Here is a 230,686-nt window from a genome sequence, read left to right as displayed (position 1 = left end):
TTCGGGGGTGCAGAAATCCATCACCCGTTCCACGCCGGCGCGGTTGTACCAGGAGCGGTCGAACAGCACGATCTCCCCGGCGGCGGGCAGGTGTTCGACGTAGCGCTGGAAGTACCACTGGGTGGATTCGCGCGCTGAGGGCTTCTCCAGGGCGACGACGCGGGCGCCGCGCGGGTTGAGGTGTTCCATGAAGCGTTTGATGGTGCCGCCCTTGCCCGCGGCGTCGCGGCCCTCGAACACGATGACCACGCGACGCCCGGTGGCCTTGACCCAGTTCTGCAGTTTGAGCAGTTCGATCTGGAGCAGGCGCTTGTCGAGGTCGTATTCGGTGCGCGAGAGGCGTTCGTCGTAGGGGTAGCCCTCGCGCCAGGTGTCCACGATCAGGCCGCCGGGGGAGGTGAGCAGGATCGGGTCGTCGTCGTCGCTGTCGTCGACGGTGAACCCGGTGGTGTCGGCCAGGTTCACGACGGTGGCCAGATCGGCGATCTCGCTGATGTCGCGGGGGATCGGGGTTCGGGTGTCGACGTCGGTCATGCTCGCGACGCTAAACGGTGTGCGTGACGTGCAGATGAACACGCGGTGCCCGGTCGCGGGTGCACAATCGGAGGATGTCCGATTTCGCGATCCGCCCCGAGCAGGCCGCGTGAGTGGGCGTGGCGCGCGTCGTCCGGGTTCGCCGACGGCGCTGCGGGATCAGAATCGGGCGCGGGTGGTGGCGGAGTTGCGCAGGCAGGGCCAGGCCACGCAGGCCGAGTTGGCCAGGGCGACGGGGTTGGCGCCGGCGACGATCTCCAATATCGTGCGCGATCTGGCCGAGGTGGGCTCGTTGGTGATCGAGAAGCGCAGTGGCAAGCGCAATTGCGTGCGGTTGGCGGGTGGTTCGGGGTTCGTGGTCGGTCTCGATCACGGGCACCGGCATCTCACGGTCGGGGTCAGCGATCTGTCGCACCGGGTGGTGGCGCGCACGCGCACCGAACTGCCGGTGGGGGTGTCGGCGGCGCAGTCGATGGCGCACGCTCGGCGTCTGCTCGATGCCGCGCTCGCGCAGGCGGGTGTCGAGCGCGCGGCGGTGGTCGGGGCGGCGATGGGGTTGCCCGCGCCGATCGATCGGACTACCGGGCGGGTGGGTTCGCCGTCGATTCTGCCGGGGTGGGTGGGGGTGGACGCGAGCGCGCTGGCCGATGCCGCGCTGGAGCTGCCGGTGGGGGTGGTGGTCGACAACGACGCGAATCTCGGTGCGCTGGCCGAACATCAGTGGGGTGCGGGGGTGGGTACGACCGACATGGTCTATCTGAAGCTGTCCGACGGGGTCGGGGCGGGGTTGATCGTGGACGGGCGACTGTATTCGGGCGTGGCGGGTACGGCGGGCGAGATCGGGCACACCACGGTCGAGGAGTTCGGGGCGGTGTGTCGGTGCGGGAATCGGGGGTGTCTGGAAACGTTGGTGTCGGCGCGGTCTGTGGTGTCGCTGTTGGCACCGACCGCCGGGGAGCTCACGATCGAGGAGGTGGTGGGGCGGGCGCTGGCCGGTGATCGGGCGTTCGCGCGGGTGCTCGACGATGTGGGCAGGCAGGTGGGTGCGGCGGTGGCGGGGCTGTGCAGCATCCTGAACCCGGAACTGCTCGTGCTCGGCGGCGAACTCGCCCAGGCCGAGCGGATTCTGATTCCCGCGATCGGGCAGGTGGTGGATCGGTGCGGGGTGCCCTCGGCGGCGGCCGCGTTGCGTATTCGGCCCGCCGTGCTCGGCGCGCGGACCCATTTACTGGGTGCGATCGCTCGAGCAATCGACAATGCAGACCGCTCGGTGTTCATTTCTTGAACGGCAACACGGCGATTTGGGCTCGATTTCGCGAATTCCTGCATGTGTCATCGAATTACGGGCACACTGTGATCTGATTCACACTGCTACTCGCGAGGCAATGGTGCCCGCTGTGGAGAGGACGAAGCCGATGCACGATGGAGGCTCCTTCACCGACCAATCCGCTCTTCCCGATGGCGAAGGCGGTTCGAGCAGCCGCGTCATTCGGATCGCCGCCGTCGCGGCGCTGGGCGGATTGTTGTTCGGCTTCGACAGTGCCGTGATCAACGGTGCGGTCTCGGCCATTCAGAGCGAATTCGATATCGCCGACGCCGTTCTCGGTTTCGCCGTCGCCTCGGCCCTGTTGGGCGCGGCGGCGGGCGCGATGACCGCGGGCCGCATCGCCGACCGCATCGGCAGGCTCAAGGTGATGAAGATCGCCGCGGTCCTGTTCTTGCTCAGCGCGTTCGTCACCGGCCTTGCCCCGGACGTGGTCACCCTCGTCATCGGCCGCATCATCGGCGGTGTCGGTGTCGGTGTGGCCTCGGTGATCGCCCCGGCCTACATCGCCGAGACCTCACCGGCGCGCATTCGCGGGCGGCTCGGTTCCCTGCAACAGCTGGCCATCGTGCTCGGTATCTTCTTGGCCCTGCTCGTGGACTACGTGCTCGCCGAGATCGCCGGCGGTGCGAGCGAGACGCTGTGGTTGGGTCTCGAGGCGTGGCGCTGGATGTTCCTGTCGATGGCGGTTCCCGCTGTCGTCTACGGCGTGCTGGCCTCGACCATTCCCGAGTCGCCGCGCTTCCTGGTCGCCACGCACAAGATCCCCGAGGCGCGTCGGGTGCTGACGTTGCTGTTCGGTGAGAAGAACCTCGAGATCACCATCGGGCGCATCGAGGACAGCCTGCGCAGCGACACCAAGCCCTCCTGGAAGGACCTGCGTCGTCCCGGTGGCGGGATCTACCCGATCGTGTGGATCGGTCTGATGCTGTCGGTGTTCCAGCAGGCCGTGGGCATCAACGTGATCTTCTACTACTCCAATGTGCTGTGGGAGGCCGTGGGCTTCGAGGAGTCGCGCTCGTTCCAGATCAGCGTGTTCACCTCGGTGGTCAATATCGCGACCACGATCGTGGCGATCATGCTCATCGACAAGGTCGGGCGGCGTCCGCTGCTGCTGGTCGGTTCGGTCGGTATGTCGATCACGTTGGCCACGATGGCGATCTGTTTCAGTGCCGCCGAACAGGTGCCCAACGCCGAGGGCGTGCTGGAACCGCATCTGAGCGGGGCGTGGGGTCCGATCGCGTTGGTCGCGGCGAACCTGTTCGTGGTGTTCTTCGGCATGAGCTGGGGCCCGGTCGTGTGGGTGCTGCTCGGTGAGATGTTCCCCAACCGCATCCGTGGTGCGGCGCTGTCGCTGGCCGCGGCCGGTCAGTGGGCGGCGAACTGGGCGATCACCGTCTCGTTCCCCAGCCTGAAGAGTTTCTCGCTCGGTTTCGCCTACGGCATGTACGCGGTGTTCGCGGTGCTGTCGTTGCTGTTCGTGGCGAAGTTCGTGCCCGAGACCAAGGGCATGTCGCTCGAGGACATGGACGAGGCCGCCGGCTTCGACAAACCGGCCACCACCGCCTGATCATCGCCCGCTCGACTGTTTCGGAGCTCCACCATGTCTTCTTCCGTCCCCTTCCCTGCCCGTTCCGGCCGAAAGATCGCGGTTCTCGGCCCTATTCCGCTCGACCATGTCGTCACCCATCGCGGCGAGGTCATCGACAAGTACGGTTGCGCGCTCTACACCGTCGCCGCGCTGGCCTCGCTGCTGGGACCCGAGGATGTGGTCCGGCCGATCGTGCACGTGCGTGAGCGCGATCTGGGTCCGATCACCGAGCAGCTGTCCCGGTTCGACAATGTCGATCTGACCGGGATCCGGTCGGCCAGTGACCGTGGTGACGTGGTGGAGCTCCGTTTCCGGGACCAGAATTTCCGTGACGAGCGCCAGACCGGGTTCATGCACCCGATCTCGCCCGCCGATGTCGAATTCGCGTTGGACTCGGACGCTTTCGTGTGTGTGCCGATCACCGACTACGAGGTGGCCCAGCCGACGCTGGCCTATATCCGCGCCAACAGCGACGGGCTGATCCTGCTCGACTGTCACGGCCCGACCGTGGCGTTGACCGCGGCCGGGCATCGGGTGAGCAGGCTCTGGATCGACCGCGATGCCTGGCTGCCGATGATCGACATCATGAAGATGAACCTCGAAGAGGCTGGTCGGGCGTGGTTTCCGCCGCCCGGCGGTGACCCCGACGAGTTCGGCAAACCGCTGCCAAAGGAGCAGTTGCCCGAGTTCGCGCTGCACTGTTTGCGCCGTGGGGTGCGGGCGGTGTGCGTGACCCTCGACGAGCAGGGGTGCGCGATGTATTTCCTCGACGCCGACGGGGCGTTGCGGGAGGAGATCGTGCCGCGGGTGCATGTGGAGAACGTGGTCGACACGACCGGGTGTGGGGATTCGTTCGCGTCGGGAATGGCGTTCGGGTACTTGGCTTCCGGTGATTTCGTGACCGCCGCCAGGTACGGCAACGCGATGGGCGCGCAGCGGTGTTCGGGCAAGGATCTGGCGGTGTATCGGTCGCTGGCGGAGACGAACCGGCAGTTGCGCGAGGCCTACGGCGTCGAGGCGGTGGGGCAGTGAACGCGCCGACGCGGGCCGATACGACGTGGTCGGTGGTCGAGGACGGCTGGAATCCGGAGCGCGCCAACTACTTCGAGACGATCTTCACCGTCGGCAACGGGCGGCTGGGAACGCGCGGGTCGCTCGAGGAACGCCATACCGGGGCGTTGCCGGGCACGTTCGTGGCGGGGGTGTACGACGCCTACGACTCGCCGGTGATCGACCTGGTGAACGCGCCGGACTGGCTCGACACCGAGGTGTTCTTCGACGGTGTGCGCCTGGATACCGAGTCGGCGCGGGTGGTCGAGCACCGGCGTGAACTCGACCTGCGGTGCGGGGTACTGCACCGGGAGACGGTGTTCGAGGTGCCCGATGGGGCGCGGGTGCGGGTGCGGACCGAGCGTTTCGCCAGTACCGCCGATCGTGATCTGTGCTGTCTGCGGATCGAGGTGAGTTGCCTCGATCGGGCGGGGTCGGTGACGGTGCGCACCGGGGTCGACGGGCATCGGCGCAATCTGGAACGGTTGCCGACCTATCGGGAGGCGACCGCGTTCGGGTACGAGCGCAAGTGGGACAAGTGGGCCCGCTCGACGCATCTGGTGTCGGCGGGTTCGGGGTTCGTCGACGGGGTCGGTGTGCTGAGCAGTCGCACCATCGACAGTGGCATCGAGCTCGCCTACGCCCTGGCGTGCACCGCCGAAGGTGGTCGGCGCCGACAACGTTCGCGCCATGACGCCGTCGAGGTGGAGTGGGGTTTCCAGGCCGGTGTCGGGGAGACGGTGCGGGTCGACAAGCTCGTCGGCATCGCCACCAGCCGCGACTACCGGGCCCTCGACCCGCCACGGGAACGGGCCGTGGACACCGTGGTTCGGGCCGGCGGGTTCGACGCGGCGGCGGCGGCGAATCGGGCGGCGTGGGAGCGGGTGTGGGCCGAGGCCGACTGCGAGGTGGTCGGCAACGACCGGGTGACCCAGGCGCTGCGGTTCGCGATCTATCACCTGATCATCGCCGCGGACCCCGACGATCCGACCGTGAGCATCGGCGCGAAATCGCTGTCGGGCGAAGGGTATCGGGGTCATGTGTTCTGGGATACCGAGGTGATGCTGCTGCCGTTCTTCCTGTTCACCCAGCCGCGCGCGGCCCGCGCCCTGCTCGGCTACCGCCACCACACCCTGCCGGGGGCGCGAGAAGTGGCCGCCGACAACGGAACCGGGGGTGCGCGCTACGCGTGGGAGTCGGCCGATACCGGGCGCGAGGAGTGTCCGCAGTACACCCCTGACGGCAAGGACCGCTTCTACACCCGCGAGGAGGAACTGCACGTCACCGCCGATGTGGCCTACGCGATCATGCGGTATGCCTCGGTGACCGGGGACGAGGACTACCTGTTCGGGGAGGGCGCGGAGATCCTGTTCGAGACGGCCCGGTTCTGGGTGGGGCGGTGCGAGCCGGACGGGGATTCGCTGGTGATCCGCACGGTGATGGGACCGGACGAGTTCCATTCCCATGTCGACAACAACGCCTTCACCAACAAACTGGTGCACTGGCACCTGCACCAGGCCGCCGAGGTCTACGCGCGGCTGGCGCGGGAACGGCCCGAGCGCTTGCGCGAACTGGCGGACTCGATCGGACTCGAGGACGGCGAACCCGGGCAGTGGTTGGCGACCGCGGACCGGTTGCGGGCGCCCACCGATCCCGACTGCGGGGTGATCGAACAGTTCGACGGCTATTTCGAGCGTGAGGTCGTGCCCATCGTGGAATGGGACGACAACGACATGCCGCTGTATCCGGCCGGGTACAACCATTTCAACTGCGAAACCACCTCGCTGCTCAAACAGCCCGATGTGGTGATGCTGATGCATTTGCTGCCCGACGAATACTCGGTGGCGACCCGGCGGGAGAATTACGAATTCTATGAGCAGCGCACGGTGCACAAGTCGTCGTTGAGTCCGTCGATTCACGCGATCGTGGGATTGCAGGTCGGTGATTCCCGCACGGCGGAACGGTATTTCGGGCGTTCGGCGTTCGTGGATCTCGACGACAATCAGGGCAATACCGAGGAGGGTATTCATATCGCCTCGGCGGCGGGGACCTGGCAGGTCGCCACGCACGGCTTCGGCGGCTTCCGGGCCTCGGCCGACGGATTGCATTTCGCGCCCGCGCTGCCGCCGTCGTGGGAGCGGTTGCGGTTCTCGGTGCACTGGCGGGGGCGCACGGTGCGCGCCGATCTCGGCCACCGTGACGCGCGTTTCGAACTGATCGGGGCCGGGCCCGCCGAACAGATCGAGGTGTGGGGCAGTCCGGTCACCCTCGAACCCGGCACCCCGGTCGAAGTCGAGGCCCCGTGACCCACGTCCTGGACGCCCAGGCGGTGCTGCTCGATCTCGACGGGGTCCTCACCGACACCGCGGCCGTGCACCGGCGGGCCTGGTCGGCGCTGTTCACCGAGTTCCTGCCCACCGTCGCCCCCGAGTCCACGCCCTATACCGACGCCGACTACTTCGCCCTGGTCGACGGGAAGGCGCGGGCGGCGGGGGTGGCCTCGGTGCTGGATTCGCGGGGTGTGTGGGTGCCGGTGGGCGCGCTCGACGACCCGCCGGACGCGGCGACGGTGTACGGGCTCGGCAATCGCAAGAACTCCCGGTTCACCGACATCATCCGCACCGACGGGGTGGAGGTGTTCGACGGTTCGCTGCTGCTGATCGATGTGCTGGCGGCCCATCACATTCCGATGGCGGTGGTGTCGAGTTCGCGCAACGCGGTGCTGGTGCTCGAGACCGCGGGGTTGCTGGATCGGTTCGCGGTGGTGGTCGACGGGGTGGTCGCCGAGCGTGACCACCTGGCGGGCAAGCCGGCGCCCGACATGTTCCTCACCGCGGCGGCGGTATTGGGCGTGGATCCGGCGCGCACGGTGGTGATCGAGGACGCGGTGTCGGGGGTCGAGGCCGGGCATCGGGGCGGGTTCTGGGTGGTGGGGGTCGATCGGGGGACCGGGGAGGCGGAGTTGATCAGGGCGGGCGCCGATGAGGTGGTGACCGATCTGGCCGAGCTGCTGGAGTGAACGAAATGAACTGAACGTCTGTCCAAGTTGGTCAGTTGTTCATTTGGGCGCTCCGAATCCGCAACCGAAGGCCCCTACCTTCGGTCCGTGCGAATCTGCCTGCCCCGCCGCGCCGCCTCCTTCGTCGGCCCCCTCACCGCCTCCGCCCTGGTCGCGGGCCTGCTGCTCGCCCCCGGCACCGCCGCGGCGAGCCCGGCCGAGACCCTCGCGTCGACCCCGATCACCGACGCCGCCGCCGTGTGCACCGCGGGCGCACCGACGTTCGACGACATCGTGACCGCGGCGGCCTCGGTGGTGCGCGGTGTCCTCGCGCCCGCGCAACTGGCCGACTACGACCAGCGCGTGGCCGAATTCCGGGCCGCGATCGCGGCGGTGCGCGTGCACCGCGACGGACTCCCCGTGCACCCCGACCGCGTCGGCACCCGGCCCGCCGAACTCGACGACCCGATCGTCACCTACCTGGTGAACGGCCTGGACGCCGTGCGGACCGGGCGCATCGACGAGACCATGTCGGTCTCCGAACTCACCGTCAACGACGCCATCGAAGTGTTCATCCTGGCCACCCGCATCGTGAAGATCCCCACCCAGATCGTCGCCGGGATGGTGCCCACCGTCGGGTTCTTCCTCAAGCCGGTGGTCGGGGCCATGTTCACCGGGACCAAGGCGCTGGCGCGCGGCGTGCAGAACTCGATCGAGGCCGGGTGTGTGGCGCCGAACGTGTATCCGCCGCTGGAACTCGGTGACGTGGTGATCGAACCGGTGGTGGTGCCCCAGCCCATCGAGGACCTGGCCGCACTGGTCATGAACGCCGACGGAAACTGCACCCCCATCGCCGAACTCACACTGGCCGCCGTGGTCGAGCGCTCGCGGGCCTTCCTCGACAGTGGGGTCGTGGCGGTGGACCGGGTCGCGATGAACGCCGCCGCCGACGCGCTGCAGGAATTCCTGGCGGCCAACCGGGTCGCCAAGATCATGCTGATGCGTCGCTCCGACGATCTGGGCCCGCTGGTCGAAGCCCTGGACATGGGCCCGCTGACCTTCCTGGCCAACCTCGGCGCCGACATCGCCGAGGGCACCGCGCTCGACACCGTGCCGTTGGCGCAGGTCCGGGTGGAGAACGCGTTCGACCTGGCGACGTTGACCCTCGACATCACCAGCCTGCTGTTCTCGGCGGGCACCTCGGTGGCGGGGTATGCCGGGGTCGCCGAGACGGTCACCACGCCGCTGTCGATCGTGCAGAAACTGGTGTTCGCCCCGACCGACTACGGCGCGCCGATCGTGCGCGGTGTCATGCAGTCGATGTGCGCGGTGTAGTGCTCCGCGCGTCCGCCCGCGCGCGGTGGGCGGGCTCAGTATGCTGCGGCGCAGTCGCGGTTCCGCCGATATGGTTCGATTAGGTCAATTGTCCAAGAGCGTGTCCGAGTCAGAAGGTAACCCATGCACGATCAGTTCTCGCACGGAATCGGCCGCCGTCAGGTGCTGGCCGGAGCGGCCGGGGTCGCGGCCGGGTTGTCGCTGGTAGGGCTCACGCCCGCGGCCGCCGTGCCCGCCGAGGTGACCAAGTTCGCGCCGCGCGGCGGGCGCGCGGTTCGTGTCCTGATCACCGGCGACGCGGGCACCGGCACCCGCACCCAGTGGGCGGTGGCCGACGCGGCGCGCGACTACCACGCGCGCGACCCGTTCTCGCTCGCGGTCGGCCTTGGCGACAACATCTACGACTCCGGGCCCGACGGACCCGACGACGAACAGTTCGCGACCAAGTTCGAGAATCCCAATGCGGGACTGGACTTCCCGTGGGCGATGGTGCTGGGCAACCACGACACCAGCGCGGTGTTCCCCGGCGACGGCGGCTGGCTGGCGCGCGGCAACTTCGAGGTGGAATACCACGCGAAATCGGCGCGCTGGTGGATGCCGAGCCGCTACTACTCGGTGCGGGTCCCCGAACAGAACCCGGTGGTCGAGTTCTTCGTCCTCGACGTCAACCCCCTCGCCGCCTACATCCCGCCCTTCCTCGACCCGTACTTCGCGGTCGACGGCCCGTACATGAACGAACAGCGCGCCTGGCTCGACAACGCGCTGGCCACCTCGACCGCGCAGTGGAAGATCGCCTGCACCCACCAGGCCTACATCAGCAACGGCCCACACGGCGACGCGGGCAACTACGAGGGCCTGCCCATCGACCCGATCAACGGCGTGCACGCCAAGCGGTTCTTCGAGGACCACGTGCTGGGCAAGGTGTCGTTCCTGCTCTCGGGCCACGACCACACCCTGCAGGTCCTGGAACCGACCCCGGCCACCAAGGGCACCCGCCAGATCGTCTCGGGCGCCTCGGCCAAGACGGCCAGTCACACCCCGCGCCTGACCACCGGCGGACACCGGGCGCTCTACGACACCGAACAGGACCTCGGCTTCATGGTCATGGACCTCACCGCGGACACGGTGAACCTGAAAGTCGTGACCGTCGACCCGGCCACCGGGGCGAGTACCGAGGTGTTCGACCGGCGACTGGGCTGATCCGCCCTCACCACGACTCGACCAGCGGCGCGTCGTGGTCACCGCGACGCCACCGTTCGGCGAGCCGGGCCAGCCGGTCCGGTGCCGCGACACTGTGCACGCGCGCGATCCGCGCGTCACGAACCTCGAGGACGGCGACGCCGAGCACCCGCTCACCCACCGCGAACACCATCGCCGGGCACCCGTTGACGAGGGCGGCGTGAATCGCGGGCGAACCACCGGCGAGGCGGCGTTTGGCCGGTGTCGGGGTCAGGCCGGCGCGCAGCGCGCGGGCCAGGCGCGCCGGGTCGTCGTACTCGATCAGCGCCGCGGCGCTACCGCCCACACCGTCGGCGGCCCCGGTCGCGTCGTCGGTGAGCAGGGCGATCAAGGCGTCGGTGCGACCCGAGGACGCGGCCGCGACGAACGCCTCGACGATCCGGTGCGCGGCGGCCCGATCCAGGTCGGTGTCGGTGCGCGCCACGGTGATTCGGCGACGGGCGCGGTGCAGGTGCTGTTGGCTGGCGGATTCGGTGACGGCGAGCACGGCGGCGATCTCGGCGTGGGTGTAGGCGAAAGCCTCGTGCAACACATACACCGCGCGCGCGACCGGTGAGAGTGTCTCCATGATCCTGAGCACGGCCATGGTCACCGATTCGCGCTGTTCGACGGTGTCGGCGGGCCCGAGCATGGGGTCGCCGGCGAGCAACGGTTCGGGCAGCCACGCGCCGACCGCGCGTTCGCGGCGCGTGTGAGCCGAACGCAGCCGGTCCAGGGCCAGGTTGGTGACGATCGTGGTCAACCACGCCTCCGGGACCTCGACGCGGTCGCGGTCGGCGCCCTGCCACCGCAGGAACGCGTCCTGGACCGTGTCCTCGGCGTCGGCGGCCGAACCGAGCAGCCGATAGGCGATCGCGGACAGTCGCGCTCGACTGGCCTCGAACCGTGCCACCGTGGCGGTGTCCATGCGCTCGAATCTATCCGGCGAGCGCGGACTGTTCGAGGGCTCGCACCCGGTATCGGCGCGGCGGTTTCGCGAAGGTCGGGCGGCTCACGGCCCACCCGCTCGTCGCCACGATCGCGGACTTGACCCGGGCCGCGGGCCACCCGCGCAGTGCGCCGGGCCTGGGGTGTCCCTGTTTGTCGACCAGTTGGAAGATCGCGTCGGCGCGGCCGAGGCTGATGTGGTTGCCGAGGTAGCTCAACGCGGAGGTCTTCACCGCGCGACCGGTGAGGTCGGCGATGATCGAGGCGACGGCCTGGGCGCCGGTGAATCCGGCCGACGCGCACGACATCGGCAGCACGCGGCCGTTGTCGCCGAGCACCGACGCGCTGTCCCCGGCGACGAACACCCGTGGGTGTGAGACCGAACGCAGGTGCCGGTCCACGCTGATCCGGCCGTCGGCGGCCACCGTCAGACCGCTGGTCGCCGCGAGCGGGGACGCGGCGAAACCGGCCGCCCACACGACCGCGTCGGCGGTGAACACCCGGCCGTCGGTGGACCGGGCCGCGGTGGGCTCGACCCGGTCGATGGGGGTGTGTTCGTGCACGGTGATGCCGAATCGGTCGAACGCGGTCCGCAGGTGTCGACGCGCCTCGGTACCCAACCAGGCGCCCGTTTCGCCGCGGGTGGCGAGGGATACATGCAGTTCGGGGTGGGTTTCGGCGATCTCGGTGGCGGTTTCGATCGCGGTCAGGTTGCCGCCGACCACCACGACCTCGTCGGTCTCGCCCAGTGCGTCGAGGCGGGCGCGCAGACGCAGGGCGGCCGGGCGCGACGCGACGTGGAAGGCGTGCTCGGCGACACCGGGCACGTCGTGGTCGGCGACGGTGCTGCCCAGTGCGTAGAGCAGGGTGTCGTAGGTGAGGGTGGCGCCGTCGGCGAGGGCGATCGTGTGGTGTTCGACGTCGACGGCGGTGACCCGGGCGACGCGGACCGCGATGCCGGTGCCGGCGAAGACCTCGGTCAGGGGGCGGTGGCGCAGGTCGCGGCCCGTGGCGAGCTGGTGCAGGCGGAGGCGTTCGACGAAATCGGGTTCGGCGTTGACCACGGTGATCTCGACGTCGTCACGGTGCAGGCGGCGGGCGAGGTAGCCGGCGGAGAAAGCTCCGGCATACCCGGCCCCGAGAACGACGATGCGGTGTTTCATGAGGCGCTCCTGTCTTGTTCGCGTGCACTGTGAACGAGACAGGGTGTCGATTCCTGACAGGCTTGTCGGTGACGTGGGTCACCGGTGAGGTGGTCGAGGTCGCCAAGGCTCGGTGCCGGTGGACCGCACCGGCGTTCACCGATGCCGAGTCCGGGTGGGCGAACAGGTGACCGACAGCGGGAAGATGGTCCGATGTCATGAAACATGCTGGGCGTCAAGGTATTACGTCAGCGAATCAATTGGGTGGTCGGGGTTCGGGTCGGGTGTTTACGGTGGGCGGATGACATCGGTCAGGCAGGTTCAGGTCACCTTCGATTGCGCCGAACCCGAACGGGTGGGACGGTTCTGGTGTGCGGTGCTGGGGTATGTGGCGCCGCGACCGCCGGGGCGCAACGGGGCGTTCGCCTGCGTGGATCCGACCGGGGTGGGGCCGCGGTTGTATTTTCAGCGGGTTCCCGAGGGCAAGGTCGTCAAGAATCGGGTGCATCTGGATGTGCGGGCGGGGACCGGGCTGGTCGGGGCGCAGCGGTTGGCGGTCCTGGAAGCCGAATGCGCGCGGCTGGTCGAACTCGGGGCGTCGTGCGTGCGGGTGTTGGTCGCCGACGGGTACAACGAGTCCTGCATCGTGATGCGTGATGTCGAGGGAAACGAGTTCTGCCTCGACTGAGGAAAGTGGTCGACGTCCGCCTGGCAGCGGGCACCGGACCCACTGCCGACGAGCATCCCGCGTGCGCCGCCACCGCATCGAACCGGCGCGCTAGTCGGTCGGGGTGAGGACGATGCGGGCGATCAGGGCGCGGTGGTCGGCGCCGGGGAGCTCGACGGTGCCGAGGTGGGTGGCGTGGGCGTCGGCGAGCAGGAAGTGGTCGATGCCCAGCAGTGGGGGGAAGGGTTTGTCGGTGGGGTAGGTGCGGAGGTGGCCCGCGCCCGCCTGGTCGGCGGCATCGGCGAAGCGGCCGGAGGTCATCGCGCGGAACCGGGTGTGGTCGTGGGTGGCGTTGAAGTCGCCGCCGACGATCGCGGGGTGGTCGGCGGGGGCTCGGCGCAGGATCTCGTGCAGGCGGGTGAGTTCGTCGGCCCAGACTCCGGTGTTGTAGACGGGCGGGACGGGGTGGAAGGCGTAGATCGTGACCGGGCCGACCTCGGGGATCGTGGCCGTGGCCGAGATCTGGTTGAGGACGTAGCCGTCGTATTCGACGGTGTGCGACAACGGGAATCGGCTCCAGATGCCGGTGCCGCTCGCGGTCTGGCCGGGGGCGAGATAGCGGTGGGGGAGGAGCTGGTCCAGGCCGGCGCGGGTGAGGTCGTCGACGGCGGTGCGGGTGAGTTCGTTGACGGTCAGGATCGCGATATCGCGGGTGCGGACCTGGTCGACCAGGGCGGTCGGGTCGGCGCCGTCGAAGAGCAGGTTGGCCTGCATCGCCGTGATCGTGGGACCGTCGGGGCCGGATTCGGCGAAATACAGCGGGGCCTGGGTGGCGATGCCCGCGCCCGCGACCAGCACCGCGATCCCCGTCCCGATCCACTGCCGGGTCGCGGCGAACCCGAGAGCCCCGATCACCGCCCCACCCATCAGATACGGCGCCCCGGCCGCCGCCAGCACGAGCGGTTCGGTCGACCACCGGCTGACATGGAGGCCGACGCCGAGCACACCGAGCACCGTCGCCGCCCCGGCCAGCAGGCGAACACCGCCCCGAACCACCCGCACACCCATCCCGCCAGCCAAGCACGCCCTCCGCCTGCCGACAAATACGCGGCCCCGAGCGTGCACACCGCTGGTCGACGAACGTGGGCCTCGAGCACGCACGCCGATGCCGCCGATTGCCCGGCCGACCCGGACGCACACCAACCACTGCCGAGCGCGCGGCCGCTCGGGCGAGGACACCGCCCCGTCGGCTGACTCGAGGTGACCTCGCTGTGCCGCACCAGAACCCGCGTGGACGAGCGGAATTCCGCTCATCGTGAGTCTGCGGCGGTCAGCAGCGGCGCAGGCGGTGGTGGGCGGCAAGGTGGCGCGGTGGGTGTCGCAATGGTGGTAGGAAAGGGGGCGTGTCGGCAACTGGCGAGAAAACTGGAACTGATGGGCCTTCGCGTGCGGAGGGCGAGGTGGTGGAGCTGGTCAGCAAGCTGATCCAGTTCGACACCTCCAATACCGGCGAGCTCGCCACCACCAAGGGTGAGCGCGCGTGTGCCGAGTGGGTGGCGGCGAAACTGCACGAGGTCGGCTACGAGACCGAGTACGTGGAGTCGGGGGCGCCGGGGCGCGGAAACGTGTTCGCCCGCTTGAAAGGCGCCGATTCCAGCCGGGGCGCGCTGATGATCCACGGCCACCTCGACGTGGTGCCCGCCGAGGCCGCCGACTGGAGCGTGCACCCGTTCTCCGGTGCCGTCCAGGACGGGTACGTGTGGGGTCGCGGCGCGATCGACATGAAGGACATGGTCGGCATGACGCTGGCCCTGGCCCGCCAGTTCAAAGCCGAGGGCACCGTGCCACCGCGGGATCTGGTGTTCGCGTTCCTGGCCGATGAGGAGAACGGCGGACGGTGGGGTTCGCAGTGGCTCGTCGAGCACCGGCCCGACCTGTTCGACGGGATCACCGAAGCCGTCGGCGAGGTGGGCGGGTTCTCGTTGACCGTGCCGCGCCCCGACGGCACCGAACGCAGGCTCTACCTGGTCGAAACCGCCGAGAAGGGCCTGGGCTGGATGCGGTTGCGGGCAAAGGCCCGTGCCGGGCACGGGTCGTTCCTGCACGACGACAACGCGGTCACCATCCTCGCCGAGGCCGTCGCCCGACTGGGCCGCCACACCTTCCCGGTGGTGCTGTCGGATTCGGTGGCCGAGTTCTTGGCCGCGGTGTCGGAGGAGAGCGGGTTGCAGTTCGACCCGCACGGCCCCGACATCGAAGGCCAACTGGCCAAACTGGGCACCATCTCGCGCATCATCGGCGCCACCCTGCGCGACACCGCCAACCCGACCATGCTGCAAGCCGGGTACAAGGCCAATGTGATCCCGCAGACCGCCGAAGCCGTGGTGGACTGCCGGGTGGTGCCCGGCCGCCAGGAAGCGTTCGAACGCGAGGTCGACGCACTGATCGGGCCCGATGTGGAGCGCGAGTGGATCACCAAACTCGACTCCTACGAGACCACCTTCGACGGTCATCTCGTCGACGCCATGAACGCCGCGGTGCTGGCCCACGACGCCGCCGGGCGCACCGTGCCCTACATGCTCTCCGGCGGCACCGACGCGAAAGCGTTCGCGCGCTTGGGCATTCGCTGCTTCGGTTTCGCGCCGTTGCAGTTGCCGCCCGAGTTGGACTTCACCGCCCTGTTCCACGGGGTCGACGAGCGAGTGCCGGTGGCGTCGCTGGAATTCGGCACCCGGGTGCTGGAACACTTCCTGCTGCACAGCTGACAACCGAGAGGACCCGATGAGCTACAACCCGTACGACGCGCTGCCCCAGGTTCCGAGCTTCACCGTCACCTCCGCCGACATCACCGACGGCGCCCCGCTGGCCAACGACCAGGTCTCGGGGGTGTTCGGTTCCGGCGGCAAGGACATCTCCCCGCAGCTGAGCTGGTCGGGCTTCCCCGAGAACACGCAGAGTTTCGCGGTGACGGTCTATGACCCCGACGCCCCGACCGCGGCCGGTTTCTGGCACTGGGCCGTGGCCGACATCCCCGCCTCGGTCACCAGCCTCGACACCGGCGCCGGTTCCGAGGGCGGCACGCTGCCCGCCGGTGCGGTGAGTCTGCGCAACGACGGCGGGTTCCCCGGCTTCGTGGGCGCGTCGCCGCCGAAAGGGCATGGGCCGCACCGGTATTTCGTGGTCGTGCACGCGGTCGATGTTCCCGAACTCGAGATCGGCCCCGACGCCACCCCCGCCTACCTCGGTTTCAACCTGTTCTTCCACACCCTGGCCAGGGCCACCCTGATCGGCACCTACGAACAGAACTGACCCCGCACACGACGGTGGCCCCGGGAAAAGTCCGGGGCCACTGTCGTTTTCGGGTGTCTACTTCACGTCGGTGACGTGCTCGGCCGGGGTGGGGGCATAGAGCGCGGTGATGGTCTCGGCGTACTTGGTCGAGATCGGGGTGCGCTTGAGCGACATCTTCGGGGTCAGCTCGTCACCGCCGGGCTCCCACAGGTTCGCCACGATCACGAATCGCTTGATCTGCTCCACCCGCGAGAGTTTGCGGTTGCCGGCGAGCACGGCGTCGCGGACCTCGTCGACGATCTCCTTGCGCCGGGCCAGCTCGGCATGGGTGGCGTCGGTGGCGCCGAAGTCCTTGGCGCGCAAGGCCGCCACGTCGGGGTCGAGCATGATCAGGGCGGTGATGTAGGGGCGGGACTCGCCGATCGCGACGGCCTGGCCGATCAGCGACGAGGCCGCCTTCATCGCGTTCTCGATGTTGGAGGGGGCGATGTTCTTGCCCGCCTCGCTGATGATCAGTTCCTTCTTGCGGTCCACGATGCGCAGGTAGCCGTCGGCGTCGAGGGTGCCGATGTCGCCGGTGTGCAACCAGCCGTCGTCGTCGATCGCCTCGGCGGTCTTGTCGGGCATATTGCGGTAGCCCGGGGTGATGATCGGGCCGCGCACGAGCACCTCGCCGTCGGCGTCCAGGCGCAACTCCACCCCGTCCAGGGCGCGGCCGACCGAACCGGGGCGCGGCTTGTCGATCTCGGTGAAGGTGCCCACCCCGGCGGTCTCCGACATGCCCCACACCTCGCTGACCGCGAAACCGAGGCCGAGGAAGTACTCGAGGGTCTCCGGCGGCACCGGCGCGGCACCCGAGGCCGCCACCTTCAACTCCGCGAAGCCCAGCGCGTCACGCAGTTTCGTCAACACCAGCGCATCGGCGATCCGGTGCTGCAGGCCGAGCAGCAGCGGGCTCTGCCCGGCCAGGTTCGCGCGCGCCTGCGCCACCCCGACCCCGATCGCCCAGTTGGCCAGTGCCTTCTTGATCGGGCTCGGTTCGACGGCGAGCTTGTTCTCGATTCCGGCCTTGATCTTCTGCCACACCCGCGGCACCCCGAAGAACACCGTCGGGCGCGCGTCGGGCAGGGCGGCGGCGATCTCGCGCGGGTCGGGCACGGTGGTGATCTGGATGCCGGTGAGCAGGCTCATCGCGTGCGCGGAAATACGGTCGGCCACATGGGCGGCGGGCAGGTAGGACACCGCGCGATCGTCGAAACCGACCGGCAGCGGACCCGCGACCAACCCCGCGACCTGGGCGATCACATTGGACTGGGTGAGCTCGACACCCTTGGACGGGCCGGTGGTGCCGGAGGTGTAGATCAGGGTGGCCAGATCGGTGGGGGTGACGGCCTGCCAGGCGGCGTCGAAGTCGAAGTCCGGTTCGGGATCGGACTCGACCTGGGCCAGGGTGTGGGTGTTCTCGGCGGTGCCGTCGACGACGATGGTGTGCTCGACGGCGGCACCGCAGGCGCGGATCAGGTCGAGGAAGGCCTGTTCGGTGACGACGACGTTGTTGCCCGCGTTGGCGAACACGTGCGCGATCTGCTCGGCGGAGCTGGTGTTGTAGACCGAGAACGGGACCGCGCCCAGGTGCAGCACCGCGGTGTCGACCAGGTTGAACTCGGGCCGGTTGGTGAGCATGATGCCGACCGAATCACCGTGGCGCACACCCAGTTTCGCCAACCCGGCCGCCAGCGCGCGGACTCGGGCCGCGTACTGGGACCAGGTGATCTCCTGGGTGCCGCCGACGGTACGCAACGCGATCTGGTCGGGCCGTAGCGCGGCGGTCTGTTGGAAGGCGGCGGGCACGGTGGACACCGTGACACCCGAGGCGTGCGCGAAACCGATTTCTGTCATAACCCTGATTCCCGAGAGGCCGTGCGGACGCCGACCCCGTCGAACGGGCGTCGACAGTGGCGCGGCTCACTGATCGTAACCGGACATACGGGATTGTGAGGTGGGTTACCTTCGACCGCGCGGCCACCACCACCGGGTCGCGGGTCGCGCGGGCACCGAGGGGTCGACGGGGATGGTGTGGCGGCGGTGGCGGCGCTTGGCCTGCAAATACTCTCGCCCGCGCGCCGACCGCGGGGTGATGGTCAGCGCGACGGGCTCGACGGTGATGCCTGCCTCGGTCAGGGCCCGGCACTTGTCGGGGTTGTTGGTGAGCAACCGGACCCGGGTCAGGTCGAGCTCGCGCAGGGCGTGCGCGGCGAGGTCGTAGCGGCGGGTGTCGGCGTCCAGGCCAAGGCGACGGTAGCTGTCGAAGGTGTCGGTGCCGGACAGTTCGGCCTCGCGATAGCCGCGCGCCTTCCAGATCAGCCCGGCGCCGCGACCCTCCTGGTCGAGGTAGACGAGCACGCCCGCGCCCTCGGCCTGGATGCGGTCCATCGACTCGGTCAGTTCGGCACCGCAGTCACAGTCGTCGGAGCCGAGGCCCTCGCCGTAGAGGCAGCGCGAATGCAGCCGGACCAGGCAGCCGTCGCGGGGTTCGCCGAAGATCAGCAGGTGCCCGCCGTCGCGCGGGTCGGGGATCTCGATCACGCGGATCGCGAGCTGGTGCCCGTGGCGGCCGAGCCGGTGCGCGGTATCGGCGCCGGTTCGCGCGGTCGAGGCCGCCCTGCCGAACGACAGTATGGTCAACGATCCTCCGTACGTGGACTGGCGGCCAGGGCTGGGCGAGCTGATCGCCGCGACTTTACCCCCGCGATCAGGCCGAGGCCGGGTACAGGCGCACGATGCGGTCGATGTCGTCGACCCCGGGCATCGACACCGCCACCGGGCTGAGCTTCTGGGTGGGCAGCATCGCCGCGGTGGCCCACACGAAATCGGCTGCGGTGAGCGGGGTGACGCCGTGTACGAGGCGATAGGCCAGCGCGCCGGTGAACGCCGCCGCCGCACCCACCGACGCCTTGAGCACCTGCGGGAAGTGGTCGATCACGACCTCGACGGTGTCGGAGGCGACCACGCACTGGAAGTTCTCCACCGTGCACACGGTGCCCACGCCGAGGCCGCGCAGCAGCCGGGCGATGTCGGCGGGAGATTCGGCGGGCACGTCGGGCAGCAGCGCGGCCAGGTCGGCGGCGGCCCCGACGAGGTAGTCCACCGCGCCCATGTACTGGTAGATGCTCTGCGGCACCGGCATCGACGGTGTCGGACACACGATCACCGGCGGTTTGGGGCGCATCCGCGCGACCACCGACAGGGCCTGCTCGATCACCGACGGCGGCTGTTCGAAGCTCAGGATCACCGCGTCGGAGGCCTCCAGCGCGGCCCGCAACTCGGGGCGGTGCAGGTCCTCGTCCTGGAGTTGCACGCGGCTGTCGCGACAGCCGATGATCCGCGACTCGCCGTTGGGGGCGATGACCACCGCGGTCACCAGCGACTGCGCGAACGGCACCACCTTGACCAGGTCCAGGTGCACGCGCTCGGCGTCCATGAATTCCATGATGCGCCTGCCGTATTCGTCACCGCCGACCGCGCACACCAGGTGCACGCCGATGCCGAGCCGGGCGGCGGCCACGGCGCGGTTGAGTCCCTTGCCGCCGGGATGGCCGGCGAAGGTGCCGCTGGCGGCCTCCTCGGCGGAGGGGAAGGCACCCACCCGGTAGATGTGGTCGATGACCGCGTCACCGAAGACGGTGACCGTGCCGCGACGGGCGGGCGCCGCGGTGCCCGGTGCCTCGGCCGGGCCCGCCATCGGGTAGCCCGAGTCGGTGGCCAGCAGTCCGGCCAGGGCGGTGAAGGCGGTGTGTTCGGCGACGGTGCGCAACCGTTTGACGGTGGGGGCCTCGGGGACCGGGTCGACGTCGAGCGCGGCGTGCAGCGCGACCCACTGTTCGGTCAAGGCCTCTCGACGTTCCCCGAGGTTGTCCGCATACAGGCGTTCGACATCGATACCGACGCCGGGACGCTCACGCAATAATCTCAGCGACAGCGCGGCGTCGACGATGAGACGATCGGTGGGCGCCAACCACTGGGCGACCTCGCGCACCACCGGCAGGATCGACGCCTCCACGCTGAGCCCGTTGCGGCGGGCGTGTCGGCGCACTGCCAGCAGCTCCAGCAGGGGCGCGGCGTCGATTTCGGTGTGGCGCAAGCGTTCCGCGTTGAGTCCGGCGTACTTGCCGAGCCGGGCCAAGATGCTGCGGATCGCGGCGACGCGAGCATCCTGGGGAACCATCGCCATGCTGCCCTCCCGTGCCCTCTCAACGGTGCGATCGCCACAGTGGCGGGTTTGCTGGGCCCCGTCGCGGCAATTACCTCCTAAGAATGGCAATTGACCGAGGCAATTGGCAAATGCCACACTGGGTTACAGGGGCGCGAGCCCCGCCGGACGCTCGGGGAGGGCGCAGCGCCTCGCCGGGAAAGGCAGGTCTGCGATGACAATTCACGACACCGACGACACCCTGCGCAGCGACCGCACACCGGAATTCGCGCAACGCGTCGACGGCGAGCACTGGCGGTTGAGCTGGTTGCCCGAACACCCGCTCAGCCGCGAGCAGGCGTGGGCGGGCATGGAACTCGACGAGCTCGCCAGCGATCTCACCGCCGCTCACGATCGACTCGTGCACGCCCAGATCAGCGCCCGCGCCGACATCCTCGGCATCATGTGGCAGCAGGCGCTGATCAAACTCGCCAAGAACATGGCGGCCCGCGAACGCGGCGAGCAGCCCGGTCGGTCTTTTCACGACCCCCCGGCGCCGGTGCTGCGGTGGCGTTCGGCGCAACTGACCGGCGGGCCCAGCCCGCGGGTCAACTACGGCTGAGGGCTCAGGCCGAGTGCGCGCGGTGCTCGGCGCCGACCGCGTCGGCCAGCCGGGCGTACCCGCCGGCGCGCAGGTTGGCCGCGATGCCGCGGTGGATGCGGGTGGTCCAGAACGGGCCACCGTAGATGAACCCGGTGTAGCCCTGCAGCAGGGTGGCACCGGCCAGGATGCGTTCCCAGGCCTGCTCGGGGGTTTCGATGCCGCCGACCGAGATCAGCACCACCTGATCACCGACGCGGGCGTAGAGGCGGCGCAGGACCTGCAGGGACCGTTCGGCCACGGGGGCGCCGGACAGGCCGCCCGCGCCCATGGCCTCGACTTCGGCGGCGGGGGTGGCCAGGCCGTCGCGGCGGATGGTGGTGTTGGTGGCGACGATGCCGGCCAGGCCCAGTTCCACGGCCAGATCGGCGACGGCGTCGATGTCCTCGTCGGACAGGTCGGGGGCGATCTTGACCAGCACCGGCACCGAGACGCTGTCGAGCACGGCCAGCAGGATCGGGCGCAGCGATTCCACGGCTTGCAGATCACGCAGCCCGGGGGTGTTCGGGGAGGACACGTTGACCACGACGAAGTCCGCGAGCGGGCCGAGTAATCGGGCGCTGGTGGCGTAGTCGTCGGGGGCGTGCTCGGGTTCGGTGACCTTGGTCTTGCCGATATTGGCCCCGATCGGCACGCTCGGGTGCGCGCCGTGCAGGCGCGCGGCCGCGGCGGCCGCGCCGTGGTTGTTGAAACCCATCCGGTTGATCAGGGCGTGGTCGGCCGGCAGCCGGAACAGGCGCGGCGCGGGATTGCCGGGCTGGGCGTGCGCGGTCACGGTGCCGATCTCGGCGAAACCGAAACCCAGTGTGCCCCAGGCGTTCACGCCGTCGGCGTTCTTGTCGAACCCGGCCGCCAGGCCCAGCGGGGCGGGGAAGTCGACACCGAACGCGGTGGTGGTCAGGATCGGATCGGCGACCACGGTGAGCTTGCGGGCCAACCAGCGCGTGGGCGGGAACCAGGTGGCGAAACGCAGGGCCGTGAAGACCAGATGATGCACCCGCTCCGGCGGGATCAGGAACATCAGGCGTAGGAACAGGGCGTACATGGTCGGCTCACAATCCGGGTTCGGGCACTGGCAGGACGGCGTTCTTGCGGCGGCGCAACAGCACCCGGCGACTGCCGTCGGTGTAGGCGCGCACCCGGGACAACTCCCAGCCACCGAATTCGGCCTGGATGGCCAGTCGCATCGAGGCGGTGACCCGGTTGACATCCGGGGGCAGCCGCAGGGGCACGTATTCGTAGTCGTCGTTGCTGGTCTCCCAGCTCGGCGGGACCGCCGAGCGTGAACTTCGAGGCTTCATCACTGCCCTGCCTTCCGCTCGTCCGCGCCGATCCGCTGCACCCCGTCGCCGGTGGCCGAGGCCACGTACAGGTCGCCGGTGCGGGCGTCGACGGTCATCGAATCGGGTTGGCGCACGGTCGTGAACCTGGCCACCTCGACACCGATGCCGGTCGACAGGTCGTAGCCGACGACCTCGTTGCGCTGTGTGCGGCTGACCCACACCGTGTCCGAGCGCGGGTCGTAAGCGAGCGCGTAAGGCGACGATGATACCGGGAAACGCTGGCGCAGCACGAGCGGACCGGCCGAATAGACCAGCAGTTCACCGCCGTCGGTGTCGGCGACGATGATGCGCCCGTGCGGGTCGGCCACGGCGTTGGTGGCCCCGTCCCCGGCGCGCAGCATCAGGCCCAACGCGTCGGCGCCGACGGCCACGACCGCGGTCTGCCTGCGGTCCAGGACGGTGATGTTCTCGCCGGTCAGGGCGATGACATCGGCCGAGACCAGGCCGGTGATCGTGCGGGTGACGGTGCCGTCGGGGCTCAGTTCGCGGACCGTGCCGTCGGCGGTGCCGACGATCAGGGTGCCGTCGCCGCGGATTTGCGCGCTGCGCACCTCGCCGTCGACGGGGGTCTCGGTGAGGGCGCCGGTGCTCACGTCCACGCGCACGACCCGGCCGGGGGCGGCGACGAGGATCTCCCCCGGCCCGCCCTGGGCCAGGGCGTTGCCCGCGACGGGCAGGGTGATCGCGCGGGTGGTCGCGGCGGGGTCGAGCAGCGACACGGTGGTGCCCGCGGTGTCGAGCGCGACCAGGCGACCAGTCTCGCGTTCGACGAGCACGGCCTTGATCGCGGCGGCCGCGAAGACCTGACCTGCGGGATTGCTCGAGGCGGGGGACACGGCCGCGGTGGCCGCGGGGCGGGTCGGCACGTCGGGGCCGTCGTCACCGCTACAGCCGGTCGCCACCATCACTACCGCCGCGCAGACCAACGCAGAGGCGACCGAGCCGCGAGGGCGCATGCACCGAACTCCTTCACTCCGCAACTGGTGAACGCTTGATCACCATCTGACCATGATGACTCACCGGTAGCTCCGACCGGGTAGCGGCCGTCGGGGCTGTCAGTGACGCGCGTTACTGTTGACACGTCGACAATTGATTGCCCGTCACGGCAGGAGAAACCCACGATGACCGACCGGACACCCGCGGGATTCGGCATCGACGACATCGGGGTCGGCCCGTTCGCGCACGGATTCGGCACCACCGACGACGGACACCCCTTCGCCTTCCGCACGCGCGGGGCCACCCTGTCGGTGCAGGTCTACCGCGCCGACCTGGGCGAGGCGGTGCCCGGATCGGCCGACGTGGTGGCGCACGCGCACGCCTCGGTGACCGATATCGACCTCGGCGACGAACGCAGTATCGCCGCGTTCGTGCGCGACCTGCTGCCCACCGTCGTCCCGGTCGAGGGCGCCCGCACCGGTGAGATCTCCACAGTTCGGACCATCCTGGGCCGGATCAGCGCGGTCATAGATGGTATGTAGATGGTGATGTCTTCCACACTTTTCGCCAGGGCCGCTGCGGCCACCGCCTGCCTCACGGCCCTCGTCGCTGTTTCCGCCTGCGCGGGAACCTCCGACGAGGCCTCGGTCGACGCCGCACGGTCCTCGGCCAACGCCTCCCTCGCCTCCTCGGTCGCGATCTCGGCCAGCAAGGCCAACGTGCCGCTGCCGAACGCCCAACAGCTCGACGCCCAGATCAAGCAGGCCCTCGACCCGAACCTGCCCGATGTCGAACGCACCGACCTGATCGAGGACGGTGCCGCGTTCTCCGACGCCATCCCCGACATGTACCGGGCGCTGCGCGACAACCCGCACGCCGTCTACGGCGTCGTCGACCCGGTCTTCGACAACCGCGACGGCACCCTCACCGCCACCATGCGCCTGGACAAGGACGGCTCGGGCACCAATGTGCGCACCACCATCGTGCATTTCGTGCTGCTCGACGGAAAGTGGAAGATCTCGCGCACCGACCTGTGCGGCATCCTGCGTTCGGCCGACTATCGCACCGCTGCCTGCGGTTGAGATGAGCGAATCTCGATCCATCCGGTGGGGCCGGTTCGTCCACCGCCACCGTTTCGCTGTCCTGGGTTTCTTCGTGCTCGCCGTGCTCGTCTCGGGCTGGTTCGGGCGCGACCTGTCCGACCGCTACACCCAGGAGGGCTGGTTCGACGAGTCCAGCCAGTCGGTGGCGGCCTCGAAACTGGCCGACGACATCTTCGGACGCGACACCGACGGCGATCTGATCGTCATCTACACCGCCCCGCCCGGCACCACCGTCGACGACCCGGCCGTGCGCGGCCCGGTCACCACGGCGCTGGCCGAGTTGCGCCGCGACTACGGCGAACGCATCCACAAGATCGACAGCTACTGGGACAGCCCCTTCTCGGCGAACGCCTCCGACCCGAGCAAGGAGCACGCCTTCGCAAGCATCGGCATCGCCGGTGGCGGCGGCACGGCCACGGTCAACAACTATCTGGCCCTGAAACCGCACTTGAACGCGGGGGTGCCCGGTGGTGGGCCCGGTGGCACGACCGTGCAGCTGGCCGGATTGCAGCCGGTGGTCGAGGGCATCAATATCGGAATGCAGCACGACATCCGGCGCGCGGAGATCATCGCGTTGCCGATCGTGGCGATCCTGCTGTACTTCGTGTTCGGCGGCATCATCGGCGCGCTGCTGCCGGTGCTGATCGGCGGCCTCACCATCCTGGGCACCTCGGGCATCCTGCGGGTGCTCACCGCCCACATCGAAGTCAATGTGTTCGCCAGCGCGGTGATGACCCTGGTGGCACTGGGATTGGCGATCGACTACGGGCTGTTCACGGTGACCCGGTTCCGCGAGGAACTCGCCGCCGGGCGCTCGATCGAGGACGCCACCGCGCGCACCGTTGCCACCGCCGGACGCACCGTGATCTTCTCGGCCGCGATCATCGCGGTCAGCCTGGGCGCGCTGTTCATCTTCCCCAACGGGGTGCTGCGCTCGGTGCCCTACGGCGGCATCTCCGCGGTGATGTTGGCGGCACTGCTGTCGGTGACCGCGCTCCCGGCCGCGCTGAGCATCGCCGGGCACCGCATCGACTGGCTGGGCTGGAAACGGTTCTCGGCGGGCAAGACCGAGGCCCAGATCGACGCCGGATTCTTCTCCCGGCTGGCCCGGTGGGCGATGCGGCGGCCGTGGGCGGTGGTCATCCCGATCGTGCTCGGGTTGTTGGCGCTCAGTATTCCGTTGCGCCACATCGAGTTCGGGGGGATCAGCGAGAAGTACCTGGCCACCGACAATCCGGCGCGGGTGGCGCAGGAGGACTTCGACCGACTGTTTCCCGGGTTCCGCACCGAACCGTTGAAGCTGATCGTGGTCGGCGCCGACTCCCGGCAGCTCAGCGATATCCGGTTCGAGGCCAATCAGATCCCCGGCCTGACCGGGCGGTTCGAACCGGCGGCGGCCACCAAGGACGGCGTCAACGTGCTCTCGGCGGGGCTCGGTGACAAACGCGACGCCGACCGGGTGATCGACACCCTGCGCGCCCTACCCGCGCCACCAGGAGTGGAGGTGATGGTCGCCGGGATCCCGGCCCTGGAACGCGACAGCATCAACGGGCTCATCGACGGGTTGCCGCTGCTGTTGGCGATCCTCATCGCCGCGGCGCTGGCCTTGATGATCGTGGCGTTCCGGTCGGTGATCCTGGCCGTGAAAGCCGTGGCGATGAGCGCGCTGAGCCTGTTCTCCACCCTGGGCGTGCTGACCTGGATCTTCGTGCTGGGCCACGGCGCCGGGCTGTTCCACTTCACGCCGGGGCCGCTGATGTTCGCGGTGGTGGCGTTGATCGTGACGGTGATCTTCGGGCTGTCCACCGACTACGAGGTGTTCCTGCTGTCGCGGATCGCCGAGAAACGCGCCGCCGGCGCCGACGCGGCGGAGTCGATCCGCTACGGGGTGGCCCACACCGGGTCGGTGATCACCTCGGCCGCCGCGATCCTCATCGTGGTCACCGGGGCGTTCGGGTTCTCGGATCTGGTGCTGATGAAATACATCGCCTACGGGATGATCGTGGCGCTGATCATCGATGCCACGATCATCCGGATGGTGCTCACCCCCGCCCTGTTGAAGATCATCTGGAAGTAGGGCTCAGGTCGTCTTGATGATGCCGCCGTCGATCACCACGTCGGCGCCGACGATATTGGCCGCGCGGCCCGAGACCAGGAAGGCGATCAGGGCGGCGACCTCCTCGGGTTCGGTGATGCGCCGCGAGGCGATGTCGAACTGATCGGACAGGGCGTCGAGGAACCGGTCCTGGGAAATGCCCTGGGCGGCGGCCAGTTGCGCGCCGATGCGGTGTTCGTCGCGCCAGATCCTGGTGCCGACCGGGCCCGGGGAGACGGTTTCGTTGGGGGGCTCTGATGATTCAGAGGATGGTCAGTGCCACGTCGATGAGACGGTAGAGCTGGGCAGTGTCGTTGGTCTTGGCCGCCACACGCAGGCCGGCGCCGAGGGTGAGCAGCAGGGCCGCGCTCGCGTGTGGGTCGATCTCGCCGTCGATGTCGCCGTCGCGGCGCCCCCGATCGATGCGGGCGGCCAGGGTGGCGACGATGCGGTGTTCGATGTCGCGCAGCTTCTCGGTGATGTCGGGGTCGTGCCCACCCATTTCGGCGGCGGTGTTCACGGCCAGACAGCCGCGCCGGACCGGAAAGGACATGTCGAGATCGACTGCCGCGCGCAGGTATTCGCGCAGACACTCGCGCGTGGCACCCGGCCGCGCCATGTGATCCTCGGCCATCTCGACGCTGAGCCGGCCGTAGCGGTCCAGGGTCAGGTCGAACAGGGCACGCTTGCTGCCGAAAGTGTTGTAGAGGCTGCCTTTTCCGATGCCGGTGGCCTCGGCGAGCTGGGCGGGGGAGGTGTTGGCGTAGCCGTGGGTCCAGAACTGCTGCATGGCGCGGTCGAGGACCGTGTCGGTGTCGAAGTTCTGAGGGCGGGCCATGATGCCACCGTAAGTGTTTTTAACCTGTGGGTCAATAACTTTCGTTAGCCGCGGTCGCGTTCGGGGAGGACGAGTTGGGCGCCGGTGGTGGGGTGGTCGAAGACGTCGACGGGGTGGCGGTAGACGGCGGTGAGCAGCTGCGTGGTCAGGACCTCGCGGGGTGGGCCGTCGGCGGCGACGCGGCCCGCGTCCAGGACCGTGACCCGGTCGGCGTAGGCGGCGGCGACCCCGAGGTCGTGGACCACCACGACCACCGCCGCACCCTCGGCGGCGCGGGTGGCGGCCAAGCGCAGCACCGCTTCCTGGTGGCCGAGGTCGAGGGCGGCGGTGGGTTCGTCGAGCAGCAGCGTGGCGGTGTTCTGGGCCAACACCCTGGCCAGGGCGACGCGGGCGCGTTCGCCGCCGGACAGGGACGGGAAGATGCGGGCGGCCAGGTGGGTGACATCGGTCGCGGCCAGCGCGGCGGCGATCAGAGCGGCGTCCTCGGCCGCGGCGGGGGTGTGCAACCAGGGGCTGCGACCCATGGCGACGACCTCGCGGGCGGTGAACGGGAAACCGACGGCATGGGCCTGGGGCAGGACCGCGCGGCGGCGCGCCATCTCGGCCGGCGACCAGTGCGACAGGGCATGGCCTTCGAGTTTCACGGTGCCGGTGGTGGGTTCGAGCTCGCCCGCCAGTGCCGCGAGCAGGCTGGATTTGCCCGCGCCGTTGGGGCCGACGAGGGCGACGATCTCCCCGGCCGCCACCTGGAAATCGACGGCTTCCAGCACGGTGCGCGAGCCGCGTCGCACGGTCAGGTCGGTGGCGCGCAGGGTGACGGTTCCGGGCTCGGGGCGTGCGGGGACGTCCGGTGTGCGGGCGAACAGTGCGCGCCAAGGACTTCGGGTTGCTCCATGGTCGGTCATCCGCGAACCCCTGTCTGCCCGGTGCGTCGGGCGAGGACCGCTGTCATGGCCGGGGCGGCAGCGCCGCCGCGCGGGTCGGCGCGACGGCGTCGGACATCGACCACGCGGGAGACTTCGTGGCCACGCGGGTGATTCGGGGGCGGGTAGTCGCTCATCCCCAGCCTCCCGCGCGGGCTCGGGTGCGGCGCAGCAGCCAGAAGAAGAACGGGCCGCCGATGAGGGAGGTGAGCATGCCCAGGGGCAGGTCGGCGTTGTGGACGAGGGTGCGGGCCAGAACGTCGGCGCCGAGCAGGACCACCGCGCCGACGATCGCGCTGAGGGGGACCAGGACGCGGTGGCCGGGGCCGACCATCATGCGGACCAGGTGCGGCACGATCAGGCCGACGAACAAGATGATGCCGCTGAACGCCACCCCGGCGGCGGTGAGCACGGCGACCACCACGATCACCTGCCTGCGCAGGCGCTCCACGTCGACACCGAGGTGCAGGGCGGCCGAGTCGCCCAGGGCGAGCAGGTCCAGGCGCGGGGCGATGAGAGTGGCGGCCAGGATGCCGGTGGTGGCGAGGGTGGCCACGATCGCGACGGCGGGCCAGGTGGCGCCGTTGAGGCTGCCGAGCTGCCAGAACACGATCTGATCGCGGGCGGCGGGACTGGCGACGAACAGCAGCAGCGCGATCAGCCCACCGGCGAAGGCGTTGATCGCGACGCCGGTGAGGATCAGGGTCACCACCTCGGTGCGACCACCGGATCTGGACAGCACATAGACCAGGGCGGTGGTGATCAGCCCGGCGACGAAGGCCGCGGCCGCGATCGACCAGGCCGCCACGAACGCGCCACCGAGCACGATCACGGTGCCCGCGCCGACCGCCGCACCGGCGGACACCCCGATCACGCCCGGTTCGGCCAGCGGGTTGGCGAACACGCCCTGCAACAGCGCGCCCGCCGTCGCCAACGAGGCCCCGACCAGCACGGCCAACGCCACCCGGGGGAACCGCACCTCCCACAGCGTCACCTCACCGGCCGGATGCGCGGGCATCGGCCCGATATCGAGGCCGATCCGGTGCGCCACGCTGCCCAGCACCTCGGCGGCGGTGGTGGGCACCTGCCCGAGTACCGAGGACACCACGGCCAACACCACCAGGGCGAGCAGCGCGACGGTGAACACGATGGTCACGCGGGTGCGCCGGTGGCCCGGTGGTGGCAGCGGGTCGGGGGTCGCGTCGGTGATCCGCGGCGGCGGCTGAGTTTTGGAGAGGTCCGGCCCGCTCACACGGCCCCCTGCCGTGCCGGATCGGGCGTCGACCAGCGCCCGCGAGGCCCGGCCGGTCCGGTCGGCGACCCGGGACACGGCGTCGACCTCACCGCAGACCGAGCGCGCGTGTCGGCTCGGCGAGGTCCGGTCGAACGGCGGCGAGCGGAGTGATCGGGTTCCCCGATCGCTCGCGCCGATCGTCGAGTGCTCATGCCGGGGCCCCGTAGAGGGCGTCGGACAGTGCCGAGATGACACGACCGGTGTTGGGGCCGAAGCTCAGGATGACCGCGTCGGACATGTCGACCACGCGCTGGTTGCGGCCGGCGGGGGTCTGGGCGATGCCGGGGACCTTCTCGAGACCCTCGACGCCGCCGACGGATTTCAGCCCGTCCGACATCACCAGCAGCACATCCGGCGCGGCCGCGATCATCGCCTCGCTGGTGATCGCGACGAACGGCTCGTTCACCCCGGCGGCGGTGCCGGCGTCGACGCCGCCGAGCGCGGTGATCAGCGAGTCGGCGCCCGAGCCGCGCCCGGCCATCATGGTGATCGCCGCGCTGCGCAGGTACAGGAACGCGATCTTGGGCTGTCGCTCCTGCGGGGGCACCGCGGCGGTGGCCTCGGCGATCTCGGCGGCGGTGCGCGCGCCGAGCTGCCTGCCCGCCTCGGGCACGCCGAGGGCTGTCGCGACCGCTTCGATCTGGGGGACCACGCCGTCCATGCGGCGATCCGGGTCGAAGTACACGACCGTCACCCCGGCCGCGCGCAGCTGTTCGCGCACCGCGGGGGCCGCGCTGGTGGTGTCGGTGAGGAAGACCGAGGGGCGCAGGTTCAGGACCGCTTCGATGCTGAGGCTGCCGTTGCCCCCGGCCACGTTCGGCACGTCCGCGACGGCCGGGAACGACGCCGAGGTGCTGCGGCCGACGAGGTTGTCGCCCAGGCCCAGTGCCCACACGGTCTGGGCGAGGGTGCCGTATCGGTCGACGGCGATGATCCGGGAGACGTCGGTGACGGTCACGTCGGTGCCGTCGTAGGACGTGACGGTCACCGGCAGGCGTGGGGTGGGGGCGGGGTCGAGGGCGACCGGGTCGAGGTCGGCGAGCTGGGCGGTGACCGCACCACCGGAATTGGCAGTCGATGCAACATTGCTTCCTGTGCAAGCGACGGCGCCGGTCAGCACCGTCGCCGCGAGCATCGCCGTCAGCACACCACGCAGTTTCATGCAGGTAAGGCTAGCCATCATTCGGAACGGGCGCTCACATCGTCCAGGGCCGCGGCGATCGCGCGCGGCAACTCGAGGGTCTCGGCGGCCAACACCCCGGTGAGCTGGCCGATATCGCGGGCACCCACGATCATGCTCGCGATGCCGGGCCGATCCCGAATCCAGGCCAACGCCACCGCCAACGGCGAGGTGCCCAGGCCGTCGGCGGCGGTCACCAGCGCGTCGACCACCCGGGTCGCGCGATCGTCGTCGAGACGGCGCCGGATCTCCGCGGCGGTGGCCTCGTCGGCACCGCGCGAATCCGCGGGCACCCCGTCACGGTATTTGCCGGTCAGGATCCCCCCGGCCAGCGGCGCGGAGGCGATGATGCCGACCCCGTGATGGCGCGCGGCCGGGATCAGCTCGTGCTCGGTACCGCGCGCGAGCAGCGAATACGCGCTCTGCGCGGCGGTGATCGGCGCGATCGCGGCCAGACTCGCCAGCTGCCACGCCGCGAAACCGCGCACCCCCACATAGCGGGTCCGCCCGGTGCGCACCGCCGCCTCGAGGGTCGCGGCGACCTCGTCGAGCGGAGTGTAGGGATCCCAGGCCGCGACGCTCCAGATATCGAGATGGTCGGTGCCCAGCTCGCGCAGGGTCCGGTCGAGTTGGGCGAGCAGGGTGCGCCGCGAGGCATCGATCACCGGACCCATCGCCGCCGGGGCGGGCACCGAGTCACCGACCCCGGCACCGGGCGGGTGCATCCGCACGCCCGCGCTGCCGCTGAGGACCACGTCCTCGCGCGCGACCACCTCACCGAGCAGATCCGCCAGGATGGCCTGCGCGGCACCCTCGCCGTAGACCGGAGACACGTCCACGAGCGTGCCACCGGCCTCGGTGAACGCCGCCAACTGCACCGACGCCTCGTCGGCATCGGTATGGGTCCCCCAGGTATGGGTCGCCAACCCGATCCGCGACACCCGAAGTCCGCTGCGTCCCACCGTTCGCTGTTCCATCACCGCGCCCGCGCATTCGTCACGGCGACAGCCTAATGCGCGCGCACGCGCCACCCCGATGCCCGACCCGCCGCGTGATGTCACGTGATCGATGCCGACGGGTACGCGCACGGCGACCGAACGCGCGGACGGGTAGGGTCGCTGCGGGATCGTGGCCGTGCGGGCCCGGTCGGATCAGCAAAAGCCCAACAGGACGCGGTCTTTCGGGCGTGAGTCAGCAGGAGGACGCGGTGGGCGAGTCGATGACCTGGGTGCAGGCATTGATACTCGGGTTGGTGCAGGGTCTCACCGAGTTCCTGCCGATCTCGTCCTCGGCGCACATGCGCATCGTGTCGGAGGTGTTCTTCGGCGACGACGCGGGCGCATCGTTCACCGCCGTCACCCAGCTGGGCACCGAACTGGCGGTGCTGATCTACTTCGCCAAGGACATCGTCCGCATCGTCGTCGCCTGGTTCACCACGCTGGGCATCCGCTGGCGCGAACGCTCCCATGCCGGGGTCGCGGTCGCCGACCGCCCCACCACGAAACTGCCGGTGCTCGACCGCGCCGGGTACGCCAGCGCCCGCGACGCCGCCGAACGCGACGCGCAACGCGAACTCGACTACCGCATCGGCTGGTACGTGATCATCGCGACCATCCCGATCGGCGTGCTGGGCTACCTGCTCAAAGACGAGATCCGCACCGGCGCCCGCAACCTGTGGCTGGTCTCGTTCAACCTGATCTTCTTCGCCCTGTTCATCGCCGCCGGTGAGTACTTCGGCCGCAAGAACCGCAGCTTCGACCAGCTCACCACCCGCGACGGCCTGATCATGGGCCTGGCGCAGTGTCTGGCGCTGATCCCCGGCGTCTCCCGCTCCGGCGCGACCTCCACCGCGGGCCTGTTCCTGGGCCTGGATCGCGAAGCCGCCTACCGGTTCTCGTTCCTGCTCGCCATCCCCGCCGTCACCGCGTCGGGCCTGTTCAGCCTCCCCGACGCCTTCGCCCCCGCCGGAGAGGGACTCAACGCCAGCGGCGCGCAACTGATCGTGGCCACGATCGTGGCGTTCGTGGTCGGTTACGCCTCGGTGGCGTGGCTGTTGAAGTTCGTCAGCGGCCATTCCCAGTACTGGTTCGTCGGGTACCGGATCATCCTCGGCACGGTGGTGATGGCGCTGCTCGCCGCCGGCGTCATCTCCGCGACCTGAGCCGCCGGTGTCCACGCGCACTAGGCTGGTCCCATGACGGTGATCCTGCTCCGACACGGAGTGTCCACCTCCAACACCGCGCGCACCCTCGCGGGCCGCGCGCCCGGTGTCGAACTCACCGAGCGCGGCGTCGAGCAGGCCGCGGCGGTCGCCGACCGACTCGCCACCCTGCCGATCGAACACATCGCCAGCTCGCCGCTGCTGCGCTGTCAGCGCACGGTGGGACCGTTGGCCGCGAAACTGGGCCTGGAACCCGAGCACGACGAACGGCTCATCGAGGTCGACTACGGCGACTGGACCGGGCGTCCGATCGCCGAGCTGCTCACCGAACCGCTGTGGCGGGTCGTGCAGACCCACGCCTCGGGCGCGGTGTTCCCCGGCGGGGAGGGCCTGGCCCAGGTCCAGCAGCGCGCGGTCGCCGCGGTGCGCGATATCGAGACCACCCTGGCCGCGAAGGCGGGCCGGGACGTGTTGTGGGTGGCGTGCGCGCACGGCGACGTCATCAAGTCGATCCTGGCCGACGCACTCGGCCTGCACCTGGACAGTTTTCAACGGATCGCGGTGGAACCCGCCTCGATCAGCGTCGTGCGCTACGGGACCCACGGTCCCTCGGTGTGGAAGTTCAACGACACTGGCGCCGACCTGTCCGCGCTCGCCGCGGCCGCCGCACCGACACCGACCCCCGGTGGAGAGGTGCCGACGGCCGCGAGCGCGGATAATGGGAATGCCGGGCACCGCGATTCCGCTTAGCGCAGTGTGTTCGTGAGTGTCGATCAGGGTCACGTATCAGGAGGTGCATGTGTCACGCGCAATCCATGTATTTCGCACCCCCGATCGTTTCGTCGCCGGGACCGTCGGTGAACCGGGCGATCGTTCGTTCTACCTGCAGGCCGTGCAGGAGCCGCTCGTGGTGAGCGTGCTGCTCGAGAAGCAGCAGGTCAAGGTGCTCGCCGACCGGATGGGGCTGCTGCTCGACGAGGTCGCGCGCCGCTTCGGCGCCGAGGTGCCGCCCGAGGGCGAGGACGTGGCCGACATCGCGCCGCTGGTCACCCCCATCGACACCGAATTCCGGGTCGGGACCATGGGTCTGGGCTGGGACTCCGACGCCAACGCCGTGGTGGTGGAGCTGTTGGCCATCACCGAGACCGAGGTCGACGAGTCGGTCGTGCTCGACGACACCGACGAGGGCCCCGACGCGGTGCGGGTGTTCCTGACCCCGATCCAGGCGCGCGAGTTCGCGTTGCGCTCGGCGCGGGTGATCGCGGCCGGGCGCCCGCCGTGCCCGCTGTGCGGGGAACCGCTGTCCTCGCGCGGGCACATGTGCGTGCGCACCAACGGCTACAAGCGCGGCGAGATCTTCGGTGCCGCCGAGCTCGAGGAGGAGTGAGGCGTCGATGTCGGTGATCACCGAGGGCGAGCTCGACATCGTCGGGCGCGTCGGGGTGGCCAGCAATCTCACGCTGGTGTGTGAGATCGCCGCCCCCGAACCCGACGGCGCCGGGCTGCGGGTGGTGTACAAGCCGGTGCGCGGGGAACGTCCGCTGTGGGATTTCCCCGACGGCACCCTCGCCGGTCGCGAGGTGGCCTCGTATCTGATCTCCGAACAGCTCGGCTGGGGTGTGATCCCCGAAACCGTGCTGCGCGACGGGCCGTTCGGGCCGGGCATGGTGCAGCGGTGGGTGAGCACGGTCGACAACCGCACCGACACCCGCCAACGCCTGGATCTGGTGGACCTGTGCTCGCCGGGGACGGTGCCCGACGGATTCTGTGAGGTGCTGCGGGCGCTGGACGAGCAGGGCAACGAGGTCTCGCTCATCCACGCCGACGACCCACGCCTGCAACGCATGGCGGTGCTGGACCTGGTGCTCAACAACGCCGATCGCAAAGGCGGGCACGCGCTGGAAAGCGTCGACGGGCAGGTCTACGGGGTCGACCACGGCATCTGCCTGCACGCCGAACCGAAACTGCGCACGGTGCTGTGGGGGTGGGCGGGTCGACCGGTGCACGAATCGCTGCTCACCGACCTCACCGCCTTCGCCGCGAAACTGCCCGGCGCCGTGGCCGATTCGCTGGCCACCCACATCACCGACGACGAGATCAGCGCGCTCACCCACCGCGTCGAGGCCCTGCTCGAGCACCCGGTGATGCCGATTCCGCACTCCGCGCGCCCGATTCCCTGGCCCGCGTTCTGAGTCGCGCGGGGCCTGTTTCCTGGTCAGTGCCGGTGCTAGTGTGCTCCAAGCACTTTCGTTATCCCCGCGAGATATGAGGAAATCAATGTCGACCCGTTCTCTTGTCAGCACCTGTGCCGCTGCTGTCCTGCTCACCGGAGGCGCCGCCGCGCTGGCCGCGCCCGCCCAGGCGTTCCCCGGTGGCGGCTGGTGGTCGGGGGAGAAGACCTTCGTCTGCTCCTCGGTCAACCACGCCGGTCAGCCGCTGCCCGAGGTCACCGTGAAGGCCAACGACCAGGTCGGTGCCGCCTACTTCGCGTTGCAGGAACTGGGCCCGCTGGGTCCTGAGTCCGCGCACATGCAGTGCCGCCAGCAGTGATGTGAGGGCGATCGGTGCCGCCGCCCGTCGGGGAGCGGTGGCATCGAGAACTAGTTCGCGCGAACGAATTCCCTCAGTGCCACAGTCTGATTCAGGACGGCGTGGCCGATGCCGGGCAGTACTCGTATCTCGGCACGGGGGATCGCGCGGGCGCGTCGGGCGGTGTGCGCGGAGTCGAACAGGGCGTCACGATCGCCGACGATTATCAGGACCGGGATGTCCACATTGCGTAGTTGCGTCTCGGGGAAAGCGGGGAGTTTCGCGGGGCGCGGCGAGAAGTGGTCGAAGGTGAGCACCATGTCGTCGAGGACCGGCGCCGCCTGCGCCTCGGTCAAACCCAGCACCCTGCGCGCGGTGTCGCGCACACGGTGGCGACCCAGCAGCCGCAGTCCGATCGCCGTGACCAGCCAGCCGTAGCGGTGCTTGCCCAGTCCCCCCGGGCACAGCAGACCCAGTGCGCGCACCCGGCCCGGTCGACGCAGCACGAAATCGAGGGCGACCCACCCGCCCAGTGACATGCCGATCAGGGCCACCGAATCCAGGCCGAGTCCGTCGAGGACCTCGTCGAGCCAGCCGGCACTCGCGTCGGTGTCCAGATCCACGCGGGTGGGGGCACTGAAACCGGGTTCGCCGACCAGATCCACCGCGTACACCCGGAAATGGGTTGCCCAGTCGGCGATATCGCCGCGCCAGGCGCTGGTGTTGGCGCCCGAACCGTGCAGCAGGACCAGCGGGGGCGCGTCGAGCGGACCGGAGACCACTACGAAGGTCTCGCCCGCCGTGGTGTCGACGCGGCGTTGCTCGTGGGGGACCGGCCAGGTGTCGAGGTGCTCGCGGTAGCGCTGTTCGACGCGGCGGCGGCCGTCCTCGGAGGTGTAGATCATGAGCTCAGGATTCCGTCCAGGTAGTCGAGCAGGCGGGCGCTGTCGGACAGGGTGCCGAGCAGGATCACTTTGAGGCGGTGGCGGTTCGGGTCGTAGCTGGTTTCCACGCGCATGCGCTGCTCGCCGGGGCCGCGGGTGCCCGCGCTCGCGGTGAGCAGGGTGGTGATCCGGTCGACGGTGGCGCGGTCGATGTCGTCGATCTCGACGATGCACGAGGACTCGGCGTGGTGGCGGGTGGCAGGCGCGGGGGTGGTGACGGTCAGGCCGGTGAAGGCCTCGAGGTCGTCGTGGGTGATGCGGTACTGCTTGCCGATGCGGGCTGCGGGAAGTTTGCCCTCGCGCACGTAGCCGCGCACGGTGCGCACGTGCAGGCCGAGCAGTTCGGCGACCTGCTCCACCGAGTAGAGACGATCTGTCATAAAACTACCCTAAACGAAGGTACGTATAGGGAGCAATAGGTATGTATAGGTAACTGTGCTGTGTGACAATCGTCGCCATGGCCACCGTTCGCTCACCGCGGCGCCCACACTGGGCCCACAGCCCACCGATTTCCGTCGAAACCGCCGTGACCAGCGAATCCGCCTGAACACAACCCTTGACGCGGGCGCCGCGACACGTTTGTGTGCAGGTAGCGGGCCGCACGCCGAGCCCGCGAGCAACCCCGTGACCCGGCCCGCGAACCGGACACCGCGACGGGGGCTCTACCCTCGAAGACATGCAGTCCTGGTCCGAAATCGCCCTACCGACCGTCCCCGGAACAGGGCCGCCCTTGCGTTTGTTCGACACCGCCGACGGCCAGGTCCGCCCGGTCACCCCCGGCCCGACCGCGAAGATGTACGTCTGCGGCATCACCCCCTACGACGCCACCCACCTCGGCCACGCCGCCACCTACCTGACCTTCGACCTGGTCAACCGGATCTGGCGCGACGCGGGCCACGACGTGCACTACGTACAGAACATCACCGACGTCGACGACCCGCTGTTCGAACGCGCCGCCCGCGACGGCATCGACTGGCGCGAGCTGGGCACCCGCGAGATCGCGCTGTTCCGCGAGGACATGACCGCACTGCAGGTGCTGCCGCCGCGCCAGTACGTCGGCGCGATCGAATCGGTCGAGGAGGTGGTCGAGCTGGTACAGAAGCTGCTGGCCTCCGGCGCCGCCTACATCGTCGACGACGCCGAATTCCCCGACGTGTACTTCCGCACCGACGCCACCGAACAGTTCGGGTACGAATCGGGCTACGACCGCGCCACCATGGAGGCCCTGTTCGCCGAACGCGGCGGCGACCCCGACCGGGCAGGCAAACGCGACACCATCGACGCGCTGCTCTGGCGCGCCGAACGCCCCGGTGAACCGTCCTGGCCCGCCCCGTTCGGCGCCGGGCGGCCCGGCTGGCACATCGAGTGTGCGGCGATCGCGCTCAACCGCATCGGCGCCGAGTTCGACATCCAGGGTGGCGGCTCGGACCTGATCTACCCGCACCACGAATACTCCGCCGCGCACGCCGAGGCCATCACCGGCACGCGCCGCTTCGCCCGCCACTACGTGCACGCCGGCCTCATCGGCCTCGACGGCGAGAAGATGTCGAAGTCCAAGGGCAACCTCGTGCTGGTCTCGCGGTTGCGTCGCGCGGGCGTGGATCCCGCCGCGATCCGCCTGGGCCTGCTCGCCGGGCACTACCGCAGCGACCGCATGTGGACCGAGGAGGTACTCACCGCCGCCCAGACCCGCCTGGACCGGTGGCGCGAAGCCGTGTCGCTGTCGACCGGACCCTCGGCCACCGACACGATCGCGCGGTTGCGCCAGCACCTGGCCGACGACCTCGACACTCCCCGGGCGCTCGACGCGATCGACAACTGGGCCGAGCAGGCGATCGCCTACGGCGGCACCGACACCGAGGCGCCCACCCTGGTCCGCACCGCGGTGGACGCGCTGCTCGGGGTCGCGCTCTGAGGTGAGGACCTGCGCGACGGGGCGCGCACCCCGTCGCGAACCCGCACGTCAGCTCGGTCTCGGTTCACCCGGGTCGCCGCGTCCGCCCGGTACAGTCGCCAGCAAGTGAGGCGCTCGGCGCTGTCGCGTCGCGTGCTCGACCGGCGATGAGGAGGGTGGCGGCGATGCCCGATCCGCACGATCGATCGTCGGCCCACTCCCACCTGCACCACCCCGGCCGGACCGGGCACCACCAGTGTGAGCACGCGTCGTCGATGTCGATGGACGCGATGGCCCGCGACATGCGTAACCGGTTCTTCGTCGCGCTGGTCTTCTCCACGCTGGTGATGCTGTGGTCGCCGATGGCCACGCACCTGTTCGGGCTGCATCTGCCGGTGCCGTTCGGGATGCGCGCCGATATCTGGATGCTGATCCTGAGTCTGCCGGTGATCTTCTACTCCTCGACGGTGTTCTTCACCGGTGCGTGGAAGGCGCTCCGAGCACACACCCTCGACATGATGGTGTTGGTCTCGGTGGGTATCGGGACCGGCTGGCTGTACTCGCTGTATGTGACGTGCACCGGCGGCGGCGAGGTGTTCTACGAGGCGTCGACCATGCTGGCGACCTTCGTGCTGCTGGGGCCCTGGCTCGAGATGCGCGCGCGCAGCGGCGCCGGCGACGCGGTGACCAGCCTGCTGGACCTGTCACCACCCAAAGCTGTGGTGCTGCACGGGGACACCGAATCCGAGGTGCCGACCTCGCAGGTGCGGGTCGGGGACGTGCTGCTGGTGCGACCGGGCGCGAAGATCCCCGTGGACGGCACCGTGCTCGACGGGTCCGGCGATGTCGACGAGTCGATGGTGACCGGTGAGAGCCTGCCGGTGCACAAGAAGCCGGGTTCGTCGGTGATCGGCGCGACCATCAACTCCACCGGCAGCCTGCGCGTGCAGGCCACCAAGGTCGGCTCCGATACCGCGCTGGCCCAGATCGTGGCGCTGGTGCAACAGGCGCAGAGTTCCAAGGCGCCGGGGCAGCGCCTGGCGGATCGGGCCGCGTTCTGGTTGACCCTGGTCGCCCTGCTGGGCAGTCTCACCACGCTGGTGGTGTGGTTGCTCGTCGGCGCGTCGTTGAGCAAGGCGCTGCTGTTCGCGATCACCGTGGTGGTGGTGACGTGCCCGGACGCGTTGGGGCTGGCGACACCGACCGCGATCATGGTCGGCACCGGGCTGGGCGCCAATCGCGGGGTGCTGTTCAAGAACGCGACCGCGCTCGAGGACGCCGCCCGCATCGACGTGGTGGTGATGGACAAGACCGGCACCCTGACCAAGGGCAAACCCGAGGTCACCGACGTGGTCACCGCGTCCGGCGTCGACACCGACCGGGTCCTCGCGCTGGCCGCCGCGGTGGAACGCGACTCCGAGCATCCCCTGGCGAAAGCCATCGTCGAGTACGCGAAAGGCCATGGTGCGCAACAGCTCTCGGTCGAGGACTTTCAGAACGTGGCCGGTCGCGGCGCCCGCGGCACCGTGGACGGGCACCACGTGCTCGTCGGCAACCACCGCCTGCTCGACACCGAACACATCGCCCTCGGCGAATTGGACAAGCACCGCACCGCCTTCACCGACTCGGGCCACACCGCGGTCCTGGTCGCCGTCGACGGACACGCTCGAGCCGTGCTCGCACTGGCCGACGCCCCCCGCCCCACCTCGGCCGACGCCGTGTCGGCCCTGCACGAACTCGGCGTCGACGTGGTCATGCTGACCGGCGACAACAAGGGCACCGCCGACCGCATCGCCGCCGACCTCGGCATCGACACCGTGATCGCCGACGTGTTGCCCGAGGACAAGGCCGACCGCATCGCCGAGCTGCAACACTCCGGCAAGAAGGTCGCGATGGTCGGCGACGGCGTCAACGACGCGCCCGCCCTGGCCCGCGCGGACCTGGGCGTGGCCATCGGCGCGGGCACCGACGTGGCCATCCAGACCGCCGATGTGGTGCTGATGCGCTCGGACCCGTTCGCGGTGTCGACCGCGCTGCGGATCGGGCGCGGCACCGTGCACAAGGAACACCAGAACCTGGGCTGGGCGGTGGGCTACAACGGCATCGCGCTGCCGATCGCGGCGGGGGTGTTCGCGCACTGGGGTCTGACCATGCGCCCGGAGGTCGCCGCGATGGCGATGTCGGGGTCGAGCCTGATCGTGGCACTGAACGCCCTGCACCTCAAACGCCTGAAGTTGCCGCGCGCACCACGGCACTGATACCGATTGCTCGCGGTATGCCGACGCCTATACTGTGGGCCACAGCGCAGCTGACCTGCCGTCGATCGGAGAGCGTCACATGGGGTGCTACCAGCGCATCGTCGTGGGAACCAATGGTTCGGAGTCCGCGCGGACGGCGGTAGCGGTGGCCGGGGAACTGGCGGTGGGCTTCGGGATCGGGGTCACCGCGGTGAGCGTGTGGAAGGAAGCCGGGCGCCGATCCGGCACCGACGCCGCCTGGGCCGAACAGACCAGCGCCGAGGCCGCGCGCTCACTCACCGACGCCGGCGTCCCCGAGGTCTCGCGCACCGAACTCGACGGGGTCGCGGGCGCGTTGCTGCTCGAACTCGCCGAACGCGAACCCGGCACGCTGCTGGTGATCGGCGGCGGCAGCCTGGGCAGTTCCAAGGCGCGCCTGCTCGGCTCCACCGCCAATCACGTCTCCCACCACAGCCAGACCGACGTGGTCTTCACCCGCAAGGTCCCCAAGCGGTGGACCACGGTCGGGTTGACCACCGACGGCTCGGACAGTTCGCTGACCGCGGTGCGTCGCGGCTACGAACTCGCCGTGTCGATGGGGGCGCGCCCGTTCCTGGTGACCTCGGCCAAGACCGACGACGACGGCGCGCAGACCCTGATCGAGGTCGAGGGCCGGATCGAGGTGGCCGACCCGGAACTGTTGGGCCGCGACGTGCTCACCGGGGTGCCCGCGGCCGAGGCGATCTGCAACGCGGCCTGGAAATACGATCTGGTCGTGATCGGCAATCGTGGAATGAGCGGGCCCGCACGACTTCTCGGCTCGGTGGCCAACAAGGTCACCCACGATATCGACACCAATCTGTTGCTCGTCAACACCAGTCACTGATCTTTCGGCCGACGAAATCGACTCCGGCACCGTAATCTTGGAACGGTGTCGGCCACAGGTTCGGAAACCGCCCCGCATGTCGTCGTCTTGTTCGGCGCCACCGGCGATCTCGCTCGCCGCAAACTTCTGCCCGGTCTACTGCACCTGTCCCGGTCGCATCTGGCCCCGGAATTACGGATCATCGGGGTGTCGCTCGACGACCTCGACGACGCCTCGTTTCGCACCCTGGCCCACACCGCGTGCGAAGCGTCCTCGCGCCGTGGAGTGCTGAAAGACTGGGACGAGTTCGCCGAAACCCTGAGCTATGTGCCGCTCACGGCCGGTCCCGAGGCGCTACGCCACGCCGTGGATGCCCAGCGCGCGATCCTCGGCCCCGACACCCAGGTATTGGCCTACCTGTCGGTGCCGCCCAAAGCCGCCCCGTCGGTGATCGCGCTGCTCGCCGAGGCGGGGCTCACCCAGGATTCGCGGGTGATCATGGAAAAGCCGTTCGGCACCGATCTCGACAGCGCCCGCACCCTCAACGCCGCCATCCACGAAGTGTTCGACGAATCCCAGATCTTTCGCATCGATCATTTCCTCGGCAAGGAATCCGCGCTCAATATTCTGGCGTTCCGATTCGCCAACGGATTGTTCGAACCGATCTGGAACCGCAATTTCATCGACCACATTCAGATCGATGTGCCCGAAAAACTCAGCCTGGAAGGACGGTCGGAGTTCTACGACGCCACCGGCGCCTTCCGCGACATGGTGGTCACCCACCTGTTCCAGATCCTGGCGTTCGTGGCGATGGAACCGCCCACCGCCCTGGACTCCCAGGCGATCACGATCGAGAAGAACAAGGTCTTCCGGTCGATGCTGCCGCTGGACCCGCGCAAGGTGGTGCGCGGTCAGGTGCGCGGATACCACGACGAACCCGGCGTCGACCCCGAGTCCGACACCGAGACCTTCATCGCGCTGGCCTGCGGCATCGACAACTGGCGCTGGGCCGACGTCCCGTTCTACCTGCGCACCGGCAAATACCTCGCCCAGGGCCAGCGCATCATCTCGATCGCGTTCCGCGAACCCCCGCAGAGCATGTTCCCGGCCGGATCAGGGGTCGGCGCGCACGGACCCGACCACCTCACCTTCGACCTGGCCGACGCCTCGAAGGTGTCGCTGTCGTTCTACGGCAAACGCCCCGGCGTCGGCATGAAACTCGACAAGCTCAGCCTGCAGTTCGCGCTCGAGGAAACCGACCGCGCCGGCGACGTGCTCGAAGCCTACGAACGGCTCATCCTCGACGCGATGCGCAACGACCACACCCTGTTCACCACCGCCGACGGCATCGAACGCCTGTGGGAGATCTCCGCGCCGCTGCTCAACGACCCACCGCCGGTACGCAACTACGACACCGGCTCGTGGGGACCCAACGCGATCCACCAGCTGGTGACCCCGCGATCGTGGCGACTGCCGTTCGAACGCGCCTGGCGCGAACGCCGCGTCTGGTCCTGATCGAGGCGTTCGCTCCGATTTAACCGGGCAACTCCGAGTTGACCGAAACCGCCTGTCCGGTCGCCTATGATGACCGGTACGCGCGATATTCGCCACACAACGGAGTGGACGCCGGATGAATGCTGGGATCGAGGCGGCGGGTTTCTTCGGCCTGCTCGACTGGGAGGAGACGACCGGTCTGAGCAAGTTCTGGGTCGACATGATCTCGATCCCGATCTTCAGCGCCATGGCCGGTCTGATCACCAACTGGACCGGGGTGATCATGCTGTTCGCGCCGGTGCGCTTCACCGGGTTCTACGTCCCCGGCCTGAAAACGATCTTCCCGCTGCTGCCACGCAAAGTGCAGATCCTGCCCACCTTCGCCCCCGGCGGCATCCTCGGCTTCCAAGGGTTCATTCCGGCGCGCTCGGAGAAGATGGCCAGCCTCATGGTCGACAACGCCGTGGCCAAGATCGGCACCGCCAAGGACTTCTTCGACCAGATGGACCCGCGCAAGATCTCCGCCCAGGTCGCCCAGGTGGCGTTGCCGAACGTGCGCTCGATGGTCGACACGATCATGGACACCGAACACCCCACCCTGTGGGCCGACATGCCCCCGCGCGCCAGGGAAGCCATCTACACGCGCGTGGAAGCCGAACTGCCCACGATCACCGACCGGGCCTTCGACTTCATCGGCGAGAACATCGACCAGCTCCTCGACGTGAAACTCATGGTGGTCGGGTATCTGCGGCGGCGGCCCGAACTGCTCAAGGACGTCATCTACGGGCTCGGCGCCCCGGAACTGCGGTTCATGACCCGCAGCGGGGTGCTGGGGTTCCCGTTCGGGGTGATCGTGGCGCTGTGGTTGTCGCTGCTGCACTACAGCACCCCCCACGGCGACACCCCCGCGCTGATCACGCTGCCCGGCTGGCTCTACACCGCCGTGCACTTGCTGCCCGCGTGGCTGTGGGTGGTGCTGGGCGGGGCGGTGGTGGGTGTGCTGGTCAACATCATCGCGATCAAAGTGGTGTTCGAACCGGCCACCCCGCAACCGCGCTACAAATACCCGTGGCGGGTCGCGAAATTCGCCAAACGCCAACACCAGGCCGCCGCTGACCTCGGCCACGCGATCGGCTACCAGATCGTCACCCTCGACGTGGTCACCGAGGAACTGCTCGACGGGCCCAGCGGTGACAAGACCCGCGCGGTGATCGCCCACTTCCTCGAGGCCGAGATCGACCGGATCCTGGGCCCGCTGCGGTCGGTGACCCGGTTGGCGATCGGGCCACGCCAGTTCGACGCCATCCAGGCCACCGCGGGCGCGAACCTGGCCACCGAGATGAAACCCTGGCTCGTCGAAGACGTCGAGTTCTCCCAGACCACCGCCGCCAGCGTGGATCGCCTGGCCACCGAGAAACTGCGCGAACTGCCGCCCGACGAGTTCGTCGAAATGCTCTACACCGCCATCGAACAGGACGCCTGGCTGCTGTATCTGCACGGCGGCATCCTCGGCGCCCTCGTCGGTGGGCTGCACCTGCTGATCTTCGGAGCGTGACATGGCCGAACAACCCCCCGAACGCGACCCCGGCATCCCCACCGACCTGCTCGGGTTGGCGCGCATCGCCGGCGCCTCGGTGCGCCACATCGTGCACGCGGTCACCAAGGGTGCCGTGCACACCGCCACCGACCTCGTCGACGACATCCGCGCCGGCGAACCGGTCTCGCAGATCTTCGACGAACGCGTGGACCTGCTGCGCCGGGTCGCGTTGAGCGCGTTGGGCCTGACCAGCACCGTCACCGGGGTCTACGGGCCCGTCGAGAACGAGGTCGACGCCGCCGACCTCAAGGCGATGGGCGACGCGATGATCACCGAGGGCTGGGACTGCGCGCAGCAACCCCGCGACCTGCACCCCTCGTTCGTGCCGATCCTGCACGACCTGACCCCCGACGAAGCCCGCATCCTGCGCTTCCTGGCCGTGGCCGGACCCCAACCGGCCATCGACATCCGCACCAAGGCCCCGTTCGGGATCGGTTCGCAGCGCCTGGCTGACGGGATCACCATGATCGCCGCGATGGCCGGATGCGCGCTGCCCGACCGCGACCACCACTACCTGGGCAACCTCAATCGCCTCGGGCTGGTGCGGTTTTCGACCGAACCGGTGGCCGATTTCCGCCGCTACGCCTTCCTCGAGGCGCAACCGCCCGCCCAGGCCGCGTACAAGTCGGTGAAGATGCACGCGATCAGTTCCTACCGCAGCATCTACCTGACCGTGTTCGGCAAACAGTTCTGCGACGCGTGTTTCGTGCTCGGCGATTACACCGGCGGCGGGTGGGCCGGGGACGACCGCGGTGACATCTACCTCGGCAAGGGTCCCCGGCTCCCGTGAGTCTCAGTCCCGTCCGCGCAAGGCGTCGAGGACCCCGGCGAACATCACCGACTTGATCGCGGTCATCGTGGGCTGGTCCTTGCCGCCCACGGGCGCGACCAGATCGAGTGCGGTGGTGAGCACGTCGTGCTCGGCGGCGATGGCGTCGACCAGCTCCACCGCGAGCGCGTCGGGTCCGCCGAAGCGCCGGGCGGTGGTCATCGCGGCGATCGCGGTCTTGGGCGAGACCTTGGCCTGGATGAGCGCGGCCATGCCGTTGGTGAACGGGATACGGATATCGGCCTCGGGGAAACAGAAGTAGCCGCGATCGGCGCGCATCACCCGGTAGTCGTGGGCCATCGCCACCATCGCGCCCGCTCCGAAGGCGTGCCCGCCGATCGCGGCGACCGTGGGCATCGGCAGGGTCAGCACGCGTCCGAAGAGCTGGTGTACCGAGGCGACGTACTCCGCGGCCCGGTCGCCGTTGGCGCCGAGCCAGTCCAGGTCCAGGCCGTTGGAGTAGATCTTGCCGGTCGCGGTGGTCACCAGGGCGGCCGCGCCGTCGGCGACGACGGTGTCGAGCAGGGCGTGCACCTCGGTCAGGAACTCCGGGGACAGGCGGTTCTCGCCGTCGCCGAAATCGAGGATCGCGATCGAATCATGGTGGCGCAGTGTGGGCATCGGGGTTTCCTTTTCAGTGGGGGAGCTCAGTGGGGACCGAGGTCGAGGACGGCGCGGACCGCGGCGCGCAGGTGCGCGCGGGCCAGGGGATCGGTGAGGCGGTCGCGGCGCAGCAGCAGCGCGGTGGGCAGATCGACCAGACACGTGGTGACCGTGGCGACCGCGCGACGGTCCGCGCGACCCCACAGGGCGCGCGCGAGCCGGTTCAGGGCGGTGAGCAGTGCCTTCTCGGTGTCGGCGATCTCTCGGGCCAGCTCCGGCGGCAGGTCGCCGGCGAGCAGTTCGGCCCGGTCGACGACCAGCAGCAGGCGCGCGGAATCGGGGTGGGCCATGGCCAGCCGCGCGGGGACCTCGGCGGCGTCGAGGACCGCGTCGACCCGGTCCTCGGGGTCGGTGGCGGCCACGGCGCGGTCGATATCGGCGCGCTGGAGGTCCAGGAATCGGTGCGCGGCGCGTAACCAGGTGCGGGCCAACACGATCTGGCGCGAGGCGAAGGTGTGATACAGCGCGCCGTTGGATACTCCGGTGGCGGCGGCGACGGCGCGCACCGTCACCGCGGCGGGTCCGGCGCGCGCGGCGAGGTGTTCGGCGGCGTCGAGGACCGTCTCGGGGTCGTGGGTACGCGGTCTCGGCATGAACAATAGTTTACAGAGCGTCTGCTCTGCTATTCCGTTCGGATGCACTTTCGGCCCTCTGTGCACGTATTTCGTTCTGCCACAGCTCATTTCGACCGTCGACGGCCGGATTTCGGCACAGCGTAGACGACGTTATGGTGACCCGAGTGCTCGTTACGATGAGGTACTGTTCGCATTCTTCGGCCCCTGCCCGCACGAACAGAACGGCATCGCGATGTCCCGAGTGGTCACCAAGGAGCAGTACTACGACACCGCGGTGGCGGTGCTCGCCGAATTCGGGTTCAAAGGCCTCAATATCGGGGTCCTGTGTCGACGGCTCGGCGTCACCAGCGGCTCGTTCTACCACCACTTCGGTTCCTGGCAGGGCTTCGTCGACACCCTGCTCGAACACTGGGAGAACCGGCAGATGGTCGAACTACGCGCCCTGGACGTGGGCCACGGCGACCCCGACGCCGACGTGCGCGCCATGTCGGTGCTGGCGGGCGGGCTCGAACACGGCGCCGAAGCGGCCCTGCGCGCCTGGGCGGCCAACGACGAATCCGTGCACGTCACCGTCAAACGGGTCGACGAATCCCGCAGGCGCACCGTGCATCGCGTGATCGACAGCGTCGTCGGCGACGAAGCCACCGCCGGCGTGGTCACCGAGGTCGGCATGGCCATGATCATCGGCTACCAGCAGCTCGCCGCCAACGGCGAATCCGCCGAACTCGACCAGCTGCTCGCCGAATACGCCCGCCTGATCTACTCCCACCGCCCCTAACCGAGCAACTGGTCGACATAGCACCAGCGCCACGCCTCCCCGGGCTCCACACTGCGCATCACCGGATGGTGCGTGGACCGGAAATGCGCGGTCGCGTGATCGCCGATCGAGGACTCACAGCAGCCGATGTTCCCGCAGGCGGTGCACATCCGCAGATGCACCCACCGCAACCCCTCGTCCAGGCACGCCCGACACACCAGCTCCGCCGCGGACGGCACCGCGGGCTGTGGCGCCGCGTCCAGATGCGCGCACCCCAGCGCCCCGGCCGCGGTGGCCAACGGCTCACCCGCGCGCGCCTCGTCGCTCTCGTCGAACCGGTCGATCATCGACTCCTCGAGGTCGAGCCGGGCCAGCACATGTTGCAGCACTTCGTAATCGGCGCCACCGGCATCGCGCACCCGCAGCACCGCCTCGCGTTCGGCACCGAGCATCGCCAGGCGTAGTCGCCGGTATTCGGCGGTGGGGGTGACCAATTCGGCTTCGGGACGGCCCAGACGCTCCCAGGCGGCGTTGGAACGCCACACCAGACGCTGACGCAGCGACTCGACCACCGGTTCGGGGGTATCGGGTCCGATCCGACGCTCCAACTCCGCCAGCCCGGCAGTCGAAGCCCGGTGCAGCAGATCGGCTTTCGCGAGCGCGTCCTCCTCCCGGCTCGGCCCACGCAACCGCAACGCGCGCACCAACCACGGCAGCGAGGTGCCCTGCACCAGCAGCGTCGCACCGACCACCACCAATGCCAGCAGTTCCAACACCGGCAGCTGCGGGGTCGAGGACGGCAGCAACAGCACCGCCGCCAACGTCACCACCCCGCGCATGCCCGCCCACGACACCACCGCCGCGTGACTCAACGGCTCGGTCGAGCGCCCGAACAACCTGGCCACCAGCACCGGGGTGAACACCCACACCGGACGCGCCAGCATCACCGCGGCCACCACCGCCACCGCCGTCACGATCAGCGTCGGGTGATCCAGCCCGGAATGCCAGGCCGCCTCGACGATCCACCGCACCTGCGTCCCGATGATCAGGAACACCGCGCTCTCCAGAATGAACCCGATGGTGCGCCAATTGGTGGTCTCGGCCACCCGCGAGGCCGCGCTCTGCCACCGGTGCGCGCCGTGGCCCAGGATCATCCCGCACGTCACCACCGCGATCACCCCCGACGCGTGGAAGTGCTCGGCGGGCAGATACGCCACGAACGGGGCCAGCAGCGACACCGAGGTATCGAGCACCGGGTCGGTGATCCGCCGGCGCAGCATCGCCAACCCCGTCGCCACCAGCGCGCCGAACACCGCACCGCCGACCGCGGCGATCAGGAAATCCTCGCCGATCTGCCACACCGTCACCGCACCGGCCATCGCCGCGATCGCGCTGCGCAACGCCACCAGCGCGGTCGCGTCGTTGAACAGCGACTCGTCCTCGAGCACCGTCACGATGCTGCGCGGCATCCCCGTACGCCGCGCCACCGCTGTCGCGGCCACCGCGTCCGGGGGAGCGACCACCGCACCCAACGCCACCGCCGCGGCGAAGGGCACCGGCAGCAACCACCACACCACCAGCGCCACCGCGAACGTGCTGAACAGCACCAACCCCACCGACAGCGACGCGATCGTGCGCAGGTTGTCCTTGAAATCGACCAGCGAGGTGCGCAACGCCGCGGTGTAGAGCAGCGGCGGCAGCAACCCCAGCAGCACCACCTCCGGGTCCAGATGGGTCTGCGGCACCATCGGCAGATACGACGCCGCCACCCCGGCCACGGTCAGGACCAGCGGTTCCGACACCCCGAACCGTCGGGCCAGTGCCGCCAGCGCGGTCGCCGCACCGACCAGGACCACCACACCGATCGCGATATCCATCGGCGCATTCTCCCACCGGAACGCGCGCTCAGTCGGTCGAGGCGGCCCACGGGCGACGCGCCAACACCGACCACAGGTACACCCCGAAGCTCGCGCCCAAGCCCAGACCCACACACACCGCGGCCGCCTGCACGAAATACCCGATCCCCGACACCTTGTAGACCGACAGGATCAGGCCCTGGCACACGATCAGACCGGGCAGCAACGCACCGGTGATGCCGACCAGCGCCAGCGCCGAAACCGGCAACCGCAACCGATCCGCCGACGCCGCCGCCAGCATCCCGAGCACGATCGCGGCCAGCGGACCCGCCCACGCCGAGGGCACGTGCCCGATATGGATCAGCGACTGGTTCACCGACGCCGTCACCAGACCCGCCACCGCCGCGGGCAGCAACAGATTGCGCCCACCCACATTGAACAGCGCGTTGCCGATCGCGCCCAGGATCGCGAAACAGATACCCAACCACACCGGCAGCACCGGCAACACCGCGTCCCCGGCGATCCCCAGATCGAACCGCCACGCCAACGCCAACGTCAGCAAACCACCCAGGGTGATACCGCCGATGATCAACGCCGCGCCCAACGCGCGCGCCAACGCGGTCAGACTGTCGCTGCTGACCACATCGATCGCCGTCGACATCAACTGCGGCAGCGGCGCGATCAGCACCCACGCGGTCGCGATCACCGTGGCCGCCTGCGCCACACTGAGCCAGCCCAGCAGATGGAACGTGCCACCCAGCGCGCCCGCCATCGACGCCTGCACCGCCACCGCGACGAACTTGGGCACATTGTGCATCCCGAAAGCGCGCCCGCTCAGGTTCACCACCAACTGGGTCCCCGCCGCCAACCCCGCCGCCAGCGCGCTGCCGCCGATCTGCAAGCAGATACAGAACGCCAACAGCACCCCACCGGCCTGCACCGACCACCACGGAAACGGTTGCGGCCCCGCATCAGCGCGTTTGAGCAGATCACACGCCTCGGCGGGAGTCAGGTTCTCCAGCACCGCCTTGCGAGCCACATCCTTGACCCGGCGCATCCGGTCACAGTCGTAGGCGTCGAGCGAACTCGCCTCCGACAGCCGCGACAACGCCCGGCCCTCGCTGTCGACACACTGCACGATCACCACCCGACCGAGCCCGCTGACCGACACATCATCCAACCCCCACGCCGCGGCACACGAACGCACCATCAGCATCGACGCCTCCGTGGCGTACCCGGATTCCAGTGTCGAACTGGCCAACTCGGTCAAGAACTCCAGCGCGGCGCCGATCTGACGATCATCGCCCGCCTCGGTCGGCTCCTGGTTCGACGCGCTGTCGCTGGCTCCGCTCGGGTTCGACATGGCGCCAAATCTAGTGGCCGAGACCGCCCCCGCCGGGCGACACGCGCCAGCTCACCCGGGCTTATCGCCGAGATGATCGACCGCGCCCCACACCCGCAACGCCAACCGCGGCCCGTCACGGCGCCACTGCGACACCGACGCGGTCGGCACCGGCTCGAGCGAATCCGGCACCGGAGCGCCGAGACCGTCGAGCACGTACCGCAGCGACATCACCACCGCGTCATGGGTCACCAGCAGCACCTGCTCCCCGGCGGCCACCGCGTCGAGCTCGTCGACGAAATTGCGCACCCGCACCGCCACATCGGCCAGCGACTCCCCACCCGGCGGGCGATACACCCAATTGCCCACCCGCTGCCGCCGCGCCCCCTCCTCGGGCGCGCGCCGCCGCATCGCCTGATACGGGTGCAACTCGAACACCCCCATCTCCCGGTCGCGCAATCGCTCGTCGACCAGGGTGCGGATCGGATGCAGGCCACGATGGCGGGCCGCGGCGACCTCGGCCATCACCGCCCAGGTGAGCCGGGTGCGCAGATACGGGGAGCAGACCACCAGGGTGGGGCGCATCGCCGAGACCAACCCCGCCAACCACTCACCCAACCGCTGGGCCTGCCACTGCCCCAACTCGGTCAGGGCCACCGTGGCGTCGGTGCCGCGCATCGGCAACCGCTCGGTCGCCGGATCGGCGAACCAGGCATTGGCCTCGCTCTGCCCGTGCCGCACCGCCCACAACCCGCCCAGCGCGCGCGGCACCGCCAAACCCTCGTGCAACGGCACCCACCCGCGCCGCCGATCGCCCTCCACCCGCTACTCCTCGCCCCGGTAGCATTGCGCACGGTGATCCGCACACTCCGCACTCCTCGTCACAGTCCGGCGTTTCCTTGTCGAAAGAGGCCAGCATGACCAGAGTAGAGGTTTGGACCGACATCAACTGCCCCTTCTGCTACCTGGGCAAAGCCCGCTTCGAAGCGGCCCTGGCCGAGTTCGACCACCGCGACGACGTCACGGTGGTCCACCGCTCCTTCGAACTCGACCCCACCCTGGCACCGGGCACCTCCCGCCCGGTGATCCCCGCGATCGCCCAGAAATACGGCATCACCGTCGAGCAGGCCGCGGCCAACGAACGCGGCATCGGCGCCCAAGCCGCCGCCATGGGACTGCCCTATCAGACCAGCGGCCGCGACTCCGGCAACAGCTTCGACATGCACCGACTCCTGCACTACGCCCTCGACCAGGGCAAACAGGAAGCCATGCTCGACGCCCTCTACGCGGGCAACTTCGCCGAACCCGAACCGGTCTTCGGCGACACCGAACGCCTCGTCACCCTCGCCGCCCGCGCCGGCCTGGACGAGAACTCGGTCCGCGCGGTCCTGGCCGACCCCGACGCCTACGCCGACGCGGTCCGCCGCGACGAAGCCGAAGCCGCCGCCCTCGGCGCCACCGGAGTGCCGTTCTTCGTGTTCGACGACAAATACGCCGTCTCCGGCGCCCAACCCCCCGAAACCTTCACCCAGGCCCTCACCACCGCCTGGAACGACCGACCCGGCCCGCAACTGCTCGCCGACGGTGACACCTGCGGGCCCGACGGCTGCGCGGTCGAACCCGCGGCGGCCGACTGACCACCGCGGGCCCGATCCGAGATCAGGACAGGTCGATGACCACCTTGATATCGGTACCGCCCGGCTGGAACGCCTCGAGCGCGTTGTCCAACGTCAACCGCCGAGTGATCAACCGCTCCAACCACGACTCGTCGGCCTTGGCCAACGCGGCCGCGCCCTGCTCGTAATGGTGACGGTTCGCGTTCACCGACCCGAACACCACCGCGTTGTCGAGCACGATATTGCGGTTGAGCCCGCCCACATCGACATCGGTGTCCACACCGGGCGTCGACACACCGGTCAAACAGATGATCACGCCCGGGTTGTCGACCTCCATCGCCTGCAACGCCACCGCGGGCGCACCGGTCGCCTCGATCACGATGTCGGGCTTGACCTGCTTGGCCACCGCCGCGGCCGTACCGGTGTGATAGGTCGCGCCCAGCGCCTCGACCAACTCCTGCTTGATCCCGCCGGTGGCGCGATCGAGCACATGCACCTCCAGGCCGCGTTCCTTGCCGATCAGCGCCGCGAGCAAACCGATCGGGCCCGCACCGGTGACCAGCACCTTGCGCGGATCGAACCACGCGCGCTGATTGATCCGCTCGATCTGATCCCACGCCTTGGCCACCACGGTCGTCGGCTCCAACAGCACCCCGACCTTCTCCAACGACGGGTCCACCTTCACCGCGAAATCCTCACGCACCACCCACTTCGTCGACCCGTACCCGTCGATCTCCTTGATGCCGCGCTCGACATACATGCCGTTGCGGCACATGTCCCACTGCCCGCGCGCACACGCCCCACACGGCACCGGGTCGGGCCTGCGCACGATCCCGACCACCAGATCACCGGCGGCGAACTTGCTGCCCTCCGGCGCGGTCAGCACCCGACCCAACGACTCGTGCCCGAGCACCATCCGCGACTTGCCCGGCGGCAACCAGCCGTAGTTTCCCGCGACGATGTCGCGGTCGGTGCCACACACCCCCAGCGAGATCCCGTCGACCAGCAGTTCGTTCGGACCGACGATCGGATCGGGTACCTCCTCCACCCGCAAGGACTGAGCCTGCAGGGGAACGACTGTCAACGCACGCATTTCGGCTTCCCTTCCGCCCGAGATGAACCACATCCACGACACCAGGGGAGCAACCCCATCGCGAACTCGCCGCGAACACGGACTACCTGCGATTACGGTACGCGAACTCCGCGCGGAACGGTCGAAACGTCACCGTAAGCGAACAATCGGCATCATCTCGATGTCCGCGACCGGACCCGAGCCGCCGACTCTGTCGGGCCCCTCGGATACCGTGGACAGCGCTCGCCCCGATCAACAGCCACGTGGAGGCGTCTTGCGCATCATCGTCCGGATCGTGCTCGTGCTCGCCGCCCTGCTGTGCGCGGGCGCGCCCGCCCTGGCCACCCCCGCCGTCATCGACGAGACCACCGGCCGCAAGATCGACGAATTACTCGCCGTGCGTGCGGAATCGCCCGGACTGAGCCGACCGGACCTGATCGAACGGCTCTCCGCGCGCCTGCTCGGCACCCCCTACGGCGCGAACATGCTCGTCGGCTCCGCCACCACCGCCGAAGAACTCGTCGTCGACCTGCGCCGCGTCGACTGCTTCACCTTCCTCGACTACATCGACGCCGCCTCCCGCGCCACCGACCGCGGCCGATTCCTCGACGAACTCGTCGCCAACCGCTACATCGACAGCCGGGTCGAATTCACCCAGCGCAAACACTTCTTCACCGACTGGGCCGCCCGCGAGCGCGTCGCCGCCACCGACATCACCGCCACCCTGAGCCCGGCGGCCCTCACCACCACCAAACACCTCAACGCCAAAGCCGACGGCAGCACCTACCTGCCCGGCGTACCGGTGCTCGACCGCGCCGTCACCCACATCCCGTCCGAGGCCGTCGACGCCGCCGTGCTCGCGGGCCTGCGCACCGGCGACTACCTCGGCGCCTACACCCCCGCCGCCGGACTCGACGTCACCCACGTCGGCATCATCGTCACCACCCCCACCGGCCCGGTCTTCCGCAACGCCTCCTCCCTGGCGCAGACCTACCGGGTCGTCGACACCCCACTGGCCGACTACCTGCGCACCGTCCCCGGCATCGTCGTGCTCCGCCCGCTCTGAGATGCCCACCCCGGGCAAGGCACCGCAACTGCGCGACCTCGCGCTGCTGCGCCGCGTCCGCGACCGCATCGACCGCGACTACGCCCAACCACTCGACGTCGAAGCACTCGCGCGCGGCGTGCACATGTCCGCGGGCCACCTCAGCCGCCAGTTCCGCCTCGCCTACGGCGAATCGCCCTACTCCTACCTCATGACCCGCCGCATCGAACGCGCCATGGCGCTGCTGCGCCGCGGCGACCTCAGCGTCACCGAGGTCTGCTTCGCGGTCGGCTCGTCCTCACTGGGCACCTTCAGCACCCGGTTCACCGAACTCGTCGGCGTCGCCCCCAGCGTGTACAAACAGCAGCAGGGCGGCGCCACCGACGGCATGCCCGCGTGCGTGGCCAAGAAGGTGACCAGACCGATCAGGAATCGAGAAGCACCCGCCGCGGGACAGAATTAGCGTGGTCACCATGACCCTCACCATTCACCAGACCTACCTGCCCCAGGACGACCCCGACGCCGCACTGGCCTTCTACCGCGACGCACTCGGCTTCGAAGTACGCAGCGACGTCGGCTACGACGGCCTGCGCTGGATCGTCGTCGGACCCGTCGAACAACCCGGCACTTCCATCGTGCTCACCCCACCGGCCGTCGACCCCGGCATCACCGACGACGAACGCCGCGTCATCACCGAGATGATGGCCAAAGGCACCTACGCCGGCATCAACCTCGCCACCGACGACCTCGACGGACTCTTCGCGAAACTGCAAGCCCAAGAAATCGACGTCGTTCAAGAACCCACCGATCAGCCGTATGGTGTGCGCGACTGCGCCTTCCGCGACCCCGCCGGAAACCTGATCCGCATCCAGCAGACCGGTTAGTTGTCACACCCCGCCGGTAGATTCGCCCGACACCGACAGCCCTGATCGAGGAGACTCATGACCACGGCCAACACGACCGGCACCGTAGCGGCGGCCGACAGCCACGACCTGATCCGCGTCCACGGCGCCCGCGTGAACAACCTGCGCGATGTCAGCATCGAGATCCCCAAGCGCAGGCTCACGGTCTTCACCGGTGTCTCCGGCTCCGGCAAGAGCTCGCTGGTCTTCGGCACCATCGCCGCCGAATCCCAGCGCCTGATCAACGAGACCTACAGCGCGTTCGTGCAGGGCTTCATGCCGAGCCAGTCCCGCCCCGACGTCGACGTCCTCGAGGGCCTGACCACCGCCATCCTCGTCGACCAATCGCGCCTGGGCGCCGACCCGCGCTCCACCGTCGGCACCGTCACCGACGCCAACGCCATGCTGCGTATCCTGTTCTCCCGCCTCGGCGACCCACACATCGGCTCCTCGCAGGCGTTCTCCTTCAACGTCGCCTCGATCAGCGGCGCCGGCGCGGTGGAAGTCGAGAAGAACGGCGTCACCGTCAAGGAACGGCGCAGCTTCTCCATCACCGGCGGCATGTGTCCCACCTGCGAGGGCAAGGGCACCGTCAACGACATCGACCTCACCCAGCTCTACGACGAGAACAAATCCCTCGACGAGGGCCCGTTCACCATCCCCGGCTACACCATGGACGGCTGGATGGGCCGAATCTTCAAGGGCAGCGGCTTCTTCGACCCCGCCAAGCCGATCAAGAAATACACCAAGAAACAGCTCGCCGACCTGCTCTACAAGGAACCGACCAAGATCAAGGTCGACGGCATCAACCTCACCTACGAGGGCCTGATCCCCAAGATTCGCAAGTCGATGCTGTCCAAAGATGTCGAATCGCTGCAACCGCACGTGCGCGCCTTCGTCGAACGCGCGGTCACCTTCGGCACCTGCCCCGACTGCGACGGCACCCGCCTGTCCGCCGAGGCGCGCTCGTCGAAGATCAACGGCATCAGCATCGCCGACGCCTGCGCCATGCAGATCACCGATCTCGCCGAATGGGTCAAGGGCGTACACGACCCGTCAGTGGCGCCGCTGCTGGAATCGCTGCGCCAGACCCTCGACTCGTTCGTCGAGATCGGCCTCGGCTACCTGTCGCTCTCGCGCCCCTCGGGCACCCTGTCCGGCGGTGAAGCCCAGCGCGTCAAGATGATTCGCCACCTCGGCTCCTCGCTCACCGACGTCACCTACGTCTTCGACGAACCCACCGCGGGCCTGCACCCGCACGACATCCAGCGCATGAACGACCTGCTGTTGCGCCTGCGCGACAAGGGCAACACGGTGCTCGTCGTCGAACACAAGCCCGAGACCATCGCCATCGCCGACCACATCGTCGACATCGGCCCCGCCGCCGGCTCCAAGGGCGGCACCATCTGCTTCGAAGGCACCGTCGACGGGCTGCGCTCGAGCGGCACCGTCACCGGCCGCCACTTCGACGACCGGGCCGCGGTCAAGGACGCCGTGCGAAAGCCCACCGGCGCGTTGAAGATCCAGGGCGCCTCCGCCAACAACCTCGACAACGTCTCCGTCGACATCCCCCTCGGTGTGCTCGTCGCCGTCACCGGTGTCGCCGGCTCGGGCAAGAGCTCGCTCGTGCACGGCTCCATCCCGATCGAGGAGGGCGTGATCTCCATCGACCAAGCCCCCATCAAAGGCTCCCGCCGCAGCAACCCCGCCACCTACACCGGCCTGCTCGACCACATCCGCAAAGCCTTCGCCAAGGCCACCGGCGCCAAACCCGCCCTGTTCAGCGCCAATTCCGAAGGCGCGTGCCCGAACTGCAACGGCGCCGGCGTGGTCTACACCGACCTGGCCATGATGGCCGGAGTCTCCACGGTCTGTGAGGTGTGCGAGGGCAAACGCTTCATGGCCGAAGTCCTCGACTACACCTTCGCGGGCAAGAACATCAGCGACGTGCTCGCCATGCCCGTCGACGAAGCCCGCGAGTTCTTCGGCGAAGGCGAAGCCCGCACCCCCGCCGCCCACAAGATCCTCACCCACCTCACCGACGTGGGCCTGGGCTACCTCACCATCGGCCAGCCCCTGACCACCCTGTCCGGCGGCGAACGCCAACGCCTCAAGCTCGCCACCCACATGTCCGACAAGGGCGGCACCTACATCCTCGACGAACCCACCACCGGCCTGCACCTCGCCGACGTCGAACAACTCCTGGGCCTGCTCGACCGCCTCGTCGACGCGGGCAAATCCGTCATCGTCGTCGAACACCACCAGGCCGTCATGGCCCACGCCGACTGGATCATCGACCTCGGCCCCGGCGCCGGCCACGACGGCGGCCACATCGTCTTCGAAGGCACCCCCGCCGACCTGGTGAAATCCCGCGCCACCCTCACCGCCGAACACCTCGCCGACTACGTGGGCGCCTGACCGCCGCCTCCGGCGCGTCCCGACATGGGGGCGCGCCGGAGGAGTGCTACCCGAACGCGCCCCGCGCCGCCGACCCGGTGATCCCACCCGCCGCGGCCCCCACGTCCTCCCAGGACGCCCCCGAACCTCGCACGAACCGCACCGCCTCGGCCAACCGCTGCTGCGCCTCGACCAGCGAATCGTGCGCCAACTGCACCGGCATCATCGTCATCGTCCGATGCAGGTGCACCTCCCAGTCGGCCACCACCAGCCCCCGCAGCGCACCCGAGAGCGTGCCGTCGCCGCTGTAGAGGCACCGCGCATCCGGACAATGCTCCGCACGACACGGCACTCGCCGCCACCGCACCCCCTGCCACCGCCCACAACTACATTCGACCTGCCACCCCGCCACCGCCGACTCGTGCCCACACCGCCCCGATATCGCGGCGCCCCACTCGGATTCGACGCTCACCGCCCGAATCGAGCAGCGATGTTGTTCAACCAGGTCGACCACGCGAACACCTCCGAAACAGCTACATCCTTCTCGAGCGACCATCCAGGGACCCGGCTCCCGAAGAAACCCCGTCCCACACCATCTCAGCCGATCCTCCGATACCGAACCGTCCGGTCGCAACGGTTCCCCACTCCTTTGTTCCGAACCACAACCCCACCACCACGACTGTGTTCCCTCGAACCAGACCGCAGGTGAGTCCGGCGACTCAGCGGGGGAGTAGGCCAAGGGTGAGGTGGTGGACGAGGTCGTCGAGGAGTGCTCGGGAGTCGTAGTCGACGACGTAGCCGGAGCCGATGAAGGTGGCCAGGCCCTGGAGGGCGGCCAGGGCGGTGACGCCGAGGCGTTTCGGGTCGCCTGCCACGATCTCGCCTGCGGCCTGGCCCTCGGCGATGAGGGCGATCGGGACGGCGAAGGCGCGGTCGACGGATTCCTGGATGTCGGCGGAGGTCGAGCTGTGGCGGCGCGCGAACATCAGAGGGAGGAGTTCGGGGTTGTCCATGGCGAAACGCAGGTAGGCGTGGGCGACGGTGTGCAGGCGGGCGGTGATCGGTCCCTCGGGCACGACCTGGTCGAAACAGGTGCCCAGGCGCTCGAATCCGGTGACGGCGAGTGCGTCGAGCAGGGCTTGTTTGTCGCGGAAGTGTCGATTGGGGGCCGCGTGGCTGACCCCGGTATCGCGGGCCAGCTGTCGCAGCGACAGTCCGTCCACCCCGGCCTCGCGCAGCGTCGACTCGGCGCGCGTGAGCAGCGCGGCGCGCAGGTCGCCGTGGTGGTAGGGGGTGTGCGTAGACATGGTGAGAGCAGGATATCCGACGACCACCGCACATGTTTGCATTGACTACTTTGTAGTCGCTGACTACATTGGCGATCGCCATGACAGACAACACCGCGCCCGCCCGCAGGCGCACCATGCCGATCCGAGAGTGGCTCGCCCCCATCACCCTCGTGACGATCCTCGCGGCACTGCTGGGCACCCTGTACCTCGGCTACACCGTCGACCCGGAGAAAAGCCTGCACGACTTCCCGATCGCCCTGGTCAACCAGGACGTCGGCGACACCGTCGGCACGACCCCGACCAACATCGGCGACCAGATCACCACGGCACTGCGCGAGAACATCCCCGCCGACAAGATCGACCTGCGCGAAGTCGGCATCAACGAAGCCCAGCGCCAACTGCGCAACGGCGAGGTCTACGGCGCCATCGTCATCCCCGGCGACTTCACCAAACGCGTCGCCATCCTCGGCACCGCCTCGGTCGTGCCCGGCCAGATCGACCAGCCGATCATCTCCGTGCTCACCAACCCCCGCGCGGGCACCCTCGCCGCCCAGATCATGCAGACCATCGCCGACCAGGCCATGACCCAGGTCAACACCACCGTCGGCACCCAACTCACCGACCAGGTCACCGCCGCGATCGGCACCACCCCCCTCAGCGGCACCGCCCGACTGCAACTGGCCGAACCCATCGACGTCGTGGTCACCCCGTACCGCCCGCTCCCGGAAGGCACCGGCCAAGGGCTCGCGGCGTTCTTCTACACCCTGGTCCTGCTCATCGTCGGCTTCAGCGGCGCCATGCTGATCAACTCCCTGGTCGATTCCTCCCTCGGCTACATCCCCGCCGAATACGGCCCCTGGCACAAAACCACCCCGCGCGCCCGCATCAGCCGCAAGCGCACCCTGCTGATCAAATGGGCGATAGCCGCCATCAGCGCACCCCTGGCCTCGGGCGTCTTCCTCGGCATCGGCGCCCTACTCGACATGTCGATCGAGCGACCGCTGATGCTGTTCCTCTATGGCACACTGGCCATCGCCGCCGTCGCGATCACCGGCCTGTCGGTGATGGCCGCCTTCGGCACGGCGGGCCTGATGATCAACTTGATCGTGTTCGTGGTGCTCGGCATCCCCTCGTCCTCGGGCACCATCCCGCTCGAGGCGACCCCCCGCTGGATCGCCGACATGGCCGTCGTCGAACCCATGCACCAGATCTACCTGGCCGTGCGCGCCATCCTGTTCTTCGACGGACACCTGGAAGCCGGTATGGCACAGGGCCTGTGGATGACCCTCGCCGGCCTGGCGATCGGCCTGATCCTCGGCGCCGTCGCCACCACCACCTACGACCTGCGCGGCCTGCACCGTCTCGGCACCCCCGTGGAAGGGAAATAATGCGAGAGTACGAAGTCCCGGCTTCCTACACCATTCCGGAACACGCCAACAATTCCGACAGCGTGTTCCGCCACGGCGAGGATTCACCCGACACGGTGCTGTTCCAGGTCGCCGACGACCGCGGCGACCTCGCCGACATCACCGCCGCCCAGTTCGCCAGAACCGTCACCGACGTCGCGAAAGGCCTGCTCGCCTCGGGCGTCGACCTCGGCGACCGGGTGGCCATCATGGCGCCGACCCGGTACGAATGGGTCGTGCTCGATCACGCGATCTGGGCGTGCGGCGGCTGCACCGTGGCCATCTACGACAGCTCCGCCGCCGAACAGGCCAAGTGGATCCTGCAGGACTCCGCGACCACCCTGCTCGTCGTCGACAGCGCCAAGCAGCAGCGCGTCGTCGACGAGATCGACCCCGCGGCCCTGCCCGCCCTGCGCGAAACCCTGCGCATCGACCAGGGCCTGGTCGCCGAACTGACCACCCGCGGCGCCCATCTCGACGACGACGCCGTGCACTCGCGGCGCGCCAAGGTCGGCGCGGACTCCCCGGCCACCCTGATCTACACCTCCGGCACCACCGGCCGCCCCAAGGGCGTCATCCTCACCCACGCGAACCTCTACGCCGAGTCCAAGTGCGACCGGATCGCCCTGAGCGAGTTCGTGTGCGAGGGCAACCGGACACTGATGTTCCTGCCGCTGGCGCACGTCTTCGCCCGCGCGGTCACCCTGGCCGCCCTCGATGCCAAGGTCGTGGTGGCGTTCAGTTCCGACTGGTCCACCCTGGTCGACCAGTTCGCCGCCTTCCGCCCCGACTTCATCCTGGCGGTGCCGCGCGTGTTCGAGAAGGTCTTCAACGGCGCGAAACAGAAGGCCCACGCCGACGGCAAGGGCAAGGTCTTCGACCTGGCCACCGCCACGGCCATCGCCTGGAGCGAGTCCCTCGACAACGGCGGCCCCGGCTTGACCCTGAAACTGCGCCACACCCTGTTCGACAAGCTCGTCTACACCAAACTGCGCGGTGCGCTCGGTGGCCGCTGCGGCGCGGCGGTGTCGGGCGGGGGACCGCTGGGCGCTCGCCTCGGCCACTTCTTCCGCGGCGCCGGCATCCCCGTCTACGAGGGCTACGGCCTCACCGAGACCACCGCGGCCATCACCGTGAACACCCCGCGCCACACCCGCGTCGGCACGGTCGGCCGTCCGACCGAGGGCCACGGCGCCAAGATCGCCCCCGACGGCGAACTCCTGCTCCGCGGCCCCGTCGTCTTCCGCGAGTACTGGGGCAACCCCGAAGCCACCGCCGAGGCCTTCGCCGACGGCTGGTTCCAGACCGGCGACCTGGGCAGCATCGACCGCGACGGCTACCTGACCATCACGGGCCGCAAGAAGGAAATCCTCGTCACCGCGGGCGGCAAGAACGTCTCCCCGGCCGCGATGGAGGACTCCCTGCGCGCGCACCCTCTGATCAGCCAGGCCATGGTCGTCGGCGACGGCCGCCCGTTCGTCGCCGCCCTGATCACCCTCGACCCCGAGGCTCTGCCCGCCTGGATCCGAAGCCACGACCTCCCGGCCGATATCCCGATCGACACCCTGATCCGCGATCCCGACCTGACCGCCGAGATCGACGCGGCGGTCGCCGAGACCAACAGGCAGGTCTCGCGCGCCGAAGCGATCAAGAAGATCCGCATCCTGCCGATGGACTGGACCGAGGCCACCGGCGAACTGACCCCGAAGATGTCACTCCGTCGTGCTGAGGTCATGAAGAAGTACGCCGACGAAGTCGACGGCCTCTATAGCTGAGCGCCTCCGATAACCCCCTTGTTTCGTCACAGTGACGAAACAAGGGGGCTGGGGAAGTGGAGGGGGAGTGCACCCCCGGGGCGCCGGATCCCGAACCGGCCGCTCCGAGCCATTCAGCACGAATGATCATCAATCAGCCGGATGGCCGAAAACCCGCGAATCCGACGAAATCTCAGATCCCGAGAATTCGGCGCCGACCACGCACGAACAGCGCATCGCCCAACGCACCGAAGGGTTGGGGACCCCGGGGAGCCCGCCAAGCGTGCAACGCAGGGATGCACACGATGCCACGAACTCCCGAAAACCCCTTCTGACGGCCCGCCTTCAAACGCCGATAATGCACATTATGTCAAGTAACCGCCTTCCCCGACCCCAGCAGCACCCCGGGATTGAGAATGCCCGCGGGATCCAGTGCCCCCTTGGCTGCCCGCAACGCCAGCGCGAACGGATCGGGCCGCTGCCGGTCGTACCAGGGTCGGTGATCGCGGCCGACGGCGTGATGGTGCGTGATCGTGCCGCCGTTGTCGATGATCGCCTGTGAGACGGCCGCTTTGATCTCGTCCCACTGGTTCACCAACGCGCCCCAGCGCCCCGGCGCGTAGATGCCGTAGTACGGCGCGGGCCCGTCCGGATAGACGTGCGTGAACCGGCACGTGACGACGCCGGCACCGCAGACCGCGGTCACCGCCTCGCGAGCCGCCGTCGTCACCGCGTCGTGGAACGCGTCGAACCGATCCCAGGTGCAGGCGGTTTCGAAGGTCTCCACCACCATCGAGCGGCGCGCGAGCGCGTCGCGCTGGTACGGCATCCTGATGAACGAGGACCGCCACGCGGTCGAGGAATCCCCCGCCTCGGTCGACTCCTCCCGACGACGAATACTGCCCACTTCTCCCCCGTGACCGCGCACGATCTCGAGGGCGCGCTCGAGCCACGCGTCGATCGGGTGGTCGGCTGATTCGAAGGCGATGATCAGAATTCCGCCGGTGGTGGCGCGCCCGGCGTTGATCAGGGCTTCGGCGGGGTCGAGCAGTCGGCAGTTCGTCGGGTACAGCCCCGCCTGGGCGACGGCTCTGGTCGCGTCGACCGCGCGGTCCCAGTTGTCGAAGGCGATGGTGGCCGTCGCGCCGAAGACCGGCCGGTCCTGTAGCCGCATCCACGCTTCGGTGATGACGCCGAGGGTCCCCTCGGACCCGAGCAGCATCCGGTCCGGCGACGGGCCCGCGCCGGACCCGGGCAGCCGACGGGATTCGGTGACCCCGACCGGTGTGACGGCGCGGATCGACTCGGTCAGGTCGTCGATGTGGGTGTAGAGCGTCGCGAAGTGTCCCCCGGCCCGGGTCGCGAGCCACCCGCCGAGGCTGGAGAACTCGAAGGACTGCGGAAAGTGCCGCAGCGTGAGCCCGGCGGGCCGCAGCTGCGCTTCCAGATCCGGTCCGAGCACACCGGCCTGCACGCGGGCCGCCCGGCTGATCGTGTCGATCTCGAGCACCTGGTCCAGGCGTGAGAGGTCCAGCGAGACCGCGGGTCCGTCGAAGCGCGGCTCGACCCCGCCCACCACCGAGCTGCCGCCACCGTAGGGAATGACGGCGATGTCGGCGCCGGTGCAGAACTCGAGAATGTCGATGACGTCGGCTTCGGAGGTGGGCCGGGCGACGAGGTCCACCACGTGGGTGACATCGCCGACGAGACTGCGCGCCACATCGCGAAAGGCCTTGCCGCGTGAGTGACCGAGCCGGTCCTCGACATCGGCGGAGAAGAGTCCGGCCAGCGCTGCGGGCACCACCACGCGCGGCGCAGCGACCCCGAGCGAGGCCGGGTCGGGCGGCTCGTGATCGGTGAAGTCGTGCTCGGGTACCAGCGCCGAGACCCGTCCGACGAGCGTCGCGACCTCACTGTCCGAGAGCGCGGCATCCTGCGTTCCCCAGCCCCACCACGACCGCTTCGACACCATTGGCCATCCTCTCTCACTCACATCGACCTCGAATTGACCGAATGGTCAATTCATCTCATTCTGGCCCTTCGAACGCGCGGAGTACGTCGTTATCGGGCACACTCCGATTCATGGCATGCCGAATCAGCGAACTCGTCATCAACGCCACCGACCCCGAGGGACTGGCCACCTTCTGGTGCGCGGTCCTCGGCTTCGTCGTGATAGATCGCGATGAGGAAACCATCGAGATCGGCCCTCCTGAAACAGGTTTCGGCGGCCCCCAACCCACCCTCCTGTTCATGCCCACCACCGATCCCCGCCCGGAAACGCGTCGTCTCCACCTCGACGTCAATCCCACCGACCGGGACCAGGCCGCCGAACTCGACCGCCTCCTCGCCCTGGGTGCCACCCCCGCCGATGTCGGCCAACCCGCCACCGCCTCCTGGCACGTCCTGGCCGACCCCGAGGGCAACCTGTTCTGCCTGTTGAGCACCCGCCTCAACCCCCTGTAGTCAACTCTCCCCCGGGCCCCGCGTCCTGTGCGTCAGTATGCACTCGACCACTGACAACAACGGCTCAGCAGGCGGCCGACTCGGTCACGGGAACCCGGGGGTTTCGGGCGGCGTCTTCGCGGGTATTCCGCTCGGTTACGGCCTCACCGGTGCTGTGCGACCAGCACAAACCATCCGGGCTCACATTGCGGAGGTCAGCACCTGTCGATGCCAGCGGCAGATTCCGAGGGCGAAGCGCAGTTCGAAGGTGTCGGTGTCGACGGCGGTGCCGTAGCGGCCGGTGATCTGCTGGATGCGGTACTGGACGGTGTTGCGGTGCACGTCCAGGACGCGGGCGGTGCGCGAGTAGCTGCCGCCTTCGGCGAGGAAGACCTCGAGGGTGTCGCGCAGCAGCTCGAGCTTGGCGCCGTCGCGGGCCAGCGGGCCGAGGACTCGGTGCACGAGGTCGGCGAGTTCGCCCGGTTCGGCCGAGAGCAGGGCGAACGGGGCGACCCGGTCGTAGTCGATGACCACCGGCGCGCGGTCCCCCGCCGACACGGCCAGCGCCTTGGCCCGTGCCGCACTGCGCGCCGAACCGCGAAATCCGGCCAGCCCTTCCCCGGCCGAGCCGAGCGCCACCCGCACCGGCAATCCGGCCACGTGCTCGTTGAGTTCCTCGACCGCACAGGCCTTGTCGACGGGGAACCACAGGCACATCGCCCGGTCCCCCGACGCCGCCACCAGCTCGGTTCCGCCGGTCCGCATCGCCGCGGACAGCGCCTGTCGTGCCTGTTCGAGCGCGCGCACGGCGTCCGCGCCGGTGACCGTCGCCCAGATCTCGGCGGCCACGTGGGTGCGGTCGAGTCGGTAGTCGAGGGCTTTCTGCGCGGCGGCGAGGTCGACGTCGTCGGTGTCGAGCAGCCGTGCGATCCACTGCTGGCGGGCTGCCTGTCGACTGCTGAGCCAGCGGTCGCGTTCGGCCTCGTAGATCCGCCCCATCGAGGAGTTGAGCCGGTCGAGGTAGGCCCCGGCGAATCGGAGCAGTTCGGCGATCCGCACGGGTTGCTCGGGGCCGGGGATGGCCAGGATCAGGGAGATGGCCGCGTCGAGGATGCGGTATTGGCCAAGGCCGTAGGCGCGCAGCAGGATCGTCAGCGGCACACCGCGTCTGGCGAGGCGTTGGGCGTAGGCGGCGGCGCCTGCGGGTGGGGCGACCGTGGCGGGGTCGATGTTGTTCGCGAGCACGTACTGCACGGCCGCGACGTTCTCGGCGATGCTGGCGGCGCGCATGTCGACCAGATCGGCGGCGACGTCGGTGAGCGGGATCATCTGCTCGGTGACCCGGATCAGCTCGTCGGTGATCGCGCCGACCTGTGGGCCCAGTGCCTGACCGACCCACACCAGTGATCCGTAGCCCGCCACGGGCACTCCTTTCGTCGTACAAAAACCCTCGGCGGCATTGTGCCATCAGCACAAATTTCGGGCCGATTCGGTTCCGACGACGAGAAACAGACCGCACATGTCGTCACGGCGTGACGAGGTGTGTTCTCATGGTCGCCGAACGCCCCGATATCGACTCCTTTCTTGCTTGTTCGACACTGGTCCGCCCCCGGTAGACCGAATCCGACAGGGTTCGTGGGTCAATCGCAGAGCCGAGGGCCGAACAGGTGAAGGATCAGTACTTTTCAATGGGCGAAGTTCGACGTTCTCAGCGTTCGCGAGGCACTCGGAAGTCGAGCACTCCCCTCTTCGCCCAACTCCTCACCGCCGCTGTGGACACTGCGGCCGACACGATCGCCGTCTCCTACTCCCCTGCCGACGGCGAGCGCCGCGAGCTCACCTACACCCAGCTCGACGCGCACTCCACCCGGCTGGCTCGCGAGCTCCTCGCCCGCGGCATCGGCCCCGGCGACATCGTCGCGCTCGGTCTCACCCGCTCGATCGAGTCGGTGGCCGCGATCTGGGCGGTAGCCAAGACCGGCGCCGCCTACGTCCCCGTCGACCCCGCCCTCCCCGCGGAGCGCATCGCCTACGTCCTCGAGGATTCCGGCGCGATCCTCGGCCTCACCTGTTGCGCGCACCGCGACAAGCTCGGCGACACCGTCGAATGGCTGGATGTGGAAGCCGACCACCTCGCCGAGCACCCCACCCACCCCATCTCCTACCTCGACCGCGTCCGCCCCCTGACCGACCAGCACCCGGCCTACATCATCTACACCTCGGGCTCCACCGGCCGCCCCAAGGGCGTGGTGGTCACCCACACCGGCCTGGGCGCCCTGGTGGCGGCGACCCGGGACCGCTATGCGGTCGAGCCGGGCGACCGCGTCCTGCACGTGTGCTCCCCGAACTTCGACGTCTCCGTCCTCGAGCTGCTGCTGACGTTCAATGCCGGTGCCACCCTGGTGATCTCCCCGTCGACGGTGTTCGGCGGCCCCGACCTCGCCGACCTGCTGCGCCGCGAACACGTGACGCACATGCTGATCACCCCCGCCGCCTTGGAATCGGTCGACCCCGACAACCTCGAAGCCTTGCGCGTGGTGGTTGTCGCGGGTGACGCGTTCGGCCCGACCCTCGTCGACCGCTGGGCTCCCGGCCGCGCGTTCTTCAACGGCTACGGCCCGACCGAGGCGACCATTCTCGCCACGGGCAGCACCGAGCTGGTGCCGGGTGAGCCGATCACGATCGGTTCGGCTCTGGCCGGAGTCGGTGCGACAGTGCTGGATTCGCGTCTTCGTCCGGTGCCGGTGGGTGTGGCGGGTGAGCTGTATCTGTCCGGTCCCGCGCTCGCGCGGAATTACCACGGCAGGACCGCCCTGACCGCGCAACGTTTCGTCGCCTCACTGTTCGCGGGACCGGGTGCCCGCATGTATCGCACCGGAGACCTGGTGCGTCGCACGAGCGACGGCGATTTCGAGTATCTGGGCCGCTCCGATTTCCAGGTCAAGATCCGCGGTTTCCGCGTCGAACTGGGCGAGATCGACGCCGCGCTCACCACCCACCCCGATATCGACTACGCGGTCACCCTCGGCGTGAAAGCCGACTCGGGCGCGACGGTCCTGGTCTCGTATGTCCTGGCTTCCCAAGCTATTTCGACCGAGGAGGTGGCCCGTTTCGTCGGCACCTCCCTGCCCGCGCACATGGTCCCGACCGTCGTAATGCAGCTCGACGAGATCCCCCTGACCCCCAACGGCAAACTCGACCGCGCCGCCCTGCCCGCTCCTGTCTTCGACACTGTCTCGTCCCGCGCTCCCGAGGGCCCGGTGGAGACGGCGATCGCCGAACTGTTCACTCAGATCCTGGGCGTGGCACGCATCGGCGCCGAGGATTCCTTCTTCGCGGCGGGCGGCGACAGTATCCTGTCCATCCAGCTCGTCTCTCGCGCCCGCAACGCCGGCATCTCCTTCACTCCGCAGCAGGTGTTCGAGCACCGCACGATCGCCGGTCTGGCCCGGGTGGCGGTGCTGGGCGCGGATTCCACCCCGACCCTGGCCGAACTGCCGGGCGGTGGTGTCGGCGAGATGCCGTTGACGCCGGTGCTGGCGGCGTCGGTGGCGGGCGGTCGCGTGTTCAGTCGCTTCACCCAGCAGATGGTGCTCGCGCTCCCCGCCGATATCGACCGAAATGCCCTGGTGGACACCCTGTCCGCGGTCATCGACCACCACGACATGCTGCGCTCCGGTCTGCGCGAAGTCGAGGGCACCTGGCAGCTGCACGCGCTCGCCCCGGGCGCGGTCGACGTGCACAGCCTGCTCACCCACGTCGATGTCCCCGCCGGCACCACCGATCTGGCCGAATTCGCCGACACCGCCATGGAATCGGCACTGGCCACCCTCGACCCGCAGTCGTATCGGATGATCGGTTTCGGCTGGCTCGTCCGCGAGGACGGCCCGAACGGCCTGGTGGTCGCCGTCAACCACGCCGCCATCGACGGTGTCTCGTGGCGAATCCTGCTGTCGGACTTGGTGTCGGCGTGGTCGCAGCACAGTGCGGGCCAGCGCATCACCCTGCCCCCGGTCGGCACGTCGTTCCGCCGCTGGGCTCACGGCCTGACCGAGGTAGCCACCACCCGGCGCGACGAACTCGACCACTGGCGTTCGACCCTGTCCGTCCCCGACCCGCTGCTGGGCGAACGTCCGCTCGAGCCCGCCGACACCGCCTCGACGGTCCGCACCTTCAGCATCGAAATCCCCCCGCGCACCACCGAAGCGGTCCTGACCGATCTGCCCGCCCGCTACCGCGCGGGCGCCGAGGACGGTCTCCTCACCGCACTGGCGATGGCTGTGCGCACCTGGCGGGCCCGCCGCGGTATCGACGCCCCCGCCACCCGGGTCCGGCTCGAGGGCCACGGCCGCGAACAGTCCGCCCTCGACGGCGCCGACCTGACCCGCACGGTCGGCTGGTTCACCAGCATGTACCCCGTCGCTCTCGACCTGAGCGAGGTCGACAGCGAAACGGTCTGGCACGCGGGCGAATCCACCGCCGCCGCGGTCAAGGCCGTCAAAGAACAGGTGCGTGCGGTCCCGCACCGGGGCATCGGTTTCGGCCTGCTGCGCCACCTCGACCCCGATTCGGCTGCTGAGCTCACCGGCTCCCTGGGCCAGATCGGCTTCAACTACCTGGGCCGGCTCTCGACCGGCGATGTCCCCACCGACCACAGCTGGCTTCCCACCGCGGACTGGGGCGAGCCCACCGCCGCCCAGGACCCCGACCTGCCCGCGGCCGCAGTCATCGACATCAACGCCATGGCCACCACCACCGACACCGGCCTACAGCTGCGCGCCTCGTTCTCCTACGCTACCGACATCGTCGACGAGTCCGCGGTGCGAGAACTGGCCGACTGCTGGACCGAGGCGCTGACAACCCTCGCCGAGCACCTGAAAAGTCCTGCGGCGGGCGGCCTTTCCCCCGCTGACGTGCCCTTGGTCGAGGTCACCCAGTCCGAACTCGACACCTGGCATCGCGAACGCCCCGGCCTGACCGACGTCGTCCCGCTTGCCCCGCTCCAACTGGGCCTGCTGTTCCTCGCCCAGATGTCGCCCGCGGACCCGTACCTGGTCCAACTCGCGGTAGAACTGGCGGGCGAGGTCGACACCGACCGCCTGCGTCGTGCCGCCCAGACGGTCCTGGACCGCCACGCCATCCTGCGCACCGCGTTCGGCACCTCGGCGGCGGGCACCCCGGTCGGTTTCGTCGCCGAGGGCCCCGTGGTCCCCTGGCGGATCCTCGACACCGACCGCGCCGACGCCGAGGAGTTCCTGGTCGCCGAGGCCCGCACCGGCTTCGACCTGAGCACCGCGCCGCTGCTGCGCTTCACCCTCTACCGTCGCCCCGACGGCATGCACCTGATCCTGACCGCCCACCACCTGCTCGTCGACGGCTGGTCGATGCCCCTGCTGATGCGCGAACTGCTCATCAGCTACGCCACCGACGGCCTCGGCCCGGTCCTGCCGCAGGTGCGCCCCTACCGCGACTACCTGGCCTGGCTCGCCGACCGCGACCGGGCGACCGCCCTGCGTACCTGGCGCGAAGCCCTGTCCGGCCACCGGCCGACCCTGCTCACCGCCGCCCTCGAGCCGCCGACCGCACAGGCCGCGGGCTACGGCATGTGCACCCTCGACCTGTCGCCGGTCGAGGCCAAGGAGTTGTCCGCCTGCGCGGCCGCCTGCGACGTCACTGTCAACACCGTGTTCCAGGCGGCCTGGGGTCTGGTGCTGGCCGGTGCCGTCGGCCGCGACGATGTCGTGTTCGGCGCCGTGGTCTCGGGCCGCCCGCCGCAGCTCGACGGTGTCGACGGCATGGTCGGCCTGTTCGCCAACACGATCCCCGTGCGCGTCCGCCTCGACCCGACCGCCTCGCTGCGAACCTTGTTGTCGCGGTTGCAGTCCGAGCAGATCGCTCTGCTCGACGGCCACTACCTCGGCCTGGCCGACATCCAGCGCACCGCAGGCGCGGGCGACCTGTTCGACACCCTCATGGCGTATGAGTCCTACCCGGTCGACACCGACGGCATGCGCCAAGCGATCGACGGCCTCGAGATCGTCGATGTCCACGCCGCCAACGCCACCCACTACCCCGTGGCCGTCGGCGTCGAGGTGGGCGAGGGCATCCGGGTGGGCGTGCAGTACCGCCGCGACCTGGTCGATTCCGAGGTTGCCGAGGCGCTGACCGAGCGCCTGCGCACCGTCCTCGACACCCTCGTGCAGACACCGGATCGCACCGCCGCCGACCTGCGAAACACCCTGGACCAGCGCGACGACCCCATCACCGAGTCCGCCTACTGGCGCACGACCCTGGCCGACCTCCCGCAGGAACTGCCCCTGCCGACCGACCGCCCCCGCCCCTCGAACCCCGTGCGCCCCGACGATCACCTCACCTTCGAGATCCCCGCGCTCGTCCACGATTTCGCCCGATCGCACGAGACCACGGTCTTCACCGTCGTCCACACCGCCTTCGCGGTCCTGCTGGCCCGCCTGTCGAACACCGCCGACATCGCGATCGACACCGTGAACGCGGACGGCATCCATCTCCTGCGACTTCCTGTGCCCGTCGACATCCCACTCGACAACCTTCTCGCCGAAGCTACCGCGGTCGCCCACCGCGCTTTGGCCCGAAAAGGTCTGCCCCGCATAGCATCCGAGGCACCTACGGCCCGAAATGTCGAGTTGCGGGTCGAGGAGTTCTCGTGCCGGCGTAAGGCGGCGCAGCGGACATTCACAGCAGACCAGCACGGCCCGGTACCCGGCGCGACCCCGCGCGACCTCATCCTGTCCCTGTACCTCCCGACCGCCCCCGAGCCCAGCGCCGGTCGCACCGACACCGGATCCAGCCTCTCGGCGGCCGACACTTCCCCGATCAGCGGTGACCACCACCCCATCACCGCCGAGTTCGCCTACGCCACCGCCCTTTTCGACCGGCCAACGGTAGCGACCTTCGCCGAACGCCTGATCCGCCTCCTCACCGAAGCCATCGCCCACCCCCGAACCCCCGTCGGCGACCTCGCGCTCCTGAGCCCAGCGGAACAAACAACCCTCACCACCCGACCCGCCCCCACCACCTCCGCGACCCTGTTCCCGGACCTGATAGCCCGTGGTCTGGCCCAGGGCGAGACCCGCCCCGCCCTACGCTACGACAACCGCACCACCACCTACGGCGAACTGGCGAGCCGAACCGCCCGTCACGCCCGCGCCCTCATCGCCCTCGGCGTAGGCCCCGAAGTCCCTGTCGCCGTAGCACTTCCACGCTCGGCCGACATGGTCTGCGCAGCCCTGGCGATCACCGCCGCCGGTGGCATCCACGTCCCGATGGACCCCCGCAACCCCACCCACCGCCTGCACCATCTCCTCACCGACTCCGGCGCGACCCTGGTCATTACCGCCCACGACCAGCCCCTCCCCGACACCGTCACTCGGCTGACCCTCGACGACCTGGACCGATCGAGCACCGACCTCCCCACCACCCCTGTCACCGACGCCGACCGCCGCACCCCACTGTGCCCCGATCACCCCGCCTACCTCCTCTACACCTCCGGCTCCACCGGCCTCCCCAAGGGCGTCACAGTGACGCACGCGGGCCTGGCCCCGCTGGTGGGCGAGGCCGTCCGCCGCTACGCCCTCGAACCCCACCACCGCTTCCTGCACATCTGTTCCCCCTGGTTCGACCCGTCGGTCCTGGAATGGCTGTGTGCCCTGTCCACCGGCGCCACCCTGGTCATCGCCCCCGCCGACACCGCGGGCGGCATCGACCTCACCGACCTGCTCGCCGCCGAGTCGGTCACCCACGCCATCATCACCCCCGCCGTCCTTGGCACGCTCGACCCCGCACGCCTGCCGGACCTGCGATCCCTCTCGGTCGGCGGCGACGTCACCACCCCCGAACTGCTGGCGAAATGGCAGCCCGGCCGCCGCTACCTCAACGGCTACGGCCCCACCGAGACCACCATCATCTCCACCTACGCCGAACTCACTGCCGGACAACCCATCTCGATCGGCACCCCCGTGCCCGGCACGCACGCGCTGATCCTCGACGCCCGCCTGCACCCCGTCGCCCCGGGCGTGACCGGCGAGCTCTATCTCACCGGCGAGGCCATGGCTCGCGGCTACCGCAACCAGCCGATCACCACCGCGTCCCGTTTCCTCGCCGACCCGTGGGGCCCGCCCGGCGCCCGCATGTACCGCACGGGCGACCTGGTCCGCCGGGGCGCCACCGGCGAGATCGACTATCTGGGCCGCGTGGACACCCAGCTGAAGGTGCGCGGTTTCCGCGTCGAACCCGGCGAGATCGACGCCGTGCTCGTCGCCCACGCTTCGGTCGACTTCGCCGTCACCGTGGGCAGGCGCACCCCGTCCGGCTCGACCACCCTGGTCTCCTATGTCCTTGCGGCACAGCCCCACACACCCGACCCCGCCGCCCTCACCGCCTACGCCGCGGACCACCTCGCCGCCCACGCGGTCCCCTCGGCGATCGTCGTCCTCGACGCCCTCCCGCTGACCCCCAACGGCAAACTCGACCGCGCCGCCCTGCCCGAACCGACCATCGCCGTCGCCCCCACCGTCGAACCGGCCGACGCCACCCAAACCCTGCTGGCGAACCTGTTCGCCCGCGTCCTGGGAGTCGCCTCGGTGGGCGTGCACGATTCGTTCTTCGCCCTCGGCGGCGACAGCATCTCCTCGATCCAGCTCGTCTCCCTCGCCCGCGCGGCCGGCCTCGTCTTCACCACCCGCGACGTCTTCGCCCACCGCACCGTCGCCGAACTGGCCACCGTCGCCGCCCCCGACAGCCCCGACACCCTCGTCCTGGCCGAGCTCCCCGGCGGCGGCATCGGCGACATCCCCCTCACCCCGGTCCTGTCGGAGGCCCTGACCACCGGCTCGAGCGCCCGCTTCGCCCAGACGATGGTCCTGGCCCTACCCGACACCATCGACCGCGCGGGCCTGGTCACCACGATCACCGCGGTCATCCACCACCACGACATGCTCCGCGCCCGCCTGCGCCCCGACGGCGAAAACTGGCAGCTCGAGGTCCTACCACCCCACGCCATCGACATCGACGCCCTCATCACCGAACTCGATGCGGATTCGTGGGAACCAACCGAAGACCTCGCCGGTCCGACCGACGAAACCCACCTCCGCCCAGCCGATGCCGCCACGACACCATTGCCCCCGGCCATGGACGACCTGACCCGAATCGGTTCCACCGCAATGGATTCGGCCCTGTCCGCCCTCGACCCCGCCGCGGCCCGCATGATCGCCTTCACCTGGATCCGCCGCCATCACGCCCCCGATGTCCTCGCCGTAGCCGCCCACCACTACGTCATCGACGGTGTCTCCTGGCGCATCCTGCTCCCCGACCTGGTGATCGCCTGGTCCCAGCACAGCGCGGGCAACCCGATCACCCTGCCCCCGGTCGGCACCTCCTTCCGCCGCTGGGCCCACGGCCTCACCACCGCCGACCGCACCCCCGAACTCGCCCACTGGCAGCACACCCTCACCACCCCCGACCCGTTACTCGGCACCCGCCCGCTCGACCCCACCCTCGACACCGAGTCCACTGCGGCTTCGATCACCGTCGAGATCCCGACCGAGATCACCGAACCCCTGCTCACGACCCTGCCCGCCCAGTACCGCGCGGGCGCCGACCACCCGTTGCTGACCGCGTTGGCCCTGGCCGTGCGCGTGTGGCGGGCCCGGCGCGGCATCGACGCCCCCGCCCTGCGCCTACGCCTGGAAGGCCACGGCCGCCAGGAAGACGCGGTCCCCGGCGCCGACCTGACCCGCACTCTCGGCTGGTTCACCACCGTCTACCCCGTCGTCATCGACCTGTCCGCGATCAAACCGTCGACCTTCGACGACGAAGCCCTCGCCGCCACCATCCGCACGGTCAAGGAACAGCTCCTGGCCGTTCCCGACCACGGCATCGGTTTCGGCCTGCTCCGTCAGTCGCCGACAACCCGAGACCTGTTGTCCGGCACCGTCGCTCAGATCGGCTTCAACTACCTCGGTCGCGCCACCACCGCCGAACCCACCACCGGCGACACCGCCTGGCTCCCCACCGCCGAACTCGGCGACATCGACGTCGACTACGACCCCGCCCTACCCGCGCACACCGTCCTCGACATCAACACCATCGCCGCGTCCACCGACACCGGCCCGCGCCTGCGCGCCAACTTCCGCTTCGCCACGAACATCCTCACCGAATCCGATGTCGAGGAACTCGCCGAGGACTGGACGAACTGGCTCACCGCCCTGGCCGACCACACCCTGCACCCCTGCGCGGGCGGCCTGACCCCCGCCGATGTCGCCCTGGTCCAGGTCTCCCAGACCGACCTGAACACCTGGCGCCACACCCATCCCGGCCTCTCCGATGTCCTGCCGCTCTCACCGCTGCAGCATTCCCTGCTCGCCCTGGGCGACATACTCGACGAATCGGTGCACGCCTACGTCATCCAGCTCATGGTCGAACTGACCGGCACCCTCGACACCGACCGCCTGCGCCACGCCGCCGCGACGGTCCTGCGCCGCCACGCCAACCTGCGCTCGGCCTTCGTCACCACCCCCGACGGCACCCCCGTCCAACTCGTCGCCGACACCGTCGAAGCCCCCTTCCGCACGGTCGAGACCACCGACGCCGCCCTGCCCGCCCTGCTCGCGGCCGACCAGCGGGCCGGTTTCGACCCCGCCGTGGCCCCGCTGCTGCGTTTCACCGTCTACGCGACGGGTTCGGGCCGCAACCACCTGGTCCTCACCGGCCACCACATCCTGCTCGACGGCTGGTCCATGCCGTTGCTGATGAAGGAACTGCTCGTCCTCTACGCCACCCACGGCGACGAGTCCGTCCTGCCCGCGGTGCGCCCCTACCGCGACTACCTCGCCTGGCTCACCCGCCAAGACCGCACCGCCGCCGAACACGCCTGGTCGCAGGTCCTGACCGGGGTGTCGGCGACCATGATCGCCCCCGAACTGACCTGGCCGCGCGCTACCGAAACCGGTTACGGCCTGTGCGAATTCGAGTTCGACACCACCCGCACCGCCGCCCTGACCGCGGTCGCCACCGCCGCCGAGGTCACCCCGAACACCGTGTTCCAGGCCGCCTGGGGCCTGGTGGTGGCCGCGAGCACCGCCCGCGCCGACATCGTCTTCGGCGCCACCGTCTCCGGCCGACCTCCGCAACTCGACGGTGTCGGCGACATGATCGGCCTGTTCGTGGATGCCGTGCCCGTGCGCGTGCGCGTCGAACCCGACCACACCGTCAGCGATCTGCTCCGCGCCGTCCAGGGCGAGCAGGCCGCCCTGCTCGACCACCACCACCTCGGCCTCGGCGCGATCCAGCGCGTGGCCGGGCTGGGGGAGCTGTTCGACACCATGCTCGCGTTCGAGTCCTACCCCGTCGACGTCGAGGGCCTGCAACAGGCTGGCGGCGCCCTGGACAACCTGCGCATCGACGACCTCCAGGGCGCCGACCACACCCACTACCCGCTCACCGTGCTGGTCTTCCTCGGCGCCCGCACCCGAGTCCAGCTCAAATACCGCCGCGACCTCGTCGCCGACCCCGTGGCCCAGGCGATCACCGACCGCCTCCGCACCGCCCTGCACCACCTCGTCACCGCCCCGAACACCCCCGTGACCACCCTCGTCGACCGCCTCGCCACCGACCCGACGGACCCGATCACCCGCTCCCGATTCTGGCGCACCACCCTGGCCGACCTGCCCACCCACCTCCCACTCCCGACCGGCCACCTCGCGCACCCCACCAGTAGCGCACCGGCACAACGCAACCCGGCATCCGCACGAGCAGACCGCGCGGGCACCCCCCAACGCGGTCGTACCCGTCTCACGATCCCGCCGGCCACCCTCCGCGCACTTCACGCCTTCGCCGACGCCGCGACCGTGACCCGCCCGACCCTGATCCGCACCGCCCTGGCCGTGCTGCTGTCGCGCCTGTCCGGCGCCGACGACCTCGCGATCCGCACCCCGAACCTGGTGCTGCGCACCACCATCGACCACACCGCCCCCTTCCTCGACCTCCTCAGCCGGTCCGCCGCCACCGAGTCCCGAGCCCTGACCCACGCCGGAATCCCTTTGGCCGACCTTCCCCACCTCCTCGGCCTGAACTCCCTGCCACCGGTCTGCCTCGAGTACCGATCGACCCCGCACGCGACCGACGAATCCGACCCCACGCCGAATATCCTTTCCCGTCAACAGGATTCGCCGCTACGCCAGCGCGCCGCCGACGAACTCGCCGTCATCGTGACCGAGTCCGAGGCAGCAACCACCCTCGAATTCGACTTCCCCCACACCCTTTTCGACACCCACGAAGCCACCACCTTCCTCCACCGCCTCCTCCGCCTGCTCACCGCGGCGGCCGAGAACCCCCACACCCCGATCGGCGACCTGCCCCTGCTCGACCACGCCGAACACACCTTCCTCACCCACCTGGGCGATGCCCCCGCCGCCACCACCACCGGCACCCTGCCCGCCCTCCTGGTCCGCGGCACCGGCTTCGGCCAACACCGCGTCGCCGTGCGCGACAACGCCACCTCCTACACCTACGGCACCCTCGACGCCGACTCCTCGCGCCTGGCCCGCCACCTCATCGCCGAGGGCGTCGGCCCCGAAACCGTGGTCGCCTCGGCCATCCCCCGCTCCTACGAGTCGGTCCTGGCCTTCTGGGCGATCGCCAAAGCCGGCGGCGTCTACCTCCCGGTCGACCCGAACTACCCCGCCGACCGCGTCCGCCACATGCTCACCGATTCCGGCGCGACTCTCGCCCTCACCGTCGCCGACCGCGCCCACACCCTGCCCGGCGACCTGCGCCGACTATCCCTGGACGCCCCCACCGTCCGCGCCGCCATCGCCACCCGATCCGCCACCCCCGTCCGCGACCGCGACCGCCGCGCCCCCCTGCGCCGCGACAACATCGCCTACACGATCTACACCTCCGGCTCCACCGGCCTGCCCAAGGGCGTCTCGATCACCCACGCCGGTCTGGCCGCCCTGGTCGCGCACTCCGCCGCCCTGATGCGCCTGCGCCACGACCACCGCATGCTCCACGTCTGCTCACCGAGCTTCGACCAGTCGATCGAGGAGCTGGCCACCGCCTTCCACCACGGCGCCACCCTGGTCATCGCACCCCCCGACACCCTCGGCGGCACCGACCTGGACGAGCTGCTGCGCACCGAACGCGTCACCCACACGATCATCACCCCCGCCCTGCTGAGCACCCTGGACCCGAGCCTGCCCGACCTGCTGTGCGTGTCGGCGGGCGGCGAGGCCACCACCGCCGACCTGCTGGCGACCTGGCAGCCCGGCCGCAGTTTCCTCAACGGTTACGGCCCCACCGAGACCACCATCGGCGCCACCTACGCCGCCCTGCGTGCCGGTGACCGGGTCACCATCGGCCGCCCCGTGCCCGGCCTGCGCGCCGTCGTCCTCGACGCCCGCCTGCACCCGGTCCCCGTCGGCGCCACCGGCGAGCTGTACCTGGCGGGCCCCGCCCTGGCGCGCGGCTACCACGCCCGCCCCGGAGCCACCGCCGACCGTTTCGTGGCCTGCCCGTGGGCCGCGCCGGGAACCCGCATGTACCGCACGGGCGATCTCGTGCGCTGGGTCCACGGCGACACCTACGAGCTGGAATACCTGGGCCGCACCGACTTCCAGATCAAGATCCGCGGCTTCCGCATCGAACCCGGCGAGATCGACGCCGTCCTGGCCCGCCACCCCCAGGTGAGTTTCGCCCTCACCGTCGGCACCGAGAACCCCACCGCCCTGGTCTCCTACGTGACCGGCCGCGACCTCGACCCTGCCGCCCTGATCCGCTGGTCGGCGTCGATGCTGCCCGCCCACCTGGTCCCCGCCGCCGTGGTCGTGCTGGACCACCTGCCGCTCTCGGCCGCGGGCAAACTCGACCGACACGCCCTGCCCGCACCGGAATTCACCACCCGCACCTACCGCGAACCGACCACCGAGCTCGAACGCACGGTCGCGGAGATCTTCGCCGAGGTACTCGGCGCGGACCGGGTCGGCGCCGACGACAACTTCTTCGACCTCGGCGGCAACTCCCTGCTCGCCACCCGCCTCACCGCCCGCCTGTCCGCCGCCGTCGACACGCGAGTCCCGGTGCGCGTGCTGTTCGCCGCCCCCACCGTCGCCGCCTGCGCCGCCCACCTCACCGGCCTCACCCGCGCCGCCCACCGCCCCGCCCTGACACCGCAACCCCGCCCACCGCACCTCCCGCTGTCCCCGGCCCAGCAGCGCATGTGGTTCCTCAACCGCTTCGACACCGCGACCGCCGCCTACAACATCCCCGTCGTGCTCCACCTCACCGGCGCCCTCGACCCCGCCGCCCTGCGACAGGCCTTCACTGACCTGGTCACCCGCCACGAGATCCTGCGCACGATCTACCCCGCCACCGACCACACCCCCACCCAACTCGTCCTGCCCCCGACCCACCCGGACGTGCCCCGCCTCGAGCTCGCCACCGTCGCGAGCCGGTCCGACGACCCGACCTCCACTCGATCACAGGGTGAAACCTCTCGGATCGATGCGGAACACGCGGTGGCGCACCTGGTCTCCACGGTCTTCGACGTCACCACCGAGGTCCCCCTGCGAGCCACCCTGTTCCGCCTCGCCCCCGACGACCACATCCTCGCCGTCACCATCCACCACATCGCCGGCGACGGCTTCTCCGGCGGCCCCCTGACCCGCGACCTCGTCCTCGCCTACACCGCCCGCACCCACGACCAGGCCCCCACCTGGTCACCCCTGCCCGTCCAGTACGCCGACTACGCCCTGTGGCAACAGTCCCTGCTCGGCGACGAATCCGACCCCACCTCGCTCGCGGCCACCCAGCTCGCCTACTGGCGCACCGCCCTGGCCGACCTGCCCGACCACCTCGAACTCCCGCGCGACCGCCCCCGCCCCGCGATCCAGTCCTACGCCGGCGGCCGCGTCCCGTTCACCCTCGACACCGCCACCCACGCCGCCCTGACCGAACTCGCGCGCACCCACGGCGCCACCCTGTTCATGGCCGTGCACACCGCGTTCGCGATCGTGCTCGCCGAACTCTCGGCCACCCCCGACATCGCCATCGGCACCCCGGTCGCCGGTCGCGGGGAGGCCGCCCTCGACGACCTGATCGGCATGTTCGTCAACACCCTGGTCTTCCGCACCCGAGTCGACCCCGACGCGAGCTTCGCCACCCACCTGACCCGCCAACGCGACACCGACCTGCAAGCGTTCGCCCACGCCGACATCCCCTTCGAACGGCTCGTGGAAGTCCTCAACCCGGCCCGCTCGACCGCGCGCCACCCCCTGTTCCAGGTCGGTCTGTCCTTCCAGAACCTCACCGAGGTCGCGATGGACCTGCCCGGCACGAGCGTGTCGCAGATCGAACTCGACCGCGCCCTGTCCCAGTTCGATCTGCACCTGATCCTGGCCGACCGCTACACCCCCGACGGCGCCCCCACCGGCATCACCGGCTACTGCACCTACGCCACCGACCTGTTCGACGCGGCCACCGTCACCGGTTTCCTGGCCCGCCTCACCCGCCTGATCACCGCCGTGACCGCCACCCCCGGCGCCCCGCTGCGCACCATCGACCTGCTCGCCCCCACCGAACGCCACCGAATCCTCGACACCTGGAACCACACCGCGCACGAGACGAACCCCGACACCACCCTGGTCTCGCTGCTCGCCGCCACCGTGTCCGCGACCCCGTTCGCCGAAGCGCTCGTCGCCGAGGACCTCCGCCTCACCTACGCCGACCTCGACGCCCGCGTCAACCGCCTGGCGCGCCACCTCATCGAGGCGGGCGTGCGCCCGGAAACCCGGGTGGCCCTGATGATGCGGCGCGGCATCGACCTGGTCGTCGCGATGTACGCGGTCAGCACCGCCGGCGGCGCGTACGTGCCCCTGGACCCCGACCAGCCCCTCACCCGAACCTGGCACATCCTCGACACCGCGGCCCCCCTGCTGATCCTCACCACCGCCGACATCGAAGCCACCGCGCGAGACACCACCTCGATCCCGGTGCTGGCGATCGACCGCACGGACCTGTCGATCCACAGCCCCGCCCCGATCACCGACCACGACCGCCGCGCCCCCGTGCGCCCGGCGAACACCGCCTACGTCATCTTCACCTCGGGCTCGACCGGCCGCCCCAAGGGCGTGGCCGTCTCCCACGCCGCGATCGTCAACCAGTTGCAGTGGAAGACAACAGAATTCGGCCTCGACGCCACCGACGCCGTGCTGTTGAAAACGGCCGCCACCTTCGACCTGTCGGTCTGGGAATTCTGGTCCGCCGCGGTCTGCGGCGCCCGCCTGATCCTGGCCGCCCCCGACGGCCACCGCGACCCCGCCTACCTCACCGACCTCATGCGCCGCGAGAACGTGACAACCCTGCACGCCGTGCCCGCCATGCTCGACGCCCTGATCGCCCACCCGCTCCCGTCCTCGCTGCGCCGAGTCCTCGCGATCGGCGAAACCCTCCCCGTCGCCCTGGCCCGCCGGTTCCGCACCGCGGCCCCGAACACCGCCCTGTTCAACGCCTACGGCCCCACCGAAGCCGCCGTCTCCATCACCAGCCACCGCGTGACGACCACCGACACCACCACCGTCGCGATCGGCAGCCCAGCCTGGAACAGCCAGGTCTACGTCCTCGACACCCGCCTACGTCCCGTCCCCGCCGGCGTCGCGGGCGAGCTGTACCTGGCGGGCGCCCAACTGGCCACCGGCTACCTGGCCCGCCCCGACCTCACCGCCGAACGCTTCGTCGCCAACCCCTTCCACCCCGGCACCCGCCTCTACCGCACCGGCGACCTGGCCGCCTGGAACTCCCACGGCGAACTCGACTACCGCGGCCGCACCGACTTCCAGATCAAGATCCGCGGCTACCGCATCGAACCCGAGGAGATCGACGCGGTCCTCACCACCCACCCCGAGGTCACCACCGCCGTCACTATCGGCCGCGAAACCCGCACGGGCGACACAGTATTGGTGTCCTACGTCGTCGCGACCACCACCGTGGAGGCGCTGACCGACCGGGCGCGGCGCACCCTACCCACCCACATGGTCCCCGCCACGATCATGATCCTGGACCGACTCCCGCTGACCCCCACCGGCAAACTCGACCGCGCGGCCCTGCCCGCCCCCGAACTGGCCACCCGCACCTACCGCGCCCCGGCCACCGCGATCGAACGCACCGTCTGCGACGTCTTCGCCGACGTCCTGCACCTGGACCGCGTCGGCATGGACGACCACTTCTTCGAACTCGGCGGCACCTCCCTGACCGCCACCCGCCTGTCCACCCAGCTCGCCACCGCGACCGCCACCGCCGTCCCGATCACCACGATCTTCACCACCCCCACCCCCGCGGGCATCCTCACCGCCCTGCGCACCCGCGGCACCGACCGCGCGGGCACCGACGTCGCCTTCGACATCCTGCTGCCGATCCGCCCCACCGGCACCGGCGCACCCCTGTTCTGCCTGCACCCCGTCAGCGGCATCGCCTGGTCCTTCAGCGGCCTGGCCGCCCACCTCGACCGCCCCCTCTACGGCCTGCAATCCCCGGCCCTGAGCTCGACCGACCCGCTGCCCGACTCCATCGAACAGTGGGCCCGGCTCTACCTCGAACACATTCGCGCCGTGCAACCCGAAGGCCCCTACCACCTGCTCGGCTGGTCCCTCGGCGGCGTCCTGGCCCACGCCATCGCCGTCCAACTCCAAGAAGACGGCGAACAGGTCGCCACCCTGGCCATGCTCGACAGCACCCTGTCCAGCGCCGCGACCGCCCTGCCCACCGTCGCGACCACCGCCGACCTGCTCGGCGGATTCGCCGACTCCACCACCGAAGGACTCCTCGACCAGCACCTGCTCGACCGCCTCCTCGCCGCGGCCACCACCTCCCTCACTCTCGACGCCGCCTACCACCCCCGCCCCTTCGACGGCACCCTCACCTACTTCACCGCCGCCGCAGACGACCCGACCGGCACCCACGGCGCCACCTCCTGGTCCGCGGCGGTCAGCGGCGACATCGACAACCACCTCGTCGAGGCCACCCACTGGCGAATGACCGAGGACCGGGTCCTGACCGTGATCGCCGAGGTCTTGCGCGCACAGCCGCGCTAGTCCCGTCGGCCTGGGAGCTTGACCTCGCCCCCGCATCAAGGTCAACTTCTCGACATGATGAACGGCATCACGATCGGCCAGGCCGCGGTCTTCGCGGGCGTCACGATCAAAACCGTGCGGTACTACCAGAAGAACGGCCTGCTCACCGAGCCCGCACGGGACAGTTCCGGCTACCGCCGCTACGGCCCCGACGCGCTGCTGCGGTTGGTGCGCGTGCGCACCCTGGCCGCCGCGGGCGTGCCGCTGGCCGAGATCGGGCCGCTGCTCGACGCCGCCCCGGCCTCCTTCGCCGCCGGACTCGCCGAGGTCGATCGCCGCCTCACCGAACGCATCGAGGAACTCACCGCCCGCCGCGCCACCCTGCACCGCCTCGCCGACACCGACCGCACCCTGCTGCCCGACCGGGCGGTGGCGCTGCTGTCGCGCCTGACCGACCTCGGCGTCCCCGCCGCCGAGGTCGCGGCCACCCGCGAGGGCTGGGTCCTGGCCCGAGCACTGCTGGGCACCGTGTTCGACGACTACCTGGCCACCGTCGAGAACGCCGTCGACGGCGGCCAGCAACGGCACGCGGCCTCGGCGCGCCTGTCGGCTCTCATCGACGCGAAACTGCGGGCCGCCGGCGTCGACCCGCCCGGCTGAACCGCTCAGTTCTGTTGGGCGAGTTGCGCTTTCCCGCACTCGCCAGCACTATCGTCACTCATGCGTTTGTTATCTCTCACTGCCACCGCCGCGATCCTGTTGTCGCTGGGCACCGCGACCGCCGCGGCACAGGTGGACCCGTCCGATTCGCCGCGTCAGGCGGTGGCCCGCACCTACCTCGACGCCCTGGTCTCCCACGACGCGAGCGCGGTGCCCTTCGCTCCGCACGCCACCCGCGTCGAGATGGGCCTGCAGACCGGTTTCTCCGGCGCCCAGCTCACCGACGAACTCAACCACGGCCCGCTCAACCTGACCATCCAGGGCATTCGCGACATCACCTGGGTCGAGAACGGTGACGCGGTGACGGCCTACTACCTGCTCGACGCGGGCCTGCTCGGCGTTCGTCTGACCACCGTGTCGATCACCGAGACGTTCGTCATCCCCGACGGCACCATCCACACCATCGAAGCGACCATCACCCCGACCGCGGGCTGATCTGGACGCACCCACCAACCCCCGGCCACCGTCACCCTCGGCGGCCGGGGGTTGTCGCGTTCGCTACCGCAGTGAACCGGCCGCCGCGAGATCGTCGAACAGCAACTGATCCACCGGCGGCACCAGATCCCGGTCCCCGAACCCGAACCACGCCAGTGCCTCGATCTCACTGCTGGCGGTGAGCACCCCGCGATAATCGGCGGTATAGCAGGCCATCCGGACGACGGTGTCGTGCCCGTCGGCGATCGCGGCCTCGTAGGTGCCGACATGGACCGCGCTCTCGGGCGCGAGGTCGACCGTCAACTCCTCGGCGACCTCACGCACCAGCGTCTGCAAGTCCGTCTCGACGCCCTCCCGTTTCCCGCCGGGAATGAAGAACACGTCCTTGCCACGCGGTCGCGCGCACAGAATGCGACCGTTCTCGATCAGCACCCAGGCCACCGTGTCGACGAGCTGCGCAGGTTCCACCACGGCCGCAGCCTAATACGCCCACACCCCGACCGCCGATCACCGACTCGGCACGCGCCCGAATCCCGAGCGCCCGTCAACCCACCCGCACCGTGAGCCCCCGCGCCCCGACCGCCTCCTCGAACCGTTCCACCGCCGCCCCCAACTCCGTTGTCGAACACGCCCCTTCCTCGAACATCGACACCACGACCTCGTCCTCGACCTGCTCCCAGGTCCCCGCGATCCGCCCCCGCACCACCACCAGCGGCGAGATCCACCCCGCCGCCCGACTCACCTTCGCCCGATTTCCCGCCGCCAGCAACGCCGTATCGCCCGTGCCCGGCCCCAACACGTACTGATCGAACGGCCCGAGCAGATGCACCTGCCCGTCGAGCCGCGCCCCCGCGAGCTCGTCGACGAACTCCGTCGGAATCCACCCGCGCCGCCCCGCCACCTCGACCTCGGTCAACTCCGCCGCCATCCCCGCGAACCACTCGCGCAACACCGGTTTGCGCACACTGTTGCGACTGAGCCACGCGTCGAACACCTCCGGCGACGCCGGACCGTACGTCCCGAGATACGCCCGAATCAGCGCCGGCGCGGCCTCGTCCGGATCCGGCACCCCCGCCCACCCCGCCACCAGATTCCCCGGCGCGGTGAACGTGACCGCGGAACCCCGAGCGGGCCCGTGACACAACGCCCCCTGCCACGCCAACGGTTTGAGCACCGCGCCCCACCCCGACCGCAACTGCTCACCCAGATGAGCGAACCCAGGTTCGGCGAGCACCGCCGCCACCAACTCCTCGCGCGTGAGAACCTGATCCGCCAGCACCCCCGACACCACCTCCACCAGCGCCGCCACCTGCGCGGGCGAGGCCCCGAACGTCTTCTGCCACGACGGTTTCTCCCACGTACGCGCCGACCCGATCACCGACAACGCCGCCGCGGCCTGCTCGGGCACCATCGCGTGCAAGGTCCCCCGCATCGCCCACGTCTTCACCAGCGACCCCGCCCCCAACGCGTCCGACACTGTGCCCACCCGCGCACCCCGCACCGCGACCGCCGTCTGCGCCGCCGACGCCACCTGCGCCTGCACCCCCACCAACCGCCGCGCGACCTCGACCACCGAAGTCCCCGACTCCGATCCGACGAACTGCCGACGAAGCCGCCACGCGAACACCTGATCCCACCCGAGGCTCACCATGGCCCCATCAGATCAGACCCCACCGACACGAACCGGTCAGCTCGCCTCACTGCGCCGAGTGGCCACCCGCCGCAACGCCGCACGCAGCCCTGCGAATTCGTCCTCACTGATCCGGTCGACGAAATAGTTCAACACCAGATCCGACCGTCCCCCCACATTGAGCGCCTCGTACATCAACTGCGCGCTGTATTCCTCCCGCGTCACCCGCGGCCAGTACCGATACGCGCGCCCCTCGCGTTCCCGCGCCAACCACCCCTTGCGATGCAGGTTGTCCATCGTCGACATCACCGTCGTGTAGGCGATGTCGCGCTCGGTCGCGAGCTCGTCGAACAATTCCCGCACCGTCGTCGCATCGACATCGCGATCCCACAACCGATCCATCAGCACTGCCTCGAGATCCCCGAAACCACGCACCGCCGACCGACTCCTCACCTTGCTCGAACCGGCTTCACAGTACCGGCACCCGCCACGTGAGGCCTGCCCCGAGCACGGATCACCTCCGCGACAGCGTGCTTGCGCCGACCCCCGGCCACGCGCAATCATCGGCCCATGAGTCGAGCACGGGGGAGCCGATGACCGAACCCGACCCGTTCACCACCTTCCGCCCACTGCTGTTCACCATCGCCTACCAGATCCTCGGCAGCGCCACCGACGCCGAGGATGTGTTGCAGGACAGCTATCTTCGCTGGCGCGACGCCACCGACGTCACCCATCCGCGCGCATACCTCGTGCAGATCGTCACCCGCCGATCGATCAACCACCTGCGCACGATCCGCCGCCGACGCGAGGACTATGTCGGCACCTGGCTGCCCGAACCGATCCGCACCACCCCCGAGGCCGGCCACGATGTGGTGCTGGCCGAATCGGTGTCGATGGCGATGCTGCTCGTGCTGGAATCGCTCGGTCCCACCGAACGCGCGGTGTTCGTGCTGGCCGAGGTGTTCGGCTACAGCCACGCCGAGATCGCGACCATGATCGACAAGTCCGAGGTCGCCGTCCGCCAGATCGCCCACCGCGCCCGCACCCATGTCGCGGCGCGCCGCCGCCGTTTCCGCCACGACTCCGACACCAGCCGCGCGGTGATCAGCCGCTTCCTGTCGGCGGCCGCCACCGGTGACATCAGCGCCCTGATGGCGGTGCTCGCACCCGATGTCATCCAGATCTCCGACGGCGGCGGCCAGGTCAGCGCCGCGCGCCGCCCGATCCACGGCGCCGAACCGGTCGCCCGTTTCCTGATCGGACTGGCTCAGAACGCGATGGCGGGCGCCTCCGTCGAATTCGGCAGCGTCAACGCCATGCCCGCCGTCCTCGCCGGCTTCGGGGACGGCGACCTCGACACCGTCCTGGTGGTCGAAATCGCCGACGACCGCATCACCGGTCTCTACGCGATCCGCAATCCCGACAAACTGCGCTTCGTCGACGTCGCGCGCACCCTCGACATCACCGCCGACCCACCAGCGTGACCCAGGTCACCATCGACTCGTGTCACGTTCGTCCCGCGACCGGTGTCTCCGAGAGTGCCCGAGCAATACAGCGAAACGAAAGGACCGTTCCATGAAGACCCTGCTCGTCTGTAAATCGGTCTCCCACGGCAACACCCGGCGCATCGCCGACACCATCGGCCAGGTCCTCGACGCCCGCGTCGTCGACCCGTCCGAGATCGCCCCGACCGACCTCACCGACTACAACCTCGTTGGCTTCGGCTCCGGCATCTACTACATGAACTTCCACCCCGACCTGCGCCGTTTCATCGCCGCCCTACCACCCCGCCCGCACGGCAAAGCCTTCCACTTCCGTACCAGCGGCACCCCCGAACCCCCCATGCTCCGCTACGCCACCACCCTGTCCAGGCGCCTCGAACAGAAAGGTTTCCAGGTCCTCGACACCTTCGACTGCCGCGGCCACGACACCTGGCTCCCCCTGCGCCTCATCGGCGGCATCAGCAAAGGCCATCCCGACGCCACCGATATCAGCGCGGCGAGCGCGTTCGCCACCGCCCTGCGCACCAGGGTGACCACGACACCCTGACTCCTGTCACACCCCGATGCGAACATATGTTCGTGTCCGACTCCGCTCGCCGCCCCCGCATCCAGGCCCGTACCGAGGCCTCGATCCTGCACGCCGACCTCGACTCCTTCTACGCCTCGGTCGAGCAGCGCGACCAGCCCTGGTTGCGGGGCAAACCGGTGATCGTGGGCGGTGGGGTGGTGTTGGCGGCCAGTTACGAAGCCAAGGCGTTCGGGATTCGCACACCGATGAACGCCGGGCAGGCACTGCGGCTGTGCCCGCACGCGATCGTGGTGCCGCCGCGGATGTCGGCCTATGCCGAGGCGAGCCGCGCGGTGTTCGCGGTCTTCGACGACACCACCCCGGTCGTGGAGGGAATCTCGATCGACGAGGCGTTTCTCGACGTGGGCGGGCTGCGCCGGATCAGCGGCGCACCGATCGACATCGCCCACCGTCTCCGCGCCCAGGTCGCCGACCGTGTCGGCCTGCCCATCTCGGTCGGCATCGCCCGCACCAAATTCCTGGCCAAAGTCGCCTCCGCCGACGCCAAACCCGACGGATTACGTCTGGTCGAACCCGGCCGGGAACTCGACTTCCTGCACCCACTACCGGTCGAACGATTATGGGGCGTCGGCACAGTCACCGCCGCGACCCTGCACGCCAACAACATCACCCGCGTCGGCCAACTCGCCGAACTCGGCGAACCCCATTTGCGCGCCATCCTCGGCCCCGCCGCCGCCCGCCACTTGTTCGCCCTGTCCTGGGCACGCGACCCCCGCCGCGTCGAAACCGGCACCCGCCGCCGTTCGATCGGCGCCCAACGCGCCCTCGGCCGCCGCCACCGTGACCCCGACGAGCTCGCCGCCTACCTCGACGGTCTCACCGACCGCCTCGGCCGCCGCCTGCGCGCCGCCGACCGCGTCTGCCGAACAGTGGTGCTGCGCTTACGTTTCGACGACTTCACCCGCGCCACCCGCTCCCACACCCTCGTCGAAGCCACCGATTCCTCCGCCGCGATCCGCCACGCCGCCCGCCTGCTCCTCGACACCGCCCAACCCCTGATCACCGAACGCGGCATCACCCTGATCGGCCTGTCGCTGACCAACCTCGACGACGCCGACACCATGCAGCTCACCCTCCCGCTGGAACCACGCGCCGACAACACGCTCGACACCACCCTCGACGACCTGCGCCGCCGCTTCGGCGCCACCGCCGTGACCCGCGCCGCGCTCCTGCGCACCGGCGAGGGCATCTCGGTCCCCCTGCTACCCGACTGAACATCGACCCCGAATACCCACTGCCACCACAAATACGGCATCCTGACAGGCGGCCGCCCCGATCACTCACCGACCGAAGAGGACCTCGCGATGCCCTACGCCGTCATCGGCTTCCTGACCCTGGCCCTGTGGGTGTATTGCCTGGTCGACATCATCACCAGCCCCGACGCGGGCATCCGGCACCTGCCGAAGATGGGGTGGATCATCGTCGTCGTCCTGATCCCCACGATCGGCGCCCTGCTGTGGTTGTTCGCCGGGCGCCCCGTCGACGAGTCCCGTCCGGTGCCCACCACCCGCTTCGGCGAATACGATCGCCCCGGCCGCCACGTCGCGGCCAACCCCGACGACGACGAAGCCTTCCTGCGCGGCCTGCGCGAACGCGCCGAGCAGCAGCGTCGCGAAGCCCGCCGCCAGCAGGAAGAACGCGACCAGGATCCCGCCTGACCCTAGGTGCGCTGATCGTGTCTGGCAGGCCGGAACAGTGACCGCGTCCCGAACAGCGAACTGTCGAACCGCTTGTCCGCGTCCGGTTCTCGGTGATACCGCTCGATCCGCAACACCTCGTTGCGCGACCCGAAGATGAACGGCACCCGCTGGTGCGCCGCGCTCGGCGACACCTCCATCACCCGTTCGTGACCGGTCGTGGCCGCCCCACCGGCCTGTTCGACGATGAACGCGATCGGATTGGCCCCGTACAGCAGCGAAACCCGCCCCGGCACCGCGGGACTGCGCGTATCGCGCGGATACAGATACACCCCGCCCTTGGTCAGAATGTGAAACGTGTCGGCCACCAGCGAGGCCACCCACCGCATATTGAAGTCGCGCCCCCGCGGCCCCTCGACCCCTTCGAGGCACTCGAGCACATACCGCCGCACCGGCCGCTCCCAGAACCGCTCATTGGCGGCATTGATCGCGAAACCCCCGGTGTCCTGCGGAATCCGCATCTGCGGGTGCGTCAACACGAACGCCCCGATCTCCCGATCGAGCGTGAACCCGTCCACTCCGCTGCCAGTGGTGAGCACCAACATCGTCGCCGGCCCGTACAGGGTGAACCCCGCGCACACCTGCTCCACACCCGGTTGCAGGAAGTCGCTCTCGGCGAGGTCGGCACCGCCGTCGACGATCCCCTCCGGCGCCCGCAAGATGCTGAAGATCGACCCCACCGGCAAGTTCACGTCGATATTGCTCGAACCGTCCAACGCGTCATAGGCCAGCAGGTACTTGCCCCGTCGGGTCCCGGCCGGCAGCACCGTGTCGTGCTGCTCCGACAACAGCCCCGCCAACTGCCCGCTCCACTGTGTCTGCCCCACCATGATCTCGTCGGTCAACACGTCGAGCCGCCCACTCACCGACCCCTCGTCCTCGACCTCGGATCCGACGATCGCCCCCCGCGTCACCTGATTGGCGATGATCTTCGCCGCCGTCGACACCACATTGATCAGCGCGGAGAACTCTCCCGACGACCCGGGATGCCGATGCTCTTCCTCGATCGTGTACCGCGTCAGCGTCTTGAATCTGTTCGGCATTCGCCCACGCCCCCTGTGAAATCCGCTGCGTTCGTTGCCCTTTCCAGAATGACTCACCCCGACCCCACAGGCAATGTGAACCTTCCCGACCACCGACAGGCCGGTTCGGCCGGGACTTCCGCACGCCCAGCGAACGACTCGTCGGCACACGTCCTCGGATGACTACGGTTCGCCGCCCGCCGGGATGATCGGCTCCGGGCGATCACCGACCAGGTAGTCGCGAAACGCGCGCAGATACTCGTCCACATCCTGTTGGTCGGCGAAGCTGGTGCCGGTCGGCTCGAACCACTCCTCCGGTGTCGGCCGCCACGCGATCATGTAGTCGAGCGCCTCGCGCACCATGGCCCCATAGGTCGGATCCCGGGTACAGGCATCGCGCTGCACCCCGGCGCAGACCGCCAGCGCGCTACGGTTCTCGGCGCACTGCATGCGCACCAGCGGCCACCGCAGCCCGGCGATATGCGGAATCTCGTCCCACCACGTGGCCCGTCCCGCGACGACCCGCACCGGCCGCGATCGCGTGACAGGTGCCGGATAATCGGCGGGCGCGCCACGTCGGTCGATAGCGCGGGCCGGCCCGAGAGCCAGGTTCACGGCCGGATACCACACACCGCGCCACACCGAGACTCCGAGCCCGCGGCGCACCGGCAACGGCTCGGCCAGCGACACATCGGCGACGATACGACGCACCGGCGGCAACGGTCCGTCCCAAACCATCTCCGCCACCATCGACAAACAATCCGCCACATCGAACCCCGTCACCCCAACCCCCTCCCAGAGCCGCACGTCAGCGCACTCCGCTGGATCGAATTCGATCCAAAACCGCCGCGGCGTGCTCATGTGCGAATCCCTTCCCTCAGCATCACTGTCGAATGCTGACCCGATGGTCCCGGAATCGACCAGCGCCCACCACTCGATCTCGACGAAAACCCACGCACCACTGTCGATTACCGGATATGTCCGCGCGGAAGCCCGCCTGCGCACCGAGATCGATGCTGCCATGAACCCGCTGATCCCCTGCGCCAGAGGCCGATCCGGCGAACCTGCCACGGTGACACCGCCGGCGGACGTACGATCCGAGCGTGGCCGAATCCCAAGGTTCCACCCCGCTGCGTGTGCTGGTCTACAGCAACGATGCCGATACCCGTCAACAGGTGATCCTGGCGCTGGGCCGCAGACCGCGCGCGGATCTGCCCGAGCTCGACTTCTTCGAGGTCGCCACGGCGCCGGTCGTGATCGAGCAGATGGACGCCGGCGGGATCGACCTGGCCATCCTCGACGGGGAATCCGCCCCGACCGGCGGTCTCGGGATCGCCAAGCAGCTCAAGGACGAGATCGACGGGTGCCCGCCGGTGGTCGTGCTCACCGGCCGCCCCGACGACGCCTGGTTGGCCAACTGGTCGCGCGCCGAGGCCGCGGTCTCGCATCCGATCGACGCCATGCAGCTCACCAACGCGGTCGCGGGCGTCCTGCTCGCCCGCTGACGCATCCTCCCGAACCGTCGGATAGTCCGCTTCGCCCTTTTCTGCCTATCACCACTGCGTACGCCGGTGGTTCGCGGCCGCATGCCCGCGATCGATTACCCCCGGATCGCTCATGAATCGCGGTACCGAAATCGATCAAACCCCGCCCCGAAAACGTGCGGCGGAGTAACGAAACGGCGGTAGTCTGTGCTCTAGCTCACACGAGCACGGGCTCTTGTATAACGCTCCGTCATCGCTGCACAGCCTTGCGCGAGCCCCCGTTCGGCGGACAACGTTGTCGGCCCCGTCTCGCCGAAAGCTGCCGTCCGCGGCCGAACCACACGGTTGGGCCTGCTCCAGCGAGGAGGGGAAGTGCAGTCGTGAACATCGAGGTGCCCGCACTCGTACTCGGCGCCATCGCCGCGGCGTTCGCGGTGTTCTCCGTCGTCATGGCGTCGCTGGTCGGCCCGAAACGCTACAACCGGGCCAAACTCGAACCCTATGAATGCGGCATCGAGCCGACCCCGCACGCCATCGCCGGTGGCCCGGGAAACACAGGGGGACAGCGTTTTCCGGTGAAGTATTACCTCACCGCGATGCTGTTCATCATCTTCGACATCGAGATCGTCTTCCTCTACCCGTGGGCCGTGCATTTCGACACGCTCGGGCTGTTCGGTCTCGCCGCGATGGCGCTGTTCATCGTCAACGTGTCCGTCGCCTACGCCTACGAGTGGCGGCGCGGCGGCCTCAGCTGGGAATGAGTGGGAAATAATGGGTCTGGAAGAGAAACTGCCCAGCGGGTTCCTGCTGAGCACGGTCGAGGATTTCGCCGGATATCTGCGTAAGGGCTCGGTCTGGCCCGCCACCTTCGGGTTGGCGTGCTGCGCGATCGAGATGATGGCCACGGGCGCGGGACGATTCGACATCGCCCGCTTCGGCATGGAAGCGTTCCGTGCCTCCCCCCGCCAAGCCGACCTGATGATCGTGGCGGGCCGGGTGAGTCAGAAGATGGCCCCGGTGCTGCGTCAGGTCTACGACCAGATGACCGAACCGAAATGGGTGCTGGCCATGGGGGTCTGCGCGTCCTCGGGCGGCATGTTCAACAACTACGCCATCGTCCAGGGTGTCGACCACATCGTCCCGGTCGACATCTACCTGCCCGGCTGCCCGCCCCGCCCGGAGATGCTGCTCAACGCGATCCTGGCCCTGCACGCCAAGATCGCCGAGATGCCGATGGGCGTCAACCGCGAGGAAGCGATCCGCGCCGCCGAGAAGGCCGCCCTGGCCAGCACGCCGACCATCCGGATGGAGGGCCTGCTGCGATGACCTTCGACTCCCCGGACAACACCGACCACACCACCGGCCCGCACACCCCGGAGGAATCCCCCAGCCAGCCCGCGCTGCCCCCGCCGGCCGAGGAGGTGATCGGCACCCGCCGCGGCATGTTCGGCGTCAGCGGCACCGGCGACACCTCCGGCTACGGCGGCCTGGTCACCCCGGTCGCCCTGCCCGCGGGCACCCCGCCCCCCTACGGCGGCTGGTTCGACGGTTTCGTCGGCACCCTGCGCGCCGCCCTCGTGCACCGCGTGATCCCCTTCGACGCCGCCATCGAACGGATCGTGGTCTTCCGCGACGAACTCACCCTGCACGTCGACCGCGACCACCTGCTCGCCGTGGCGGCCACCCTGCGCGACGACACCTCCCTGCGCTTCGAACTGTGTCTGGGCGTCAACGGCGTGCACTACCCCGACGACGCCGGTCGCGAACTGCACGCCGCCTACCACCTGCTCTCGATCACCCACCGCAGGCGGGTGCGGCTGGAAGTGTCGGTGCCCGATGCCGATCCGCGCATCCCGTCGCTGTTCTCGGTGTATCCGACCACCGACTGGCACGAACGCGAGACCTACGACTTCTTCGGCATTCTCTTCGACGGTCACCCCTCCCTGACCCGGATCATGATGCCCGACGACTGGCGCGGACATCCGCAGCGCAAGGACTACCCGCTCGGCGGGATCCCGGTGGAGTACAAGGGCGCGCGCATACCGCCGCCCGACGAGCGGAGGACCTACAGCTGATGACCGACACCGACTTCCGCCGCGACGACCCCCAGGTCGTCACCGTCGCGGGCCAGGACTGGGACCAGGTCGCCGAGGTGCTCGACGGCGGCGCCGAAGAACGCATCGTGGTCAACATGGGCCCCCAGCACCCCTCCACGCACGGGGTGCTGCGCCTGATCCTCGAAATCGAGGGCGAGACCGTCACCGAGGCCCGCTGCGGTATCGGCTACCTGCACACCGGCATCGAGAAGAACCTGGAATTCCGCGCCTGGATCCAGGGCGTCACCTTCGTGACCCGCATGGACTACCTGTCCCCGTTCTTCAACGAGACCGCCTACTGCCTCGGCGTGGAGAAACTGCTCGGCATCACCGACGACATCCCCGAACGCGCCACCGTGGTGCGGGTGCTGCTGATGGAACTCAACCGCATCTCCTCGCATCTGGTCGCCCTGGCCACCGGCGGCATGGAACTGGGCGCGCTCACTCCCATGCTGTTCGGTTTCCGGGAACGCGAACTCATCCTCGACGTCTTCGAGACCATCACCGGCCTGCGCATGAACCACGCGTTCATCCGCCCCGGCGGCCTCGCCCAGGACCTGCCCGACGACGGCGTCACCAAGGTGCGCGAACTGCTCGACATCCTGCCCGGCCGCCTGCGCGACCTCGAACACCTGCTCAGCGCCAACCCCATCTGGAAGAAGCGCACCCAGGACATCGGCTACCTCGACCTCACCGGCTGCATGGCCCTCGGCATCACCGGCCCGGTCCTTCGCGCCACCGGCCTGCCACACGACCTGCGCAAATCCGATCCCTACTGCGGTTACGAGAACTACGAGTTCGACATCCCGACCACCACCGGCTGCGACTGCTACGGCCGCTACCTCATCCGTGTCGCGGAGATGACCGAGTCGATCAAGATCGTCGAACAGTGCCTGGACAAACTGCGCCCCGGCCCGGTGATGATCGACGACAAGAAGATCGCCTGGCCCGCCGACCTGAAACTGGGCCCCGACGGCCTGGGCAACTCCCCCGAGCACATCGGCAAGATCATGGGCACCTCCATGGAATCGCTGATCCACCATTTCAAGATCGTCACCGAGGGCATCAGAGTGCCTGCGGGACAGGTGTATTCGGCCGTGGAGTCCCCGCGCGGGGAACTGGGCGTGCACATGGTCAGCGACGGCAGCACCCGCCCCTACCGCGTGCACTACCGCGACCCCTCGTTCACCAATCTGCAAGCGGTGGCCGCGATGTGCGAGGGCGGCATGGTCGCCGACGTCATCGCCTCCGTAGCCAGCATCGATCCCGTCATGGGCGGGGTGGACAGATGAACAGCGCACTGCCCTCGGGCACTGACAAGTCATTCGGAGGCGTAGACCGATGAACACCCCCATCCTCCTCAACCTCACCACCCGCCCCGAACCGTATCCACCGCACGTCCGCGAACGCCTCGAACTCGACGCCAAAGAGATCATCACCCGCTACCCCCACCCCCGCTCCGCCCTGCTTCCCCTGCTGCACCTGGTGCAGGCCGAGGAAGGCTACGTCACCGGCACCGGGATCGATTTCTGCGCCGACCATCTCGACCTCACCGGCGCGGAAGTCACCGCCGTCGCGACCTTCTACTCGATGTACCGGCGCACCCCCACCGGCGACTACCACGTCGGCGTCTGCACCAACACCCTGTGCGCGGTCCTGGGCGGTGACGCCATCTACGAGGCCCTGCGCCAACACCTGGGCGTCTCCCACGGCGAAACCACCCCCGACGGCGCCATCACCCTCGAACACATCGAGTGCAACGCCGCCTGCGACTACGCCCCCGTGATGATGGTGAACTGGGAGTTCTTCGACAACCAGACCCCCGAATCGGCCATCGCGATCACCGACGCCCTGCAGGCGGGCCACCAGGTCCGCCCCACCCGCGGCGCCCCCCTGTGCACCTTCCGCGAAACCGCGCGCATCCTCGCCGGTTTCCCCGACGAACGCCCCGGCGCCCTCGACGGCGCTCCCGGCGCCCCCACCCTCGCGGGTCTGGAAGTCGCCGACCAGGATTCGACGGGAGACCAGCGATGACGACCCTCACGCCGGTCCTGAGCCGACACTGGGCCACCCCCCGCTCCTGGACTCTGGACACCTACCGCGCCACCGGCGGCTACGACGGCCTGCGCGCGGCCCTGCGCAAGACCCCCGACGAGGTCATCCAATCGGTCAAGGACGCAGGCCTGCGCGGTCGCGGCGGCGCCGGATTCCCCACCGGCATGAAGTGGTCGTTCATCCCGCAGGGCCCCGGTCCCGACGGCACCACCAAGCCGCACTACCTCGTCGTCAACGCCGACGAGTCCGAACCCGGCACCTGCAAAGACATCCCGCTGATGCTGGCCACCCCGCACACCCTCATCGAGGGCGTGGTGATCGCCGCCTACGCCATCCGCGCCGCGACCGCGTTCATCTACGTGCGCGGCGAAGTGGTCCCGGTGCTGCGTCGCCTGCAGGCCGCCGTCGCCGAGGCCTACGCCGCGGGCCTGCTCGGCCACGACATCCTCGGCTCCGGTTTCGACCTGGACCTGATCGTGCACGCCGGGGCCGGCGCCTACATCTGCGGCGAGGAAACCGCCCTGCTCGACTCCCTCGAGGGCCGCCGCGGCCAACCCCGCCTGCGCCCCCCGTTCCCCGCCGTCGCCGGCCTCTACGCCTGCCCGACCGTGGTGAACAACGTCGAATCCATTGCCAGCGTGCCCTCGATCCTGCGCCACGGCACCGACTGGTTCCGCTCCATGGGCACCGAGAAATCCCCCGGCTTCACCCTGTACTCCCTGTCCGGCCACGTCGCACGCCCCGGCCAGTACGAGGCCCCACTGGGCATCACCCTGCGCGAACTGCTCGACTACGCCGGCGGCGTCCGCGCCGGACACACCCTGAAATTCTGGACCCCCGGCGGCTCCTCGACCCCGATGTTCACCGCCGAACACCTCGACGTGCCGCTGGACTACGAAGGCGTCGCCGCCGCCGGATCCATGTTGGGCACCAAGGCCCTCCAGATCTTCGACGAGACCACCTGCGTGGTCCGCGCCGTGCTGCGCTGGACCGAGTTCTACGCCCACGAATCCTGCGGCAAATGCACCCCGTGCCGCGAGGGCACCTACTGGCTCGTGCAACTGCTCGCCCGACTCGAAGCGGGCCAGGGCACCGAGGCCGACCTCGACACACTCGCCGACATCGCCGACAACATCAACGGCAAGTCGTTCTGCGCGCTCGGTGACGGCGCGGCCAGCCCGATCTTCTCCTCGCTGAAGTACTTCCGCGACGAATACCTCGCGCATCAGCAGCTCGGCGGCTGCCCCTTCGATCCGGCCGCCGCCACCGCATGGGCGCCAGGAAAAGAGGACGCATGAACCCCCCACCCCGCAGCGACGCCGCCAAGACCGGCAACCGGGCCCCGGCCGGCACCCCGGCCGCGGACGCCCCCCTCGCCGACATGGTCAGCGTCACCATCGACGACACCACCGTGCAGGTCCCCGTGGGCACCCTGCTCATCCGCGCCGCCGAACTCATCGGCGTGCAGATCCCGCGCTTCTGCGACCACCCCCTGCTCGACCCGGTCGGCGCGTGCCGCCAATGCCTGGTGGAAGTGGAGGGCCAGCGAAAGCCGGTCGCCTCCTGCACGATTCCGGTCACCGACGGCATGATCGTGCGCACCCAGATCAGCTCCCCGGTCGCGGAGAAGGCCCAGCGCGGCGTGATGGAACTGCTGCTCATCAACCACCCCCTGGACTGTCCCGTCTGCGACAAGGGCGGCGAGTGCCCGCTGCAGAACCAGGCCATGTCCACCGGCAGCGCCGAATCCCGCTTCGACGGCGTCAAACGCACCTACCCCAAACCGATCCCGCTGTCCACGGCGGTCCTGCTCGATCGGGAACGGTGCGTGCTGTGCGCGCGCTGCACCCGGTTCTCCCAGCAGGTCGCCGGTGACCCGTTCATCGACCTGATGGATCGTGGTGCGCTACAACAGGTCGGCATCGCCCAGGCCGAGCCACTGGACTCCTACTTCTCCGGCAACACCGTCCAGATCTGCCCCGTCGGCGCCCTCACCGGCACCTCCTACCGGTTCCGCGCCCGCCCCTTCGACCTGGTCTCCACCCCCAGTGTCTGCGAACACTGCGCGGCGGGCTGCGCCCAACGCACCGACCACCGACGCGGAAAAGTGTTGCGCCGCTTGGCCGGTGACGACCCGCAGGTCAACGAGGAATGGAACTGCGACAAGGGCCGCTGGGCCTTCGCCTACGCCACCGAACGCGACCGCATCACCACCCCCATGGTGCGCGGCTGGGACGGCGTCCTGGCCCCGGTCTCCTGGCCCGAAGCCCTCACCGCCGCCGCCGCGGGCCTGAGCGCCGCGATCGGCAACGCCGGCGTGCTCGTCGGCGGGCGCGTCACCGAGGAAGAGGCCTACGCCTACAGCAAATTCGCGCGGATGGTGTTGGCCACCAACGACATCGACTTCCGCAGCCGCGTGCACTCCGAGGAAGAGGAACGTTTCCTCGCCGCCCGTGTGGCCGGACGCGGCGTCGATGTCGACTACACCGCCCTCGACAACGCCCCCGCCGTGCTGCTGGTCGGCTTCGAACCCGAAGAGGAATCCCCGATCGTCTACCTGCGGCTGCGCAAAGCCGCCCGCACCCGCGGACTCCGGGTCGTCGCACTTGCCCCGTTCGCCTCGCGCGGCCTGCAACGCATGTCGGGCACTCTGGTCACCACCCCGCCGTGCGGTGAGGCCGACATCATCAACGCGGTCCTGGCCGACGACTCACCGGGCGCGATCGAACTGCGGGCGATGCTGCGAGCGCCCGGCGCGATCGTGCTGGCCGGTGAACGGCTCGCGGGCAGCCCCGGCGCCCTGTCCGCGGTGACCCGGCTGGCCGACCTCACCGGCGCGGGCCTGGCGTGGGTGCCGCGCCGCGCCGGTGAACGCGGCGCCCTGGAAGCCGGCGCCCTGCCGAGCCTGCTCCCCGGCGGTCGCCCCGTCGTGGATCCCAGTGCCCGCCAACAGGTTCGACACCGCTGGCAGGCCGACGAACTGCCCGTCACCGCGGGCCGCGACACCACCGCGATCCTGGCCAACGCCGCCCAACTGGGCGCGCTGATCATCGGCGGCGTCGACCCGGCCGACCTGCCCGATCCGGTCGCCGCCCTGGCCGCCATCGACGCGGCCCGGTTCGTGGTCAGCCTCGAACTGCGCCACAGCACCGTCACCGAACGCGCCGACGTCGTGTTCCCGGTGGCGACCGCGATGGAGAAATCGGGCACCTTCCGCACCTGGGAGGGCCGACCGCGCCCCTTCACCGCCGCCGCCCTCGACACCACCCGCCGCGTCGCCGCCCCCCTGTCGGACCTGCGGGTCCTGGATTCCCTGGCCACCCACATGGGCACCCCCATCGCCCTGCCCGACCACACCGCCGCCCGCACCGAACTCGACACCCTCGGCGCCTGGACCGGCGAACCGATCCCCGCGCCCGACCTGACCAGCCAGACCCGCCCCGTCCCCGGACCCGGCACCGCGGTCCTGGCCGGGTGGCGGATGCTGCTCGACGCGGGCCGCATGCAGGACGGTGAACCCCACCTCGCCGGCATCGCCCGCCCGCCCGTGGCGCGGCTCTCGGCCGCGACCGCCGCCGAGATCGAAGCCGCCGAGGCCGATCACATCATCGTCGCCACCGACCGCGGCGAGATCACGCTGCCGCTGCTGATCACCGATCTGCCCGACCGGGTCGTGTGGTTGCCGCTGCACTCGCCCGGCTCGACCGTCGCCGCCGCACTCGGTGTGACCCCCGGCGCCGTGGTGCGCCTGCGTCGCGCCGACGACAGGATGAAGGAACACCGTCATGAGTGATCGAGCGCAGTTCCTCGCGGCCGAGGCCGGACCCGTGTTCGGCACCGACCCGTTCTGGTTGGTCGTGGTCAAGGCGCTGGGCGTGTTCGTCTACCTGATGCTGGTCCCGCTGATCGCGGTCTACGCCGAACGCAAGGTCGTGGCCAGGATGCAGATGCGGTTGGGCCCCAACCGCATCGGGCCCAAGGGCATGTTCCAGTCGATCGCCGACGGCGTGAAGATGGCCCTCAAGGAAGACATCATTCCCGCCATCGTCGACAAACCGATCTTCGTGCTCGCCCCGATCATCTCGGTGATCCCGGCGTTCATGGCGTTCGCGGTGATCCCGATGGGCCCGGAGGTGTCGATCTTCGGCACCCACACCCCGCTGCAACTCACCGACATGCCCGTCGCGGTCCTCTACATCCTCGCCATCACCTCGATCGGCGTCTACGGCATCGTCCTGGCCGGCTGGTCCTCCGGCTCGACCTACCCGCTGCTCGGCGGGCTACGCTCCACCGCCCAGGTGATCTCCTACGAGATCGCCATGGCCCTGACCTTCGCCACGGTCTTCCTGCTCTCGGGCACCATGGCGACCTCCCAGATCGTCTCCGCCCAGGAGGGCACCTGGTATGTCTTCCTGCTGCTGCCCTCGTTCCTGATCTACTGCGTGGCGATGGTCGGCGAGACCAACCGCGCCCCCTTCGACCTGCCCGAAGCCGAAGGCGAGCTCGTCGGCGGCTTCCACACCGAGTACTCCTCGCTCAAGTTCGCGATGTTCATGCTCGCCGAATACGTCAACATGGCTACGGTCTCCGCGCTGGCGACCACCCTGTTCCTCGGCGGCTGGCGCGCCCCGTTCCCGATCAGCCTGTGGGAGGGCGCCAACTCCGGGTGGTGGCCGCTGCTGTGGTTCACCATCAAGGTCTGGATGTTCCTGTTCGTGTTCGTCTGGTTGCGCGGCACCCTGCCCCGCCTGCGCTACGACCAGTTCATGAACCTCGGCTGGAAACTACTCATCCCCACCTCGCTGGTGTGGGTGATGATCGTGGCCGCCGCCCGCGTCCTGGACCTGGAAGGGCTGCCCGGCCAGAACTTCGTCCTCGTCGGCGTCGGCCTGGTGATCACGGTCGCGATGATCGCGACATTCCTGCGCGCCGGCCGCAGCGCCGGGCTCCCGCCGTTGCCCCCCGAACCCGCCACCTCCCCGGTCTTCCTGGGCTTCCCGGTCCCCCCGATGCCGCCCCGCCCGACCGACGACGCACCCGAGATCGGCCTGTTCGAACCGCTGGCCGGTTTCGCCGTCACCGCCGCCACCATGTTCAAGAAGCCCAACACCGAGTCCTACCCCGAACAGAAGGTCCCCACCGCCGCGCGCTACCACGGCCGCCACCAGCTCAACCGCTACGACGACGGCCTCGAGAAATGCATCGGCTGCGAACTGTGCGCGTGGGCGTGCCCGGCGGATGCCATCTTCGTCGAAGGCGCCGACAACACCGAGGACGAACGTTTCTCTCCCGGTGAGCGTTACGGGCGCGTCTACCAGATCAACTACCTGCGCTGCATCGGCTGCGGCCTGTGCATCGAGGCCTGCCCGACCCGCGCGCTGACGATGACCAACGAGTACGAACTCACCGACGACAACCGCGCCGACCTCATCTACGAGAAGGACCGCCTGCTGGCCCCGATGGAACCCGGCATGGTCCAAGCCCCGCACCCGATGGCGCCGGGCACCGACGCCGCCGACTACTACCTGGGCCGGGTCGGTCCCGTCACCACCGAGCAGGAGGTCCTGCGATGAGCGCGCACCTGTTGGCCGCCGAGATCGCCGACACCGCCACCGGCGAAGCCGTCCTGTTCTGGGTCCTCGCCCCGATCGCCGTGCTCGGCGCCCTGGGCATGGTCACCGCCGCCAAGGCCGTGCACTCGGCGCTGTGCCTGGCCGCCACCATGATCTCGCTGGCCGTGTTCTACATCGCCCAGGACGCCCTGTTCCTCGGCGTCGTGCAGATCGTCGTCTACACCGGCGCGGTCATGATGCTGTTCCTGTTCGTGCTCATGCTCGTCGGCGTCGACTCGGCCGAATCACTGCGCGAGAACCTGCGCGGTCAACGCGTCGCGGCCGCGATCGTCGGCGTCGGCTTCGGGATGCTGCTCATCGGCGGCATCGGCGCGGGCCTGCGCGACAGCGGAAACACCTTGTCCGGCAACGGTTTCGGCGGCCGTGACGTGATCGGCGAGCTGGCCGACGCGATCTTCCTGCGCTACGTGTGGGCCTTCGAACTCACCGGCGCCCTGCTGATCACCGCCACCATCGGCGCGATGGTGCTGGCCCACCGCGACCAGTTCACCCCCAAACGCGGCCAGCGCGAGATGTCACGCGACCGGTTCCGCACCGCGGGCGAACGCGCCACCCCGCAACCGACCCCCGGCGTCTACGCCCGCCACAACGCTGTCGACAGCCCCGCCCAACTGCCCGACGGCTCCTTCGCCGAGCACTCGGTGTCGACGATCCTGCGCCACCGCCGCAACCGCGCCCACACCGAAGCCGCCGTGGCCTCGGTCGGCACGATCCGCGACGACAATCCGACTGCTGACGAGGAAGGCAAGCGGTGAACCCCCAGAACTACCTGTTCCTGTCCGCGCTGTTGTTCACCATCGGCGCCGCGGGAGTGCTGTTGCGCCGCAACGCGATCGTGGTGTTCATGTGCGTGGAACTGATGCTCAACGCGGTGAACCTGGCCTTCGTCACCTTCGCCCGCCTGCACAGCAACCTCGACGGTCAGGTGATCGCGTTCTTCACCATGGTCGTCGCCGCCGCCGAGGTCGTCGTCGGCCTGGCCATCATCATGACGATCTTCCGTGCCCGCCGGTCGACCTCGGTCGACGACGCCAGCCTGTTGAAGTTCTGACATGGGTACCGCACCGTTGTGGCTGCTGCCCGCCATCCCGCTCGCCGGAGCGACCCTGCTGCTCCTGCTCGGCCGCCGCTGCGACCGCTGGGGCCCCTACCTGGGCACCGTGGCCGCGCTGGGTTCCTTCGCCGTGGCCGCCGTCGCGTTCTCCGACATGCTCGCCCGCTCCGACGCCGACCGCGCCCAGCACCTCCAGCTGTTCGAGTGGGTGGCCACCGGTGAGCTGCACGTCGGGTTCGGCCTGCAACTCGACCAGCTCTCGATCTGCTTCGCCCTGCTCATCACCGGCGTCGGCTCGCTGATCCACATCTACTCCCTCGGCTACATGCGCCACGACCCCGGCCGCCGCCGCTTCTTCGCCTACCTCAACCTGTTCCTGGCCGCCATGCTCGTGCTGGTCCTGGCCGACAACTTCCTGGTCCTGTTCCTGGGCTGGGAAGGCGTGGGCCTGGCCTCCTACCTGCTGATCGGCTTCTGGTACCAAAAGCCTTCCGCCGCCACAGCGGCCAAGAAGGCGTTCATCGTCAACCGCGTCGGCGACATGGGCCTGGCCATCGCGATGATGGTCCTGTTCACCACCTTCGGCAGCTTCGACTTCCGCACCGTCTTCGCCGCCGCCCCCGACGCGAGCGAACCCACACTCACCGCCATCGGCCTGCTGCTGCTCCTCGCCGCCTGCGGCAAATCCGCGCAGGTGCCGCTGCAATCGTGGCTCGGCGACGCCATGGAGGGCCCCACCCCGGTCTCGGCACTCATCCACGCCGCCACCATGGTCACCGCCGGTGTGTACCTGATCGCGCGCACCAACCCCATCTACGATCTCGCCCCCGGTGCCCGCGCCGCCGTACTCGCCGTCGGCGCGGTGACGCTGCTGTTCGGCGCCATCATCGGCTGCGCCAAGGACGACATCAAGAAGGCACTGGCCGCCTCCACCATGAGCCAGATCGGCTACATGATCCTGGCCGTGGGCCTGGGCCCCGCCGGCTACGCCTTCGCGATCATGCACCTGCTCACCCACGGCTTCTTCAAGGCCGGACTGTTCCTCGGCGCCGGTTCGGTCATGCACGCCATGAACGACGAAACCGACATGCGCCGCTACGGCGGCCTGCGCACCCTCATGCCGATCACCTTCATCACCTTCGGCCTCGGCTACCTCGCGATCATCGGCGTCCCCCCGTTCTCCGGGTTCTTCTCCAAGGACAAGATCATCGAAGCCGCCTTCGACCACGGTGGCGCGATCGGCATCCTGCTCGGCGCGGTCACCCTGCTCGGCGCCGGCCTCACCGCCTTCTACATGACCCGGGTCATGCTGATGACCTTCTTCGGCGAACGCCGCTGGAAGCCCGACACCCACCCGCACGAATCCCCCGCCGTGATGACCGGCCCGATGATCCTGCTCGCCTTCGGCTCCGTGTTCGCCGGTGGCCTGTTCGTCTGGGGTGCGTCCCTGGTCAACTGGCTCACCCCCGTCGTCGGCTCCCACCACGGCGAACCCGTGATCCCCGCCGCCGTCGTCACCGGCCTGGCCCTGACCGTCGTCGTGATCGGCGTGGCCGTGGCCTACCGCAAATACGCCGAGGCCCCCGTCCCCGAGGTGGCGCCCGAACCGGTCAGCGTCCTCACCGAGGCCGCCCGCGCGGACCTCTACGGCGACAAGATCAACGAAGCCGTCGTCGAACGGCCCGGTCGCCATCTCACCCGCGCCCTGGTCTTCCTCGACGCGAAGGGCGTCGACGGGATCGTCAATGGACTGGCCGCCTCGATCGGCGGGCTCTCGGCCCGAATCCGCACGGTGCAGACCGGTTTCGTGCGCTCCTACGCCCTGTCCATGTTCACCGGCGCGGCCCTGGTGGCCGCCGCCCTTCTCGCGGTGAGGTACTGGTGAACTCGTTCCCCTGGCTGACAACCCTGTGGCTGGCCCCCGCGATCGGCGCGGGCCTGGTCCTGGCCGTGCCCGCGGGCCGGCGCACCCTGGCCCGCGCCCTGGCCTTCGCGATCTCGCTCGGCGTACTCGCCCTGGCGATCGTGCTGGCGGTGCGGTTCCAACCCGGCGGCGACCCCTACCAATTCGTCGAATCCCGCGAGTGGATCCCGGCCTTCGGCGTCGGCTACACCCTCGGCCTCGACGGCATCGCCACCGCGCTGGTCCTGCTCACCGCCGCCCTGGTCCCGCTGCTGATCCTGGCGGGCTGGAACGACGAGACCGCCTCCGGGCAGGGCCGCCGCACCACCGGCATCTACATGGCGCTGATGCTGCTGGTCGAGTCGATGGTGCTGATCTCGTTCCTGTCGCTGGACATCCTGCTGTTCTATATCTTCTTCGAAGCCATGCTCATCCCGATGTACTTCCTCATCGGCGGCTTCGGCACCCGCACCACCGACGCGGCCGTGCGCGCCCAACGCTCCCGCGCCGCGGTGAAGTTCCTGCTCTACAACCTGTTCGGCGGGCTCATCATGCTCGTCGCGGTGATCGGGCTGTATGTGCTCACCGCGAAAGCCGGTCTCGGCCAGGGTTCGGCGGGCACTTTCGACCTGCGCATCGTGATCGCGGCCGCCAACAACGGCGAACTCGGCGGCAGCACCGCGGTCCTCAACGCCCTGTTCCTCGGTTTCCTGTTCGCCTTCGCCGTCAAAGCCCCCCTGTGGCCCCTGCACACCTGGCTGCCCGACGCCGCGGTCTCGGCTACTCCCGCCAGCGCGGTGCTGATGATGGCCGTGGTCGACAAGGTCGGCACCTTCGGCATGCTGCGCTACTGCCTGCTGCTGTTCCCCCTGGCCTCGGACACCTTCGCGCCCCTGGTCATCACCCTCGCGGTGATCGGCATCCTCTACGGCGCCCTGCTCGCCATCGGCCAGACCGATGTCATGCGCCTGATCGCCTACACCTCGATCTCGCACTTCGGCTTCATCATCCTGGGCATCTTCGCCATGACCACCCAGTCCCAATCCGGGGCCACCCTCTACATGGTCAACCACGGATTGTCCACGGCCGCACTGTTTCTCATCGCCGGGTTCCTCGTCTCCCGGCGCGGCACCCGGATGATCGCCGACTACGGCGGCGTCCAGAAAGTCGCGCCGGTCCTGGCCGGAACGTTCTTCATCGCGGGCCTGGCCACCCTGTCGCTGCCCGGTCTGGCCCCGTTCGTCAGCGAATTCCTGGTCCTGATCGGCACCTTCCCCAAGTACCAGGTGGCCGCGGTCATCGCGACCTTCGCCCTGGTGCTGGCCGCCGTCTACATCCTGTGGCTCTACCAGCGATTGATGACCGGCCCGCTGAAGAAGGACAACGAGCACCTGCGCGACCTGGTGCCGCGCGAACTCGCCGTCGTCGTCCCGCTGCTCATCGCGCTGCTCGTACTCGGCTTCTACCCCAAACCGATCCTCGATCTGGTCGATCCCGCCGTGGGCCACACCCTGTCGACGATCGGTAAGAACGACCCCGCCCCCAAGGTCCCCGCACCCGAAGCCGGAGCGGCCACCGCGCCCGCAGGCAGCCACAAATGAGGACGGATTCCGTGACCATCACCGAGCTCGCCGCCATCGCGCCCGCACCGAGCATCGAATACCACCTGCTCTCACCGATGCTGATCGTGTTCGCGGTCGGTGTGGTCGGCGTGCTCGTCGAAGCGTTCGTGCCCCGCCCGTACCGGTACGCGACCCAGCTCGCCCTCGGCGTCACCGGCGTGATCGGCGCGCTGATCGCGGTGATCCTGCTCGGCGGCACCGAAGCCACCGCCGTCATGGGCGCGGTCGCCATCGACGGTGTGACCCTGTTCCTGCAGGGCACGATCCTGCTCGTCTCGTTGCTCGGGCTGCTGTTGATCGCCGAACGCGGCGCCGTCCCGCGCGCCCGCAGCGGTCCCGGCACGTGGAGTCGCGCGGCCGCCGCCCTCGACCGCGGCGTCGACGCCTTCACCCCGCAGGCCTCCGCCGTGCCCGGCAGCGCGCACGAACTCGCCGCCGTGCGTTCCGGTGTCGCGACCACCGAGGTCTTCCCGCTGACCATGATCGCGGTCGGTGGCCTGCTGCTGTTCCCCGCCTCCAACGACCTGTTGACGATGTTCGTCGCCCTGGAAGTGCTGTCGCTGCCGCTGTACCTGCTGTGCGGGTTGGCGCGGCGCAAGCGGTTGCTCTCCCAGGAAGCTGCGATGAAGTACTTCCTGCTCGGCGCCTTCTCCTCGGCCTTCTTCCTCTACGGCGTGGCCCTGCTCTACGGGCAGACCGGCACGGTGTCGCTGCCCGGCATCGGCGCGGCCCTGGACAAGGACTCCGACAACGCGACCCTGGCGCTGCTGGGCATCGCGCTACTCGCCGTCGGCCTGCTGTTCAAGATCGGCGCCGTCCCCTTCCAAGCCTGGGTCCCCGACGTCTACCAGGGCGCGCCAACCCCCATCACCGCGTTCATGGCCGCCGCCACCAAAATCGCCGCGGTCGGTGCGACCATGCGGGTGCTGATGGTGGGAACCGGTGCGCTGAGCGCGGATTGGCGCCCCGTCCTCGCCGCCGTCGCGGTGGCGACCATGATCGTCGGCGCGGTCATGGCCATCACCCAGACCGACGTCAAACGCATGCTCGCCTACTCCTCCATCGCCCACGCCGGCTTCCTGCTCGTCGGCGTCGCCGCCGCCGACACCGCCGGTATCGCCGCCGTCCTGTTCTACCTGCTGGCCTACGGCCTCGGCACCGTCGGCGCTTTCGCCGTCGTCAGCCTGGTCCGCGACGCCTCCGGCGACGAAGCCACCGCCCTGTCGCACTGGGCGGGCCTGGGCCGCCGATCCCCCTGGCTCGCCTCGATCTTCGCCCTGCTCCTGCTGTCCTTCGCGGGCCTGCCCCTCACCAGCGGCTTCGTCAGCAAGTTCGCCGTCTTCGCCGCCGCCTCCGGCGCCGGCTACACCCCCCTGATCATCATCGGCGTCCTCTGCAGCGCCATCGCCGCCTTCTTCTACATCCGCGTCATAGTCCTGATGTTCTTCACCGATCCCCCCACCCCCGCACCCACCATCACCGCCCCCTTCGCCACCACCCTCGTCATCGCCTTCACCGCAGGCGCCACCCTCCTCCTCGGCACCTACCCCCAACCCCTCCTCGACCTAGCCAACCGTTCCGCCCACTTCCTGCCCTGAATCTCGAATCATGGTGTGACCCAGCAGCTCCGGTCACACCATGATTCAGTAGGTCATGTTCACCATCGCCTTGCTCCAGTACGCCGGCAGCGGACCGAGGGTCTTGACCCCGGGTAATGGATACGCTTGATCTTGGTCTCAGACCAGAAAAGCGAGAAGATCTACCCAATGTCCAAGAAGAACTACACCGACGAGTTCCGCCGCGACGCGGTCGCGCTCTACCGCGACACCGACGGCGCGACCATCGCCGGGATCGCCACCGACCTCGGCATTTCCCACGGCTCGCTGACCGCCTGGCTCAAAAACGCCGGCGTCCCGATCCGTAAACCCCGAACAAATCCGGTGCCCGGACCCACCGCCGAGGAAACCCCCGAGCAAGAAGCCGCCCGCCTGCGGTCAGAGCTCGCCCAGGTCAAAGCCGAGAAAGCCAAGCTCGAGACCGAGCGCGACATCCTGCGATCGGCGGCCAAATATTTCGCCGGGGAGACGCGCTGGTGACCCGCTTCCAGTTCGTCGCCGACCACTCCGACACCTTCGAGGTGAAGCGGTTATGCCAGGTCATCGATATCGCCCGATCCTCGTACTACGCGTGGATCAACGCCGCCGACACACGAGCAGCCCGCGCTGATGCCGACGCTGAACTCGCCGCCAAAATCCGTGCGGTCCACGACACCGACAACACCTGCGGGCGGCCCCGAATCACCGCCGAGCTCAACGACGGCGCCCTCGCCGGGCAACGGATCAACCACAAACGCATCGCAAGGATCGTGCGCGAGAACAACATCGAAGGTTTGCGGCTGCGCCGCCGACACCGCACCACCATCGCCGAGCCTGCCGACACCCCGCCGAAGGACCTGGTGCGCCGGGATTTCACCGCGACCGCACCGAACACCAAATACGTCGGTGACATCACCTATCTGCCCTGCGGGGACGGTGAGTTCTTGTACTTGGCCACGGTGATCGACTGCTTCTCCCGCCGACTGGTCGGCTGGTCGATCGCTGACCACATGCGCACCGAACTCGTCGAAAACGCACTCACCGCCGCAGCTGCGACCCGCGGCAGTCTCGCTGGGGCCATCTTTCATGCTGATCGCGGAAGTCAGTACACCGCAAGGGATTTCGCGACACTTTGCACGATTTTGGGGGTCACCCGATCGGCAGGCGCTGTAGGCACGAGCGCAGATAATGCCCTCGCGGAATCGTTCAACGCGACCCTCAAACGCGAGACGTTGCAAGGTGCGACCCGGTGGGAATCGCCGCGGGCGGCACGGTCGGCGGTGTTCCGGTGGATCACCCGCTACAACACCCGCCGAAGGCACTCCTTCTGCGGCTATCTCAGCCCTGCCGACTACGAATCCGCTTACGCCCCGGATAGCATGGCTGACGCCGCGTAATCACAAATCCCGTGTCCAGTCTCCGGGGTCAAGGCCCCGATGCGGGACGAGGAAGCCCGGTTGGATCAGGGCCTGCGCCAACGTGGAATACCGGTGCGGTACTACACACCGAAACGCCTCCACCGCCGACAACTTCCGCTGGGCCCGGAGACCTTCATCGCCGGTGACATCGGCACGATGCACGCCGCCATGCGCCAACTCGCGATTCCCCTACCGGAACCCGACGACTACCCCCGACTCCGCCGGTTCCTAGCCATGCCGGGCACTGCGGCAGGCCTCCGCTGTTGCACGGTTAGGTGATCACCGAGGAGCGATCACCTCGATCTGATCAGCATTCTCGTTCGTCACGTACAGGTAGTGGGTTGCTGGATCCACTGCGGCGCCCCAGGTCGCCGAGCCGTATGTGGTGGATCGGGTGATGCCAGAGGAGCGTGTGGCGGTCAGTGTGCGGGTTCGCGTGTCGACCATCGTCACGGTGCCGGCCGCCATTCCGGTGAAATACACCGTGTGTTCCGCCGGGTCTATGACGGCGCCGAAAGCCTTGCCGCGTATTCCCAACGAGACGCTGTCTGCCCGAGTCCGGCTGTCGATGTCGATGACAGAGACCAGGTTCTCAGTGGAGTGAGTCACGTATGCCGTGCGATGTCGCGGGTCGATGGCGATGTATCGCGGATCGTTGCCGACCGGGATCGTGGTGCTCACGGTATAGGTCGCGGCGTCGAGGACCGACACGCCGTCTCCGCTGACGACCCACAGGTCATGGGAGGCCGGATCAACTGCCAGACCACGGACGTCATCCCCGACCGGAACGGTCGTGACGACGGCCCGGGTAACCGCGTCGATAACGGTCACGGTATCGGAGAACCGGTTGCCGACGTAGACGATGCCTCGAACCGAGTCGACCACGACGGCGGCCGGGTCACCATCGAATTCGATTGTCGCGGTGACGGTATTACTGTCCGGGCTGATGACCAGTACCTTGCCGGCCGAGTTCCCGCACACCAAGTAGACGAGGTGGGTAACCGGGTCGACCGCGATCGACTGGGGATATCCCGGAAACACCCGCCCCGCCGGAATGGTGGCGGTGACTGTGTGGGTGCGGGTGTCGATCACCGACACCGACTGTTCCTCGTCCGAGTCCGACAGATGCGCGACGTATGCCCTGTTCAATCCGGGATCGATCGCGACACTGCGCGGGTTCTCACCCACGGCCACGGTCGCTTCGATCCGGTACGGCCCGGGCCCGATGCTGGAACCACCAACGGTGGCCGGATCGGTGGTTGTGGTAGCGGGCGCGGTGGTGGTAAATCTCGCTACCGGAGCACCCGATCTCGTTGCCGCACAACCGCAAACGAGAACCCCCACCACCAAGCAGATCCCAGCAGTCACCCTTGTCTTGGAACGCATTTGCCGAAACCTATCAGCCCACCGACATCAGGTCTCACCGATGTACAACGGCCGAGTTCACCCATGCCGCGCTCGACTGCGCCTGACCGTGGCCGGTCGACGAGCGTTCCGTCATCGCATCAGTCCGTGAGGATCCGCTTGACTCCTTCTCGATAGGTGGTGACCTGGAAGTCGGGAAAGCGGGCCGCGAACTTCGAGCTGTCGAAGATGTTGTCGTCGCGGTAGCGGCCGATCAGCTTCCGTTCGTGTCCTACACCGCCGTCGACGGAAACCTTGTCACCGGCCAGAACCCGGGCTCGGCCAAGGCCACGGCACGCAAGGTCGTCGAGGCTCTGGCGGGCACCTCGCGGGCTCGCCCCTGAGACGCGATGAGGTGGGTCAGCGCAGATGGTCGACGAGTGTTCCGTCGTCGCCGAAGAGTTCGGCAGTCCAGTGTTCCAGCAGGGCCGTGTTGTCGATGTCGTCGGGATGGAACCCCGGTTTGTTGTAGGCCCGAACCCGTCGCCCCACCGACCGCGTCAGGAACGGCGAGCGCGGTATCGCGGCGAGACTGCGCGCCAACCTGATCGGGTGGTAGGTAGCGCGATCACCGAGCATCGACAGGGCAGTACTGAGTACGACTCCGACGGCGAAGGCGACCGAGATCCCGCGCATCACCCAGATCCGTCGCCGTTCCGTCCCGCCGACCGCACGGTAGACGTCGAAGGCGACCGCCCGATGTTCGGACTCCTCGATCGCGTGCCACAGCAGCATCGCGCGCACCTCGGTGGAGCCGAGCAACGCCTGCGCCCGCTCGTCGCTGAGCAATGTCTCGGCGAACACCGCCGTGAAGTGCTCGAGCGCGGCCGTCATCGCCAGGCACGTCAACGGCGAGAACACACGCTCGTACCGCGCCAGGATGCGCCGGGTGGCGCGGTCGGCTCGCCGAGTGGGATAGCCCATCTGCTGCAATCGCTCGTTCAACGCACGATGCTCACGCCCATGGGTCACTTCCTGTCCGATGAACCCCTGAACCTGCGCCCGCAGCTCCGGATCGGCGAGCTCGTCGGCATATCGACGCACCGAGCGAACGAAGAAGTCCTCTCCCTCGGGAAACGTCGCCGACAGATACGCGATGGCATGACTCATCACCAGGTCCCCGTCGACGTAATGCCGATCGAGTGCCCCTGCGGGATAAGCGAATCGAATACGACGAGCACGAACGACTCGTCTGCTCGGGTCGGTGGCGTTCACGGAGATTCCCCCTCGGTGGGTGTGGCCTACCCCTGGTGGGCGCGAACCACCATCTTGAACGCGTCGAGCACCGCCGCGACGCGAAACGACTCCGGTCCGCCGCCGGAGCACCCGATGTACTCCGGCGGAGAAAGCTCGGGGTCAGATCCCGGACCGGCCCACATGGTGAGTGAAGAAGCGGGCCGAACTGGCGCGTTCGTGGTCAGGGACCGGATAGCGCCTGCCCGAGTGAGCGTGTAGCGACTTGTCTGCCGAGCCGAGGGCGTCGAAGAAGGCGATCCCGGCCGCACGGTCGAAGTGCTTGTCGTTCCAGGGAATTCGGTATTCGACCGGGGTGGTCACCTGCCTTGCGGCCGCGAGCAAGGCGTCATTCACGAACACCGGACCGAAGCTCATGGCCGCGATTCTGGTGTCGGCGGCGGCCAGCAGCAGACCGGTGACGACGCCCAGGGAGACCCCGCCGTAGCCGACGGGCTTCTCGGTCCCGATTTCCGGAAGGGATTGCAGCGCATCGAGAGTCGCCCGCCATTCGGGGACCGCCCGCCGAGCCACCGACATGCTGTAGTCGCTGACGATCGCGTCGATCGGCTCACCTGCCGCCCGAGCCTGTTGGATCGCCGCCACCGCGGCGTGATCCCGGGAATCACGCGGGCGACCCCCGTGCCCGGGTGCGTCGACGGCGGCGACAGTGAACCCGTGGTCGGTGACGTTGTAGTGCGCGGACGCCACCAACCCGGGCGCCTCCTTGTGCATACCGCCGGCGTGCCCCGCTAGCAGAAGCGGGGCGTCGCCGGGGATGGTCGGCGACCACAGCACGCCGCTGATGTCGCCGAGGACGAAGTGACGTTCGAGGACACCGTTCGACGATGTCTCGGAGGTGAAGTGCATGATGTTGCCTTTCGGAAGTGCCTGAGAAAGGCGCTCCCGACGACACCTACCGCCGCACCGTGAACACGAGTGGGAGCACCCACATGGTCGTTGCGTACATGGGTCTCACCTCCTCGCGTGCTGTCACGGTTCCCGCGCACGCTATCAACGCCGCGCGAGTCCCGTCCACCCCTTTTACCGCAACCCCCGGAAGAACTCCCGCACGTCCGCGACCAGCAACTCCGGCGTCTCCATCGCCGCGAAGTGCCCACCACGGTCGAACTCGGTCCACCGCACGAGGTTGTTCTGCTTCTCGGCGATCCCGCGAATGGTGCTGTCGCCGGGAAAGAGCGCGACGGCGGTCGGCACACCGGAGCTGACCAGCTCGGCACCCCACTGCTGGGATTCCTTGTACAGGCGCATCGAGGAGCCCGCGGTGTCGGTGAACCAGAGGATCGCGATCTCGGTGAGCAGGGTGTCGCGGTCGAGGGTGTCGTCGAGCACCGCGGCGGCCGGGTCCTTGTAGGTGTTGACGACGTCGAGGACCCAGGCCAGCAGCCCGGCGGGCGAATCGGCCAGGGCGTGGGCCAGGGTGTGCGGGCGGGTGCCGTGCACGCCCGCGTAGGCAGACGTTTCCTGGGCGCTCCAATCCTGGAGCGCAGCAAGCTTTTCCTGGTCCTCGGCCGTGTACCCGGCACCGTCGTCGTCCCACGCGGGAATGGTGATCGCGGCGTTGAGGTGCACTCCGACAACATGTTCGGTGTCGATGCGACCCAACTGCGGGCCGATGAAGGATCCCGCGTCGCCGCCCTGGGTGCCGTAGCGGGGGTAGCCGAGTTCGCGCATCAGCCCCGCGATCAGTTCCGCCGAACGCTCGGTCGCGGCCTGGCCGGGTTCGCCGGTGGCACCGGAGAATCCGAAGCCGGGCAGCGTCGGGATGATGACGTCGAAGGCGTCGCCCGGGTCGCCGCCGTGCGCGCGGGGGTCGGTCAGGGGCCCGATCGTCGCCCCGAAGTCGGTGAACGGCCACCCGTGCACGAGCACGAGCGGCAGCGCGTTCGGCTCGGGCGAGCGCACGTGGATGAAATGCAACCGCTGCCCGTCGATCTCGGTGACGAACTGCGGACGCGCGTTGCGGGCGGATTCTGCTGCCCGCCAGTCGAATCCGCTGCACCAGTACTCGACGAGCTCGCGCAGGTAGTCGGTGGGCAGTCCGTAGGACCACCCGACACCGGGCAGCCCCTCGGTCCAGCGGGTGCGCGCGAGCCGTTCGCGCAGATCGTCGAGGTCGGACTGCGGGATATCGATCAGGAAGGGTTCCATGTCGACAACGCTAGGCACCACTTAGGTCAGTATCGTTCCTAAGCGCACGGCATGATGGAACCCATGTCCGACACGTCAGCCCGCCTGCTGCGCCTGCTGTCGCTGCTACAGACCCACCGCACGTGGTCCGGCGCCGACCTGGCCGACAAACTCGACGTCACCGCCCGCACCGTGCGCCGCGACGTGGAGCGCCTGCGCGGCCTCGGCTACCCGGTCCAAGCCCTACAGGGCACCGCCGGTTACCGACTGGGCGCCGGTGCCGCGATGCCGCCGCTGCTGCTCGACGACGAGGAGGCCGTGGCCGTCGCGGTCGGCCTGCGCACCACCTCCGGCGGCACCGTCACCGGCATCGAGGACGCTTCCCTGCGGGCCCTCGCCAAACTCGAACAGGTCCTGCCCACCCGCCTGCGCCACCGCCTGTCGACCCTGCAGCAGTCGATGGTCCGTGTCGCCGCCGACTCACCCCGCGTGCCCCCGGAAGACCTGCTGACCATCGCCGAAACCTGCCGCCGCCACGAACGCCTACGTTTCGACTACACCGACCACGCAGGCCGCACGTCCCGCCGCGACATCGAACCCGACTCGCTGGTCAACTTCAGCAGACACTGGTACCTGGTCGGCTGGGACGTCGACCGCGCCGACTGGCGCTCCTTCCGCGTCGACCGCCTGCACCCCCGCATCCCGACCGGCCCCCGCTTCACCCCGCGCCCCCTGCCCGACGGCGACGCCGCCACCTACCTCGCCCGCCGCCTCTCGGACACCTCATGGCCGTGGCGCACCACAATCACCCTGCATGAATCCGCCGACACCATGACCGACCGCGTCTGGCCCGGCATGGGCACCCTCGAACCCGTCGACGACACCCACTGCCTCCTACACCTGGGCGCCGACTCCCCCGCCTCCCTGGCCTGGATGATCACCGCCCTGGACGCCGATTTCACCGCCACCGACCCACCGGAACTCCTCGCCGCCCTGCGCACGGTGGGCGAGCGCTGCCGCCGAGGAACCTCACCCGCATAGCGCGCGAGCGAGCAGCCCACCGATGTCGAGGGCCGACGGTGTGCCGGTGAAGGAGTAGGTGACCGCGCGCCCTTCGGCGGTGGCACCGGAGATGGTGGTGAACCCGCGCACACCACCGATGTGTCCGACATACTGTGCGCCACAAGGCAATTCGGCATAGCCGACACCGAGCCCGTAGGACATGCCGTCACCGTTGCCCATGTCCACCCCGTCGAGCATGGCGCGCACTTGCGGCAACGGCACCACCTGTCCCGCGAGCAACGCCAGGTAGAAGCGATTCAGATCGGCGCCCGTACTGACCAGCGCCCCGGCCGCCCACGGCAGCGAGGGTTCCATGCGGGTGGTGTCCGTGACGCTGCCGTCCATGGTCGAGTACCCGGTGGGATGCGGTGCGCGCAGACCCGTTTCGCCGGTAGCGGGCAGATAGGTGTTCGACAGCCCGAGCGGACCCAGAATGCGCCCGCGCAACTCCTCGACATAGGTGCGCCCGGTGACCGCCTCGATCACCATGCCCGCGACGATGTAATTCGCATTGGTGTATTCGAACCGGGCGCCGGGCGCGAACCGCGCCGGCTGCGCCAATGCGAGCGAGATCTCCTGCGCCGGTGTGAAAGTCCGCCCCTCCACCGCCGCCCGGTACTCGTCGAGCTCCGCCGATGCCGGCTCGGGCAACCCACTGCGATGCCCCAGCACCTGACGAACGGTGATCGCCCGCCCGTCCACCCCGTCCCCGACCAGCACCCCCGGCAGATACGTCTCGACCGACGCATCCAACTCGACCCGCCCCTCACTCACCAGCTGCAACACGATCGCGGCCGTGAACGTCTTGGTGACACTCCCGACCCGCACATACTGCGCCACCTCGGCGGAAATCGGTGCCCCACTACCGATTTCAGCCCGCCCGGCCGTGGCAACGACGTTCTCGCCGCGCTCGGTCACGGTGGCGATCCCCCCGACCGCCCCCGAGCGAACCACCCCCTCCAGGTCGGCCCGTACGGCAACAGGCTCAGCCGAGCCGACCGCCGAGCCGGAAATCAGCAGCGCGACAGCGCAGATCGCAACAGTGAGAGTTCGCATACCTCGACGGTAGAAACCGCAGCCCTGCACCGACATCGACCCGAGGTACTGCGCCACCTACTACCGAGGTATCGCCCCGATCAACGACGACGGCGCAGCTCGTCCGCGCTCGCGCGCAAGGTCCCGGCGAGGATCTCGCGTCCCTCGTGCGCCAACTCGACCACTTCGCGGCCGCTCTTGCGCCCGGCATCGCCCAGAATCCCGGCCAGTGCTTCGCCGGTCCGCAGGACCGCGGCCGACAATTCGGTGACCAATTCTCGGCCGAGATCAGTTTTCGCCATCGCCCTGGCACTCCGTTCGTGCTGCACGTCGACCCGAATGTTCGACATGATCAGTGTACAGTCGTGCACTGAGTTGTCTACAGGCATTCTGCAGTCCTCGAATTGCGCTCCGGCACGGTCTGTTTCGCGATCAGAACTCGGTCCAGGCAGTGCGCGGCGCCTCGGTGGGAGTCCCGTGTGACGCACGCAGTGCCGCCCGTCCCAGCCCACCGGCGAGCATTTCCAGCACGCCGATCACCACCAACCCGGTCCCGGTCATGGTCGCCAGCCCGGTCACGGTCCGAAACGTCATCGCGACCACGGCGATCCCGAGCGCGGTCGTGACCAGCCCGCACACCTCGTGCATCCACCCATCGTCGAGGCCGGTGTCCCACGCCCCGACCAATGCCTGCACGACCCCGCTGACCGCCCACCCCATCCCGATCCACAGCGCGAGCAACTCGACAGTGCCCCCGGCGAACACCAACCCGGCCAGAATGCCCGCGAGCACCGCGCTGATCAGCACCAACACCCGCAGCGGGAACGCGATCCGCGCCACCATCGCCAGGTAGACCTGCACCGCGGTGCTCAGGATCAGCCAGATCCCGAACATCATCGCCAGGATCGAGGCGTCGCGTCCGGGCCACAGCAGCAACGCCAACCCCAGCACGAACGAGCAACCACCGGCGACGGCGATCACGATGCGGGTGCGGTCGGCGCCGGACGTCACGGCAATCGTTCCCGCAGGTAGGGCGCGGTCCGGCTGACCGGGTCGGCCGCCACCCGCTGTGGTGTCCCCTGTGCCACGATCCGACCTCCCTGCTCGCCCCCGCCCGGACCCATATCGATGACATGGTCGGCCCCGGCGACGACGGTCATGTCGTGTTCGACCACGACCACACTGGCTCCGCTGTCGACCAGCGAATTCAGTTGTGCCATCAGGATATCGGTATCGGCGGGATGGAGTCCGGTGGTTGGCTCATCGAGTAGGTACACGGTGTTGGCACGGCGGGCCCGCTGCAACTCGGTCGCCAACTTCACGCGTTGCGCTTCACCACCGGACAGTTCGGTGGCGGGTTGCCCCAGCCGCAGATACCCCAGGCCGACATCGCGCAGGGTCTGCAGGGCGCGCGCGACCACGGGCACGTCGGCGAGGAAGTCGGCGGCCTTGTCCACGGTCAGGTCGAGCACCTCGGCGATCGTGGCGTCGCGGTAGGTGATCTCGAGGGTTTCGGGGTTGTAGCGGGCGCCGTGACAGGACGGGCACGGACTGTAGGTGCTGGGCAGGAACAGCAGTTCCACGGTGATATACCCCTCGCCCTGACAGGTCGGGCAGCGTCCCTCGGCGACATTGAACGAGAACCGGCCGACACCGTAACCACGCGCCGTGGCCGCGTCGGTGGCGGCGAACAGCTTGCGCACGGTGTCGAACAGCCCGGTGTAGGTGGCCAGGTTCGAGCGCGGGGTCCGCCCGATCGGCGCCTGATCGACCTCCACCACCCGCACGATCGCCGGATCCGCCTCCGAAGCGGTCGAAACAGCATGCAGGAGTGTCGATTTGCCCGACCCGGAGACACCGGTGATCGCGGTGAACACCCCGAGCGGGATGTCGGCGTCGAGATCACGCAGGTTGTGGCTGGTGACCGCGCGCAGCGCCAGCTCGCCGGTGGGCGTGCGGGGCGCGCGCGGCGGGCGGGTGATCTCGTCGAACAGATACGGCCGCGTCACCGAGTCGGCGACCCCGCGCAATCCCTCGACCTCCCCGGCGTAGAGCACCGTGCCGCCGTGCACCCCCGCGCCGGGACCGATGTCGATGAGCCAGTCAGCATGGCGGACCACGTCGAGATCGTGTTCGACCAGGAACACACTGTTGCCCGAATCCTTCAGCCGCCCCAGCACTTTCGTCAGCGCGGCGGTGTCGGCCGGATGCAGCCCGGCCGAGGGCTCGTCGAGAATGTAGACCACACCGAACAGTCCCGAGCGCAACTGCCCGGCCAGACGCAACCGTTGCAGCTCGCCCCCGGACAGTGTGGGACTCTCCCGGTCGACACTGAGGTAGCCCAGCCCGAGTTCGATCAACACGTCCAGGCGCGAGGTCAGGTCCTGGGTGAGCACCGCGACAGCCTCGGTACCGGGCGTGAACGGCCGCAGCACCTCCACGAGATCACTCAGCGGCAGCCCGGCCAGCTCGGTGATGTTGTAGCCGGCGAAAGTCACCGCGAGCGCCTCGGGTTTGAGTCGACGCCCGTCACACAGCGGACAGACCGCGGTGTGCAGGTACTCGGCCGCGCGCTTCCTGGTCGCCTCGCTCTTGGACTCGGCGTGCGCGCGCAACAGCAACTGCTTGGCGCCGGTGTAGGTGCCCTGATACGGCCGGTGGATCCGATGCGGTTCGCGTTCCGGTTCGACCGTGACCACCGGCTTCTCCTCGGTGAACAGGATCCATTCGCGCGCCTGCGGCGACAGTTCGCGCCACGGCCGGTCGATGTCGTACCCGAGCGCGGCCAGCACATCGCGCAGGTTCTTGCCCTGCCAGGCCCCGGGCCACGACGCGATCGCGCCCTCGCGGATGCTCAGCGACGGGTCGGGAACCATCGACGCCTCGGTCGCCTCGTGCACCACACCCTGGCCGTGGCAGCGCGGACACGCCCCTTCGACGGTGTTGGGCGAGAACGCGTCGGAGTAGAGCAGGTTGGTGCCCTCGGGGTAGTGCCCCGGCCCGGTTCTGGCCGGACCGTCGGGGTAGTCGCCCTCGCGCGACATCAGCATCCGCAGGGTGTTCGAGATGGCGGTCACGGTGCCGACGGTCGAGCGCGACGAGGGCGAGGACCGGCGTTGCGCCAGCGCCACGGTCGGCGGCAACCCGGTGACGGTGTCGACATCGGGGGCTTCGACCTGGTGCAGCAACCGGCGAGCATACGGCGCCACCGACTCCAGGTAGCGGCGCTGGGATTCGGCGTAGAGGGTGCCGAAGGCCAGCGACGACTTGCCCGAACCGGACACCCCGGTGAACGCGACCAGGGCGTTACGCGGCATGTCCGCGTCGACGTCACGCAGATTGTGGACCCGAGCGCCACGCACCCGAACCGAAGAATCGACCTCGTGCGAATCCACAGCTACCCACGCTACCTGCCCGAGGGGTGGTTGCTAGAAGAACCAGCCCAACTGTGGCGCCCGCTCGGTCGTGAACGCCGCGTCGAACGCGCGCAGCACCGCGGCGTCCTCGGCCAGCAGTCGGTGCGCGGCGGCGAAGGTCTTCGCCCGCACCCCGCCGAAGTAGAGCCCGCCCAGCACGTTGATATCGCAGCGCAGCGCGGCGTCGCGGGTGGTCGGTTCGCATTCGGCGACGCCGTCGCGGATCCGCAGGGCGAAGTTCCCGCCCGCGCCACGGAACGGGTCGTGCACCGCGAGCACGGTGTCGAGATCGCCACGGTAGGTGCGCGCGGTGAGCGCGGCGGGGATGTCCATGACCCGCGTCCACAGCGAATCGCCACGACGGGTCACCTGGACCGCGCGCGGGTCGGTGAGCAGGTAGGACAGGGGGTCGTCGTCGGCGATCTCGGCCTCGACGAGCTCGACCAGGTCCAGGCCGAGCAGCACCCGCCACAGCGCGGCGTGCGCGTCGGGGGTCACCGCGCGGAACTCGGCGACGATCGCCACGCCGCGACCCTCGCGCGCGGACCGCCGATACAGGGCGTAACCGTCGGCGTGCAGCAGCGCGAACAGGGTCGTGGCACCGCGACGCTGCCGTTCCACATCGGCGAAGACCATGTCCCATTTGGCGTCCGGGCGTGCCTGCGCGCCGGGGGTGACCTGCTGCCACCGCCGGTAGATCTCCCGGATCCGCGGCGCGACATCGACCGGCGTCTCGAGGGTGACCCCGCCGGGATCAGGTGTGGTGGAACGGAATTGGGCCCGTCGCGTCTCGATGGCGATCCCGGTGTCGAGCACCGACACCTCGTACCCGAACCGCCCGTAGATCGTGCCCTCACTGGCGGTGAAGATCGTCAACGGCATCCCCTCCGCCTCGGTCCGCTCGTGCTGCGCCCCGTACAGCTCGCGCAGGATCCCGCGCCGCCGATGCGTCGGCGCCACCGACACCCCCGACACCCCGCACACCCGCACGCCCCGATCCCCCGGCACGGTCACCGTCATCGGCAAATCCACGGTATGCCCGACGACCCGGTCACCGTCGACGGCGACCAACGCCCGCTCGACCGGAAAGATCCGACCACGGAACTCGTTCTCGTCGCCGCCGAACCGGATCCCGAACCCGGCTTCCTGCAGCGCGGTGATCGCCGCGACATCGTCGGCGGTAGCCGCCCGGACCGAAACACTCTTCGCCGAAACCATCCCCGTACCCTCCCACGCCCCCGCCACCGGGTACAGCGGATTTCCGACCTACCCGACAGTGACCAACTCGACCACCGACCCCGAGTCCGCGGGCGCCACGATCGAGCCCACACAGTCGAGTCGCGTCACGACCGGCACCCGATGAAATCGCACGACCGTGGAGCCGAGAGCGACGGCGGTGTGCGCGCTATCGTCCACCGCCACGCCGAGCTCCCCGGCGAGCAGTGCGGCCCCGACCCCGGTGACCACCACGGTCGAATCGACGGTGTCGCTGTCGTTCTGTGCCTGCGCGACAGTGCGACCGGTCAGCAGATCCGCGACCGCCCCGATCGCCACCGGGTCGCTGGTGGCGTCATAGATCCAGCGCCGCCCCAGCACACCGTGCTCGGCCGTGCCGACCAACACGGCCTCAGCCAGCGGCGCCCCACGATAGGTCAGCGGCACCTGATACAGCACACCGTCGGATTCGTCGACCACCAGCAGGAATTCGATCCCCACCGCCCCGGCGGGATCATCGATGCGGAACCCGCCGGCTTTACGCAGTCGCGGTGCGCTGCCCCGATACCAGGGCCGACTCGGCAACCAGGTCGTGAGCAGGTCGAGTTTGCTCGGGGTGACGGTGGTCCGGTGGATGACGGCCATGTCAGCCTTTCGCGATCATCGCGCGCAGGTCGGGCAGGGTGCCGATGCGCTGGGTGGCGGGACGGCCGGGGGCGGCGGTCTGGGCGGAGCCGGTGCCGCGCAACAGGTTTCGGACCTGTTCGGGGGTGGCTCGCCCGGGGCCGTCGGCGCGAATGCCCTGGTAGGCGGCGATGGCGCCGACGACGATGGGCGAGGCGCTGGAGGTGCCGCTGAATTCGTCGGTGTACCAGAGGTCTTCGTCGGGACCGCCCTGAAGATCGCCGTACCCGGTGGTGGTGACCTCGCGACCCCACCCCTGCGCGTCCAGTCGCGCACCGTAGTTGGAGAACCCCAACCGCGAGCGGGCCGGTCCGTGGTCGCGACCGTGCAGACCCGGCGGCGGGGCGCCCGCGCCGACCACGACCGCACCGGACTCCGCGCTGCGGAACGGATTCACCCAGGTCGCGGGGAAGTCGCCGGGTCGCGCGTCGTAGACGGCGTCGTCGAGGTTCTCCGCGCCGTTGCCCGCGGCTTCCACCACGATGATCCCGCGACTCACGGCGTAGCGGATGGCGGCCAGATCGTCGGGCCACCACTCGACAGCGATGTAGCCGCGCTGGTCCGGGGTGGCGCGGAAGTCGAACCGGGGTCCGGGACGGTGCAGTTCGATCAGCACGATATCGCCGGGGTGCAGGGCGTCGGCCGCCGAACGGATCGCCGCGGCCGAACCGATGCCGAAGATCGAGATGGCGCGGATGTGGGCGTCGGGGACGATGCCGGTGATTCCGAAGGCGTTGAGGTCGCCGCTGATCTCGCCCGCGACCGCGGTGCCGTGATTACGCCAACCCACATCCTCCGACGCGATGCCCCCGATCACTCCGCCCTGGTTCTCGCGCAGGTCCTCGTGGGTGAACTGCCACGCCCCCTCCACGTCGATCACCCGCACCCCGGTGCCCAGCCCACCCGGCCGCCCGTGCGCCCACAGGGCATCGATCCCGTTCGGCGCCGCCCCGAGATAGGCCTGCCTGGACCGGAAATCGGGGGTGACCGACGGTGCCTGCGCCACGACGGTGTTCTCGGCCAGGGGCGCCAGCGGTGGTTCGGCCGCGGGCTTGACGTAGGCCGAGACCACGGTGTCCTCGGCGCGCAACCGGTCCGCGAGGTCGCCGAGGTCGCCCACATCGCCGTGCACCGAGTAGTAACTCAGGTACTCACCCGCGACGGACTCCTGCGCGGTGTCGGCGAGCCGGGCCGCGAGCCGGTTGTCCGGCCCGAACACCGGCACCAGATGCGCGGTGGCGGGCAGTAACTCATCGACCCGGCCGCGCACGGCCCGGTTCTCGCGCAGCGTGCTCGGCGTGATCTCGGGACCGGTCGGGATGGTGACGACGATCAGTTCGCCCGGCGCGACGGCGGGTGCGGGCGCCCCTGATCGTGGCTGTCGGCTGGATCGAGTGGAGGCCATGGATACCAGTCAACCGTGCCGAACCGCGACCCGCTACCGTTCTGCCACACCAGTATTGGTGACACGCCGACACCGGCTCACGCACAATCGATTCAGGTCCACGAACCACGGTGCAGGAGTGAATGTTTCACTTTACAATGGTGCACGGTGAGATTCTCACCCGGCGCCGCGCCTCGGGTGCCGAGCGTAAACCATTGCGATAGTTCCACCAGTATCGGGAATTCCATCGGGTACGCAGTCTCACAGGGGGTCAATCATGTCCACAGCTGTTGATTTCGCGGCCAGGCTCATCGACCCGAGGGCGATCGCCGCGGCCGGGCATTCGGCGGTGCTGGCCTACATCTCACCGAGCCGCCCCGGCGCGAACTTCGGCGCCAAACCCATCACCGCCGACTACGCCCGCGCGCTCACCGCCGCCGGCCTCGACGTCGTCTCCATCTGGCAGTACGGCAAACCCGGCGACCCGACCCCGTCGGACTGGACCACCGGTTTCGACGGCGGCCGCCGCATGGGCGAACAGGCTCTGGCCACCCACCTCAGTGTCGGCGGCCCGCGGCACGCGCCGATCTTCTTCGCCGTCGACGAGGACATCACCCTCGCCCAGTGGAACAGCACCGCCGTCGACTTCTTCCGCGGGGTCAACGCGGTCCTCGGCGTGGACGCGACCGGGATCTACGGTCACTCGCGGGTGTGCGCGTGGGCGATCGAGGACGCGGTGGTCGGCGCGCGCGGCCAACACAGTTGGGCATGGCAGACCCGCGCCTGGTCGGGCACCGAACGCGAACCCCGCGCGGTGCTCTACCAGCGCGTCATCGACACCCCCGCCAACCCGGGCCCGCTGATCGACGGCACCCGCGTCGACGTGAACGACATCCTCGCCGCCGACTTCGGCCAGTGGGCGATCGACCGTTCGGTGACCGCGCCCCCGTTCACCGAGATCGACCGCCTCGGCCGCTCGCACTCCTCCCGCAACGGCACCCGGATCACCAATTTCATCCTGCACACCCAGGAGGGCAACGGCACCGCCGAATCGTTGGCCGCCTACCTGAACAACCCCGCCAACGGCGTCTCCTACCACTACACCCTGCGCGACTCGGTGCTGGCGCGGGTCGTGCCCGAGGAACTCGCGTCGTGGTCGGTGCTGTCGGCGAACCCGTTCACCGTGAACCTGTGTTTCGCGGGCAGTCGGGTCGCGTGGTCGCGGGCGCAGTGGACGGCGATCGATGCCGACCTGCGGATCGCGGCGTTCGTCGCGGTGCGCAGCGCGCGCAGACACGGCTACGCCACCGACGTGATCGCCCCGAACTACCGTGTCGGCGAAGGCATCACCGATCACCAGTACGTCACCCGCGCACTCGGGATCGGCTCACACACCGATGTGGGACCGAACTTTCCCTGGGATGTGTTCGCCGGTCACGTCGCCGCGTTCGTCGGCGGCGGCGGCGGTTTCAACGCGATCGATGCCCGTGCCGCGCAGACACCGTGGTTGGGTGCGCGCCGCACCGAAGGCGAACGCCCCACCGCCGACGGCATCGGCCGATTCGCCGAGTTCGAACACGGTTACGTCTACTGGCATCCGAGCACCGACGCCCACGCCATCCCGACCGCGATCATGAACAAATACGCCGAATTGCGGTGGGAGCGTGGCCCCCTGGGCTACCCGACCGCCGAACGCGGCGAACTGCCCGACCCGCGCGGCACCGGTCCCGCACTCGCGCAAGCCTTCCAGGGCGGCACGGTCTACCGACGCGCCGGGCAGCCCGGCTACTGGGTGCACGGCGCGATCGGTGCGCGCTGGGCCGCGGCCGGACACCAGAACGGCGAACTCGGCTGGCCCGTCTCCGACGAAACCCCGCACGACGACGGGGTCTACCAGGCGTTCGAGTTCGGCCGGATCTACTGGGTGCCCGAACAGATCGTCGCCCTGCGCAATTCCGGCGACCCCGACACCCCGTTGGCGCGTCCCGCGTGAGGCGTCAGGCCAGGATGATCGCGAGGGTGGTGGCGCCGACGCTGAGTAGCAGCGCGACCACCACCAGGATCGCGATCAGGCGCGTGCGCGAGGACGGGCCGGTGTAGGTTTCCTCGGCGTTCAGCATGTCGTCGATGTCGATGGCGGCGAACTCACGGGTCGATTCCAGAGGGCCGGGTTGCTCGGTCATGTGCGTACGGTAGTCCAGGTCGGGGCCCGCCGCCCACTCACGTCCGCGCCACCGGGGTGCGGGCGGCGGCGAGCAGTTCGTCGAGTTGGGTTTCGGCGCGTTCGGCGCGGGCCAGTGTTTGGCGGCGGGCGTCGTCGAGCGCGGCCCACCGTTCGGCGGCTTCGGCGCGCACCCGCTCCAGCGCGGCCGCGGATTCGTCGCGGCGCTGTTGTGTTTCGGCGAGGGTGGTGCGGCGCAGTTCGGCGAGTTCGGCTCTGGTGCTGTCGAGTTCGGTGCGCGCGGTGTCGAGTTCGGCGCGGGCGCGCCGCCATTCTTCCCGCGCTTCGGCTGCGGCTTCGATGCGTTCGGCGGTCGCCTGCTCGGCGCGTTCGGTGGCCCGGTCGGCGTCGGCGGCGCGCTGGATCGCCAGGTCACGTTCGGCGCTGGCGGCGGCGATCCGGGCGTCGGCGTCGCGGCGATGATGCGCGACCTCGGTGTCGGCCCGTTGTTCGGCGCGGGCGACCGCCTGCTCGGCTTCGGACTTCGCCCGTTCGATCTCCTCGCCTGCCTGCTGTTTCGCCGCCCGCACCAGCTCCTCTGCCTCACTGCGCGCCGCGAACACGTCCTCGGCCGCCTGCCGGGTGAGCGCGTCCACCGAGGCCACGACCTCGTCCCGCGCCGCCAGCGCTTCGCCCACCGCCTGCTCGGCCGTATCCGCCGCGGCCACCGCGTCCTCGGCCACCGATTCCGCCAGCGCCCGCGCTTCCTCGGCCTCCCGGCGCGCCTGCTCGGCCGCCACCGTCGCCATCTCGGCCTCGGCGATCCGGCGCGCGGCATCGGCCTGCACCGCCTGGACCTGCGCTTCGGCCACCGACGGGTCCCCCAACGTCTGCAACTCGACCACCGCCGCGGTCAACGTGGTCCCCAACTGCTCGGCCAATCCCCGAAACTGCCCGAGCAACTCGTCGGCCCGCAACCGCGCCACCGTCACCGGCCCCTGAGCCGTCACAGTGACAGCAGGAACCCCACCCTCCGACTCCTGCTGCTGCCGTTGCCTTTCCCGCCATGCCCGCCACCGAGTGTGGTCGGGATGATCGCAATACTCCGACGGTCGCCCCGGCCCACCGGCGCGAGTAATCGGACGAGCACATCCCGGGAAGTTGCATACGCTGGACACCGCTGAATCGTAGCGTTGGTTTCGTCATTCGGTTACGTATCAGACGAAACGAAACCCGTGTCGCGCCTTCGGGTCTCGAAATCGGCCGCCCGATCGCTGACCGCCGATAAGTGAACATTATCGGGTGTCAGGATCTCAGCTCGTCCCGATCGACCGGGATTTATTTCCGTTTACGTTTGGTCACCACCTACGCAACGTAATTGCGACGCAACCACTCGAAAACTGTGCTCGGTCGCGAACCGCCCTTACCGGGGCGTGACGACGAGCTTCCCCCGCCGAATGTGACCGCTCTCCCCGTACGCGTGCGCGGCCGCGATCTCGTCGAGGACGAATCGCCGATCGATGTGGGTCCGGAACTTGCTCGCCGACTGGAGCGCGGCGATCTCGCTCAGCTGTCCCCGATCCGGATGCACGAACACCCAGTCCGCGACGATTCCGCGACCCCGGGCGAGGTCGAGCAGGCTCGGATCCGGGGTCGTGACGATGCGACCGCCCTCGGCGATGATGTCGAGTGACCGGGTGAAGACCTCACCGCCGACGGTGTCGAGCACCAGATCGACGCTGTCGAGCTGATCGGCGAAACTGCCGTCGGTGTAGTCGATCGGGATCGCCCCGAGCTCGGCGACGAACCGCTGGTCCGCCGGGCCCGCCGTCGAGAAGACCGTGGCCGCGGCGTTCACCGCGAGCTGCACGGCGGCGTGCCCGACCCCACCGGCACCGCCGTGGATGAGAACGCGCTGCCCCACCGACAGTTTCGCGACATCGAACAGCGCCTGCCACGCGGTCAGCGCCACCATCGGCGTACCGGCCAGCTCCGCGGGATCGACATCGGTCGGCGCGTGCGCGACGTCGGTCGCCCGAACGGCCACAAACTCCGCGTAGGCGTTGCCCAGCCCCGGAAACCCGGCCATGCCGAAGACGAGGTCGCCGACATCGAACCCGGTCGCATCCTGCCCGGTGGCCACCACCGTCCCGGCGACATCCCAGCCCAGTACCAGCGGCCGACCACCCGGAAGCTGTTCGGCCACGCCCCGCCCCGCCCGGGTTTTCCAATCCACCGGATTGAGCCCGATCGAGGTGGTCTCGATCAACAGATGACCCGGATACACCTCGGGAACAGCAGCGCCCTCGACCACCCGGAGCACTGCCGGGCTTCCCCACTCACGCACTTCGACCTGGCGCATCCGCTCGCTCCTCCACTCGTCCGGGCATCCGTCTTCGAGGTTCAGCAGCTCGACATGTCGAGTCGTTCGCTGTACCGAGAATCAGGTGCGGCGGCACGAAGGCATCGCCGAGCTCTGAGCGCTGGTCACCCCAACGGTACCTCCGGAAACCGACATTGACGACTCCCCCTCGCACAGAGCGACCACCACCGGACTCGCCGTCACCGTCCGACCGTCACAACCCCACTGCCCACGCTCCGAAGCTGGTGACCGTTCGCCGAACCGGTGATGGCGCAGCGGTGCCGCGCGCGCTCCACACCGTCAGATTGTCGGGGTGGCGTTAGATTGCTGGGATGAAGCCCGGTGAACTGCTATTGCTCCTCACAGCAGCTCTGAACGCCTATGCGCTGCTGCTGATCTATCTGCGGTCGTGGTTGTATCGGGTTCCGGTGTATCGGCCGATGGTGCTCAATTTCTTCCTGTCGCTGCTGCCATTGGCGATCCTGGCCGGGGTCGTCGTGGTGACCGCCGTCGTGCATCTGATCGCCCCGATCTGGGTGACCATCACCGTCGGTGCGGCGGGGTTGCTGGTGTGGTTGCTGGCTCTGCCCAATTCGAGCTATCTGATCACCGAACTGAACCTCAACCATCGACGCGAGGATGATCCGGTGCCGCTGTGGTACGACATCGTCGCGGTGCTGTCGTTCGCGATGTCGGGTGTGGTCAACATGGTCGTCTGCGTGTTCGTCGTGCAGCTGGGCTTCGTCATCGCCATCTTCGGCGACAGCGACAACGCGGCCATGCGCGGCGGTTGGGCGCTGCTGTTGGCGGTGCTGATCATCGTCGCGGTGTCGGTGGGCATCTACCTGGGTCGTTACCTGCGATTGAACAGCTGGGACGTGCGCTCACCACACCGCCTGTGGGCCAAGGTGCGTGAGCACTTCGATTCCGTTGCCGCGCTGGGTAATTTCGCGCTTTTCTGCGTGTGCCACACGATTTTCCTGTGGCTCATGTACAGCCTGATCGTCGGCCCGCTCATCGACGCGGTAGCGGGCTAGAGTCCGACAAGGACCGCCCGGATCCCCCGGGCCAGGACGATATTACTGCCAGGTAATATCGCCGCAGGTTGTCGAATGAAGGGTGGGGCGATGGGTGCAGTGGAGCGTCTGGTCGCAGTGGTGAACCGGACCGGTCGGGTGAACGGGCTGCCGTTCGATGCCACCGAATCGATGGGTCCGCCGTCGGGGCGCCGGCGCAACTGGGTGCACTACGGGGTGATGGTGCCCGATCTGCCCGAGCCGCACCGCTCGTTCGGGATCATGTCGATCGTGGGCACCCCCGGCGTCACGATCTTCGCCAACGATCACGCGATCACCACCACCCCCGCCGATACCGCGTACACCTCCTCGGCGACCGCGTCCATGTCCGAGGGCCAGTTCCTCGTGCACAGCATCGAGCGCGACTGCGACTTCGCCGCCGACGGCAGCCACCTGCGCTACGGCGAGGACCTCGTCATCGACGGCACCTTCCCGCACTTCACCGTGCGCCGCACCCATCCCGAGGTCACCGTCGAACTCGAGATCGAGGCCACCGACAAAGTGGCCCACTTCGCGAATATCCCTGGGCTGTACCGGCATTGGAGCCTGCTGGCGACCTACCGGGGCCATATCGACGCCCGCGGTGAGCGCGTCGAGGTGCAGGGCTTGTGCACGGTCGAACACGCCGCCGGTGTCGGCACCCACAGCCTGACCGCCTCGACCCGCCCCAAACTGCCCGCGAAGTTCTTCACCTACCAGATCCTCAACCTCGACGACCGCACGCAGGCGCTGCTGGTCCAAGTCCTCGGCCCCGCCGGGTTCCCCATCCAGAAGGCGGTCTACCTGCGCTCCCTCGACAGCTACGGCGGCGTCTACACCCGCGGCTTCGACTTCCGCGTCCGCGAATACGAACCCGAACCCCGCCGCACCCCCGACGGCCGCACCATGCGACTGCCGAAGGCCCTGTCCTGGCAGGTACTCGACGACGAGGGCCGCGACCTGCTCACCATCGACGGCACCGTCGGCGGCGACTACTCCTACGGCCTCGGCGCCGGTTTCGTCGGCACCTACGACTACACCGGCACCTACCGCGACCGCCCGATCACCGGCCGCGCCTACCTCGAATACATCGACTGCCGCTGACGATCCATCGCAGCCGAGACTGCGGGCCGGACGCGGTTGTCCGGCGCCGGTTTCGGGCCTGGCTACAGTTGTCGCATGGACGAGCTGCGCCCCGGTGTGCCGATTCCGACATCGTCGACCGGTCGGCCTGTCATGGTTCTGCTCGATCTGCTGGGCCGGCGTGCCGCGCTGCGGATCCTGTGGGAGCTGTCGCAGGAGTCGCCGATGACGTTTCGGGCGTTGCAGACCGCGAGCGAGACCAATCCCGGAGTGCTCAACACCCGGCTGAAGGAGCTGCGAGCCCTGGACCTGGTCGAGCACGGGGAGGGCGGGTACCGGGTCAGCGTGCGTGGCGCGGAGTTGTCGGAGATCCTGCGGACACTGACGACCTGGGCGTCGAACTGGTCGGATCTGCCGAACGAACCCTGACACGGCGCTATTAATTTCATAGCGAGTCGCCTACACTTCCATCATGACTTGCTACGAAATCAATAGCGCCCGGATGGCTGCCGCCGACACCGAGCTCGATCCCGACATCACCGCCGCCATGGACGCGGTGATGCGGGGCCGCCCGCCCCTGCTGCTGTTCACCACCCTCGCCCGAGACAAGCGCCTGTTCTTCAAATTCTTCTCCGGCGGACTGCTCGACCGAGGACACCTGACCCTGCGCCAGCGCGAGATCGTCATCGACCGAACAACCGCGCTCTGCGGCGCCGAGTACGAATGGGGCGTGCACATCCGAGGGTTCGCCGCCGCCGCGAACCTGACGAACGCGCAGATCACCTCGCTGGTGCACGGTGACGCGGAAGACGACTGCTGGACCGACGAGGACGCCGTCCTGCTCCGCACCGCCGACGCGCTGCACACGAACGCCACCCTCGATGACGACACGTGGACCGAGCTGGCCCGATCCTTCAGCGACGAAGCCATCCTCGAGATTCTGCTGCTCGCCGGGTTCTACCGAACCACGAGCTACCTGGTGAACAGTCTGAAACTGCCACTGGAACCGGGCTCGGCGAAATTCGAGAACTATCCCTATGGCCGAAATCGGTGACACCATGAGCGATTCCACGACCATGCACCTGAAACCGCGGGAGAACGGGCCACGCGGCATGTCGAACGGCGGATTCGCCTGCGGCAGCTTCGCCGGGGTCGTCGGCGGCACGGGCCGGGTGCGGTTGCACGATCGAGTGCCCGTGGATGTCCCGCTGTCGGTGGCCGACGGCACCCCGATCACCGTCTCGCACGGCGCGAAACTGCTCGCGACAGTCGAAGCCACGGCGGCGTTCACCCTGGACCCTCCCGTCCGACCGACCATGGCCGAGGCCGAGCGGGCCCGGCACGGACATCCGCTGCGCGGTGTCCGCCACCCGCTGTCGAATTGCGTTGTGTGCGGGCCGGAACGACACGACGGGCTGCGCGTGACACCGGGACCCCTCGCCGACCATCCAGAGGTCCTGGCCAGCCCGTTCGTCCCGACCGCTGCCTACGCCGTGGACGGGATCGTCCGCCCCGCGGCGGTGTGGGGAGCGCTGGACTGCCCCAGCTATCCCGCCGCCGCACTACGCACTCGACGGTTCTGCCTGCTCGGCAGCATGCGAGCCCATCAGGTGCGCCCGATCTCGGTCGGTGAGGAACTCGTCGTCGTCGGCTGGACCACGCGCCAGGGCAGCCGGTCGGTCCACACCGCGTCGGCGATCATCGACCGGACGGGCACGGTGGTCGCTTCCGCGGACGCGGTGTGGGTGGCGCTACGGCACCAGTGGCTCATTCGCACGATGTCGTGGTTGCGGTCCTGACCACCGGTTTCGACGGTGCGCTGCCGCCGCGTGTGCCGTCGAACCCTGCCTTCGCGTGAGGGTAGAGTTGCCCGTCTAGTCCTCGCTGATGCACGTCTGTCGCGTTCAGCCCCAATGACCTGTCCGTCGATTCGTCGCGGCCGGGTGCGTGTCGACGCGTGATGTGTGAAGGGGAATTCCGATGGTGTCGCCGACACATCGACCCGCTGATGAAGGCTCGGTCCTGGCCGCGCTCCGCAGCCCGAAACGTTTGCGCGTCGAAGTGCTGGGCGGGCTCGTGGTCGCGTTGGCGTTGATCCCGGAGGCGATCTCGTTCTCGATCATCGCCGGCGTGGACCCGAGCGTCGGGCTGTTCACCTCGTTCACGATGGCGGTGACGATCGCGATCGTCGGCGGGCGCCGGGCGATGATCTCCGCCGCGACCGGAGCTGTCGCGCTGGTCATCGCGCCGTTGGTGGCGGCCCACGGCCTGGACTATCTGATCGCCACGGTGATCATGGCCGGGGTCACCCAGATCGTGCTCAGCGTGGTCGGGGTGGCGCGGTTGCTGCGGTTCATCCCGCGCAGTGTGATGGTCGGGTTCGTCAACGCGCTGTCGATTCTGGTCTTCGTCGCGCAGCTCCCGCACCTGATCGGCGTGCCGTGGCTGGTCTATCCGATGGTCGCGATCGGCCTCGCGATCCTGGTGTTGCTCCCCAAATTGTCGACCGCGATTCCGGCGCCGCTGGTCACGATCGTGGTGCTCACCGCCGCCACGCTCGTGTTCTCGCTCACTGTGCCCGATGTGGGCGACGAGGGCGAGTTGCCGTCGAGCCTGCCGAGCTGGCTGATCCCGAACGTCCCGTTCACCCTGGAGACCTTGCGCGTCATCGCCCCGTACGCGGTGGCGATGGCGCTGGTCGGGCTGCTCGAGTCGTTGATGACGGCCACGCTCGTCGACGACATCACCGACACCCCGTCGAACAAGACCCGCGAGGGCTGGGGCCAGGGCGTGGCCAATATCGTGAGCGGGTTCTTCGGCGGCATGGGCGGGTGCGCGATGATCGGCCAGACCATGATCAACGTGAAGTCCTCCGGCGCCCGCACCCGGATCTCGACCTTTCTCGCCGGGATGTTCCTGCTGATCCTGGTGGTCGGGCTCGGCGATGTGGTCGCGGTGATCCCGATGGCGGCGCTGGTGGCGATCATGATCATGGTCTCGGTGGGCACCATGGATTGGCACTCGGTCGCACCGAAGACGTTGCGGCGCATGCCGATCGCCGAAACCACGGTGATGCTGGTGACCGTGGCCGTCACGGTCGTGACCCACAATCTCGCCTACGGTGTGATCGCCGGTGTCCTGACCGCCATGGTCGCGTTCGCGCACCGGGTCGCCCATTTCACCGAGGTCGACATGGTGTCCGAGCACGACGGCGTGGTCGGCACGCGCGTGTATCGGGTGCGCGGGGAATTGTTCTTCGCTTCCAGCAATGAGCTGGTCCACCGGTTCGACTATGTCGACGACCCGGACAATATCGTGATCGACATGTCCGACGCGCACATCTGGGACGCCTCGACGGTGGCCACCCTCGACGCCATCACCACCAAGTACGCCGCCAAAGGCAAAACGGTGCGGATCGAAGGATTGAATCCGTCCTCGGAGGCCCGCCACGATCGGCTGTCCGGGCACCTGGTCGGCGGGCACTGAGGCGGGCGACACCAGCGGAAACACCTCTGCCGTTTGGGAATCGGTTTTCGAGGCATTACCGGGATAACAGGCTCGTAGAAGGAGAACTTGTGAATTCCGGAATCCTGGTAGTAGTCATTGTCCTTGCGGCCGTCCTCGTCGGTGCGGCCTTCCTGATTCCCCCCTACCTCCGTCGCAAACGGTTGCGCGACCGCTTCGGTCCCGAATACGACCGGACCCTCGAGCAGTCCGAAGGGCGCCGCGCCGCCGAACGTGAACTGGTGCAACGCGAACGCAGGCACAGCTCGCTCGAACTGCGGGAGCTGGCCCCCGAGCGCCGGGACGAGTTCACCGCGGCGTGGGCGCGCGTGCAGGAACGTTTCGTCGACGAACCCGCCGACGCCGTCCGCGAAGCCGACCGTCTCGTCACGACCGTGATGGGTGAACGTGGTTACCCCACCGAGGGTTTCGACCAGCAGGCCGCCGATCTGTCCGTCGAGCACGCGGCGACGCTGGGTCACTACCGCGACGCCCATGACATCGCGGTGAAGCACGCCGACGGCCGGGCCAGCACCGAGGATCTGCGGACCGCGATCGTGCACTACCGCGCCCTGTTCCTCGATCTGACGAACGGCCACACCACGCACACGAAGGATGTCGTCTCATGAGCACCGAATACGACCGCGCCGAAACCGATTCGCGCACCGATGATTTCGTCGACGATCGGGTCACCACCGGCAAGCACGGTGATCACCAGGTGATCGACGCCGAGGTGGTCGGGCGGGACACCACAGCTGCCGATGGCACCGTCGTCGCGGGGACCGCGGATCAGCCGGGCTACCGCGCCGACGGAACGGCCGACCGCGCCCGGCCTGAACCCGAGATCGCCCCCGGCACCGACCGCGGACCGGTCGCGCACCAGGAAGCCCCGGCCGTCGAGGCCGAGGACGACATCATCCCCCTGTTCGACGAGCAGTCCCTCGAACACCTGCGCGGGCGCTGGCGTGATCTACAGGGCGAGTTCGTCGACGACCCCCGCGACGCCGTCGCCAAGGCCGACCACCTGGTCGCCGAACTCATCCACGAACTCACCAGCACCTACGCCGACCGCAAGGACATCATCGCGGACCGCTGGTCGGAAAGCCCCGACACCGAATCCCTGCGCCGCGCCCTGCGCAGCTACCGCGCATTCTTCAACCAACTCCTGTCCCCCACCGCCTGACCCCCGCAGTCCCGGAACCGTACGAGCCCACGCTCGTACGGTTCTGTCATGTCCGGCGCTCGGTGGGTGTCGATGGCCCGCTCGACACGATCATCGCTATCGTGAACACCGAGGTATCGGCTTGGAAATCGGAAAGAACGGCGTCGGATCATGGCAGAGGACCTGACCGTGACCCGGTCGCTGGTGATACCGGGTTCGGAGTTGCGTGAGCGGTTCTCGCGCTCGTCCGGGCCGGGTGGGCAGCACGTCAACACCACCGACAGTCGGGTGGAGTTGTCGTTCGATCTCGCCAACTCGGCATCGGTGCCGGAGTGGTTGCGCACCCGAATGCTCGATCGGCTGGCCAACCGCCTGGTCAACGGGGTTCTCACGGTCACCGCGTCCGAACAGCGGGCCCAGGTGCAGAACCGCGCGACCGCCCGCGAACGCCTGGCCGCGCTACTGCGCGACGCCGCGGCCGCCCCGCCACCGGTTCGTCGAGCCACCAAGCCCTCCCGTGGCGCCAAGGAACGTCGCATTTCGGCGAAGAAGCGGCGCGGGGTCACCAAACGCAACCGCCGCGCCTCCCCGGACGACTGACGCCACTACTTCGTGCCCGGCGCCCCGAAGGTGAATTCCGAGGGTTGCAGGATGATGAAGCCCGCGCCGACGAACCGCACCTGCGCGACCTCGCCGGACCCGCCGCGCAGCATCGATCCGAAACTCTGGGTGCGCACGATGGAAGTCTGTAGGCCGGCCGACCACCCGATCAGGGCGTCGGAATCGGCGAAAACCGGTTGCTGGGGGCTGACGGGGATGACGATCGGTTGACCGTGGCTGCTGATCGCCAGCCGACCCTGTCCCTGGAAGACACAGTTGAACAACCCACCGCCGACGAAACCGCCTGCCCCGGACACCATTTGGATGTCGTAGCCGAGGGTGGGTTCGTAGACGAGAATGTGTTTTCCGTTGATCGAGAGCGCGTCGCCGGGATCGAGGTCGATCAGGAAACACTCGGCGGCATTGTCGGCGAACCACACCTCACCCTGCCCCCGGCAACTCATCAACGGCACGCCCTCCCCCGTGGCGAACCGCTTGACCAGATTGCCCAGCCCCTGCCCCTTGACCTCGAACGAGAACTGCCCGCGATACCCGATCATGGAGCCCTGGCGGGCATAGACCTCACCGTCGACACACGCTTTCACACACCGCGAGTGCTGCAACGTGATGCCGAGCTGGGTGGCCGGCTGGGCCGTGTTGTTCGCGTGGAAGATGTCACTGCGCATGCGCGTTGGCGCTCCTGACCGATCGCGGGTGGAGCCTGTCGAGGCCCCGGGGCTTGCCGCCCGGGTGAGGTGGCCCGCGCGGTCACCCCACGATACCGACCGCCGAATCAGATCCTGCGGCAAGATATTCGACGTCGCCGGGTACTCGATGATCCGAATCGGGTCGATCCCGAATTATCGATGGGGCAAATGGTTCGCCACTCATCGGATCCCGCCGTCCACGCGGGCGAATCCACCGATCAACAGCGCATTCGGGCACCCGAACGAGCAGCACGAGTAACGTTTCCCACCTGCCAGCGATCTTTTGGACAACATCGATTTCAGGAGGTTCGGATGCTTTCTGCTAGGAGACTCGTCGCCGGCGCCGCTGTCGCCGCCGCTACCGCCACCGCCGTGATCGCCGGTGGCGGCACCGCCCAGGCCGACGTCCCGGTATGGCAGGCCAACTGCCACACCTACAACATCTTCAACACCGGCGCTATGGCCAATTGCGAACTCCCGACCTGGCATCAGGTGAAGCTCACCTGCGTCGCCTGGCCGGTCCCGTTCGTCTACTGGAAGTACGGCCCCGCCCAGTACGGGCAGAACCAGTCCTGGGCCAGTTGCGATTCGCTCAACGCACTGGTGGGAATCGAAGTCATCCAGGCGTAAGTCGACCGGGTCGAGATCTCGACACTCCAGAGGTAGCCGACTGCTGGAGTGTCGGGGTCTTCACCTGTACGGCGCCGAATCCTGAACGCGGCTTCGACATCGGCATGCGAGCTAATCGACGAGAAACGGATTCTGCGCTTCGGTGCACAGGGTCCACCGACCTCGCTCTTTCAGAAACGAGGTCCAATCGAGCCGTTTGCCCTGGTACGGGCCGGAGCTCTGCGGTGAACCGCGCTCGTCATACGGTACGCCGCCGACCGCGTGGACACCGTCGATCTTGATCTCGCGAAGTTCGCTCGGCTGCGCGAAGATTCGCAGGTCCTCGGCTGTTATGGCGGGCATGGCGTCACAGGCCGACGATTGCCAGGCGCCGACGTCGTTGCGCGCCGCCGCATCGTTCACTCGCGCCCACAGCGCCTGGATCTGCTGCTCGTCGGTTTCCTGGTGCGTTTCCTCGGAACCGCACGCGGAGAGCGCGATGGCGAGGAAAACCATTCCATACCGAATGCGCGCGGTACGGAATGCCAACGGTTTCACCATGATTGAAGTATCGGCCGCCCAGGTGTGTGCGTCTGTCATGCGAACGACGGACAAGTCGTGGTCGAGCTGAGGGTCAGTCGCGCGGTGCGAGGACGCGGAACTCGGTGCCTTCGGGGTCGGCCATGACTGTCCACGGCACCTCGCCTCGACCGATGTCGATCTGATGGGCGCCCAGTGATTCGAGCCGGGCTACCTCGCCGGCCCGATCCTCGCCGGGGTAAGGCATCACGTCGAGATGTAGGCGTGTCCAGACGGTGGGTTCTCCTGTGCGGCGGACGAATTCGAGGTAGGGGCCGACACCCGCCGACGATCGCAGTCGGGCGATGTCGTCGCCCACCTCGTGGATCGTCCAGTCGGTGGCCGCGTCCCAGAATCGGGCCAGCGCGCGCGGGTCCACGCAGTCGATCACGATCGCCGCGACAGGTCCGGTGTCCCGGTAGACCTCGCGCGGTTCCAGAACACAGAACGCATTACCCTCCGGGTCGGCCATCACCGTCCACGGCACCTCGCCCTGCCCGATATCGATGCGTGTCGCACCGAGTTCCGTCAGCCGCGCGACCGTGTCCGCATGATGGGCGATCGAGGCGGTGGCGAGGTCGAGATGCACGCGGCACTTCACCGATTCAGGCTCGGCGACGGTGACGACATCAACGCACACGGCACTGGCATCGGGCCACCCGAACCCCACCGGCTCCACCTTCGTCACGCCGGTCCCCGCACTGGACACACCCCACCCGAGCGCATCCGCCCAGAACCGCCCCAGCGCTCGATCCTCGCGAGCCGTGACGTTCACCTGGACCAGCCGCGTCGTCATGCGGCCGATCCTAGGCAGGCCCACCGACAAAGATCAGCGGGTGGGGCGGGGGCCGGTGATGGAGGCTCGTTCGACGGTGCGGCGTTGGGGCCAGTAGTCGCTGGCGGCGTAGTGCTGGACGGCGCGGTTGTCCCAGAAGGCGACGGTGTCGGGGCGCCATGTGAGGCGGACCTGGTGTTCGGGGTAGTCGGCTTGGCGGGCGAGGCGGTCGATGAGGGCGCGGCTGCGTGGCTCGTCGTAGCCGACGATGTAGTCGGTGAAGATGCGGTTGACGTAGAGGTGTTTGCGGCCGGTGACGGCGTGGGTGGCCACGACGGGATGCTGCACCGACGGGTTCTGGCGGCGCATTTCGGCCTGTTGTTCGGGGGTGGCGCGGGAGCCGAAGACGCGGGTGAAGTCGTGGACGGCGTCGAGGTCCGCGATTTCGGCGCGGGTGTCGGCGTCGAGGGATTCGTAGGCGGCGTACATGTCGGCGAACAGGGTGTCGCCGCCGATCGCGGGCACTTCCACCGCGTGCAGGATCGCGCCGAGGGAGGGCTTCTCGCGCCAGGTGACGTCGTGGTGCCAGGCGTTCTCCACGCCGACCATCTGCGAATCCTTCTCGAACCGCACCAGTTCGGGGTGCTCGGCGCTGGCGGTGAGCGCGGGGTGGATCTCCAGTTCGCCGAAACGCTGCGCGAAACCGACGTGCTGGGCGGGGGTCAGCGGCTGATCACGGAAGAAGATCACCTTGTAGTCGTGCAGGGCGCGCCGCAGTTCGTCGATGACCTCGGCCGGCTGCTCGACGGTGAGGTCGATGCCGCTGATCTCCGCGCCCAGGGTCGCGCCGACCTGTTCGGCGTCGAAGTGCTGCCAGCGCAGCGCGGCCAAGCGTTCGCGTTCGGCGCGCAGGTGGGAGAAGGGGCCGACGACGAGGGGGTATCCGCCGGGCAGCGGGAAGGGGCGCACGGCCGGGCTCTCGGCCACCGCGGTTGATTCGGACACTCGACTCTCCTCGTCTTGTGTAGTCGTTCGACTACAGGCCTGCGAGAGTTACTGTAGTCAGGTGACTACACCGGCGTCGACGAATCGAATCGCACCGATTCCAATTCCCACCGGTCGCGACGAAGTGCGCGCGGCCGTCCTCGCGCACGCGGCCGAGCTGTTCGCCGAACGCGGCCCCACCGCCACCTCGGTCCGCGATATCGCCGACCGCGCCGGCATCAACCACGGCCTCGTCTACCGCCACTTCGGCGCCAAGGAAAACCTGGTCGCGGCCGTCCTGGACCACCTCGGCGACCAACACGGACCACGCGCCGACCTCACCGGCGACTCCCCCACCGACCCGGCAACCCGCCTCCACCTGACCGTCCTCGCTCGCTGCCTGCTCGACGGATACCCGGTCGGGCAACTACAGCAACGGTTTCCGATCATGAGCGCACTGGTCGAACGGGCGGCCGCGGCCGGTGCCGACGAGCAGGCAGCCGCGCTCGCCGCCGCCAATGCCGCGGCGCTGATGGTCGGCTGGGAACTGTTCGGGCCGTTCCTGCGGGCGGCGACGGGGCTCGAGGACGTGCCCGAAGAGCAGCTGCGCAGGGACGCGAGTGCCAGAGCCGCGCGAATGCTGGACGCGGGCAACGCCATTCGAGAGTGACACGCGCGATCCGAGTCGTCGCGAAAGGTTCGCGACGCTCGGTCGAGTGCGCGACAGGTCAGCGGGTGGCGCCGGTGAGGCCGGTCATCACGTCGCAGAAGGCCAAGACGTTGGCTCCCATGATCGCCAGCACGGGGATCAACAGGGGTTCGTTGTCCATGTACCCGGCCCACTGCTGCGCGATCTGGCCGCACTCGTCGACGTCATCGGGTGCCGACGGCGACGGATTCGGGGCGGGCGTGCGCGGCGTGATCAGCAACTCGTCCAAGGGGCCGGGGGCGCAGCCCGCTTGCGCCATGCTGATGCGCAGCGCCCGGATCGATTCGAAGATCGCGGGAGCGGTTCGCACGAACATCGCGGGCTCCTGTTGGCTCAGCGAGAGCAACTGACCCTGGATCGTCGACTCGAGTACGGCGCATGATCTCTCGTCGGCGGACGCTGTTCCACCCGAGATACCGATCAGACCTGCGGCCGCTGTCACGCTGATACAGACAGAAATTGTTCGAATCCTCATTGGCACATCCTCGAAACTGCCGATCATGGTGGTATCGAACACTTTTGGTTCGATCACTCGGGAATGTACAAGCGGCGGAGTTCGGGCACAGTCGGCCGATCGACCGACACGGCTACCGCGATCTCACTCGATCAATCCCGAGAAGAACCGGCGGATATCGGAGGCGAGGAGGTCGGGGACTTCCATGGCGGGGAAATGGCCACCTCGGTCGAATTCGGACCAGTGGGTGATGGTGTGGAGGCGTTCGGCCAGGGGGCGGATGGATTGGGTGATGTCGTGGGGGAAGACGGCCACGCCGAGGGGGACGGGGCAGGAGGTGGTCGCGCGGGGGGATTCGCGGTGCAGGCGCGCGGCGGAGGCAGCGGTGGCGGTGAACCAGTACAGGGAGACGTTGGTGAGGAGTTGGTCGTCGGTGACGGGAGTGCGGGGGTCGGTCCAGGCGGCGAATCTTTCGGCGATCCAGGCGAGTTGGCCGATGGGCGAGTCGGTCAGGGCGTAGCCGATGGTTTGGGGAGTGGTGGCTTGCAGGGCCTGGTACGGCGGCCGGTTGGTCATCAGGTGGCGGATCTTGTCCAGGCGGGCCTCGTCGGCGGCGGAGAGTTCGACGGTGGGGTCGGGGCGGGTGGGCAGGTAGTTCACGTGGACGCCGAGCACGTGGTCGGGGGCCTGGGCGGCGAGGGATATCGAGATACCGGAGCCGAAATCGCCGCCCTGGGCGCCGTAGCGCTGGTAGCCGAGGCGGTGCATGAGTTCGGCCCAGGCGCGGGCGACGCGGGCGATGTCCCAGCCGCGTTCGTGGGTGGGACCGGAGAAGCCGTAGCCGGGGATCGACGGGATCACCAGGTGGAAGTCGGCGGAAAGGGGCTCGATCAGGTCGAGGAATTCCAGGAACGATCCGGGCCAGCCGTGGGTGAGGATCAGGGCCATGGCGTCGGGTTTCGGGGAGCGCAGGTGGACGAAATGGATGTGCTGGCCGTCGATTTCGGTGGTGAAGTGGGCAAGGTCGTTGAGTGTCGCCTCGTGGGCGCGCCAGCTGTAGGTGGTGCGCCAGTGGTCGGCGAGTTCGGTGAGGCGGGCCAGCGGGAAGCCGTAGTCGGGTCCGGCGTCGGCGAGTTCGTTGGGCCAGCGGGCGTGGGTGAGGCGGTGGTGCAGGTCGTCGAGATCGGACTGGGGGATCTGGATGCGGAAGGGCTCGATCATGGGGGCGACTCCTCGGCCGGAAACCGTTCGGATAATAAACGTTTGTGCGACCAACGATAACGCGATCGTTGGTCGCACAAACGATTTGTTAGGGTTGTCACATGGAATCCGAGTCGAGCCCCGCCACCTGGGCGAATCTGCCCAGCTGGTTGCTCACCCGCACCGCCGACCACGCGCACCGCCTGGTCACCGAGGGTTTCGCGGCCGCCGACGCGCGCGGCTACCACTACCGACTGCTGGCCACCCTCGCCGAAGCCGGGCCCGCCAGCCAAGCCGCCCTGGGCCGACGCGCCGGCATTCACGTCAGCGACATGGTCGCGACAGTCAACGAACTCGCCGAACGCGACCTCGTCGCCCGCACCCCTGACCCCGAGGATCGCCGCCGCAACATCATCACCCTGACCACGGCAGGCAAACGCCAACTCCGCCGCCTGGAAAAGCAGCTCGCCCGCACCCAGGACGAGCTGCTCGCCCCACTCTCCCCTACCGAACGCGACGACCTCACCGCACTGCTGGCCAAACTGCTCGACCACCACGGTCGCCCCACAGAGAACTAGACCCGGCACACCACCATCTCGTTGCCGCCGCGCTGGAACTCGTAGTCCACCTGCACAATTCGGCTCGTGACCCCGGACCGTGCGAGCTCGGCGAGGAGTTCGTCGAGCTGGGGATACCGGTGCGCGGAACCGACAGGCATCAGCGGGAACAACTGGATCTCCGAACGCGTGACCCGGGCCAGTTCGAGGATGGACCGACGATGGAAGTCGTAGTCCAGGTCGTCGGCGTAGCTGAACAGCAGATGCGAGCTCAGGACCAGGTCGAAGCTGCCGTCGGGGAACGGCAGGGTGGGTAGCGCGGCCGGGACGTAGTGCTGCGGCGAGGTGCGGGCGTGCGCGGTGAACCGCTGCGCCGACCGGTGGCGGATCAGGCGGTGCTCGTCGGGATCGGCGAAGAAAGTCCAGTCTGAGACATGGTGGTCCTTCCATTCCGGGACCACCCGACGGACCGGAACAGCTGTCTCACAACAGATCTGGCCACCCCTCGGGCGGCCGCGCACAACTCGGTCAGCCGCTAGGTCAGCAGCCACCACTGTTGCGCGATCATCATCACCGGGCGATTAGACCACCTCCCCGCGAGGTCCGTCACGGGAATATCGCCAGGGCCGTCCTGATCGCTCCGAACGGCCCTGGCGGCGAGGTCAGCCCAGCGGGTTGTGGCCCAGCAGGACCAGGCCGCTGAAGCGGGTCTGCTTGGCGCGGGGCAGCGGGTGGAACTGGACGCCGTGGATGTCGCGGTAGAGGCGTTCCAGGTCGAAGGTGCGGGAATAGCCCGCGCCGCCGGTGGTCTCGATCGCCAGACGCACGGTGGTGATGAGGGCGTCCGCGGCGACGGTCTTGCGGGCCAGGGCGCGGGCGGCGTAGTCGTCGGAGTTGGGGAAGGTCAGGTTCTGCGAGGCGGAGAACATGGCGCCGATCAGGTCCGCGGCGGTGGTGTACGCGTTGAGCATCTCACCGGCCGACTGCACGGTGTGGGACTCGGCGCGGCCCTTCATCAGGCCGGTGGTGATGTCCACGGCGGTGTCGGCCACGCCGAGGTAGGCGGCCAGCACCAGCGGCAGGGCGGCGCCGATCACCACGTTCAGCACCGGCGGCCACGCGCCGGCCGGACGGATCAGCGACACCGCCGCATCCGGCACGAACACCTCCTCGAGCACGACAGTGTGCGAACCGCTGGCCCGCAGACCGAACGTGTCCCAGGTCTTGTCGATGCTCACCCCGGGCGCGCTCAACGGCACCGCGAAATGCAGCACCTGCGGGCCCTCCGCGTCGTAACGCACACTGCTGACCAGCACATCGCCCACCTCGCAGCCGCTGGCGGGCGCCTTGCGCGCACTCACCCGATACCCGCCCTCGACACGCTCGGCCCGACCGTTGGAATCCACCCAGTCCGAGGCGCCGGTGCTGACGAGAATCGCCCCGCCCGCCACCTTGGCGAACACCCCGGAAGCGTCGATGCCGTTGTTGTGGCGCCACACCTGCGCGGCCACCAGGTGCGAATGCATCGCGAACGCCACCGCCGTCGACGGATCGTGGCGACCCAGTTCGCGCAGGATCTCGCCCATCTCCTGATGGGAGGCGCCCCCGCCGCCGAACTCGACGGGCACGAGCGCGGCCGACAGCCCACTCGACCGCAACCGGTCGAACGCGGCGACGGAGATCTCGCCGGTGCGGTCGCGTTCAGCGGCACCGGGACGCAGGGAGGCACCGATCTCGCGGGCCAGGGCGACGCGGTCGGTAGCGGTGATGTCAGAAATCGTGGAAGTCATGTTTCAAAAGGTAGGAACCGCCGCGATAACCAGATAGTCCAGAAAGTGGACTCCTCCGGTACTGAAAATAGACCCCCGTCGGTGAAGGTGACCATGACTGACTCAGCGTCGAGCTACGCCCAATACTGTCCGATCTCGCGCGCCCTGGACGTGCTCGGCGATCGCTGGTCGCTGCTGATCCTGCGCGACCTGTTCCTTGGCACCACCCGCTTCAACGACCTGGCCCGCGGCCTGCCCGGACTCTCGCGCAGCCTGCTGGCCAAACGACTGCGCCAGTTCGAACGCGACGGACTGCTCGACAAGATCGGCGCCGACCACCTGCTCACCGAGGCGGGCACCGCGCTGCAACCGATCCTGTTCGGGCTCGGCGAATGGGGTGCGCGCTGGACCTTCGGCGAACCCCGCGAAGACGAACTGGACCCGGCGCTGCTGGTGTGGTGGATGCACTCACGGGTCGACACCTCATCGCTGCCGGGGCGACGGCACGTGCTGCACGTACGGTTCACCGACGACGTGCGCCGATACTGGATCGTGGTCGAAGCGGGCGTGCCGTCGGTGTGCGAGACCGATCCGGGCTACCCGGTGGACGTGACGATCAGCGCCGAAGTGGCCGCGCTCTACGAGGTGTGGTTGGGGCGGATGCCGCTGTCGCACGCGCAGGCGACCGGGCGGTTGCGTTTCGTCGGGCCGCCCGCGATCACGCGGCGGATGCCGACGGTGTTGCAGCTCAGTCCGGTCGCCGGGGCCGTCGCCGAAGCGGGCTTCGCGCACGCGGCGCGCGCTTCGTAACCTGTTGTCGCCGAGGTTTATTCATTGGTTCGGTGGGCGATCCGCATCGCCCACCGATACAGCTCGGCGGCATCACCGAGCGACTTGCGCGCCGTCCAGCGCGCGAGACTGCCGTTGGCCGCCGACAACAGGTCGAACAGCCCCAGATGCACCCACTCCCACAGCATGCTGTCGAAGTTGTAGGACACCATCGCCCGCTCCACCCGCCGACGGATCTCGACGATCTCGGCCGCCGGAAAACCCGCCGCGAGCAACTGGGCCTCGGTGGCGCGCTGGTGAGCGAGGTCGAAGGAGGTGTCGAGGAACGGTTCGAGCAGATCCGCCCAGATATCGGGACGCCGTCGCACCGGAATCGCGTTGCGGTGACAGAACTTCTCGAGGGCGGGACCGTCACCGGCCGCGACGAACAGGGTCTCCTCGGTGACGGTGCGGATCTCCGGCGGGGTGGCGCTCGGATCGGCGTCGCGGATCTCGGCGAGCGCGAGCACGCCGCGCGGATGCACCGACGCGCCCACGAAAGGGTAGTCGCGAAACCGGATCTCCGTGTCGGCGATGACCACCAGCATCGCTCCATGATGGCGACCCGAACGCATCACCAGGGCCGGTCATGAACAATATCGGACAAAACGTGGCGGTAATCACTACATTGCTCGTAATGTTGGCAAGCCCCGTAACCAAAACGTTAGGGTTTGCACATGGTACGTACCGGAGCAGCAGCCACAGAACCGGACGAACCGAATGTTCCTCTCCCCCAGCAGCATCCGGCCCGTCTAGAACTCGTCGGCGACACACCCGACACCACCGAAGCCCCGGTCGACGCCGTCGACGACCACTTCCCGCGCCTCGGCGACACCAGCTTCCTCACCGGCGCGGCCCGACATCGGCTCGCCGCCTACATCCACACCCAGCTCGCCGAACTCGAAGAAATGCCATGACCAACCACTAGGCTTCCACCCCGGAAGTCATCGGCGGGAGGAGTGGCGAGGTGGTCGAGGCAGCGGTCGTGCTTCCCGAACAGGTCCGCACCGCACTGCGCCAGGGGGTGCGCAGCGTCCTCGTCGACACCGCCGCCCTGCGCCTGGTCCGCGAACGTTTCGACGACAACCAGGCCGGCGCGCTACGCCGCTACCTCGAAGCCTCCCAATCGGCCAACACCCTGCGCGCCTACCGCACCGACTGGGTCGCGTGGGCGGGCTGGTGCGCGGTCGAACAGCGACAGGCGCTCCCGGCCGATCCGCTCGATCTCGCCGTCTACCTCGCGGCCTGCGCCGACGCCCGCCGCGAGGACGGTAGCTGGGCCTTCAGCCCGGCCACCCTCGACCGCAAATCCGCCGCCGTGGCCGCCGTGCACGCCGCGAACGGACTGCCCTCACCCACCCGCTCCGATGTCGTCCGCCTGACCCTGCGCGGCATCCGCCGCACCCGCCGCACCCCACCGACCCGGAAACGGCCGGTCCTGCTGCACACACTCGACCAACTCCTCGCCGAACTCCCCGCCCCCGCCTGGCCCACCGAGCCCGCCCGCCGCCGCGACGCGCTCGCCCTGCTGGTCGGCTTCGCCGGCGCCCTGCGCCGCAGCGAACTCGCCGGCCTGCGAATCAGCGACGTGCACGTGCGCACCGACCACACCACCGGCGAACCGCTCCTCGTCGTACACCTGCCGACAACGAAAACCGACCCGACCGGCATCGCCGAACAGCGCATCGCACTGCCCCGCGGCAAACATCCGCGCACCTGCCCGATCTGCGCGTTCGCCGACTGGGTTCGACTGCTCGAAGTCGACGGCGGCCTCCGAGCGTGGCTGGCGGACAACCCCGTCACCGACCCCACCATCCACCGCTGCCACGGATTCACCGGCACCGCACTCGCGGCCGACGAGAACCGCCCCCTGTTCCCCACCATCAACCGACACGGGACGATCGGCACCGCCGCACTGTCCGGGCGAGCCGTGGCCGAACTCGTCAAACGCTACGCCGCCCGCGCCGGACTCGACCCCGACCTGTTCTCCGGCCACTCCCTGCGCGCCGGTTTCGCCACCCAAGCCGCCCTCGGCGGCGCCAGCGACCGCGAAATCATGCGCCAGGGCCGCTGGTCCAACCCCCGCACCGTCCACGGCTACATCCGCACCGCCAACCCCCTCGAAGACAACGCGGTCACCAAACTCGGGCTCTGAACCGACTACGGCGAGCATCCTCGAGCATGGCGCGAAGGTCATCCGGGATCGGCATCGGTGTAAACAGGCCGACGTCGGATCGACCGGTGTTTCCCAGCGGTGCCCGCCCGATCGCGGAGGCGACGCCCCCGAACGCGAGCCGAACCACCTGGCCGACGGCTTCGCGGCGATCACGGCACCGCAGCGCGAGGCGCAGCATCTCCCATTGTAAAATGGGCCGCGACCAGCATCATCGCGGCAGCAGGGGCCATGGTCGTCGTGGTTGCACCGGCCGAGGCGAGTCCGTGGCCAGGCAGTGGGGGTGCGTGGCCTGGATCGACCGTCCGCGATGACCTGTCGTTCATCGCGATATGCAACAGCGTCGCCAGTTTCACGAATCATGGCCGCCAGCAGGCACAATCACGAGGCATATCCGAAGACATGATGGATCAAGCAATCGCTCAGGCCAACCGCACCGGTAAGCGGTACAAGCGGCAAGGCGCGGACACCATCAAGTACGTCGGAGACAAAGTGTGGGTTGTCTTGAACGGAAAATGCTCTGTCGTGTCAACAGGATGGAACTAACGTGCCCGACCGTGGCTCGAAGGTGACGGGACCGAAGACGACCGAACCGACCTGGAAGGAGTTGTGCTTGTGCGGATGACCTACGACGCGGAAGCGAACGCCGCGATGATCTACCTCAAGGGTCACATCGCAGCAGGGGAATCCATGCGACAGCAGATGATTCCACTGCAAGGGGCCGAGATCGTCTTGGATTTCGACGCGGATGACCTGCTACTCGGCATCGAGGTGATCGGTGCGCGAGAGGCCATCCCAGCTGAGGTGCTCGGCGCGGCTGAACAGATCGGGTGATTCTCTGGTTCGGGCTGCGGGCAGACCGATTAGCACTTGGCTGCCCGCGGCCCGAACCACCCGTCCACGCGACCAGCGCCCACACCATGTTCGTTGATCTCGCGCCGTTACTATCCGAGCCCGGTTATCCAGCGACTGGTTCCCGGGCGAGGTCGAGACGGGTCTTCATGTCGAGCCGGAACCGGCCGTAGGGGTTGATGTTGGACCAGAACAGCGGCGACATCGCCCGGCGTTCGTGCTCGCCGATCAGGTCGTGGAACTGCGGTTCTTCCAAAACGGCTTGCAGCAGCAGGGTATTGATGTGCACCAACGCCGATTGCAGCAGGTGCAACGCCAGCATCGACACCTCCGCGTGTTCCCGATCGGCGCCGGTGAGCTGGGAGTCCTTGCCGTAGAAGACGACTCCGTTGGCGGAGTTCCAGTTCTCCACCACCTGCAACCCGCTGTTGATCTCGCGGCGAAGATCGTGCGCACCGCCCGCCCGAGTTCTTCCAGGGCCTGATAGGTCGGATGCTTCGGGCCGCCTCGGGTGAACCGCCGCAGTATCGACTCCGATTCAGCCGTCCGGCTCCGGCAGCTTCTCCAACTTCGGGACGCTGATCCACTGCTCACCACGGCGCCGCGTCAACCGCACACCACCGGTCGTGCCCTCGGCCAGACCGGTATCGAAGCGGGCCAGGGCCTTGCCCATCCGTTGCCTGAGTCCGTTGATGAACTCCGTCGGGTCCAGCGGCTGGCGGATCGCCGCGTAATGCACTTCGCGGGCGGTGTCGAAATCGCCTGGCAGGTCGTCTTCGGGGTTACGCCATCGGTTCCCGCCCTCGACGTAGATCTCGCGGCGGCGTATCGCGTCGCGCAACGCGACCAGAACACACAACTCGTACGGGATCCGCTCAACCCGACCCTTCTCGTCGACCACCGCCTCGCCATGCCTTCGGCACAACTCCATCCAGCGGGGCGAGGGCGTGTTGGATCGTTGGCCTTGGCCTCACGGACCAGCTCCCGCAACGTCTTCTCCCCGACCACCGGGTACAGGGCGTTCCGCACGATGTCGTCGGGATTGTCGATCGCGGCCTCTGCCAGCTGGAAAAGGACGTTGTCCTTGCCGCGAACCCGGCGCAGATCGGCGGTCAGTTCCTTCCCCACCCGCCGATCTGCCCGAGTGTTTACCTTGTGGACCAGCTCGATCAGCAGGTCCACCAGGGCGTCGGTGATCTCCGCGGAACGCACCCAGCACAGCGCGGCCAACAACGTCAGCCTGATCGAGTCCGGCATGTCGCGCAGATCCGACGGGAACGACCTTGCCGCGCGTGCCCGCCAGCCGTCGACCAGCTTGTCGCTGGCATCGGCGAACAGATCCGCCGGAAGCGCGAGTGCGCGCACCGCGGCGAGCTTGTCCACCTCTCGCAGCAGTGTTTCCAAGCTGACCTTGCCCGGGTCGGACTTCAACTCCGCCAACAAACCCCGGCCGCTGGACAGCGGCGCGGCACTGACCGCGACCAGCTCGCTCAATCTGTCGATCGATGCCTCACTGAGCCGCGACACCGTGCGCTCGCAAAACGTCTTCTCGAAGCTTGCTCGGGCCGAACCGACAATGCGGTCCGCCCGGCCCGGCGGCTCGAGCCGCTCCTTATCTGCACCGTGTGGTGCGCATGGAGTTCGGTGGTGCCGACGTCGCCGGTCAACACCATCAAGCCGGGACGCAGCAGCATCGTCCCTGCCCATCCACCGCGATCGGGGTGTGCCGCCGGCTTTCCCACGCTCGAATTACGCTGTGTCACCGGTTAGCTGATGCGGTCCAGTCGGAAGATGCGGAACTCGCGGCCGTCCGCGAGGCGGTATTCCATTTCGTAGCCAGGCCAGAACTCGACGATCTGGTCCCATACGCGTTTGCGGTCGACGCCGCCGATCTCGGTGACCGTCACCGGGAACGCGGAGCTGCCGTTGAAGCGGGCCGAGGCGGTGCGGGCCGCGCGCAGGTTCGCCGACCAGGCGGGGTGTTGGGGTTTGCCCCAGTTCGAGCCGACGAGGTAGAAGCTGTTGTCGCCCTCGGGAACACACAGCAGCGAGGTGGTGCGTGGCTGACCCGACTTGCGGCCGACCACGGTGATCTCGATCGAGGGCAGCCCGGCCAGGTCGAGCACGCCCCACCGACCGCCGGAGAGCCTGCGCAGCAATCGCTCGGTCGGCAGGACGACGCCCGCGCCGCGCATGACCCAGGGTTGCGACGCGAGAAAGCGCGCGAGGTCTTGTGAGGGATTCCAAACCATCCCCGAATCCTGGCTCGAGGGAACGGAATTCACCCAGTGATGGTGGGTGCTGAGAGGCAAGTCACTCGCGGGACGGGACCCCTCCCCTGTCCGTGCTGGTGAGTTATCGGGTAGCGAGGACATGTTGTCGATCTGGTGCGGTGGGTGTATCGGACTACCGGCATACATAGTTAAATGCGCATATCGCGGTAACTGTATGTATTTCTTGAGACCAGAGGCTTCGTGCATCCGTTCAACACGGGTAGCCCGGTGTGAAATCCACGCCCCTACCAGCAGAAACCGACCGCCCGGCTTACTCCACTCCCCCACCACGACCGGTCGCCTCGAATCCGAGCCCGCTCCCCCGGTACCGGATCGGTGGGTGATGCGTTGCTCTACACTCGGGCGGATGTCGAGCACCGCGTCACGCCCAGCCAGCGCCGTGAGTGGCAGGCAGGCCCGCTGGCAGCCGCACAACGACAGCCGCCGGGAGCGGATCGTGCTGGCCGCGATCGAGCTGATCGAGCAGTCCCCCGCCGGGGTCGAGGTGCCGATCGTGCAGATCGCCGAACACGCCGGGCTCGCGAAATCCGTGGTGTACCGGCAGTTCGCGGGGCGCGACGAATTGGATCGCCGGATCAGAAGCGATGTCGCCGAACGGTTCGTCGGCGATATCGAGGACGCGCTCGACATCGCCGACGGCTCGATCCACAACATTCTGGTGCGCACCATCGGCGCTGTCGTGAGCTGGATCGAAGACCACCCGCGGCTGCGCGACTTCCTGCGCACCGGGCCCTCCGAGACCGACCCCGATGTCGACGCGATGAGCGCGCTCATCGCCACCATCGCGGGCTCGACCAGGGCGCTGGTGAGCGGGCTGGCCGGCGCGGTCGGCGTCACCGACGACGCCTCGGCCGACACGATGACCTTCGCCATCGTGTCCATGACCGAGGCCACCGTCACGCGCTGGTCCAACGACCCCGCACCCGCGCTCACCAAGGACCAACTGATCGAGGAGCTCGCCTCCTACGCCTGGCACGTGGTCGACGGGGTCGCCCGCCGCCACGGCCTCACGCTGGACCCCGATCAACAGTTCACCGAGGTCCTCACCCACCTGATCGCCGGCGACCGACCGGACTCAGGCGGCTGAGCGCGCGCTGCGCTCGGGCTCGCTGCGGTAGCGCGAGACCGGCCCGTCGATTCCGAACTTGCGCCACAGCCAGCGCGCGGCCGGATTCATCAGCTCGAGGTCGGTAGCGAGTTTGCGCATGTCACCGAAGTAGCCCGACAGGATCTTGCGGGAATGCTCCGACTTCCAGAACGCCTGCTCGATCACCTCGCGCGGAATGCCGAACTCGCGCTCGAACGAACGCGGCGGGGCCATGATCTCGTTGGCCAGCCAGCGCATCGCGATCGGGAACGCCAGCGAGCACACCCCACGATTGAACTTGCCCATCTGCCCGATGTGCGCGGTGAGGAAATCGCCGGCGAAGGAGATGTGGCGCGCCTCCTCGGCGATGTGAATCTCCATGGTGCGCAACACCATCGGGGGCATCGTCGCACCCTCGCGGATCACGGCCTTCTGGTAGTGGTCGATCGGTTCCTCGCCGCCGAGGATGCCGATGAACAGAATCGTGTGGGCGTAGCCGCCCGCGACGCCGATCAGCGGCGACAGCGCCCGGAACAGCGGTCGCATGCCGGGCACGTCCACGTTCATGCGGTTGACCAATTCCTGGAACATCTGGATGTGGTTGCACTCTTCGGTCATCTCGTGCAAGCAGTACCGGAACTCCGGCGAACCGTTCGGCAGCTTCATGATGTACTGCATCATCCCGCGGATGAGCACGCTCTCGAACGCGGCGCCGACCTTGATGGCATTGGCCGTGCGCCACTTGCCGATCTCGATCTGCAGAGCCAATGGCTGGTCGCGATACCACTGGGTGGCGCCGAGCGGGTCGACGATCGGTGAGAGCACCCATCGCGGGTCGTTCGGGTCAAGGGCGAGCTCGGGCGAATCCCAGTCGATGTCGAGGTAGGGGTCGAAATGACGGTCGACGGATCCCTGGGACAGGGTCGCCAACGCCTCTCGGTATTCCTCGCTGATGGGTCCGCCACGGCTCGATTCGGTCAGCGTCATCGGTGCCTCCTCGGTATGCGTCCAGCGCGCCCGGCACTGTAAGCGCCGTCACACTGTTTCCCCAGAATATATGAGACTCGGGGTCTCAGGCAACCCCTGGGGCGGAGTGGCGCGGCGGCGTTATCGCGGCTACTCGACGAGCAGAACCACCAGCTGACGAGCCAGCACCGTGTCACCGGGTCCACCGAGCCAGATCAGCGGGCGCCGCTGGTCGAGATGGTCCAGCGCTTCGGGCAGGGAGACGAACACCCGATCCGCGCGCACCACGCAGACCTGCGGCACCGCCTCGGAGACGTCGGGTTCGCCGTCGGCGTCCAGTGCCAGCGAGCCGGTCGACGCGTCGCCCGCCACCGTGTCGCGCACCACCGCCTCGATCAGATCGGCCGAATCCGTGCCCCGGTGCACCACCCGGTGCGACGGGGCGCCCGCCCAGTGATCCAGCCAGGCCGGGCCGGGTTCGACCGCCGCGAGCACCGTCTGCACGCTCATCCCGTAGAGCACGTCGGCGACCGCGGCGGGCAGACCGGCCAGGTCGACGGTGCGCACCAGCGAGCCGTGCTCGCGCAACCGCTCGACGAATCGCTCGATCACCTCGGCGCGTTCGGCCGGGTCGATCAGCGCGTGGCGACCCCCGGACCGCCGCATCGGAACCCGGCGCTCGTCCTCGGGTAGGTCGAGCAGCCCGTCACGGACTCGTCGCAAGATCTCCTCGCGGGAATTCACTCGGGCACACTCCTTCGTTGGCGACGTCCCGGATCGCCGGTCACACAGTCCTCTCCCCACATACCGCGGGAACTCCTCAGATCGCTACCGTACCGACCGGTCCTCTTGATTCGAGTGCGGCGCGGCGAAGCCGAGCGCGCGCAGGAGTTGCTCGACGGTCAGGTCGAAGATCTCGGCACGGTCGGCGAAGGTGTCGCGGCCGTACATGTCGAAGACATCGAAGCTCACGGCGCCGAACAGCGTGGTCCAGGCGGTGAGCGCGGTCGCGAGCACCCGGTCGGGGATCGCCAGGCCGAACTGCTCGCGGATCTTCGCGAAATCGGTCGCGGTGTTCTCGGAGATCGTCGGCCCGGCGGTCGCGACATCGAGCGCGCCGCGGCGGTAGGCGGTGTCGATGATGGCGAGCAGGGTCGCGATCACGCGCACGCCCGGTGTCTCGGTGTCGGCGGCGGGGGCGTCGTAACCGGGGACCGGCGTGCCGAAAAGCAGGCCGTACCAAGCGGGTTCGGCCATGGCCCAGGTCCGCACCGCGTGCGCGGTCACCCGGAAGCGGGTCGCGGGATCGTCGGGTGCGTCGGCCAGTGCCGCGTCGACGGCGTCGCCGAGGGCGTTGTAGCCGTCGATCACCAGCATGGTCAGCAGCTCGTCGCGACTGCTGACGTAGCGATACACCGCCGAGGACACCATGCCCAGATCGCGGGCCACCGCGCGCAACGACAGCGCCGCGGCGCCGTGGGTGGCGAGGTGCTCGCGGCCGACACGTTGGATGTCGGCGATCGTGCGCGCGCGGGCCAGTGCGCGCGGACCCGGCTGCTCGGAGCTCATCGCTCGATCATCGCCCACTCGCCGCGCGGGCCGGATCGCGGTGTCGGGTCGGATCCTCGACGGCGGCGACGCGTTCGATCTCGGCGGCCAGGGTCGCACCGCCCACCTCCCACGCGACCGCGAGCATCCGTTCACGGAAGCGCAGCAGGTCGCCCTCCACGCCCTCGCCGCCGTAGCCGGTGCCCGCGGCGTCGCGGACCGTCTGCACGAGTTCCTCGGCGAGGCCGGTGATGCGGGTCTGGACCATGGTGCGTAACACCCCGCTCAGGGTGATGTCGATGCCGACGTCGTAGAGCACCAGGGCCGCTTTGAACATCGAGCGGTCCGCGACGAACCAGCGCGCGCCGCGGCGTTGCAGGTAGCCCGCCGCGACCAGATCGGCCAGCACATCGGCGCCGCGGTCGCCCAGCATCGCCGCGACCTCGGCCTCGTCGAGGGAGGTCGAACGTTCGACGCTCTGGCTCGCGCGCGGGTCGAACAGGGTGCGCCAGTCCCCCGCCTGCGGTTCGGCGTCGAACACCTCACGGATGGCGTCCAGGCGCAGTCCGCGCGCCTGCATGGCGAGGATGTCGCGCAACCGGTCCAGGTGCGACTCGGCGTAGACGACTTCCTTGCCCGCGCGGTCGGGCTTGGGCAGCACGCCCAGTGAGTGGTAGTAACGGATGGTGCGCGGCGCGACGCCGCTGAGGTCGGCGAGTTCCGCTCGGGTGTATCGGGCCACCCGACCAGCATAGAACCGCCCGCCACCTACGTTGACAGCTCTGGCTGTCGCCATTAGCGTTACTCAGGTCACTGTCGACACCGATCGAGGAGCTTCTCCATGTCCGAGCGCACCACCGACTTCGATGTCCTGATCGTCGGTTCCGGATTCGGTGGCAGTGTCACCGCCCTGCGCCTGGTCGAGAAGGGCTACACCGTCGGCGTCATCGAGGCGGGTCGCCGCTTCGCCGATGACGAACTGCCCAAAACCAGCTGGGACCTGCGCAAATTCGTGTGGGCGCCGAAGCTGGGCTGTTACGGCATCCAGCGCATCCACCCGCTGCGCGACGTGCTCATCCTGGGCGGCGCCGGCGTCGGCGGCGGTTCGCTGAACTACGCCAACACCCTCTACGTGCCGCCGGAGCCGTTCTTCCAGGACCCGCAGTGGCGCGAGATCACCGACTGGCGCGCGGAGCTCACGCCTTATTACGAGCAGGCGAAGAAGATGCTCGGTGTTGTGACGAATCCCCATATGACACCGGCCGACGAGATCTTCAAAGCCGTCGCCGAGGACATGGGCGTCGGCGACACCTTCGTGCAGACGCCCGTCGGCGTGTTCTTCGGAACGCCCGGCAAGACCGAGGCCGACCCGTACTTCGGCGGCGCCGGCCCCGAGCGCACCGGGTGCGTGGAATGCGGCGACTGCATGGTCGGCTGCAAGTTCGGCGCCAAGAACACCCTGGTGAAGAACTACCTCTACCTCGCCGAAAAGGCCGGGGCACAGGTCATTCCGATGACAACCGTGTCGGCGCTGCGGCCGCTGCCCGACGGCACCTGGGACGTGTCGACCGAGCGCACCGGCGCGTGGGTGCGCAAGGCGCCCAAGACCCTGACCGCCAAGCACGTGGTGCTCGCCGCGGGCACCCTCGGCACCCAGAAGTTGCTGCACGCGATGCGCGACGAAGGCGCACTGCCGAAGCTGTCGAACCAGTTGGGGCTGCTGACCCGCACCAACTCCGAGTCGATCGTCGGCGCCGCGACCAAGGTCCTCGGCCCCGATCAGGACTTCACCAAGGGCGTGGCCATCACGTCCTCGATCCACCCCACCCCCGACACCCACGTCGAACCGGTCCGCTACGGCAAGGGCTCGAACTCGATGGGCATGCTGCAGACCCTCATGGTCGACGGCGGCGGCCGAGTGCCGCGCTGGCTGCGCTTCCTCGGCCTCATCCTGTCGAACCCGCTGGTCTTCCTGCGCTTCCTCAGCGTGAAGAACTGGAGCGAGCGCACCATCATCTCGCTGGTCATGCAGCACCTGGACAACTCGATCACCACCTACACCAAGCGCGGCCTGTTCGGCGGCCGCAAGCTCACCTCCAAACAGGGCCACGGCCAACCGAACCCGACCTGGATCCCCGCGGGCAACGACGTGACCCGCCGGGTCGCGGAGAAGATCGGCGGCGTCGCCGGCGGCACCTGGGGCGACGTGTTCAACGTCCCGATGACCGCCCACTTCCTCGGCGGCGCGGCGATCGGCGCCGACCCCGAACACGGCGTGATCGACGCCTACCACCGCGTCTACGGCTACCCGACCCTCAGCGTCGTCGACGGCGCCGCCGTCTCGGCCAACCTCGGCGTGAACCCGTCCCTCACCATCACCGCCCAGGCTGAACGGGCCGCCGCCTACTGGCCGAACAAGGGCGAGGTCGACAACCGCCCCGAGCAGGGGGCCGGGTACACCCGCATCGCGGCTGTCGCGCCCGTGGCGCCGGTGGTGCCCGCGGGGGCGCCTGCGGCGTTGGTGTTGCCGATCGTGGAGATCCGCAGTACGGAGAAGACTGCGGGCTGATTCTGGGTTCCACACGGCTGTGGGCTACAGGCTCGCGCCCACAGCCGTCGGTGGTCCGTAACCCGTTGTGGCTCGCTAGGATTCGCCGATGCTGCTCTCCCCCGATGACGAGATCCTGACCAAGGCCGAGTTCGTGGCGTGCGTCGACAACCTGCGCATCGACCTGCTCGAGAATCCCGAGCAGTGGGAGAACGTCACCCTGGAGTCGTTCTTGGAGGCGTTGGGAGCGTGGGTGGACGGTTCGGACGGCTGGTACCGGAATCACGGAAAAGAGTTGCCGCACAACAGAGACTGGACCTTTTTCGCCCGCGCTCTGGAGGCCGCAGCGGTGTACGAGTAGTTGTCCGGGATCACACCGGCTGAACGAACCCCGGGGGCTGGTTGTCCAACAGGCGGCGGATCTCCTCGTCCGGATACGGGGTGCTCCGACTGGTCTGCTGGAAGGCGCGGGTGAACGCGGACATCGCCGCGGCGACCGGTGCGTGCCGGGTCAGTACTGCGGCGGTTCCCCCGGGGATGTCCTCCGGAGGCTTGCCGTCGGCGATGGCGCGCACCATTGTGGCGCGGCTCTCTCGGTCGTCCCGTCGAAGCTTGTAAAGAGCGGTGAGCAGCCAGTTCACCAGGTAGGTGACGCTGAAGGCGCGGTCATAGCTCTGGTTCCGGTCGAAGAACGCGGTTTCCGGTGGCGAGAGGTCGAATTCGGAGGAGAGCGCGAGGCCGTAGTCGGCGAAGTAGAGGCGTCGGCCGTCGGTGAGGATGTTCTGGAAGTGCGCGTCGAGGTGCAGGAGCCCACGGCTGTTCATGAACGCGGTGCCTGCGGCCAGTCCCCGCTCCACCATGGCGCAGGCCCGGTCGGTGGCCTCCTCACCCGCCTCGACCTGGGTGTTCAACCAGTCGTGCAGGGTGTGCGGGAGGTATTCCAGGAACAGCGCAATGCTCGCCGAAGAGTCACGGAGAGCCTCGATTCGGCGGCGTATCTCCGGGCTCCCGTCCCAATAGGCGACGGCGCGGTCGATGTCGGCGAGCTCGGTCGGCAGCGACGAGGTGTCCGGCAGCACCCGCCAGTGGTACATCAGCGGGAAGCCCCCGTATTCGGCGGCGAGAACCCAGTTCGTCGTCATGGTGTGCACGGCGAGCTCACGCCAGGCCCCGAAGCCCGCCCCGCCGACGAGGCCGACGCCGTAGTGGTGGAACATCGGCAGATCGAACAGGTTCGCCGTAGATCGGACATGCTGCCGTTCCAGGCCGGAGAGTGGGACTCGCTTCACGAAGACCGGGGCCCCGGCCACCTCGAGCAACGCCGTCTTTCCACCGATCCCGGACCCGATCGGCACGGCCGCACCGACGAGTTCGCCTATCACGTGGTCGCTGTGCTGCGCCAGCGCCATAGAGACGGCGCTGTGAGCACGCAGGCGCGCCGGGTGCGACCTGTCAACGGACGCCGCCGGGTCCTGGGATCTCAGGTCCCTGTCGCGCATGACCACGAGCCCCCCAACTGCACTCGCGATTCCATCGCGATCAACGGCTAGCCTACCGCGATCCTGAAACCCGGAAAGGGCGCTGGTCACGCTGACCGAACCGGTCAGCTCGATTCGGCGAAACATCAACGGGCGGTGCCGATTCGGAGCCGTTCGGACACGCGAACTCCGAGACGCGAATACGTGCCTTGGGAGCTGCTCGGTCGGACTGCGGTGCTAGCTTGCGCAGATGGGAAACGGGGTTGAGGCGCTGGCTCGTGAGGTCGCTGAGAAGGTCGACAGAATACGGAGTCTTCTGGCTGAGTCGTCCGAGAACGAGTTCGTAGCAACATTCGGGGCGGGAGTTGAACTCGACTCCGCGGCGATCCTCGATGAGTACTGCCGAACAATGGATTTCAGCATCGAGCAGGGTTGGGTGTCGAGTGGCAACCGAGCTGAGTGGCCCGCTCTCGTCGTTCCGGAGGCTTTGACAGCTCTCTACCGGATTACCAACGCCGCGACCGCGGGTTATGTCGGGCTGTTCGACAAGTTCTGTAAGGGGGACATCATGGATCCCGACGGTGAGGTTCACCGCAGCGAAGAGCACTGGCTGCAAGTTGGTTTGATCGGCAACGACCAGTTCTCGGTGAGTTTGATGTCGGGCGAGGTCATGTTCGCTGATCAGTACTTTTGGCGCTATGGCGAGCAGGACAGCTCCCGGATCGTTGCGCCGGACATGCTGACCTTCTTCGATGAGTACATGATCGGGCCGAAGTACCGGGAGTTCCTCGTAGATGACGAGGCGGAACGCCCCGGGAGTTGGTTTCGTTTCCTGTTGGACTACGGGTTCGCGTGACCGCAGTGGCGTAGCGATCTCGTTGGCCAGTGGAGTGTCGGGTCCGCCCTTCTGACCAGCTCAGGCGATATCCTTCGCTCACCTCGGCGCGTTGCTTCTGCTGGTCGGCTGACGATCAGGAGTCGGGGGTGCTGGCTGAACCCGCGGCGGAAGAGGGTGCGTTGAGCGACGAATCGTTGGGCGAACAGGACGTGGCGGGGAGCGGCGGGGGTTCGGCGCGTGGTCGGGTTCTGGGATCGACACCGCTTCGCATGGTGATCGGGATCGCCGCCGTCGCGGTGGGTGTGCTGCTGTTCCTCGCTCCGATGCACGTGCGAACGGTCGCTCTGGTCACCGGTGTCGGGTTCGTTCTCGTGGGGGTCGCGACGGCGTTGATCCCTCTCGCGGCGGAGAGGGTCAGAGTTCCGCTTTCCGCGCGGGTGCTCGGCGGTGTACTAGGCGTGCTGGGTGCGGCGATGGTGGTGTGGCCGAGCGCTGGGACGCCGGGGCTCGCCTTTCTCATAGGGACGGCGCTAATCGTTCACGGGGTGCTCGCCCTGTGGCAGGTGGTGCGGGCGGGCGGTGCCGACCAGCGCGTCACGGCGGCGCTCGCCGCGATCGCGAGTATTACTGTCGGCGTGGTCGCGTTCGCGTGGCCGGTTCTCACGATCGTGTTGTTCCGGTTCGGGGTTGCGGCGTGGTTCATCTTCTTCGGGTTGCAGCTGCTGTTCACCGCGCTTGTCCGGAGGCGGCACCGACACCGCTGGATCCGCACCATCGCCGCCGCTTCGGCACTCACGATCGCGGTACTGCTCGCCTACGGCAGCGTTCGACTCCTCTCCGGCGTGCCGCTGCCCGAACCCGGGCCCTTCTACACAGCGCCCGACAACGTGCCGCGCGAGCCGGGCCGACTGCTGCGCTCCGAGCCGCTCGACCAAGGCGTGCCCGACGGTGCGCGCGGATGGCGAATCCTTTACACGACAACACATCCCGATGGGACGCCCGCCATCTCGAGTGGCACGATCCTCGCCCCCGAGGACCCCTCGGACACTCCGTTTCCCCTGCTGACCGTCGCCCACGGCACCACCGGAATCGCACCGAAATGCGCGCCGTCGCTGTCCCCCACGCCGTTCGACGACGGCGCGGGGACCGCACTCCAGGAGATGGTGACCCAGCACGGCTGGGTCGCGGTGACCTCGGACTACATCGGGCTCGGGACGCAAGGCACCCACCCCTACCTCGTCGGCGAGGCCGAGGCGCGCAATGTGCTCGACGCCTCGCGGGCGGCGCGGCAGTTCGATGAGATCTCGACGACCACCGACACCGTCGTGTGGGGGCATTCGCAGGGCGGCCAAGCCGCATTGTGGACCGGACAGATCGCGGGCAGCTACGCCCCCGAGTTCCATATCAAGGGCGTCGCCGCCTTCGCGCCCGCCGCTGACCTCTTCGGGCTCGCCGAATCCGACAAATCCGAGGTCGGCGGCAAGACCATCTCCGCCTACATCGCGAACACCTGGAACGACCTCTACCCCCTACTCCAGCTCACCGACCACCTGACCCCTGGTTCGAAGCACGGTGTCGAGAAGATCCGAAACCTGTGCTTCAACGGCAAAGACGCACTCTCCGCAATCCTGCGCGGCTCACAAATCCCGAATCAGGTCTTCCCGGATCAACTCCTCGACGGCGAATTCGGCACCTTGTTGAAGGGCCAGACTCCCGTCGGTCCTTTCCCCGCCCCGGTGCTGGTCGCCCAAGGTCTCGCCGATCCTCTCGTCAAGCCTGAGCTGCAACAGAATTGGGTCGATGCCCGCTGCGAGTCGGGCGAACCGATCGACTACCGCACCTTCCCCGGTCTCAGCCACATGAGCCTCGTCGCCGCCGACTCACCGCTCACCCCACAGATCGTCCAATGGACCCTCGACCGCTGGACGGGCGCCACCCCGACCCCCACCTGCGACGCCGGGTGATCAACGATCCGCTTGCTCCGCCGCGCCCACGACGGTCTGTCGGCCCGCGATCCGGCGGCTGAGGATCGCGCCGACCAGCGCGGCGAGCGGTGTCATCAGCACCGCGTACACCGCGGCGGGCACGGCGACGCGTGGTTCGTCCAGCACGCTGACCGCGATGGCGATGGCGATCGCGCTGTTGTGGACACCGATCTCCATCGACGAGGCGATCGCCTGCGGCGGCGAGATTCCGAACGCGCGCGGTACCACGAAGCCGGTAACCAGGCTGATCACACAGAAGGTCGCCGCGATCGCGCCCACCTCGAAGAAGTAGTCGCCGAGCTGTGCGCGGTCGGCGACCATCGTGGCGATCACGAGGCCGGCCAACAGCGCGATCGAAGCGATTCGCACGGGCCGGTCCATCCTGGCCGCGAAATCGGGTGCCCGGCGACGTACGAGCATCCCGATCAGAACCGGACCGAGCACGATGACGACAACCTGCAGTGTCTTGCCGAACTGCAGCCCGAGCTGGTCGGCCTGCGCGGGCGCGAAATGGCCGATGGCCAGGTTGGTGACCACCGGGATACTCACCACACAGAGAACCGAATTCACTGCTGTGAGTGAGACATTGAGCGCCACATCGCCTCGGAACAGATGACTGAACAGGTTCGCCGTCGCGCCGCCGGGCGAGGCGGCCAGCAGCATCATGCCGACAGCCGACAGCGGCGGTAGGTCGAACGCGGTCACCAGGAAGAACGCCACCGTCGGCAACACCACCACCTGACAGGCCAGCGCGACGCAGACCGCCTTGGGCGCGCGCAGCACCCGGGCGAAGTCGGCGACGGTCAGTGACAATCCGAGCCCGAACATGATGACCGCGAGCGCGCCGGGCAACGCGGTCGAGACGAGCGACGAGTTCATCGCTTGTTACCCCACATCGGCGAGACGCCCTCCATCAGGTCTTACGTCGCTTGCCATGCCAGGCCACCTTCCGAGATTGGAATGTACGTAGATCTATTGGTTAGAACGTTCATCTACCCAAAAGGGTTCATGCGATCTGGTGAGGGAAACCTCGCATCCGGCGAGGCGATCAATCCTGTTGTCGCGCCGTCTAACACCCGGCCGCAGCAAAGCAGCTAGCCGATTCCGGTCGAACAATCTGTGACCGAATATTAGTGACCGCCGATTCCGCTGGTCACTGCCACAGCGACATGCTTCACTGCCGGACAACACCTTTCAATCGCTCTACGCTTTCCCCGCCCGAGCCCCGGGCACAGCAGGACGACGAGGAGGAAAAGCAGAATGAACAACCCGATCAAGCAACGCAGCCCGTGGGGTGGGTGGTGGCTCATCGGCATCACCATAGGGATCTACTACCTCGTCTGGTTCCACAAGGTCAATGCCGAACTCGCCGCAGCCACCGGGCAGCCGCACGCCGCATGGGGCCGGTGGTGGAACCAGATCATCCCGATCTGGGGCTGCGTCGGCATCTACCGCACCGCACAGCGAATCAACGAAGCGCACGCCGCCCGCAACTCCTCGGTGCAGGTGTCCCCGCTGATCGCTTGGCTGGTCGCGCCGATCTGGTTCTTCTCGCAGCAGCGATACCTGCAGCGCCGAGTCAACTCACTCGGTGACCTGATCGCGGCGCAGGGCTCGGCCGACCCGCGGCCCCTGGCAGCCTGATGACCGGAGGTCCGGCACGAGAGCCGGACCTCCGGCATTACTGTGCGACGGTGGCAGAGCCGATCGGGTTCAGAGGGCGTTGATGCGGGCCAAGGCGTCGAAGGCCAGGTCGGCGGCTTGCCAGAGGGTGGTTATCTCGGTGTGGATGGTGGGGGCTAGGGCGGGGTTTTGGAGGGCAAGGCCGTTGGTGAAGATGACGGTGTTGGCGGCCAGGTCGGCCGCGATGAGCATTTGTTCGGTGGCTACGCCCGCGCCGAAGAGTTGGTCCAGACCTTCGCCGACGAAGTAGAAGTGCCAGAGCGGACCGAGGTCGGCGTTGTAAGCCGCCCTGGTGCGGTCGACGATGGTGTCGCCCGCGGCGGCGATGCTTGCCACGATTGTGAAGTAATCGGGGGCGTTCTCCGGTGTGCTGCCTACTGCGGCGACGGCGTAGGAGAGGTCGACGGTGAGGTGGGCGTTGTAGCCGGCCATGGCGGTGCGCGCGCGGGAGGCGGTGCAGTCTTGGGCGAGGGCGAAGTAGTGCGCCCATTGGGGATCTGGGGTGCCGCCGGTGAATTCGGCGTGGAGGTTATCGAGGAAGCGGCGCAGCAGGTCGTAGCTGATGGCGTGGGCGTAGTCGCGGTCGGCGAAAGCGGCCGGGTCGCGTTGCAGGGGCATCACGGCGGCGTATTCGACACCGTCGAGGCCGATGGCGAACAGGCCGCGCAGGTCGCGGTGGTCGACGAGGATCTCGGTGATCCGGTGGTGGCGGTCGACGGCGTCCTCGAGTCGGGCCAGGCCGGTGCCGGGGATCGTGGCGGTGTCGGAGAGCCGGGCGATCTCGGCGACGTCGGTCTGGGACAGGGTCGAACCGCAGGCGGTGTCCCGGACGGCCGCCTGGGCGGGGTTCGCGGGCAGGGCCAGGGTCACGACCGCCACGCAGGCGGCTATTCCACTCGATACGCGCACGCGCCGATTTCACCACCTCGGCGAGTGTTCCGCGCGCGGACTCGCCCATCCCGACGAATCGGTGGGCGTGTCGGTGCCGCCGAGCCCGGCATCGTCATAGCCTGGACCGATGCCGGAAACGATCGCGATCTCAGGGGCCAGTGGACACATCGGCGGCCGGGTGGCACAGATTCTCGCCGGGTCCGGTGACCGCCGGTTGCGACTGCTCGGACGCGATGTCTCCCACATCGCGGCGCTGCCCGACGCCACCGCCGCGCGCATCGAGTTCAGCGATCCCGCGACGGTCGCGGACGCGCTCGAAGGGGTGCACACGTTCTTCTTCGTTTCGGCCACCGAGAGCGCCGACCGAGCCGCCCAACAGCGGGAGGTGGTCACGGCGGCGAGATCTGTTGGGGTCCAACGGATCGTGTATCTGTCGTACGTCGGCGCGGCGCCCGAAGCCACGTTCACCTACGCCCGCGATCACTACGACACCGAGCAGGCCGTCCGGGAGTCCGGGCTGGCGTTCACCTTCCTGCGCGACAACCAGTATCAGGACATCATCCCGCACCTCGCCGATGCCGACGGCGTGATCGCGGGACCCGCCGGTACGGGCGAGGTTGCCGCTGTTCTGCGCGCCGATGTCGCCGATTGTGCTGCGGCGGTGTTGAGTTCGAGCGAATACGACGGCGATACCTTCGATGTGACCGGTCCGCGCGCGTTCACGTTGGCGACCGCCGCCGCCGAGATGACCCAGATACTGGGCCGCCCGTACAGTTTCGTGGATCAGACGGTGGAGCAGGCCTACGCATCGCGGGCGAAATACCATGCGCCGCAATGGGAGGTGGATGGGTGGGTGAGCACCTACACCGCGATTGCGCGGGGCGACCTCGAACACGCCACGGACACGGTCTTGAAACTGACCGGCCACCCGGCCACCGACTTTCGGGAGTTCCTCTCCGCGCTGGCGAAAAGGCACTGACCCGGCTCGGAGTACACCGAGCCGGGTCAGCGTGTATTACGCCTCGGCCTTCTCCGGCGAAGGTTCCGTGGTGGGGGTGGGGGTCGGGAGGAAGGAGTAGGCGAGGCAGACGAGGGCGAAGAAGAGGTAGCCGAGGGCCACGCTGGGGGCGGCTGCCCATTCGACGGCGTGGGCGTGGATCAGGCCGATCCAGCTGAGGGTGGCGCCGATCAGGGCTGCTACGCCTGCGGCTCGGAAGCGTTTGTCGAGGATGAAGGTGACTATCGCGCCGAGGATCAGGCCGGCCAGGACCGCGCCGGAGCCGAGGGTTTTGAGGCCGTCGTAGACGACGCCTGCTTGGCCGAGGGCTTCGGAGCCGACCTTGGTGGCCGAGGTTCCGGCGGCGGAGAGGGCGTTGTCGATCTGGGTGACCGCCCATTCGGCGAGGTTGGGGAGCAGGGCGGCGACGACGGCGACGGCGTGGAGGCGTGGGACGGCTTGGAAGGCTTGGGCGCCGATGAGCAGGCCGATGTAGAGCAGGATGGGGACGATGGCGGGGATGGGGAGCAGGGTGGCGAGGATGCCGAAAAGGCCCAGCAGGCACATGATTGCGATGGTGGCACCGGCGGCGAGGGAGTAGCCGGTGCGGCCGCCCGCGTCCTTCCAGCCGGGGTGGCCGATGTAGACGGCGGGCGGGAACGGGGAGCCGAAACCGGCGCCGAGGACCGCGCCGAAGCCGTCGGCGAGCAGGACGCTGCGCAGGTTGTAGTTGTCGCCCGCGGCGGCGGCGCTCTCCACGTTGCTCATGGCTTCGGTGAAGTTGTAGATGCCGAGGGGGATGGCGGTGGCCAGCAGGGGGGCGAGGTTGCTCAGGCCGTCGAAGAGCAAGTCGAGGCGCAGGTCGGGCAGGCCGAGGGCGATGTCGCTGGCGGCCTGGGCGACGTCGGGGGCCGACATGTAGCCGCCGATCCAGCCGATCGCGGTGCCCACGAGCAGGGCGACGAGGCCGACGGGGATGTTGCCGGGCAGGCGCACGTCGGTGAAGAAGCCGATCAGGATGATCGCCAGCACGGGCAGACCGATCCAGGCCACCTCCCACATCTGCGCGGCGGGGCGCATGGCGATGAAGGTGATGGAGATGCCCGCCAGGGTGCCGAGCATGGCGGCACGCGGGGTGACCTTGCGGATGTAGGGGCCGACGAAGGCGCCGATCATCACGATCACGCCGATCATGAACGCCCACGCCAGGCCGGCGGCCCACGCCCGCAACGGATCTCCGGTGGTGAGGTAGATCGGCAGCATGACCACGAAGACCACGATGAACATGTGCGGCACGCTCGGGCCGTAGGGCAGCGCGGTCACATCGGTGCGGCCTTCGCGTCGGGCGAGGCGGCGGGCCAGGATCATGTAGTAGAGGTTGCCCAGCACCAGGGCGATGCCGAGGGCGGGCAGGACCGTGCCGAGCACGTCGGTGCTGGGGATCTTCACCACGGCGATGGTGAGGGTGGTCAGGGTGAGGACGTTGACCAAGATGTTGAACGCCAGGCCGAAGAAGGCGTTGGTGTCGCCGCGGGTCCACCACGGAAGGGCAAGGGGCACAGGGGGTTCGGAGGCGGTGGTTTTTGTCGAGGTGTCGACGGACATGGTGGAACCTTCTTCGCTAGGCCGTGACGGAGGCGGGGGTGGTCAGTGCGGTGATGACATCGGCGGAGTCGGCGACCCAACCGAAGATCGCCCCTTGCGCGGCGATCATGGCCAGGCCGACGCGCTGGAATTCGGGGAAGTAGGAGCCGACGCAATCGGCGACGACGAGGCATTCGTAGCCGCGATCGTTGGCCTCGCGGACGGTGGTGTGCACGCAGACCTCGGTGGTGACCCCGGCGACGAGCAGCGTGGTGATCGAATTCTGGTGCAGGACAGTGGCGAGTTCGGTGGCGTAGAAGGCGCCCTTGCCGGGTTTGTCGATGACGGTCTCGCCTTCGATCGGGGCGAGTTCGTCGATGATGTCGTGGCCGTATTCGCCGCGGATGAGGATGCGGCCGAAGCGGCCGGGGTCGCCGATGCGCTGAGAAGGGTTGCCGCGCCGCAGTTTCGCGGGCGGGCAGTCCGACAGGTCGGGCAGGTGCCCCTCCCTGGTGTGGATCACGGTCAGGCCCGTGGCGCGGGCGGAGGCGAGCAGGGCGGTGAGGGGTTCGATGGTGGTGCGCAGCAGGGAGACGTCGTTGCCGAGGCTCTCGCCGAAACCGCCGGGCAGCAGGAAGTCTCGCTGCATGTCGATGATGACGAGGGCGGTCGTCGCCGGGTCGAAGGTGAACGGGCCTGGGCTGGCGGGGATTTCGGTCATCGTCGCTCCTGGAGGGATACCGGGCCGAGGTGGTGGGTGTGGACGGTGGTGCGGGGTTCGTCGAGCAGTCGGGCCGCGGCGGCGAGGACGACGTCGTCGGCGAGGGCGGGGCCGAACACCATCAGCGACACCGGGCGACCGTCGCGGGTGGTGCCGGCGGGGACGGCGACCGCGGTGAGGTCGAGCAGGTTGCCGAAGTGGGTGTAGTGGCCGAGGACGGTGTTGGTGGCGATGGGATCGGCGAGCACCTCGGGCACGGTGAAGGTGGTGCCGATGGTGGGCACGACCATGACATCGAACGCAGCCCACAGGCGGGCGACCTCGGCGCGCAGTTCCTGGAGTCGCTGCTGGGCACGGAAGACATCGACGGCGGTGAATCGCTTTCCGCTGTCGAGGATTTCGCGGATGACGGGCAGGATCGAGTCGGGTCGTTCGGTCAGGAAGTCCTCGAATTCGACCAGGCGTTCGGCGACCCACGGGCCCTGGTAGAGCAGGGCGCCCGCCGCGAGGAAGGGTTCGAGGGTGGTGTCGAGGCAGGTGAAACCGTTGCCGGGCAGGCGGTCTCGGGCGGCGAGGTGGGCGGCGCGCATGGCGTCATCGCCGAAGAAGTCGAGTTCGTGCGGGGCGGGCAGGCCGATGCGGATGGGGCCGCCGGCGAAGCGCGGGCCGCGCTCGCGCGTCCACGGGTCGTCGTGGTCGATGCCGATGATCACGTCGGCGACCAGGTCGAGGTCCTCGACGGTGGTGGCCATCAGGGTCAGGCAGTCCAGCGACTTGCAGGCGGGGACGAGGCCGACGGTGCTGATCAGGCCGCGCGAGGGCTTCCAGCCGACGATGCCGTTGAGGGCGGCGGGCACGCGGCCCGAGCCCGCGGTGTCGGTGGCCACGCAGAACGGGACCTGGCCGAGCGCGACGGCCAGGGCGGAGCCGGAGCTCGAGCCGCCGGAGATGAGGTCGCCGCCGAAGACGCTGCGCGGCACGGGATAGGGGGTGCGGGTGCCGTTGAGGCCGGTGGCGAACTGGTCGAGATTGGTCTTGCCGACGAACAGCGCGCCCGCGTCGAGCAGGCGCTGCACGGCCGGTGCGGTGGTGGTGGCGACGTAGGCGTAGTCGGGACACGCCAGGGTGGTGGGGTAGCCGGCGACGTCGATACTGTCCTTCACCCCGAACGGGACGCCGTAGAGGGGTAGCGTGCGCGCACCGGGTCTGCGTTCGATCGCCGCCGCGGCCGCGAGGAGTTCCGCGCGGGGCACCGGGGTGATCCAGGTGCCGTCGTCGCCGCGCGCGGCCATCGCGTCGGCCACGCGCGCGGCGGTCCTGGTCGGCGAGCCGTTGCCACCCTGGTGCTGGGTGAGGATTTCCTGGACCGTAGATCCTGTCATGTTGTCGATTGTCGACAGAATGTGTGACGGCCGTAGGCGCCGTCTGTATCGGATGTGTTAGCAGATACCGTGTTTGAGGTTCAGATACGTCTGCTCGCCGTGGGTGCGCAGGGCCGCCTCGGCTTCGGCCGGGTCGTTGCTCTCGAGCGCGGTGAGCAGGTCCTGGTGGCGGCGCACGCCCTCACGGCGCGCACCGGCCTCGGTCTCCTCGCGCAGGTTGCGGGCCATGGCCAGTTGCAGTTTCACCAGCACCTGCTCGTAGACCAGGTCGAGTTGGCGATTGCCCGCCAGCGCGACGATTTCGGCGTGGAAGCGGCGGTGGGCGTCGTCGCGGGCGACCCAGTCCTTGCGCCGGTCGGCCTGGGTGAGTTCGGCCAGGGCCGCCCGAACACGGTGCAGGCGTAGGTCTTTCGCCGGGAGCGCGACGCCGAGCGCGTGCTGCTCGAGGGCGCGGCGCACCTCGAACAGTTGCACGATGTCGTGGGCCGACCACACCACCACCCGGTACCCGCGACGCGGCAGATGTTCGACCAGACCCTGCTCGGCCAGGCGCCGCAGGGCCTCGCGCACCGGCGCGCGGCTGATGCCCAGCCGCGCGCACAGCGCCTCCTCCCCGACCCGCTCCCCCGGCGCCAGCGCACCACTGAGCACCTCCGCGCGCACATGGTGGGCGGTCATCTCCACCAGACTCGCCGGGAGATCGGTCGAATGCGATGCGGCTGCCGTCATGAGTCGAGTCTACGAACACCGGCGGTGGTGGCGCCGAGGCCGCTAGACCAGCCGCAGGCTGGAGACCATTTTCTTCGCCTGATCGGCGGTGAGTTCACCGCTGGTGCCACGGTCGGCGAGGATGGTCAGCACCAGGACGGTGTTGGTCGCGTTGCGGAAGGCGAAGGTGTAGACGGAGTAGGCGTTGGTCGTGCAGCCCGGCGCCATCGGAGTCCACGGACCGGACGATTCCACGAACTGGCCCTCGACGCCGCTGTCGGTCTTCATCGAGGTCGCGGTGCTGAGCTTGCCGCCGGTGGGATCGGCGTAACCGCCTGCCGCCGTGACCTTCGCGACCGTGGTGGCGGCCTTCGCCAGATCGGTGTCGGTGGTCGAGGTGACCGCCGCCATCGCCCGATACACCGAACCCGGGCAGTAGTCGGCGCCCTCGGTCGACTGACCACGACCGTCGATGGTGCCCAGCGCGTTGGCGATCTCGAGGGTGTCGGTGGAGGCGTGGATGTTCCAGGCCTGCGGGACGTCGTAGGCGATGCGGTAGTTGGGGATGAGCACGCCCTGGGAACCCGGGGCGACCGGGGCGGTGCTGGTGCCCGAGAGGGGGCCCGCCTTCGTCGTGGTGGTGGAGGTGCTCGGGGCGGCGGTGGGGTCGTCGGAGGAGGACGTCGCGGCGAAACCGATCACGGCCGCTACGGCGATCACCAGCACCACGACGACCGCCACGATCGCGATGATCGCGCCCGAGCCGGACTTTCGGGGCGGAGGTGTCGAAAACGGTTGCGGGGCTTGGGGGTAGCCGGGTTGCTGGGGGTAGCCGGGCTGGCCGAACGGCTGTTGGGGGTAGGGCTGTTGGGCCGTTCCCTGGGTGTAGCGCTGGCCGTAGCCGGGTTGGGTGTACGGGCCGGTTCCCGGGGCGAACGCGCCGGGCTGGGCGTACGGATTCTGGCCGGTACCAAGTTGTTCCGTGGCCGGCTGCTGCCATTGCGGCTGGCCGGTGGGGGGTTGGTGCCACTGGGGCTGGTCGCCGGTTCCCGGTGGGGTGAAGGGCTGGCCGAGCAGTGTGGGGTCGGCGGGCTGCTGCCACTGCGGCTGCTGGCCGGTGCCCGGTTGCGGCAGTTCGCCGGATCCGGGTGGGGTGTACGGCTGGCCGAGCAATGTCGGGTCCGCGGGCTGCCCGGTGCCGGGCTGCTGCCACTGCGGTTGCGCACCGGTCCCCGGCGGGGTGTACGGCTGGCCGAGCAGGGTCGGGTCCGCGGGCTGCCCGGTGCCGGGCGGTTGCCACTGCGGTTGCGCGCCTGTCCCCGGCGGAGTGAACGGCTGGCCGAGCAGCGTCGGGTCGGCCGGTTGGCCGCTGCCGGGCTGGTGTCCCGGACCCGGGTGCGGTTGTTCGCCGGTGCCAGCGGGTGTGGCGGGCCGGGCGAGCAGGGTCGGGTCGGCGGGCTGGGGGCTGCCGGGCGGTTGCCACTGTGGCTGCTCGCCCGGCGGTGGCTGGGGGGTTTCGTTGGGGGCGCGCAGGGTGGTGTGGTCCGCGGCGGGTGGGGCGGTGGGGTCAGGGGTCGGCCCTGACAATCCGGGAGCCTCCCACCACCGATCAGCGTCGTTTGCCACGTCCTGTTCCTTCCTCGCCCTCTGACTCCGCGGCCGTCGAGCAGGACGCGGTGGGTCAGATCCACCGTCAGCGTAACGGCGCGGGACCGACCGCGAGTAGTCGACGCCGTCGGCGGCGAATCCACCCGATGCGCAGGACGTTCGGTAGCGCGGGACGCTCCGGCGGCACGAGCCGGAACGGCAGGGGCGCACAGGGTTCCGGCACCGGGCGAATCGGGCGGAAATGCGACGCGAGCTGGGCACTTGGGTTGCGATGGCAATGTCTTTACGATATCTTTACTTTGACGGTGCGCACGGGAAGTCGCGCCGGGTCGCCGACCGAGATCGGCACGGCGGCGGGGTCTCTCACTGTCCGGGGGGGTGTGTCATGGCTGAGTTCTTGCGGTTGACGGTCACGTTTCCGACGGCCCTGTTCAGCTTCGCGTTGCTCGTCGTCGTCGGGTTCTGGGCGCTCGTGCTCGTCGGCGGCGTCGAGGCCGACGCGTGGGAGAGCGTCGATATCGGTTCGGGGAGTAACGGTTTCGACGCGCTCGGGCTGGGCGGGGTGCCGGTGACGGTGGCCGTGTCCGGACTCGTCGGGCTCGGCTGGTTCGCGAGTCTGGTCGGCACCGTTGCCGTCGAGGCGGTCGGGGTGCGCGGAATCGCCTCGGTCGCCGCCGGTTTCGGGGTGCTCGTCGTCGCGGTCGTGGCCGCGGTGGCCGGGACTCGACTGGTGGTGATTCCGCTGCGACGGGTGTTTCGGGACAGTCCGGCGCCCTCGCACCACGACTTCGTCGGCCGGGTGTGCGTGGTGCGCACCGGCCACGTCGACGAGGAGTTCGGTCAGGCCGAACTCACCGCCGCCGACGGTTCGTCGGCGGTGATCCAGGTCCGGTGCGGGGCGATCCACACCGCGACCACACCCCTGCGATCAGGGGATTCCGCCATCGTCTATGACTACGACCAGGCCGCAGGCACGTTCTGGGTGGCCGCAACGGAGGGGAACTGATGTCCAGTATCGCCATCGGATTCGGCGTGTTGATCGCGCTGGTCCTGCTCGTCGGGCTCGCCGTGTTGTTCCTGGTGAGCCGACTGTTCAAGAAGGTCAGCCAGGGACGCGCGCTGATCATCTCCAAGATGCGCAAGGTCGATGTGACCTTCACCGGCGCCGTGGTGCTGCCGGTGCTGCACAAGGCCGAGATCATGGACATCTCGGTGAAGACCATCGAGATCGCCCGGGTGGGCCGCGACGGGCTGATCTGCCGCGACAATATCCGCGCCGACATCAGGATCACCTTCTTCGTGCGGGTCAACAAGACCGTCGAGGACGTGATCAAGGTGGCCCAGGCCATCGGCACCGAACGCGCCAGTGACCAGGCCACGTTGCAGGAACTGTTCAGCGCCAAGTTCTCCGAGGCGCTCAAGACCGTCGGCAAGCACCTGGACTTCGTCGACCTCTACACCCACCGCAACGAGTTCCGCGACCGGATCATGGCCGTGATCGGCACCGACCTCAACGGCTACAGCCTCGAGGACGCCGCGATCGACTACCTCGAGCAGACCCCGCTGCTGCAACTCGACGCGCAGAACATCCTCGACGCGCAGGGTATTCGCAAGATCACCGAACTCACCGCGATCGAACACGTGCGCACCAACGAGTTCCGTCGCCACGAGGAGAAGGAGATCACCCGCCAGAACGTGGAGGCCCGCGCGGCGGTGCTCGAGCTGGAGCGCCAACAGTCCGACGCGGAGAACCGGCAGCGCCGCGAGGTCGAGACGCTGCGGGCGCGCGAGGAGGCCGAGATCCTGCGGGTGCAGGCCGAGGAGCGACTCAAGGCGCAGACCGCGGCCATGCGCACCGAGGAGTCGCTGGGAATCCAGGCGCAGAACCGGGATCGGGAGATCGCGGTGGCGGAGAAGAACCGTGAGCGGGTGATCGCGATCGAGTCCGAGCGCATCGAGAAGGACCGCCAGCTCGAGGTGGTCGACCGGGATCGGGCGGTGTCGTTGGCCCAGATCGGCAACGAGCGCGAGCTCGAGACCGAGCGGCGCACCGTCGCCGAGGTGGTGCGGGAGCGGGTGGCGGTGGATCGGACCGTGGCCGAGCAGGAGGAGAAGATCCTGGGGTTGCGGGCCGTCGAGGCCGCCGAGCGCGAGCGTCAGGCCATCATCATCCGGGCCGAGGCCGACGCCCAGGAGCACCTGGTCAAAGACATCAAGGCCGCCGAGGCGGCCGAGGCGGCGGCGAAGTTCCGGGCCAAGGAGTCGTTGACGCTGGCCGAGGCCGAGGTCGAGGCCGCGGAATTGCAGGCCAGGGCCAAGATTCGGCTCGCCGAGGCCACCCAGGCCGAGGCCGCCGCGCAGGGTCTGGCCCAGGCGCAGGTGCGTGAGCGCGACGCCGACGCGATCGAGAAGGTCGGCCGCGCCGAGGCCGCGGTGCTGCGCGAACGCAACACCGCCGAGGCCGAGGGGCTGCGCGACAAGCTCAAGGGCGAGGCCGAGGGTCTGCACGAGAAGGCCGCGGCGATGGCGGTTCTCGACGACGCGACCCGCGAGCACGAGGAATTCCGACTGCGGCTGGAACTGCAGAAGGAGGTCGAACTCGCGACCGTGCAGGCGCACCGGGACGTGGCGCAGGCGCAGGCCGATGTGCTGGCGGTGGGTCTGGGCAATGCCAAGATCGACATAGTCGGCGGGGAGTCGATGTTCCTGGACAAGCTGGTCGGGTCGATCGGGCTCGGCAAGAGCATGGACAAGCTGCTGCACTCCGACACCGGCGCCGCCGCCACCGCGGTGGTCGGCACGCTGTTGGCGCGCAACGGGTCAGGGCCGGACAAGACCGACGAGGCCGCCGCGCTCGACCTGCTGCTGGACAAGTGAGCGCGCCGCGGCCGCGGCCCGAGACCGTAGGTGCCGCCCTCGACGGCGGCACCTACGAGGTGCTGCGGACCCGCCTGCACGAGCAGGCGAGCGAATTGGCCCGGCGCTGCGAGGAACTCAACGACCGCCGCATCGCCGAGTTCGGCGGCATCGAGTTGGCACTGGTGGGCACCGAGCACATCCGCACCGAGCACAACTGCGTGCCGCGCGACATCGTCGCGGTGGGCGACGGGCGAATGCTGTTCGGGTACAACGTGTTTCTCGGGCTCAAGCCGCAGACCGAGATCGGGGACGTCTTCGCCGCGCACCGGTTCCAGCGCGAGGACTCCGGTTTCGGTTTCAGCGCGGCCGAGCCGGCCGGTCTGCTCGACGACCCGCGCTTCCAGCGCGACTTCGCCGAGCTCTACCGGTATTACACCCAGACCCGGCTGCTGCAATTGCGCCGGATCGACGGGCTGATGCTGGCGGTGTTCCAGATCGGGCAGCGCACCGACGACATCACGGTGCTGCGTTGGAAACTCGACCCGGCCGGTGGGGTCGAGTATCTGGACCGTCGAGGCGAACGCGATCACGTGTTCCCGCCGCCGCACGAGTTCGCCTGGACCGAGACCACCCGTAACGACCAGGTATCGGGCAGGCATCCGCACCTGTCGATCCTGGGCAAGGTATTCGTCGAGACCCTGGGCGGCACGCTGACGGTGAAGGTGGAGAACAACACCGAGTCCGGCACCGGGATCTACGCCGAACCGGTGGACGAGCCGTTGCAGAGCCTGGCCGATGCCGACGTGTTCTACGCCGAGGTCGGCGCACTGATCCTGCTGCGCATCCGGCCCTATAACGAAACCGCTTGGCGGCACCTGGTTTTCAACACCAGGACGCGCACGGTGGTCCGGCTCGACGGGATCGGGTTGTCGTGTCGGTTGCTGCCAGAGGATCAGGGCATCGTCTTCCCGGGCGGCTACTACCTCGAAACCGGGGTCCACAAGACCTTCGACACCGCCATCGACGATCTCGAGTACGAGCGCACGGTGCGCGCCGCCAACGGTGAGGACGTGCTCTACGTCTTCCATGCGCGCGCCGAGGGTCGCACGTTGCTGTTGCCCTACAACATGATTCGCAAGCAGGTCGCCACCCCGATCACCTGCCACGGGTACTCGCTGTTCGACGACGGGACCATGGTGGTGTTCCGGGCGGTGTCGGAGGAACCGACCCGGGTGCACACCATGCAGGTGTGGCAGACCCCGTTCGTCGCCGACACGCACGCGGCGCGTAGGGCGGCGGGCACCGGGCCGCTGGCTCGGATCGGCAATGCCGAACTGGTGCGCGGGGTGTCGGACTGCTTGTCGGTGACCCGCATGGTGGCCGATATGGCGCCGACCACCGAGGTGTTCGAGGCCATCATCGCCGCGTGTGTGCGCACCGCCGATCACCACCACTGGCTCGCCGACCCCGATTTCGGCGCGCTCACCGAATCGCTGACCGCGCTGCGCACCACCGCCGAACAGGCCGTCGACGAGTTCGAGAAGGTCACCGCGCGCACCGAACAGGCCGAACAGGCCGTGGCGGCGGCGACCGAGGAGGTCGCCGCGCTGGTGCGCACCGCGGGCGGTCACACCAGCGCGCAGGGTTGGGTGGACGAGCTCACCGCCCTGCATCGCGCGGCGGGCCGGGTGGAGACCCTGCGCGAGCTGCGCTACGTCGACACCGATCGGCTCGACGACCTGGCCGCGACCGTGGCCGACGCGCTCGATATCACCGGGCGCGGGTGCGTCGAATTCCTCAGCGACCCCACGGCTTTCGACGAGTACCTGCGCGCTGTCGAGGAGACGGCCGAGCGCGCGCTGGCCATGGACACCGTCGCCGAGGCCGCGCCGATCCGGACCTGGCTGAGCGAGCAGACCGACGACCTGCACACCGTCATCGAGATCGTGACCGGGCTCGAGGTGGGCGACGCGAGCCTGCGCGCGGGCATCCTGGAACGCATCGCGACGGTGTCGGCCGCGGCCAACCGGGCGCGCGCCACGCTGGAAGCGCGCCGGGCCGAGCTGGCCGCCGCCGAGGGGCGCGCCGAATTCGCCGCCGAGTACGCCCTGCTCGGGCAGGCGGTGACCAGCGCGCTGGCCCTCGCGGACACCCCGGAGAGCTGCGACGACCAGGTGGCGAAGCTGCTGCTGACCGTCGAGAGCATGGAGACGCGGTTCGGCGCCTTCGACGACTTCGCGCAGCGGATCGCCGACAGCCGCGACGACGTCTACGAGGCCTTCGCGACCCGCAAACAGCACCTGCTCGACGAGCGGTCCCAGCGGGCGCGCCGCCTGCTCGACTCGGCCCGGCGGATGCTGGCCAGCATCGAACGCCGCGCGCACGCGCTGGGTTCGCGCGAGGAGGTCAACGCCTACTTCGCCGCCGATCCGATGGTGGTGCGGTTACGCGCGACGATCACCGAGCTGCGCGGCGCGGGCGAGGTGGTCACGGCCGAGGAGCTCGACGGCCGGATCATCGTGGTGCGCCAGGAGGCGGGCCGGGTGCTGCGCGACCGGCACGACCTGTATGCCGACGGCGGGGCGACGATCCGACTCGGCAGGCATCGGTTCGCGGTCACCACCGCCCGACCCGAACTCACGCTGGTCCCGCACGAGGGGACGCTGATGTTCGGGATCAGCGGCACCGACTATCGGGCGCCGGTGCCCGCGAGCGAGCACGGGGTGGATCAGGCCGCGCTGTGGGAGCAGCTGGTGGTCTCGGAGACGCCGCGGATGTATCGGGGCGAGCATCTGGCGAGTTCTGTTCTCGCCGAGGCGGAGTCGGCGGGCACGGTCGCGGACCTGCACGACGCGGTGGCCGCGGGCAAGCTCGACGGGCTGGTTCGCGAGGTCGCCCGGCAGCGCTACGACGAGGGTTACCAGCTCGGCGTGCACGATCACGACGCCACCGCGATCCTGACCGCGCTGCTCGGGATGCACGCCGAGGCGGGACTGCTGCGGTTCCGTCCGGTCGAGCGGGCCGTGGCGCAGCTGTGGTGGGAGTTCGGTGCCGCCGACTGGCGACCGCTCCCCGATCGTGACCGGTGGAGTGCGCGGATCACCTCGACGGATCGGGCGGCGACCCTGTTCGGCGATCCCACCGCACGCGACCGGGTGATCGGCGAACTCGACTGTGCCATCACCGCATTCGCGGGCAGGCTGGGCGTCGGCGAGGTCGACCCGTATCTGGCGGCGACCTACCTGTTCCACGAGATCGCCACCGGCCCTGACGGTTTCGTCACCGCCGCGTCGGCGCGCACCTTTCTCACCGCGTTCCGCGACCAGCTCGAGGCCGCGCACCCGTGCGGTTACGACGGCTTCCGGGGTGACGTGCACGCCCTGGGCACCGACCTGCCCCAGCGGTATCACCTGGTCACCACCTGGTTGGCCGCGTTCGCCGGTGGCACAACGGAATTCGACGGGCTGGCCGAAGCCGTCGCAATCGAACTGTGCGGGGAGCTGTCCCGGTACGAGTGCGCGGCGACCCTCGAGACCACCGTCGAAGGCCTGCTCGGCGAGCACCCCCGCATCAGCGACCGTGCGCTATCGGTCGCGGTGGCGGAGCTGACCGCGCGCGGCCACCACTTCCGCACCGAACAGATCCCCGCCTTCCGCGCGCACCTGCGCCGCCGCAACGAACTGCTCGCCGACCAGCGTGCGCGACTGCGCCTCGACGACTACCAGCCCGCCGTCATGAGCGGGTTCGTCCGCAACCGGCTGCTCGACGAGGTCTATCTGCCGTTGATCGGCGACAACCTGGCCCGCCAGCTCGGCGCCACCGGCGAACGCGGCGCGGTCCAGTCCGGGCTGCTGCTGCTCATCTCGCCGCCGGGCTACGGCAAGACGACGCTGATGGAGTACGTGGCGGCCCGGCTCGGGGTCGTCTTCGTCAAGATCGACGGGCCCGCCCTCGGTCATGCGGTGACCTCGCTCGACCCGGCGGCCGCACCGAACGCCACGGCCCGCCAGGAGGTCGAGAAGATCAACTTCGCGTTGGCGCTGGGCAACAATGTGCTGCTCTACCTCGACGACATCCAGCACACCTCCCCGGAGCTGTTGCAGAAGTTCATCTCGCTGTGTGACGCGCAGCGCCGCATCGAGGGCGTGTGGGAGGGGCAGCCGCGCACCTTCGACCTGCGCGGCAAGCGGTTCGCGGTGTGCATGGCCGGCAACCCCTACACCGAGCAGGGAAAACGGTTCCGCATCCCGGACATGCTCGCCAACCGCGCCGACGTGTGGAACCTCGGCGACGTGTTGGCCGGGCGCGAGGATCTGTTCGCCCTGAGCTATGTCGAGAACGCGCTGACCACCAATCCTGTTCTCGCCCCGCTGTCCTCGCGTGAACGCAGCGATCTGGAACTGCTGCTGCGGGTGGCCGGTGGTGACGAGACCGCGCGCACCGACCAGCTCACCCACCCCTATTCCGACGCCGAGCTGAGCGACATCGTCGCGGTGCTGCGCACACTGCTGCGGGTGCGCGCGGTGGTGCTGGCCGTCAACCGGGCCTACATCGCCTCGGCCGCGCGGACCGACTCGGCCCGCACCGAACCGCCGTTCCGCCTCCAGGGCTCCTACCGCGACATGAACGGGCTCACCGGGCGCATCGTGCCGGTGCTCGACGACACCGAACTCGAGGTGCTGCTCGACGACCACTACCGGGGCGAGGCGCAGACCCTGGCCGCCGACGCCGAGGCCAACCTGCTCAAGCTCGCCGAACTGCGCGGACGCCTGACCCCCGAGCAGGCGGCGCGCTGGGAGACGATCAAGACCGCGTATCTGCGCGACCGGGCACTGGGCGGCAGCGCCGAGGATCCGCTGATTCGCGCGATCGGTGGCCTCGGATTGCTCGCCGATCGGCTCGGTGCCGTCGAAATCGCCATCCGTGGCCTCGACGAGGGCGGTTCCGGAAACCACGCGGTCAAACGTGGAACGGGTCACAGTTAGCACACCTCATAAATGGACCGGGAGGTGGGGACCGTGATAGGAGAGGTGTCATGTCGTGGTCATCCCCTGTTCTCCGAGACAACGGTTCGCCGTCGTCTTGTCCTCGCCCCGCCACCGGAACACGGACCGGTGGCGGGGCGGGGTACCGGTCCGATCTGGACGGGTTGCGGGGGCTGGCCATCGCCTTGGTGGTGGTCTTCCACGTGTGGTTCGGTCGGGTCTCCGGCGGGGTCGACGTGTTCCTGGTGCTGTCGGGATTCTTCTTCACCGGGATGGTGCTGCGCCGGGCCGAGTCGGGCGAACCGAGGTGGGCGTTGGCGGTCGTGCGCCGCACCCTGCGTCGGCTCGTGCCCGCCATGGCCGTCGTGCTGGCCGCGGTCGTCGTCGCGGCCCTGGTGCTGCTGCCGTACACGCAGTGGTCCACGGTGGCCACGCAGGTGCTCGCGTCGCTGCTGTACTACCAGAACTGGCAGCTCGCGCTGACCTGGTCGGATTATCTGGCGGCCGATCCCTCGGTGAGCCCGCTGCAACACCTGTGGTCGATGTCGGTGCAGGGCCAGTACTACCTGGCCGCGCTGGTCACCATCGCGATCGTCGCCTGGGTGTGTGGTCGGTTCTCGCGCACGGACCGGATCCGCCCGGCGGTGGGCGGGCTGGTGCTCGCGCTGGCGATGGCCTCGTTCGTCTACGCCGCGCACGGCACCGCGACCAACCAGGGCTGGAACTACTACGACAGTTTCGCGCGCGCCTGGGAACTGCTCATCGGCGCCGGAATCGCGATTCTCGCACCGTATCTGATGCCGTGGCGGCGACTGCGCCTGGCGCTGTCGGTGTTCGGGCTGGCCGGTGTGGTGCTGTGCGGGTGGCTGATCCTCGACGCCGCCAACCGCTTCCCCGGCCCGGCGGCCCTGCTTCCGGTCTGCGCGGCGGTCGCGGTCATCGTCTCGGCGATGCAGCTGCGACCCGCTGACTGGCCGCTGCCGAACCGGCTGCTGGCCCACCCGACGATGCGCTGGCTCGGCGACATCGCCTACCCGCTGTACCTGTGGCACTGGCCCATCCTGATCTTCTTCCTCACCGAACGCGGCAACACCCACGCCGGACTGGTGGGCGGTACCGGGGTGATCGCGCTGTCGGTGCTGCTGGCCTGGGTGACCTACCGGTGGATCGAACAGCCGCTGCGCAACGGCGGCGGCGGCACCCGGTCTCCGCGTTCGCGTCACCTGGTGACCTCCGCGGTCGCGGTGCTGCTGGTCGCGACGGTCACCGTCACCGCCGGGTGGCAGATCGCGGTCGTTCGGGTCAACCCGCCGGTCGCGGCCGGTGAACTCGACCCGGTCCGGTACCCCGGCGCGGAGGCGCTGGCCTCGGGCGCGCCCACCCCGGCCGAGCCGATGCGGCCCACGGTCTTCGAGGCGCCCACCGAGGTGCCACCGCCCACCGCGGACGGGTGCATCGCCGACTGGGACACCCGCGAGGTCCTCACCTGCACCTACGGTGACCCCGACGCCGACCGCACGCTGGCGCTCGTGGGCAGTTCGCACGCCGAGCACTGGCTGCCCGCCCTGCAGATCCTGGCCGCCGAGCACCCGTTCCGCATCCAGGTGTATCTGAAGATGGGCTGCCCGCTCACCCTGGCCGATGACGCCATGTACAAGGGTGAGCCGATCCCGGACTGTCGCGACTGGTCGGCGGAGGTGATCGACCGGCTCGGCGTCGACCGACCCGACTGGGTGTTCACCACCGGCACCCGCCCGCGCGACGAGGGCGGCGACGAAACGCCCGCCGAGTATCTGGATGTGTGGGCGGCGCTGTCGAATCGCGGACTCAATGTGGTCACCATCCGCGACACCCCGTGGTTGCGGCGCGGCACGATCCGCTACAAGGCCGCCGACTGCCTGGCCGGTGGGGGCAATCGACTCAGCTGCGGAATGCGGCGCGAGGACGCGCTGGCCCCGGTCAACCCGGGCTTGGAGCCGGCCTCGGCGTTCCCCAGCGTGTTCCCGATCGACCTCACCGACGCGGTCTGTGAGCCCGCGGTGTGCGCGGTCGCCGAGGGCAATATCTTGATCTACCACGACGAACACCACCTCACCGCGAGCTATTCACGCTCGCTGGCCGGGCCGCTCGGGCGCGCGCTGCAACCCGTGCTCGGGTGGTGGTGAGGCGCGACTCTCAGTCGTGAACTCTCGGTCGGACGGCTCGGCGACGGTACGGTGCTGAGGGCAGATCCGATTCGAGAGAAAGGTCGTGGCCGTGGTCGGAAAGCGTCGCCTCGCCGGTACCGCGATCCTGGCGGTCCTCACCCTCGGACTCGGATACCAGGCCGCGGAGCTGTCGGTGCCGGAGGCGATGTTCACCGCGGAGACCATGACGATCCCGCCGACCCCGATGCGGATCACCTACGGCAACTCCCCCGACACCTTCGGCGACCTGTACCTGCCCGCGACCTCGAACACCCGCCTGCCCGTGGTGGTGCTCGTCCACGGCGGCGGCTGGATGCAGAACCGAACCCTGGCCCAGTTCGACGCGCACGCGCGCGCGTTGGCGGCCGAGGGGGTCGCGGTGTGGAACATCGAGTACCGGCGGGTCAACGGCGAGGGCGGGTGGCCGATCACGCTCACCGATGTGGGCAACGCCGTCGACGCACTCGCCGACATTGTCGCGCCCCGAGTCGGACACCTGCTCGACCTGAACCGGGTACACATCGCCGGGCATTCGGCGGGCGGGCAACTCGCCGCCTGGGTGACGGGCCACCGCTCCCCCGACACCCCGCGCCACCCGGCCGTGCACATCCGCAGCATGACGCTGATGGCGGCGGTACTCGACCTGGAATTGGCGGTGAATCGGGGACGCGACAGCTTCGTGCCCAAACTGCTCGGCGGCAGGCCCGCCGAGGTCCCCGACCGGTATCGCTACGCCTCCCCCATCCACCACCTCCCGCCCGGCGACACCCGGATCACCGCGCTGCACGGGGAGAACGATCGGGTGGTGTTGCCGATGCAGAGTCAGCGCTATGTCGAGGCGGTGACCCAGGCCGAGGGAACCGCCGATGTGCGGATCCTGCGGAATACCGGGCACGGGGAGTTCGCCGATTCCACCTCCGCGGCATGGGAATTGGCCAGTCGGAGCATCCTCGGGTACGTCGACAGCTTGCGCTGACGGGCTGGTTCGCGCCGAGGTCTTTCGAACGCCGGCACGGTCTACCGGGGGGTGAACTCGAGCGGGGCCGGCACTCGCTCTCTACGACGTCGGCGCGAGTTCGGTTCTCGCCGTGAGGGATTCGAGGACATCGGCCGCGCCGTTCGCCCCCGGATAGCCGGCGATCGCGGTCGCGAGGCGGGTGGCCGTGGCGTGCGCGGACTCGTCGGCGAGCAGGGTGCGCGCGGCGGCGGCGATCAGTTCGGTGCTCGCGTCCGGGGGCAGCATCGTGCCCGCGCCGAGTTCCTGCACGCGCTGGGCGTTGAAGAACTGGTCGCGGCCCATCGGCACGCACACCATCGGGACGCCGTGGCCGAGGGCGGCCAGGGTGGTGCCGAGGCCGGCGTGGGTGATGACCAGCGCCGCCGACGGCAGAATGCCCGCGTGCGGGGCATAGTGCACGACCTGCGTGTTGGCACCTGCTGCAATTGTGTCTGGATCGATCGAGGGGCCGGTGGTGACGATGGCGCGCACGGGCAGTTCCGCGACCGCGTCGACGCAGCGGGTGAGCAGGTCGGCTTGACCCTGTTCGCTGGTGCTGAGGCTGATCAGGACCAGAGGTAGGTCGCCGGCGAGTTCGACCGCGTCGACCGTCGTCGACAGCGGGGGTGCGTCCAGGACCGGGCCGATGCGCACGACGTTCGCGGCGTCGGGGATCTCCGGTTCGAATTCGCTCGGCACCGCGACGATCGCGCTCGCGCACGCGTCGTGGATATCGCTGAGCCGCTCGATCGCGGGGAGGCCGAGGGTGGCGCGACCGGCGTTCACGAGGGCGATCCCGGGCGCGAACATCTCGACCAGCGGGCCGCCGCGCAGGATCGTGTAGGCGGTGTGGAACAGCGATGTGGTGGGAATGCCCGAGGCCAGGGCGACGTCGAGGGCGGTGAACAGCAGGCAGTCGACCACGATCGCGTCCGGGGTCTCGCGGCGCAGACAGGCGGCGAGATCGTCGGCGATGAGCGGGCTGAAGCACAGGCTTTCGATCATCAGCCGGATCTCGGCCTCGAAATCGGCGGGGTCGGCCATCTCGTCCCAGCCGTCGTCCTGCGACAGGGCGACGAAGCGCGCGCCGACCGCCTCGACCCGCTCGGCGATGCTCGCGTGCCCGAGCACGCTGACCCGGTGACCGCGAGCGGTCAGCGCCCGGACGGCACCGAGCGTGGGGACCAGATTTCCCGCGCCGTCCCATGTCACGAATAGATAGTTGGCCATCTCGCGCCTCCTCGGCAACGCTTCCACTTTACAGCACGTAAAGTGCTTGACAGCTTGTAAACTACGATACGGTTGACAGCATGTCAAGCACTGGACGGCAGGAGACCCGCGGCCGGATTCTCGACGCGGCGCGCGCGATGTTCGAGGAGTTCGGCTATCACGGCGCGGGTCTGGAGGCAGTGGCCAAACGCGCCGGAATCTCGCGGCAGGCCATCTACCTGCACTTCCCGTCCAAGGTAGAGCTGCTCTCGGCCCTGCACCTGCACGTCTACGAGACCGACGTGGCGCCGGTGATGCTGCGACATCCCTTCGCCGAACTGCCCGCGCTCGACGCCCTCGACGCGTGCGTGAGCGCCGATGTGGAGATCGCCGACCGGGTCTGGCGCATCCACGAAGCCCTCACCACGGCCCGGCGTCAGCATCCCGAGGTCGAGGAGACGCTGCGGCCGCGCGAGCAGGAACGCTACGAGGAACTGCTGGAACTGGGTCGGCGCCTCGACAAGGCCGGTGTCCTGCCCGCCACGCTCGACGCGTCCGGCTTCGCGGATTCGATGTGGGCGCTGGTGAACGTGGGCACCTATCGCAGCCTCGTCGTCGAACGGGGGTGGTCGCTGGCGCGATACGAGCAGTGGGTGCGGGCGATGATCCGGCGCGAAATCGGGGTCTAGTCGCGCTTGCGGGCCGCTGTTCGGTCGATGCGGGGGTCCTCGGTGACCGTGTAGCGGGTGATGTACTCGCTGAGGAACGCCTGGACGGTGGCGGTCGCGGGGATCGCCAGCAGGGCGCCGACCGCGCCGAGTAGCGCGCCGCCCGCCAGGACCGCGAGCAGGGCGACGGCGGCGTTGACGTCGACGGTGCGGGCGGTGATGCGCGGTTGCAGGATGTAGTCCTGGAAGAACTGGTAGAGCACCGCGAAGATCGCGATCCAGACGACGTCGATCGGGTCGACGGTGAGGGCGACCAGGATCGGCAGGACCGCGGCGAGGTAGGTGCCGATGGTGGGGATGAACGAGGCGACCACCCCGAACCAGATGCCCAGCGCGATGGCGTTGGGCAGGCCGAGCAGGGCGAGGAACGCGCCGTGCACCACCGCGGAGATGATGGCGAGCAGCACCCGCGAGTACAGGTAGCCGCCGGTCTTGTCGATGGCCAGATCCCACGCGTGCAGCACGGTGGACTGCTGCTGTGGCGGCAGGACCGAGCAGACCGTGCGACGCAACTTCGGTCCGCCCGCGGTCAGATACACGCTGAACAGCGCGATCGTGAGGACCTGCACCACCCCGCCGAGCACCGTCGTCGACACACCCCACGCGTTGTTGGCCGCGTCCTGCGCGTAGTTGCTCACCACGGTGGATTCGTGCAGTAATCGGTCACTGAGATCGTGCAGGGTGAAGTGCTGGTTGAACGTGTGATTGATCCAGCCGACCCCCGAATCGAGCAGTCGCGGCGCCTCGCGCACCAGGTTCGACACCGTGTGCACGAGCAGGGTCACCAGCGCCGCGAGGAAACCGATCACGCAGACGAAGGTCGCCACGAACACCACCCCCGTGGCCAACCCCCGGTTCATTCCGCGCCGAGCCAGCACACCGACCGCCGGTTCCATCGCCAGCGAGACGAAGAACGCCACCAGCAGAATGATCAGGATTCCGGTGAGCCGGTGAAAAGCCCAGTCCCCCAACAGGAAAAGCCCGAAGAATACCAGCGCGAGCACCATCGCGCGCGGCAACCACTCGGGCATCCGCTTGCGGGCGGGCGGTGGCGGCGAACTCGACGGCGACGCGGTCTCGGTGTCCACGGGTCCCAGTGTGGACCGTGTTCGGCGCCGGATGCCGCAGCGACGTGGCCTTTATCCGCGACGGGCGACGCCGGTGACCAGCGGCGCGATCACCGGGACCGCGCGCGGCATCCGGGTGTGGTGCAGTTCGACGATCTCGAAATCGGAAGCGACGAGCAGGGAGTGGAAGTCGCGGTTGGCGTGGCAGCCGTCGGCGATGCGGCGTTGCAGCGGGGTGATCAGGTCCTGGCAGCGGCCCAGGGTGCCGGTGGCGCGGACGTGTTCGTGGAACAGGAACACCCCGCCGGGGCGCAGGACGCGGTGGAGTTCGGCCAGGGCCCTGGTGGGGTGGGGCAGGGAGCAGAAGACCAGGGAGGCGGTGACGGTGTCGAAGGAGTTGTCGGGGAAATCGAGGGCGTGGGCGTCGCCATCGAGGATGCGCACGGGGGCGGCGGGGCGGTCGACGCGGGCGGCGAGTCGGGTGCGCAGGGCCGGGTTGGGTTCGACCAGGACCAGTTCGTCGAGGTCCTCCGGGTAGTGCGGCATCGAGAAGCCGTTGCCCGCACCGACTTCCAGGGTGCGGCCGTGGGCGCGGCGCAGCAGGTCGCGACGGAGGTGGTCTTGGCCGGCGCGTTCGGAGATGTTCATGAGCCGGGGGTACCAGCGGGCGAAGGAGGCGGCGCTGGGCGAGGTGATGGTCATGATTCGAGTCTGTGCGCGGGCGCGGTCGCTGTCATGGCCCGATCCGGCCATCTGTGTCTGGCCGAAACGGGTGACAATGGGGGCGTGCTGCGCATCGAAGACCAGGTCGTCCGTCATATTGACACGTCGAGCGGTCCCGTGGCGACCGTCTCGGTCGGGCGGGGCCCGGCGCTGGTGGTCGGGGGCTGGTGGTGCAGCCATCTCGCCCTGGATTGGGCCGATCCGCTGCTGCGCGGTTTCGTGTCCACGCTCGCCGAGCATTTCACCGTCATCCGCTACGACCAACCCGGGCGGGGTGTCTCGGGGACGAGCGGGCACTTCCCCACCGAGCTCGACCAGGAAGTCGACGTGCTGCTCGCGGTGGTCGACGCGCTCGGCATCGACCGGTTCGCCGGGTTCGGCGCGTCCTCGGGGGCGGCGGTCGCGGTCGGCGTCGCCGTGCGCGAACCCCAGCGGGTGCGACGGCTGGTGCTCTACGGGTCCTTCGCCCGCGGTGCGGATGTGGCGCCGCCCAGCGCCCGCCAGGCCATGATCGACGCGGTCGCCGCGCACTGGGGACTGGGTTCCCGCCTGCTCGCCGACATCTTCATCCCCGGTGCGAGCAGCGCCGAACGCGACGAATTCGCCCAGTTCCAGCGCAGATCGGCCACCGCCGACCAGGCCGCGCGAGCACTCGCGGCGACCTACTCGATCGACGCGACCCCCCTGCTCGCGACCCTGAACACCCCGACCACCGTGCTGCACCGCCGCGGCGACCGCGCGGTCCCCTTCGCCCTCGGCGTCGACGTCGCCCGCCGAATCCCCCACGCCGACTTCATCGAACTCCCCGGCGACGACCACTTCCCCTGGCGCGGCGGCACCGACGTAGCCCACGCCACCCTGCGCGCCCTCGGCCAGTTCGTCGCCCCCACCCCACCGATCCCCGGCCTCGAGGCGATCACCGCCCGAGAACGAGAGATCCTCGCCCTGGTCGCCGAAGGGCTGACCGATCAGGAGATCGCGGTGCGGCTCGTGGTGAGTCCGCATACCGTGCACCGCCACATCGCGAACGCGCGCGCGAAGTTGGGGGTACGCACGCGGGCGGCCGCGGCGGTGACGGTGCGCGCTACCGCACCCGCTCGTGGGCAGGAAGGACCGAGTTGACCGACAGCGCGGGACACCGTGATCGGCCACTGTCCCGAGAAGAGCGCCGGGAACTCCTGGGCAGCGACGACCCGGCCGTGGTCCGACAGCTACTCCGCAGTGACCGTCCAGCGTCGAGCGAAGGGGAAACTCGCGCTCATCCTGAACCGATAAAAGCGGGGAATCACCTCGGGGTGTTGTCGGGCTTCATTTTTCGGGGGTCAGGTCCGATGCGATTCGGGTGAGGGTGGTCAGGGCCAGGTGGGCTGCGGTGTCGGGGGTGTGGTGGGCGCCCCGGGTGTGAGCTTGGGATCGTTGCTGGGCGGTGAGCAGGGATTCGGTGGTGGTGAGGATGGCGGTGAGGCGGGTGGCTTCGGCGCCTGCGGCGAGGTGGGTGTGGGCGGTGGCGGACAGTTCCACCGCGAGGGCGGGCAGGGCGAGGTGGTGGAACAGGGGAATGAGGTTGCGTAGGCAGGTTCGCAGGAGTTGGTCGTTGCCTGAACCCGCCCAGAATTTCAGGGCGTCGACGGCCTCGGTGATCGTGGTGAGGTCGGGGGTGGCGGAGCGGGCGTGCAGCGATGCCGCCGCGGTGCGGCTCACGCCCGCGACGATCCTGTTCCCCACGGTCGATGCCAGGGCGGCGGCGGATTCGAGTGCGGCGGTGGCTTTTTCGTCGTCGATCTGCGCGTAGGCCTCGCCTTCGGTGTACGCGAGCCAGGCGTAGCAGGTGGGGTTGTTCGCGCGGGCGGCCTCGTCGTGGGCTCGGGCCAGCAGCGCGGTCGGGTCCTGACCCGCGTAGATGACGGCCAGGGCGAGGGAGACGGTGGACATGGCGGTGGCGGTCAGGTCGTCGCGAGCTCGCGCCTGGGCGTGGGCGCGGGTGGCCATGGCGGCGGCCGCGCCGAAGTCGCCCGCGGTGAGCAGTTCGTCGGAAAGGATGTCGAGGGCCACCCATTCGGCGCGGGTTCCCGGTTCGGCCTGTTCGACCGCGGCGCGGCCGTAGCGGTGGGCTCGGTCATGGTCACCGACGAGCCAGGAGTAGGTCGCGGCCGCGCTCGACAGGGCGGAATCGGCGGGGTGGGCCGAGTGGAGTTCGCAGGCCCAGCGCAGGATGTCGGGACGAAGGCGCAGGTAGGCCCAGTGGCGCACAGCGACGACGATGTCGATCAGGACCGGGTCGGCGACGGGCAGTGCCCAGGTAGCGACAGCCGCCGCTTCGCGTGCGAGAGCGTCTTGAATTGTGGCCCAGCGTTTTTCGTCGGGACCGTGCATTCCGGCGTCGGCGAGCGCGGTCTGTTCGGCTACCCAGCGCGCGTGGGCTCGTCGGATCCGGTCGAGTTCGTCGGCGTCGGTGTGGCCGCGAGCGAAGTCACGGACGGTGTCGAGCAGGCGGTAGAGGCCGGTGCCGGTCCAGGTGAGCAGGGAGTTCTCGACGAGTCGGGAGACGAGGTCGGCGGCGCGGGCACCGAGGAGGGCCTCGGCGGCGGGCAGGTCGAAGCGGCCGGTGAACACGGCGATCCAGCGCAGAGCGCGGGCCTCGTCGGGGTCGAGCAAGTCGTAGGACCAGGTGATGGTGGCGGTGAGGGTGTGTTGTCGGCGGGCGCCGAAGGGGGCGGCGCTGCGCAGCAGGTCGAGGCGGGGACCCGGACGTCGGTCGAGGTCGGCCAGGGTCATCGTGCCCATGCGACCCGCGGCGAGTTCGATCGCGAGGGGTAGGCCGTCGAGGCGGCGGACCAGTCGCGCGATCGCGTCGGGGTCGGCACGGAAGTCCGGACACACGGCCTCGGCCCGCGCGCGAAACAGCGCGACAGCGGGTGATTCGTCGTCGTCGACCGAGGGCAGCCGCAGTGGCGGCAGCGCGAACACCTGCTCCTCGGGCAATCCCATCCGACGGCGGGAGGTCGCGAGCACGCGCAGGTCGGCCGAAACGGCGAGGGCCAGACGGGCGATCCGGGCGGCAGCGACCGGGACGTGCTCACAGTTGTCGAGGACCAGCACACCCTCGAGATGCGAGAAACGGTGCCGCAGGGCGGGTTCCAGATCACCACCGGGGACGGTCTGGGCACCTACGGCGTCGATGACGTTGTGCCACACGGCTTCTGGTGTCGCGACCTCGGCGAGGTCGGCCCACCAGTGCGCGCGTCGCGTCGCGGTCGCGGCGGCCGCGCTGGTCTTACCGACACCGCCGGGGCCGACGACGGTGACCCAGCGATGCTGGTCGATTACCGACAGGTGGGTGTCGCGGCCGAAGAGTTCACCCACCGTGGGTGCGCGGACGGTGGGATTTCGGGTGTGTTCGCGACGCAGGATCCGGGTGTGCAGGTCGCGCAGGTGTGGTGCGGGATCCAAACCCTGTTCGTCGGCGAGACGTTCGCGGTAGGTGGCGTAGCAGGCGAGGGCCTCCTCGGTCGCGCCGACACGCTCGAGGGCGAGCAGGAGCAGTTCGACGCGGCGTTCCCGCAGGGGCTGTTCGGCGACCAGGGTTCGCAGCAGGTCGGTGGTGGCGCGGACCTGCCCGGTGCCGAGCAGTGTTTCGGCGTAATCCTCGCGCAGGGTGGTGTGGAGCGCGGTCAGCCGTTGGGTGTCGGCGAAGGCGAGGTCGGCGGCGAATTCGCCCCACGGGCCGCCCTGCCACAGGGCCAGTGCCGTCTCGAGGCGGGTTCGTCGGGTGTCTGCCGATTCGTGGGCGTGGTCGGTGGCCAGCGCGGTGAAGGTGTCCGCGTCGAGAGAGCCGGCGTCGAGCCGGTAACCGGCACCGCTGCGCTGGACCGCCGATCCGTAGGCGCCCAGCGAGCGACGCAGGCGAGCGACGGTGGTGTGCAGAGCCGCGCGAGGGTCGCCCGGTTCCGAGTCCGGCCACACGTCCTCGTACAGCTGCCCGGTCGGCACCACCCGCCCGCGCGCGAGCAGCAGGCTGACCAGCAACCGTCCCGGGCGACCGGCGGGAAAGGGCAGATCGCGGCCGTCGATCCGCAACGCCGGACCGCCGAGAACCCGCACCTCGAGCACCTGACACTCCTCTGCCGCCGCGATGCACTCCCGCGATGACCCTAGCGCCGCCGACACCTACGGCACCACCGGTGTCAGCGCACCGACAGTCCGCTGACAGTGCCGCGCGCCACGCTGGTGCCACGGCCCGGGACGTCCGGGTCCGACGCAGACAGGAAGTCGATCATGAAATCCAGCGAACTCGGCGAGCACCTGTTCGGGGCCGTCCTCGGCACCCTCGACGTGCTCACCGTCCACATCGGCGCCCGTTTCGGTCTCTACGACCTACTGGCTCGCTCCCCGCTCACCGTCGGCGAGACCGCCGAGGCGTCCGGGATGGCGCCGCGCTACTGCCGCGAGTGGCTCGAACAGCAGACGGTCGCGGGATTCCTCGAGGTCGACGACGCCGCCGCGGCCGCCGAGCAGCGCCGCTACTTCCTGCCGGCCGAGCACGCGACGGTGCTGTGCGATCGGGAGAGTCTGGAGTACTTCGCGCCGTTCGCCGATGTGCTCGCCGCGGCCGCGGTGAAACTGCCCGCGCTGCTCGAGGCTTACCGCACCGGCGGTGGTGTCGCCTGGCACGAGTACGGCGAGACGATGCGCCTCGGACAGGCCGAAGCCAATCGACCGCTGTTCCTGCAGGTGCTCGGCAATGAATGGCTGCCACAGCTTTCCGACGTCCACACCGCGCTGGCAAAGGGCGGGCGGGTCGCCGACATCGGGTGCGGCGACGGCTGGTCGTCCATCGGAATGGGCACCGCCTACCCCGATGCCACGATCGTCGGCTTCGACCTGGACCCGGCGTCGATCGCCGCGGCCACCGACAACGCTGGTTCCTACGGCCTCGCCGATCGGGTGCGATTCGAACACGCCGATGTCGCCGCCCTGACCGAGCATGTGGGCGCCTACGACCTGGTGACCGCGTTCGAATGCGTGCACGACATGTCCGACCCGGTCGGTGTGCTGAGCGCGGCCCGCAGGCTGGTCGCACCCGGCGGCACGGTCCTGGTGATGGACGAGCGCGTGCCCGAGGAGTTCACCGGACCCGGTGATCCGATCGAGCAGTTCATGTACGGGTTCTCGCTGCTGGTGTGTCTGCCCGACGGGATGTCGCACCCCGACTCGGCGGGCACCGGCACGGTCATGCGGCCGTCGGTGTTGCGCGGATACGCGCGGGCGGCGGGTTTCGGCGATATCGAGGTGCTCGACATCGACCACGACATGTTCCGGCTGTATCGCCTCGTCGAGTAGGCCTCAGGTGTCGCACGCGACGCGGGCGGGTTCCTCTACCGGTGCGGGCTTTTTCTCGGGTGGGGTCGAGCGTCTGCCGGTGACCAGGAACAGGACTACGAGTAGGACCGCCAACCAGACGTAGGTGTCGCCGATGAGGTGTTGGTTCCAGGTCCAGGAGGTTTCGCGGTGTTCGCCGTCGGGCAGGAAGCTGTGGGGGGCGACGACGAAGACGTAGGCGACGATCGCGGCGGTGGCGTACCAGCCGCGGGCGGCCGCGAAGGGCAGGGTGGTGGCGTGGCAGAGCATGGCCAGCAGGGCGGGGGCGATCCAGACCCAGTGGTGTGACCACGAGATCGGCGAGAGCAGCAGGGTGAAGACGGCGTTGAGCGACAGGGCGATGGCGGGGGCGTCGGCGGCCTTGCGCATCGCGGCGACGACCAGGACCAGCAGCAGCGCGCCGAAGAACAACCACAGGGCGTCGAAGGGCAGGCCGGTGATGTGCAGGCGTGCCATGACGGCCTGGATCGACTGATTGGTGTGGAAGGCCGAACCGCTCAGGCCAGAGACGTTGCCCAGGCCGCCGAACCAGTACCGGATCGACTCGGTGGGCAGGATCGCGAAGGCGGCGAGGGTGGCCAGGGCGCCGGTGGCCGCGGCGGTGGCGGCGGCCTTGTAGTCCTTGCGGATCAGGAAGTAGAGGACGAACGCGGCGGGGGTGAGCTTGATGGCGGCGGCCAGGCCGATGAGCATGCCGCGCGGGTAGCGGGTCTTGGGCAGCAGGCAGTCGGTGGCGACCAGGACCATCAGCAGCAGGTTGACCTGACCGAAGTCGATGGTGGATCGGACCGGTTCCAGCAGCATGGCCAGCGGCAGCGCGCACGCGGTGACCAGCAGGGCGACCTGCTTGCGCCCGGAGTAGCGCCGGGCCACGAGGTAGAGGGTCCAGGCCAGCGCGGCGATCGAGGCCACGACGTAGAGGATCTTCGCCGCGCCCCACGGCAGCAGCGCGAACGGGGCGAGCGCGATGGCGGCGAAGGGCGGGTAGATGAACGGCAGGCCGATGCCCGCGCTGGTCTTGGGCAGCTGCCCGTAGAGGTCGGCGCCGTCGCGCATGGCCTCGATGCCGAGGCGGTAGACCTGCAGGTCGATGAATCCGCCGGAATAGCGTTCGAAGATCCAGAGCGGTTCGCGCACGCACACGATCGACAGCGCGGTGAGCAGCACCGGAACCAGCCACCATGCCGGATTGATCGGGCGTGGTGAGCGCTTTTGCACGGGGTGGGTGGTGTCACTGCTCATCCGCAGCGACTATACCGACCCACCGATGCCGCCGGGCACCGCCCGCCACTGTGCCCGCGAGCGTGCGATAGCCGCGCGGATGCTCCTCACTCGGCGCGGTTGTAACGGACCAGGTAGCCGGCCATCGCCTCGACATCGGCGTCGGACCAGTCGGCGAAGCGGGACCGAAAGGCTTCGCGGCGGCGGCTTTCGGCCGCGCGGGCCACGGCGCGGCCGGTGGGGGTGGCGCGCAGGATGTGGTTGCGCCGATTGTCGGGGTCGACCTCGCGTTCGAGGTAGCCGAGCTTTTCCAGGGCGCTCACCTGCCTGCTGACGGTCGATTTGTCGAGCAGGAACTGTTCGGCCAGATCGGTGGCCAGACAGCCGTCCCGGTCGAGGATCAGGTCGAGAATGCTGTAGGCGACCAGGCTCAGTTCGGGGTGTAGTTCGGCGGCGCGACCACGGGCGCGTCGGGAGAACGCGGTGAGTTCGCGCTGGATGGTGTCGACCGCCAGGGTCCTTGCGTCTCGCGCTGTCATAGTTGTACTATACAACAATACTTAGTTGCATTTACCAACTGTTTGGAGCTTTCCTCGATGACCCGCTCGCAGTTGCGGCACCTCGCCGCGCACCTGATCACCCCGCTGCTGATGTGTCTGGGCATGGCCTTCGCCTACCTCGGCGCCTTCCATCAGCCCGAGCCGCACGATCTGGCCCTCGCGGTGGTCGGCGACTCACCGCAGTCGCAGATCCTGGCGCAGACGATGAAGGACAAGGGCGGCGCGGGCGTCGACGTGGTGACGGTGCCGAATCGCGACGCCGCGATCAGCGCGCTCAACGCGCGTGAGCTCGTCGGCGCGTATGTGCCGAGCGCGACCACCCCGGAGCTGCTCGTCGCGACGGCGAACTCCGATACGAGCGCGATGGCGGCGGAGTTGGCGTTTCGGGCGGTGGCCGATCATCAGGGCGTGCCGCTGGTGGTCACCGATGTGACGACCAAGGCCTCGGGTGATCCGACCGGACAGGGACTGTTCTTCCTGCTGGTCGCGTTGAGCGTGGGGTCCTACGGCAGCGTGGCCGTGATCGGCGCGGCGGGGGCGGCGCTGCGGATGCGGGTGCGCGCGGGCGTCGGCGTCGTGACCGCCGCGATCGTGAGTCTGATCGGGGTGCTGGTCGCGGGGCCGGTGTTCGGGGTGATCGACAGCTCGTACGCGAGCGTGTTCGGCATGGCGTGGCTCTACTCCGCGGGCATCATCCTGATCGGCATCGGTCTGCACACCTTCCTGAAGCGGTGGACCACGCTGGCACTGATCACGCTGTTCGTGATGCTGAACTTCACGACCTCCGGTGGCGTGTACGGGCCCGAACTGCAGAACGGCTTCTTCGGTGCGCTGCATTCGTTCTGGACCGGGGCGAATCTGCTCGAGGGGCTGCGCGATCTGCTCTACTTCGACGGCGGCGCCGGGTTCGGGGCACGACTGTTCGGATTGTTCGCGTGGTTGGCCGTCGGCCTGACGCTGGTTGTGGTGGCGGGTCGGTACGAGGCGCGCCACGCGCCGAAGCCGGTCGCGCCCGCCGCGGTCGAGGAGGAGATCGGCGAATCGGTCGCCGTCTGATTCGACGGATCCACACCCCGGCGAAACCCGTTGCCCGGCCTCCGGACACACTGTCCCGGAGCAGGTCAATGGGGGTTGCCGGGGTGTTGCTGTATCCGGGTACATGTGTTGTCATGAATCCGGTGCGGCACTGTTCGCACGCGAGTACGGTGTAGCGCGCGAACGCGGACATACCGGCGCCGCGCGGGGGCGTGACTGCGAAGAGGTGGGTGCCAGTTGATGAATCCCGGCGTGCGACACACCGGCGACACTGTTCCGCTCGACCAGCTCTACCACGGTGCCGACCCGATCGAATGGTGCGGCGCGACGGTCTATCCGATGTACACCGAGGCGCTGCCCGTCGGCACCACGGCGGTGCGGCTGCGCGCGCTGTCGGTGCTGGCGCCCACGGAGGTGACCGGGTTGGGACTCGGCCTGTCGGTGCACGGCGGACACGTGCACCTCAACGGCAGATCGCTGCCCGGCGTGGACATCTGGTACGAGGCGCTCGCCGAGGGTATCGATATCTCGGTCACCGCGGATCGGCCCAACGCGCTGTTCACGCTCACGCCCGTGTGGGTGGCGGGCTCGGGCAAACACCAGTCCTGGACGGGCAATTACGGAATGGTGGTGGATCTGCGGCCCGACGGGGCGTCGACGCTGTGGTGCAGCACCGGGCCGGGGACCCCCGATTTCAACGAACTCGTCGTCGAACTCACCACCGGCCCCGCCCATCCCGCAGGCCCCGGAACAGCGGCGAACACCGCGCCACCTCCCGACACCACTCCCCCGCGACCGGCCACCCAGAGCGTCGGCAGCGCCCTGCACGACCTGGGCACCGCCATGCGCGAACGCGGCCAACACGATTCGGCTCGCCTGCTGTGGACCCAGGCGGCCCGCGCCGGGCACAGCGGTGCCGCCTACGACCTGGGGGTCCTTCTCCTCGAAGCGGGTGAACGGGGTGCCGCCGAACAGTGGTGGCGTGAGGCCGCTCAGGCGGATCCGCGCGCGGCGGCCGCGCTCGGCGCCCTGGCCGAACAGCGCTGAGTTCGCTAAACCAGGTCGCTGGGGTCGGTGTTGGCCCCGCACAGGATCACGCACACCCGCTCGCCCGGTTCGGGCCGGTACGCCGGACCCGACTCGGTGTCGAGCAGCGCCGCCAGCGCGGTGGCCGCCCCGTACTCGACCGCGATGCGGTGCTGATCCCACAGCTGCCGCCGCGCCGCCAGGATCGTCTCGTCGGCCACGAGCACCGACCGCACGCTCGGATCCTGAGCCGCCGCCAATGCCATCGCGGAAACGTTCGGCGCCCCGAGTGAATCGGAGGCGACCGAGTCCACGGTCACCTCCACCGGCCGCCCGGCCTCGAGCGCCGCGTGCAGCGAGCGGCACCCGAACGGTTCGACCGCCACCGTGCGCACGCCGAAATGCTGTGCGACGACAGCGGTTCCGGTGAACAACCCGCCGCCACCGACCGCCACGAGCACCGTGTCCAGGTCCGGGATCCGCGCGTGGATCTCGCGCATCAGCGTGCCCGCGCCCGCCGCGATCAACGGATGGTCGTAGGCGTGCGCGGCCAGTGCCCCGCTCTCGGCGGCGAACTCCCGGCACGCCGCCAACGCCTGCTTGTACTCAGGACCGATCAGTCGTACCTCGGCGCCGTGTTCACGAAGTCGTCGGATTTTGACCGGCGGTGCGGTCTCGGGCAGGAACACCGTCGCGGGCACCCCCGCCTCCCGCGCCGCCCACGCGCACGCCAACCCCGCGTTGCCGCCCGAGGCGATCGTCACACCCGCGGCGGGCAATGTTCCAGCAGCCGCGTGCGCGCGCACGAAATTCCGCGCGCCACGCGCCTTGAACGTGCCGGTGAACTGCAAGAACTCCAGCGCGAACCACAGCGGGTTCGGACCGGGATCCGCGGGTGCGACGGTGATCGGGCGAACCAGTCCGTCGATGCGCGCCGCGGCGGCTTCGATGTCGTCGAAAGTGGGGGTCACGCCCTCGACTATGCCATCGGATCGACCCCGTCGGAGGCCCCGCTGACCGGGCGAATTGTTACAGGGGGTTTACGTCGCTCCCCGTTGGGGTATGTCACAGATCAGTAACAAGCTCGAAGGTGGGATGTCGTGTCGGTCTGGGGACGCGAATTCCCCAGCACACCGGCACACGTCCCGTCGTGTCAGCAAAGGATTGTGCACATGAGCGAACGTGACTACGAGGTGGCGGCATGAGCGCCAACCTCATGATCGTCGACGACGACGTTCAGATGCGTGGCGATCTGCGCCGCGCCATGGAAGACGAGGGCTACGCGGTCGCCGAGGCGGGCGTGCCGTCCGACGCGTTGAACCGGCTGCGCAGTGACGGCCCACCTGATCTGATGATCGTGGACCTGATGCGCGGCCACGCCGACGGATTCGACTGCATCCGCGAGATCCGTCGCGTCCACGACGTGCCGATCATCGTGATCAGCACCCGCTACGACACCCACGACGTGGTCGCGGCACTCGAGGCGGGCGCCGACGATTTCGTCAGCAAACCGTTCGAGATCAAGGAGATCACCGCCAGGATGCGCGCGTTGCGTCGCCGCGCCCGCATCGCCGCCGACCGCGACACCAGCGTCGAGGCCGTTCTCGACGCCGATCCGGTCGCGCCGCTGGTCCTGGCCGCCGACGCCGGCGCGGTGCGCCGCGGCAGCGACGAGATCCACCTCACCGTCACCGAATTCCGGTTGCTGTGTGAACTCGCCGAGACCCCCGGCCGGGTGCTGAGTCGCTCGGTGCTGCTCGAAAGAGTCTGGGACCAAGGCTTTTACGGCGACGAGCGGATCGTCGATGTCCACGTGCGCCGCCTGCGCACCAAGATCGAACGCGACCCGTCCGACCCCCGCATCGTCGTCACCGTGCGCGGCCTCGGCTATCGCCTCGATCTCCAGTCGAAGTAAACGATTCGTCATACAACCGCAAAGAGCTCGACACATAGACCGCAAAGTGGGGTGGACACATTAGAGATATGACAACGTCCACTACGTCCCTCGAAACGGCCGCCGTGGCGGTGGTCGGTTCGGAACCGAGATTGCGTCATCCGCGGTTGGGCGACGGGGCCCAGCTGTGGCGGATCGCCCGCGACTCGCGGGTGCTCGACGTCAATTCCAGCTACGCCTACCTGTTGTGGTGTCGCGATTTCGCCGCGACCTCGCTGGTCGCCGACAGTGACGGTCAGCCCGTCGGATTCGTCATCGGCTACGTCCGCCCGCAAGCCCCGGACACCCTGTTCGTCTGGCAGATCGCCGTCGACGAGCAGTTCCGCGGCCGCGGCCTTGCCGCGAAAATCCTGCACGCGCTGCTGGATTCGGTGGCGCAGGCGGGCATCACCACCTTGGAGACCACGATCTCCCCCGACAACACCGCCTCGCGAGCCCTGTTCGCGGCGGTGGCCAGGCAGCGCGGTGCGGACCTGCGCACCGAGGACCTGTTCGCAGCACCCGATTTTCCCGATTCACACGAGGCCGAGCAGCTGTATGTGATTTCACCCGCTCAGCGCCAGGAGGAACGACGATGATCACGACCACCGACACCAGCATTTTCGAGGCGATGGAATCGAATGTGCGCGGATACTGCCGGGACTGGCCCGCCGTGTTCACCACCGCCGAAGGTGCCTGGCTGCGCGACGAACAGGGCCGCGAGTACCTCGACTTCTTCGCCGGCGCCGGCGCGCTGAACTACGGGCACAACAACCCGATCCTGAAGCGGGCCCTGCTCGACTACATCGGCAGCAACGGCATCACCCACGGCCTGGACATGTCGACCGTGGCCAAACGCGAACTGCTAGAGACCATCCGCGACACCCTGCTGGTCCCGCGCGGGCTGGACTACAAGGTGCAGTTCCCCGGCCCGACCGGCGCGAACGCCGTGGAGGCCGCGCTGAAACTTGCCCGCAAGGTCACCGGCCGCAAGACGATCCTGAGCTTCACCAACGCCTTCCACGGCATGACCCTTGGCGCGCTGTCGGTCACCGGCAACGCCGCCAAACGGGCCGGTGCCGGCGTGCCGCTCGAGCATGCCACCCCCATGCCCTTCGACGGCTACTTCGACAACACCATCGAGGACTTCGGCTGGATGCAGCGCGTCCTCGACGACAGCTCCTCGGGTTTCGATCGCCCCGCCGCGGTGATCGTGGAGACCGTGCAGGGTGAGGGCGGAGTCAACCTGGCCCGCGCCGAATGGCTGCGCCACCTGGCCGGACTGTGCGCCGCGCGCGACATCCTGCTCATCGTCGACGACGTGCAGATGGGTTGCGGACGCACCGGGCCGTTCTTCTCCTTCGAGATCGCCGGAATCACCCCCGATATCGTCACCCTGTCCAAGTCGATCGGCGGTTACGGCCTGCCGATGGCGCTGGTGCTGCTCAAGCCCGAACACGACCAGTGGGCGCCCGGCGAGCACAACGGCACCTTCCGCGGCAACAACCCCGCCTTCGTCACCGCCACCACCGCGCTGCGCGAGTACTGGTCCGACGACACCCTCGCGGTGCGCACCGCCGAGAACGGCGCCACCGTGAGCCGCACGCTCGGCGCGGTCGTCGACCGCCACGAGGGGGTCTCGACCCGGGGCCGAGGCATGGTGCACGGCATCGTGTTCGACGATCCGTCGCAGGCGGGCAAGGTGTGCCGCACCGCGTTCGAACAGGGGCTGCTGGTGGAGACCTCGGGCTCGATGGACGAGGTGGTGAAACTGCTGCCGCCGTTGACTCTGACCACTGACGAACTCGCGCAGGGCCTTTCGGTCCTGGTCTCCTCGATCGACACCGTCTGCGGGGGTGCCGCATGATCGTGCGCACCACCGCGGAGATCACCGACACCGAACGCGATGTGGCCGGGCCCGGTTGGCGTTCCAAGCGCATCGTGCTCGGCGGGGACCGGGTCGGGTTCTCCTTCCACGAGACCACCATCGACGCCGGCACCGTCCACGAGTTCCACTACCAGAACCACGTCGAGGCCGTGTGGTTGGTCGAGGGGGAGGGCAGCCTGCACGATCTCGACAACCAGACCACCTACCCGCTCGGCCCCGGCTCGATGTATCTGCTCGACGGCCACGAACGCCACCAGGTCACCGCCCGCACCCAGCTGCGGATGCTGTGTGTGTTCAATCCGCCGGTCACCGGCCGCGAGGTACACGACGAGAACGGGGTGTATCCGCTAATCAACGAGGAGGATGCCGCCAGTGTCTGACCAGTACCCGACCCGGCTCGCCGAACCCGCTCCCCACCTGGAACGCACCGATCCCACGGTGTGGGGGCGGGTCACCGCCCCGGAGCTGGCCGGATTCGACGCGAACGGTTTCGCGACGATCCCCGACCTGCTCAGTCCCGACGAGGTGGCCGCGTTCGGCGCCGAGGTCGGCCACCTGGCGGCCGACCCGGTGCTCTACGGCGACGAGCGCGTGGTCGTGGAACCGGTTGCGGGACAGGTCCGTTCGGTGTTCGGCGTGCATCAACTGAGCAAGTCGATCGCGGATCTGGTCGCCGAGACGCGGATCGTCGGGCTCGCCGAGCAGATCCTCGGCACGCCGGTCTACCTGCACCAGACCCGGGTGAACTACATGCCCGGGTTCGGTGGCAGCGGCTTCGCCTGGCACTCCGATTTCGAGACCTGGCACGCCGAGGACGGGATGCCCGCCCCGCGCGCGGTGAGTCTGTCGATCGCGTTGACCGACAACTACCCGTTCAACGGCAGCCTGATGCTGATGCCCGGCTCGCACCGCACCTTCGTGCCCTGCCTGGGCGAGACGCCGACCGGCCACTACCGGGAGTCGTTGCGCGAGCAGCGAATCGGGATCCCCACCCCCGACGACATCACCTTCCTCGCCGCCCGCTACGGCATCACCCAGTTCACCGGCCCCGCGGGCTCGGCGCTGCTGTTCGACTCCAATGTGATGCACGGTTCCTCGAACAACATCACCCCCTTCCCCCGCTCGAACATCTTCCTGGTGTTCAACAGCGTGGAGAACACCCTCGTCGAACCGTTCGCCGCCCCCCAACGCCGCCCCCACCACATCGCCTCCCGCGACTTCACCCCGGTCCGCCAACCCGAACCCGTCGCGACCTGACCACATCGAAGAGCCGCCCGCAGACGATCGCGGGCGGCTCTTCGGTGTTTCAGTGATCCCGCGGCCGTGCAACTCGGAGCCGCAAGTTGGGATCTCGGCTGCGAAATTCGGCGGAGCCTACACGCGCTCATCCGCCCCGATCAGCTGACGGAGACCGTCGATGAACTGCTGATCGCCACACGGATCGACGTAGAGGTCGTCACCGCGTCGCGAGTACAGGTACCTGCCATCCCCACGCACGTCGAACCAGCTCAAATACCTCGCCGGTCCCTTGCGGCCGATCTTGACGTGGCCGCTGCTGGTTCGCGGAGCCGCCAACAGTTCACGCATACGAATCGACGCACGACTGCGGCCCGACGTCCACGAATCACCAGGATCTCGACCGTGCAGACGAACCATGCTTTCCACCAGCCGCCCTGCCGAACCGGCACCGCAACGACCGGCCATGGCTCCCACCATCCGTGCCACGATGCTCACCGAACCGACACGGATCGTCAGATCTCCGCCACGGTCCGGGCTCGCGCCGGGGCGCTGAACCACCGCCACCCCGATATCGGACACGATCGCCCCGTAAGCCCGGATCGCACCCCTCCGTTCGCCCATGACCTCGACGGTGATCTCCGGCTCGAAGATCGTGCGCAGCACCGGGAGCAGGTCCGGGTCATCGCGTACGGGGATCCGCGCTCGCAGTGTCGCGGCCAGCGCGTCCCACTCGGATCGGTAGCGGGTCGAGCTCAGCAGTCGCAGTGGGGTCGGAAACCGGTCGGCACCGAATTCCTGTGCGACATAGATGAACTCATCGGGCGTGAACTGCCAGCTCATCGCGTCCGCTCGTCCCGCTCGGAGCTCCAATCACCCTGTGCGGGTTGATCGGTCGCGAAGGCAGCAGGACCCGCCGACTCCTCCGGGGTGTCGCGGCGCACGGTTTCCCACTCGCCCTCACGAATCGGGCCCGTGTCGATTCCGAACACGGCCGGGGTCGTCGGCTCACGCGGGCCCAGCAGCTCATCGGTGTTGCGCTGGTTGATCATCCACTCGGGGATACCCTTGTGCTCGTTGTCCTGATCACCGGATCGCCGACCGGGCGCGCCCGCCATGCCAGGCATGCCGGTCATCGCCCGACCACCACTGCCGCCTCCGCTACCGCCGGCGAGTCCGGCTCCACCCGGAACGGCGGGGCTTCCCGCTACAGGTCGACCCGCGACCGGCACACCCGCCGCACCGCCCGGAATGCCCGATCCGGGCTGGCCACCGGCGCCACCGGGTGAGCCCGGCTGGCCCGAACCGGGCACTCCCCCAACAGGATTCGGCGAAGTGGTACCGGGCGAACCCGGTGTGACACCGGGATCCGCGCCCGCCGCCGTCGTGTCGTCGCCAGCGGCGCCGGCCTGCTCTTGTGTCTCGGTCGCGTCGTCGTTGTCGTCGTCGGTGCTGCCGTCAGGTGAGCTGTTGCCGGTGTCCGTCACGGCGTTCTCACCGGTGGGTTGTCCGGCTGGGCTGGTCGCTTCCGGCGTGCCCGACGACGGCTGACCTGTCGTGTTCTGGGGTGACCCTGTCGACGGAGCCGAATTCCCCGGAGCCCCGGGCACAGTGGCACCCTCGCCGGCCTCGGTCGGTGCACGGAAGGCGGGAACGCCATCGCCGGCGGGCTGGTAGTTCGGGACGTAGTGATTCGTCATCGCCCACACGGCTTCTTGATGCAGATCGTTGGCGGCCTGCTCCGATCCGATGACCACGGCCGGATTCTCCAAGCCGGGCGCGAACATGACCGACGGCCCGGTTCCAGCCGGCGGCGCGGGCACCGACGCCTTCACCGCCTCCGCGGCGAGCGCGGCCGAGGAAATCCGGTAGCCGACACCGTTGGCGACATCGGCCATCGCCTCCATCTCGCCGACATAGCGACCGAGAGCGGCGAGCATCGCATCAGCCGACTGGCCCGCCCAACCACTCGCTGCCGACTTGTTCACTTTCCCGCTCAGTGTCATCGTCGCGAACTGCATCCCGGTCCCGATCAACCGCCACGACTCGCCGGTGGATTCCATCTGACCGGGCTGCATCTGCTGGGCGTGATCGTAAATCTCTTGATGTGGACGACCTTTGAAGTCCTCCATGTCGCGGATGTAGGCGGGATCGTGGTCGGCGTTCGTCGCAGACTGGGCAAGCTCACCCGCCCGTTTCCTCGTCGTCGCCGCACCTTGGTTCGCCGCGAGGACCTCCGGTGTTTGACCGGTCATCGACACGATGATGTCCTGGGCGTTCATCCCCTCCTTGCCCACGTCAGTTTTCCTTGCCGATAGCGGGTTCGAGAACCGTGGCGATGTGGACGATGTCATCGCAGGGTTGCATATTCTTGACCAAGCCGGGGGTATGCGTCGTTACCGTTATCCCGAAGTATCCGACCTTGGTTTGCAGGTCGACCGAGCAGGTGCCGGAACTCTTGCGAGCCTTGATTGCCTCGCGACCATTTATCAGTAATTCCTCGGTACTACCAGCATATTTTTCCCGCACTTCATCCAGGGAAACATTTCCCGATTCGATCGACAACGCCTCGTCATCCCCGTTCATGAATCGACAGGTCAGGAAGGAGTATTCAGCGAGCAAATCCCTCGCCCGCCTCCTCGACGCGGGTTCGAATCCGATCTCCGCGATCTGCCCGTCTTCGATCCAGGTACATGGGTCGACAACGACCTTGGGTCTCTTTCCTTCGCGGATATACTTGTTGTCTTGCACAGGCGGTTGCAGATGTGGTGCCGTCAAAGTCGGACGCGCGGGCGAGGTGCCGACCGTAGACGCACTACTCGATTCGGACGCAGTGCTGCTTCGATCATCGGGCGTGGGGTCGTCGTTTCCACACCCGGCCAGCAGCACCGAACTCGATGCCAACGTAGCTACGCCAAATCTTGCCGTCGTAGAACATTTCACTCGCGCAGCCCTTCCACCGATCCCTCGTTGGTCACGTCAGTTCTCCTTGCCGATGGACGGTTCGAGGATGGTGGCGATGTGGACGATGTGATCGCAGGGTTTCATGCCCTTCACCAGCCCGGCTGTATGTGTCCGCACGGTGATGCCGAAGTACCCGACATTGGTTTGCAGGTCGACAGAGCAACCGGCGGGATCATCTTTTCTCGACTTGACCGCAGGTCGACCGTTGATGGTCAATTCCTCGATATCGGATTGATATTTCTGCCGCACCTCATCGAGGGCTACGTTCCCGGACTCCAATGTCAGCGATCCGTCGGAATCCTTCTTGAACTTGCACACCAAGAACGAATACTCGGCGAGCATGTCGTTTCCGCGCCCCCGAGACACCGGATCGAATCCCGCCTCTTGGATCGCGGAATCAGGAACCCAAGTACAGGGGTCGACAACGACTTTCGGCCGCGAACTCGACCTGACATATTTGTTGTCCTGGACCGGCGGTTGCAGATGGGGCGCCGTCAGTGTTGGCCGGGCCGGGGCGGCGACCGAAGTAGTCGGCGTTCCACCGGAAACAGTGGGTCCCGCCTCCCCTCCGCCGCTCGTGCCACATCCGGTCGAGGCAACAACGATCACGATCGGGAACGCCCCGAGGATCACGCGTCCTACTGGTCTCATCACCGCTCCATCACCGCCTTCTCGAGCGCTCTCTGAGCGGCCGCGTTGGCAGAATCGATCTCATCAAAGAGTTGCGCCGCACGATAGATAGCGGCTGCCATCTGATGCGCGGTACGTTCTGCACGCACAAAAGCCTCGTAGCCTTGGTCGGCTTTGGACTCGAACCCCGCCTGCAACTCCTTGGCGGATTGGAATCCACCAAAGCCTGCGAGACGACGCGCGCCCATAACCTGGTCTTGGAAGGCAACGAGCCGCTCCGCGTACGCCAGGAAGTGTGCGGCACATTCTCGTGCCGCCTCCTCGGTCAGCACGAACGTCCCCGCCTCCGCAGCCGCGTAGAGCTGCCTCACGTAGCCCGGGTCAGTACTCATCGCGCGATCCAATCGTTGCCGAGGTCATAGGTCCAATGCTCCGATCCGGTTCACCGAATCGGCGAGCTGTATTTGTTCGCGGGCAGGTGACATCCGATAGTGGCTGAAATGATCGCTCCCGCAGGCCGGTACGAGGTTGCGCCGGAATTGAAGATCGACACACTCGACCCATCTACCGGATCAGTGGCGGTGATCGTCGGGCTCGGTCGGTCGACGGCCGCCTCCTTGTACTCGACCTTCATCGCAGCTGGTTCGAGGACAGACGCTATTCGATCACGCAACTCGCCCCATGACGCGTCCGGAATCTGCGAACCGCTGATCGAGTAGGTCAGCCTGTCGAGAGTTCCATGCGTTTGGTCGAATGGCTTCGCGCACGGCCTCGTACCATCCGAAATATTCTTGACCGACCATGATATCGAGGGCGAGACCGCGATCACCGCCTCCTGGACCGACTGGGAGATCCGCGCGACCTGCGCCGAGCGATCTTCTGCGGTGACTCTCTGCTGCAAAGTTTCTGCGGCCTCCGCGGTCTCGTCAGCGCTCGTCGGCGGATTGGTGCCGGTATCAAACCAGGTTGCCCAAATCCACGGACCGTATATGAACAACACAACGAACAGGAGGACTACAGGAACAGCTACGATGACAACGACTGAGTTCTTTTTGTTAGCGGTCCATTTCGATTTGGTCATTTCGAGCCGTGCCCCGGATCGATGGCGTTCTCCGGAATACCAGCGACGATCGCGGCAAGATTATAGCCACTGCGATGCAATTGTTGAGTGTTGCCATCTATCCGCCCGTACTCGGAATGTCCAGTCGCTCCGGTATAAGTTACTCCGTCGACTTCGACTTGATCAGTGCTCAAGTGCGTGACCCACGGCATCTGATTGGGACTTCGACCGAATGCGTTGAGATTGCCTACCTGCTCCCCCTTTTCGGTCATCTCGTAGACGTGCCCCGGCTTCATACCCAGATCCGACGCCGATTCCACCGCGTCGTTGAAACCCGCCACGTTGGGCAGTGTCAGACCATTTGCGGACTGAAAGTCGCCGCCGAGACCCGGTGACCCATAGAACACTACGTCATCAACAACGCCAGCCTTCTCCTGCAAAGCCAAACTTGTCGCCAAAGAACCGTACGAGTGGCCGAGTGCGGTGATGTGCGGATCAGTGTTCCGGTTGGCGACATCGAGACCCTGATAGAAATTCGACAGCGGCACAGCAGCCTCCTGCGCACGATTTTGCAGCCCGACCTCCGGGTAAGTGAGGCCCTTTTGCGGCGGGTCATAGCCCATCCACGCGATCGTCGACACCTTACTGTCCGGCGAGCCCGACCCGATCAACTGCGACTGCGCCTGCTCCTGTAGCGCTGCGGCCTCGTCTACCATGCCCGGAATCGACTCCCGCACATTGGAAGTCAACCCCGGAACGGTCACCGACACGTGGTCGGCGGTATCCGGGTCGCCCACCGCGACCGCCGCACGAACCTGATCACCGCCGGTCGTGTCGAGCATCAGCAGCTTTCTCGGCTGCTCGGGAGTCGCACCGGCCAGCGTCTTGTCGATGGCGTCCAAGTCTGCCAGCCGAGTCCGCTTGTCCTGGAGTTCCTCGGCCAATCCGGTAGCTCTCGGGTTGTTCTGCACCATCGACGACAGACGACTGACGTCCTGTTCCAAGCGGTCCCGTTCCGAGGACAGATGCGCGAGGTTGGCCGAGTGGCGAACATCAGCGGGAAGACCGTCCAGGCTGCCGATGGTCGCGGGCTGGGTCCTGATGGCTTCCTGTTGCTGCTCAGGGGTGAGCGAGTCCCAGTACTTCCGATTGTCCGCTGCCGTCCCACCTTTCGGCGCGGGAGGAACCGTGACCGGAGTCTTCAATGAACTGCTGTTCTGGAAGTGAGAGTCGCCAGGCAGGCCCGAGAAGGCGGTCTTGATCGCATTCGTCGCTGCGGTATCGACGTCGGCCGCGTTGGCCAGCGCGCGCTTCAAGGTCGCTGTGCAGGCGTTCGCGTCGATGGTCAACGCGGCGATCGCCGTGCTGTATCGATCGACGTCACCCTCGAGGGCGAGATGGAGCAAACGCTTCTGGAGTTCGCTGATTCGACAGGTGCCATTCGACAGCACCTCGAACTTCTTCGGAGGTGCTTCCGCGTCGGACTTCGCATTCACTACCAGCGTTTTCGCCTCCTGGTAGGCCGACGCGTAGAACGTCGCTGTCGTCTGCCCCTGATCCAATGCGGCGAGCACGGTCAACGTTTGAGCCCGCGCGACCCCGAACCGCTCGCGCATGGCCTCACCGGCCTGCCCTTTCCACGTCTCACGAGAGCTGTCGACGGCTCGCCACTGCCCGTCGATCTCGGCCCGCAACTCCTCCGCTTGCCGGTTCCACTCGGTCGCCAACGCGGTCAGCTGCTCAGGCTTCCACGCCACGACCTGATCGACGGTCAGGTTCTTGCTCACTTGACGCCACCTTCCGCCTGGGCGATGGCGGCGGCGTTGGCCTGATCACGCTGCTTGAACGCGATGATCGCCGCGACGGTCAGACCGCCCATTTCCGTCATCGCGGTCCCGGCCGCCTGCATCGACTTGTCGGCTGCGCGGGCCGCGTTCTTACACGCGTCCGCGATCTCACCGCCGGGAAACGCCTCCAACAACCCGTCGGGCAGCGCGCCACCTCTACCGATCACCTGAGTTTGTTGACCGGCCGTTCCCAAACCGTCGGCCAACACACGCGCCGCGTCAGGATCGAGCTCGAGGTCATCGTAAGCGCCCACAGTAGTCCCCACCTTCTCGACCGAACCCCTGGAAAGCGCCCCCCAGGTGCCGTCACTGAACCGTGATCATTCCGGGGTCACCCTATACTCTGGGCCAGCGGCACGTCGAGGGGAGACATCATCGTGGGTGACATCGATCCGTTGTCCGACAACGTCATTGACCTGCAGAATTCGCTGGGCACACCGACCGCTACCCACTCCGGTAGTGACCTGGTGCGGCTCGAGGTAGGGCCGGACGGGACGATCCACGACGTTCAGCTCTCCGCCGCGGCCAGGACGCTGCCGCCTGATTCCCTTGTCGCCGAGATCGTCCGAGTGCACACACTCGCCGTCAACGAGGCTCAGGAGGCGATTTCGGCGGCCATCGCCATGCTCGAGGCCGACCCCCGGCTGTCCGCGCTCACCGAGCGAAAGACCGATGCGCTCAATCAGGCTTTGCCCACCGAATTCCCCACCGCGCGAGCATCTTCCGTTCCGGCGCCGCAGCCTCCGAGGTCAGCGGCAACCCGGTCGACGCCGAGCACGGCGGCGCTGCCGACACCTGACTCCGCGCCCCGGTTCGACCATCAGCCAGCGAGCGCTACTCCGCCCCACCCGCAGCCTCGAACACGGAGCCGTCAGCCGACGCGGGAGGAGGAGGAAGACATGGATCGGTACTACAACCGCAAGAGCTGGCTGGAGCACTGACGAACCCGATAGATCAGCCCCGGTTCGCAACCTCGGCGGCCCGAGCAACCAACGCGTCTGCGACAGCAGAGAACTCCGCAAGTGCGGCGGTCAAGTCCTCCACGATTTCCTGCGCGATGATTTCCGGCGGCACCCCATCGTCGGCGTCGGTCAGTGACGGGTCCTTGAGCCACGTGATATCGAGGTTCGCTTTGTCCCTGGCCACCAACTCGTCGTACGAGTAAGGCTTGAAACGCTCGGACTCGACGCGCGCGGAACGATCCTCAGCGTTGAACGCCTCGATGAACGGGGCGAGATGCTCGTCGCGCAGCGGCCGTTGCTTGAGGGTGAAGTGTTCGCCGGTGCGGAAGTCGTACACCCACAGCTTGTCTGTCCATGCCTGGCCGGGCCGTGCCTGCTTGCGGTCGAAGAACAGCACATTCGCCTTCACACCGCCCGCGTAGAAGATGCCGGTAGGCAGGCGCAGCAGCGTGTGGACGTCGTATTCCTTGAGTAGCCGCCTGCGGATCTGCTCGCCCGCACCGCCCTCGAACAGGACGTTGTCCGGTACGACGACGGCGGCCCGGCCGTCGATCGCGAGCAGCGACGCGATGTGCTGAACGAAGTTGAGCTGCTTGTTGGTGGTGGTGACCCAGAAGTCCTGGCGGTTATAGGCGATGTCCTCGCGCTCGCCCCGGCCGTCGTCGCCGACAACGGTGATCGACGACTTCTTTCCGAACGGCGGATTGGCCAGCACCATCGAGGCGGAACGACCCGGCTTCGTCGACAGCGCGTCGTGAACATCAATCACCGGGTCACCGGTTGCCTGCCCGATGCCGTGCAGAAACATGTTCATCGTCGCGAGGCGGGCAGTGCCGTCGACCAGCTCGACGCCACGGACGGTGCGGCCCTCGCTCAGCTCGGTCCGCTGCTCCGGGGTAATGGAGGCGCTGTGGTTGGCGCGCAGGTACTCGACCGCAGCCAGCAGGAACCCGCCTGTACCGCACGCGGGGTCGACGATGGTGTCGGCCGGTGTCGGGCGCATCACCTCGACCATGGCGTGGATCAGGGTGCGGGGAGTGAAGTACTGTCCCGCACCGGATTTGACGTCGGAGGCGGACTTCTGCAGCAACCCCTCATAGGCGTCGCCGTTGAGGTCACCACCGATACTCGACCAGTTCTCGGACCCGATCAGGTCCACGACGAGCTTGCGCAGCAACGCCGGCTCTTGAATCCTGTTCTGCGCCTTGCGGAAGACGACACCGAGGTTGGTGGGCTCTTTTCCGAGCTCACTGAGGATCCGGCGGTACTCCTGCTCGAGCTCGACCCCATCGAGCTTCGTGAGACGGTCCCAGGAGATGTCGAGAGACGCGGGCAGAATCTGAACTGGGTTCATGAAGTTCTGCTGGCGCTCGTCAGCCATCTTCAGGAACAACAAGAAGCTGAGCTGCTCGACGTAGTCGATCGCCGAAATTCCGGCATCTCGCAGGACATCGCAGTAGCTCCAGAGTTTGTCGACAAGACGGCGAAGTTCGGCGGCGTTGCTCACCGGTCGATGCTAACCGGTGAGCCACCCGTGTCCCGCGCCGGAGCACGCCCCGGTCCCCGCCCATCGTGTGGCGCGACCGGTTCGGGCCATATGATCGTGCCGAACAGCACTAGTAGTGACAGGCCGATCACCACGGCGAAACCGAGCGCTGTCATCACCCGTCCGCCCTGACCCCGGTCCGGTCCGGCGTGTACCTCTGCTCGTCGCGCTGCTCCGCTGCGGTCAGCCACGCCTCCACGTTGTCCAGCGCCCCGTGACAGACGACCCGAAACGGGCTGTGCAGCTCCCAGCCGTCAGCGGCGCGCCGGATCGCCATGGACCGCGACGCGGCCCGTTCGCACAGCTCATCGAGGCGGTTCTGTGGCGCCTTGCTCATCGGTCCCCCTGGTGGGTTGTGCGCCCACCGCCAGGGACCGGCATCGGTCCGGTTCACTACCCGGCGGCGGGGCTGAGACCAACCTTTCCGCCGACCGGTGCCAGGTAGACCGGTTTTTCGGCTACAGCACGTCTACAACTCATCGCCCGGTTACCGTGTGTTGTATGGAATCCGGTCCGCCCCCGGCAGTCGTCGGGGCACAGCTGCGCGCGGCCCGTGAGGCAGCGGGATTCAGCCTGGCCGAACTGGCCGACCGAGTGTCCTACAGCCGGGCCGCGCTGGGCCACTATGAGACCGGGCGGCGCGTACCCACCGCCGATGTCGTCAAGGAATATCGACGGGTGTGCGGGCCGCTGGACGCGGTGACGACCGTGGAGGCACTTGGCCGTGCCGACCTCGACCGCCGCGGGTTTCTCCGCACCGCCGCCTACAGCGCGTCACTCACTGCCACGGCCCTGCTGCCGATTCCCCAACACGCGCGCCTCGCCGCCATCAGGGAGGGTGGCGCGACCGGTGCGGCGGACGTGGCGGCGGTGCGCGGAGTGACGGACGCGCTGCTGCGGTTCGATGAGGTGCGCGGCGGTGGCGCGGGGCGTACGGCCATGACGGCGTTCCTGTCCACCGACGTGTCCACCCTGCTGCGGTCCCGATTCGCGGACGACCGTGTGCGCGCCGAAGCATTCAGCGCCGCGTCGGAACTGGCCTACGCCATCGGGTTCAGCTCCCACGATGTCGGCGCCGACGGGGCGGCGCTGCGGTACTTCCTGGCCGCGCTGCGCCTGGCCGAAGAGTCCGAGGTGCCCGGTCAGGACGGGTTCGTGCTGCGGATCATCGCCTTGCACGCGGGCGATGTGGGCATGCCGCAACACAGCGTCGAACTGGCCGAGCGCGCGGTATCGCGTGCACGCGGTCACGTCGACGTGGACGCGCAAGCGGTGTTCGATGTCGCGCTGGCCCGGATGTACGCCGAAGGCGGAGACCATCGCGCGGCGCGGAAGACGCTGCGCGGGATCGATCCGTGGCTCACGCCGATCACGACGACCGAACTGCCGCGCTGGCTGTCACTGTTCTGCCCGAACAAGGCATCGGTCAGCCGACAGGCATCGAAGGCGTTCGCCGCGCTCGGTGATCTGAATGAGGCCGAACGGCAGTTGGACATGAGCGCGGCCGCCTGGAACCCGGCCACGCACACCCGGATTCGGGCGCTGAGTGAAATCGAGACCGGACTACTGCGCTGGAAACTCGGTCGGCACGAGGACGCGGCCCGGTTGTGGCGAGCGGCGCTGCCGGTAATTTCCGGTGTCGACTCTGACCGCACGCGCAAGGCGGTCGCCAAGGTCGCTGCTGTTGCACCGGAGGTGGTGGTGTGAGGCGCTGCAGTGCAGGCAATCGACAACTCCCACCCGCCACTCGTGCCCCGCGAACTTCATGCGCTCGCGGGTCCAGTGTCACGTTGCGACCACTTCCTTTCGGCGGCGACGCGGTCGGGTAGGCGCTGTCTGGGCGCGGATCTTGACGAGGGCGACGTCGGCGGGCTCGTCGGTGGGATCTTGGTCGACGAGCTCACCACTGAACGCCATGTGGAGTAGAGATCGGCGGAGGGCAGCAGAACGGGCCAACGCAGTATCGATGGAACTCTTGGCGCGCGTGTACGAGTCCTCGAAAAGTTCGACCTCTGCAACAATCGCACGCTGGTCATCCAAGGTGAACATAGGAAGTTCGATCTGCCGGACCTTTTGACTATTCAATGCAGGCTGAACACCACCAGATCCCGCGTTGCGGTTCTGGGCGTAGCGGCTACGGAGCAAATGATACACAAATTCAGAAATAAACCTCGACGAGTCGATCCTTATTGCCGCGCAGTTCTGATTGTGAGCGGCCTCGATATCCAAGATTGCAACCTGGCCGCGGGTCTTTCCTTCACCGATCATCGCCATCATTACAGTTCCCGGTGGGTGCACCCGAGTGCTCGACTTGCCAGCGGCACTACGTGTTATCCGCTCACGTGTCGTTGAAATTCGATTGAATGCGACCTCACCACTAGAGACCCACGGAAGGGTCCCGTTCCACAGACTGGAGTCTGCACGCGACGGCGTCGCTCCAACAAATACCTCACACTCATCTCCAATTGTGCTGTAAGATACAACCTCTCGGCTGCCAAGAGCGGCGCTGAGCTGGAGCGTGCGAACTCGCCGCAATCTCGCGAGTGCGTTGCGAAGCATCTTTTCCGCAGCGTCTAAGCGGGAGAGGTGGTCTTCGAAAGCCTCGACGATGCGGTGTTGCTCGAAGAGTGGGGGAAGTGGAATCTCGATCTTCGCCAAGTTCTTGCGCGAGATCCTCCGTCTGGTCGTACCTGTAGCGAACTCATTGATCGTGGACGACACTGCCGCAGAGTTGATTGTCCACATAAGCCATCGCGGGCAGACGACTGCGGGATCTAGACGAAGGACCGCAACGTCGACCACAGTCGCAGCCCGATAAGGAAGGTGCGGGCAGAGGCACGCTCGGCCAAGAGGATCAGGCATTCGTGCGATCAGTACGTCGTCTTGTTGTAACGCCGTGCAACGGAGGCGATCAAACGCGTCATCGTTCATCCACCGTGAGCTTTTGTCCTTGAACGCACCGACGCCCAGATCGGCTAGCTGGACGAGTCGGTTCGAACCTGACGGGTCTTGGTCCTTGGATTCGACCCAATCTCCGTCGCTGAATAGCCCAGCGCTGGCGAGCTCCCCCAACGTTGTCCATGACCACCCAGCAGGCAGCTTTCGCTCCGTCACGCGATCAGCTCCGTGTTCAACTCGTCCAGCAACCTCAACGCGTCCTCTCTGGTCGTGATCTTGAAGTCGGCAGCGAAGCGCTGGCTACCGCCCAGGTTGGTGAACGGTATCTGATCGAGGTCGCCGATCTCCACGGCGACGTTGGTTTTCACCACGTCCATGATGGTGCCGAGCCAGTGGAGCTGCCGATCGGTGTAGGTGACGTTGCGTTTCCGCTGCTCAGCCAGCCAGGAGTCGAGCCGATCCGCTACCTCGGAGGCGAACGGGCGGATCTTCGAATCAGCGTCCGCCCCAGCATCTTTGGCGAGCTCGAAGCGCAGAATCGACACCAGGTCCGGTACCTCGACCTTGTGATCCGGGTCTGCCAGTTCGCCGAGATCGGCGTACGCGCGCCACAGCGTCTCGATGCTGCCGATCGCGGGCACTCGTGCCACCTGCTCGGCGAGTGCCTTGAGCTCGGCATACGTCGGTCGGCCCGGTGCGCTGCCGTGCAGAACCTGCAGCACCGTGATCTCGTCGCGGTGTTCGGCGAGGTACTCCCGGAACGAGCGAACGGGCTCATGCGTGCCTTTGCCGTAGGCGACACGCTCGGTGCCGAGTAGGACGTCCGCGTTGACCTGGTCGAAGATCAGGTCTTTCTTCCGGCGGATGTCGAGGATCGCCCTGCGCAGCTTCGGATTCCCGGTCAGGGGCGCGACACCCTCGTGAATCTGCTTGGCCACCTCCGACTTTCCGCCTCGTTCCTCGGCGGCGAGGATGGCGTCGGTATCGGCGGCGACGGCGATCTGTTTCGCGATCTCGCGCAGCTCGACGCCACCGGCGACCGCGGCCAACTCAGCCGACTCCGCCGCGTCGAGCTGCGAAGCCAGCTTCGCCAGCCGCACAGCAAGACTGGACGCCTCGTCGGGGGTGATGGTCTTGGTGCCCGCCCGCTGCAGCAGCTTCTCCAGCGACACCGACGCGTCCCGCTCCATCGGTGTCGCGTCTACCAGGGGCGAGTCGGTGACGCCGACCGCGTCGACGATGACAAACCGATCCTTCTTGAATCCCTTGGCGATGTCCGGGGTCAACGCCGCGTAGTCATCGGCCCCGATGATTCGGGAACCTCGCCCCTTCATCTGCTCGAAGTACACCGCCGACTGCACCGACCGCAGGAAGAACACGCACTCGATCGCGCGTACGTCGGTGCCGGTGGCGATCATGTCCACCGTCACCGCGACCCGCAGCGAAGGACTGTTGCGGAAGTCCTGCAGCAATCGCTTGGGGTCTTTGCCCTGGCTCTTCGACTTGTAGGTGATCTTGGCGGCGAAATCAGCGCCCTCGTTGAAGACCTCGCGCACCTGCTCGACGATCAGGTCGGCATGCGCGTCCGTCTTCGCGAAGATCAGCGTCTTCGGTACCGCCGCGCGCCCCGGAAAGATCTCGGAGTACAGCCGGTCCCGAAAGGTGGTGAGCACCAATCGAATCTGATCCTCGGTGATCACGTCCCGGCCGATCGCGTCGCCGGTGTAGGTGTAGTCCTCTTCGAGTTCGAGGTAGCGCTGCACCCTGGTACGGCGATCACGCACCGGCACAACGGTCTTCGCTTCGATCGTGGCGCCCTGCTCGGTGATCTGCGAGCGAATTCGGTAAACGTCGAACGGCACGTTCACGCCGTCGATCACCGACTCCTCGTAGGTGTACTCGCTGACCAGGTTCTGGTCGAAGAAGCCGAGCGTCTGCTTCGTCGGGGTGGCGGTGAGCCCGATGATCGGAGCGTCGAAGTAGTCGAGAACCGCGCGCCATCGGCCGTAGATGGAACGGTGGCACTCGTCGACGATGATCAGGTCGAACGCCTCGGGCGGCACATTCGGGTTGTAGACCGCGTCGACGGGCGATTCCGGTTCCCCGAGATCGCCGTCGACGTCATCGTCGACGTCCGCGTCGGGTAGCTCCTTGCCCTGCAACATCAGGAAGAGTCGCTGGATGGTGGAGATCGCGATATTCGTGGAGCCGAGGACCGTAGCGCCAGCCAGGCGCTGCACGTTGTAAATGTCACCCAGTCGGCGACCGTCGTCGGTAGGGCGATAGTCCTCGAACTCGAATTGGGCCTGCTCACCGAGGTTGTTGCGATCGACGAGAAACAGGATCTTCGAGGCGTCCGCGTGTTTGATCAGCCGATAGCTCGCCGTGACAGCAGTGAAGGTCTTGCCCGCGCCGGTCGCCATCTGCACGAGTCCGCGACGGCGGTTGTCGGTGAGGGACTTCTCGATGCCCTTGACCGCTTTGATCTGATTGGGGCGCAACCCCTTCGGATCGAGCGCCGGGAGGTGCTGCAGGCGGGCACGGAATGTCTGCGCGTCGGGTCGTTCGTCGGCCTGCTGCATCCACGCTCGGATCGTCTCCGGCTTGGCGAAGGTGAAGACCTCTCGTGACCGTGGCTTCGGGTCGAGCCGATTGGTGAACCGCGTCTCCGCGCCGGTCGACTCGTAGAGGAACGGCAGCGGCTCGCCACGCCGCCACGCCGCGAACTGATCTTCCTTACGCAACCCGGCCGAGTACTTCGCGGTCTGCTGTTCGACTCCGACGAGCGCTGTTCCCTCGCGCTTGGCCTCGATGATGCCGACGATCTTGCCGTCGACATACAGCAGGTAGTCGGCGAAACCGGTGGCGAGGTGGAACTCCCGCACCGCGACGCCGATCGCCGCCGCAGGATTGATATCGGTGTAGTCCTGGACCACCCAACCCGTCGCGGCAAGCTGGGCGTCGATTACGCGACGTGCTTGGACCTCGTTGTACGGGGGTCGGCGACGGAACGCCTTGGAGAACGCGCTGCCCGTAGCCGCCGAGACCTTCTCCGGCTCCCGCGACGCGAGCTTGCCCGAGCCTTGCAGCGCGGCAAGTTGCTGTTCGAGGGCGGCCAACCGCTGCGCGACATCCGACTCTCGTCGCCGCGCCTCCACCAACTGCAACTCGGCAGCCTGACGCGCCTGCGCTTCGGCCACCTGCGCGGTCTTGGCCGCGTCGAGCACGGTCAACGTCTCGGTCAGTTCGGTATGAGACGCCGCGAGTCGGTGGTTGATCTCGTCGAGCTGCTGTTGGTCGCCGGGCTCGACAACCGTCGGTGGCGCGGGCGGGCGGGGCGCGATGAAGCTTCGCGGCACCTGATCGTTCGGAGCCAGCGCCAACCGCAGCAGGTTGCCGAGCTGCCAGCACTGCTCGACCGACCGCAACGCGAAACGGACGTTGAACAGGTGGCTGTGCGTGGCCTGATTGCCGATTGTGCGGATGTCGTGCAGCGCGGTGGCGGCAGACTGCGTCAACACTCCAGCGCGTTCGAGGGCCCGCACACGCTCGATCTGCTTCGATCCGTCGAAGCGGGTGCCGCTGCGCCGGATCAGCTGCTCGGCCAGTACCTCGCCGAACTGACGGCATTTGATCAGAGCGCCGTTGGGGTCGGTGTAGACACTGGATTCGGCGCCGGCGCCGTAGATCGTGAGCAAGGGTTCGATCGAGACCAGAGATCCGAAGTTGACCGACTCTTTCGCAGCGTCGAGAAGTCTCGGATCTACGGTCAGCATTCGTCCCCCTACTGCGGCGTTGTTCCAGAAGATCCTAATGGACTCACGACGCCGGCACAGCTGTCGACCACCAGATTTCATTCCGGATGCAAGCAACGCGAAAGTTCTTGCCTCCCTTCGCGCTGCTCGTGCCGACAAAGCACTGTCACAGGGTCTCCGACAGAGACGGGTAGCACCCGAACTGACCTGCGAGGGTTCCGAAGATGAACGTGCACAGCAACATTCGAGCATTCGCTATGCCGGTACACCTACCCGCAGTCGGCTGTCGGTTGTCGAAGGCAGTCGGATTCCTGGACGACCTCGTCTAGCGGACCAGTTCGTTCTTGGTGGCGTAGTTGGTCATGGCGGAGTTGAGGCCGCGCATGGCCAGGGTGTAGCCGTAGGGGACGTAGCGTTGGCCCCAGTGGGCCAGTTGGATGTCGCGGGAGGTGTAGACCCAGTAGCGGTTGCGTTCCACGCCCTTGATGACGGCTTTCGCGGCCTGTTCGGGGGTGACGGCGTGGCGCATGAACAGGCCGATGGCCTTCTGGAGGGCGGCGTTGTCGCGGTCGATGCCGGCGATGTCGACGGTGTCGACCATGGGGGTGGCCATGGCGCCGGGGCAGACCAGGCTGACGCCGATCTTGTGGCGGCGCAGGTCGAAACGGAGGACTTCGGAGATGCCGCGTAGGCCGAACTTGGTGGCGCTGTAGGGGGCGTGCCAGGGCAGGCCGAAGATGCCCGCCGCCGAGGAGACGTTCACCAGGTGGCCGCCGCGGTCGGCGCGGATCATCGGGGTGATGAACTCCTCGATGATGTGGATGGGGCCCATCAGGTTGATGTCGACGGTGCGGCGCCACTGCTGGGGGGTGAGCCGGTCGACGGTGCCCCAGGTGGCGATGCCGGCGACGTTCATGACGATGTCGACGTGACTGACGGCGTCGAAGGTGTGCGCGGCGAGGCCGACGACGGCGGAATGGTCGCTCACATCGGCGGCGTGGGCCAGGTGTACGGTGGCGCCGGTGGCGCGCAGTTCCTCGGCGGTGGCGGCGAGCGCGTCGGCGGTGATGTCGGTGAGCACCAGCGAGGCGCCCTTGGCGGCGGCCGCGAAGGCGGTGGCACGGCCGAGGCCGCTGGCGGCTCCCGTGATCAGGCAGGTCTTGCCGTCGAACTTCGTCATGGCCCCGACCCTACGGTCCGGGCGGCGAAAGTGGCTGATATTCCCCTGTGATCGCGATAGTGGTCCAGCCGCCGACGTGGATGCGGCTGCCGTCGCGCAGGGCGATCGGCTGCTGCGGGGGGATGGGGGTTTCGGCGCCGTCGAGGCTGGTGCCGTTGGTGGAGCCGAGGTCGGTGACGGTGAGGGCGCCGTGGTCGTCGAGTTGGAGCAGGGCGTGGGCGCGGGAGACGCCGAGGTCGGCGGGGGCGATGCCGAGGTCGATCTCGGGGACGATGCCCTGGGAGGTGGAGCGTTTGCCGATCAGGAACTGGTTGCCGCGCAGGGTGATTCGACGTTCGGGGTAGAAGTCGGGGAAGGCTACGCGTTCGGCGTCGGGGCCTTTGCGGGCTTGGACGCGGGTGTAGAACTCGCGGTCGGCGAAGACGCGGGCCACCCAGACGGGTGCGTCGAGGGACTGCGACGGGGCACCGACTGCCGACTGCCCGGACTGCTCCGGCGATGGTCGGGGCGTCGGGAGGGGCAGGGCCGAGTCGTGGCCGCAGGTTTCGCAGAAGCGGCCGCCCGCGGGGGCCGAGCAGTGCGGGCAGACGCGCAGTTCGGTGGGGGCGGGGGTGAGGGTCGAGCCGCAGACGTCGCAGTAGTCGGTGGCCGCGGTGGGGTGGCCGTCCGCGCAGATCGGCATGTCAGCCGCCTTCCGGTCGCACCCGCGCGGTCTTGGTCGACCGGATGTCGAGGGCGAGTTCGTCGGCGGCGGCGACCTGGCCGCGCAGTTTCACGGTGCCGTCGTGCTCGACCTGGACCACCGCGCGCAACAGTTTGGCGGTGGATTCGTGGCCGGAGGCGGCGGCCAGTTCGACCGCGCGGCGCAGTTTGGCGGTGGCGGTGGGCAGGTCGCCGTTGCGGCGCGCGGCCAGGCCCTCCTGGACGGCGGCGGCGAGTTCGACCTGGCCGGTGTAGTGGGCCACGCGGGTGCTGATGCGGGTGGACAGGGTCGAGTCGGTGGTCCAGACCGCGCGCACCAGACCCTGACCGAGGACCTCGGTCCCGGCCAGCACGCTCAGTCGGGCGGCCAGTTTCTCGCGGCCGGGCGCGGCCGGCTCCACCTCGATCTGGAGGTGGTACTCGCGTTCCTCGGCCGCCCACGAGGACAGCGGGTACTCCCCCACCTGCGCGCCGGCGTCGGTGCGGCGCGCGGTGAGGTCCTCGAGCACCGGGGCGACCTGTTTGACCATCCGCACCCGCGCCCCGGCCGGGGTCCACACCTTCAGCGTCAGTTCGGGAATGACGCGCGCGGTCGAGGAGCGCATCATGGCGGCGAAGTCGGCGGCCAAATCCTTCGGGTCGGCGACGATGTCGGCGCCGCCGGACAGTTTCGTGGCGATGCGCCGCACTTCCTCGGCGACCCAGTCGGCGCCGACGCCACGGCAGTCGCAGACGAAAAGTCCTTCGGCACGGTCGAGTTCGGTGGCCAGCTGCTGCGGGGTCTCGTGTTCGTTCTTGCCGTCGGTGAGCAGGATGGCGTGCGCCTGGGCGCCGGGGTGGGCGGCGGCGACCTGGCGGGCCAGCGCCAGCCATGACCCCATCGCGGTGCCGCCGTCGGGCCGCAACCGGTCCAGCGCGCGCCGCGCGGCGGTGCGGTGGTGGCGGTCGGCGGGGGCGGAGCGGGTGTTGTCGGTGGGGTAGATCAGTCGGGCGGCTTCGGTGCCCTCGATGATGGCGAAGGCGGTGCCGTCGGGGATCTCGTCGAGGGCGGCGCGGGTGGCGTTGCGCGCGTTCTCGAATTTGCCCCGGTTACCCATCGAGCCGGAGCAGTCGATGATCAGGATCTCGAGGCGCGGTGGCGGGGTGGCGAGCGCGGCGAGTTCGGGGCCGGTGCTCACCGTGAGCACCGCGTCGACCAGACTCGCGCCCTCGGCGAGGAATTCGTTCTGGTCGACGGCAATCGAGATGCCCTGGGCCGCAGGCGAACTCATGACACACCCGGTTCCGGCCGCGCGGGAGCGACGGGGGCCAGCGCGACGGTGATGTTGTCGCTGCCGCCGCTGTTGAGGGCGAAGTCGGCCAGCGCGCGGGCCGCGGCCTGCGGGGAGGTCTCGACGGTGAACCCGGCCAGCGAGACCGCGTCGGGCAGGTAGTTCCACAGGCCGTCGCTGCACAGCAGCAGGGTGCCGGGTTCGGTGGCGAGCATGCGCTGTAGACAGTTCGCCGACCAGGGGGCCTCGCCGCCGTCGGCGCCGAGCCAGCGCAGCAGGGTGTGCGCGCGGGGGTCGTTCATGGCGGCGGCCTCGTCGAGGGCGCCCGCGTCGACGAGGGCCTGAGCCCAGGAGTCGTCGACGCTCAGGCGGCGCGAGGCGGTGGGGTCGCCCGCGGCGAGCCAGAAGGCGCGGCTGTCACCGACATTGGCGACGGTAATGTCGGTGCCGATGGTCGTCTCGCGCACGATCGCCGAGACGTAGGTGCACGAGGGCGCGTACTCGGGGGTGCGGGACATGCCGCGCACCGCGGCGGTGGCCGCGGCCAGGCCCGCCATCACCGCGTCGGAGTCCGGGCGGCCCTCGGCCAAGGCGGCCAGGACCGCGTCGACGCCGGTGCGCGCGGCGTTGCCGGAGGCGGCCTGGGGGTCCTGGGAGGTGGAGACGCCGTCGCTGACCACGATCACCCGCACCCCGTCGCCCTCGCGGACGGCGGCGGCGACGGCGTCCTCGTTGCGGGAGTGGCTGATGCCGCGGTCGGTGAGCACGTAGACCGCGCCGAGGTCGTCCTCGAAACGGTCCGGGATCGGTTTGGGGCTGCCGCAGGTCAGGCACAGGCCCGCCTCGTAGCGGCGTTCCCCACAGGTCGAGCACTGCGGCACGGTGACCGGATCATGCACGGGCAGTGCGACTTTGCGCACGCCGAGTTCGCGGCCGCAGCCCTCACAGAAGCGATGGCCCGACTGTGCCGATCCCGCGCATTCCGCGCAGCCCCCCGCGGTCACAGGGTGGTCCTGGGCCGCACCGTGTTCGCCTGATCCACCAGGACGAACCGTGTCCACATGTCGTCTGTCTCGCGCGCCAGTGTCCGCAAGCATCGTTCCAATCCCCTCCGCACGCCCTGTTCGGTGAATTCCACGTCCAACAGCTTGCCTGGTGCGCTCGGTCGCTGTCCCGACCGGATCCAGTTCAGTGCCGCCTCGAGCACGACCATGCGCACGCGGGCGGCCCTGGCACGATTGTCCAGGCGTAGTTCGTCGACCCGGTCGCCGGTGTGGCGCAGCAGGGATTCGTCGAGGTCGGCGGGGTCGCGGTGTGCCAGAAGGGTTTCCACGGCCGAGACGCGGGCCTCGGTGAACATCGCCGAGGCGCGGTCGATCTGGTCGAGGACGGCGACGGCGCCGGTGCGGTCGCCCTCGGCTCGGCGTAGGCGGGCGGCGCCGAAGGCGGCGGAGAGGTAGGCGCGGTCGGTGCGCCAGACGAGTTCGTAGAGGGCGAGGGCGCGGGTGAGTTGGATCGTGGGCTGCGGGGCCGTCGATCGGGAGTGTTCCGTTGGTGCGCGCTGGGCGTCGCCGGTCACGCGCGGACCGTCTGCGCCGGTGTCGAATTCGGCTGCGCCGGGGCCGTGTTCGGCTGCGGCAGTGTCGTCTTCGGCGGCGCGGGCGCTGAGTTCGAGGGTGGCGGCCAGGGCTAGTTTGGGGGCCGGTTCGCCGGGGAGGGCGGCGTAGACGGACTCGAAATAGTCTGTGGCGGTGGCAAAGTCGCCGGTGAGCAGGGCGGCTTGGGCTCGGTACCAGGCGGGGCGCCAGTCGAATTCGAGGTCGTCGTCGAGGGCGGCCAGGCGTGCGAGGGCGGCGGGGGCGTTGCCCGCTTCGAGTTCGGCGCGGATCAGGCGCAGGGGGATCTCGATCGACTCGCCCGCGCCGGTGACGACCGCGCGGACACCGGCGGTGAGGGCCTGTTCGAGTTCGGCGGGGGTGGCGGCGTCGGTGGTGGCCAGCAGGCCCGCGCCGCTGTCGCCGGGGTCGACGAGGGGGGCCGGGAGGCCGGCGATGAGCGCGGTGGGTTGTGGGGTGGCGCCGTCGATGCCGAAGACGGTGCGGGCGGGGCCGAATTGGCTCGACAGGCCGGGGCGGGGGTAGCCGTCGCCGGTGGCGAGGACTTCGCGGAGCACGCCGGTGAGCTGGTCGGCCATCTCGCTCGTGGCGGCGAAGCGGGCGAGCGGGTCGGGGTCGGTGGCGCGCAGCAGGAACCGGTACAGCGAATCGTGTTGGGCCAGCAGGGGTTCGGTGTCGGGGCCGGGGAGCGGGCCGAGGCGGCCGTCGACCGAGGGCACCCGCATCATCAGCACGGCCATGGTGCGGCCTGCGGTGTAGACCTCGGTGGCCACGGTGGGGCCGGTGTCGGCGATCTCGGGGGCCTGGTAGCCGAGGGTGCCGTAGATGGGGCTGGTGCGGTCGTCCATGGCGATGACGGCGCCGAGGTCGATGAGCTCGAGACGTTCCTCGGTCTGCATCACGTTGTCGGGTTTGAAATCGCAGTAGGCCCAGCCGCGCGCGTGCAGGTAGCCCAGTGCGGGCAGCATCTCGAGCACGTACGCGATGGCCTGGGCCGGGGGGAGGTAGCGCTGGTGTTCGGCGCGGTGGGCGCGCAGGATCTGTTTGAGCGAGGTGCCGCCGACGTAGGCCATGACGATGTAGCCCGCGGTCTCGCCGTCGGCGTCGGTGTGCTCGGTGAAGTTGTGGATCTTGACGATATTGGGGTGGTCGACCTCGGCGAGGAATCGGCGTTCGGCCTGCGCGGCGGCCAGGGCGTCGGCGTCGCCGGTGTCGATGAGGCCTTTGAGGACCACCCAGCGTTTGTTGACGGCGGTGTCGGTGGCGAGGTAGATCCAGCCGAGACCACCGTGGGCGAGCGCGCCTGCCACCTCGTACTGGCCGCCGACGAGGTCGCCGGTGCGCAGGCGGGGCACGAACGAATAGCGGGTGCCGCAGTGCGGGCAGAAGCCGGCGGTGCGGGCGGGGATCTCGGCGCGGGACCGACCGACGGGTTTGTCGCACCTACCACAGAAGCGGTCGGTTTCGGGGACCTGCGGGTCCTGGAGGACCGCCGTGACGGGGTCGACGCGCGGGATCGGCGGGATGTCGACGAGCCCGGCGCCGAGGCGGCCACGCGCGGCCGAGCGGGCCGAGCCGGAGCGGGTGCGGACCGACCGGCCTGATGTGCGGATGCTCGAGCTGATGGTGGCGGCGGAGGGGCGGTGCAGGGGGCCGGTCGCGGTGCCGACCGAGTGGCCGTCGGGTCCCCCGGAGACGACCGGTGCCGTGCCGCAGGTATCGCAGTAGCCGTCGAGAATCGTTCCGGCGCAATCCGGTTCGGCGCAGGCGCCGGGCTCGGACAGCGGGGTGTTGTCGCCCCATGAGTTCAGGTGGGCGCCCGACGGCGATGGTCCGGCACTCGAAGGCGACGTGGAGGTGATGGGTGTCTGCGCGCCGACGCCGAGAGACTGCAACCCGGTGGCCGAGGGCTGCGCGCCAATGCCCGACGACTGCGAACCGATGCCCGACGACTGCGCACCCATCCCCTGCGACTGCGGCCCGGTACCCGAGGCCTGCGCACCGATCCCCGGCACCTGCGGCCCAGTACCCGACGACTGCGCACCGATCCCCGACGCCTGCGGCCCAGTACCCAACGACTGCGCACCGATCCCCGACGACTGCGGCCCGGTACCCGACGACTGCACGCCGGTGCTGCGGGGTTGCGCGGTGGTGCGTCCTGAGCGGCCGGTGCCCGCGGCGCGGGGTGGTGGGGTCGTGGCGCGGGGTGGTGGGGTCGTGGTGAGGGGGGCGGTGCCGCAGACGGCGCAGTAGCCGTCGTCGATCGTGCCGCCGCAGCCCGGTTCGGTACACCTCATGCGCCGCGCCCCGCTTTCTCCGCGATGATCGATCGATAGTCGGCGACGGCGCAGGTGACCGCGGCCAGATCGCAGGGTGTGCGGCTGAGCAGGCCGGCGGCGATGCGGTCGGCGGCGAGCACGTCGCGGTCCTCGCTCACGCCGAGGCGGGAGGCTTTGGCGCGCGAGACGCTGAGGCGCCCGCGCAGTTCGGCGCGGCGGTCGAGCAGGCCGCGGGCCAGGTCCTGGCGGCGGCGGGCGTCGGCCGCCGCGCCGGCGATGCGCACGCGCAGGGCGATCAGACGGGTGACGGTCGGGCGGGTGGGGACCTCGCCGAGGTCGGCGAGCTCGGCGCGCAGGCGGGCGGCCGGTTCGCCACCGGCGGGGAGTTCACCGGTCTCGACCTTGTGCTGGGCCTGCGCGGCGGTCAGGTCGGCGTGGCGTTGGGTCTCCTCCAGGACGGTCAGCCGGGAGTGCAGGTCCGCGACGGCGCCGGACAGGTCGGCGACGACCTCGAAATGGCTTGCGTGCCGGTCGGATTCGGCGTCGATCAACTCGGCCAGGGCGTTCAGCGCGGCGGCGATCTCGCCCACGCCGAAACCGAGCGGGTCGGTGGCGGATCGGCGCAGGAGTTCGGCGATGGGTTCCACGGCGGCCTCGAGACCCCCACCTGCCTCGTCGACGCGGTCCTGGAGCGGGCCGAGACGGCCGAGCACCAGCACGTCGACCGCCTCGACCTCGTCGGCGAAGGCGGTCACGTCCTCGAAGGCCAGGCGCATCCGGTCCAGGCACTCGGCGATGCCCACGGTGACCACGGTTTCGGCGGGGCCGGTGAGTCCGCGCTGGGCCAGTGGGATCGGGATGCGGGCCACCTCGTGCGGGCTGCCGCGCAGCAGGTCGGTCAGGCGCGCGCGGGCGTGCTCGTCGAGTTTGCCGCTCCCGCGCACGGTCTCGGCGTCGGCGAGGATGGCGCGGATGCGACCCAGGTTCTCCCAGAGTTCGCTCAGTGCCGTGTCCACCGGTCCCCAGCGGCGCGCGGTCTCCCCCGTCGGCGGGTAGCGGCGGACCAGGGTCAGGCCGGGGTGGCGGTCCAGTTCCAGCAGGGTCGCGGTGACGGTCGCCAGTTCCGTTCGGCGCGCGGCCAATTCGCGGTCGATCTGGGCGAGGTCGAGCATCGGGCGACTCATCCGACGTACTTGGCCGGTGGCGGGCCCGGTGAGGCGCCGAGGGCGGACAGGTGCTGGGTGTAGATCCGCTGCCAGGTGCCGTCGACGCGGGCGCGGTCGAGCACGCCGTTGACGAAGCGCACGAGTTCGTCGCTGCCCTTGGGCAGTCCGACCGCGTAACCGCCAGCGCCGATCGCGTCGCCGACGATCTCGAGGTGGTGGTCCTGGGCGACCAGTCCGCGCAGGATCGGTTCGTCGCCGCTGATGGCGTCGACGCTGCCCTGTTGCAGGGCGACCAGGCAGTCGGTCCAGGTGGTCACGCCGAGCACCTCGCGCGGCGGGGTGGGCAGGTCGAACAGGGGCGCGGCGGCGGTGGTGCCCTTGGCCACGCACACCCGCTTGTCGGCGAGGTCGGCGCCGTCGGTGATGCCGGCCTCGCGCGGGGCCGCGATGCGTTGGGCCGCACGGTAGTACACGCTGGAGAAGTCGACCTCGCGGCGGCGTTCGCAGGTGGCGGAGAAGGTGCGCACGATCAGGTCGACCTTCGCCTCGCGCAGCAGCGGGATGCGTTCGGCGGCGGTGACCGAGCGCAGTTCGATGCGGTCGGGGTCGCCGAACAGGTCGCGGGCGATCTCCCTGGCCAGGTCGATGTCGAAGCCCTCGAGTCGGCCGGTGGCGGGGTTGCGGAACCCGAACATGTAGGTGTTCTGGTCCACGCCGACGCGCAGTCGACCGTTGGCGACGATGGCGGCCATCGCCGAACCGGCGGGCATGGCACCGGGGCGCGGCAGGGCGGCGGGCGCGAGAGTGGCTTCGGTGTCGCAGGTTCCGGTGCCCTCGGCGGTCGGGGCGGTGGTGATCGGCTCGGCGCCGGGCAGGCGTGGGGCCGAGGCGGCGGCGGTGAGGCCGGGCGGGTCGGGGGCGTCGCCGCAGCCCGCGACCAAGGTGAGGGCCGCGGCGAGGGCGAGGAGCGCGTGGCGTCTCACAGGTACTCCTTGATCCGGGGCCACAGTCCGCTGATCACCGCGCCGAGGGCGGCGATCAGCAGGATCAGGGTGCCGAACGGGCTCAGGGTCACCGCGTTCGCGGCGCCGGCGACCCCGTCGCGCAGGTCGTCGCGGGCGGCGGCGAGGTCGGTGCGCAGTTCCTGGTCGAGGCGGGCGAAGCTGGTGGCCGAGCTGTCGGGGCCGGTGCCGATGGCCTGGGTGACCGCGCCGGTGTAGTCGGCCTTCTCGTAGGCGGTGCGCTGGGCGTTGTGGCCTGCGTTCCAGTTGGCCAGTGCGCGGTCGGCGGCGGAGTCGGCGGCCCCGGCGGCGGTGAGGTGCTGGTGGAGGTCGCCGATGTGGTGTTGGTAGGACTGCTCGGTGGGGGTGATGTCACCGCGGGTGATCAGGGCCAGGGTTTCGTCGGTGCGGGCCTGCTGGGCCAGAATGCGTGCTCCGGCAAGGTTTTCCACGCGCGCACCGGCGCCGGAATCGCCGGTGTCGAGCAGGTGCGCGGCGGTGAGGGTGGCACCGACTGTCCACAGCAGGGCGACCAGGGTGAGCCCGGCGGCGGTGGCCAGGCCGGTGTTCACCAGGCGATTGGTGCGGCGCAGCAACACGATCGAGCCGAGCGCGCACAGTGCCAGGACCAGGGCCAGCAGCACGACGGAGGTCCACGGTAGGGCGCCGATGCGCTGCTGGTCCTCGCGCACGGCGGCGAAGCGGGCGTCGCTGAGCTGTTCGGCGTTGGGCAGCAGGGAGGTCTGCATCAGGTCCGAGGCCTGGCGCAGGTAGGCCGAGCCGACGGGGAAGCCCTGGCGGTTGTTGGCGCGCGCGGTTTCGACCAGGCCGGTGTAGGTGGGCAGGTCGGCGGCGATGCGGGCGACGATGGCGCGGGTCTGCGCGTCGGTGGCGCCCGCGGTCGCTTCGGCCAGTGCGGCGGCGGATTCGGCGAGTGCCTGCTCGTAGGTGTCGCGGACCTGCGGTGATTCGATGCCGCCGGACAGGAAGGCGGTGGCCGCGCCCGCGTCGGCGGCCGAGAGCGAGACGTAGAGGCTCTGGGCGGCGAAGGCCAGCGGTTCGGTGCGGTCGAGGACCTGGTCGGCGCGAACGATTTTCGCGTCGAGCTGTTGGCCGACGGTGAGTCCGGCGAGCAGGCAGGCGACCGTGGTGGCGATCAGGACCAGCCCGATCGCGCCGGGTGTCGTCGCGGCGAATCGCCGCAACCACGTCCCCGCGTCACGCACCGTCGCCGGCAGGCGAACTCCCACACCGTCCTCCTTCATCTCCCCGGGCGGTGTCCTCGACCGCGATCGTACGGGAGACGGTGAAAGTTCGCCTAGATCACCGTGTACGAGAACGATGCCAGTCTCGGCCCCTGTTCACCCTCGAAACGGACGGTCACTTTCCAGGCGCCGGGGGCGGGCAGGATCAGGCGGTCGCTGCGCCAGATCAGGATGGGTCCGGGCTCGGTCGCGGGGGTGAGTTCCACGGGGAGACGGGCCACGTTGGCCGAGCTCGAGGACAGGTCGACGCGGATCGAGGGTGGGTCGGCGGGGTCGGTCGCGGTGTGGCGCAGCGTGAGTCGCTGGGGGCCGCGCCGGACGGAATCGATGGTCACCTCGACGATGTCGGCGGCGCCGAAGTCAAGGGTGGTGGCGAGGTCGGTGGTGTAGACGTCCTTGGCGGGCGGCACGGTGGTGAGCACGGCGGTCAGGCCGAGAACCACGAGGGCCGCGGCGGATTCGGCGAGGAGGGTGCGTGGGCGCTCGGATCGTCGGAGCCGGCGGTAGGCCAGGGCACCGAAGACCGCAACGGCCACTACCGCAAGGACTTTGGTGGTCAGGACGAGGCCGTAGGTGGTGTGCGCGAGGGCGTCGAGGGGTCGCACCTGGCGCCAGGCCAGGACCAGGCCCCCGAGGACCACGAGTCCGAGGTGTCCGGCCGCGACGGTGTGCCAGCGGGCCGGATTCGGCGCACCGCGCACGACCGCCACGATCATCGCGATCCCGCCGAGCCACACCGTGATCGCGTAGACGTGCACCAGCGTGCCCGCGAACGACCACGGCCAACCCGGCACCGAACCGCCGTGCCCGCCGAGGGTCACCGCGAGGACCGCCGCGACGGCCTGGGCGGTGCCGACCGTCGCCACGGCGCGCGTCCCGGTCCCGAGCGCCACCGCCGACAGGACCACCGCGGCCGTGATCGCCAGCCCGGACGCCGTGGTTGCCAGCTCGCGCGCACTCGCTGCCGACATCTGTGCCAGGCCACCGGATTGCTGGGCGACGAGCACCGTGAACCGGGTGAGCAGGCCCGCGATCAACACCGTGGCGCCGATCCGATACACGACCGCGAACCGGCGGGTTCGCAGTGCCGCGGGCCATACCCACCGGGCCGCCGCGAACAGGCCGGCGGACAGGACGAGGCCGAGGTAGGTCAGGGCCTTGCTCGGGGCGTTCAGGTACTGCTCGGCGCCGGTCGCGGCGGCGGCGGCGAACTCGCCCTGTTCGGTGACCGTGCCGACGGTGAACTGGATCGACAGCGACACCACGTGGGTGTCGGCGGAGACCACGCGGGCGGTCGCCAGGTAGGCGCCGTCGGCCAGCGGTGCGGCCGGGACGAGCACGAGTCGGCGTTCGCCGTCGGCCAGGCGCACCGTCGCGAGGTCGAATCGTGTTCCGGCACTGTCGATCAGCTGGGCCGAACCGGCGACCAGGGTCACCGGTTCGGACAGGTCGAGGGTGAGTTCGCGCGGTGATTCGGCGGCGTGCGCGCCGTTGCCCGGCGAGGTCGACACCAGCCCGGCGTGGGCCCAGGCCGTCCCCGCCGACCCCAGGACGAGGGCCGCGAACGCGACGGCGAGCAACCAGCAGCGCGCCCAGCGGCTAGGAATCGACACCACGGCCGCGCCGCACCACCACGACCAGACCGGCCAGCGCCGCGAGCGCGACCGCGAGGTTCACCACCGACAGGGCACGCCATAGTCCGTCGGAGTCCGCGGCCGGGGCGGCGTGCTGGTCCGGGGTGGCGGGGTCGTGGCCGCTGTCGTGGTCGGCGCCCGCGGCGGTCAGTGCCACGACGGGGGCCGGGTGTTCGGGCTCGCTGGCCTTGTCGACCGCGACCTCGTTCCAGGACACGGTGGTGCCGTCGCTGTAGTTCTGGTCCGAGGGCAGCGCCAGGGTGGTGCGGTCGGCGGGCCACGGGCCCGCCGAGAACGCGAATTCGCGGTATTCGGCGCCGCTGTAGCCCGCGGTCGGGTCGACGGCGGTCCACACGATCTTCGACACGCGGCTCACCTCGCCGACGCGCTCGCGTTCGATCGTGGCGCGCCAGCCCGGAACCGGTTGGGTGCGCGCGGATTTCAGGTCGATACCGGCGGGGATGGTGACGGTCAGGCCCACCGTGGCGGCGGTGTCGGACTCGCCGGGCACGATCAGGCGCACGATCCCGTACCCGCCCTGGGGCAGGGCGGCGCCGTCGGAGCGGACGTGGGCCGCGGCGGGGGCGGCGAACGCGATCGCGGCCACCACCGTGGCGCTCAGCACCGCGGCGCACCGGGTCGCGAGGCCACGGCGTGCGGGTACGGTGCGGAAGTCGTTGTGGGCCATGGTTTTCCTTGTTCGGGTCAGGGGACGGTCGCGGGGATGTTCGCGCCGCGATAGCGGGTGGTCAGGAATTCGGCCAGTTCCCGGCTCTCGAGGGCGTGGGTCAGCTCCAGGACCCGCTGGTCGCCCGCCAGCCGCGCCGGCGCGACCAGGACGTGGGCGTACGGGTTGGCGGGGCCGGGCTCGGTCGCCAGTGCCCGCGTGGGCTCGAGGCCGATCGAGGCGGCCTGGTCGGGGGTGAGCACCACGGCGTCGTAGTTGCGGTAGATGGCGTCGAGGTAGTCGTCGTAGGACAGGCCGACCAGCGACAGGTGACGCAGCGAGTCGAGCACATTGGCCTCGGTGATGGTCAGATCCGCCGCTTTCGTGCCGCCGAAGGGACGGTCCAGGCGCACCAGGCCCGCGCTCTGCAACAGGTGCAGGCCGCGCGCGAAACCGGTCGGGGTGGCGGGCAGCGCGATCCGGGAACCGTGCGGCAGGCTGCGCCCGCTGACCTGATCGGCGACCAGGCCCACGTTCACCCAGTCCGCGGTGTCGGCCACATCGCCCCACTTCGACGAATACAGCCCGTAGGGAACGACATTCACCGCCGCGACGATGCTGAGGTTGTCGTAGCCGTGCTGGGCGACATCGGCCTCGAAGGCGGGGGTGTGCTGGAAGTAGGCCAGATCCCCCTCGCCGGCGGCGAGCTCGCCGTTCGCGTCCCGGCCCGCCTCGACCAGGCGCAGTCGCACCGAGTCCGGCAGGAGATGCTCGGCCACGTAGGTGAGGATCTCGCGGTCGTCGCCGGCGCCGACGTGCACGACCAGTTCCCCGTCCGCCCCGGCCGCGTACTCGACCTGGGCCGGGCTGCCGCAGCCGAGCAGGGCGGTGGCGGCCACGACGGCGACCAGCAGGGCGCGCCCGCGAACCCGCCACGGGCGCACCACCACCGTGCTCATTTGTTCGTCAGCCCGCGCTGCCACGCGGTCAGCCGCCATTCCGCCGCCGTCATCACCGCGTTGACGAGAATGCCGATCAGGCCCAGCGTCAGGATGCCCGCGTACATCTGCGGCGTCTGATAGCGCAGGGCCGCGTTGTTGATGTAGATGCCGATACCCTGTGCGCCGCCGACGAGTTCGGCGGCGACCAGCGCGGTGAACGCGTTGGCCGCGGCCAACCGGATGCCGGGGAAGATCGCCGGAATCGCCGCGGGCAGCACCACTCTGGTGAAGATGTACACCCGGCCCGCGCCTAGGGTGCGGGCCGCGTTGAGCAGGATCCGCTCCACGCCGCCGACCGCGCCGACCGCGTTGACGAAGATGGGCCAGAAGCACGCCCACACCACGATCGCGACCTTGGACTCCTCGCCGATGCCGAGGAACACCACGAACACCGGCAGCAGCGCGAGCAGCGACAGGTTGCGGAAGAACAGCAGGATCGGTTCGGCCAGCTTCTGGAAGATCCGCACCGAACCGACCAGGATGCCCAACCCGATCCCGGCGACCAGGGCGATCACGAACCCCAGCAGGGCCCGCTGCACGCTGGGCAGGATCTCCGAACTCAGGGTGCCGTCGGCCAGGCCGTCGACGAACGCGGCGAAGGTGTCCTGCGGTGTGGACAGGTACAGGTCGCTGACGAAGCCGCCCGCCACCACCCACCACCACAGGATCAAGAACGCCGCCAGGCCGACCGCGCCGTAGATGATCCGGTCGTAGCGGGCCAGGAAGGCGTTGGGGGCCTTGGGCGGGGTGATGATCTCCTCAGTCGTCGTTGCCACCGCGCACCTCCTCCTCGAGGATCCGCGCGACGTGCGCGCGGATGTGGGCGAATTCCTCGGAGTTGCGCGAGTCGCTGTCGCGCGGGCGGGGCAGGTCCACGTCGAACAGGGTCTTCACCCGGCCCGGCGCGCGGGTCATCACCGCGATCCGGTCGGACAGGAAGATGGCCTCGTCGATGGAGTGGGTGACGAACAGGATGGTCTTCTTCGTCTCCCCCGACTCCCAGATCCGCAGCAACTCGCCCTGGAGGAACTCCCTGGTCTGGGCGTCGAGCGCGGCGAAGGGCTCGTCGAAGACCAGGACCTCGGGTTCGTAGACCAGCACGCGGGCGATGGCCACGCGCTGGCGCATCCCGCCGGAGAGCTGGTGGGGCAGCCGGTTGGCCGCCGATGCCAACCCCACGGTCTCGAGCACCCTGGCCGCGCGTTCGCGCCGTTCGGCCTTGGGCACGCCCCGGATCTTCAACCCGACTTCGACGTTCTTCTGCGCGGTCAGCCACGGGAACAGCGCGTACCCCTGGAAGACCACGCCCACGTTCTTGTCGACGCCCTCGACCCGTTTGCCGTCGATGAGCACCGCGCCGCCGTTGTAGTTCTCCAGCCCGGCGAGAATATTGAGAAAGGTCGATTTCCCGCACCCGCTCGGCCCGAGCAGCGACACGAATTCACCGGGCTTTATCCGGAGATCGAAACCCTCCAGGACCGAGGTGGCATTCTTGGTCGACCGCGAACCGGGTTTCGGATAGAGCTTGGCGACCCTTTTCGCTTCGATCTTCCATTCCGATTCCCCGACCCGCGCAGCGGTCGGTCTCGGTGTCGCGACGATTTTCTCGTCGAGAATCTGTTGCGTCATATCGATCTCACTTTTCGAGTCCGGCGATGTCCACCAGCGGCGTCTTCAGAACTGTGTCGTTCTGTTCGGCGTCGAGGATCACCGTGTTCTGCTCCTGGGATTCGAGCAGATCGGCCGATGTCGCGTACGGGTTGAACGCGTTGGTCGCGATATCGCCCGGGGTGAGCTTCTCCGCGCCGGGCAGCGGGTCACCGACCTCGGCGACGAGGTCCCACCACAGTTGCAGGCTCGCCTTGTCCAGCAGCGCGTTGGGCGCGTAGTGCCAGTTGGTGGTCTGCTCCACCGGGTAGCCGGTGGTCTTGCCCGCGATCTCGGCGGACTCCTTCGGGTGCGCGTTGGCCCAGTTGGCCGTCTTGGCGATGATGCCGACGAATTCGCGCGCGGCCTGCGGATGCTTCTGCAACCACGCGTTGCTCGCCACATACGGCGCCTGGCCGCCCTGGGGACCCCAGTCGTCGTAGGAGGTGAACGCCTGGGCGAACTTGTCGGGCTTGCTGAGCAGCACCCCGACCAGCGGCGGATGGAAGACACCGAGGTCGACCTCGCCGCGTTCGATCGCCGGGGCGATGAGCTCGTTCTTGAGTTCGAGGAACTTCACCTTGTCCAGATCCACGCCGTTGTTGCGCAGGTACCGCATGATCACCAGATCGACGCAGCTGTTGAATCCCGACAGGCCGACGGTCTTGCCCTCGATCGCCTTCAGGTTGTCCTTGGTGATCGGCGAGCCCGCCTTGGTGAAATAGGCCATGTGCGGCTTGTCGGGCAGGTCGAGCATGCTCGAGGCGATGGCGGTGAACTTGAAGCCCTTGACCTTGCCGTCGATATCGTTGTTGAACATGCCGGTGGCGATATCGATCTTGCCCTGATCGAGCAATTGCACCGCCGGTACCGCGGTGGCGGGCCCGACGTATTCGGGACGCACGCCGGCGTCCTTCCAGTAACCCAACTCGTCGGCGATCCGGACCAGCGACAGCGCGGTCGGCGAGTTGGCGAAGCGGAAATACACCACGCCCTCTTCCTTGGCACTGCCACAACCGGCCAGGACCAGCGGTGCCACGACGAACAACGCCGAGAGCACACTCACCTTCCGGATCAGACGCTTACTGCCGAAGACCCTCATGCTCGGACCTTTCCCTCTCTGGCGAGACAGACGAATTGTCTCGAGAAGAAACGTAAGCGGACAGCGCCCGGTTACCTACGGATAAATTCAGCATGAACGAAGAATGGGCGCGAAGATTCGCCCGGTAAATACCGGTAGACAGAAACAACGAGTAATGCACGGTTATTTAAAGATCATGTAGAGAAGAATGGGTGGGTCCGCGTTTCGCCGCGCGTGTCGTTGCCGCGCAAGGCCTTTCGCGACGCGAAGCGAAGTTCTGCTTCACGAACGAACGAGGCCCCGAACGACTCGACGGCCGTGGCGAGGGGCGCACGGTGTCGAAGTCGTTCGGGGCCTAGGCAGTTCTACCCGAACCCGGTGGGTTCAATCAGGCGTTGGCGACCTTCTCGCCGGGCTTGACCGCGGTGCCGGTCTTGCTGAAACGCAGCACGCCGTCCTCGATCGGCGCCTTGTGCATCAGCGTGCGGTCGCGGTAGTAGTTGTTGATCAGCTTCCAGGCGCCCCGCGCGCCCTGGCGCGGCATCTCACCGTTGCCGCGCTGGATGTAGCCGGAGGTG

Annotated in this window: 201 protein-coding genes and 4 pseudogenes (1 of these 205 cut by a window edge); 99 read left to right on the top strand and 106 right to left on the bottom strand. The window is 68.7% G+C overall.

What is annotated here, in order from left to right; all coding sequences use genetic code 11:
• Positions 1–534, bottom strand: partial view of a polyphosphate kinase 2 gene (gene ppk2, locus ACFP3H_RS04915; RefSeq protein ID WP_378600222.1) — the 5' portion only. 405 nt of this gene lie to the left of the window's left edge; only the first 534 of its 939 coding nucleotides appear in the window; it begins with the start codon at positions 532–534; its stop codon lies beyond the left edge, outside the window.
• Between the two features lie 109 nt (positions 535–643).
• Here ppk2 and ACFP3H_RS04910 point away from each other — a divergent pair, with 109 nt between their 5' ends.
• From ACFP3H_RS04910 to ACFP3H_RS04880, 7 genes are all read left to right on the top strand, one after another.
• Complete coding sequence (locus tag ACFP3H_RS04910; protein WP_378600219.1) at positions 644–1,819, top strand: ROK family transcriptional regulator; 1,176 nt, start codon at positions 644–646, stop codon at positions 1,817–1,819.
• A gap of 130 nt (positions 1,820–1,949) precedes the next feature.
• Complete coding sequence (locus tag ACFP3H_RS04905) at positions 1,950–3,428, top strand: sugar porter family MFS transporter (RefSeq protein ID WP_378600215.1); 1,479 nt, start codon at positions 1,950–1,952, stop codon at positions 3,426–3,428.
• A 33-nt stretch (positions 3,429–3,461) separates the two neighbouring features.
• Positions 3,462–4,481 carry a carbohydrate kinase family protein gene (locus tag ACFP3H_RS04900; RefSeq protein ID WP_378600212.1) on the top strand — a complete coding sequence of 340 codons (1,020 nt, stop codon included), beginning with the start codon at positions 3,462–3,464 and terminating at the stop codon, positions 4,479–4,481.
• On the top strand, positions 4,478–6,805 hold the full coding sequence (locus ACFP3H_RS04895; RefSeq protein ID WP_378600210.1) for a glycoside hydrolase family 65 protein: 2,328 nt from the start codon (positions 4,478–4,480) through the stop codon (positions 6,803–6,805). Before ACFP3H_RS04900 ends, ACFP3H_RS04895 begins: the two co-directional genes overlap by 4 nt.
• Positions 6,802–7,518: an HAD family hydrolase gene (locus ACFP3H_RS04890; protein ID WP_378600207.1), complete on the top strand. Its 717-nt coding sequence runs from the start codon at positions 6,802–6,804 to the stop codon at positions 7,516–7,518. The genes ACFP3H_RS04895 and ACFP3H_RS04890 overlap by 4 nt, the downstream gene beginning before the upstream one ends.
• 87 nt (positions 7,519–7,605) lie before the next feature.
• Positions 7,606–8,832, top strand: a complete 1,227-nt coding sequence (locus ACFP3H_RS04885; protein WP_378600205.1) for a hypothetical protein — start codon at positions 7,606–7,608, stop codon at positions 8,830–8,832.
• A gap of 123 nt (positions 8,833–8,955) precedes the next feature.
• On the top strand, positions 8,956–10,032 hold the full coding sequence (locus tag ACFP3H_RS04880; RefSeq protein ID WP_378600202.1) for a metallophosphoesterase: 1,077 nt from the start codon (positions 8,956–8,958) through the stop codon (positions 10,030–10,032).
• Between the two features lie 7 nt (positions 10,033–10,039).
• On the opposite strand, the gene ACFP3H_RS04875 is transcribed toward ACFP3H_RS04880, so the two are convergent.
• On the bottom strand, positions 10,040–10,978 hold the full coding sequence (locus tag ACFP3H_RS04875) for a sigma-70 family RNA polymerase sigma factor (protein ID WP_378600199.1): 939 nt from the start codon (positions 10,976–10,978) through the stop codon (positions 10,040–10,042).
• Between the two features lie 10 nt (positions 10,979–10,988).
• Positions 10,989–12,161, bottom strand: a complete 1,173-nt coding sequence (locus ACFP3H_RS04870; RefSeq protein WP_378600197.1) for an NAD(P)/FAD-dependent oxidoreductase — start codon at positions 12,159–12,161, stop codon at positions 10,989–10,991.
• Between the two features lie 280 nt (positions 12,162–12,441).
• Between ACFP3H_RS04870 and ACFP3H_RS04865 the strand changes: the two genes are divergently transcribed.
• The gene (locus ACFP3H_RS04865) at positions 12,442–12,828 is read left to right on the top strand and encodes a VOC family protein (protein ID WP_378600194.1); all 387 of its coding nucleotides are present in this window, start codon (positions 12,442–12,444) and stop codon (positions 12,826–12,828) included.
• Positions 12,829–12,918: 90 nt separating this feature from the next.
• Here ACFP3H_RS04865 and ACFP3H_RS04860 read toward each other — a convergent pair whose 3' ends face one another.
• On the bottom strand, positions 12,919–13,875 hold the full coding sequence (locus ACFP3H_RS04860) for an endonuclease/exonuclease/phosphatase family protein (protein ID WP_378600192.1): 957 nt from the start codon (positions 13,873–13,875) through the stop codon (positions 12,919–12,921).
• Positions 13,876–14,210: 335 nt separating this feature from the next.
• On the opposite strand from ACFP3H_RS04860, the gene ACFP3H_RS04855 reads away from it, so the two are divergent.
• Together ACFP3H_RS04855 and ACFP3H_RS04850 are read left to right on the top strand one after the other, a co-directional pair.
• Positions 14,211–15,572 carry a M20/M25/M40 family metallo-hydrolase gene (locus tag ACFP3H_RS04855; protein WP_378600189.1) on the top strand — a complete coding sequence of 454 codons (1,362 nt, stop codon included), beginning with the start codon at positions 14,211–14,213 and terminating at the stop codon, positions 15,570–15,572.
• Positions 15,573–15,588: 16 nt separating this feature from the next.
• On the top strand, positions 15,589–16,116 hold the full coding sequence (locus ACFP3H_RS04850; RefSeq protein WP_378600187.1) for a YbhB/YbcL family Raf kinase inhibitor-like protein: 528 nt from the start codon (positions 15,589–15,591) through the stop codon (positions 16,114–16,116).
• Between the two features lie 57 nt (positions 16,117–16,173).
• Here ACFP3H_RS04850 and ACFP3H_RS04845 read toward each other — a convergent pair whose 3' ends face one another.
• The 3 genes from ACFP3H_RS04845 to ACFP3H_RS04835 all read right to left on the bottom strand — a co-directional run bounded on the left by ACFP3H_RS04845 (position 16,174) and on the right by ACFP3H_RS04835 (position 20,329).
• Positions 16,174–17,997, bottom strand: coding sequence for an AMP-dependent synthetase/ligase (locus ACFP3H_RS04845; RefSeq protein WP_378600184.1), 1,824 nt, complete (start codon positions 17,995–17,997; stop codon positions 16,174–16,176).
• Between the two features lie 105 nt (positions 17,998–18,102).
• Positions 18,103–18,783 (bottom strand): GTP cyclohydrolase II, encoded by a 681-nt coding sequence (locus ACFP3H_RS04840; RefSeq protein WP_378600181.1) that lies wholly within the window; start codon positions 18,781–18,783, stop codon positions 18,103–18,105.
• Positions 18,784–18,850: 67 nt separating this feature from the next.
• The gene (locus ACFP3H_RS04835) at positions 18,851–20,329 is read right to left on the bottom strand and encodes a PfkB family carbohydrate kinase (RefSeq protein WP_378600179.1); all 1,479 of its coding nucleotides are present in this window, start codon (positions 20,327–20,329) and stop codon (positions 18,851–18,853) included.
• A 193-nt stretch (positions 20,330–20,522) separates the two neighbouring features.
• Between ACFP3H_RS04835 and ACFP3H_RS04830 the strand changes: the two genes are divergently transcribed.
• Positions 20,523–20,909, top strand: a complete 387-nt coding sequence (locus ACFP3H_RS04830) for a hypothetical protein (RefSeq protein ID WP_378600176.1) — start codon at positions 20,523–20,525, stop codon at positions 20,907–20,909.
• Positions 20,910–20,913: 4 nt separating this feature from the next.
• On the opposite strand, the gene ACFP3H_RS04825 is transcribed toward ACFP3H_RS04830, so the two are convergent.
• Genes ACFP3H_RS04825 through ACFP3H_RS04815 form a run of 3 tightly spaced genes read right to left on the bottom strand, consistent with a single transcriptional unit; the run spans position 20,914 to position 23,247 of the window.
• The gene (locus tag ACFP3H_RS04825; RefSeq protein WP_378600173.1) at positions 20,914–21,993 is read right to left on the bottom strand and encodes a quinone-dependent dihydroorotate dehydrogenase; all 1,080 of its coding nucleotides are present in this window, start codon (positions 21,991–21,993) and stop codon (positions 20,914–20,916) included.
• Between the two features lie 7 nt (positions 21,994–22,000).
• Complete coding sequence (locus ACFP3H_RS04820; RefSeq protein WP_378600170.1) at positions 22,001–22,249, bottom strand: DUF5703 family protein; 249 nt, start codon at positions 22,247–22,249, stop codon at positions 22,001–22,003.
• Positions 22,249–23,247: a YncE family protein gene (locus ACFP3H_RS04815; RefSeq protein WP_378600168.1), complete on the bottom strand. Its 999-nt coding sequence runs from the start codon at positions 23,245–23,247 to the stop codon at positions 22,249–22,251. Before ACFP3H_RS04815 ends, ACFP3H_RS04820 begins: the two co-directional genes overlap by 1 nt.
• Before the next feature lie 165 nt (positions 23,248–23,412).
• On the opposite strand from ACFP3H_RS04815, the gene ACFP3H_RS04810 reads away from it, so the two are divergent.
• From ACFP3H_RS04810 to ACFP3H_RS04800, 3 genes are read left to right on the top strand one after another with little or no spacing between them, the layout of a single operon-like run.
• Complete coding sequence (locus ACFP3H_RS04810) at positions 23,413–23,769, top strand: hypothetical protein (RefSeq protein ID WP_378600166.1); 357 nt, start codon at positions 23,413–23,415, stop codon at positions 23,767–23,769.
• 6 nt (positions 23,770–23,775) lie between these two features.
• Positions 23,776–24,309: a WKL family lipoprotein gene (locus tag ACFP3H_RS04805; RefSeq protein WP_378600163.1), complete on the top strand. Its 534-nt coding sequence runs from the start codon at positions 23,776–23,778 to the stop codon at positions 24,307–24,309.
• 1 nt (position 24,310) lies between these two features.
• Positions 24,311–26,407: an MMPL family transporter gene (locus ACFP3H_RS04800; protein ID WP_378600161.1), complete on the top strand. Its 2,097-nt coding sequence runs from the start codon at positions 24,311–24,313 to the stop codon at positions 26,405–26,407.
• 3 nt (positions 26,408–26,410) lie between these two features.
• On the opposite strand, the gene ACFP3H_RS04795 is transcribed toward ACFP3H_RS04800, so the two are convergent.
• From ACFP3H_RS04795 to ACFP3H_RS04770, 6 genes are all read right to left on the bottom strand, one after another.
• Entirely contained in the window at positions 26,411–26,539 is a 129-nt protein-coding gene (locus ACFP3H_RS04795) for an SDR family oxidoreductase (protein WP_378601583.1), read from the bottom strand.
• A 148-nt stretch (positions 26,540–26,687) separates the two neighbouring features.
• Positions 26,688–27,263 carry a TetR/AcrR family transcriptional regulator gene (locus tag ACFP3H_RS04790; protein WP_378600158.1) on the bottom strand — a complete coding sequence of 192 codons (576 nt, stop codon included), beginning with the start codon at positions 27,261–27,263 and terminating at the stop codon, positions 26,688–26,690.
• 44 nt (positions 27,264–27,307) lie between these two features.
• Positions 27,308–28,168, bottom strand: a complete 861-nt coding sequence (locus tag ACFP3H_RS04785) for a heme ABC transporter ATP-binding protein (RefSeq protein WP_378600155.1) — start codon at positions 28,166–28,168, stop codon at positions 27,308–27,310.
• A gap of 151 nt (positions 28,169–28,319) precedes the next feature.
• Positions 28,320–29,372 (bottom strand): FecCD family ABC transporter permease, encoded by a 1,053-nt coding sequence (locus ACFP3H_RS04780; RefSeq protein WP_378601581.1) that lies wholly within the window; start codon positions 29,370–29,372, stop codon positions 28,320–28,322.
• A gap of 256 nt (positions 29,373–29,628) precedes the next feature.
• Positions 29,629–30,642, bottom strand: a complete 1,014-nt coding sequence (locus ACFP3H_RS04775) for a heme/hemin ABC transporter substrate-binding protein (protein ID WP_378600153.1) — start codon at positions 30,640–30,642, stop codon at positions 29,629–29,631.
• 17 nt (positions 30,643–30,659) lie between these two features.
• Positions 30,660–31,637, bottom strand: coding sequence for an aldo/keto reductase (locus tag ACFP3H_RS04770; protein ID WP_378600150.1), 978 nt, complete (start codon positions 31,635–31,637; stop codon positions 30,660–30,662).
• A 242-nt stretch (positions 31,638–31,879) separates the two neighbouring features.
• Here ACFP3H_RS04770 and ACFP3H_RS04765 point away from each other — a divergent pair, with 242 nt between their 5' ends.
• The 5 genes from ACFP3H_RS04765 to ACFP3H_RS04745 all read left to right on the top strand — a co-directional run bounded on the left by ACFP3H_RS04765 (position 31,880) and on the right by ACFP3H_RS04745 (position 35,371).
• Positions 31,880–32,821, top strand: a complete 942-nt coding sequence (locus ACFP3H_RS04765) for an undecaprenyl-diphosphate phosphatase (RefSeq protein ID WP_378601578.1) — start codon at positions 31,880–31,882, stop codon at positions 32,819–32,821.
• Between the two features lie 33 nt (positions 32,822–32,854).
• Complete coding sequence (locus tag ACFP3H_RS04760) at positions 32,855–33,571, top strand: histidine phosphatase family protein (RefSeq protein ID WP_378600148.1); 717 nt, start codon at positions 32,855–32,857, stop codon at positions 33,569–33,571.
• A gap of 49 nt (positions 33,572–33,620) precedes the next feature.
• Entirely contained in the window at positions 33,621–34,208 is a 588-nt protein-coding gene (locus ACFP3H_RS04755) for a DUF3090 domain-containing protein (RefSeq protein ID WP_378600145.1), read from the top strand.
• A 7-nt stretch (positions 34,209–34,215) separates the two neighbouring features.
• Positions 34,216–35,013 (top strand): SCO1664 family protein, encoded by a 798-nt coding sequence (locus tag ACFP3H_RS04750; RefSeq protein ID WP_378600143.1) that lies wholly within the window; start codon positions 34,216–34,218, stop codon positions 35,011–35,013.
• Between the two features lie 85 nt (positions 35,014–35,098).
• Positions 35,099–35,371, top strand: coding sequence for a hypothetical protein (locus tag ACFP3H_RS04745; protein ID WP_378600140.1), 273 nt, complete (start codon positions 35,099–35,101; stop codon positions 35,369–35,371).
• Positions 35,372–35,421: 50 nt separating this feature from the next.
• Here ACFP3H_RS04745 and ACFP3H_RS04740 read toward each other — a convergent pair whose 3' ends face one another.
• Together ACFP3H_RS04740 and ACFP3H_RS04735 are read right to left on the bottom strand one after the other, a co-directional pair.
• Positions 35,422–36,255, bottom strand: a complete 834-nt coding sequence (locus ACFP3H_RS04740; RefSeq protein WP_378600138.1) for an alpha/beta fold hydrolase — start codon at positions 36,253–36,255, stop codon at positions 35,422–35,424.
• Entirely contained in the window at positions 36,252–36,674 is a 423-nt protein-coding gene (locus tag ACFP3H_RS04735; RefSeq protein WP_378600135.1) for a helix-turn-helix domain-containing protein, read from the bottom strand. The genes ACFP3H_RS04740 and ACFP3H_RS04735 overlap by 4 nt, the downstream gene beginning before the upstream one ends.
• Before the next feature lie 296 nt (positions 36,675–36,970).
• On the opposite strand from ACFP3H_RS04735, the gene mshC reads away from it, so the two are divergent.
• The 6 genes from mshC (at position 36,971) to ACFP3H_RS04705 (ending at position 45,171) form a co-directional block, all read left to right on the top strand.
• Positions 36,971–38,209 (top strand): cysteine--1-D-myo-inosityl 2-amino-2-deoxy-alpha-D-glucopyranoside ligase, encoded by a 1,239-nt coding sequence (gene mshC / locus ACFP3H_RS04730; protein WP_378600132.1) that lies wholly within the window; start codon positions 36,971–36,973, stop codon positions 38,207–38,209.
• A 164-nt stretch (positions 38,210–38,373) separates the two neighbouring features.
• Positions 38,374–40,446 (top strand): heavy metal translocating P-type ATPase, encoded by a 2,073-nt coding sequence (locus tag ACFP3H_RS04725; RefSeq protein WP_378600130.1) that lies wholly within the window; start codon positions 38,374–38,376, stop codon positions 40,444–40,446.
• Positions 40,447–40,525: 79 nt separating this feature from the next.
• Positions 40,526–41,311 carry a universal stress protein gene (locus tag ACFP3H_RS04720; RefSeq protein ID WP_378600127.1) on the top strand — a complete coding sequence of 262 codons (786 nt, stop codon included), beginning with the start codon at positions 40,526–40,528 and terminating at the stop codon, positions 41,309–41,311.
• Between the two features lie 45 nt (positions 41,312–41,356).
• Entirely contained in the window at positions 41,357–42,805 is a 1,449-nt protein-coding gene (gene zwf / locus ACFP3H_RS04715; protein ID WP_378600124.1) for a glucose-6-phosphate dehydrogenase, read from the top strand.
• 115 nt (positions 42,806–42,920) lie between these two features.
• Positions 42,921–44,339 (top strand): DUF445 domain-containing protein, encoded by a 1,419-nt coding sequence (locus ACFP3H_RS04710; RefSeq protein WP_378600122.1) that lies wholly within the window; start codon positions 42,921–42,923, stop codon positions 44,337–44,339.
• A gap of 1 nt (position 44,340) precedes the next feature.
• Positions 44,341–45,171 (top strand): Abi-alpha family protein, encoded by an 831-nt coding sequence (locus ACFP3H_RS04705; RefSeq protein WP_378600119.1) that lies wholly within the window; start codon positions 44,341–44,343, stop codon positions 45,169–45,171.
• Between the two features lie 3 nt (positions 45,172–45,174).
• Here the strand turns inward: ACFP3H_RS04705 and ACFP3H_RS04700 are convergent, their stop codons facing one another.
• Positions 45,175–45,831, bottom strand: a complete 657-nt coding sequence (locus tag ACFP3H_RS04700) for an enoyl-CoA hydratase/isomerase family protein (RefSeq protein WP_378600117.1) — start codon at positions 45,829–45,831, stop codon at positions 45,175–45,177.
• A gap of 26 nt (positions 45,832–45,857) precedes the next feature.
• The gene (locus ACFP3H_RS04695) at positions 45,858–46,466 is read right to left on the bottom strand and encodes a TetR family transcriptional regulator (protein ID WP_378600114.1); all 609 of its coding nucleotides are present in this window, start codon (positions 46,464–46,466) and stop codon (positions 45,858–45,860) included.
• A 214-nt stretch (positions 46,467–46,680) separates the two neighbouring features.
• On the opposite strand from ACFP3H_RS04695, the gene ACFP3H_RS04690 reads away from it, so the two are divergent.
• Positions 46,681–47,226, top strand: coding sequence for a TetR/AcrR family transcriptional regulator (locus ACFP3H_RS04690; protein ID WP_378600112.1), 546 nt, complete (start codon positions 46,681–46,683; stop codon positions 47,224–47,226).
• On the opposite strand, the gene ACFP3H_RS04685 is transcribed toward ACFP3H_RS04690, so the two are convergent.
• Genes ACFP3H_RS04685 through ACFP3H_RS04675 form a run of 3 tightly spaced genes read right to left on the bottom strand, consistent with a single transcriptional unit; the run spans position 47,223 to position 51,225 of the window.
• Positions 47,223–49,082 (bottom strand): Na+/H+ antiporter, encoded by a 1,860-nt coding sequence (locus ACFP3H_RS04685; protein WP_378600109.1) that lies wholly within the window; start codon positions 49,080–49,082, stop codon positions 47,223–47,225. The two genes, ACFP3H_RS04690 and ACFP3H_RS04685, sit on opposite strands and share 4 nt — an antisense overlap.
• A 28-nt stretch (positions 49,083–49,110) precedes the next feature.
• A complete protein-coding gene (locus tag ACFP3H_RS04680; RefSeq protein ID WP_378600107.1) occupies positions 49,111–50,424 on the bottom strand; it encodes a threonine/serine exporter family protein in 1,314 nt (437 codons plus the stop codon).
• A gap of 51 nt (positions 50,425–50,475) precedes the next feature.
• The gene (locus tag ACFP3H_RS04675; protein WP_378600104.1) at positions 50,476–51,225 is read right to left on the bottom strand and encodes a histidine phosphatase family protein; all 750 of its coding nucleotides are present in this window, start codon (positions 51,223–51,225) and stop codon (positions 50,476–50,478) included.
• Between the two features lie 95 nt (positions 51,226–51,320).
• On the opposite strand from ACFP3H_RS04675, the gene ACFP3H_RS04670 reads away from it, so the two are divergent.
• The gene (locus ACFP3H_RS04670) at positions 51,321–52,040 is read left to right on the top strand and encodes a DsbA family oxidoreductase (RefSeq protein WP_378600102.1); all 720 of its coding nucleotides are present in this window, start codon (positions 51,321–51,323) and stop codon (positions 52,038–52,040) included.
• 22 nt (positions 52,041–52,062) lie between these two features.
• Here the strand turns inward: ACFP3H_RS04670 and ACFP3H_RS04665 are convergent, their stop codons facing one another.
• On the bottom strand, positions 52,063–53,112 hold the full coding sequence (locus tag ACFP3H_RS04665) for a glucose 1-dehydrogenase (protein WP_378600099.1): 1,050 nt from the start codon (positions 53,110–53,112) through the stop codon (positions 52,063–52,065).
• Positions 53,113–53,365: 253 nt separating this feature from the next.
• Between ACFP3H_RS04665 and ACFP3H_RS04660 the strand changes: the two genes are divergently transcribed.
• Genes ACFP3H_RS04660 through ACFP3H_RS04645 form a run of 4 tightly spaced genes read left to right on the top strand, consistent with a single transcriptional unit; the run spans position 53,366 to position 57,456 of the window.
• A complete protein-coding gene (locus tag ACFP3H_RS04660; protein WP_378600097.1) occupies positions 53,366–54,157 on the top strand; it encodes an N-acetylmuramoyl-L-alanine amidase-like domain-containing protein in 792 nt (263 codons plus the stop codon).
• 1 nt (position 54,158) lies between these two features.
• Complete coding sequence (locus tag ACFP3H_RS04655; RefSeq protein ID WP_378600094.1) at positions 54,159–54,599, top strand: helix-turn-helix transcriptional regulator; 441 nt, start codon at positions 54,159–54,161, stop codon at positions 54,597–54,599.
• Between the two features lie 10 nt (positions 54,600–54,609).
• Positions 54,610–55,020, top strand: a complete 411-nt coding sequence (locus tag ACFP3H_RS04650) for a VOC family protein (RefSeq protein WP_378600092.1) — start codon at positions 54,610–54,612, stop codon at positions 55,018–55,020.
• Between the two features lie 57 nt (positions 55,021–55,077).
• Entirely contained in the window at positions 55,078–57,456 is a 2,379-nt protein-coding gene (locus ACFP3H_RS04645) for an ATP-binding cassette domain-containing protein (RefSeq protein WP_378600089.1), read from the top strand.
• 46 nt (positions 57,457–57,502) lie between these two features.
• Here ACFP3H_RS04645 and ACFP3H_RS04640 read toward each other — a convergent pair whose 3' ends face one another.
• Complete coding sequence (locus ACFP3H_RS04640; protein WP_378600087.1) at positions 57,503–57,787, bottom strand: hypothetical protein; 285 nt, start codon at positions 57,785–57,787, stop codon at positions 57,503–57,505.
• A gap of 367 nt (positions 57,788–58,154) precedes the next feature.
• A complete protein-coding gene (locus tag ACFP3H_RS04635) occupies positions 58,155–58,742 on the bottom strand; it encodes a TetR/AcrR family transcriptional regulator (RefSeq protein WP_378600084.1) in 588 nt (195 codons plus the stop codon).
• A gap of 80 nt (positions 58,743–58,822) precedes the next feature.
• Here ACFP3H_RS04635 and ACFP3H_RS04630 point away from each other — a divergent pair, with 80 nt between their 5' ends.
• Together ACFP3H_RS04630 and ACFP3H_RS04625 are read left to right on the top strand one after the other, a co-directional pair.
• On the top strand, positions 58,823–60,112 hold the full coding sequence (locus ACFP3H_RS04630; protein WP_378600082.1) for a YhgE/Pip domain-containing protein: 1,290 nt from the start codon (positions 58,823–58,825) through the stop codon (positions 60,110–60,112).
• Complete coding sequence (locus ACFP3H_RS04625; protein WP_378600079.1) at positions 60,112–61,905, top strand: AMP-dependent synthetase/ligase; 1,794 nt, start codon at positions 60,112–60,114, stop codon at positions 61,903–61,905. The genes ACFP3H_RS04630 and ACFP3H_RS04625 overlap by 1 nt, the downstream gene beginning before the upstream one ends.
• A 349-nt stretch (positions 61,906–62,254) precedes the next feature.
• On the opposite strand, the gene ACFP3H_RS04620 is transcribed toward ACFP3H_RS04625, so the two are convergent.
• Positions 62,255–63,856: an FAD-binding oxidoreductase gene (locus tag ACFP3H_RS04620; protein WP_378600077.1), complete on the bottom strand. Its 1,602-nt coding sequence runs from the start codon at positions 63,854–63,856 to the stop codon at positions 62,255–62,257.
• Between the two features lie 110 nt (positions 63,857–63,966).
• Here ACFP3H_RS04620 and ACFP3H_RS04615 point away from each other — a divergent pair, with 110 nt between their 5' ends.
• Positions 63,967–64,347 carry a VOC family protein gene (locus ACFP3H_RS04615; RefSeq protein WP_378600074.1) on the top strand — a complete coding sequence of 127 codons (381 nt, stop codon included), beginning with the start codon at positions 63,967–63,969 and terminating at the stop codon, positions 64,345–64,347.
• 180 nt (positions 64,348–64,527) lie between these two features.
• Here ACFP3H_RS04615 and ACFP3H_RS04610 read toward each other — a convergent pair whose 3' ends face one another.
• Positions 64,528–65,748, bottom strand: coding sequence for a PucR family transcriptional regulator (locus tag ACFP3H_RS04610; protein ID WP_378600072.1), 1,221 nt, complete (start codon positions 65,746–65,748; stop codon positions 64,528–64,530).
• Positions 65,749–66,098: 350 nt separating this feature from the next.
• Between ACFP3H_RS04610 and ACFP3H_RS04605 the strand changes: the two genes are divergently transcribed.
• Genes ACFP3H_RS04605 through ACFP3H_RS04595 form a run of 3 tightly spaced genes read left to right on the top strand, consistent with a single transcriptional unit; the run spans position 66,099 to position 83,579 of the window.
• The gene (locus ACFP3H_RS04605) at positions 66,099–82,445 is read left to right on the top strand and encodes an amino acid adenylation domain-containing protein (protein ID WP_378600069.1); all 16,347 of its coding nucleotides are present in this window, start codon (positions 66,099–66,101) and stop codon (positions 82,443–82,445) included.
• 54 nt (positions 82,446–82,499) lie between these two features.
• Complete coding sequence (locus ACFP3H_RS04600) at positions 82,500–83,084, top strand: MerR family transcriptional regulator (RefSeq protein ID WP_378600066.1); 585 nt, start codon at positions 82,500–82,502, stop codon at positions 83,082–83,084.
• Positions 83,085–83,144: 60 nt separating this feature from the next.
• On the top strand, positions 83,145–83,579 hold the full coding sequence (locus ACFP3H_RS04595) for a DUF8021 domain-containing protein (RefSeq protein WP_378600064.1): 435 nt from the start codon (positions 83,145–83,147) through the stop codon (positions 83,577–83,579).
• Between the two features lie 63 nt (positions 83,580–83,642).
• Here ACFP3H_RS04595 and ACFP3H_RS04590 read toward each other — a convergent pair whose 3' ends face one another.
• From ACFP3H_RS04590 to ACFP3H_RS04580, 3 genes are all read right to left on the bottom strand, one after another.
• Positions 83,643–84,050: an NUDIX hydrolase gene (locus ACFP3H_RS04590; protein ID WP_378600061.1), complete on the bottom strand. Its 408-nt coding sequence runs from the start codon at positions 84,048–84,050 to the stop codon at positions 83,643–83,645.
• A gap of 73 nt (positions 84,051–84,123) precedes the next feature.
• The gene (locus tag ACFP3H_RS04585) at positions 84,124–85,230 is read right to left on the bottom strand and encodes a winged helix DNA-binding domain-containing protein (RefSeq protein ID WP_378600058.1); all 1,107 of its coding nucleotides are present in this window, start codon (positions 85,228–85,230) and stop codon (positions 84,124–84,126) included.
• 36 nt (positions 85,231–85,266) lie between these two features.
• Positions 85,267–85,644 carry a BlaI/MecI/CopY family transcriptional regulator gene (locus ACFP3H_RS04580; protein WP_378600055.1) on the bottom strand — a complete coding sequence of 126 codons (378 nt, stop codon included), beginning with the start codon at positions 85,642–85,644 and terminating at the stop codon, positions 85,267–85,269.
• A gap of 158 nt (positions 85,645–85,802) precedes the next feature.
• On the opposite strand from ACFP3H_RS04580, the gene ACFP3H_RS04575 reads away from it, so the two are divergent.
• The 4 genes from ACFP3H_RS04575 (at position 85,803) to ACFP3H_RS04560 (ending at position 88,958) form a co-directional block, all read left to right on the top strand.
• Positions 85,803–86,693 carry an RNA polymerase sigma-70 factor gene (locus ACFP3H_RS04575; RefSeq protein WP_378600053.1) on the top strand — a complete coding sequence of 297 codons (891 nt, stop codon included), beginning with the start codon at positions 85,803–85,805 and terminating at the stop codon, positions 86,691–86,693.
• Between the two features lie 91 nt (positions 86,694–86,784).
• Positions 86,785–87,258, top strand: a complete 474-nt coding sequence (locus ACFP3H_RS04570; protein WP_378600050.1) for a flavodoxin family protein — start codon at positions 86,785–86,787, stop codon at positions 87,256–87,258.
• A 26-nt stretch (positions 87,259–87,284) separates the two neighbouring features.
• Positions 87,285–88,514, top strand: a complete 1,230-nt coding sequence (dinB, locus tag ACFP3H_RS04565; RefSeq protein ID WP_378600048.1) for a DNA polymerase IV — start codon at positions 87,285–87,287, stop codon at positions 88,512–88,514.
• A gap of 90 nt (positions 88,515–88,604) precedes the next feature.
• Positions 88,605–88,958: a PLD nuclease N-terminal domain-containing protein gene (locus ACFP3H_RS04560; protein WP_378600045.1), complete on the top strand. Its 354-nt coding sequence runs from the start codon at positions 88,605–88,607 to the stop codon at positions 88,956–88,958.
• A 2-nt stretch (positions 88,959–88,960) separates the two neighbouring features.
• Here the strand turns inward: ACFP3H_RS04560 and ACFP3H_RS04555 are convergent, their stop codons facing one another.
• Positions 88,961–90,040, bottom strand: coding sequence for a class 1 fructose-bisphosphatase (locus ACFP3H_RS04555; protein ID WP_378600043.1), 1,080 nt, complete (start codon positions 90,038–90,040; stop codon positions 88,961–88,963).
• A gap of 162 nt (positions 90,041–90,202) precedes the next feature.
• Positions 90,203–90,880, bottom strand: a complete 678-nt coding sequence (locus tag ACFP3H_RS04550; RefSeq protein WP_378600040.1) for a hypothetical protein — start codon at positions 90,878–90,880, stop codon at positions 90,203–90,205.
• 242 nt (positions 90,881–91,122) lie between these two features.
• On the opposite strand from ACFP3H_RS04550, the gene ACFP3H_RS04545 reads away from it, so the two are divergent.
• The 15 genes from ACFP3H_RS04545 to ACFP3H_RS04475 all read left to right on the top strand — a co-directional run bounded on the left by ACFP3H_RS04545 (position 91,123) and on the right by ACFP3H_RS04475 (position 108,858).
• Positions 91,123–91,524 (top strand): Rv3143 family two-component system response regulator, encoded by a 402-nt coding sequence (locus ACFP3H_RS04545; protein WP_378600037.1) that lies wholly within the window; start codon positions 91,123–91,125, stop codon positions 91,522–91,524.
• A 359-nt stretch (positions 91,525–91,883) separates the two neighbouring features.
• Positions 91,884–92,264, top strand: coding sequence for an NADH-quinone oxidoreductase subunit A (locus ACFP3H_RS04540; protein ID WP_378600035.1), 381 nt, complete (start codon positions 91,884–91,886; stop codon positions 92,262–92,264).
• Positions 92,265–92,274: 10 nt separating this feature from the next.
• Positions 92,275–92,829 carry a NuoB/complex I 20 kDa subunit family protein gene (locus ACFP3H_RS04535; protein ID WP_101468016.1) on the top strand — a complete coding sequence of 185 codons (555 nt, stop codon included), beginning with the start codon at positions 92,275–92,277 and terminating at the stop codon, positions 92,827–92,829.
• Entirely contained in the window at positions 92,826–93,578 is a 753-nt protein-coding gene (locus ACFP3H_RS04530) for an NADH-quinone oxidoreductase subunit C (RefSeq protein ID WP_378600031.1), read from the top strand. Before ACFP3H_RS04535 ends, ACFP3H_RS04530 begins: the two co-directional genes overlap by 4 nt.
• Positions 93,578–94,891: an NADH dehydrogenase (quinone) subunit D gene (gene nuoD, locus ACFP3H_RS04525; protein ID WP_378600028.1), complete on the top strand. Its 1,314-nt coding sequence runs from the start codon at positions 93,578–93,580 to the stop codon at positions 94,889–94,891. Before ACFP3H_RS04530 ends, nuoD begins: the two co-directional genes overlap by 1 nt.
• Before the next feature lie 49 nt (positions 94,892–94,940).
• On the top strand, positions 94,941–95,633 hold the full coding sequence (gene nuoE / locus ACFP3H_RS04520) for an NADH-quinone oxidoreductase subunit NuoE (RefSeq protein ID WP_378600026.1): 693 nt from the start codon (positions 94,941–94,943) through the stop codon (positions 95,631–95,633).
• The gene (nuoF, locus tag ACFP3H_RS04515; protein ID WP_378600023.1) at positions 95,630–96,952 is read left to right on the top strand and encodes an NADH-quinone oxidoreductase subunit NuoF; all 1,323 of its coding nucleotides are present in this window, start codon (positions 95,630–95,632) and stop codon (positions 96,950–96,952) included. Before nuoE ends, nuoF begins: the two co-directional genes overlap by 4 nt.
• A gap of 83 nt (positions 96,953–97,035) precedes the next feature.
• Positions 97,036–99,447: an NADH-quinone oxidoreductase subunit G gene (locus ACFP3H_RS04510; protein WP_378601575.1), complete on the top strand. Its 2,412-nt coding sequence runs from the start codon at positions 97,036–97,038 to the stop codon at positions 99,445–99,447.
• Positions 99,440–101,227, top strand: a complete 1,788-nt coding sequence (gene nuoH, locus ACFP3H_RS04505) for an NADH-quinone oxidoreductase subunit NuoH (RefSeq protein WP_378600020.1) — start codon at positions 99,440–99,442, stop codon at positions 101,225–101,227. The genes ACFP3H_RS04510 and nuoH overlap by 8 nt, the downstream gene beginning before the upstream one ends.
• A complete protein-coding gene (locus ACFP3H_RS04500; protein ID WP_378600018.1) occupies positions 101,224–102,042 on the top strand; it encodes an NADH-quinone oxidoreductase subunit J in 819 nt (272 codons plus the stop codon). Before nuoH ends, ACFP3H_RS04500 begins: the two co-directional genes overlap by 4 nt.
• Complete coding sequence (gene nuoK / locus ACFP3H_RS04495; protein ID WP_378600015.1) at positions 102,039–102,338, top strand: NADH-quinone oxidoreductase subunit NuoK; 300 nt, start codon at positions 102,039–102,041, stop codon at positions 102,336–102,338. The genes ACFP3H_RS04500 and nuoK overlap by 4 nt, the downstream gene beginning before the upstream one ends.
• Before the next feature lies 1 nt (position 102,339).
• Positions 102,340–104,226 carry an NADH-quinone oxidoreductase subunit L gene (gene nuoL / locus ACFP3H_RS04490; protein WP_378600013.1) on the top strand — a complete coding sequence of 629 codons (1,887 nt, stop codon included), beginning with the start codon at positions 102,340–102,342 and terminating at the stop codon, positions 104,224–104,226.
• Positions 104,223–105,845 (top strand): NADH-quinone oxidoreductase subunit M, encoded by a 1,623-nt coding sequence (locus ACFP3H_RS04485; RefSeq protein WP_378600010.1) that lies wholly within the window; start codon positions 104,223–104,225, stop codon positions 105,843–105,845. The genes nuoL and ACFP3H_RS04485 overlap by 4 nt, the downstream gene beginning before the upstream one ends.
• Positions 105,842–107,464: an NADH-quinone oxidoreductase subunit NuoN gene (gene nuoN, locus ACFP3H_RS04480; RefSeq protein WP_378600008.1), complete on the top strand. Its 1,623-nt coding sequence runs from the start codon at positions 105,842–105,844 to the stop codon at positions 107,462–107,464. The genes ACFP3H_RS04485 and nuoN overlap by 4 nt, the downstream gene beginning before the upstream one ends.
• A gap of 168 nt (positions 107,465–107,632) precedes the next feature.
• Positions 107,633–108,858 (top strand): IS3 family transposase gene (locus tag ACFP3H_RS04475; protein ID WP_378600005.1). Its coding sequence is split into 2 segments (ribosomal slippage): positions 107,633–107,948 and positions 107,948–108,858, totalling 1,227 coding nucleotides; the frame shifts between segments, so codons are not numbered across the junction.
• 300 nt (positions 108,859–109,158) lie between these two features.
• Here ACFP3H_RS04475 and ACFP3H_RS04470 read toward each other — a convergent pair.
• Positions 109,159–110,265: a YncE family protein gene (locus ACFP3H_RS04470; RefSeq protein WP_378600003.1), complete on the bottom strand. Its 1,107-nt coding sequence runs from the start codon at positions 110,263–110,265 to the stop codon at positions 109,159–109,161.
• Positions 110,266–110,498: 233 nt separating this feature from the next.
• Here ACFP3H_RS04470 and ACFP3H_RS04465 point away from each other — a divergent pair.
• Positions 110,499–110,627 (top strand): annotated as a pseudogene (locus tag ACFP3H_RS04465) (type 1 glutamine amidotransferase domain-containing protein); the annotation flags it as partial.
• A gap of 16 nt (positions 110,628–110,643) precedes the next feature.
• On the opposite strand, the gene ACFP3H_RS04460 reads toward ACFP3H_RS04465, so the two are convergent.
• The 3 genes from ACFP3H_RS04460 to ACFP3H_RS04450 form a co-directional block, all read right to left on the bottom strand.
• A complete protein-coding gene (locus ACFP3H_RS04460) occupies positions 110,644–111,498 on the bottom strand; it encodes a metal-dependent hydrolase (RefSeq protein WP_378600000.1) in 855 nt (284 codons plus the stop codon).
• Between the two features lie 141 nt (positions 111,499–111,639).
• Entirely contained in the window at positions 111,640–112,386 is a 747-nt protein-coding gene (locus tag ACFP3H_RS04455; RefSeq protein ID WP_378599998.1) for a dienelactone hydrolase family protein, read from the bottom strand.
• 174 nt (positions 112,387–112,560) lie between these two features.
• Complete coding sequence (locus ACFP3H_RS04450; RefSeq protein ID WP_378599995.1) at positions 112,561–113,688, bottom strand: epoxide hydrolase family protein; 1,128 nt, start codon at positions 113,686–113,688, stop codon at positions 112,561–112,563.
• A gap of 63 nt (positions 113,689–113,751) precedes the next feature.
• On the opposite strand from ACFP3H_RS04450, the gene ACFP3H_RS04445 reads away from it, so the two are divergent.
• Entirely contained in the window at positions 113,752–114,708 is a 957-nt protein-coding gene (locus ACFP3H_RS04445; protein WP_378599993.1) for a helix-turn-helix transcriptional regulator, read from the top strand.
• Here the strand turns inward: ACFP3H_RS04445 and ACFP3H_RS04440 are convergent.
• The 7 genes from ACFP3H_RS04440 to ACFP3H_RS04410 form a co-directional block, all read right to left on the bottom strand.
• The gene (locus ACFP3H_RS04440; RefSeq protein WP_378599990.1) at positions 114,697–115,785 is read right to left on the bottom strand and encodes a serine hydrolase domain-containing protein; all 1,089 of its coding nucleotides are present in this window, start codon (positions 115,783–115,785) and stop codon (positions 114,697–114,699) included. The two genes, ACFP3H_RS04445 and ACFP3H_RS04440, sit on opposite strands and share 12 nt — an antisense overlap.
• An 80-nt stretch (positions 115,786–115,865) precedes the next feature.
• Entirely contained in the window at positions 115,866–116,114 is a 249-nt protein-coding gene (locus tag ACFP3H_RS04435; RefSeq protein WP_378599988.1) for a hypothetical protein, read from the bottom strand.
• Between the two features lie 82 nt (positions 116,115–116,196).
• The gene (locus ACFP3H_RS04430; RefSeq protein WP_378599985.1) at positions 116,197–116,775 is read right to left on the bottom strand and encodes a DUF308 domain-containing protein; all 579 of its coding nucleotides are present in this window, start codon (positions 116,773–116,775) and stop codon (positions 116,197–116,199) included.
• A complete protein-coding gene (locus ACFP3H_RS04425) occupies positions 116,772–119,081 on the bottom strand; it encodes an ATP-binding cassette domain-containing protein (RefSeq protein WP_378601572.1) in 2,310 nt (769 codons plus the stop codon). The genes ACFP3H_RS04430 and ACFP3H_RS04425 overlap by 4 nt, the downstream gene beginning before the upstream one ends.
• A gap of 111 nt (positions 119,082–119,192) precedes the next feature.
• A complete protein-coding gene (locus tag ACFP3H_RS04420; protein ID WP_378599984.1) occupies positions 119,193–120,398 on the bottom strand; it encodes a GNAT family N-acetyltransferase in 1,206 nt (401 codons plus the stop codon).
• A 48-nt stretch (positions 120,399–120,446) separates the two neighbouring features.
• Positions 120,447–121,040 carry a maltokinase N-terminal cap-like domain-containing protein gene (locus ACFP3H_RS04415; RefSeq protein ID WP_378599981.1) on the bottom strand — a complete coding sequence of 198 codons (594 nt, stop codon included), beginning with the start codon at positions 121,038–121,040 and terminating at the stop codon, positions 120,447–120,449.
• 1 nt (position 121,041) lies between these two features.
• Positions 121,042–122,484, bottom strand: a complete 1,443-nt coding sequence (locus ACFP3H_RS04410; protein WP_378599979.1) for a S8 family serine peptidase — start codon at positions 122,482–122,484, stop codon at positions 121,042–121,044.
• Between the two features lie 256 nt (positions 122,485–122,740).
• Between ACFP3H_RS04410 and ACFP3H_RS04405 the strand changes: the two genes are divergently transcribed.
• Complete coding sequence (locus tag ACFP3H_RS04405) at positions 122,741–124,456, top strand: glycoside hydrolase domain-containing protein (RefSeq protein WP_378599976.1); 1,716 nt, start codon at positions 122,741–122,743, stop codon at positions 124,454–124,456.
• 4 nt (positions 124,457–124,460) lie between these two features.
• Here the strand turns inward: ACFP3H_RS04405 and ACFP3H_RS04400 are convergent, their stop codons facing one another.
• From ACFP3H_RS04400 to ACFP3H_RS04390, 3 genes are all read right to left on the bottom strand, one after another.
• A complete protein-coding gene (locus ACFP3H_RS04400; RefSeq protein WP_378599974.1) occupies positions 124,461–124,646 on the bottom strand; it encodes a hypothetical protein in 186 nt (61 codons plus the stop codon).
• 37 nt (positions 124,647–124,683) lie between these two features.
• The gene (locus ACFP3H_RS04395) at positions 124,684–125,634 is read right to left on the bottom strand and encodes a coiled-coil domain-containing protein (protein ID WP_378599972.1); all 951 of its coding nucleotides are present in this window, start codon (positions 125,632–125,634) and stop codon (positions 124,684–124,686) included.
• A gap of 413 nt (positions 125,635–126,047) precedes the next feature.
• On the bottom strand, positions 126,048–126,986 hold the full coding sequence (locus ACFP3H_RS04390) for an NADP-dependent oxidoreductase (RefSeq protein ID WP_378599970.1): 939 nt from the start codon (positions 126,984–126,986) through the stop codon (positions 126,048–126,050).
• Between the two features lie 332 nt (positions 126,987–127,318).
• On the opposite strand from ACFP3H_RS04390, the gene ACFP3H_RS04385 reads away from it, so the two are divergent.
• From ACFP3H_RS04385 to arfB, 9 genes are all read left to right on the top strand, one after another.
• Positions 127,319–128,023 carry a DUF1361 domain-containing protein gene (locus ACFP3H_RS04385; protein WP_378599968.1) on the top strand — a complete coding sequence of 235 codons (705 nt, stop codon included), beginning with the start codon at positions 127,319–127,321 and terminating at the stop codon, positions 128,021–128,023.
• 90 nt (positions 128,024–128,113) lie between these two features.
• On the top strand, positions 128,114–129,145 hold the full coding sequence (locus tag ACFP3H_RS04380; RefSeq protein WP_378599966.1) for a DUF6670 family protein: 1,032 nt from the start codon (positions 128,114–128,116) through the stop codon (positions 129,143–129,145).
• Positions 129,146–129,220: 75 nt separating this feature from the next.
• Complete coding sequence (locus ACFP3H_RS04375; RefSeq protein ID WP_378599963.1) at positions 129,221–129,553, top strand: winged helix-turn-helix transcriptional regulator; 333 nt, start codon at positions 129,221–129,223, stop codon at positions 129,551–129,553.
• A gap of 43 nt (positions 129,554–129,596) precedes the next feature.
• Complete coding sequence (locus ACFP3H_RS04370; protein ID WP_378599962.1) at positions 129,597–130,178, top strand: carboxymuconolactone decarboxylase family protein; 582 nt, start codon at positions 129,597–129,599, stop codon at positions 130,176–130,178.
• Positions 130,179–130,182: 4 nt separating this feature from the next.
• Complete coding sequence (locus ACFP3H_RS04365) at positions 130,183–130,923, top strand: hypothetical protein (protein WP_378599960.1); 741 nt, start codon at positions 130,183–130,185, stop codon at positions 130,921–130,923.
• A 181-nt stretch (positions 130,924–131,104) separates the two neighbouring features.
• The gene (locus tag ACFP3H_RS04360; protein ID WP_378599958.1) at positions 131,105–132,610 is read left to right on the top strand and encodes a SulP family inorganic anion transporter; all 1,506 of its coding nucleotides are present in this window, start codon (positions 131,105–131,107) and stop codon (positions 132,608–132,610) included.
• Positions 132,611–132,699: 89 nt separating this feature from the next.
• Entirely contained in the window at positions 132,700–133,257 is a 558-nt protein-coding gene (locus ACFP3H_RS04355; protein WP_378599955.1) for a hypothetical protein, read from the top strand.
• The gene (locus ACFP3H_RS04350) at positions 133,254–133,811 is read left to right on the top strand and encodes a hypothetical protein (protein WP_378599952.1); all 558 of its coding nucleotides are present in this window, start codon (positions 133,254–133,256) and stop codon (positions 133,809–133,811) included. Before ACFP3H_RS04355 ends, ACFP3H_RS04350 begins: the two co-directional genes overlap by 4 nt.
• A gap of 150 nt (positions 133,812–133,961) precedes the next feature.
• Positions 133,962–134,390: an alternative ribosome rescue aminoacyl-tRNA hydrolase ArfB gene (gene arfB / locus ACFP3H_RS04345; RefSeq protein WP_378599950.1), complete on the top strand. Its 429-nt coding sequence runs from the start codon at positions 133,962–133,964 to the stop codon at positions 134,388–134,390.
• Between the two features lie 5 nt (positions 134,391–134,395).
• Here arfB and ACFP3H_RS04340 read toward each other — a convergent pair whose 3' ends face one another.
• Positions 134,396–135,076 carry an AIM24 family protein gene (locus ACFP3H_RS04340; RefSeq protein ID WP_378599947.1) on the bottom strand — a complete coding sequence of 227 codons (681 nt, stop codon included), beginning with the start codon at positions 135,074–135,076 and terminating at the stop codon, positions 134,396–134,398.
• Between the two features lie 333 nt (positions 135,077–135,409).
• On the opposite strand from ACFP3H_RS04340, the gene ACFP3H_RS04335 reads away from it, so the two are divergent.
• A complete protein-coding gene (locus ACFP3H_RS04335; protein WP_378599945.1) occupies positions 135,410–135,727 on the top strand; it encodes a hypothetical protein in 318 nt (105 codons plus the stop codon).
• A gap of 111 nt (positions 135,728–135,838) precedes the next feature.
• On the opposite strand, the gene ACFP3H_RS04330 is transcribed toward ACFP3H_RS04335, so the two are convergent.
• The 3 genes from ACFP3H_RS04330 to ACFP3H_RS04320 all read right to left on the bottom strand — a co-directional run bounded on the left by ACFP3H_RS04330 (position 135,839) and on the right by ACFP3H_RS04320 (position 138,065).
• Positions 135,839–136,267, bottom strand: coding sequence for a hypothetical protein (locus tag ACFP3H_RS04330; RefSeq protein ID WP_378599942.1), 429 nt, complete (start codon positions 136,265–136,267; stop codon positions 135,839–135,841).
• Between the two features lie 73 nt (positions 136,268–136,340).
• Positions 136,341–137,081, bottom strand: a complete 741-nt coding sequence (locus tag ACFP3H_RS04325; protein ID WP_378599940.1) for a VOC family protein — start codon at positions 137,079–137,081, stop codon at positions 136,341–136,343.
• A 33-nt stretch (positions 137,082–137,114) separates the two neighbouring features.
• Positions 137,115–138,065 (bottom strand): TauD/TfdA dioxygenase family protein, encoded by a 951-nt coding sequence (locus tag ACFP3H_RS04320; protein WP_378599937.1) that lies wholly within the window; start codon positions 138,063–138,065, stop codon positions 137,115–137,117.
• A gap of 61 nt (positions 138,066–138,126) precedes the next feature.
• On the opposite strand from ACFP3H_RS04320, the gene ACFP3H_RS04315 reads away from it, so the two are divergent.
• Positions 138,127–138,714, top strand: coding sequence for a TetR/AcrR family transcriptional regulator (locus ACFP3H_RS04315; RefSeq protein ID WP_378599935.1), 588 nt, complete (start codon positions 138,127–138,129; stop codon positions 138,712–138,714).
• 58 nt (positions 138,715–138,772) lie between these two features.
• Here ACFP3H_RS04315 and ACFP3H_RS04310 read toward each other — a convergent pair whose 3' ends face one another.
• Complete coding sequence (locus ACFP3H_RS04310; RefSeq protein ID WP_378599932.1) at positions 138,773–139,069, bottom strand: hypothetical protein; 297 nt, start codon at positions 139,067–139,069, stop codon at positions 138,773–138,775.
• A gap of 282 nt (positions 139,070–139,351) precedes the next feature.
• Positions 139,352–140,428: an epoxide hydrolase family protein gene (locus ACFP3H_RS04305; protein WP_378599930.1), complete on the bottom strand. Its 1,077-nt coding sequence runs from the start codon at positions 140,426–140,428 to the stop codon at positions 139,352–139,354.
• 101 nt (positions 140,429–140,529) lie between these two features.
• On the opposite strand from ACFP3H_RS04305, the gene ACFP3H_RS04300 reads away from it, so the two are divergent.
• Positions 140,530–140,985 (top strand): MarR family winged helix-turn-helix transcriptional regulator, encoded by a 456-nt coding sequence (locus tag ACFP3H_RS04300; protein WP_378599927.1) that lies wholly within the window; start codon positions 140,530–140,532, stop codon positions 140,983–140,985.
• On the opposite strand, the gene ACFP3H_RS04295 is transcribed toward ACFP3H_RS04300, so the two are convergent.
• A complete protein-coding gene (locus tag ACFP3H_RS04295) occupies positions 140,982–141,425 on the bottom strand; it encodes a methyltransferase domain-containing protein (RefSeq protein ID WP_378599925.1) in 444 nt (147 codons plus the stop codon). The genes ACFP3H_RS04300 and ACFP3H_RS04295 overlap by 4 nt on opposite strands.
• A gap of 201 nt (positions 141,426–141,626) precedes the next feature.
• Positions 141,627–142,754 carry an acyl-CoA dehydrogenase family protein gene (locus ACFP3H_RS04290; RefSeq protein WP_378599922.1) on the bottom strand — a complete coding sequence of 376 codons (1,128 nt, stop codon included), beginning with the start codon at positions 142,752–142,754 and terminating at the stop codon, positions 141,627–141,629.
• A 93-nt stretch (positions 142,755–142,847) separates the two neighbouring features.
• Between ACFP3H_RS04290 and ACFP3H_RS04285 the strand changes: the two genes are divergently transcribed.
• Positions 142,848–143,543 (top strand): winged helix-turn-helix transcriptional regulator, encoded by a 696-nt coding sequence (locus ACFP3H_RS04285; protein ID WP_378599919.1) that lies wholly within the window; start codon positions 142,848–142,850, stop codon positions 143,541–143,543.
• Positions 143,544–143,560: 17 nt separating this feature from the next.
• Here the strand turns inward: ACFP3H_RS04285 and ACFP3H_RS04280 are convergent, their stop codons facing one another.
• A complete protein-coding gene (locus ACFP3H_RS04280) occupies positions 143,561–144,109 on the bottom strand; it encodes a hypothetical protein (RefSeq protein WP_378599916.1) in 549 nt (182 codons plus the stop codon).
• A gap of 129 nt (positions 144,110–144,238) precedes the next feature.
• Between ACFP3H_RS04280 and ACFP3H_RS04275 the strand changes: the two genes are divergently transcribed.
• Positions 144,239–144,478, top strand: a complete 240-nt coding sequence (locus ACFP3H_RS04275; RefSeq protein ID WP_378599914.1) for a hypothetical protein — start codon at positions 144,239–144,241, stop codon at positions 144,476–144,478.
• 50 nt (positions 144,479–144,528) lie between these two features.
• Positions 144,529–145,716, top strand: coding sequence for a site-specific integrase (locus ACFP3H_RS04270; RefSeq protein WP_378599911.1), 1,188 nt, complete (start codon positions 144,529–144,531; stop codon positions 145,714–145,716).
• Here ACFP3H_RS04270 and ACFP3H_RS04265 read toward each other — a convergent pair.
• Positions 145,697–145,915 (bottom strand): annotated as a pseudogene (locus ACFP3H_RS04265) (DUF3703 domain-containing protein); the annotation flags it as partial. The gene ACFP3H_RS04270 and the pseudogene ACFP3H_RS04265 sit on opposite strands and share 20 nt — an antisense overlap.
• A gap of 440 nt (positions 145,916–146,355) precedes the next feature.
• Between ACFP3H_RS04265 and ACFP3H_RS04260 the strand changes: the two are divergent.
• Positions 146,356–146,568, top strand: coding sequence for a DUF2283 domain-containing protein (locus ACFP3H_RS04260; RefSeq protein ID WP_378599908.1), 213 nt, complete (start codon positions 146,356–146,358; stop codon positions 146,566–146,568).
• A gap of 124 nt (positions 146,569–146,692) precedes the next feature.
• Here ACFP3H_RS04260 and ACFP3H_RS04255 read toward each other — a convergent pair.
• The 3 genes and pseudogenes from ACFP3H_RS04255 to ACFP3H_RS04245 all read right to left on the bottom strand — a co-directional run bounded on the left by ACFP3H_RS04255 (position 146,693) and on the right by ACFP3H_RS04245 (position 148,838).
• Positions 146,693–147,180: pseudogene (locus ACFP3H_RS04255) on the bottom strand (Tn3 family transposase).
• A 12-nt stretch (positions 147,181–147,192) separates the two neighbouring features.
• Complete coding sequence (locus ACFP3H_RS04250; RefSeq protein ID WP_378599906.1) at positions 147,193–148,113, bottom strand: hypothetical protein; 921 nt, start codon at positions 148,111–148,113, stop codon at positions 147,193–147,195.
• Positions 148,114–148,352: 239 nt separating this feature from the next.
• Positions 148,353–148,838 carry a nitroreductase family deazaflavin-dependent oxidoreductase gene (locus ACFP3H_RS04245; RefSeq protein ID WP_378599903.1) on the bottom strand — a complete coding sequence of 162 codons (486 nt, stop codon included), beginning with the start codon at positions 148,836–148,838 and terminating at the stop codon, positions 148,353–148,355.
• 388 nt (positions 148,839–149,226) lie between these two features.
• Between ACFP3H_RS04245 and ACFP3H_RS04240 the strand changes: the two genes are divergently transcribed.
• Positions 149,227–149,967 (top strand): TetR/AcrR family transcriptional regulator, encoded by a 741-nt coding sequence (locus ACFP3H_RS04240; protein ID WP_378599900.1) that lies wholly within the window; start codon positions 149,227–149,229, stop codon positions 149,965–149,967.
• On the opposite strand, the gene ACFP3H_RS04235 is transcribed toward ACFP3H_RS04240, so the two are convergent.
• The 4 genes from ACFP3H_RS04235 to ACFP3H_RS04220 form a co-directional block, all read right to left on the bottom strand.
• Positions 149,956–150,954, bottom strand: a complete 999-nt coding sequence (locus tag ACFP3H_RS04235; RefSeq protein ID WP_378599898.1) for an AurF N-oxygenase family protein — start codon at positions 150,952–150,954, stop codon at positions 149,956–149,958. The genes ACFP3H_RS04240 and ACFP3H_RS04235 overlap by 12 nt on opposite strands.
• 129 nt (positions 150,955–151,083) lie before the next feature.
• Positions 151,084–151,677: a hypothetical protein gene (locus ACFP3H_RS04230; protein ID WP_378599895.1), complete on the bottom strand. Its 594-nt coding sequence runs from the start codon at positions 151,675–151,677 to the stop codon at positions 151,084–151,086.
• Positions 151,678–151,761: 84 nt separating this feature from the next.
• Entirely contained in the window at positions 151,762–152,502 is a 741-nt protein-coding gene (locus tag ACFP3H_RS04225; protein WP_378599893.1) for a TetR/AcrR family transcriptional regulator, read from the bottom strand.
• A 7-nt stretch (positions 152,503–152,509) separates the two neighbouring features.
• Positions 152,510–153,223, bottom strand: a complete 714-nt coding sequence (locus tag ACFP3H_RS04220) for a MerR family transcriptional regulator (protein ID WP_378599890.1) — start codon at positions 153,221–153,223, stop codon at positions 152,510–152,512.
• A gap of 99 nt (positions 153,224–153,322) precedes the next feature.
• Here ACFP3H_RS04220 and ACFP3H_RS04215 point away from each other — a divergent pair, with 99 nt between their 5' ends.
• Together ACFP3H_RS04215 and ACFP3H_RS04210 are read left to right on the top strand one after the other, a co-directional pair.
• Positions 153,323–155,050 carry a GMC oxidoreductase gene (locus ACFP3H_RS04215; protein WP_378599888.1) on the top strand — a complete coding sequence of 576 codons (1,728 nt, stop codon included), beginning with the start codon at positions 153,323–153,325 and terminating at the stop codon, positions 155,048–155,050.
• 88 nt (positions 155,051–155,138) lie between these two features.
• A complete protein-coding gene (locus ACFP3H_RS04210) occupies positions 155,139–155,390 on the top strand; it encodes a DUF7660 family protein (protein ID WP_378599885.1) in 252 nt (83 codons plus the stop codon).
• A gap of 10 nt (positions 155,391–155,400) precedes the next feature.
• Here the strand turns inward: ACFP3H_RS04210 and ACFP3H_RS04205 are convergent, their stop codons facing one another.
• Positions 155,401–156,528, bottom strand: coding sequence for a protein kinase family protein (locus tag ACFP3H_RS04205; protein ID WP_378601570.1), 1,128 nt, complete (start codon positions 156,526–156,528; stop codon positions 155,401–155,403).
• 229 nt (positions 156,529–156,757) lie between these two features.
• On the opposite strand from ACFP3H_RS04205, the gene ACFP3H_RS04200 reads away from it, so the two are divergent.
• Both ACFP3H_RS04200 and ACFP3H_RS04195 read left to right on the top strand, forming a co-directional pair.
• Positions 156,758–157,363, top strand: a complete 606-nt coding sequence (locus ACFP3H_RS04200; protein ID WP_378599883.1) for a hypothetical protein — start codon at positions 156,758–156,760, stop codon at positions 157,361–157,363.
• A gap of 128 nt (positions 157,364–157,491) precedes the next feature.
• Positions 157,492–159,309, top strand: coding sequence for a lipase family protein (locus ACFP3H_RS04195; RefSeq protein WP_378599880.1), 1,818 nt, complete (start codon positions 157,492–157,494; stop codon positions 159,307–159,309).
• On the opposite strand, the gene ACFP3H_RS04190 is transcribed toward ACFP3H_RS04195, so the two are convergent.
• Positions 159,310–160,209: a bile acid:sodium symporter family protein gene (locus tag ACFP3H_RS04190; protein ID WP_378599878.1), complete on the bottom strand. Its 900-nt coding sequence runs from the start codon at positions 160,207–160,209 to the stop codon at positions 159,310–159,312.
• Between the two features lie 381 nt (positions 160,210–160,590).
• Here ACFP3H_RS04190 and ACFP3H_RS04185 point away from each other — a divergent pair, with 381 nt between their 5' ends.
• On the top strand, positions 160,591–160,974 hold the full coding sequence (locus ACFP3H_RS04185) for a hypothetical protein (protein ID WP_378599875.1): 384 nt from the start codon (positions 160,591–160,593) through the stop codon (positions 160,972–160,974).
• Between the two features lie 69 nt (positions 160,975–161,043).
• On the opposite strand, the gene ACFP3H_RS04180 is transcribed toward ACFP3H_RS04185, so the two are convergent.
• The gene (locus ACFP3H_RS04180; RefSeq protein ID WP_378599873.1) at positions 161,044–161,892 is read right to left on the bottom strand and encodes a DUF5995 family protein; all 849 of its coding nucleotides are present in this window, start codon (positions 161,890–161,892) and stop codon (positions 161,044–161,046) included.
• 139 nt (positions 161,893–162,031) lie between these two features.
• Between ACFP3H_RS04180 and ACFP3H_RS04175 the strand changes: the two genes are divergently transcribed.
• Positions 162,032–162,883 carry an NAD(P)H-binding protein gene (locus tag ACFP3H_RS04175; protein ID WP_378599870.1) on the top strand — a complete coding sequence of 284 codons (852 nt, stop codon included), beginning with the start codon at positions 162,032–162,034 and terminating at the stop codon, positions 162,881–162,883.
• Positions 162,884–162,919: 36 nt separating this feature from the next.
• Here ACFP3H_RS04175 and ACFP3H_RS04170 read toward each other — a convergent pair whose 3' ends face one another.
• Genes ACFP3H_RS04170 through ACFP3H_RS04150 form a run of 5 tightly spaced genes read right to left on the bottom strand, consistent with a single transcriptional unit; the run spans position 162,920 to position 168,922 of the window.
• The gene (locus ACFP3H_RS04170) at positions 162,920–164,506 is read right to left on the bottom strand and encodes a regulator (RefSeq protein WP_378599868.1); all 1,587 of its coding nucleotides are present in this window, start codon (positions 164,504–164,506) and stop codon (positions 162,920–162,922) included.
• A 16-nt stretch (positions 164,507–164,522) separates the two neighbouring features.
• Complete coding sequence (locus ACFP3H_RS04165; protein WP_378599865.1) at positions 164,523–165,206, bottom strand: cysteine hydrolase family protein; 684 nt, start codon at positions 165,204–165,206, stop codon at positions 164,523–164,525.
• Entirely contained in the window at positions 165,203–166,588 is a 1,386-nt protein-coding gene (locus ACFP3H_RS04160) for an allophanate hydrolase (RefSeq protein ID WP_378599862.1), read from the bottom strand. The genes ACFP3H_RS04165 and ACFP3H_RS04160 overlap by 4 nt, the downstream gene beginning before the upstream one ends.
• Positions 166,589–166,645: 57 nt before the next feature.
• Complete coding sequence (locus tag ACFP3H_RS04155) at positions 166,646–167,317, bottom strand: GntR family transcriptional regulator (RefSeq protein ID WP_378599860.1); 672 nt, start codon at positions 167,315–167,317, stop codon at positions 166,646–166,648.
• Between the two features lie 42 nt (positions 167,318–167,359).
• Positions 167,360–168,922 (bottom strand): DUF8017 domain-containing protein, encoded by a 1,563-nt coding sequence (locus ACFP3H_RS04150; protein ID WP_378599858.1) that lies wholly within the window; start codon positions 168,920–168,922, stop codon positions 167,360–167,362.
• A gap of 367 nt (positions 168,923–169,289) precedes the next feature.
• On the opposite strand from ACFP3H_RS04150, the gene ACFP3H_RS04145 reads away from it, so the two are divergent.
• The 5 genes from ACFP3H_RS04145 (at position 169,290) to ACFP3H_RS04125 (ending at position 179,910) form a co-directional block, all read left to right on the top strand.
• Positions 169,290–169,910: a hypothetical protein gene (locus ACFP3H_RS04145; RefSeq protein ID WP_378599857.1), complete on the top strand. Its 621-nt coding sequence runs from the start codon at positions 169,290–169,292 to the stop codon at positions 169,908–169,910.
• The gene (locus ACFP3H_RS04140; RefSeq protein WP_378599855.1) at positions 169,910–171,781 is read left to right on the top strand and encodes a flotillin family protein; all 1,872 of its coding nucleotides are present in this window, start codon (positions 169,910–169,912) and stop codon (positions 171,779–171,781) included. The genes ACFP3H_RS04145 and ACFP3H_RS04140 overlap by 1 nt, the downstream gene beginning before the upstream one ends.
• Positions 171,778–176,748 carry a DNA repair ATPase gene (locus tag ACFP3H_RS04135; RefSeq protein ID WP_378599854.1) on the top strand — a complete coding sequence of 1,657 codons (4,971 nt, stop codon included), beginning with the start codon at positions 171,778–171,780 and terminating at the stop codon, positions 176,746–176,748. The genes ACFP3H_RS04140 and ACFP3H_RS04135 overlap by 4 nt, the downstream gene beginning before the upstream one ends.
• A gap of 50 nt (positions 176,749–176,798) precedes the next feature.
• A complete protein-coding gene (locus ACFP3H_RS04130) occupies positions 176,799–178,913 on the top strand; it encodes an acyltransferase family protein (protein WP_378599851.1) in 2,115 nt (704 codons plus the stop codon).
• A gap of 85 nt (positions 178,914–178,998) precedes the next feature.
• Entirely contained in the window at positions 178,999–179,910 is a 912-nt protein-coding gene (locus tag ACFP3H_RS04125) for an alpha/beta hydrolase (RefSeq protein WP_378599849.1), read from the top strand.
• Positions 179,911–179,991: 81 nt separating this feature from the next.
• Here ACFP3H_RS04125 and ACFP3H_RS04120 read toward each other — a convergent pair whose 3' ends face one another.
• A complete protein-coding gene (locus ACFP3H_RS04120; protein WP_378599846.1) occupies positions 179,992–181,161 on the bottom strand; it encodes a glycosyltransferase in 1,170 nt (389 codons plus the stop codon).
• Between the two features lie 80 nt (positions 181,162–181,241).
• Here ACFP3H_RS04120 and ACFP3H_RS04115 point away from each other — a divergent pair, with 80 nt between their 5' ends.
• Complete coding sequence (locus ACFP3H_RS04115; protein WP_378599844.1) at positions 181,242–181,829, top strand: TetR/AcrR family transcriptional regulator; 588 nt, start codon at positions 181,242–181,244, stop codon at positions 181,827–181,829.
• On the opposite strand, the gene ACFP3H_RS04110 is transcribed toward ACFP3H_RS04115, so the two are convergent.
• On the bottom strand, positions 181,826–182,956 hold the full coding sequence (locus ACFP3H_RS04110; RefSeq protein ID WP_378599841.1) for an AI-2E family transporter: 1,131 nt from the start codon (positions 182,954–182,956) through the stop codon (positions 181,826–181,828). The two genes, ACFP3H_RS04115 and ACFP3H_RS04110, sit on opposite strands and share 4 nt — an antisense overlap.
• 51 nt (positions 182,957–183,007) lie before the next feature.
• Positions 183,008–183,637 (bottom strand): class I SAM-dependent methyltransferase, encoded by a 630-nt coding sequence (locus ACFP3H_RS04105; protein WP_378599839.1) that lies wholly within the window; start codon positions 183,635–183,637, stop codon positions 183,008–183,010.
• A gap of 84 nt (positions 183,638–183,721) precedes the next feature.
• On the opposite strand from ACFP3H_RS04105, the gene ACFP3H_RS04100 reads away from it, so the two are divergent.
• A complete protein-coding gene (locus ACFP3H_RS04100) occupies positions 183,722–184,780 on the top strand; it encodes an alpha/beta fold hydrolase (protein ID WP_378599836.1) in 1,059 nt (352 codons plus the stop codon).
• A gap of 186 nt (positions 184,781–184,966) precedes the next feature.
• Here the strand turns inward: ACFP3H_RS04100 and ACFP3H_RS04095 are convergent, their stop codons facing one another.
• A complete protein-coding gene (locus ACFP3H_RS04095; RefSeq protein WP_378599833.1) occupies positions 184,967–187,768 on the bottom strand; it encodes an AfsR/SARP family transcriptional regulator in 2,802 nt (933 codons plus the stop codon).
• A gap of 165 nt (positions 187,769–187,933) precedes the next feature.
• Here ACFP3H_RS04095 and ACFP3H_RS04090 point away from each other — a divergent pair, with 165 nt between their 5' ends.
• Positions 187,934–188,998, top strand: coding sequence for a class I SAM-dependent methyltransferase (locus tag ACFP3H_RS04090; RefSeq protein ID WP_378599831.1), 1,065 nt, complete (start codon positions 187,934–187,936; stop codon positions 188,996–188,998).
• Positions 188,999–189,001: 3 nt separating this feature from the next.
• Here ACFP3H_RS04090 and ACFP3H_RS04085 read toward each other — a convergent pair whose 3' ends face one another.
• Together ACFP3H_RS04085 and ACFP3H_RS04080 are read right to left on the bottom strand one after the other, a co-directional pair.
• On the bottom strand, positions 189,002–190,279 hold the full coding sequence (locus tag ACFP3H_RS04085) for a glycosyltransferase 87 family protein (RefSeq protein ID WP_378599828.1): 1,278 nt from the start codon (positions 190,277–190,279) through the stop codon (positions 189,002–189,004).
• A gap of 86 nt (positions 190,280–190,365) precedes the next feature.
• Positions 190,366–190,797, bottom strand: a complete 432-nt coding sequence (locus ACFP3H_RS04080; RefSeq protein WP_378599826.1) for a MarR family winged helix-turn-helix transcriptional regulator — start codon at positions 190,795–190,797, stop codon at positions 190,366–190,368.
• 57 nt (positions 190,798–190,854) lie between these two features.
• On the opposite strand from ACFP3H_RS04080, the gene ACFP3H_RS04075 reads away from it, so the two are divergent.
• Both ACFP3H_RS04075 and ACFP3H_RS04070 read left to right on the top strand, forming a co-directional pair.
• Positions 190,855–191,874 (top strand): hypothetical protein, encoded by a 1,020-nt coding sequence (locus ACFP3H_RS04075; RefSeq protein ID WP_378599823.1) that lies wholly within the window; start codon positions 190,855–190,857, stop codon positions 191,872–191,874.
• Between the two features lie 219 nt (positions 191,875–192,093).
• A complete protein-coding gene (locus ACFP3H_RS04070; protein ID WP_378599821.1) occupies positions 192,094–192,900 on the top strand; it encodes a tetratricopeptide repeat protein in 807 nt (268 codons plus the stop codon).
• 5 nt (positions 192,901–192,905) lie between these two features.
• Here ACFP3H_RS04070 and ACFP3H_RS04065 read toward each other — a convergent pair whose 3' ends face one another.
• Complete coding sequence (locus ACFP3H_RS04065) at positions 192,906–193,850, bottom strand: threonine/serine dehydratase (protein ID WP_378599818.1); 945 nt, start codon at positions 193,848–193,850, stop codon at positions 192,906–192,908.
• Positions 193,851–194,080: 230 nt separating this feature from the next.
• Here ACFP3H_RS04065 and ACFP3H_RS04060 point away from each other — a divergent pair, with 230 nt between their 5' ends.
• From ACFP3H_RS04060 to thpD, 5 genes are all read left to right on the top strand, one after another.
• Positions 194,081–194,794, top strand: coding sequence for a response regulator transcription factor (locus tag ACFP3H_RS04060; protein WP_378599816.1), 714 nt, complete (start codon positions 194,081–194,083; stop codon positions 194,792–194,794).
• A gap of 68 nt (positions 194,795–194,862) precedes the next feature.
• Positions 194,863–195,411, top strand: coding sequence for a diaminobutyrate acetyltransferase (ectA, locus tag ACFP3H_RS04055; protein ID WP_378599813.1), 549 nt, complete (start codon positions 194,863–194,865; stop codon positions 195,409–195,411).
• Positions 195,411–196,679 carry a diaminobutyrate--2-oxoglutarate transaminase gene (gene ectB, locus ACFP3H_RS04050; RefSeq protein ID WP_378601567.1) on the top strand — a complete coding sequence of 423 codons (1,269 nt, stop codon included), beginning with the start codon at positions 195,411–195,413 and terminating at the stop codon, positions 196,677–196,679. The genes ectA and ectB overlap by 1 nt, the downstream gene beginning before the upstream one ends.
• A complete protein-coding gene (locus ACFP3H_RS04045) occupies positions 196,676–197,080 on the top strand; it encodes an ectoine synthase (RefSeq protein ID WP_378599811.1) in 405 nt (134 codons plus the stop codon). Before ectB ends, ACFP3H_RS04045 begins: the two co-directional genes overlap by 4 nt.
• Entirely contained in the window at positions 197,064–197,957 is an 894-nt protein-coding gene (gene thpD, locus ACFP3H_RS04040; protein WP_378599808.1) for an ectoine hydroxylase, read from the top strand. The genes ACFP3H_RS04045 and thpD overlap by 17 nt, the downstream gene beginning before the upstream one ends.
• 117 nt (positions 197,958–198,074) lie before the next feature.
• Here thpD and ACFP3H_RS04035 read toward each other — a convergent pair whose 3' ends face one another.
• The 8 genes from ACFP3H_RS04035 to ACFP3H_RS04000 all read right to left on the bottom strand — a co-directional run bounded on the left by ACFP3H_RS04035 (position 198,075) and on the right by ACFP3H_RS04000 (position 204,691).
• Positions 198,075–198,779 (bottom strand): ESX secretion-associated protein EspG, encoded by a 705-nt coding sequence (locus ACFP3H_RS04035; RefSeq protein WP_378599805.1) that lies wholly within the window; start codon positions 198,777–198,779, stop codon positions 198,075–198,077.
• A complete protein-coding gene (locus tag ACFP3H_RS04030) occupies positions 198,776–200,233 on the bottom strand; it encodes a PPE domain-containing protein (RefSeq protein WP_378599803.1) in 1,458 nt (485 codons plus the stop codon). The genes ACFP3H_RS04035 and ACFP3H_RS04030 overlap by 4 nt, the downstream gene beginning before the upstream one ends.
• Before the next feature lies 1 nt (position 200,234).
• Positions 200,235–200,825: a DUF3558 domain-containing protein gene (locus ACFP3H_RS04025; RefSeq protein WP_378599800.1), complete on the bottom strand. Its 591-nt coding sequence runs from the start codon at positions 200,823–200,825 to the stop codon at positions 200,235–200,237.
• 90 nt (positions 200,826–200,915) lie between these two features.
• Entirely contained in the window at positions 200,916–201,533 is a 618-nt protein-coding gene (locus ACFP3H_RS04020; RefSeq protein ID WP_378599798.1) for a DUF3558 domain-containing protein, read from the bottom strand.
• 17 nt (positions 201,534–201,550) lie between these two features.
• Positions 201,551–201,922: a hypothetical protein gene (locus ACFP3H_RS04015; protein WP_378599795.1), complete on the bottom strand. Its 372-nt coding sequence runs from the start codon at positions 201,920–201,922 to the stop codon at positions 201,551–201,553.
• A 50-nt stretch (positions 201,923–201,972) separates the two neighbouring features.
• Positions 201,973–202,611: an LppA family lipoprotein gene (locus ACFP3H_RS04010; protein ID WP_378599792.1), complete on the bottom strand. Its 639-nt coding sequence runs from the start codon at positions 202,609–202,611 to the stop codon at positions 201,973–201,975.
• A complete protein-coding gene (locus tag ACFP3H_RS04005; RefSeq protein WP_378599790.1) occupies positions 202,608–204,377 on the bottom strand; it encodes an alpha/beta hydrolase in 1,770 nt (589 codons plus the stop codon). The genes ACFP3H_RS04010 and ACFP3H_RS04005 overlap by 4 nt, the downstream gene beginning before the upstream one ends.
• Positions 204,374–204,691, bottom strand: coding sequence for a hypothetical protein (locus ACFP3H_RS04000; RefSeq protein ID WP_378599787.1), 318 nt, complete (start codon positions 204,689–204,691; stop codon positions 204,374–204,376). The genes ACFP3H_RS04005 and ACFP3H_RS04000 overlap by 4 nt, the downstream gene beginning before the upstream one ends.
• A gap of 123 nt (positions 204,692–204,814) precedes the next feature.
• Here ACFP3H_RS04000 and ACFP3H_RS03995 point away from each other — a divergent pair, with 123 nt between their 5' ends.
• Positions 204,815–205,378: a hypothetical protein gene (locus tag ACFP3H_RS03995; protein WP_378599784.1), complete on the top strand. Its 564-nt coding sequence runs from the start codon at positions 204,815–204,817 to the stop codon at positions 205,376–205,378.
• A gap of 13 nt (positions 205,379–205,391) precedes the next feature.
• Here ACFP3H_RS03995 and ACFP3H_RS03990 read toward each other — a convergent pair whose 3' ends face one another.
• The gene (locus ACFP3H_RS03990) at positions 205,392–206,906 is read right to left on the bottom strand and encodes a class I SAM-dependent DNA methyltransferase (protein ID WP_378599781.1); all 1,515 of its coding nucleotides are present in this window, start codon (positions 206,904–206,906) and stop codon (positions 205,392–205,394) included.
• 154 nt (positions 206,907–207,060) lie between these two features.
• Entirely contained in the window at positions 207,061–207,282 is a 222-nt protein-coding gene (locus ACFP3H_RS03985; RefSeq protein ID WP_378599779.1) for a hypothetical protein, read from the bottom strand.
• 164 nt (positions 207,283–207,446) lie between these two features.
• Here ACFP3H_RS03985 and ACFP3H_RS03980 point away from each other — a divergent pair, with 164 nt between their 5' ends.
• Positions 207,447–208,652 carry a helix-turn-helix domain-containing protein gene (locus tag ACFP3H_RS03980; RefSeq protein WP_378599776.1) on the top strand — a complete coding sequence of 402 codons (1,206 nt, stop codon included), beginning with the start codon at positions 207,447–207,449 and terminating at the stop codon, positions 208,650–208,652.
• A 78-nt stretch (positions 208,653–208,730) separates the two neighbouring features.
• Here the strand turns inward: ACFP3H_RS03980 and ACFP3H_RS03975 are convergent, their stop codons facing one another.
• The 17 genes and pseudogenes from ACFP3H_RS03975 to ACFP3H_RS03895 form a co-directional block, all read right to left on the bottom strand.
• A complete protein-coding gene (locus ACFP3H_RS03975) occupies positions 208,731–209,690 on the bottom strand; it encodes a restriction endonuclease subunit S (protein WP_378599774.1) in 960 nt (319 codons plus the stop codon).
• Between the two features lie 365 nt (positions 209,691–210,055).
• Complete coding sequence (locus tag ACFP3H_RS03970) at positions 210,056–213,619, bottom strand: type I restriction endonuclease subunit R (protein ID WP_378599771.1); 3,564 nt, start codon at positions 213,617–213,619, stop codon at positions 210,056–210,058.
• Positions 213,620–213,923: 304 nt separating this feature from the next.
• On the bottom strand, positions 213,924–214,778 hold the full coding sequence (locus ACFP3H_RS03965; RefSeq protein WP_378599769.1) for an SDR family oxidoreductase: 855 nt from the start codon (positions 214,776–214,778) through the stop codon (positions 213,924–213,926).
• A gap of 10 nt (positions 214,779–214,788) precedes the next feature.
• On the bottom strand, positions 214,789–215,460 hold the full coding sequence (locus ACFP3H_RS03960) for an FHA domain-containing protein (protein ID WP_378599766.1): 672 nt from the start codon (positions 215,458–215,460) through the stop codon (positions 214,789–214,791).
• A gap of 1 nt (position 215,461) precedes the next feature.
• A complete protein-coding gene (locus ACFP3H_RS03955; RefSeq protein ID WP_378599764.1) occupies positions 215,462–216,751 on the bottom strand; it encodes a VWA domain-containing protein in 1,290 nt (429 codons plus the stop codon).
• Complete coding sequence (locus ACFP3H_RS03950; RefSeq protein ID WP_378599761.1) at positions 216,748–217,671, bottom strand: PP2C family protein-serine/threonine phosphatase; 924 nt, start codon at positions 217,669–217,671, stop codon at positions 216,748–216,750. The genes ACFP3H_RS03955 and ACFP3H_RS03950 overlap by 4 nt, the downstream gene beginning before the upstream one ends.
• Before the next feature lie 80 nt (positions 217,672–217,751).
• Positions 217,752–220,664 carry a serine/threonine-protein kinase gene (locus ACFP3H_RS03945; RefSeq protein ID WP_378599757.1) on the bottom strand — a complete coding sequence of 971 codons (2,913 nt, stop codon included), beginning with the start codon at positions 220,662–220,664 and terminating at the stop codon, positions 217,752–217,754.
• Positions 220,661–221,830: a hypothetical protein gene (locus ACFP3H_RS03940; protein ID WP_378599755.1), complete on the bottom strand. Its 1,170-nt coding sequence runs from the start codon at positions 221,828–221,830 to the stop codon at positions 220,661–220,663. Before ACFP3H_RS03940 ends, ACFP3H_RS03945 begins: the two co-directional genes overlap by 4 nt.
• On the bottom strand, positions 221,827–222,795 hold the full coding sequence (locus tag ACFP3H_RS03935) for a glutamate ABC transporter substrate-binding protein (RefSeq protein ID WP_378599752.1): 969 nt from the start codon (positions 222,793–222,795) through the stop codon (positions 221,827–221,829). Before ACFP3H_RS03935 ends, ACFP3H_RS03940 begins: the two co-directional genes overlap by 4 nt.
• On the bottom strand, positions 222,792–224,063 hold the full coding sequence (locus ACFP3H_RS03930) for a hypothetical protein (protein WP_378599750.1): 1,272 nt from the start codon (positions 224,061–224,063) through the stop codon (positions 222,792–222,794). The genes ACFP3H_RS03935 and ACFP3H_RS03930 overlap by 4 nt, the downstream gene beginning before the upstream one ends.
• 68 nt (positions 224,064–224,131) lie before the next feature.
• A complete protein-coding gene (locus ACFP3H_RS03925) occupies positions 224,132–225,694 on the bottom strand; it encodes a copper resistance CopC/CopD family protein (RefSeq protein WP_378599747.1) in 1,563 nt (520 codons plus the stop codon).
• Positions 225,678–226,400 carry a DUF1775 domain-containing protein gene (locus tag ACFP3H_RS03920; protein WP_378599744.1) on the bottom strand — a complete coding sequence of 241 codons (723 nt, stop codon included), beginning with the start codon at positions 226,398–226,400 and terminating at the stop codon, positions 225,678–225,680. The genes ACFP3H_RS03925 and ACFP3H_RS03920 overlap by 17 nt, the downstream gene beginning before the upstream one ends.
• Positions 226,401–226,417: 17 nt before the next feature.
• On the bottom strand, positions 226,418–227,338 hold the full coding sequence (locus tag ACFP3H_RS03915) for a MetQ/NlpA family ABC transporter substrate-binding protein (protein ID WP_378599742.1): 921 nt from the start codon (positions 227,336–227,338) through the stop codon (positions 226,418–226,420).
• Entirely contained in the window at positions 227,335–228,156 is an 822-nt protein-coding gene (locus ACFP3H_RS03910) for an ABC transporter permease (protein ID WP_378599739.1), read from the bottom strand. Before ACFP3H_RS03910 ends, ACFP3H_RS03915 begins: the two co-directional genes overlap by 4 nt.
• Positions 228,140–229,009: an ABC transporter ATP-binding protein gene (locus ACFP3H_RS03905; RefSeq protein ID WP_378599737.1), complete on the bottom strand. Its 870-nt coding sequence runs from the start codon at positions 229,007–229,009 to the stop codon at positions 228,140–228,142. Before ACFP3H_RS03905 ends, ACFP3H_RS03910 begins: the two co-directional genes overlap by 17 nt.
• A gap of 7 nt (positions 229,010–229,016) precedes the next feature.
• A complete protein-coding gene (locus ACFP3H_RS03900; protein ID WP_378599734.1) occupies positions 229,017–230,093 on the bottom strand; it encodes an ABC transporter substrate-binding protein in 1,077 nt (358 codons plus the stop codon).
• Positions 230,094–230,496: 403 nt separating this feature from the next.
• Positions 230,497–230,686 (bottom strand): annotated as a pseudogene (locus ACFP3H_RS03895) (FAD-containing monooxygenase EthA); the annotation flags it as partial.

Origin of the sequence: Nocardia lasii, from assembly GCF_042658545.1 — a bacterium.
GTDB classification, from domain to species: Bacteria; Actinomycetota; Actinomycetes; order Mycobacteriales; family Mycobacteriaceae; genus Nocardia; species Nocardia lasii.
Note: the sequence above shows the minus strand (reverse complement) of the source record. Positions and strands in the feature narration are given on the sequence as shown.

Bases quoted from the DNA above. Each gene is read 5' to 3' on its own strand.
- ACFP3H_RS04905 (WP_378600215.1), top strand. From the start codon at position 1,950: ATGCACGATGGAGGCTCCTTCACCGACCAATCCGCTCTTCCCGATGGC.
- ACFP3H_RS04900 (WP_378600212.1), top strand. From the start codon at position 3,462: ATGTCTTCTTCCGTCCCCTTCCCTGCCCGTTCCGGCCGAAAGATCGCG.
- ACFP3H_RS04880 (WP_378600202.1), top strand. From the start codon at position 8,956: ATGCACGATCAGTTCTCGCACGGAATCGGCCGCCGTCAGGTGCTGGCC.
- ACFP3H_RS04875 (WP_378600199.1), bottom strand. From the start codon at position 10,978: ATGGACACCGCCACGGTGGCACGGTTCGAGGCCAGTCGAGCGCGACTG.
- ACFP3H_RS04870 (WP_378600197.1), bottom strand. From the start codon at position 12,161: ATGAAACACCGCATCGTCGTTCTCGGGGCCGGGTATGCCGGAGCTTTC.
- ACFP3H_RS04865 (WP_378600194.1), top strand. From the start codon at position 12,442: ATGACATCGGTCAGGCAGGTTCAGGTCACCTTCGATTGCGCCGAACCC.
- ACFP3H_RS04860 (WP_378600192.1), bottom strand. From the start codon at position 13,875: ATGGGTGTGCGGGTGGTTCGGGGCGGTGTTCGCCTGCTGGCCGGGGCG.
- ACFP3H_RS04850 (WP_378600187.1), top strand. From the start codon at position 15,589: ATGAGCTACAACCCGTACGACGCGCTGCCCCAGGTTCCGAGCTTCACC.
- ACFP3H_RS04845 (WP_378600184.1), bottom strand. From the start codon at position 17,997: ATGACAGAAATCGGTTTCGCGCACGCCTCGGGTGTCACGGTGTCCACC.
- ACFP3H_RS04835 (WP_378600179.1), bottom strand. From the start codon at position 20,329: ATGGCGATGGTTCCCCAGGATGCTCGCGTCGCCGCGATCCGCAGCATC.
- ACFP3H_RS04830 (WP_378600176.1), top strand. From the start codon at position 20,523: ATGACAATTCACGACACCGACGACACCCTGCGCAGCGACCGCACACCG.
- ACFP3H_RS04825 (WP_378600173.1), bottom strand. From the start codon at position 21,993: ATGTACGCCCTGTTCCTACGCCTGATGTTCCTGATCCCGCCGGAGCGG.
- ACFP3H_RS04820 (WP_378600170.1), bottom strand. From the start codon at position 22,249: ATGAAGCCTCGAAGTTCACGCTCGGCGGTCCCGCCGAGCTGGGAGACC.
- ACFP3H_RS04815 (WP_378600168.1), bottom strand. From the start codon at position 23,247: ATGCGCCCTCGCGGCTCGGTCGCCTCTGCGTTGGTCTGCGCGGCGGTA.
- ACFP3H_RS04810 (WP_378600166.1), top strand. From the start codon at position 23,413: ATGACCGACCGGACACCCGCGGGATTCGGCATCGACGACATCGGGGTC.
- ACFP3H_RS04805 (WP_378600163.1), top strand. From the start codon at position 23,776: ATGTCTTCCACACTTTTCGCCAGGGCCGCTGCGGCCACCGCCTGCCTC.
- ACFP3H_RS04800 (WP_378600161.1), top strand. From the start codon at position 24,311: ATGAGCGAATCTCGATCCATCCGGTGGGGCCGGTTCGTCCACCGCCAC.
- ACFP3H_RS04790 (WP_378600158.1), bottom strand. From the start codon at position 27,263: ATGGCCCGCCCTCAGAACTTCGACACCGACACGGTCCTCGACCGCGCC.
- ACFP3H_RS04785 (WP_378600155.1), bottom strand. From the start codon at position 28,168: ATGACCGACCATGGAGCAACCCGAAGTCCTTGGCGCGCACTGTTCGCC.
- ACFP3H_RS04775 (WP_378600153.1), bottom strand. From the start codon at position 30,642: ATGAAACTGCGTGGTGTGCTGACGGCGATGCTCGCGGCGACGGTGCTG.
- ACFP3H_RS04770 (WP_378600150.1), bottom strand. From the start codon at position 31,637: ATGGAACAGCGAACGGTGGGACGCAGCGGACTTCGGGTGTCGCGGATC.
- ACFP3H_RS04765 (WP_378601578.1), top strand. From the start codon at position 31,880: ATGACCTGGGTGCAGGCATTGATACTCGGGTTGGTGCAGGGTCTCACC.
- ACFP3H_RS04760 (WP_378600148.1), top strand. From the start codon at position 32,855: ATGACGGTGATCCTGCTCCGACACGGAGTGTCCACCTCCAACACCGCG.
- ACFP3H_RS04750 (WP_378600143.1), top strand. From the start codon at position 34,216: ATGTCGGTGATCACCGAGGGCGAGCTCGACATCGTCGGGCGCGTCGGG.
- ACFP3H_RS04745 (WP_378600140.1), top strand. From the start codon at position 35,099: ATGTCGACCCGTTCTCTTGTCAGCACCTGTGCCGCTGCTGTCCTGCTC.
- ACFP3H_RS04740 (WP_378600138.1), bottom strand. From the start codon at position 36,255: ATGATCTACACCTCCGAGGACGGCCGCCGCCGCGTCGAACAGCGCTAC.
- ACFP3H_RS04735 (WP_378600135.1), bottom strand. From the start codon at position 36,674: ATGACAGATCGTCTCTACTCGGTGGAGCAGGTCGCCGAACTGCTCGGC.
- mshC (WP_378600132.1), top strand. From the start codon at position 36,971: ATGCAGTCCTGGTCCGAAATCGCCCTACCGACCGTCCCCGGAACAGGG.
- ACFP3H_RS04725 (WP_378600130.1), top strand. From the start codon at position 38,374: ATGCCCGATCCGCACGATCGATCGTCGGCCCACTCCCACCTGCACCAC.
- ACFP3H_RS04720 (WP_378600127.1), top strand. From the start codon at position 40,526: ATGGGGTGCTACCAGCGCATCGTCGTGGGAACCAATGGTTCGGAGTCC.
- ACFP3H_RS04710 (WP_378600122.1), top strand. From the start codon at position 42,921: ATGAATGCTGGGATCGAGGCGGCGGGTTTCTTCGGCCTGCTCGACTGG.
- ACFP3H_RS04705 (WP_378600119.1), top strand. From the start codon at position 44,341: ATGGCCGAACAACCCCCCGAACGCGACCCCGGCATCCCCACCGACCTG.
- ACFP3H_RS04700 (WP_378600117.1), bottom strand. From the start codon at position 45,831: ATGCCCACACTGCGCCACCATGATTCGATCGCGATCCTCGATTTCGGC.
- ACFP3H_RS04695 (WP_378600114.1), bottom strand. From the start codon at position 46,466: ATGCCGAGACCGCGTACCCACGACCCCGAGACGGTCCTCGACGCCGCC.
- ACFP3H_RS04690 (WP_378600112.1), top strand. From the start codon at position 46,681: ATGTCCCGAGTGGTCACCAAGGAGCAGTACTACGACACCGCGGTGGCG.
- ACFP3H_RS04685 (WP_378600109.1), bottom strand. From the start codon at position 49,082: ATGGATATCGCGATCGGTGTGGTGGTCCTGGTCGGTGCGGCGACCGCG.
- ACFP3H_RS04680 (WP_378600107.1), bottom strand. From the start codon at position 50,424: ATGTCGAACCCGAGCGGAGCCAGCGACAGCGCGTCGAACCAGGAGCCG.
- ACFP3H_RS04670 (WP_378600102.1), top strand. From the start codon at position 51,321: ATGACCAGAGTAGAGGTTTGGACCGACATCAACTGCCCCTTCTGCTAC.
- ACFP3H_RS04665 (WP_378600099.1), bottom strand. From the start codon at position 53,112: ATGCGTGCGTTGACAGTCGTTCCCCTGCAGGCTCAGTCCTTGCGGGTG.
- ACFP3H_RS04655 (WP_378600094.1), top strand. From the start codon at position 54,159: ATGCCCACCCCGGGCAAGGCACCGCAACTGCGCGACCTCGCGCTGCTG.
- ACFP3H_RS04650 (WP_378600092.1), top strand. From the start codon at position 54,610: ATGACCCTCACCATTCACCAGACCTACCTGCCCCAGGACGACCCCGAC.
- ACFP3H_RS04645 (WP_378600089.1), top strand. From the start codon at position 55,078: ATGACCACGGCCAACACGACCGGCACCGTAGCGGCGGCCGACAGCCAC.
- ACFP3H_RS04635 (WP_378600084.1), bottom strand. From the start codon at position 58,742: ATGTCTACGCACACCCCCTACCACCACGGCGACCTGCGCGCCGCGCTG.
- ACFP3H_RS04630 (WP_378600082.1), top strand. From the start codon at position 58,823: ATGACAGACAACACCGCGCCCGCCCGCAGGCGCACCATGCCGATCCGA.
- ACFP3H_RS04625 (WP_378600079.1), top strand. From the start codon at position 60,112: ATGCGAGAGTACGAAGTCCCGGCTTCCTACACCATTCCGGAACACGCC.
- ACFP3H_RS04620 (WP_378600077.1), bottom strand. From the start codon at position 63,856: ATGGTGTCGAAGCGGTCGTGGTGGGGCTGGGGAACGCAGGATGCCGCG.
- ACFP3H_RS04615 (WP_378600074.1), top strand. From the start codon at position 63,967: ATGGCATGCCGAATCAGCGAACTCGTCATCAACGCCACCGACCCCGAG.
- ACFP3H_RS04600 (WP_378600066.1), top strand. From the start codon at position 82,500: ATGATGAACGGCATCACGATCGGCCAGGCCGCGGTCTTCGCGGGCGTC.
- ACFP3H_RS04595 (WP_378600064.1), top strand. From the start codon at position 83,145: ATGCGTTTGTTATCTCTCACTGCCACCGCCGCGATCCTGTTGTCGCTG.
- ACFP3H_RS04585 (WP_378600058.1), bottom strand. From the start codon at position 85,230: ATGGTGAGCCTCGGGTGGGATCAGGTGTTCGCGTGGCGGCTTCGTCGG.
- ACFP3H_RS04575 (WP_378600053.1), top strand. From the start codon at position 85,803: ATGACCGAACCCGACCCGTTCACCACCTTCCGCCCACTGCTGTTCACC.
- ACFP3H_RS04570 (WP_378600050.1), top strand. From the start codon at position 86,785: ATGAAGACCCTGCTCGTCTGTAAATCGGTCTCCCACGGCAACACCCGG.
- dinB (WP_378600048.1), top strand. From the start codon at position 87,285: ATGTTCGTGTCCGACTCCGCTCGCCGCCCCCGCATCCAGGCCCGTACC.
- ACFP3H_RS04560 (WP_378600045.1), top strand. From the start codon at position 88,605: ATGCCCTACGCCGTCATCGGCTTCCTGACCCTGGCCCTGTGGGTGTAT.
- ACFP3H_RS04555 (WP_378600043.1), bottom strand. From the start codon at position 90,040: ATGCCGAACAGATTCAAGACGCTGACGCGGTACACGATCGAGGAAGAG.
- ACFP3H_RS04550 (WP_378600040.1), bottom strand. From the start codon at position 90,880: ATGAGCACGCCGCGGCGGTTTTGGATCGAATTCGATCCAGCGGAGTGC.
- ACFP3H_RS04535 (WP_101468016.1), top strand. From the start codon at position 92,275: ATGGGTCTGGAAGAGAAACTGCCCAGCGGGTTCCTGCTGAGCACGGTC.
- ACFP3H_RS04530 (WP_378600031.1), top strand. From the start codon at position 92,826: ATGACCTTCGACTCCCCGGACAACACCGACCACACCACCGGCCCGCAC.
- nuoD (WP_378600028.1), top strand. From the start codon at position 93,578: ATGACCGACACCGACTTCCGCCGCGACGACCCCCAGGTCGTCACCGTC.
- nuoE (WP_378600026.1), top strand. From the start codon at position 94,941: ATGAACACCCCCATCCTCCTCAACCTCACCACCCGCCCCGAACCGTAT.
- nuoF (WP_378600023.1), top strand. From the start codon at position 95,630: ATGACGACCCTCACGCCGGTCCTGAGCCGACACTGGGCCACCCCCCGC.
- ACFP3H_RS04510 (WP_378601575.1), top strand. From the start codon at position 97,036: ATGGTCAGCGTCACCATCGACGACACCACCGTGCAGGTCCCCGTGGGC.
- nuoH (WP_378600020.1), top strand. From the start codon at position 99,440: ATGAGTGATCGAGCGCAGTTCCTCGCGGCCGAGGCCGGACCCGTGTTC.
- ACFP3H_RS04500 (WP_378600018.1), top strand. From the start codon at position 101,224: ATGAGCGCGCACCTGTTGGCCGCCGAGATCGCCGACACCGCCACCGGC.
- nuoL (WP_378600013.1), top strand. From the start codon at position 102,340: ATGGGTACCGCACCGTTGTGGCTGCTGCCCGCCATCCCGCTCGCCGGA.
- nuoN (WP_378600008.1), top strand. From the start codon at position 105,842: ATGAGGACGGATTCCGTGACCATCACCGAGCTCGCCGCCATCGCGCCC.
- ACFP3H_RS04470 (WP_378600003.1), bottom strand. From the start codon at position 110,265: ATGCGTTCCAAGACAAGGGTGACTGCTGGGATCTGCTTGGTGGTGGGG.
- ACFP3H_RS04455 (WP_378599998.1), bottom strand. From the start codon at position 112,386: ATGCACTTCACCTCCGAGACATCGTCGAACGGTGTCCTCGAACGTCAC.
- ACFP3H_RS04450 (WP_378599995.1), bottom strand. From the start codon at position 113,688: ATGGAACCCTTCCTGATCGATATCCCGCAGTCCGACCTCGACGATCTG.
- ACFP3H_RS04445 (WP_378599993.1), top strand. From the start codon at position 113,752: ATGTCCGACACGTCAGCCCGCCTGCTGCGCCTGCTGTCGCTGCTACAG.
- ACFP3H_RS04440 (WP_378599990.1), bottom strand. From the start codon at position 115,785: ATGCGAACTCTCACTGTTGCGATCTGCGCTGTCGCGCTGCTGATTTCC.
- ACFP3H_RS04435 (WP_378599988.1), bottom strand. From the start codon at position 116,114: ATGTCGAACATTCGGGTCGACGTGCAGCACGAACGGAGTGCCAGGGCG.
- ACFP3H_RS04425 (WP_378601572.1), bottom strand. From the start codon at position 119,081: ATGCCGCGTAACGCCCTGGTCGCGTTCACCGGGGTGTCCGGTTCGGGC.
- ACFP3H_RS04420 (WP_378599984.1), bottom strand. From the start codon at position 120,398: ATGGTTTCGGCGAAGAGTGTTTCGGTCCGGGCGGCTACCGCCGACGAT.
- ACFP3H_RS04415 (WP_378599981.1), bottom strand. From the start codon at position 121,040: ATGGCCGTCATCCACCGGACCACCGTCACCCCGAGCAAACTCGACCTG.
- ACFP3H_RS04410 (WP_378599979.1), bottom strand. From the start codon at position 122,484: ATGGCCTCCACTCGATCCAGCCGACAGCCACGATCAGGGGCGCCCGCA.
- ACFP3H_RS04405 (WP_378599976.1), top strand. From the start codon at position 122,741: ATGTCCACAGCTGTTGATTTCGCGGCCAGGCTCATCGACCCGAGGGCG.
- ACFP3H_RS04400 (WP_378599974.1), bottom strand. From the start codon at position 124,646: ATGACCGAGCAACCCGGCCCTCTGGAATCGACCCGTGAGTTCGCCGCC.
- ACFP3H_RS04390 (WP_378599970.1), bottom strand. From the start codon at position 126,986: ATGCGCCAGGTCGAAGTGCGTGAGTGGGGAAGCCCGGCAGTGCTCCGG.
- ACFP3H_RS04385 (WP_378599968.1), top strand. From the start codon at position 127,319: ATGAAGCCCGGTGAACTGCTATTGCTCCTCACAGCAGCTCTGAACGCC.
- ACFP3H_RS04380 (WP_378599966.1), top strand. From the start codon at position 128,114: ATGGGTGCAGTGGAGCGTCTGGTCGCAGTGGTGAACCGGACCGGTCGG.
- ACFP3H_RS04375 (WP_378599963.1), top strand. From the start codon at position 129,221: ATGGACGAGCTGCGCCCCGGTGTGCCGATTCCGACATCGTCGACCGGT.
- ACFP3H_RS04370 (WP_378599962.1), top strand. From the start codon at position 129,597: ATGACTTGCTACGAAATCAATAGCGCCCGGATGGCTGCCGCCGACACC.
- ACFP3H_RS04365 (WP_378599960.1), top strand. From the start codon at position 130,183: ATGAGCGATTCCACGACCATGCACCTGAAACCGCGGGAGAACGGGCCA.
- ACFP3H_RS04360 (WP_378599958.1), top strand. From the start codon at position 131,105: ATGGTGTCGCCGACACATCGACCCGCTGATGAAGGCTCGGTCCTGGCC.
- ACFP3H_RS04350 (WP_378599952.1), top strand. From the start codon at position 133,254: ATGAGCACCGAATACGACCGCGCCGAAACCGATTCGCGCACCGATGAT.
- arfB (WP_378599950.1), top strand. From the start codon at position 133,962: ATGGCAGAGGACCTGACCGTGACCCGGTCGCTGGTGATACCGGGTTCG.
- ACFP3H_RS04340 (WP_378599947.1), bottom strand. From the start codon at position 135,076: ATGCGCAGTGACATCTTCCACGCGAACAACACGGCCCAGCCGGCCACC.
- ACFP3H_RS04335 (WP_378599945.1), top strand. From the start codon at position 135,410: ATGCTTTCTGCTAGGAGACTCGTCGCCGGCGCCGCTGTCGCCGCCGCT.
- ACFP3H_RS04330 (WP_378599942.1), bottom strand. From the start codon at position 136,267: ATGGTGAAACCGTTGGCATTCCGTACCGCGCGCATTCGGTATGGAATG.
- ACFP3H_RS04325 (WP_378599940.1), bottom strand. From the start codon at position 137,081: ATGACGACGCGGCTGGTCCAGGTGAACGTCACGGCTCGCGAGGATCGA.
- ACFP3H_RS04310 (WP_378599932.1), bottom strand. From the start codon at position 139,069: ATGTTCGTGCGAACCGCTCCCGCGATCTTCGAATCGATCCGGGCGCTG.
- ACFP3H_RS04305 (WP_378599930.1), bottom strand. From the start codon at position 140,428: ATGATCGAGCCCTTCCGCATCCAGATCCCCCAGTCCGATCTCGACGAC.
- ACFP3H_RS04300 (WP_378599927.1), top strand. From the start codon at position 140,530: ATGGAATCCGAGTCGAGCCCCGCCACCTGGGCGAATCTGCCCAGCTGG.
- ACFP3H_RS04290 (WP_378599922.1), bottom strand. From the start codon at position 142,754: ATGACTTCCACGATTTCTGACATCACCGCTACCGACCGCGTCGCCCTG.
- ACFP3H_RS04285 (WP_378599919.1), top strand. From the start codon at position 142,848: ATGACTGACTCAGCGTCGAGCTACGCCCAATACTGTCCGATCTCGCGC.
- ACFP3H_RS04280 (WP_378599916.1), bottom strand. From the start codon at position 144,109: ATGCTGGTGGTCATCGCCGACACGGAGATCCGGTTTCGCGACTACCCT.
- ACFP3H_RS04275 (WP_378599914.1), top strand. From the start codon at position 144,239: ATGGTACGTACCGGAGCAGCAGCCACAGAACCGGACGAACCGAATGTT.
- ACFP3H_RS04260 (WP_378599908.1), top strand. From the start codon at position 146,356: ATGACCTACGACGCGGAAGCGAACGCCGCGATGATCTACCTCAAGGGT.
- ACFP3H_RS04245 (WP_378599903.1), bottom strand. From the start codon at position 148,838: ATGGTTTGGAATCCCTCACAAGACCTCGCGCGCTTTCTCGCGTCGCAA.
- ACFP3H_RS04240 (WP_378599900.1), top strand. From the start codon at position 149,227: ATGTCGAGCACCGCGTCACGCCCAGCCAGCGCCGTGAGTGGCAGGCAG.
- ACFP3H_RS04235 (WP_378599898.1), bottom strand. From the start codon at position 150,954: ATGACGCTGACCGAATCGAGCCGTGGCGGACCCATCAGCGAGGAATAC.
- ACFP3H_RS04225 (WP_378599893.1), bottom strand. From the start codon at position 152,502: ATGAGCTCCGAGCAGCCGGGTCCGCGCGCACTGGCCCGCGCGCGCACG.
- ACFP3H_RS04215 (WP_378599888.1), top strand. From the start codon at position 153,323: ATGTCCGAGCGCACCACCGACTTCGATGTCCTGATCGTCGGTTCCGGA.
- ACFP3H_RS04210 (WP_378599885.1), top strand. From the start codon at position 155,139: ATGCTGCTCTCCCCCGATGACGAGATCCTGACCAAGGCCGAGTTCGTG.
- ACFP3H_RS04205 (WP_378601570.1), bottom strand. From the start codon at position 156,528: ATGCGCGACAGGGACCTGAGATCCCAGGACCCGGCGGCGTCCGTTGAC.
- ACFP3H_RS04200 (WP_378599883.1), top strand. From the start codon at position 156,758: ATGGGAAACGGGGTTGAGGCGCTGGCTCGTGAGGTCGCTGAGAAGGTC.
- ACFP3H_RS04190 (WP_378599878.1), bottom strand. From the start codon at position 160,209: ATGAACTCGTCGCTCGTCTCGACCGCGTTGCCCGGCGCGCTCGCGGTC.
- ACFP3H_RS04185 (WP_378599875.1), top strand. From the start codon at position 160,591: ATGAACAACCCGATCAAGCAACGCAGCCCGTGGGGTGGGTGGTGGCTC.
- ACFP3H_RS04175 (WP_378599870.1), top strand. From the start codon at position 162,032: ATGCCGGAAACGATCGCGATCTCAGGGGCCAGTGGACACATCGGCGGC.
- ACFP3H_RS04170 (WP_378599868.1), bottom strand. From the start codon at position 164,506: ATGTCCGTCGACACCTCGACAAAAACCACCGCCTCCGAACCCCCTGTG.
- ACFP3H_RS04165 (WP_378599865.1), bottom strand. From the start codon at position 165,206: ATGACCGAAATCCCCGCCAGCCCAGGCCCGTTCACCTTCGACCCGGCG.
- ACFP3H_RS04160 (WP_378599862.1), bottom strand. From the start codon at position 166,588: ATGACAGGATCTACGGTCCAGGAAATCCTCACCCAGCACCAGGGTGGC.
- ACFP3H_RS04155 (WP_378599860.1), bottom strand. From the start codon at position 167,317: ATGACGGCAGCCGCATCGCATTCGACCGATCTCCCGGCGAGTCTGGTG.
- ACFP3H_RS04145 (WP_378599857.1), top strand. From the start codon at position 169,290: ATGGCTGAGTTCTTGCGGTTGACGGTCACGTTTCCGACGGCCCTGTTC.
- ACFP3H_RS04140 (WP_378599855.1), top strand. From the start codon at position 169,910: ATGTCCAGTATCGCCATCGGATTCGGCGTGTTGATCGCGCTGGTCCTG.
- ACFP3H_RS04130 (WP_378599851.1), top strand. From the start codon at position 176,799: ATGTCGTGGTCATCCCCTGTTCTCCGAGACAACGGTTCGCCGTCGTCT.
- ACFP3H_RS04120 (WP_378599846.1), bottom strand. From the start codon at position 181,161: ATGGCCAACTATCTATTCGTGACATGGGACGGCGCGGGAAATCTGGTC.
- ACFP3H_RS04115 (WP_378599844.1), top strand. From the start codon at position 181,242: ATGTCAAGCACTGGACGGCAGGAGACCCGCGGCCGGATTCTCGACGCG.
- ACFP3H_RS04105 (WP_378599839.1), bottom strand. From the start codon at position 183,637: ATGACCATCACCTCGCCCAGCGCCGCCTCCTTCGCCCGCTGGTACCCC.
- ACFP3H_RS04090 (WP_378599831.1), top strand. From the start codon at position 187,934: ATGAAATCCAGCGAACTCGGCGAGCACCTGTTCGGGGCCGTCCTCGGC.
- ACFP3H_RS04085 (WP_378599828.1), bottom strand. From the start codon at position 190,279: ATGAGCAGTGACACCACCCACCCCGTGCAAAAGCGCTCACCACGCCCG.
- ACFP3H_RS04080 (WP_378599826.1), bottom strand. From the start codon at position 190,797: ATGACAGCGCGAGACGCAAGGACCCTGGCGGTCGACACCATCCAGCGC.
- ACFP3H_RS04075 (WP_378599823.1), top strand. From the start codon at position 190,855: ATGACCCGCTCGCAGTTGCGGCACCTCGCCGCGCACCTGATCACCCCG.
- ACFP3H_RS04070 (WP_378599821.1), top strand. From the start codon at position 192,094: ATGAATCCCGGCGTGCGACACACCGGCGACACTGTTCCGCTCGACCAG.
- ACFP3H_RS04060 (WP_378599816.1), top strand. From the start codon at position 194,081: ATGAGCGCCAACCTCATGATCGTCGACGACGACGTTCAGATGCGTGGC.
- ectA (WP_378599813.1), top strand. From the start codon at position 194,863: ATGACAACGTCCACTACGTCCCTCGAAACGGCCGCCGTGGCGGTGGTC.
- ACFP3H_RS04045 (WP_378599811.1), top strand. From the start codon at position 196,676: ATGATCGTGCGCACCACCGCGGAGATCACCGACACCGAACGCGATGTG.
- thpD (WP_378599808.1), top strand. From the start codon at position 197,064: ATGCCGCCAGTGTCTGACCAGTACCCGACCCGGCTCGCCGAACCCGCT.
- ACFP3H_RS04035 (WP_378599805.1), bottom strand. From the start codon at position 198,779: ATGAGCTGGCAGTTCACGCCCGATGAGTTCATCTATGTCGCACAGGAA.
- ACFP3H_RS04015 (WP_378599795.1), bottom strand. From the start codon at position 201,922: ATGAGTACTGACCCGGGCTACGTGAGGCAGCTCTACGCGGCTGCGGAG.
- ACFP3H_RS04010 (WP_378599792.1), bottom strand. From the start codon at position 202,611: ATGACCAAATCGAAATGGACCGCTAACAAAAAGAACTCAGTCGTTGTC.
- ACFP3H_RS03985 (WP_378599779.1), bottom strand. From the start codon at position 207,282: ATGAGCAAGGCGCCACAGAACCGCCTCGATGAGCTGTGCGAACGGGCC.
- ACFP3H_RS03980 (WP_378599776.1), top strand. From the start codon at position 207,447: ATGGAATCCGGTCCGCCCCCGGCAGTCGTCGGGGCACAGCTGCGCGCG.
- ACFP3H_RS03975 (WP_378599774.1), bottom strand. From the start codon at position 209,690: ATGTGGACAATCAACTCTGCGGCAGTGTCGTCCACGATCAATGAGTTC.
- ACFP3H_RS03970 (WP_378599771.1), bottom strand. From the start codon at position 213,619: ATGCTGACCGTAGATCCGAGACTTCTCGACGCTGCGAAAGAGTCGGTC.
- ACFP3H_RS03965 (WP_378599769.1), bottom strand. From the start codon at position 214,778: ATGACGAAGTTCGACGGCAAGACCTGCCTGATCACGGGAGCCGCCAGC.
- ACFP3H_RS03960 (WP_378599766.1), bottom strand. From the start codon at position 215,460: ATGCCGATCTGCGCGGACGGCCACCCCACCGCGGCCACCGACTACTGC.
- ACFP3H_RS03955 (WP_378599764.1), bottom strand. From the start codon at position 216,751: ATGAGTTCGCCTGCGGCCCAGGGCATCTCGATTGCCGTCGACCAGAAC.
- ACFP3H_RS03945 (WP_378599757.1), bottom strand. From the start codon at position 220,664: ATGAGGTGTACCGAACCGGGCTGCGGCGGCACGATCGACGACGGCTAC.
- ACFP3H_RS03940 (WP_378599755.1), bottom strand. From the start codon at position 221,830: ATGAGTCGCCCGATGCTCGACCTCGCCCAGATCGACCGCGAATTGGCC.
- ACFP3H_RS03920 (WP_378599744.1), bottom strand. From the start codon at position 226,400: ATGGCCCACAACGACTTCCGCACCGTACCCGCACGCCGTGGCCTCGCG.
- ACFP3H_RS03915 (WP_378599742.1), bottom strand. From the start codon at position 227,338: ATGAGCACGGTGGTGGTGCGCCCGTGGCGGGTTCGCGGGCGCGCCCTG.
- ACFP3H_RS03905 (WP_378599737.1), bottom strand. From the start codon at position 229,009: ATGACGCAACAGATTCTCGACGAGAAAATCGTCGCGACACCGAGACCG.